The organism is Chryseobacterium angstadtii (assembly GCF_001045465.1).
Classification (GTDB): Bacteria; Bacteroidota; Bacteroidia; order Flavobacteriales; family Weeksellaceae; genus Chryseobacterium; species Chryseobacterium angstadtii.
On the sequence record NZ_LFND01000006.1, the window covers coordinates 1 to 230686 of the forward strand.

Below are 230686 nucleotides of genomic sequence, written 5' to 3' on the forward strand. Positions count from 1 at the left end.
AAAGTGACCGACTCGGTAGCTCAGCTGGTAGAGCAATACACTTTTAATGTATGGGTCCTGGGTTCGAATCCCAGCCGGGTCACAAGTTTACTGAAAAGTAAATTTTTTTCATATTAATATTTTGTGATTTGGTGTATCAAAGGTTTCCTCAAGAGACCTTTGATTTTTTTTTGATATATACTTCAACCTGTAAAAGTAAAGCCGCATCAGGCTCAGAGATTGTGGACTGAACAAAAATTAATTGCTCATTGCACTCGCGGATTATGAGGATAAAGCAGATGAATAGAAGTGAAAGTCAGTACACTCTTCATCAAAATCAATGAAGTTGATTCCCTCTTTGCTCTCCTTTATAAACACTATAATAATTTTCTTTGCTTTAAATAACCAGACTTTAACTACTCCGCAAGTTTTGTGTATGGCCAAAGAAAAAGCTCTGATCCATAAGACCAGAGCTTCTTTTATAAATTATGCGGATGCATTGTTGGAGTACATTCCGTACTAATCCAGATGCATATTGTCAATTAATCTTACACCATCTACCACAACCACAATAAATGCGCGGTATTTTCTGTCTTTGTAAAAGAAATCGGTTTCTTTCAGGGTGTCTTCATCGGCAATCAGGAAGTATTCCAGCTTCATTCCCTGTTCGTGATCGAAAATATCTGTTACTCTTTCCTTTATTTCAGGAATGGTAACCGTGCGGAACCAATCGTTTACTTTATTTAGGGTGTTGTAAATAACTTTTGCAGCTTCTTTTCTGTCTTCATGGAGTCTTTGATTTCTTGAGCTTAGTGCCAGACCGTTTTCTGCTCTGTAAATAGGAACGCCGATTACCTTTACCGGAAGCTGTTTTTTTTCAACCATTTTTTTGATGATGGCTAGCTGTTGGAAATCTTTTTCACCAAAATAAGCATTGTCAGGTTTAACCTGTCTGAAAAGTTCTTCTACCACAGTTCCTACCCCGTCAAAATGTCCCGGTCTGAATTTTCCTTCCATTTCATTTTCCAGTCCGTCAAAATCATAATGCTGGCTTTCTGTCTTTTCAGGATAGATATCTGCCACTTCAGGAATGTATACTGCATCTACCAGTCCTGAGTTTTTCAGGATAAGAATATCACGGTTGATATCTCTGGGATACTTTTTCAGGTCTTCAGGGTTGTTGAATTGGGTCGGATTTACAAAAATTGAAGAAATTACCAGGTCATTATCTTTTCTGGCTTCTTCATACAGGGCAAGATGGCCGTTGTGCAGTGCTCCCATAGTAGGGGCAAAGCCTATCTTTTTCCCCATTTCTTTCTGTCTTTCAATGAAATCCTGAAGGGTTTTCTTATTTTTTATAATTTCCATTGTTTATTTTAATACTAATTCAAAAATACTAAAAATATCATAAAATTATATGAGTTTTTAATAATTTGAAAATAGGAATTATCGTAAAATAATGTTAATTAAAATAATGTTGGATGTTTTTTTGTAATTTTGCACATTAAAGCATTTTTACAAAAATATAGATAGAAATTTATGCCGAATCAAAAAATACTGTACATTACTACAGAGATGTATCCATATCAGGAAGATACAAATATGGCTGCAGTGGTAAACAAAATGGCACTTAAGATGCACAATGAAGGCAATGATGTAAGAGTTTTTATGCCAAGATTTGGACAAATAAGTGAGAGAAAATTCCAGCTTCACGAAGTGATCCGTCTTTCAGGAATGAATATTATTATCAATGACCTGGACCAGCCTTTAATCATTAAAGTAGCTTCTCTTCCGGGAGAAAGACTTCAGGTTTACTTTATCGACAATGAAGAATACTTCAAAAGAAAACAGTACTACGTGGATGATGAAGGGAACCCTTTTGATGATAATGATGAAAGAGCTATTTTCTTTGCCAGAGGGGTTATTGAAACCATCAAAAAGCTGAACTGGGTTCCGGATGTGATCCATTTAAACGGATGGATGTCTTCTTTTGTTCCAATTTACCTTAAAACCTATTACGAATCTGATACTTACTTTAAAGACGCCAAGATTGTACTTTCTTTATACAACGAGAAAGATGCAGACCTGGATAAGAATATTGCTGAAAAACTGGCATTCGATAATATTTCAGGATTAAAAGCGTTAGATAATCCAACGATCAAAAGTTTCGTTGTTGAAAGTATGAATTACGTAGACATGGTAGTGAAAGGAGATGAGTTTTTAGATGAAGACCTTGATAAAGGATTCAAGGAAACAACAACTCCAAAATCAGAATACGTAGACGTAGATTCTATAAACCAACTTTATTAAAATCACATTTTTAATGACTCATACTGTTAAAAGGACCTTAGCCATTCTCTTTATGGCGGTTTTCGGAAGTACTCTTCTTTATAACTGCGAACCGGATGTGGATTCGCTGGGAGAGCAGCTTTTTCTTGGTGATGCTGCTGAAGGAAATATTTCCTCACATGAACTTATCGCTTATAATATTAACAATAATGATACGATCCGAAGTGATGCGGGTAGATTAGTTAGTCTGATTAATACATCGGGAGTATCAACCAGTACAGCTGTTATAGGAGCTTTCAATGAAGGACAGTTTGGAATGCAGAAAGCCTCTTTCCTTACCCAGCTGAGAATGTCTACAGATAATTTTGATTTCGGAACAGCTCCAAAGATGGACTCTGTAGTGCTGGTGATGAAACCTGTTGCAGTAACAGATTCAGTAAGTGCACCGGGAGCAAAAGACGAAAGTATTATGATAGGTACAGACAATGTTCCTGTGTCTACAGATATCAAAACGTATCCGGTTTCTTATTTTACAAAATATGGTAAACTAAAACTTGGAGCCGGTGGTAGCCATACGCTTCTAAATGTAAAAGTAGATGAAATTACAACATTCCTGGACGGAAATTCGGATGCTTTCAAAAGATCCAATGTGGTTGTAAGCACGGGAGCAGCTTTGGGTGCTTCTGTATTTAACGGAAAAGTAAGAGCGGTAACCATTACCAAGAAATCTGACAACTCATCTGTGTTTACATCAGACCCAAGTTTCAGAATCCGTTTAGATAAAGACTTTTTCCAGACGAAAATTCTTGATAAAAATAAAAAGCCCGAACTTATGGATGCGGCAAACTTTACGAGATACTTCAACGGAATCAGACTTTCTGTGGATGAAACAGATGGATATCTTCTTCAGTTCTCTCCGGATACCATGGAGATCGTTATGTATTATACCAATGAGAAGAATGATAACGGAACCATTACAAGACCTCAAAGTACCTTTAAACTTTTAATGAGTGGGGGAATAGGTAACCAGCGTATCGGCCAGTATGCTTATGACAGAACTAATTCTGCCTGGAAAACTGCTTCTTCAAATATCAATACAACGGATGGAGATGATAAACTTTATACTCAGGGGATGGGAGGACCTTCTATAGCTGTGAAAATTCCTGAGCAGACCATCATTGATCTTAAAAAGTTATACAATGAGAAGAAAGAAGCTATCATCAGCGCTAAAATCAGAATCTATACAGATCTTTCCAGCTGGAATAACAATTACAGAAAAACTGCGAGTAATCTTACCATTTCTCCTTACACGCTAAATACGGCGACCAATTTATTAGAGGTTTCAGGCTTTACAGCAGAACAGACTGCAGGATTCCCATGGATAAAGTCCGCTGAGGATTTAAGCTATTATGATTTCACTGTTACCAAAACGGTAAAAGATATTGTAGAAGGAACAGCAGCCAATAATACCATCATTATTAATCCGGGTCAGTTTGTTCCTACTACAAACAATACATTGGCAGGATATAGATTTACTACGAGAGCATTTGCAACAGAAAGAAATGTTTTTGTAGGATCATTCGATAAAACAAATCCTAACAGAATTCAGTTAAAAGTAGTTCACGGGATTAAAAAATAAAAAAAACACTAGATAAAATATGTGCGGAATTGTAGGATATACAGGATTTCAAGATGCGTATGAAATTGTAATCAACGGTCTTAGAAGATTAGAATATAGAGGGTATGACAGTGCCGGAATTGTTTTAGAAAGTTCAGATAAAAAATTTGAAGTAGAAAAAACAAAAGGTAAAGTAGATGATTTGGTTAAAATTTCAGAACAACTGAAAGGAACAGCCAAAATAGGGATGGGACACACACGTTGGGCTACTCACGGAGTTCCGAGTGATAGAAACTCACACCCGCATTTGTCAAATAACGAAAAGATTGCCCTTGTACATAATGGAATTATAGAAAACTATGATACCATCAAAACGATGCTTACGGAAAAAGGATTTACATTCAAATCCGAAACAGATACAGAAGTATTGGTGAACCTTATCCAGTACTTTATGGATCTGAATTCTGAAACAGATTTCCCTACAGCAGTAAGATATGCTTTGAATGAAGTATACGGAGCCTATGCTATTACAGTACTTCACGAAGATTATCCTGGTTTGCTGGTTGTAGCAAGACTGGGTTCTCCTCTGGCTATCGGATTGGGAGATAAAGAATATTTTATTGCTTCCGATGCATCTCCTTTCGTAGAATTTACCAAAGAAGCCATCTATCTTGAAGAAGGTCATATGGCCACTATTTCATTGGAAAATGGAGTAGATATCAGAACGATCAACGATAACTCTAAAATAGAGCCTGAAATTCAGGAACTTAAATTAAGTCTGGAGCAGATTGAAAAAGGAGGGTATGAGCATTTTATGCTTAAAGAAATCTTTGAACAGCCAAAATCTATCCACGATACCATGAGAGGAAGGCTTCTTGTAGACGAAGGAGTAATCAAAATGGCAGGAATCTGGGATCATGTAGAGAAATTTAAGAATGCCAACAGAATTATCATCATTGCTTGCGGAACATCATGGCATGCCGGTCTTATCGGAGAATATCTTATTGAAGAATATGCAAGAATTCCTGTAGAAGTAGAATATGCATCAGAATTCAGATACAGAAATCCTATTATTACAGATAAAGATGTGGTGATTGCAATTTCTCAATCCGGAGAAACGGCAGATACAATGGCTGCATTGAAATTGGCGAAAGAAAAAGGAGCATTTATTTATGGGATCTGTAATGTGGTAGATTCTTCCATTGCAAGAATTACAGATGCAGGTTCATATACCCATGCCGGTCCGGAGATTGGTGTGGCTTCTACTAAAGCATTTACAGCACAGCTTACGATTCTTACTTTAATTGCCTTTAAATTAGGAAAACACAACGGTAATTTAGGAAATGCAGAATTCATGAGCTTAATTGCTGAGCTGGATGCTATCCCTAAAAAAATTGAAGAAGTTTTAAATACAACTCACGAGCTTACTCAGAACATTGCAAAAGACTTTGTAAGTGCTACGAACTTCCTTTATTTAGGAAGAGGATACAATTATCCTGCAGCGCTTGAAGGAGCTTTAAAACTGAAAGAGATCTCTTATATTCATGCTGAAGGATATCCTGCGGCGGAAATGAAGCACGGTCCTATTGCCCTTATTGATGAGAATATGCCAATCGTTATTATTGCTCCTAAAAAAGGACATTATGATAAGATTGTGAGTAATGTTCAGGAAATTAAGGCCAGAAAAGGAAAAGTGATTGCGGTAGTTAATAAAGGAGATCAGCAGGTAAGTTCAATGGCAGATTATGTGATTGAAATTCCTGAGACTTCAGAATGTTTCTCTCCAATCGTTGCATCAGTGCCTTTACAACTGCTTGCATACTACATTGCTGTGTACCGAGGAGCCAATGTAGACCAGCCTAGAAACCTGGCAAAATCAGTAACCGTGGAATAAAAAACAGTTGTAAATAAAATAAATTTAGATTTCTTCCGTTATTTCAAAAAAAATCTTAAAAGTTTCTTAAAAAAATTATATATTTACGGCTTAATTATAAAAATTAACATGAAAAGGATATTTCTTTTATTATTGTCTGCGTCGGTAGCATCAGTATCTTGTTCAGGTGGTGGCAGTTCTTCTGTAGGGAAGCCTGGAACAAAAGGAGAATTGATACCAAGAGAAAAAACGAAATCATTTGTTGCGGAAAGACCATATGGAATGGTCGGTATTCCGGCAGGTTCATTTGTTGCTGGTTTAGCAGACCAGGATCCAACAAATACTCCTGAAAAAGCTTCGTTAAAAACTGTTACAGTCTCCTCTTTCTTCATGGATGAAGCGGAAACTACTAATGCAGAATACAGGGTATTTATCAATTATGTAAGAGATTCTATTGCTAGAACTCTATTAGCCGAAGCTGCCGGAGAAGGTGGTGAAGAAGGCGGACGTAGAGGAGCAAGCATAGGAGATTATGCATACCTTGCTAAAAAAGAAGAAAATTTAACACCTTATCAAGAATATTTAGAAGGCCAGGGAGGAAGAGAAGACGGAAGTTATGATGCCAGCAAAAGATTAGACTGGAAAATCCCATTGCATTGGACTACCGGAAAGTATCCTGATGTAGAATATGCGGAAGTTCTGGAATCTATGTATCTTCCGGCTTCTTCAAGAATCGGAAACGAAAGAATTTTAGACGTTAGTAAATTAAAATACAACTACCAGTGGGGAGATATGGATGCTGCACTTGCTGAGAACGAAAGAGGTGCCAACTACCTTAAGAGTTCAAGCATTGCCATCTATCCGGATACTACGGTTTGGGTAAACGATTTCCACTTCGCTTACAACGAACCATTGTTCGAACAGTATTTCTGGCACAAAGCCTATAAAGATTATCCTGTTGTTGGGGTAACCTGGGATCAGGCAAGAGCTTACTGTAACTTCAGATCTAAACTGAAAACAGATTACAACGAAAGCTTAAAAAGAAAAAAACAAAGACCATTGCAGTTCCGTCTTCCTACAGAAATCGAGTGGGAATATGCAGCAAGAGGCGGAATGCAGAATGCTACTTACCCTTGGGGTGGTCCATATTTAATGGACGACAGAGGTTGCTACTTAGCCAACTTCAAACCTAAAAGGGGTAACTACATGGAAGACGAGAAAAAAGGTACTTATACATATACAGCTCCAGTAAAGAAATTTAAGAAAAATGGATTTGGGTTATTTGATATGGCTGGAAACGTTTCTGAATGGACAGAATCTGCGTATAACAACTCTTCTTACGGGTTCTCTTCTACCTTAAATCCTTCTACAAAAGATAAAAAGGATACGAAGAAGTCGGTAAGAGGTGGATCTTGGAAAGATATAGGATATGCCCTGATGACAGGTGCAAGAGATTGGGAAAGAAAAGATTCTGCAAGAAGCTATATCGGATTCAGAACTGTACAGGATATTCCTGAAGCAGCTGTTAAGCCAAGAAGAGTTAACAGATAATTAACCAGACTATTATTTTTCAATAACAATTTTATTTAACATTAAAAAAACTAACTTAATATGTTTAAGACTAAAGATGCTTGGATGAATTTCTTTTATTCATTCGGTGCTGCAATTGTAATTCTTGGAGCTTGGCTTAAAATTACTCACATTACCTTGGGGCCAATTAACGGTAATATCGCTCTTACAGTGGGACTTATTACGGAGGCTATTATCTTTATCATTTTCGCATTCGACCCTCCTAAATCGGAAGAGTCTTATGCATGGGAAAATGTTTATCCTGAACTATTAGACAAACATGCAAACCCAAACCCTTTACATTCTAATGTGTCATCTAAAAACAATGCACAGCAGTTTGCAGAACTAGAAAATTCTCTTTCAAATAAATTAGACAAAATGCTTCAGGATGCAAAACTGGACGTTCAGTTATTTGACAGATTAAGAACTGGTATCGACAAGTTTTCCAACTCTGTAGACCAGATCAACCAAACCGTTGACGTATCTGCTTCTACTCATAAATATAACGATCAGCTTAACAAAGCGGCTCAGCATATGGAAAGTATGAATGCTTTATATGCTATGCAGCTTGAAAGCGGTAAAAGACAATCTGAATTTGCCAACAAATATGTGGCAGATATGCAGAAGTCTGCAGAACATTCTGAAAAATTCAATCAAGAGTTACAAGGTTTAACAACTAATCTTAACAGTTTAAATAGAGTTTATGGTGGTATGCTTACTGCTATGAAGTCTTAATTCCTAACCATTTCTAATTAACTACTTAATCAAAAACTAAAAGAAAAGAGAATGGCACAAGGAAAACAGACACCTCGTCAGAAGATGATCAACCTGATGTATTTGGTGTTCATCGCGATGATGGCCCTAAATATTGATGCAGAAATCATCAGATCATACTATGACTCTACCAGAGCTTTGAATGAAACAAGAACCTTAACGGAGAAAAAGAACGAAAAGATTTTTGAAAAAACATTGGAAGCAAAAGCTTTGCAGGTTCCGGATACTTACGCACAGCCTTGGGAAAACTATAAAGTTTTAAAAGGTAAAATTGACGGATTGGTATCTTCTGCTCAGGAGATAAAAAATGCTTTGAAAAAACAGTCAGAGTTTCATGATAAAGACCCAAAGACTGGAAAAGATATTGATGTAAGCGAAAATTTTGCAGCATTGAACAACAATGAAGCAACGACAGAGTATTTCTTCAAAGAAGGAGATGAAAATTCACCTTCAAAAGGAGCTTTGGATTTAAAAGCTAAAATTGACGATGTAAGAAATTATATCAATGCAACTTTCGGAAACAATCCTCAGTTGAAAGATTTAGTAGACAGAGCCAACAAATCTCTGATTGCTGAATATCCAAAAGGAAAATCTCCGAACGATAAGACTTGGTTTCAGAATAAATTCTATCATCAGCCTCTGATTGCTGCGATCTCTAATTTGGAGATTATTCAGAATGATGCAAGAAACGTACAGTCTGATGCATTGGCATTGTTACTTCAGGAAAAAGTAGATGCAAGTATCAAATTCTCTAGCTATGAGCCAATTGTTTCTGGTCCGGTAGATATCCAGGCAGGAAAACAGGCTGAAGTAAAAGTAATGTTGGGTACTTACTCTAACAGTAATAAAATCAGCATCACGGGTGTAGGAAGAGTAGAAAATGGAAAAGGAATTACTTCTATTTCAGGTTCTGGTATCGGAGAGCACAAATTGGGAGGAACAATTACTTTAACTGATGCTTCAGGAAAACCTCAAAGTTTCCCGTGGACGCACACGTATAACGTAATTGCAGGACCAAGAGAAGTGAAGCTTGAAAAAGGATTATTACTTTCTGCAGACAAAATGAATGTAATGTATAGAGGACTTGAGAACCCTGTTTCAGGATCAATCTTAGGTGCTGACAATTCTAAACTTTCATTATCTGCTCCGGGAGCTTCTGTAAGAAATACAGGCCCAGGAAAATGGATTGTAAAACCTACTACTGGTAATACAGTTAAGTTGACATTATCAGGTATAGACCCTTACGGAAAATCTGTATCTCAGGTATTTGAATATAGAATTAAGAATGTACCACCGCCACAAGGACAAATCAGAGGACAGAGTATTGTAGCAATGCCTCCGACTTCGATCCCGAATCAGACGGTACAGGCAGCAATTCCTGACTTTGACTTCCCAGTTTCGTTTACTGTAACTCAGTTTATGGTAAGAGTACCTGGAAGAGCAGCACTGTTAGTTCACGGAAATTCATTGAATGATGCCGCTGGATTAGTGAAAAACCTTAGATCTGGAGACGTAGTTTCTATCTTTGATATTAAAGTTACTGCTCAAGGACTGGATGGCCAAGTAATTAAAAACATTACTCCTATAATCATTAATATTCCATAGGACTAAAATTGTAATTTATTATGAAAAAATATATTAGCACCCTTTTAGTATTAGTTTCGGGATTTGCTTTTTCCCAGACTATTCTGAACGCAGCTTCTCCGGAAGAGTTCAGACAGATGAGAGAGGAAAACAAACAAAAAGTTGGTGATACTATTATTGATAAAACAGTAAAGCCTCTTGAATATGGGTTTGTAGAAGATAAAGATATCCTTAAAAGTATGTTTGTATGGGAGATCATTGATATGAATGACAAGATCAACCAGCCTTTCTACTATGACAATCCGGACGGACTTCTTGCTACACCTACAAGATCACTGTATCAGTTATTGTTAGATGCTGCATTAAGTGGAAAGATCGATCAGGTTTATGATGATGAAAACTTTACAGTAAAACTTTCTCCGGAAGGTATTCAGAAAAGACTTGAAAAAGTAATCATCAACGATGCTGCTATTGATATCCTTAACTCCGGAAGACAATTAACAGATCAGGAGAAAAAAGAATATACTGACGTTTTCAAGACTACTACTGAAAAAGTAAAAGTTCTTAAAATCATGGGTATGTGGTTTATCGATAAGAGAGACGGACAAATGAAGTACAGACCTCTTGGGATTGCTGCTATGGGACCGGATCCTGCCGTACAGGGAGTTATCGGACCAGATGGTAAGCCAATTGCAAGTAACGATGAGCTTATTGACCTGTTCTGGATCTTCTATCCAAATGCAAGAGACGTATTAGCAAACAATTTTGTTTATAACAGAAAGAACTCATCTGCCGATCTGTCTTTCGATGATGTAATCAATGCGAGAAGATTCTCTTCAGTGATTTACAAATCATCAAGCGGTTTAGGTGATGGTACCATCAAAGATTACATCCCTAAAGATGCTGACGATCAGATGGAAGAAAGTGAAAGAATCAAAAGTCAGATCCTTAGTATGGAGAATGACATGTGGAATTACTAAGATTTCACTTGATATTTATATAAAACCTGAGTATTTTTACTCAGGTTTTTTTTATTATGAAACAGATAGACTATATCATCGTTGGAGACGGCTATGCAGGCATGTTTTTCGCTCACCAGTTAATCAGAAACAACAAATCTTTTGTATTGTTTTCGGAAGGCAGAAAAAGTGCCTCACAGGTTTCTGCAGGAATTATTAACCCTGTGGTACTTAAGAAATTTACTACATTCTGGAAAGCACAGGAACAGATCGATTTCCTGAAGAAGACATTAACTGAGATAAAATCCTATACCGGAAAAAATTATCTTATTGATTCCCCTATCCATAGAATTTTTCATGATGAAAACGAACAGAAACTCTGGCTGAAAAAATCAGAGAATGATGAACTTTCCGGATTTCTTGACAAAAAATTCGATCATTTAGAGGTAGTAAAAAACAACTTTCTCACAGGAAAGGTCAATCAGTCTGCCAGGCTCCAGGTGAGTGGATTTTTCGTGGATCTATTTGATTTTTTAGAAAAAAATGCATTCCTCATTAAAGAAAAGTTCGATTATACAAAATTGGATGCTTCTTCGGGGACTTATAAAGATCTTCAGTTTAAAAATGCAGTATTCTGTGAGGGAATGGGCGTGACGGAAAATCCTTTCTTCTCAGACATTGCTGTAAATCCCAATAAAGGACATCATATTAAAGTAAAACTTTCCCATGCGATTCCGGAAGATGTCACCATTAAAAAGAAACATTTCTTGTTCCCGACAGATAACGGACTCTATTTCTATGGCGGAACCTATGACCGGGAGCAGCTTCACCATCATGTAGATGAATCTGCCGTAACCCAACTTGTCAATGGCCTATCTGAAATTTATCCCCATGATTTTGAAGTGGAAGAAGTAAATTTTGGTTTCAGACCTACCGTAAAAGACAGAAGACCTATTATAGGAAGGCATGCGTCATTTAAAAATCTCTATGTTTTCAACGGTTTGGGAGCGCGGGGAATTCTCAATGGCTGCTACTTTTCAAAAAGCCTGTACCAGTTTATAGAAGAGGATATCCCTTTGCATGAAGAAGTCTCTGCCGAAAGGTTTAAATAAGAATTGATGCTGGAAGAGGAAGTCAAAAGGTGCTGCCAGGATATCAATGGGCTGAAGTTGCAGTAAAGAACATGAGAATAATCGAAATTGTTTTAACGCCTTCCATATCCTCCCTCTTCCGGCCTCCGCCTTCCATCTTTCACAGATATTCCCTGAAAATTCTTATCTTCAGAAGAGAATTGAAACTATGAATGAAAATACCCTGGGTATAATAGCCGGAATTCTTACTTCCATCTCCATGATCCCTCAGCTGATTAAAGTTATCAGAGAAAAAAATGTTGATGAAATTTCTCTGGTAATGCTTCTGGTCCTTATTTCAGGGCTTTCGTTGTGGGTATGGTATGGCTTTATGAAAGATGAGCTGCCTATTATTGTGTCCAATGCGTTTGCTGTTCTGGTCAATATAAGCCTACTGATCTGCTATATGCTCTATAAAAAATCCTCATAATAAGCCCACAGGCGAAACGGTAAAATGGCAAAAAAAGTAAAACAGTCAATTTTTTATCTACCTATTCACCTTCTTTGCCTTCTCAGCCCTTCCGCCTCCTCAGCTTTTTTACTTTTTTCGTCTTTTCCCTCAACTACGGTTGAAGAACAAATTTCGCCAAAGGAGCCATTCGCGCCTTATTTAAAGTCAATGTATTTCCATTAACGGAATAATTATCTGCAGCAAGTAAAGCTTTTGTGAAAAGCTGTTCTGTTTCAAGATCCTCGCAGGCCATCATGGTAGACATTCCCTGGTTGAATTTGATTCTCATGACATCAGGCTTGATTTCATAAGTTCCTCCAACACCGTTGCAGCCCGCATGGCCTTCATATCTCATGCCTTCCGTATTCAGTTTGAAATAAGGATTGTTTTTAGGACTTTTAAGTTGGATGGGCTTTCCGTTCAGTTCCGTAAGTTTCCAGGTTTTACCGGTAATATCAGTCGTTTTCTGAGCGGCCGGCGTTTTACAGGCTGTCAGAAATACCAGCATCATCATAGCCGATAGATAAAGATATAAGTTTTTCATGGTGATTTTGTGTGTGGTTTTTAATATTGTTATAGTTCCTATATTAACCTGTTAGGGATAAGACATTTCAGTTTTTATCATGATGTAAGGAAGTCAGAAGCTCGAAGAGGGAAGTTCTTGAAGTTCAAAGATATAAATACAAGGTGTTTTTATTATATTTTTAAAACGACTTCAATACATGTAAAATTGTTAAATACTTACCGTCCAATAGTAACTTCCATCCTCCATCTTCCAATCTTAATTTCTTATCCTGAGCTCAGGTTATATTAGTAAGAAGCCATTTTTGCAGAACCGGAACCTTTTTCACGTTTTGCATGGAAAAGTACCATATCTACGTTTTTTTTCAGTAAAGTGATATTTCCTTTAATATCGGAATACTGATATTCTTCGTTACTTGCTGTGTATTCAGGAAGAGCATCGCTTTTCTTGAGTTCATAAGTTTTGCCTTCCAGGTGAATGGTAGCTGTACTTTTTGTGTGGTTGATGGTCACTTCAATTTTTTCCCCATAACTGTCGGTAAAAACATCTTTAGAGATCTCATCTTTGTGTTCAGGTGCAGATTCGGCAATGGTTTCTGCTTCTTTGCCGGGATGTTTACACGCTGTTGAGGAAAGGATGGCCAGCCCAATAAGAACCGATGTGAATAATTTTTTCATAGTGATAAGTGATTTGGATAGGTTTCATGAAATAAATATGTTAATGTTATATAAAATTACGAATATTTTTAATGAATATATGTTAATTTTACATAAATTAATCTTGTTTTTCTACCAGTTGAGCATTACAATTTCTTTACAAAACTTTCATTTGAATGATAAAGAAGGGAAACTCATTAAAGATCAGCAGAGCTGATAACCGCAGAATATTGCTTTAAACAATCGGTTTTAAGAATAAAAAAGTACATTTTTTTTCATGATTACATTTGTTGTTTTTAATTTGGTGCAAAATTATTAAAAATTATATAATGCTGATACACAGTAAAAAATGATTTAAATCATACTGTTGAGAGTTTAAAATTTTATCATTTTCCTGAAAAAACAACAGGAAACCCTCATGGCTTATAATAACAGACACTATCTTACGCTTTGGCCCAATCAATCCATGACAGATAATATGCAATTGAAATAGAAAAAAACTCACAGACTTATTCATTATTATAAAAAACTGAGTAGCCGTACTCACCCAAAAAGATTTAATACTTCAGATTTTAATATCATCCCACACGTAAAATTAATGAATGCAAACCCTATCTTGTATTACTTTAATAAACGAAGTGGCTTTGTTTATCTTTAAAAAAATCAGAAAAGTAAAAAAAACTTTGTCTATCCTTGCGATAAATAAAAGCATTTTAAAAATCAGTCATTTAATAGATTCATAATCCACAATTCAGGTTAAAAAAATTAACAAATAAAATTGAATTCAAACCAAAGCATTTTTTTTATTACAGAGTAGGGTCTTTTCTTTACCCGGTTTTATTTCATGTTTGAAATTTGCCATAAAACAATTTTAAATGGTATTTATACTTATTATTGTCGAATTAGGGTGATATAAAATGGTAATCCACAAGAAAATGAATGCATTATTTCTTTATTCAGTTAATTTAAAGAAGCGTTAAATTTTGTTAATCTACTATGAGCGTATGTCTTTCTAAGTGTACATTTGCGACTTCGAAATGAGAAACTATATAGTATATTTTTTGACCGCCCTTTTTCTGCTCTTTGTGGTAGAAAGCAGGCTCAATGTCAAAACACTCAACAATGATTATTCCGGTCAGGTTTCTCACCATATGCCTAAAAAAGCCAACCGCCTGAACCAGACTTTTGAAAAACTCTCGGTACAGCAGATGGCTGATAATTTTGACAATACCACCTTTGAACTCACTGAAGATAACTTTCAGTTGTCTGATACTCTACAGTTTATGGCTGTATTTGCCAGTGTATTCAGTCTTGTCTACATTTTTAGGCTTCACTCCTTTAAAAGCAGAAAACCGGGAATTCATGGTTTTCTTTCGCTGTATTCCAATGTTAAAACTTTCATTCTGATCCGTTCTATCAGAATTTAAAATTTCATTTTCGTGATCTGTTTTCTGTTCCTCTATGAGCGGAAAATACACTGCGTTGTCTATGTCCGGTAATCATTACACCGCAGGATTTCCATTACCGTTTTATTTCCATTCAAAACATTAACGATTTATATTAAACTCTAGAATTATGATCAAAAGAGTTGCCTCAGGCATTGCACTCAGCACGCTTTTATTGGCGGTTGGCTGCAGTCAGAAAAAGCAAGAAAAAGAAGAAGCTGCCATTTATCCCGTTACCAGTCCAGTGAAAATGGATACGGTAATCAACAAGGAATATGTAGCTCAGATTCAGTCTGTCAAAAACATTGAAGTCCGCGCGCAGGAAAAAGGATTTCTTGAAAAAATTTATGTAGATGAAGGCCAGTATGTGCAGGCAGGACAGACCCTGTTCAGAATTATGCCCCAGCTTTATCAGGCTGAATTATTAAAAGCCAAAGCAGAAGTGGAGCAGGCTGCCATAGAATTGAGAAATGCCAGTACGCTTGCCAGTAACAATATTGTTTCCAAAAATGAAAGAGCAATGGCAAAAGCCAAGCTGGACGCTGCCAATGCAGAAATGAAGCTGGCCCAGATTCATTTATCTTTTACAGACATTAAAGCTCCGTTTTCCGGGGTGATCAACAGGATTCCGCTGAAATTGGGAAGCCTTGTGGACGAAGGAGATTTGCTGACCTCTTTGTCGGATAATACCAATGTTTACAGTTATTTCAACGTTTCAGAACCGGAATACATTACTTACCAGACCCATGCTGCCGACAGAGGAAGTAAACTGGTATCCCTGATTATGGCCAACGGAGAAATGCTTCCCCAAAAAGGAGAGATTCAGACCATAGAAGGAGAATTTGATAATGAAACAGGAAATATTGCGTTCAGAGCAAAATTTCCAAACCCGGATAAACTGCTGAGAAACGGAGAAACCGGAAAAGTACAGATGACTTTGCCTGTTCACAATGCACTCATCATCCCTCAGAAAGCAACGTATGAAATTCAGGATCAGAAATACGTATTTATTATTGATAAAAAAGGAATGGCAAAATCCAGAAATATAAAAGTAGCTTATGAATTGCCCGACCTTTATGTAGTAGGTTCAGGCCTTGCGGAAGGAGATAAGATTCTTTTAGAAGGAGTACAGAAGGTGAAAGATGACCAGAAAATACAGACCAAATTCCAGGATCCTAAAAAAGTTCTTCAGTCATTGAAACTAAAAGCAGAGTAGTCTACTCTTAAAACGAAGCAGTATGTTTAAGAAATTCATCCGCAGACCTGTTCTGTCTATTGTGATCTCACTGATCATTGTATTTATGGGAGTCCTGTCGCTGGTAAAACTTCCGGTGACTCAGTTTCCCTCCATTTCACCTCCTAAAGTAAATATCACCGCAGAATATCCGGGAGCCAACAACGAATTGCTGATCAAATCAGTAGTTATTCCCCTCGAAAGAGGTTTGAACGGCGTTCCCGGTATGAAATATATGACCTCCGATGCGGGTAACGATGGTGAAGCTTCCATTCAGGTTGTATTTGACCTGGGAACAGATCCCAATGTTGCCGCGGTAAACGTTCAGAACCGTGTATCTTCAGTAGTAAATAAACTCCCGCCTCTGGTAGTGCGTGAAGGAGTGAAAATTACCCGTGAAGAACCTAACATGTTGATGTACATTAACCTGTACAGCGACGATCCTAAAGCAGACCAGAAATTCCTCTTCAATTATGCCGATATCAATGTGATGTCCGAATTGAGAAGGGTGAGTGGAGTAGGTTTTGCAGATATCCTCGGAACCCGTGAATATGCGATGCGTATCTGGCTGAAACCGGACAGGCTTACCGCCTACAGCATTTCCGCAGACGAAGTGATGGAATCTCTGAATAAGCAGAGTTTGGAAGCTTCCCCGGGAAAAACAGGGGAAAGTTCAGGAAAACGCTCCCAGTCCTTCGAATATATCCTGAAGTATTCAGGACGTTTCAATAATGAAAAAGACTACGGAAATATCATTCTGAAAGCAAAACCGGGGGGCGAATTTGTAAGATTGAAAGATGTTGCTGATATAGAATTCGGTTCTTCCATGTATGATATCTATTCTACCCTGAACGGAAAACCTTCTGCCGCGATTACCGTAAAGCAGTCTTACGGTTCCAATGCCAGCGACGTTATCAAGAATGTTAAAGCCTTGATGAAGGATCTGGAGAAAAATAACTTCCCGAAAGGAATGCATTACGACATCAGTTACGACGTTTCCAGATTCCTTGATGCGTCTATGGAAAAGGTTATTCATACCTTATTTGAAGCCTTTATTCTGGTAGCAATCGTGGTGTTCCTCTTTCTTGGAGACTGGCGTTCAACACTGATTCCGGCTTTGGCGGTTCCCGTTTCACTGGTAGGTACATTTGCCGTCATGTCCGCATTTGGAATTACGTTAAACATGATCTCGCTCTTTGCACTGGTAATGGCCATCGGGGTTGTCGTCGATGATGCGATTGTGGTTATTGAAGCCGTTCATGCCAAGATGGAAGAAAAAGGACTTTCTCCGTTAAAAGCTACGGAAGAAGCGATGCACGAAATCAGCGGGGCAATTATTGCAATCACGTTGGTAATGGCATCCGTATTTATTCCGATTGCATTCATGTCCGGTCCGGTTGGGGTATTTTACCGTCAGTTTTCCATTACAATGGCCTCTGCCATTATTCTTTCGGGGGTTGTGGCTTTAACACTGACTCCGGCTTTATGTGCTTTGATCTTAAAAAATCACCACGGAAAAGCTAAAAAGAAAACGCCGATTACCATTTTCTTAGATAAATTCAATAATTTATTTACGAAAGGAGCCGGAAGATATGAGAAAATGCTTAACAAAACCGTTAAGAAAAAATCCATTACACTTCCTTTATTGCTGGCATTCTGTGCCTGTACTTTTTTCCTGAGCAACTCTCTTCCTTCAGGATTTATTCCGGCGGAAGATCAGGGAATGATTTACGCGATTATTCAGACACCTCCGGGATCTACTCTGGAAAGAACCAACCAGATTGCTAAAGAATTATTGAGAGAATCTGAAGATATTGATGGAGTACAGTCGGTTTCTTCACTGGCAGGATATGAAATTCTGACGGAAGGTACGGGATCCAATTCAGGAACCTGTCTGATTAACCTTAAAAGCTGGGAAGACCGTAAAGAATCGGCCGCAGAGATTATTGAAAAACTGGAAGAAAATGCCAAAAATATTCCCGGTGCCAATATAGAATTCTTCCAGCCGCCTTCCATACCAGGTTATGGAGCTGCAGGAGGTTTTGAACTCCGTCTGCTGGATAAAGCGGGAAGTGGAGATTATCATAAAATGGAGCAGGTAAGTAATGATTTTGTAAAAGAACTGAAAAAGAGACCGGAACTGGGCTCTGCATTCACCTTCTATTCTGCTAGTTTCCCGCAGTATATGCTTAAAATAGACAACGATCTTGCCGAGCAGAAAGGAGTAACGATAGAAAATGCCATGGATAACCTGTCTACATTGATTGGTTCCAACTATGAAACCAGTTTCATCCGTTTCGACAGACCTTATAAAGTAATTGTTCAGGCCGGTCCTCAATACCGTGCACTGCCTACAGATCTTTTAAAACTGTATGTAAAAAATGATAAAGAGCAGATGGTTCCTTATTCAGATTTTATGAGAATGGAAAAAGTATATGGACTGTCTGAGATTACAAGACATAATATGTATAATTCTGCAGAGGTGAGCGGAACTCCCGCGCCGGGATACAGTAGTGGACAGGCCATTAAAGCCATTCAGGAAGTGGCAGACAAAACACTTCCGAGAGGTTTCGGAATAGACTGGGCAGGTATTTCCAAAGATGAAGTGAGCAGAGGAAATGAAGCCATATTTATTTTCCTGGTTTGTCTGGGATTTGTCTATCTGATCCTTGCTGCTCAGTATGAAAGCTTTATTTTGCCGCTGCCGGTTATTTTATCCCTTCCAACAGGTATTTTCGGTGCATTCTTATGCTTAAAATTATTAGGACTGGAAAATAACATCTATGCACAGGTGGCCATGGTTATGTTGATTGGTCTGTTGGGTAAAAATGCCGTATTGATCGTTGAATTTGCCGTACAGAAGAAAGCAGAGGAGGGAATTCCTGTAGCGCAAGCAGCTATCGAAGGGGCAGCCATCCGTTTCCGTCCGATTCTGATGACTTCCTTCGCATTTGTTGCTGGTCTTATTCCACTTGTAATGGCAACAGGTCCGGGAGCTATAGGTAACCGAACAATTGGTACTGCCGCAGCCGGAGGAATGCTGATAGGAACTATTTTCGGACTGATGATTATTCCGGGACTGTATTATATTTTCGGAACGATTGCGGAGAAGTCGAGACTGGCAAGATATGAAGAGGAGAATCCTTTAACAGAACAAACTGAACCTTATCAACACGATGACAAACATGAAGATTTATAATAAATATATAGCAGCCATTGCTCTATCGCTTTGCCTTATAGGCTGTAAAGCTCCGATGGCTACCGTTATAAAAGATGAAGTAAAAGAAAACCTGCCTCAGAATTTTAATCAGGACGAGCAGCAGGATGCCAATGCAAACAGCGGAACAACTCCGTGGAGACAGTTTTTTACAGACCCGAATCTGGTAAGCTTAATTGAGACTGCTTTAAAAAACAATCAGGAGCTGCTGATCACGCTACAGGAAATTGAAATTGCAAAAAGCGGTGTTTTAGCCAAAAAAGGAAAGCTGACTCCAACGGTTTCTGCCGGAATAGGAGCCGGGCTTAAGAAAGCAGGACGCTATACCAGCGAAGGCGCCGGTGATGCAACTACAGAAATAGAACCCGGAAAAGAAATGCCGGATCCGCTTGGGAATTTCGAAGGAGGGCTGATGGCGAACTGGGAAATTGATATCTGGAAAAAGCTGAGAACCGAAAAAGAAGCGGCAGTTGCTCACTATCTTTCTACCGTGGAAGGCAAAAACTTTGTCCTTTCCAACCTTATTGAAGAAGTTGCAGATAATTATTACGAACTGTTGGCACTGGATAATCAGCTGGATATTATTCAGCAGTATATCAAGCTGCAGGAAAGGGCTCTGGAAATTTCCAAGATTCAGAAACAGGCAGCAGCAGCTACGGAACTGGCAGTGAAAAAATTTGAAGCCGAACTGGCGAAATCCAAAGCCGCGGAATATACAATCCGTCAGGATATCACCGAAAAAGAAAACCAGATCAATGCACTTCTGGGAAGATATCCGCAGCCTATCGTAAGAACGAAGGAAAGCTTTATGTCTACGATGCCACAGACGGTTTACACGGGAATACCTTCCCAGTTATTGGCCAACCGTCCTGATATCAAACAGGCAGAATTAGAATTAAAAGCTGCAAAATTGGATGTGCAGGCTGCCAGAAAGGAGTTTTATCCGTCACTGGAAATTTCTGCAACATTAGGGCTGGAAGCCTTTAAACCCTCTTATTTGGTTAAAATGCCGGAATCGATAGCTTATAATTTAGCAGGAGAACTGGCCGGACCGCTGATCAATAAAAGTGCGATCAAAGCCAACTTTCAGACTGCCGATGCCAAGCAGATTCAATCGTTGTATGAGTATGACAAGACCATTTTACATGCTTATCTGGATGTAGCGAATCTAATGTCGAAAGTTAAAAATATAGACCAATATTATCAGATGAAATCGCAGGAAACTAAAGCACTGGATCAGTCTATTGATATTGCGAACCAGTTGTTCAGGAATTCAAGAGCAGATTATCTTGAGGTTCTTCTGAATCAGAGAGATGCTCTGGATGCCAAAATGGAGCTGATTGAGGCGAAACAGAAACAGCTGAGCACCGTTGTAGATATTTACAAAAGTTTAGGCGGTGGCTGGAAATAAGACATCATAATTCTATCAATATAAACAGTTAATGTTTTGGGCTGATCCTTTCGGGGGTCGGCTCTTTTTTATTTTATACGACAAGTTCTGTCGTTATAGAGTATTAGCTTTGCCTTATGATCATATGAATTAAGTGTAAGTACAGTCATGTGATATCATTCATATTAAATCTCGTTAAGGAGATTTTAAGAGTCGTTAAAAAATGTTAAATTTGTACAACTTTTATTAAAACTAATATTAAATACACAAAATATGAAGAAATTCTACTTGGGTGCGTTCTCTTTATGCACCGTTCTTGGGTTATCTGCCCAGGAAGTATTGTGGCAGAAAGATATCCAATCTTCTACCCAGGATTTTCTAAGCCAGGTTACAACTACTATTGATCAGCAGTATTTTATTTCCGGAAGTTCTATTCGTTCTTCGGCAGGTTCCCTTCGAGAGCCTCAGGGAACGGGGAAGCAAAACAATGGTTATGATTTTCATTTGATAAAACTCAATCAGCAAGGCGAGCAGGTATGGGAAAAATACCTCTCCGGAAATAACCACGATTATTTGTCGGCTTCTGTGGCTACTCAGGAAGGAGGATTTCTTCTGGCAGGAACTTCTTATTCCGGAAAAGGATTAGATAAAAAAGAAGATTCAAAAGGAGGATCCGATATCTGGCTGGTAAGAATCAATGAATTTGGAGATGAACTGTGGCAGAAAACCTTGGGAAGCTCTTCTGATGAGGAAGCAAGATCTGTTATTCAGACGACGGATCTGGGATTCTTTGTGGCGGGTAACAGACAAAGTTCCCTTCGAGAGCCTCAGGGAACTAATGGTTACGGTTCAAAAGATGTCTTGATTTCAAGACTGGATAAAAACGGAAAAGTACTTTCTGAAACCATTCTTGGTGGAAAGGGTCTGGATGAAGTCGAGAAAATAATTCCTACGAAAGATGGAGGAGCACTGTTAGGGATTTATTCCAGAAGTTCCACAAGCATCAATGATAAAAGATCAATGATCAATGATGTAAAGCAGTCCAATAGAAATGGGGCGTCTTCCAATATCAATGATCATTTATCAAACATCAATTATTCAAAGAATTCCGAAAACTTCGGTGAAGGAGATTACTGGATTGTCAAGCTCGACAAAACCGGAAAAGTAGAATGGGAAAAGAATTATGGAGGAAAAGGAGATGATCATATCAGAACATTAGCCTTAACATCAACAGGTTACTTAATCGGTGGTGAATCCAGATCCGAAAGATCAGGAAATAAAACAGTTGGCATTGAAGAAGGTACAGATCTTTGGCTGCTTTCTTTGAATGAAAGAGGGGAAGAGGTTTGGCAGAAATCCTTCAGTTTTGGAAACCGTGATATTCTGATGGGAATGAGTGTTATTCAGAGCCAAGATTCAAGAGCCAAGAACCAAGACTTTACAAAAGGAATTCTATTGGGAGGTTATACCCAGGCAGAGGGCCCTTCGAGAGCCTCAGGGACCTCTTCCGATGATGAAACTTTCTGGATGCTTTACTTAAATGAAGAAGGTAATGAGCAATGGAGAAAGCACGTGAAAGGAGAATCCAGAAAACGAGAGGAAAGGCTTTCAGATATCAAATTAAACAGAGACGGTTCTATTATTCTTGCCGGAACCAGCGCCGAAGAACTAGGAAAAGAAAACTGGAAAATTGTGAAACTTGGAGACAGCCAAATTAATAAGCTGATTGAAAAGCAGGATATCAAGATCTATCCGAATCCGGTATCAGATTATGCTTATGTGGAAATAGGATATGATTTCAAGGAAGCGGATATTTTATTGTATGACATGGGCGGAAGACAGCTTCAAAGCTTAAAGACTAAGAATAAAGTGACTAAGATCAATACTCAGAATTTAATTCAGGGGGCTTATCTGGTGACGATAAAGACGGATACGGGGAAAACGGCGAATGCTAAATTGATAAAGAAATAAAAACTTAGGTAATGAGAAAAATATATATGTGCCTTATAAGCTTAGTAAGCTTAAACTTTACTTTACAGGCACAACACCAGTTTCAGGGAGTTAATTTTGGAGATTCCGCCAATCCGGTTCCTTCGCTTACTTCCCTGGCAGATTTTACAGATAATCCGCCATCATTGGCATTAGGTATACCGGAAATTTCAATACCGCTAGTCAGTATTTCGGGATATGGCGGTTCGGGCTTTGGCTTACAGCTGAGTTATAATCCATTGAATGTTTCACAGGATGAACCGGCAGGAGAATCCGGAGCAGGTTGGTCTATTTTCAAAGGCGGGGTGATTTCCAGAAAGATCAACGGAAATTTGGCAGATGAGGCGTTTCAGAATACAGCCAGCCCTCATTACGAAAAAAATGCCTTCGATGATGAATATTACTACAATCTCCCGGGATTTTCAGGAAAGTTTAAAATAGAAAGAAATACCACCGAGAATACATTCAGAATAGTAGATCTTTCCCCATTGAACCATGTTAAAATAGCGTATACCAAAGAAAATAACACCGCTACATTAATTGTTGATTCTTTTACCATTACCGATGATGATGGCAGCACCTATTATTTCAACGATTATTCCACTGCGGTAGGCTATGATAGTTTTTATGAAAATAAAGGGCTTTCGGGACTGGAATACAAATCGGCCTTTTTCCTTACCCGCATCACAGGTGCTGATGGGGTAGAAACCGCCAATTTCACTTATCAGAAAACAACGAAGTACGATACTAACAATACCACGCTTCTTTATAAAAGCTGCCACCTTCAGAAAATAAATACGGCAAGTGGAAATATTGAAATCGTTTATGACTACGACCAGGCCCTGGAAAAAACCATGAATGATCCTTACAGCATTAAAAAGGTAAGTCTGAATAATTTCTACGGTAAAGCAGCGGAATATGCTTTTGAATATTCCTATCCCGTTCCCCCCTATCCGGGGAATGCTACGCATAAAAGAAGGCAGCTGGACAAAATAAAGAAAATGGATGGGCAGACCGTTATCGAAGAAACGGCAATGCTCTACAATCCTCTGAGTTTAGATGCTCAGTACGCTTCATCATGCTCTGGAAGCAACGTTATTAGTCCCCAAGGTGTTCTCAAAAAAATTATTTATCCTACGAAAGGGGTCACAGAGTATGTTTACGAAAGCTCAGATATTTATGCCGATATGAATTCTGAGGCCTATCTTGCATCTTTAGCAATGGATTACGTGAACTCCTGTATACAGCACAAACAGTCATTTTCCACTTTTGATTTTAATACCAATCAAACACTCACATATTCTTTTACGATCCCCGGCGATCCTTCAAACAAGATACCGTTTTGGATAAATTATTCAGAAGCCTACACCGATGTGGATCCTAATACCGGGCAACCCATTCTACTGCCTCCGGTGCCTGAAAATAAACGAATCAATTATACACTGAAAAGAGGAAGTGAAGTACTTACAACCAATCAAAAAGGGGGGCATGTAAGGTTTTATAATTATCCCGGACAATATACCGTCACCGCCAATGTACCTTTAAGGCATGGACAGGTGTTTTTTGATCTGCAGGAGCTTATAACCAATCCAGGGCCCTATTGGAACGGAAATTCACATGCATCATACAGAATACGCACTATCAAAAGGTTTAATGATATAAGCAACAGCACACCGGTGAAGGAGATTTCATACCAATACGATGATTTTTCAAACTCCAACACTTCAAGCGGCTATATTTCCCGTGATGGCAAAGTGATGTTTAAAAATGTAAAGGTAGCGGACGGTTCAGGAAACGGATACGCAAAATATTACTTTAAGCTGGATAAGGATTATCCATCGTATCAGACGACGGTCAATGGAAATTCTGTTAATTTCCAGCCTTACTACAACCTTTTAAGATCAGGACTTCTGGAGAAAAAGGAAATGTTTAGTGAGACCAACCACCTTCTGGGAAGAGACGAATACGAGTATACATTTGGCATAGCAGATAACCTGGATTACCAGACTGATGAGGGGTTTTATTCCAAAACAGCATTTATCAGCCAGACAAAGAGCAGTTCAATTGCTTATCCTTCAGGATCTACAGCCTCTTTCCTGCAAACTTCGAGTGAAAACAATGTAAGAGCGGATAATTACAAGGCTTCCTCTTCAAAGACTACTGCTGCAGACGGAACAGTAACTGAAAGCTTCTATAAATATGCCCAGGATAAAAATCACACCAGACTGCTGGCAGCCAATATGACGGGAGTATTACTGGAAACAGAAGTAAAAGAAAACGGCAAAACCATCGGAAAATCAGAAACTAAATTTGATAGTTCTTCCAGCGTATATCCAACCTCTGTAATAGGCTATAACAGACAGACCCAAAGTCCTTCTACCCTCTCCACTATGGATGTCTATGACGACAAAGGGAATCTGGTACAGGCAACCGGGAAAAACGGTATTCCGGTGACAACAATCTGGGGATATTACCAGACCAGACCTATTGCCGTGATTGCAGGTGCTTCCTATTCTCAGGTAGCTTCTCTTTCTACAGTTATGGCAGCTGTCGATGCTTCTAATCAGGACCGTGACAATCCCGCTAACGAAGCAGGGCTGCTTCTGGCTCTGGAAGCCTTGAGAAAAGATCCTGCTTTGAAAAACTACAGTATAACGGCCACCACTTATGATCCTTTGGTAGGAATAACGAACTCCATTTCAGCAAACGGAATCAGAACGGTAAATGTTTATGATAATGCAGGCAGGCTGATCAAGGTAAAGGACGCAGATGGAAAAACATTGCAGGAGAACCAGTATAACTACAAACACTAGTGAATGATGAATGAAGAATTAAAAATGAAGAGTAAGAATGTGTTAAAAGATAAGAGTTTTACTTTCAGTATTTATATTGTTGAGCAATACAAAAGGTTGACGGAAGCGAAAGAGTTTATTATGTCAAAACAGTTGCTTAGAAGCGGAACAGCGATTGGCGCATTAATCCGTGAAGCAGAATTCGCCCATAGCAAGACAGACTTTATCAGCAAGCCTTCCATTTTTCTGAAGGAAGCTAACGAGACCTGTTACTGGCTTGAACTTTTGCACGGCATCCATTATATCAATACGGAACGATTTGAAGAGTCATCCAAATACATCAATGAGCTCATCAGTATGCTGGTATCAAGCATTAAAACCTCAAAATTAAAACTGAACAAATGAACACATATAATGAAAAATTAATCATGAAAACAGAAAAATCAGGGATGAAAAAATATTTTTCACTCTTCACTCTTCTCTTTTCATTAGCTATCTCCGCGCAAACCAGTCTCAGTACTTCTGAAAACTACATTTATACCAAAAACTGCCTGGATGGAGACTGTACTAAAAAATCAGAATCTGTGCAGTATTTTGACGGATTGGGAAGACCAATACAGTCAGTTGCCATTAAGGCTACGCCACTTGGAAAAGATGTTGTAGTCCCGATAGAATATGATTCAAAAGGGAGGCAGGCCAAAAGCTATCTTCCTGTTCCGCAACCGGGCACAGCGAGTGGAGCGATTTATACCGACCCGCTTGCCAATGCTGCGTCCGCCGGATACGGAAGTGAAAAGATCTATTCCGAAAAACGCTACGACGATCTTTTTACCACAAGAGTGAACCAAGTGGCTCCGGTAGGAACTGCATGGTCACAGAAACCGTCCAATATGGCTTACGGAACCAATGCCGCCAATGAAGTAAAGAAATATGAAATCACCACAAGCTGGGTAGAAGGCAGAACCAATTCCAAGATTGATTTACCGGGAACCTTTGCTGCCAACCAGCTTATGAAAACTTCCGTTACCGATCCGGATGGAAATACCGGTACAGAATTTAAAAATAGTAAAGGACAGACCATCCTGGTAAGAAAAAACGACGGCACCCAGAATGTAGATACTTATTACCTCTACAATGAATACGGTCAGTTGGTGTATGTCATTCCACCGTTGGCTGTGGAAACTTCAGCTCCCAATCAGACGATGCTGGACAAGCTGTGTTACCAATACCGCTATGACGGGCTGGGAAGACTGGTAGAGAAAAAAGTTCCGGGAAAAGGCTGGGAATATATGGTATATGATAAAGCCGACAAGTTGCTTCTTACCCAGGATGCTGTAATGGCCACCCAAAACAAATGGCTGATGACCAAATATGATATGCTCGGCAGAATTGCTTATACCGGAATAGTCAACAATAACAGTAGCAGAAGTATCTTGCAGAATCAGATTGCAGATTTGGTTATCTACGATGCCCGCAATTCCAGTGGTTTCGTAAGGAATGGAATAACTGTTTATTATACCAGTGTATATTTAAATATAGATACTCTTCTGTCCGTAAACTACTACGACACCTACCCTGCCTACAGTTTCAATCCTGCTTTTCCTTCCTCCATACTGGGAGAACCTGTCATTACCGATACACAGAATGCTTCGGTCAATACGCAGGCGATGCCTACCCTAAGCCTTGTGAAAAATATAGAGGACGACAACTGGACTAAAAATTATGTGTATTACGATAAAAAAGGAAGGGCAACAGGAACCTACAGCATTAATCATCTGGGCGGATACACCCGTACAGAATCTGAGCTGGATTTTTCCGGAATGGCCAAACAGACGAAGGTATATCACAAGAGACAGAATATAGATGTCGAAAAAGTGATTACCCAAAGCTTTGATTATGATAGCCAGAACCGTGTTTTAAAGCACCGCCATCAAATAAACAGCGGTCCGGTAGAACTTTTAACGGAGAATACTTATAACGAACTTTCTCAACTTTCCAATAAAAAAGTAGGTAATGGACTTCAAAGCATCGACTATCAGTATGACATCCGCGGTGCGCTTACGAAAATTAATGATCCCAATGCACTCGGAACAAAGCTTTTCGGGTATGAGATGAAGTATTTCAATCCTCAGAATACCACTCAGAGTTCTACCGGAAAATACAACGGAAATATTACTGAGGTGACCTGGAAAACAGCTTCGGATCAGGTTTTAAAACAGTATAACTATCAATATGATGCCCTGAACAGGCTTAAAAAAGGAACGTATTCTGAACCTGGAGCTTCTGTTCCTGAGAACGGATTCTTTAATGAAACCTTAGCCTATGATCTGAACGGGAATATCACTTCCCTGCAAAGAAACGGGAAAAGCTTTTCAGCAGCGGCGCAGCTTATTGACAATCTCTCCTATAATTATACCGGGAACAAACTCAATACCATTACAGATACGTCTGGTAATTACAGTGGTTATCCGGATTCTTCAGGAAATACGATTTCCTATGATGACAATGGAAATATGAAAGATCATATAGACAAAGGCGTTTTAAAGATTGATTATAACTTCCTTAATCTTCCTGATTATGTAGAATTTGATAAGCTATATGCTTCAAGGGAATATGCCAATCTGCTTTTTAATGTAAATACAAAGTATGTATACAAGGCAGACGGAACCAAGCTTCAAAAGACCTACACGTTCGGATCCGGGAAAACGAATATGGAGACTATAACGGTAACAGATTATCTGGATGGGTTCCAATATGAAGCCAAGTATACAGGAACTAAGACAGCACCCGTATTAAAATTTGTTCCTACTGCCGAAGGATATTATAATTTTGAAAATAATAAGTATATTTACACCTATACGGATCATCTGGGAAATAACCGTTTAAGCTATACCCAAAACAGTACGGGAACAGGAACGGAGATCATTGAAGAGAACGGCTATTATCCATTTGGTTTAAGGCATAATGCAAGTACTGCAACAACAACCAATCCTGCGTACAACTACCAGTACAACGGCAAAGAATTACAGAAAGAAACAGGCTGGAACGATTACGGCGCCAGAATGTATATGGCAGATATTGGCAGATGGGGCGTTATAGATCCATTAGCAGAGCAGATGAGAAGGTTCTCCCCTTATAACTACGCTTTTAATAATCCGGTAAGCTTTGTAGATCCGGATGGCATGAAGCCGATGAATATGCTGAAAATAGCTGGCGACGGGTTTGAGAATACGGATGTAAGCTATGGAGGAAGCAATCCAAATTGGGTAGGCTTAGGAAATGCGGGTAGCTATGGTGAAAGCTATGGTTTTGGTTCTGTATCTTCAGGTGGTGGGGGAAGTATTTATCAAACTGATCAGGGAACTGTATATACAGGAAGCGCAGCTAGCGATGCTTTTTCCTCTTTATTAGCTGGTAATACGAAACCTCCGAAACCAAACTTTTGGAAACGTGCTGGTAATTGGATTAGAAACCTTTTTGGAGAGAGTAATAAAGGAGCTGGAATTGCAACAATTGTTCCGGGAGCTACTGCAACTAAAAGTAGAACTGGGAAGCTAGAAGTTGGTGACGTTCTAGAAACAGAATCCTTTATTAGCAGTTATGGAGATGGATTTATAGATGGTGCTGAATCTACTTGGAGTTATGTTAAAGGTCAAGTTTTTGGTGATAGTTATTGGGATGGAGTTGCTAATACTTTTAGTTTAGGAGCTTACAATACATTAAAAACAATAGATGGGCTTGTAAAATTTGCTAATGATGCACCCGAGTATACAACAAATGATTATGCATATGGAGCAGGTTTTATAACCGAAAAAGCTGCAGAAGCTATAATATTGAAAAAAGTTTCTCAGGTAAATCCATTTGGAATAAATGGAGGATACGGTTTTAAGATAGGCAGGACAGAATTTCTATATGCAAATCCAAGTGTAGGTGGTGGGACTATATTTTCCTACGCATCATCTAGTGGAGGAAAATTTCGCATAGATTATCATGGCCTACCTTCAATAAATAGAGGTAATACATTACATTTTCACTCAAATTACTGGGGATTTAGTAACTCACCTCATAGAAGTTTAAATCCTTTTAATTTCGGAAAACCTATAAAATAAGATAAATGGAATTTCACAACAGAATTTTAAACAAAGATATTGGTCTTCTTTTTATTGATGATTTCAATTTATATAACTGGGATGATTTGAGTAAAATAAAGAATATTTATAAATCTTTATTTTTTAAAGGAAGTACATTATTTTTTTCATTTAGGAGAGAAGAAGATTTAACTGATGAAAAAGAATTAAAAAAACTTAAAACAAAAATATTAGATATATTTAATAGTGAAGGCGAATATATTGTTTTAAGAAAGCTGGATGATAAACGTTTCGATAGTATTGCTAGAATAGTTGTAAATGAAAATACTTATAATTTTCTTTTTGATCTTTGGAATTATTTTTACAGTTGCTCTATTTTTATTCCCAACAAAGATTTTACTTTTTCTGATTATATTAATTTTTATAAAAAAAACAAATTTGAAGATAAGGGAAATGAAAAGCTATTAAGTAATTATTTTACCGATTTTACTTGTATTAAAGGACTTGGTGGTGATAATATGATTATAAGTCATCGTAGTAATTACGATTTGTCTAAATTTATTTCTATATAAAAAAATCTTCTCAATGCCACACGAATCTTTTTGTGTGGCAATTTTTTAGTAATTGCTTCCAGTAAACAACCTCATTGTATATCTTTACGAAAACATATATTGATGAGTAGAAATTATAAATTCCACAATCCGGAAGAATTATATTTTATAAGATATGAGGTAGAAATCTAGTTTTATAATACTTTTGTAAAAAGCTATTCATTCTTTGATCCTTAATTTTTTAATCCCACGCTGCCGCACGAATCCTTTCGTGTGGCATTTTATTAATAATTACTTCCAGTAAACTACCTCATTGTATATCTTTACGCAAAGCATATTTTGATGAATAGAAATTCATGCTGGCTGTATATGTTCAATCATAAACATTTAGTCTTTAGAATGTATGATTTATAGTTCTTCAAACCACACGAAAGGATTTGTGTGGTGCGCGGAGATTAGTTATTAATCATGACTATACAAAAATTATACAAATACCAACAAGTTCAGTAATAAAATGAAAATAGAATTTTTATTAGAAGAAAAGACGTTATTGTCGGCAAAATATATAAAGTTAATTGACAAAAAAGATTTTGATAAAATAGTTATTAAAAGAAGTGATATTAAATCTACCAATCTACAATTTGGAGAAATTTCTCAAAAAGATTTAATAATTAGGATTTCTTTTAAAACCTTTAAAAATGATTATATTTTTAACGTTTCAGATATTTTAATTAAAACAACCGAAATTGTTTTGTTGGGAATATTTAATGACCCTTTGGGTATATACAATCAAGGATATATTGATAACTTCAAACTTCTTTCTGATAAAAAAGAAAAAATAAATTGGTATGAATTAAACGATAAGCAAAAATATTATTATTTAAGAGGATGCTATCTGTTAAATGGAGTTAGGGAAACTATTGATAATGTTGATTCTACAATCATAATTGATTTATCAAAAGTGAGAATAGATTTAGATGTATATTATGAAATTGGGAAATCTTTTTTTAAATCATATGGCTATTTTGGTACTGAATTTCATTCTTTTAGAGATTGCCTAGTTAGTGTCATTGGTTCAATAAGAAAAAGAGAAAAGGTGCCCATTTTAAAGATTGAGGGACATAGAAGTTTTGAAAAGTATTTTGCAAATAATATTTTATTTAATGATTTTTATGAAATGTTCAAAAGAGTCGGTTTTGAAATAGACAATTTACAATAATCCCCACTGTTGCACGAAATGATTCGTGCAACAGTTTTTTAACAATCACTTCAAGTAAAGTGCTTCATTGTATATCCTTGCATAAAGTATATATTCATTCTAAACTACTTTAAAAACACAGCTGGCAGCGCAGAAGTTCTTGAAGAAAACAATTATTACCCGTTTGGTTTAAAGCAGGAAGGCTATAATACATTCACCGGGAACCCTGCCTACAACTACCAGTACAACGGAAAAGAACTGCAAAAAGAAACAGGCTGGAGTGACTACAGTGCCAGAATGTATATGTCCGATATTGGAAGATGGGGCGTTGTAGATCCTTTAGCAGAGCAAATGAGAAGGTTTTCGCCTTATAATTATGCTTTCAATAATCCGGTAAGCTTTGTAGATCCTGATGGGATGAAGCCGATGAATATGCTGAAGTAGATCCTTTAACAGAGCAGATGAGAAGGTTTTCGCCTTATAATTATGCTTTTAATAATCCGGTAAGCTTTGTAGATCCTGATGGGATGAAGCCGATGAATATGCTGAAAATAGCTGGCGACGGGTTTGAGAATGCGGATGTAAGCTATGGAGGAAGCAATCCAAACTGGGTAGGCTTAGGAAATGCGGGTAGCTATGGTGAAAGCTATGGTTTTGGTTCTTTATCTTCCGGTGGAGGGGGAAGTATTTATCAAACTGATTAGGGAACTGTATATACAGGAAGCGCAGCTAGCGATGCTTTTTCCTCTTTATTAGCTGGTAATACGAAACCTCCGAGAAAGAGTTTCTGGGAACCTGCTGGTAATTGGGTTAGAAACCTTTTTGGAGGTGGTAAAAAAAGCTCTAATAAATTAGAGGTTGGCCCTGCTGAAAGGATTGCTGATGCTGATTTTGCTATTAACGGAGCCAAATTTTCTGAATCCATTTTTGGAGACTTTGGAAAACAAGTGTTGGAACCACAAGACACTTTTTGGGAAAAACTTGGAGGGATGAGGACTTGGACAGATTCTGATGGCCGTGAATATTGGGTTGATTCTGACGGGAAAATAACAGGGATGGCTCCTCTTATGGGAGATGTTCCATTTGGTTCAGGTAGTGTTTTCAGAGGACCTGGACTTCTAAAAGAATTACCATCAATAGATGCCACTAGAAAAGTGCACGGTGTTTTACCAAGATCCATAGATTTAGTTAATTTTTCAAAAGATGAACTTAAAATATTGCTTCAAGAGCTTAAAATAAGTGTTCAACAAAGGATAAAGACTACTTCTAAACTTGGTAGAGATGTTGGTCATGGTGAAAGACAATGAGCAGAACAAAATCTAATTCATTACATAGAAAAATATCTAAATAAATAATATGAAATCAGCAAGTGAAATAGCACAAATGTTATTACAGGATTTAGCTCAAAATTTGAACAATATTCAGAAAAACAACTCCTTGATATATTATAATGAAATATTAGGAGATACTTCTTTTTTGTTGGCAGGCCTCCTTAATGTACTCGTTAAAAAAGAAAATTTTATAGATAAAATTTGGATAGATGATAGTCTTATTACAGATATTAAATTATTAAATAGTAATAAAATATTTATTAAAGGGGTTATGATTTGGGGAAAAGAAGGTACAACAGCTCAATGGGTTGATCCGTTTGAATTTATTATGAAATTCGACAATGACTTATCTACTTTTATTAACTACACTTTCTTCTATCAAGATTTTGATATAAATGAAATATCTTATGAAGAATATAGAGAAAATCGTTATAATTATGAAGTTGAGAAATGGAGGTACGAATTTAAAAGTTAAATTAATATATGAGTAATAAGTAGTTTACATGTTTATAGAAATAATATTTAAAGGATTATTTTCTGTGTCAAATTTTAATCTCTTAAAAAAACTACTGCTAAATGCAAAAGAAGTACGTTTCAATGATCCAGAAATTAATTCAGTAAATGGTTTTGATGAAGTAATTAAAATAATTAATTCGAATACTTATTTTGACTTAGTTATCAATACGGATCATCTGGAAATAAAAGAAAAAATCGTTCCAAGAGTATTCATTAATCTTGGACGAAATAATGACGAAATAGAAATGTTATTTTTCTTTGATTTAAAAGATTTAAACGAATCAAATTTTAAAATAAGTATTGATTATTTAAGGGATTGGGCAGAAGAATTTCAAAAGAAATATAGTTTCAAGTACTTTATTTGTCAACCTGATAATGCGGACCAATATGAATATTATTTTGATATTAATGGACAAGGTTCTTTGTACAATAATATTAAGTAGAACAGTATTCTTAATAGTGCTCTCAAGTTAGTGTCCTATTACTTTTGTCATCAACTTGTTGAAAATAAAATATTAAAATTTAAAAGTAAGGGCAGAATAATCTGCTCTTATTTATTTGATGGCCAATTAAACAGCACAGAAGTTCTTGAAGAAAACAATTATTACCCATTTGGTTTAAAACATGAAGGCTATAATGCACTCACCGGAAATCCTGCGTACAATTACGGATACAACGGAAAAGAACTGCAAAAAGAAACAGGCTGGAGCGATTACGGCGCCAGGATGTATATGGCAGATATAGGTTTAACCAATTTAATATATATGTCTGCTGTAGTTGCTCATGAATCTTCACATTGGGGAGATCACATTAAGAGAACTGTTAAATATAATGATACAGGTCTAAGCTCTACTTATGGTGATGTAGAAAACTTTTTTGAAAATAGAGCTTTCGGTGGTAGAATGGGATCATATTCTTCAGGAATATCAGTATATATAAAGAATTATGTACAGAGCAATTTTATTTTATTAAAATCAATATTCAAATAGTTATGAAAAGAACAATCATTTTTTCAATAGTCACACTCTTCATATTATTTTCTTTAACGTCATGTGCTTCACTTGAAAAAAATAGAAGAAAAGAACAATTCATAACACAATTTTTTGGTAATGAATCAGTCTATAATAGCTTGAAAGACTACTATTCTCCAAAAGACATCATTATTTATGATAGTAAAAAAGAATTGATAAATACACCAATTTCTTTTGAAATAAATTCAAATAGAATAAAAATTGAAACAACAAAGCCTCTTAATGATAATTATTTTAAAATTTATAGCTTTAATTTAAATAAAAGTTTGGCTTCAATAGTTTTAGCTACTTCTGATGGGGATAAGGGGGTTATCTATTATGTAGAAAAGAGAAATAATAAATGGGTTATTATGAATATTATTTCTAAAAATAGATATTAAAATTTATAGCAATGTCAATATTCAAGAGTAAATAATTTTATAATATGACAAAATACCTAAAAGCTTATGTACAAAAGAACTTTCAATTATTAAATAATATTTATAAATGATAATTATGAAAAAAATACTCTGTTATTTATTAATATCTATAAATCTAATGATGTCATGTAGTTCACAAAATACTTCTACTTCAGATACATTTAAAAATTTTACTAAAGAATTTTTCATGAATCAAAACGTTTATAGGGCTTTAAAAAAGTATGCACGAAATAACACAATACAGATTATAGATCCAGATCACAACATAATCAATGAATTTACAACTTTCAACAATAATAACCTTAATATTAATATAAACATTGAAAAGCAAGACGATTATGATTTCTATGTTAAAAAAGCAATTATTAATAAACACTTAGCTTTTGTAGTTTTGTGGTATAAAGATTCTACAACAGCATTATGTTTTTATCCAATTAAAAGTGAATACACTCCAAATAAATGGATAGTCGAAGAAATTACAACTAAAAGCATCAAATAAATTTTATTTTCGTTTGTCCAAATAAAATAAGCCACTGTTTTTGCAGTGGTTTTTATTTTAAACAAAATAGAACTATTATATTTACCAGTATAAAGACCATTTAGGAAATACAAGGGTAAGTTTCGCCAGAAACAGCGCAGGTGCTCCTGAAATTTTAGATGTCAACAATTACTACCCTTTCGGATTAAACCATACCGGAGGAAACGGGGTTAACAGTTCAGGATTTGGAAGCTGGCAGAGCTATAAATACAATGGCAAAGAGCTTCAGGAAACAGGGATGTATGATTTTGGAGCAAGATTCTATATGTCCGATCTGGGAAGATGGGGCGTTATAGATCCTTTAGCGGAGCAGATGACAAGGCATTCTCCCTATAATTATGCTTATAATAACCCGATAAGTTTTATTGATCCGGATGGAAGAAAGCCACAGGCACCAGATGATGAGGCAAAATCTTTTATGTATCCTAATTCGCTCTGGAACTTTTTTGCAGGACCAGGGCCTAAAGATCCAGGAGCTCTTAGGAGTTTTATTGCACAAAATAACGGATGGGGAGAATTTCAGTATTTCATGGCGCCAAGTGATAATGGTGGAGGTGGAAGTGCCCTAGTAGGTGATACGCAGGAATTTAGAGATATTATGGCATTTCTTTATTTCGGAAACATTAATTTTTCTAAGTTTGGAACTCTTGACCCAACACCAAAAAGGAAATATTTAAAAAATGAAAGCAGTTTTAATATCTGGGGTATTGAAACAAGAAAAATACAATATCAACTAGATAATGTAAATATGAATTTAGAATTTAAACAGATAATTAAGCAAATAGGAGAGCTTACAGATAAAGTAGACAGTGCAATGGACTGGACGCCAGGAATAAGTGGATCAAAAGGTGTTTATGATTTTATTAAGGAAGGAGCTAAATCTCTGAATCCTTCAACACTTATATTTGTGTTAGGATCAACGACAATTATGCTTGAGAGTGCTAATGCTAAAAACTTTTTAGAAATGTATCAAGATGTTCGAAGTAATTACGATGACATGCATGCTAAATTCCCAGTCAATATGAAAGGAATAGCCGTAAATGTGGATATGATTTTAGGTCCTCAAAATCATATCTGGTCAAGATATAGTTTTTATGATATAAGTACACATCGATATTTAGGAGGAAGAACTTTTGAATAAATTAAAATATGAAACTTAAAGTAACTGTATTAGTGTTAACTATTCTTATATTTTTTATTAGAATATTTTACAAAGAATCAACAAATTTGATTGAGATGAATTTTAATCATTTTTTTGGAGTAAGTTTTGACAGGGTTGTGATATATGTTTATCAGATATTTGTATTCCTCTTTATTACATCTGTAAAGAAAATTAATATAATAATAGTTTTAACTTTACTATTAATCAATCTCTTTTTAATAATTTGCTATACAATTCCTCTAAGTAATTTGGGGTAATTTATAACAGTTAGTGATGAAAGATTTTAGAAACTAATAATACCAACACTGCCACACGAATCCTCTTGTGTGGCATTTTTATTAATAATCATTTCCAATAAACTACCTCATTGTATATCTTTACGTAAAACATATATTGATCATTAAAATGATAAGATTCTTAAATTATATTATTTTTCACTTTATTGAATTTCAGAAAAAAGTTGGAAATAATGATGTCTCAATATTTACAACTTCAGTGTTTTTCACAATAATGATATGGATGAATATTTTAACGGCGATAAATTATATTCTTATGAAGAATTACTATCCTACTACAAACTATATTATTCCCGTTGCATTATTTTGTATAGGATTATTCTGGATAATCAACAATTACATTAGGAAAAGAAAATATGAGAGTTATATTTTTCATACATCCTTTTTAGGATACATTTATTTATTTCTTTACATTTCAATAAGCTTTGTATTATTTGTAAATAGTGTTGAATTAATAAAAAAATAAAGCATGATAAATTTAGATTTAAATACGGCTATAAATATTTTAGCACTAGACAAATACTCAAAAATGACAGATAAGGAAAAAGTAGAATTATCTGAAATTGAGAAGCCTAAAGAAGAAGAAATTTTTGACAATTTAAAACATACATATGCTGGAATTAGAATCTCGTATATTGAAGATCAACTTAAAACTTTATATCAACTGCCCATAAGCGTTTCTGGTAAAGCTCAAGAACTAAATCCTTGCTCTTGCTGTGATTACAAGACAATTGTAGAAAAAGGGAATTATGAAATTTGTAAAGTGTGCTTTTGGGAAGATGATGGAACTACAGATGAATCTAAATATAGCCATGTAAATCATATGACTTTAAAAGAAGCCAAAGATAATTTCAAAATAAAAGGAGCTATTTTAGAAAAGTTTTTAAATTTTGTAGATAATGAAGGTAAATTGAAGTATGATAAGAATACCTAAATAAAGATAACACTCGCTGCTGCACGAATCCTTTCGTGTGGCATTTTTATTAATAATTATTTACAATGAACTACCTCATTGTATATCTTTACAAGAAACATATTTTGATGAATAGAAATTCATGCTGGCTGTATCTGTTGTATCATAGACATTTAGTCTTTAGAATCTATGATTTATAGTTTTTTAAACCACACGAAAGGATTCGTGCGGCAGCAAGGGAATTCAGGAAGTATTTAATTAAAAAAATAACAGATTGGTCTATCAGACTTTTTATCAAATGACAAATATATCAAAAATAACTACAGGTATTGAAGAAGCTGAAGGAGGAATTCAAGAAGAATAAGAAATAATCGCAGGTTTTAATTCACTCTTTTTTACTAAAAAAACACAATATATTCTAATATCTCATTTTTCTTTTATTGGTGATATTTATAAACATTTAATTATATTTGAAAAACTAATAATACATAAATATGACTGATAGCAAAGTACTAAATCTTTATCCAATCGATTATCCGTTTGAAACATTAGTTCAAAGAGCAATTGCAAATCCTCCTAAACTTATTCTTAATCCAGATTTCCAGAGAAAATACAAATGGGATAAAGATGGCTCTGAAAGAGCATCTAAATTTATTGAGTCATGCCTTATGCGAATTCCTTTACCAGCTTGTTATTTTGCAGAAAATGAAAATGGAAATCACGAGGTAATTGACGGTGTCCAGAGAATCACTACAATTAAAAGGTTTTTTAATAATGAATTCAAATTAGAAGGTCTTACGGTATTCAAAGACCTTGAAGGTAAAAATTTTGATGAGCTTGGTGATTTTAAAAATGAATTAGAAAGTACAACAATTAGATGTATTATCCTAAGAAAAGAAAATCCTAAAGAACTAGTTCAAGAAATATTTGCAAGGTTAAATCAAGGAGCTGTGCAACTTACAGCACAAGAAATAAGACATGCAATTTTTCCTGGGTCTCTAGATAATTTATTGATTGAGCTAAGTTCAATTCCACTTATTGAATCTTTTGGTAGGGGACAATCAGGGACTAAAGAAAAAGATGGAAGAGAAGCTGAAGAAATGATATTACGTTTTTTTGCAATGCGTACTGATATGGCTGATTATGAGGATGTATTATCAAAATACTTAGATAAATTTATGATTGATAATCAAAAAATTTCTGAAGAAAAAATTGAAGAACTAAGATCTGAATTCAATTCTACTCTAAATAGATGCACTGAAGTATTTGATAATCCATTTGTAGATTTAACAAAAGATAAACCTAAGCAAAGTCTAGTTCACTATGATCTTTTAATGTGGAGTTTTAAATCATTAACAGATGAATACATAATTCAGAATAAGCATTTAATAATCAATAAATTTAAAGAATTATGTATAGATGAAAGATTCACTAGAACACTCTCAGGAGGTCTCCAAAAGAAAAGCTCTATATTAAAAAGAAGAGAAATATGGTTAGAAAAATTGGCTGAAATAAATGGATAATACACAATACAAGGGTGTATATATTGCCCAACTCGAAAAATTAAAAGAAATCATAGAAATAGCTAACTCTAGGATTGTTTCAGAAGAACCAGATGATTTCTTTCAAAACAACACTAATTTCTTTACAAAATCATTTCTTGTTATAATGTGTGCATATCTTGAATCTTACCTAAAGGATGCTTTGATGGTTATTATTGATGAAACAAATAATAAGTTAAATCTAAGTAAATTACCACACAATCTTGTAAGATGGAGTTTAAATATTGAAAAAGAATTTAAAAATTCAGACTCAAAATTTGAAGATTTCAAAATTCCAATTAAGAAAAAAGAACTTGATGATTTTATTTCTGGCAATCCTTTTAGAACTAAAGATTTATTTAAAAAATTAGGAATAAATTTAGATTGTGATCTAATATTTGAATCACAAAAAGAAAGAATAAATGCCATTGTTGTTAAAAGAAATAAAGTAATTCATCACAACGATGATGCATCAGATGTTTCAAATGACGATTTGCTTCTAAATATTAATATAATTACCGAATATATTAGCAATATTGATCGCCTTATATGTTCACATATTTAAGATAACCCCCCACGCTGCCGCACGAATCCTTTCGTGTGGCATTTTTATTAATAATCATTTCCAATAAACTACTTCATTGCATATCTTTACGTAAAACATATTTTGATGAGTAGAAATTATAAATTCCATAATCCGGAAGGATTATATTTTGTAAGCTTTGCTGTGGTAGGCTGGTTAGATGTATTTATCCGAAACGAGTATAAAAAGCTTATGTTAGAAAGTTTAAGATTTTGCCAAAAAGCAAAAGGTCTAGAGATTCACGCTTGGTGCATTATGTCCAGTCACGTGCATTTGGTTTTTAGAAGTATAAACCAACAAAAACCAGAATTATTAATTGGAGATTTAAAAAGATTTACAAGTAATGCAATTCTAAAAGCTATTCAAGAGAATCCCAAAGAAAGCAGGAAAGAATTTTTATTAGATTTCTTCTTGAAAGAAGGGGCAAAAAGCTCAAATGTTAATAAGTATCAGTTCTGGAGACACGATAATAAACCTATTGAGCTATGGAGCAACAAGGTCATAAGTCAAAAAATTAATTACATCCATCAAAACCCGGTTGAAGAGGGCTTAGTTTTTAGAGCAGAAGATTATAAGTATAGCAGCGCAGTTGACTACTCCGATGAAAAGGGACTTTTAGATGAAATTGTTGTCTTTAGAATGTATGATTTATAGTTCTTCAACCACACGAAAGGATTCGTGCGGTAGCGTAATTAAACAATGAGAATGAATAGTTTTGCAAAAAGCTATTCATTCTTTGATCTCAATTTTTTAATCACAATTATTATGAAAAAAATACTCTTATTCATCTTTATACTGACCTTCGGATTGGGATGGGCCCAAAAAGTAAAAAAAGAAGAAAAAGTAAAAGATAAATTTGAATCCCGGCAGCCGCAGGATATGTCTGTTCCGCCGCCTCCAATGGTGGCTTTTCCCGCCCAATATCCTAACGAAAACAAGGCCTTCGTTGATAGTGTAAAAAAGAATTTAAATAAAGATGCTCTTAAACCTCTCGGTAAAGAATTGAAAACCAAAATCATATTAAAAGTGAATCCGGAAGGAAATGTCGTCAATGTATCCACTTACGGCGATAATGAAATTTTTAACACTGAAGTAAAAAAAGCAGCTGAAAAAGCCACTTATAACGTAAAATGGGAAGCCGGAAAAAATAACAGAGGGGAAAAAGTAGTTGATATCGTCAACCTTCCGTTTAAATATTCAAATACGTAATAGAGGTAGCAGGTGTTAGGTAGTAGGGAATCCAATGCTGGTGCCAGTGTTCTGCTCATGTGTACAAACAATAAAAAACCACTACTTTTCGTAGTGGTTAATTATATTCTATCCAAATTTTTTCTTTCTCATCCAGAAGAACAATCCTCCCAGAAGCCCGATTACCACTAAAGGAAGCAGCAGATTCAGCCATTGCCAGTTCGCTTTCTCTTCCGTGATCCGGTTTCGGTCCAGAAGTCTTTCTTCGATATTTCTGTTTCGCAGCGCCATCAGATTGCTGTCATCCAGAAGATAATCCAAAGCATTTCTCAGAAACTGTTCATTTCCGAACTCCTGATTCGTCAGACGGTCAATTCCCATCGGAAGAGGCTCGCCTTTATGCATTTTATTTCTTCCGACATCTCCGTCAGCAATCACAATCATTTTATTCTCAGGACTCTGGCTTTTGAAACCCGGATATCCTTTTCTTTCAATTCTCGATGCATAAGCAGAATTAAATTTTCCTTCCAAAGCTACCGCAAAGATCTTTGGAGTACTTGGCTTTTCCATCTGTCCAAGACTGTCCACACTCGCAATTTCTTTAAGATCCACATAATTCGGAACCTGCTTCAGAAGCGTTCTCTCGCTGGATTCAAAAAGAACTTTGGTTTTAATATTTTTTCTTCCTCCCAACGTATCAATAGAAGTCGGGAATTCGAATTTTACAGGGTTGATATTTTTCGTAATCGGATTGTCATTTTCAGCAATTCCCAGCGGAAAATATGGCCACGGAAGGCTTGTATATTGCGGGTTCCCTCCTACTTCTCCGGTTACCAGTTTCAGCAATGCAAACTTCTTAACATCTTTCACCAGGGCCGGATTGATTCTGATCCCGTAATTGAAAAAGAAATCCGTCATATTGATATCTATAGGGAAAGGCATTACTTTTTGAGACCTTGTCAGCGTATCCATTTCAGCATTCACCCCATCAATCATCCAAAGTGTTTTTCCGCCATTCATAATAAACTGGTCAAGAATCACTTTTTCGTTATCTGTAAATGCTTTTCTCGGTTTTGCAATCACCAAAGCACTCATTTGCTTCAGTAACGGAAGATCTTCAAGGGTAAGTTCTGTCTGATTTTTTGGGACTATAGGACCTGCATCATAATTTTCCATCGCCAATTGCATAAAACCATGGAACTCTTCAGGACCAAGCTCATCCTGATTCACCAGGATTCCGACTTTCTTTCTCTTGTCCGCGGCAATGTTCTTGATATTGGAAACCAGATTATATTCAAGACCTTCTATTGATCTCGTAAGCTGCTGATCTGCGTCAATACCTGCCTGCTGCACCACCAATGGAATAGAAACACCCCTTTTGTCGTATTTTAGCACCGCATAAGGGAAAAGTGTAATCTGTGAAATTTTTCCGTCTTTGATATCCGGAAGTACGGAAGGCTGCATGCCCATGGCCATCAGGGTGTCCTGAGTCATTTTTGTTTTAATCGGATCTATGAATTTGAAATCAATCTTAGGATTGATCTTTCTGAACTCTTCCAGCATAAACCGGGTTTCATTCTGAAGCTGTTTAAAACTTGCCGGAAAGTCACCTTCAAGATAAACTTCTACGGTAAGCGGTTTTTTCACCGATTCAAGCACTTTCACTGTATTATCAGAAAGCGTATATCTTTTTTCTTTGGTTAAATCTAATCTGATCCCGGAATAGGTAAGCAGAATAAACAGAGGAACTACTGCAATTAAGAAAATTCCCAATGGAGATTTAAAATCGTACTTCTTCATAATGCTACTTCTTTTTAGAGATAAAATGGTTGGACAATAATAATGCAGCACCGATGATCAGAATAAAATAAGCCACATCTTTAAGATCGATAAGACCTCTTGTAAAGCCCAGAAAATGCTGATAAAAGCCTAAATTCTGAAGAATAAAATCAGCACTGCCCAAAAGCTTGTAGCTCGCCAGCTGCTCTATTCCGAAGTACATAATAAAACACATGAAAACCCCTAAAAGATAGGCCATAATCTGGTTCTGTGACAACGAAGAAGCCAGAATGCCCACTCCTGAAAAGGCTGCAATTAAAACAATAAGCCCGATATAGCTTCCGAACGTCATTCCCAGGTCAATATTCCCCTCAGGAACCCCCAGAACGTAGACGGTATAAAGATAAATCAGCGATGGAATAAGGCATAAAACCCCGACAATCCATACAGAAAGAAATTTCCCGGTTACCAGGTCCGAAACTTTTAAAGGCTGGGAAAATAACCAGTTCAGCGTTCCTGTCTGCTGCTCTTCCGCAAACGTTTTCATGGATAGAGCGGGAATAATAAACATCAACAGCCACGGAACCAGTACGAAATAACTCTGTAGAGAGGCCATTCCGATATCGAAAATATTAGAATCATTTTCGAAAAAAAACAGGAAAAGAGCCGTTATCAGACTGAATGCCCCGATGATCACCCACGCACTCCAGTTTCCAAAGTAACTCCAAAGTTCCTTCTTTAAAATTGCAATCATAGTTTTTTTGTAAAATGTAAAAAGTAAAGTGCATACTTTACTTTCAACAATTATTTGTTTTTTTTATTTTTATTAACGAGTTTCACCGTCATCATAATCAGAAATACAAGAACGAAAAATCCTGCAATTAATTGCCACCAGTATTCAATTACAGAAGATTTAAGGATTACGGTAAACACCACCAGGAACAAAATGAAGGTAGCGATCTCGTTGGCCTGTCTCAGTTTGATATTGGGTGTTTCGATCGTTTCTCCGTTCAATTCCTTCAGTTTCAGGACTTTTTTCCAGCACCAGTAATGATAAACCGCAAGACCGATCAGAAAAGTCAGTTTCAGATGGAACCAGGGCATTTTCATCAGCCCGGTATTCAGAAAAATCATGACAATTCCGCATACGGCCATAATAACACCTGCCGGAACCGTAATGATATTCCAGAGCCTTCTGGCCATGAAAGTGTACTGTTCTCTGAGGATTTTCTTTTTTTCTTCAGCAAATTCGTCCGTATCTTTATAGTAAACGAAAATTCTTACGAGATAAAAAATTCCCGCAAAATAGCTTACCATAAAAATGATATGCAGTGCTTTGAGTATGGTATAAAGCATCAGTAGATATAAAAATTATTGATCGGTAGCATCAACAGGTTGCATTTCCTGCAGTTTTACTCTTTTGGCCCCAAGATTCACGTAGTATTTCTCCAGTTTGTTCAGATGATCTTCACTGGTTTCCTTCCCTTTTACATGCAGGCTGTAATCGCTCCAGATATTAATGCAAAACTGACCTTTTACTAAGATTCTGCTGTTGGATTGTTCAAACCTTTTGGCAAGAAACGTATCCAGATCATTTTTTGTTTTAAACTCATAGATCACTACTCCACCATCGTCTTTTCTCGAATTATTATACGCAAAGATGTAGAAATTTTTGATGGTGGCTCCTGTTTTCGGCCCTTCCATTTTTGAAATAATATCGGGATTATCCGTCATAAAAGGGATCTTTGTAATCCCGATATTTTTCATTTCTTTATCTATAGTGGCAGGTTTCATGCCCTGTAATTCTACATTTTTAAGATCGAAATCCATAATGCTCTGTGCAGAGAAACTTTGAAAACATACAAAACCGATGATCAGAAGTATTTTTTTCATAAAACCTGTTTTAAATAATTAATATTTTAATTAAGAAATAACACCCAGCTCTTTTCCTACTTTTTCAAAAGCAGCAATCGCTTTATCAAGGTGTGCTCTCGTATGGGCAGCAGAAAGCTGTACTCTGATTCTTGCTTTTCCTTTCGGTACCACCGGATAGAAGAATCCAATTACGTAAATTCCTTCATCCATAAGCTTTTCAGCCATTTTCTGAGCAAGTGGTGCATCATACAACATCACCGGAACAATGGCGGCATCTCCTTCAGGAATATCAAATCCTTTAGCAACCATTTCTGTTCTGAAATAAGCTGCGTTTTCCATTACCTGATCACGAAGTGAAGTATCATTGGAAATCATATCCAAAACTTTCAGAGCAGCTCCTACAATACCAGGTGCCAATGAATTGGAGAATAAATAAGGACGGGAACGCTGTCTCAACATATCGATGATCTCCTTTTTACCGGAAGTAAATCCTCCTAAAGCACCTCCTAAAGCTTTTCCTAACGTAGATGTGATAATATCCACTCTACCCATCACTTCATTCGCTTCATGAGTTCCACGGCCTGTTTTACCGATGAAACCGGTTGCGTGGGAATCATCTACCATCACCAAAGCATCGTATTTATCTGCAAGGTCACATACTCCTTTCAGATCAGCAACAATACCATCCATAGAGAAAACTCCGTCTGTAACGATGATTTTGAAACGGTGATTCTTTTCGGAAGCAGCAATAAGCTGAGCTTCAAGATCCGCCATATTGTTATTCTTATAACGATATCTTGCTGACTTACAAAGACGTACACCGTCAATAATGGAAGCATGATTCAGTTCATCCGAAATAATAGCATCCTCTTCTGTAAACAAAGGTTCAAAAACACCTCCGTTAGCATCAAAACACGCTGCATATAAAATAGTATCTTCAAGACCTAAGAAATCTGCAATTTTCTTCTCCAGTTCCTTGTGAATATCCTGTGTTCCGCAGATAAAACGTACCGATGACATTCCGTAGCCATGAGAAGCAATCATATCCTGAGAGGCCTTCATCACCTCCGGATTGTTGGACAAACCAAGATAATTATTCGCACAGAAGTTCAAAAGCTTCTTGCCGTTAGCCTCTATTTCAGCACTCTGCTGAGAAGTGATGATTCTTTCTCTTTTGTAAAGACCATCATTTTCAATGTTTTGCAGTTCGTTCTGTAAATGTTGAAGATATTTTTCAGAGATCATTTTTTAGTAATTTTTTAGATGCGCTAATTTAATAAAAAGGCGGTAAAATATCAGCTTTTAATAGTTTTATTCTAAAAATAGAGGCTAAATTAAGTTTTAACACTACTAGTCTACTAATTTAGTAGGATAATAGTTATATTTGTTCCTTAAATTCAGGAATATGAGATTGACTCCCATTCAAAAAGTAAAGAAAATAAGTTCCCGAAGCTTTATCAGTACCTATATGAAACCTCGATTACCATTAATCATGGAAGACTTTGTAGACCCGGAAAGTCCTGCATTTAAAAAATGGAATTATGAATATTTTAAAGAAATAGCCGGCAATCATCAGGTCAATATCTACGGAAATGAACTGGAATCACTGGACAGAGTGGCCAGCAGCCCCATCGGACAGACTACATTTTCAGAATACCTCAACCTCATCAGCAGCCAACCTACAGAACACCGGCTTTTTCTTTTTAATCTGCTTACCATCAAGCCTGAGCTTAAAAATGATCTTCATTACAATGACGTAACCAACGGGAAAGTATTAAAGTGGCTTCCTTTTATGTTTTTCGGAGGTGAAGGCTCTATCACGAGAAATCATATCGACATTGATATGTCCCATGTATTTATAACCCAATTTCAGGGAATTAAAAGGATCTGGCTTTTCCCCTGGGAACAATCGGATCTCATGTACAAACTTCCTTATAATTTCCACAGCCTGCCTAATATCAAAGACCCGGACTACAGTGAATTTCCTGCACTACTCTACATTAATGGTTACGAAGCACTGCTGAAACCCGGTGAAACCCTTTATATTCCTTCCGGTTGGTGGCATTATATCCAGTATGAAACTGAAGGATATTCTGTTTCCGTAAGAGCACTTCCTTTCAGTCTTCTGGAAAAATGGCGGGGCTTTAAAAATATGGTAGTTACGCGGAATTTTGATAACATCATGCGCAGAGCATTCAAAGAGAAATGGTTCAGATACAAAGTAAAAACAGCCAGAAAAAGAGCTACAAAAGCCATCAAAAAACAGAGAAGCTTCATGATCTGATGATATCTTTCTGTTTCAAAAAAAATAAAACGGACCATGAGTCCGTTTTATTTTTTATTCTATATAATCCTTGTCAAGGTTTAAAACCTTGACAAGGGTTCTTTCTTTCAGTTGTAAACTTCCTGACAGTTATTTTCAGTTCTGCCATTAATGCTTAACAAACTTTATATTTTTCTCCTGAACCGTAAAGATATAAGTTCCCGGAACCAATTCTGAGATTTCAACTGCTTTTCCAGGCTGGTATACGGCTTTTCTGATCAGTTTTCCATCAATAGAATGAATGGAATAATCAACGGCTCTGTCAATTCCTTTTAAATACAATTCGTTTTTAGCCGGGTTCGGATACAGTGCAAATTCGTCTTTTTCTACGGAAGCTACGCTTAAAGTATTATCCTGAGTTACCGTAGAATTTTTATCCAGAATCTGGTGCTCATAATTAAACTGAACACTCGCTACAGGAAAATTGATACTTTCAAGAAACCCTTGATTGTTTGTAGTATGATTCAGTACAAAATAGGCCGTTTCACCTCCGGTACCGTTTACTTTAATAGGCAGCGGCATTTCAAAAAAGCTTACAGAAGCATTACTCTGAGTCTGTCCTGCTTTAAAAAAGATCTGATTTCCGGTTTGTTTCCACTTGATGGTGTAAGTAGGATATCCCTGTCCATACAGCCAATCATTGAAAAACTCGGTAAGATCTTTCCCGCTGGACTGTAGGAATGAAGCTTTAAAATCTGCAGTGCTGGCATAGCCGTACGCAATGTTTGGTCTTGAATGGTAATCTTTCACGGCCTGATAAAATGCAGTATCTCCTAAAATCCATTTGATCATCCTCACAATATAACCTCCTTTTGCATAAGAAAGTCTGCTGCTGAAAATCCGGTTTACACTGGAAAGTTCAGTATCCGAGACATAGGTACTTCCTGCCGTAGAACTTGTAATCGTATTTTTCTCATTGGCCAGATAATTCAGAAACTGGGCGTTGGTCATCAATAGTTTTTCATTGGCCAGATGTTCTCCGAAAGTGGCAAAACCTTCATTCAGCCAGATATCATTCCAGGTGGCACAGGTTACTTTATCACCAAACCACTGGTGCGCCAGTTCGTGGGCAATAATTCCTTTGCTCCAGCTGCCCATGGAAGACATGGTTTGATGTTCCATACCTCCTCCCCACTTAAATTCCATATGCCCGTATTTTTCATCACGGAAAGGATAAGGTCCGAAATAGGTTTCAAAAGTAGTCATAATCTGTTTCGTCCATTCAATATTGGCCATCGTTGTTGCATTGGCATTGGTAGACGGAAAAACATAATTCACAAAAGGGAATGGCGGGTTTCCAATGGTACTGTTTACTTTGGTAAAATTAGTAATGGACAAGGCAATCAGATAGGCTGCCGTAGGGTAAGCTGTTCTCCAGAATGTCAGTTTTTTTCCACCCGTAAGCGTGGTTTCAGACATTAATTTTCCGTTCGCTGCCACATTATATTGTGAAGGTGTGGTAATTTTAAAGTCAAATTTTTCAATTTTATCGTTCAGACTCTGTTTTGTCGGGAACCAATCCTGTGCCCCATAAGGTTCACTCAATGTAGAAAGAACAGCCGTTGTTCCCTGGGTACCATTAAAAAAAGCATCATACTGATCAGAAGGAGCTCCTGAATAATTAATGGTAAGGGAATCCAGCGTATTGGCAGGAATAGAAGCCGGAAAATCTATTTTAATTTCTTTGGTAGCGAGCTGTTGAAAGGTAATATTGTTACCGTGGTATTTTACCGTTGAAACAGTAAGTTCATCCGTAAGGTCAAAATAGATACTGTTCATGTTCTGATTAGGCTTAAAATGCGAAGTCACAGACCCAGAAATATTATATACTGCAGGATCCAGAGAAACATCCATTCTCTGATACTGTAAATCGTAATTCAAAGTATTGGGGTTCACATTATAAGCGGTCATTTTTTTAGCAAAGGATTTCATTTCCATTGCTCTCAGTCCTTTCTTTTCAATATTGTGATCATGCCCGTCCTGAGCATGTAATGTCTGGGGAAGCAAGAAGCTCAGAATCAAAAGATAAAGTATTTTCATATCTAATAAAATTATGAGCATAAATATAAATAAAAACCTTCTAATGCATCATTAAAAGGTCAATTTTACGCAAAATCGATTTCTAAACATAAAATAGAAATAATTTATACTTTTTCTTAATATTTATTTCATATTATTATCAAAAACAAATAATTTTTTAAATATAAAATAAAAATAATTCACCATTCACATTAGCAATTATATGCCATTTTTAACTTCATATTAAAGATAAAACATTTAAAGCTTATTATTTTTAATATTTTATAAACTTTAAAGTATGCTCTTTGATACTGAAAATATAGGTTCCGGGAACCAGTTCTGAAATCCCAACCGTTTTCCCTGGCTGATATACTCCTTTTTTCACCAACTTACCATCTATAGCATGTACAGAATATTCAGCAGATCTGTTCATTCCTTTGATATGCAATTCATTTTTGGCAGGGTTCGGGTATAAGGCAAATTCATCTTTCTCCACAGAAGATACACTTAATGTATTATCCTGAACTACTGTAGAGTTTTTCTCCAGAATCTGGTATTCGTAATTAAATTCAACACTGGCTACAGGGAAAGAAACCGTTTCCAGGAATCCCTGATTGTTCGCCGTATGATTCAGCACAAAATAGGCCGCCTCTCCACCTGTTCCGTTTACTTTAATAGGAAGCGGCATTTCAAAAAAGCTGACAGAAGCATTACTCTGCGTTTGTGAAACTTTAAAAAAGATCTGATTTCCGGTCTGTTTCCATTTGGTGGTATAGGTGGGATACCCTTCTCCGTACAGCCAGTCATTAAAAAAGCCTGTAAAATCTTTCCCGGTAGACTGAAGAAGTGATGCCTTAAAATCTGCGGTTTTTGCATAATTGTAGGATAATTCCGGTCTTCCGTGATAGTCTCTTACAGCTTGGTAAAAAGCATTATCACCAAGAATCCATTTGATCATTCTTAAAATATAGGCTCCTTTTGCATAGGTAAGTCTGTTACTGAATATCCTGCTTACATTGGACAGCTGTGAATCCGGAACGTAAGTAGAACCATCGGGAGCTGAAGTGATATTATTGATTTCCCCTAACAGGAAATTTTTAAACTCGGCATTGGTCAGGAGCAGTTTTTCATTGGACAGATATACTGCGAAAGAAGCAAAACCTTCATTCAGCCAGATATCATTCCAGGCGCCGCAGGTTACTTTATCTCCAAACCACTGATGTGCCAGTTCATGGGCAATAAGAGTTTTGCTCCATCCTCCCATGGACGACATGGTCTGGTGCTCCATTCCCCCACCGAACTTAAATTCCATATGTCCGTATTTTTCATTCCGGAAAGGATAAGGTCCGAAATAGGTTTCAAAAGTATTCATCACCTGCTTGGTCCATTCAATATTAGCCATGCTCGTAGCGTTTGCATTTGTCGTTGGATAAACATAATTCACAAAAGGAAAAGGCGGATTTCCAATCGTATCGTTCAGTTTGACGAAATTGGTTATGGACAATGCGATCAGATAGGCCGCAGTAGGATAAGCTGTTCTCCAGAATGTCAGTTTCTGATTTCCCGGAAGCGTTGTTTCCGACATTAACTTTCCGTTCGCCGCCACATTATATTGTGAAGGTGTCGTAATTTTAAAATCAAACCTTTCAATTTTATCATTCAGGCTCTGCTTCGTTGGAAACCAGTCCTGAGCGCCATAAGGTTCGCTTAAAGTACATAAAATAGGCGTCCCGTTTTGTGTGGTTGTTGTAAAAGCATTTCCTGTAGGAGGTGCTCCTGAATAATGAATGGTAAGTGAATCCAGCGTATTGGCAGGAATAGAGGCCGGAAAATCTATTTTAACCTCTTTTGTGGGAAGCTGCTGGAATGTCAGATTATTTCCATGATACTGTACCTGTGAAACGACCATGACATCGGCAAGATCAAAATAGATGCTGCTCATATTCTGATTGGGTTTGAAATGGGACGTAACGGAACCGGATATATTGTAAACGGCAGGATCCAGAGTCACATTCATTCTCTGATACTGAAGGTCGTAGTTTAAAGTATTGGGATTAATGTTGTAAGTGGTCATCTTTTTTGTAAAAGACTGCATTTCTTTCGCAATAAGCCCTTTCATTTCAATATTGGGCTCATATTTCTGGCTAAAGAACTGCTGAGACATTAAAAAACCAAGAATTAAAAGATAAAATTTTCTCATACTCAGGATATTAGATATAATCAAAGATAAAAAAAACCTTCTAATCAATGATTAAAAGGTTTGATTTAGCACAAAATAAATGTTGATCAGCAGTCAGACTACTTTCATCACTCGCGACATCTGATTTTTCAAGATCAGATATCCGGTATTCATCATTATTTTTAGTGCTTAATGAATTTCAGGCTTTGTTCTTTTACTGTAAAAATATAAGTTCCCGAGAGCAAATCTGCAATTACAATAGCTTTACCCGGCTGATACACTCCTTTTTTCAATAACATTCCGTCTGCAGAGTGAATGGAATAAGGAGCCGTTTCTTCAATTCCTTTAAGGTACAGTTCATTTTTAACAGGATTGGGATACAAAGTGAAGATATCTTTCTCTTTTTCCACCGAAGATACTTTTAAGGTATTGTCCTGAGCTACGGTAGAATTTCTTTCCAGAATCTGGCGCTCGTAATTAAATTCCACGCTGGCAACAGGAAAAGTAACAGCCTCCGTAAATTCCTGATTATTAAAAGTGTTATTCAATGCGAAATAAGCAGTCTGGCCTCCGGTTCCATTGACTTTAACAGGCAACGGCATCTCAAAAAAGCTTACGGAAGAATGGCTTTGCGACTGTGCAACCTTAAACTGAATCTGATTTCCGGCCTGTTTCCACTTTATGGTATAAGTAGGCTGTCCCTGTCCATACAGCCAGTCGTTAAAAAATTCTGTAAAATCTTTCCCGGTAGACTGTAAGAAGGAGGCTTTCAAATCAGAGGTTGCAGCATAATTATAGGCCAGGTTCGGTCTTGCATGATAGTCTTTTAATGCCTGATAAAAAACATCATCACCCAAAATCCATTTCATCATCCATACAAGATATCCTGCTTTTGTATAAGAAAGTCTTGAGTCAAAAATAACACTTACATTACCAAGATTAGCATCTGAGACATACACACTTCCGCCCGGGCTCGCTGTAGCTATATTTTTCTGTCCGTTCATATAAGATATAAACTGAGCGTTGTTCATCAGCAGCTTTTCATTGGCCAGATGTTCCCCGAAAGTGGCAAATCCTTCATTAAGCCAGATGTCATTCCAGGTCCCGCAGGTCACTTTATCTCCAAACCACTGATGAGCCAGTTCGTGAGCAATAAGGCTTTTATCCCATGCTCCCATAGATGAAATGGTTTGATGTTCAAGCCCGGCCCAGTTAAACCCGAATTCCATATGACCATATTTCTCGTTGCGGAAAGGATATGGACCAAAATAATTTTCAAAAGTGGTCATAATCTGCTTCGTCCATTCTATATCAGACAAACTCGAAGTATTACCCGCCGTTGCTGTATAAACATAATTGACAAAAGGGAACGGAGGATTTCCTATGGTATCGGTATATTTTGTAAAATTCGCGATGGAAAGTGCCACCAAATACGCTGCAGTAGGATACATGGTTCTCCAGAATGTAAGTTTCTGCCCATTGGCGAGATTGGTTTCGGACATTAATTTTCCATTGGCTGCCACGCTGTATTGTGATGGAGTTGTAATTTTAAAATCCATCCTGTCAATTTTATCATTCAGGCTTTGTTTGGTAGGAAACCAGTCCTGCGCTCCATAAGGCTGATTGAAGGTGTAAAGTGTTGGGCTGCCACTCTGATTACCTGTAGAAAAAGAGAAGCTGTTGGGGCTTCCGGAATAGCGGATCGTTAAAGAATCCACAATATCCTGTTGAAGCAGTGCAGGGAAATCTATCTTTATTTCTCTTGAGGGAAGCTGCTGAAATGTAAGATCGGTTCCGTGATACTGCACCTGAGAGACATTCAGACTGCTCTTAAAATCAAAATAAATGCTGCTGATACTTTGACTGGGTTTAAAATGAGAAGTTACAGATCCTGAAATCTGATTAACTTCCGGATTTAAGGTGAGTTCCATCCGCTGGTACTGCAAATCGTAATTCAGGGTATTGGGGTTGATGTTTCCCGCCCCCATCTTACCGGCAAAAGATTTCATTTCTTTAGCTTTCATTTGTTCCCTGTGCAGATTGTCCGTTTGTGATAAGGCGAGCTGACTGGTCAATGCAGTCAACAGAAAAATAATTTTTTTACACATAATATTCTTGTTTGGTTGATATTTTTTAATAAAAAAAACCTTTTAACAAATGCTAAAAGGTTTTTAAAGTACTAGACTCTATTTTTTAAAGATCCAGAGCCGGTTCAAGAATCTTTTCCATTCTTTTCTTGACCATATCTACAGATCCTGAATAATTATTAACCATTAAAGAAAACACGAGCGTCTTCCCTGAATTCGTTTTAAGGTATCCTGCTAAGGTTTTTACTTTATTTAAAGTTCCTGTTTTAGCAAAAACCTGTCCGTTTCCGGTGCCGATGAACATTCTTTTAAGTGTTCCCGACTGTCCGCCTACCGGAAGTGAAGTGAAATAGGTTTTGTAGTATTTTTCATCCATTAAGGAAGTTAAAAACTTCACCTGGGAAATCGGGGTTACGTTATTACTTCTGGAAAGTCCGCTTCCATCCATATAATTTAAACCGATCATATCAAAGCTTTCGTCCTTCAGGTGATTCGTTACTACCATTCTTCCTGATTCTGAAGTCTGGTCTCCCATTTTCTGGAAACCGACTGTTTTGAGTAAAGCCTCAGCTAAAGAATTGTCGCTGTGCTGATTGGTGTAGAATACAATATCACCTAATGTCGGAGATTTGTAGGCTGCAACCAGTTTTCTGCTTTCCGGCGCTGCATCCGTCATTTTCGGAGTTACTTTTCCGCTTACTCCAATTCCGCTTTTCACCAAAGTTGTTCTTAAGGTATTGGCCAGATAAGCAGGAGCATCAGGAAGTTTTGTTGTTAAACTGCCGTCACCATCATACTTTTCTGCGTATACCATTTGTTTTACATAAGGAGAAACGTAGAAATATTTTTTATCGGAAGCAAAACCTGATTTTTTCACGATCAGTTTTTCATTGGCCGGATTGATTTCGCGGGTAGTTCCAACAGGTAAGTAGTAATTATTGTTTTCAAGCCATACAACATTTTCCGGAAGCACTGCAATATTGCCTTTGAAAAGCGCTGTCTGAATGATAATATCACCATTTACCTTTTTGATTCCTTCACGGGAAAGTCCGCTCATAAAATCTGAAATAATATCCCTGTAAGACCATGCTCCGGCTTTATTGGTTCCCAGAGACGGATCTCCGCTGCCTACAAGATATAAATTTCCGTTTAAAATTCCATTTTCATCAATAGTCCCTGAATATTCCAGCTGCGTCATCCAACGGTAGTTTTCCCCTAAAATATTTAACGCTGTTTCCGTGGTTAAAAGTTTTGTAGTGGAAGCCGGAACTAAAGGAGTATTTTCGTTGTACGAAGAGATCACCTTCTTCGTTTTCGGATCGTACACTACGAATCCCCAGCTTGCATTTTTCAGCACAGGATCCGTCATCATTGTGTTTACATTAATATCTACGAGCTCTTTGGCCGATAAAATCGTTTTCTCCGCTACTGAAGTAATGGGAGAAGGCAGATTCAAAGTACTTCTTTGATTATCGTAAGCCTGAGAGTAAAGAACTGTAGAAACGGTAGATTGAGCAAGGAAAAACCCAGAAGCCAATACCGCTACGCTTGAAATATATTTTCTGTAATTTACCATGTATCTTTTTTTGTTTCTATAGTTTGACGCTATAAAAAATGATAAGTTAAATCATCCAATTAAAGAGCCAAACACTTAATCAACGACCAAAAGTAGAAATTATTGTCAGAAAAAGGATCACAGAGATCTTATAAAAGACTGTAAAATTTGTTAAAAATTGTTAAAAATCAACAAAAACGTCTTTTTTAATACTTTGATAAGCAGTGATTTCATCAAATTCATTCAAACTTAGCAAAACCATTTTTTTAAACTCCTCATACTTTTTCCCGCGTGGAAGTTTGAGCATAATCTGAAACTGATATAAATTATTAAGCCTCGCAATCTGTGCTCTTTCCGGTCCCAAAACACATTCTTCAGGAAGATATTTTCGTAAAATGGAGCCCAGAAACTGAGACGCCCTGTTCACTTTATCTTCTTTCCGGTGTTTCAGCTCGATCATAATGAGTTTCGTAAACGGCGGATAGTGAAATTTTTGACGTTCGGTAAGAATATATTTATAAATTTTTGCCGGATTGTTCATCTTGATCAGCTGAAAAACAGAATGCTCCGGATTATAGGTCTGGATTAAAATTTTTCCTTTTCCGGAAACTCTTCCTGCTCTTCCGGATACCTGTGTAATCAACTGGTAAGCTCTTTCTTCGGCTCTGAAATCCTGAACATACAGCAGCGAATCTGCTTTCGGAATGGTCACCAGCTCGATATGATCGAAATCAAGGCCTTTGGAAATCATCTGCGTTCCCACAATGATATCCGTTTCCCCGTCCTCTATTTTCTCGTAAAGTTTTTCGTACGCAAATTTTTTACGCATGGAATCTACGTCCATTCTGTCCACTTCACTATCCGGAAATAGTTTGGATACTTCTTCGTGAATTTGTTCTACTCCCACTCCTCTTTCGTTCAGGTTCTCTGACTGACATTTCGGGCAGGCTCTCGGCTTGGAAGCTCTCTGGCCGCAGTAGTGACATTTCATTTCATTGGCTGCCTTGTGGTAGGTCATTACCACATCGCAATTGGAGCAGTAATTCACATAGCCACAGGTTTCGCATTCTATAACGTTGGCATAACCCCGACGGTTGTGAAGCACAATAGCCTGTTTCTTTTCATCCAGTGTTTTTTTGATCTCATCAATCAGATGCAAAGAAAAATTCCCGGAAACTTTTTTGGATTCCTGAGCTTCTTTAAAATTAATAAGTTCATACTCCGGAAGGTTTACATTCCCGAATCTTTCGTTCAGAAAAATATATTTTATTTTATCTTTTCTGGCATTATAATAACTTTCTACAGATGGCGTTGCCGATCCCAAGATGACTCCGGCTTCGTAGAAATTCCCCAACACCAATGAGGCATCTTTTGCACTGAAATTAGGTGATGCTTCTCTTGGTCTGTAAGCGGAATCATGTTCTTCATCCACCACAATAAGCCCCAGATTCTGATAAGGCAGAAATAGCGCATTGCGTGTTCCGATGAGAATTCTGATATCATTTTGTCTGATTCTCCTCCACACTTCAACCCGCTCAAAATCCGTGAGTTTCTGATGGTAAAAACCAAGCTGCCTGCCATACTTTTTCTCGAGTCTTTGGGTAATCTGCTTCGTCAGTGAAATTTCAGGAAGCAGGAAAAGAACATTTCTGCCCTCCTGAATGCATTCTTCGATTTTCTCTAAATAAATGTGGGTTTTTCCTGAGGAAGTAACTCCGTGAAGCAGTACATTTTTTCCTTCTTCAAAAGCCTCATCAATTTCAATCTTAGCTTCTTTCTGCTGATCGGAAAGCTCTTCAATCTCTTCAATTTCACCTTCATAGCTTTCAATCCTGTCTTTCTGCATGTAATATTCTTCCACAAGATCCTTATCCGCAAGAGGTTTAAAATGTGAACTTCCAAAATATCCATCCTCAAACAGCTCTGATTTTTTAATGGGAATATCCGGATGCTCGGTCTGTTTTTCTAAAATCGCGAGGAAAAGATCCTTCTGTTTCGGAGCTTTATTCAGTTTTAAAAGAATATCCGTAAGGTTCCGGTTACTCAAAACCTCATCTTTGATCTTTACATAAGCAACTTCTTTCGCTTTATATTTTTCTGCAATTTTTTCATCAATTTCAATATACTGCAGATCAATCAGCGAGTTGATTGTTTTAATGATCTCTTTTTTAGGGATAAATGCTTCAATATCTGTAAGGTTGATCAGCTGGCGGACTTCCAGCGCCTGAATCAGATACATTTCACTGACATCCAGGTTTTCAAAATCAACTGTTACATTGGGTTTTAATTTTAAATAAGTTTCACTTTCCAGTTTCAAAGAGGAAGGAAATGCAAAACGGTAGATTTCTCCCAATCCGCACAGGTAATATTCTGAAAGCCAGTTCCAGAAACGGATCTGCTCCTCCGGAAGTATCGGCTGATCATCCAGCATGCTGATGACTTCTTTTGCCACAAAACTCTCGGGAGCATTGTCATGAAGCTCAAATACGATTCCCGTATAGATCTTCTTCCCCCCAAACGGTACAAGCACGCGCATTCCTATCTGAATATCAGACATCAGTTCTTCGGGTACTTTATAGGTGAAAGATCCTTTTAAATTAAGTGGTAAAACGATTTGGGCGTATTGCAAGGGAAATTTTTAAAGTGTAAAATTAGATTTTTCTTCAGAGAACTGCAATATTTTATTGAGATTGTATTTTGTGATTTTAAGGAGATGCACTGAAGTCATCTTAAAATAAAAATGAAGGATTATTTGCGTGAATACATTGGTAAAAGAGCACCATTATATTCTTTGATGAAATTTAGATTTTGGCTAAAGCCGGTTGCATTGTTGTTCAAAGTTTAAGCAGGCTAAAGCCTGCTCCTATTGAATATTTTTGTCTCATATATAAAATCTGGCCCCATATGTTTGTAAAAGCTTCGCGCAGATTGAGCAAATTATGCAGATTTAAAAATAGTGGTAACCTCAATGCGGTCTTTACAATCTGTGAAAAGTTATTCTAAATTTAGTATGATGTTTTTTAAACGCAAAGAATTTTTTGAGACTATAGAATAAGGCTAGCTAAGATGGAATCAATCTTGGATTGATTCGATGAAGCTTGATGGATAAGACATTTGCTTAGTCAAATCAATGAAATTGATTTATTCTTTGCTTTAATAAAATTAAGAAGTTTTAAAATAAATGTTTGCGTAAAAAACAAAACACACTTATTTTTTTAAGCTCTCGCAGGTAAGTTTCGGGGTATTGTTTAAAAAAGCCATTCCGTGACCTGGTACCAAAAGGCGGAAGTAATAAATCCTACAAGAATACTGAATCCGATGATGAGATTGGTGAGTTTAGTATTCAGTCTGAACTGTTCTGCAATAATACTTGAAGTAACCACTGTGGGCATGGCAGCTTCAAATATTGTAATTTTAGCTACATCCCCTTTTATATTGAGAAGTAAAGCCAATCCCAGAACAATAGCCGGCGCCAAAATAAGTTTGTACAGCATGGATGCAGACATCTGTGGAATGAGTTTTTTCCATCCGTTAAATTTCAGTTGAAGCCCTACTGAGAAAAGAGCCAGCGGGCTTACCGTTGCAGCCAGTTTATCAAAAAAAGGTTCCGCAGCCGTAAAATCAATAAACTGCGACAATACCAAAGCTGCTATACAGCCTATCAACGGCGGAAATGTAAGCAATCTTTTCAGAATAAATACGGCACTTACTTTTCCGGATCTGCTTCCGCCTTTTACTGCGGCAATAATTCCTAAGGTGGAAAGGGCAAAAAACATGGTCTGATCACAAATAATAGCGATGCTTAAAAGACTTTCTCCATAAAAAGCACTGATAAGAGGAAAGCCTATGAAAGAGGTATTGCTGTATCCGCTCGTTAGTTCCAGTGTACTTCTTGAACGCCTTGAATAGCCTTTGCTTTTACTGTAAAACATCATAAAGAAGAAACAGAAAACCGAGATGAGGAATGTCGCGGCAATGGGGAACAGCATTTCTGCGGTCCACTTTACTTTCGGAAGATATTTAAATGAAACTGCGGGCAGGGCAAGGTAAAGAATCCAGGTATTAATGCCTTTGTGGGCATCGGGATGGATAGATTTTGTTGCTTTAAATACCATTCCTGCTATAATACATACTGCAATCAGAACAAAATTCACCATACTGTTTAAGAAATATCGGCAAAGTTACGGCTGATTTTTCATTTATGGAATTAAAAAAGTCATTTTTAAGCTCAAAATACCGTTTTTATTTAAATTAAAATTAGAATGAATTTGATCCATTAAATTCAAAGAATACTGCATTTAAAGCTATTTTATTCAAAATAATCACAAAACTTAACAGAATATTTATGTTAAATTTTAATATTTTAACTAAATAAATCACAAAATATTGAATAAATTACTACATTTACAGGACACAAAAATATTTAATATGAAAAGTAAATTAATGATTGCAGCACTAAGTGTGCTCTTTCTCTCCTCATGCAATTCCAATGAGGAAATCACTGCTGAAACTCCACAACAAGACCTTCAAAAGCAATATGCGCTGGGGGCAAGGCTGGTAGATGAGCAAACCTTTAATTCTTATGAAAAAGCGGACGTGGAAGCACTGACGCTGAAATTCAAAGGGAAAAGTTCATCTGCGGCTAAAAACACACTTCCAAGCAGTTACATCATTCCAAGTTCGGCCGTCGGTAATCAGGGATCCGAAGGTTCATGTGTGGCATGGGCTACAGCTTATGCCGCCGCAAGTTCTCTTGAACTTAATTTTAAAGGGGTAACCCAGAGCAGAAGCCCTGAATATGTTTACAACCAGATCAAAGTGGGAACATGCGCTCAGGGAGCTTATGTTACGTCCGGACTTAACCTGATAAAAAATCAGGGAGTCTGCAGCTGGAGCGAAATGCCTTACACTGACGCAGGATGCTCTACACAGCCTAATACAGCTCAGAAAAATGCAGCCAGCACCCACAAATTTACCAATTGGGGAACTGTCAATAAAACAGATATCGCCGGCGTGAAAAATCTACTGAGCATGAATCTTCCTATCATCATTGCCGTAACCGTAGACGATAGTTTCTATAATATGGGAAATACAGGATGGATATGGAAAGCTCATTCCGGTACAAACTATGGGGGCCACGCCATTTGTGTTGTCGGATATGATGACAGCAAACAGGCTTTCAAAGTGCAGAATTCATGGGGACCGTCTTGGGGCAGCAGTGGGCATTTCTGGATAGATTATACTTTCTTTGCTAAAACCTCCGGTGGAGCTATTAATGAGAGTTATGTAGCCTACGTTCAGTAATTGATGATCATCACTGACTTATTTTAATATAGAAAGAAGCCTTCCGTAGTCATGGAAGGCTTCTTGTTTTTTATTTGGAATATTGTGAAGATTTTATCTCTAAAACTTCATGCTATGGATTGCTGAGTTGAAAGTCGTAAAACCTTATAAACCTCATAGGTTTTTGAAACCAATGAGATTTGTTTTTTCATCAATCTCGCAGATTGGGGTGATTTTGTAGGTTTTATTCTATGATTATTTTAATTATGTAAGATATCCCAAAGGCTCAATATTTCAATGTTTTTCATGGGTTTGGAAAGTTTGATCTTTTTTGAAGTATGGGGAAGAAGATCGAAGAAGTTATCACTGAAATGGATATCTCCTATCAGATAAACATCTTTTGCCAATACATTGGTGGAAACTTCAATTTCATCCGGAGCAATTTTTTTAATTCTGATATCAGGCTTTGTTAGCTGTAAATCTTTAGGTTTGGAAAAGAAATGTTGGTTAACAGCAATGGTTTTTCCTTCTTTATCTTTTAAACTAAGCTGTAGAAAAGTTTTATTTTTTTCAGATTCAGTTATTAAATTTTTAATTTCAACCGGATCGAATTTTAAAATGCTTTCCAATGTATTTCCTTTTGAAAAGGCTTTGATTTCTTCTACAACTTTTCCATCAAAATTGATTGCTTTGATCTCTACATTAACGTCATTAAAATTCTTAATTCCATCATTAATGGCATAAAGATTTAAGTTTCCCTCTTTTTCTTCTGCTAAAATAACCTGCTGCTCAAAACTTCGTCTCATCTGATAATGCAGCGCTTTCCAGTTTCCTAAATAATCAATGGATGACCACGAAACAACCGGCCAACAGTCATTGAGCTGCCAGTATAAGGTTCCCATATTGTAAGGTTTTGCACGTCGGTGAGCTTCAACCGCGATTCTCATTCCCCGTGCCTGAAGCAATTGAGAAGCATAATTGTACTTTACCAGATCAGCTGGAATTGTATAATCTCTTTTAAGGTATTCATTAATAATATCCCAGCCTCTGGCGTGTTTTTCATGAGCTTTTATAACCGGATTCTCCCTATGAAGTTCCGGAGTTCCTGAGAACATTGATTTGACTGTTTCCAGAGTCGGCATGCCCTGAAAACCATATTCAGACATGAAACGTCCTACTTTTTCATTATAAATTTCAAACGGCTGCTCGCCCCACCAAACGCCCCAATAGTGGGAATCTCCTTCAGAAAGACTTTCCTTATGCCCCCATCCGATAGAAGGTGAACTTGGCCAATAGATATTTTTTCCGGGAGTAAGGCTTTCTTTTAAAGTGTTTGGGATAAGTTCATGGAACAGCTTTTTATAGTCTTTCCAGACCTGTAGGGAATCATTTTTTGAATATTTGAACTGTTTCTGATAGCCCCAATTGACTATCGCCTCATCCACTTCATTATTTCCGCACCATAAAGCAATAGACGGATGATTCTGCAACCTGTTGACCTGGTCTTTTACTTCTTCCTTTACATTGTTCAGAAAATCTTCGTCAGCGGGATAAAAGCTTCCCGCAAACATAAAGTCCTGCCAAACCAGAATTCCGTTTTCGTCGCAGGCTTTGTAAAATTCATCGTCTTCATAAATTCCTCCGCCCCAGACGCGGATCATATTCATATTCGCTTCTTTGGTATCCTGTATCAGCTTCCGGTACTTTTCTTTCGTTATTCTGGGTGAAAAGCTGTCTGAAGGAATCCAGTTGGTTCCTTTTGCATACAAAGGTTTTCCATTGACTTTAAAATAGAAAGATTTCCCGGCAGCATCCTTTTCCTGAACCAGTTCTATATTCCGAAGCCCAAAAGAAACTTTAGTATTCTGGATTTCCTGAACTCCTTTGTCTGCATACAAACTGATTCCTGTATTGTACAATTCAGGTTTTCCCCAACCGTTAGGCTGCCAGATTCTCGGATTTTTAATTGTATAGGGAACAGAAAGTCTGTTAATTCCTTTTTTGAGATGAAAACTGTGATTCTCTTTGTTCTGATCCAGCTTAACCGAATAATCACCTTCCTTATCCGAAAAGACTTCCATATTAAAAGAAACCTCAGCCAAAGCATCGGTCAAAACACGCTGTTGTATCTGAACATTCCTAATTTTTGCTGTATTCCAAAATTGTAGCTTTACATCTTTCCAGATCCCGGCCGTTACCAACCTTGGTCCCCAATCCCAACCGAACTGATACTGGGCTTTTCTCACAAAGCTTCTGGGGGATTCCGGCATGGTAAACGGTACTTTCTTAGCCAGCTCTTTTCCTTCTTTAACCGCAGATTTGAATTTGATCTGCAATATATTGTCTCCCTCTTTCAAAAAGTCTTTTGCAGGAATTTCCCATTTCCTGAACATATTATCTGTTTTCACAAGCAGTTTTCCGTTCAGATAAACTTCTGCAAAGGTGTCGAGGCCATTAAAAACAAGGTCTATATGATCATTCCCCAACTCTTTTGAGGTTACCTTAAAATCGGTTTTATATTCCCATTCTTCATTTTCTATCCATTGTCCTTTTTTTTCATTTTCATCCTTGAATGGATCCGGAATGATTTTATTATTGATCAGATCGAGATGAACGGTCCCGGGAATCTGCGCAGGCAGCCATTTTTGTTCCTGCGTATTTTTGAACTGCCATTTTTCTAAAGACAAGTTTCTCTCAGATATCTGTGCTGCCATCATATTCTGAATAAAAAGGAAAGCTAAAAGGATAGATCTATTCATTAAGGAATTGATTTATAAATTTATAGTAAAAGCCTTAAACACCTATTTTGTCATTCCGAGGAACGAAGGAATCTCTATTATTATTTCTTGAGATTCTTTCACTCCGCTTTGCTTCGTTCAGAATGACAAACGTTGTTCCTATCACTTCTAAAATTTAACTTTTTTTCAAAGCTATAATTTCATCTGCGCTGGCAAAAGCTCCGCCGTTTGTGATCGCTGAGGAGTGAAAATAGCCGGCATTGGTAAATTCTCTGATCTCTTGTATATTCGTTGAGCGAAGTCCTCCTCCAATCAGGATTTCAATTCTCCCATTCGAAAGTTCAACCAGTTTTTTCAGATTTTCTTTGCCTTCTGAAACGTTGGGTTTCTGGCCTGAAGTGAGAATGGTTTTGAAACCGCAATCAATTACCTTTTCCAGAGAATCTTCCAGGTTGTTTGCTCTGTCGAAGGCCCGGTGGAAAGTACATGGAAGTGGATTGGCAAGGTCTATCAATGTTTTGTTCTGCTCAAGGTTTACTTCATCATTTTTATCAAGAAGACCAAAAACAAAACCATCAACATCTAAAGATTTTAAATGGATCAGATCTTTTTTCATTTGTTCCAGCTCTTCTTCTGAATAGGTAAAATCTCCGCCTCGAGGCCGGATCATTACAAAAATCGGGATGTTTATTTTTGCTCTGAGATCTTTTACGGTTTCAGCATCGGGAGTTGTTCCTCCTTCGCTTAATCCGTCACATAATTCTATTCTGTCTGCTCCATTTTCAAACGCAATCATGGCTGATTCCGGATTGAAACAGGCTATTTCTATTTTTGACATTTTTTTAGACTATTGTATTTTAAATTATTACTGAAGAACATCTGCAATTAAAAAAGAATCATTTTCTTTTGCTATTTTTATTTTAACGGGATATTCTGCCTTTAAGTTTTCATCGGAAAGTACGGTGTCAAAGAGCATATCCGTTTTACTTTCCGAGATTAGATGACATGTTGAGACCTTTATTTTGTCCCAATCCTGTGCTGTGATTAAAAATCCGTAACCTATTCCCGCTTTTCCGGTATCAAATTTTCCTTTCCATTTGTCTTGAAATTCTTTCTCGGTAAGACTTCTGTCGACATCCATATCCACATTCATTGCATCGGTTTTATACTCATAATAATCTTTGGTAGTTATTCTCTGCATTTCTTTGTCCAGACTGCCAAGATCTGAGTTAAAATAATTTTCAATACTTGTTTCAAGCCATTTTTTGGCCTCTTCAGATTCAGTGGATTTATTTTCAACCTTCACCACTTCCTTCGGAGGAAATTCGGGATGTATCGGAGTTTCTTTCTTTTCTTCTTTACATGCAGCCATCATTAAAACGGATGCAATGAGTATTTTTTTCATATATATTCTGAGTGATACTTGAAAACGTATAAAAGACCGTTTCTATTAATTTTTTAAACAAAATATAATTATTTCAAAGCAAATTCCGGTTTTTCCAGACGGTTGCCTTTCTGATCATACACTGCGAAATTAAAGCCATCCTGAATACAGTAAGAGCCATATTCCCCTTTTTTGTTTAAGGCTATAAACCCAACCTGGATGTCTTTCAGGTTTTTATTTCTTCTCTGGGTAATCTTTACAATTCTTTCAACGGCTTCTTTACAGGCTTGCTGAGGATTTCTGCCCTGTCTCATCAGTTCTACCACCAAATGGGTTCCTACCGTACGGATCACTTCTTCCCCATGACCTGTGGCTGTAGCTGCTCCTATTTCATTGTCTACAAATAAACCGGCACCAATAATGGGAGAATCTCCTACCCTTCCGTGCATTTTAAAAGCCATTCCGCTGGTGGTGCATGCCCCGGAAAGATTTCCCTGTGCATCAAGCGCAATCATTCCGATAGTATCGTGGTTTTCGATATTGGCAACGGGCTTATATTCACTCTTTTTCAACCATTCTTTCCACTCTTTTTCTGATTCGGGGGTAAGAAGGTTTTCTTTTTTAAATCCCTGCGACAAAGCAAACTGAAGTGCTCCGTCTCCAACCAGCATCACATGAGGTGTTTTTTCCATAACCGCTCTTGCCACGGAAATAGGATTTTTCACATGTTCCAAGCATGCTACAGAACCAATATTATAATTTTCATCCATAATACAGGCATCAAGAGTAACCCTGCCATCTCTGTCGGGACGTCCGCCGTAGCCTACGCTCCTTTCTGCAGGGTCCAACTCTACAAGACGAACTCCTTTTTCCACTGCATCTAAAGCTTTTCCTCCTTTTCCCAGGATAGTCCAGGCTTCTTCGTTAGCTTTCAGTCCGAAATTCCAGGTGGAAAGCACGATGGGTTTATTGACAGGTAGATTGTTTTCGGGTAATTCATTAGCCATTAAGTCTAATGGATTGATGGCAATTGCTGCTGTTGCAATTCCTAATTTTTTGATAAAATTTCTCCGGTTATTGTTCATTGTATCTCGAAATTATATAATACCAACAAATATCTTAAAAAAACTTCAATGAAATCCCCGAATCGGCCAGAGTAATGCTAATTTGTTATTTTTATTTATCTTTACTTTCAGAATGGACACGTTTAAAACTTTCAGGAATATGGCTTTCTTTCAGGAATTATCTGATGAGGAAATTCATGTTTTAGTAAGTATGAGCACACCGAAACTGCTTCATAAAAAAGAAAAACTTGCAGTACCGGGCCAGCCTTTCCATCATCTCATTGTACTTTCCAACGGTTTGTTACGGTTTTATTTTGATGACGAAAACGGAATCGAGAACAATCTTTTTTTACCCTCAGAAAAAGAAGGAACCATTATGGAAAGCCCGGAATCATATTCCTCTGATTATGTAAGAAAGTATACCATTGAAGCGGTTATTGAAACTCAGATTTTTCTGTTAAACAGAACAGAATTTGAAGAAATGGCATTTCAGCACCGCGGTATCCACAATGTATATCTGAAGTCTTTAAAACAGATTATCAACACATTAAGAGTACGCACGGAACAATTCTGTTCTGAGTCTCCACATTCCCGATATGAAGAATTTATAGAGACCCGCCCTTTTACATCTCAAAATGCCAACAGAAAATATATTGCCAATTTTCTGGGAATTACCCCGAACTCTCTTTCAAGGATGACCGCCCGTATCCATAAAAAAAGAAACGAAAGAAAAAAATAACCTAAGAATATTTTTTCTCATTTTGTTCAGCTTAATTTTGCTTATTCAAAACACTGTAAAACAAATAATTAAAAGCAAAATGAGAAAAATACCATTGGCAAACACTACCTATTATAGAATTATCTTTAATCTTCAATAAGATTCAAAGCTGCCCACCGGCTATTTATTTTCTGGTTTCTCCGGCAAGCTTTATTTACGTTTAATTTTCATTTTATACATTTTATGCAAAGAATATCCTTACTTCTCTGCCTGCTGTTATCTTGTAATTTTGTTCAAGCAGCATCAGGTAACATGGAAGACCAAATAGCCGATACCGCTTCATGGCTGATTTTAATGATTTTACCTATTGCCGGAATTTATCTTTTCTGGAAAGTTCATATTTACCCGGAAAAGGTAGCCGAAAAAAAGAATCACTCTCAATTGAAAGCCATCAAAAGTATGTGTCTGCTTTCTCTGATTTTTGGAGGGCTCCTGTGGCCTGTGGCCTTAATCTGGGCCAACTACGATTATGATGATCCAAAAAAAGACACCAACAACCCTGAAGAAGAATTTAAAACAACAGAAAACTAACAAATATGCTGGAAATACTCATCGCCATATATGCAGGAATCTGCTGGTTACTTATTAAAAAACTAAAACTTATTCCCTGGACCTTTACGACGCAGGTCGTAGTATATTCTCTCCCTATTTTCGGGAGCATTGCTTTAATACTGAGCCTAAATTATTTTTGCCCTATCACCTCAGATGTTAAGGTAGGAAACCGAAGTGTAGATATCACCACCCAGGTTTTGGGAAAGGTAAAAAAGGTATATGTAACCACCAATCAGGAAGTAAAGAAAGGAGATACCTTATTTGTTCTGGACCGGGAACCTTATTTACAGGAAATTAAATCTCTGGAAGCTAAAATAAGCAATATGAAGGCTACGGTAACCTCTTACGATACGGACATCTCTGCATCCAAAAAAAACATTACAGGTTTACAGTCGCAGCTGGATCTTGCCAATAAAAGAGTGAGCCAATACCAGGAATTGGTAGAAGCCGGCGCTGCCAATAAATTTGATCTGGAACAGGCTATAACGAATGTACAGGATTTACAGTCCCGTATCAGTGCGGCACAATCACAGCAACAGTCTCTGGAAACAAAATCCAATGCATCCTATGGCGGAGAAAACTCTTCTGTTTCTGAGATCCAGGCGAAATTGGAGCAAGCCAAATGGAATCTATCCCAAACGGTTGTTTTAGCGCCTACAGACGGTATTATTCCGAACGTTCAGCTCAATGAGGGTGCTATTATGGCTCCTTTTAAATCAGCGTTTGTATTAATCCAGAAACAGCAGTCTGTTATCGGTTTCTTTGCTCAAAATGAACTGGAAACAGTGAAAAGCGGAGATGAAGTTGAACTGGCTCTTAAAACAGAACCCGGAAAGGTAGTGAAAGCAAAGCTGGAATATGTAATTGATGCTACCAGCCAGGGAATTATGAATAATGCAGGAGGAATGCTTGGAGGAAACGGATCTACGGCAGGACTTCCTGATACAGCCAGACAATTGCCGGAAACGGACGGAAAGCTGATCGCTAAGTTTGTATTAACGGACAATCAAAAGCAGCTGACTGTCGGTGCCAGAGGTACGGCGGTGATCTATTCCGATCATATTAAACCGCTTCATCTTATCCGAAAAGTAATGGTTCGTGTGAACAGTAAAATAAACTTCCTGATCCTTAAACTTCACTAAAATGTATAAAAAAATAATTATAATGGGAGTACTTTCCATAGGTTTAAGCTCTTGTATAGGCTATAAAGAACCCACAAAAGAAAATATAGATCAGCTGAAAAAAGACAGTGAAATAGCGACTCACATCAATATTCCGGATGACTGGATCTTTGACAGACAGGCCAATGCACGATCCATTTCCTATGAATGGATTACAGACATCAAGACTCCTCAACTGGAAGGATTGATTCAAGAGGGAATGCTGCATAATCCGGATCTTATCATTGCAAAGGAAAAGCTGAATCAGATTGAACTGGCGATGGAAATTGCAGGAAGTGATCTTTACCCGAGTGTGAGCGCGGTGGCCAATACTTCTAATAATCTGGTGAATGAAAGCCAGATCCGACGTCTGGCACTGAAAGCCAGCTGGGAAATTGATCTTTGGGGAAAGAATAAATCTGCACAAATGGCCAGCACCAGTGATTATTTCACGGCAAAGTACCAAAATATCCTATTGCACCAGTCTATTGCAGGAATGATTGCAAAAGCTTACTATCTGAATATTGCAGGAAATATTCAGGAAAATAAAATTGAAAGCTATATTCTTCAATCTAAAGATCTGGAAAAATTATATCGAATCCAGAAAAAGGTCGGAACAGCTAATGCATTAGATATCTCCAATATATCTGCAGAAATTATTTCGCTGCAAGGCTATCTGGAAAAGGTTAAAAATGCCAATATTCAATCCAGAAGATCGTTGGAATTGCTTACAGGAAAATATCCTGAAGGGAAACTGGCCACTCAGAATTCCTTTAATCCATTAAAAAATGGGATCCCCGAGTCTTTTCCACTGGAACTTTTAGAAGGCAGATCTGATGTGCAGGCCAGCCATTTCCAGATAGAAAAGGCTTTTTACGAAGTACAGCAGGCAAAAGCAGCGAGGCTTCCTTCTCTGAGCATCAGTTCAACTTTGGGAACTGCGGGCAGTAATGTAGAAGCTATAAATTCTTTTTTTTCCAATCCATTATTAAAAGTAGGCGGCGGATTGGTTTCTCCATTATTCAACGGCGGAAAACTGAAAAAGAATGTGGAAATAAAGAATTCCCAGCAGAAACAAATTGTAGAAGAATATTCAAAAACAGTGCTGAATGCTTTGAACGAGGTAGAATCTTCTTTAGCCAATCTGCAATCTATCGAGAGACAGCTCACTTATAGTCAAAGTGCCATCAAGGAACTTGAAAACAATATCAATCTCACTCAAAAGCAGATAAAGGTAGGTGCCAATAACAGTTTTGTACTCATCCGGAAGCAAAGAGATCTTCTTAAAAATGAAATGAACCTCATCAACCTGGAGCTCCAGTACAGAATAGAACGTATTAATCTGTATATGGCTTTAGGAGCAAAAAACTTTATTTTTTCATAATTTCTATACCAAAAGACTGCTGATCAATTTCCGGCAGTCTTTTATATTATACAGCTGGTAAAGCTCAATGATCCGCATCCATTCATCAGTGCGGTAACTTATCTCTGAAATATCCGTAGACCCAGGTTCCTGCCACAGCACTCAGAAGTGTAACGGAAACAGCTAAAGCTCCTGTCCCGATCTGAGCGAAAAGCGGTCCGGGACACGCTCCCGTAATTGCCCAGCCAAAACCAAAGATCAGGCCTCCGTAAATCTGGCCCTTGCTAAATTTCTTAGAAGGAATGTGAATAGATTCCCCGTAAATTGTTTTGATATTCAGCTTTTTAATTAACCAAACTGAAATAATTCCTACAATTACTGCACTTCCGATAATCCCATACATATGAAAAGACTGCAAACGGAACATTTCCTGAATCCTGAACCAACTGATGACTTCGGATTTCACGAAAATAATTCCGAAGATAATTCCTGCCAAAAGATATTTGATATTATGATACCATTGATGCTGGAGACTGCTTTCATTGGTACATACAGCATCCTGATGACGGATATCTGATTCTTTATAATCTATCATAAATGATTTTCGTTTAAAAATTAAGTTAAAGAGAAAGAATGACCGGCAAAATGAAATTAGCCATTATAAAACCACCGATCATAAAACAGATTGTGGCAACTAATGACGGCCATTGCAGATTGGAAAGTCCCATAATTGCATGCCCGCTGGTACATCCTCCCGCACATCTCGTCCCGAATCCCACCAGAAAGCCACCGACAACCATCATTATAAAGCCTCTTAAAGTAAAAATGCTTTCGAAATTCATAAGCTGTACGGGAACCTGATTGGTATAATCTGTAATTCCATATCCCGCCAATTCCGTTTTCAGCTGAGGATTTACTGTAATTTCAGCCGGATTGAGGAGAAAATGGGCAGCTATCATTCCTCCGAAAAAAATTCCCAGCACAAAAAACAGATTCCAGACTTCTTTTTTCCAATCGTATTTGAAAAAGCTGATTCCCGACGGTATACAGGCAGCACAGATATGTCTCAATGAAGAGCTGATCCCGAAAGATTTATTTCCTAAAATTAAGAGCGCAGGAACGGTAAGTCCAATCAGGGGGCCTGCTACATACCAGGGCCACGGTTCTTTTATAAGATCCAACATGTATTTATTCATTTAATTCTCTGCAAAGATGGGGATAGCTGAAGAGAAGCACAGCTACTTTTGTTACATAAGGTGGTTTTGGTGAATTTTTTCAACCACAAAAGGTGCGAGAGTTTTTAAGCACTTTAGTTATTTTTAAGTTGAATACAATGTGGAAGGGGCTTCGAGAGCCTCAGCCCCCAGTGGTCTTTGTTGCCGTAATGATAGGCTGAATGTACTAAGTACCCTCTAAAGGGGGCTGAGGCTCTCGAAGCCCCCTACACGTCAAAAATCCTTCGAATTTTCGCCACTTCTCCAGCGGAGGGGAATGCTTACAATCCAAATGATAAATAGGGTTATTTTTATAGAATAGTGATTTTATTGCGGCCAAGCTTGAGTGTTCCGGCTTCTTCTAATTGCTTAAGCAGTCTTGAGACGACAACTCTTACAGTTCCCAGTTCGTTAGCCAGTTGCTCATGGGTAGTCACTATTGTTTTGGAATCGGCAAGTTCAGATTTCTTGTGAAGCAGATGAAGCAGTCTTTCATCCACTTTTTTAAAAGCAATAGCATTGATGATTTCCAGGAGCTCTTCAAAACGCTTATGATAGAGTTTAAAAATATAATCCAACCATTCCGGATATTCTTTGATTAATGACGAGGCTTTATCCATCGGCAGAAAAAGGATTTCTGTATCTTCTTCCACTTCGGCTTTTACGATACTTTTTTCGTTGTGCATTCCTCCGAGGAATGACATGATACAGCTTTCACCGCTTTTTATGTAATACAGCAAAATCTCTCTTCCGTCTTCATCGGTTCTGATCACTTTCATCATTCCTTTCATAACAATGGGAATGGAATGTATAGAGGCATTTTCGCTGAGGATTGCATCTCCTTCACGGTAGGTTTTGGTGACTCCGTATTGATAAAGCTTCTCAACCAGATCAGGTGAGGTGGAAAATTCTGAGGAAAGGATATCGTTCTGCATTATATTCATTCAGCTTTGAGGTTTAATTTACACCGATTTCATCAACAAAGAGCCATGCTTTTGAATCTGCGCCAGGGTTTCCCGCAGGAATTATCCCTGCATTTTCTATGGCAAGCTTAATGTATTTTGAGTTCTGGTTTCCTACATTCAGTTTTATTTTTCCTTTTAAATTCTGAATTTCGTCTTTCCCGATTTCTTTGATCATTTTAAAATTCTTTCCGTCATCAGAAACAAAAATCTTTGCCGATTTTGCAAGGTGAATCCAGCTTCCTTTGTTTTCAAGTGTATTGAAATAAACTTCTGAGAAATTGGTTTTTTCGCCTAAATCAATAGTTGCGATTACATCTTTTCCCTGAAAACCCAACCATGTCTTTCCTAACTTTCTTACATTTCCGATAATTCCGTCAACTAAAGTAAAAGCTCCGCCAAAAGAATAGTTTTCGTTAGGCTGCTGTTCTAAAGTTATTTTTTTTCCTGTTGCTTTTGAAACTGTAAATTCCTGTGTAGAAACAGCGCTTTTCAGTTTTCCGTCTTCAAAATAAGCAGATTTTACGGTTGAAGACTGAGGAATACCAATTGGTCCCTGATAGATCTTCGAATTCACAGAAGGTTCGGTTCCGTCTGTGGTATATCTTATTCCCTTAGGATCCTGCGATACGGAAAGTTCATAGGCAATCCCTTTGTTTGCAGAAATTACTTTTCCGGAAATATTATAGATACTTTTTGCGTAATTGATCTTCATTTTATCCAGAACTTTAAACTGATTGATGACTCTGCCTTCAAATTCTTTATAATTTTTGGAATCTGCTGTTCCCCATCCTACTTCTGAAAGTGCCATCAGTCTTGGGAAAATCATGTATTGTACCTGCTTAAAATCCGTGATGTATTCTGTCCATAAATTGGCCTGAACACCTAAAATATATTTGGATTGTTCTTTATTCAGTTCTGCGGGAATAGGATTATAGGAATACACTTTATCCAATGGGGTAAAGCCTCCAAATGCATTAGGCTCAGACTGCGGATCTCCCTGATAGTGATCAAAATAGCAATAAGAACCCGGTGTCATTACCGCAAAATGTCCCGATTTCGCAGCTTCTATTCCACCGTTTACGCCTGTCCAGCTCATTACTGCAGCGTTTGGAGCAAGACCTCCTTCTAAAATTTCGTCCCAACCGATGATTTTTCGGCCTTTGCTGTTTACATATTTTTCAATTCTTTGGATGAAATAGCTCTGTAATCCGTGTTCATCTTTCAGATTATTTTTCTTAATAAGCTCCTGGCAGTGGGCGCATTCTTTCCATCTTGTTTTCGGGCATTCGTCACCTCCGATGTGGATATACTGAGACGGAAATAGTTTCATGACTTCATCAAGAACATTCTCCAGAAAAGTGAATGTTTCATCTTTTGGGCAGAAAACATCATCAAAAACACCCCATTTTGTTGCCGATTCAAACGGTCCTTTTGTACAGGCCAGCTCCGGATAAGCTGATAACGCAGCCAAAGCATGTCCCGGCATTTCAATTTCAGGAACGATGGTAATATGTCTTTGCTGGGCATATTTCACAACGTCTTTAATCTGTTCCTGAGTATAAAAATAAGGGCCGTAAGGTTTTCCGTCAAAGGTATCGTCTACATAAGCTCCAATCATTGATTCTTTACGTTTTGACCCTATTTCTGTCAGTTTCGGATATTTTTTAATCTCAATTCTCCAACCCTGATCATCCGTGAGGTGCCAGTGAAAGGTATTCAGTTTATACATCGCAAGATAGTCGATGTACTGTTTCACCTCATCCACATTGAAAAAATGACGGCATACATCAAGATGCATTCCGCGCCACGCAAATTTGGGATGGTCTTCAATTTCCATCGCCGGAATCTGCCCGTCTTCCTTATGTTCTTCAAACAACTGGATCAATGTCTGAAGAGCAAGGAAATATCCCTGTTTCGTATGGGAACTGATGGAGATTCTTTTGGGAGAAATATCAATAGAATATCTTTCTTTATCGCCATCAGGGTCAATCGGCATTTTCGGTTGTGAAACCTGCAGATACATCACATGTACTTTTTCGGTACTGCTGCTGGATTGAAATTTAACCTGAGTGCCTAAGCGTTTTTTGAAATATTCGGTTTCTTCTTTCGGAAGTTTATCATTCAGTATCAATGTTTCAGGAATGACAAACTTACCTTCCTCGAAGGTTAATTTTTCCGGATATGGGATTAAATTTGGTTTCATCTGAGCATTAAAAACAGTTGAAAAAAGAATGGAACATACAAAAAGGAAACATCGCATCTGAATATGATTAAGGTTTTAGCTAAGATAATTATTTTCCAAAACTCTTTGCCCCATTTTAACCTATTAAATAATAAAACATCTAAATTTGCAAAAAAAATACAATGAAGAAAAGCATTTTACTTGCAGCAGGATTATTATTTTCGGTTTCTACACAGGCACAGATTATGGATATCATCAAATCTACCGTAAAAACCAAAACAGGAGTTGATCTTGATGCTCCTTCCAAAACTAAAAGTCCTGTAACTGCAACGACCACTACCACAACAACCAGCACTACTACTCCATCCAAAAATTCTCCTGTCAATCTTGGAAGTCTTACTTCTACTCAGATTTCATCAGGATTAAAAGAAGCTTTAAGCATCGGAGTAACAGACGGTGTAAAAAAACTGGCTCTAACGGATGGCTTTTTCAAAAATGAAGCGGTAAAAATCCTGATGCCTGAAAAATTAAGGAAGATTGACACTACATTACGCTCTTTAGGAATGGGAAGTCTTGCAGATGAAGGGGTTAAATTATTAAACAGGGCTGCGGAAGATGCGGTGACGGAAGCTGCTCCTATTTTCACCAATGCCATTACCTCAATGACGATTACGGATGCCAAAAATATCCTGTTAAGCAGTGATAATGCGGCCACCAATTATTTACAGTCCAAAACGCAAAGCCAGCTGTTTACGGCCTTCCAGCCAAAAGTGAAAGCTTCACTGGGAAAAGTAGGCGCAGATACAGTCTGGAAAAACCTGATTTCAAAATACAATACCTTTACGGGGCAATCTGTAACGACTGATCTGAATGAATATGTAACTACAGAAACCATTAACGGTGTCTTCAAAATGGTAGCGGAAAAAGAAAGCGGAATCAGAAATACTCCGGCTATGAGAACGACTTCTATTTTGCAGAAGGTTTTTGGGGCTCAGGATGCGAAATGAGTTAGAAGTTAGAGGCTAGATGTTAGAAATTAGTTGTAGAATCTAGTCATTATTCTTTTAGTTTAAGGAAATTTTAAAGCATAAAAAAGCGGTCTCACTTCTGAAACCGCTTTTTCTTTTGTCTTGAAACAAAAATTATATGATATGCTGAGCTGAGTCAAAGCATTTTCAATGATATTAGAATTGCATTTCAGGAATTTCACCTTCAATGATCAGATCTGCTTCTGTTGACTGTATAATGTGCTCTACTGAAACGCCCGGAGCTCTTTCTACCAGTTTGAATCCGGCCGGAGTAACATCCAATACCGCTAATTCGGTTACGACTCTTTTCACACAGTTGACGCCTGTAAGCGGAAGGGTACATTTTTTCAAAATTTTACTTTCTCCTGCTTTATTCACATGCATCATGGCAACGATAATATTTTCTGCCGAAGCCACAAGGTCCATAGCTCCACCCATCCCTTTTACCATTTTTCCGGGAATCTTCCAGTTGGCAATATCTCCGTTTTCAGAAACTTCCATAGCACCAAGGATAGTAAGATCCACTTTTTGACCGCGGATCATTCCAAAACTGAATGCGGAATCGAAAAATGAACCGCCCGGCAGAATGGTGATCGTCTGTTTTCCGGCATTGATGATATCGGCATCTTCTTCTCCTTCGAAAGGAAAAGGTCCCATACCGAGAACTCCGTTTTCACTCTGAAACTCTACGGAAATACCTTCTGGAACGTAGTTGGCAACCAAAGTAGGAATTCCTATTCCCAGGTTTACATAATAACGGTCTTTCAGTTCTTTTGAAATCCTTTTAGCAATTTGTTCTTTTGTGAGCATATTAAAAACTTAGACTGCAATTTAATTCTTTTCAACTGAATACAAAAGGGCTTTGTTGCTCAAAATTATTAATACCAGCCGAGCTTAGGATAAAGTGTTTATTTTTAATGATGTCAGGAAGTTGGAAGCGGGAGGTTATGAGCGGGAGAATCCTTGTCAAGGTTTTGAACCTTGACAAGGATAACAACAAAGACTGAGGCTAGAAATGTCAATGGTGAATTTTCACAACAGATATGATATTTCAGACCTCAGATACTGAATCATTCACTCTGCAATTACGAACCAGCAACTGACAACCTCTCCCAACCTCATTCACTCTCAAACCCTCAAACCCCTCAGACGCTCAAACTCCCTCACCCGAAACCCGCATCCCGCACCTTCCAACCCCACAATATTAATTTTCTTACCCCACACTGTAAGTCAAAATAATATCTCTAATTTTGCAAGATTATTGATTAGAATGAAAATACTTTTAAGATACCTCAAACCTTACCAATGGTTAATTATCCTTTCTTTGTTACTGGCTACCATTAATCAGGTTTTTTCTTTATTTGCGCCTGCCATTACGGGAAATATCCTTGATAAACTGGTAACGCATCCTAATTTCTTTGATAAGGAGAAACTTTTACCGAGAAATCTGAACCAATATCTTTATGGAGACGGGATCTATCACGGTGTATTTTACTTTTTAGGGTTACTTATCGGAACAGCAATGGTGAGCAGAATAGCCAAAGCTTTTCAGGATTATGCCGTAAGCGTTATCACTCAGAAATTTGGTGCAAAAATCTTTACGGACGGTTTAAAACATTCGATGGCGCTGCCTTACCAGGAATTTGAGGATCAGAGAAGTGGTGAGACTTTATCTATCTTAACGAAAGTAAGGGAAGATTCTGTGAAGTTCATCACCAGTTTTATTAATATCTTCTTTGGGATTTTAGTCAGTATTATTTTCGTTTCCGTGTATGCAATCCGACTGCATTGGTCCATTATGCCTGTATATATCTGCGGAATTTTCCTGATTGCTTTTATCACGAATTTATTAAGCAAGAGAATAAAAAGCATTCAGAAGAATATCGTTTCGGAAACTACGGCACTGGCAGGAAGTACGACGGAAAGTTTAAGAAATATTGAGATTGTCAAAAGTTTAGGATTAACGAATCAGGAAGTGATCCGTTTAAATAATAATACCTATAAGATTCTCGGACTTGAGCTCAGAAAGGTTAAAAGTATCCGTTCACTGAGTTTTATTCAGGGGACTATGGTGAATTTTCTTCAACAGCTGATTACGATGACGCTGCTTCTTTTAATTTTCAAAAATATTGTTACTCCGGGTCAATATCTTTCTCTGATGTTTTATGGTTTCTTCATTTTCGGGCCTATGCAGGAAATCGGGAACATTATTATTTCTTACCGTGAAGCTGAGGCATCTCTTCAAAATTTCGACCGTTTAATGAAAAAAGATGTGGAAGAAAAACCACTACATCCTAAACAGATTGGAGCTATTGAAGAACTGGAATTTAAACATATTTCTTTCAAACATCAGTCGGCTCAGTATAAAGCTTTAAATAATATCTCTTTTCAGGTTAAAAACGGGCAGACTATTGCTTTTGTGGGGCCAAGCGGTTCAGGAAAAAGTACTTTAGTGAAGCTGTTGGTGGGACTTTACAGACCTCAGGAAGGAAATATTTTTTACAATTCCATCAACGGAAAAGAATTCGATTTTGATGAGCTGAGAAATCAAATCGGATTTGTAACTCAGGATACCCAGCTTTTCGCAGGAACCATCAAAGAAAATCTTCTTTTTGTCAACCCAGATGCTACGGCGCAGGACCTGGAATCTGCATTACAGAAATCCAGCTGTACGGCATTGCTTGAAAGAGCGGAAAACGGCATAGAGACCGTTATTGGTGAAGGCGGACTGAAACTGAGCGGTGGAGAAAAGCAGAGAATTGCCATTGCCAGGGCTCTTTTAAGAAAACCCCATCTGTTAATATTTGATGAAGCGACTTCGGCGCTGGACAGTATTACGGAAGAAGAAATCACCTCTACCATAAAAAACATTTCAAAAGAAAGGGAGCAGATTACGGTGCTTATTGCCCATCGTTTGAGTACGATCATGCATGCGGACCAGATTTATGTACTTGAACGCGGGCAGGTGATCGAAACGGGGTCTCATGATAAGCTGATTGCCGAAAAAGGACTCTATTATGCGATGTGGAGACAGCAGATCGGAGAACGAAAAATGCCTGTTTCACAAGAATAAATAAATAAATAAAGCGCTGAAACAAATTCAGCGCTTTATTTTTATGATGAGTACAGTATTTCAGAAGAAATTAATCCTTTTTTCTGACTGTTCTTTGTTCAATTCTCTTTTCGAATTTTTCACCCTGGAAAATTCTCTGAACCATAATTCCCGGAATGTGAACTTCATTAGGATCTAAAACGCCCGGTTCTACCAATTCTTCCACTTCAGCAATGGTGATTTTCGCGGCGCCAGCCATAGGATGATTGAAATTTCTTGCAGAACCCTTAAAGATCAGGTTTCCTACATGGTCTCCTTTCCAGGCTTTTACAATAGAAAAATCTGCTTTGTAGGCATGTTCCAGAATGTGAGGTTTTCCGTTAAAATCTTTCACTTCTTTTCCTTCCGCAATTTCGGTTCCATAGCCGGCCGGTGTATAGAAAGCAGGAATTCCAGCCTGTGCTGCTCTGCATTTTTCCGCTAAAGTTCCCTGTGGAGTAAGCTCAACTTCCAATTCTCCGGACAACATCTGTCTTTCGAATTCTGCATTTTCTCCTACATAAGAAGAGATCATTTTTTTGATCTGTCTTTTCTGAAGCAGTAATCCTAATCCGAAATCATCAACACCCGCATTGTTTGAAATGCATGTAACATCTTTCACATCACTCTCTACCAAAGCATTTATTGAGTTTTCAGGAATACCGCACAGACCAAATCCGCCCAGCATTAAAGTCATTCCATCTTTAATTCCTTCGATGGCTTCCTTTGCATTTTTTACTCTTTTATCTATCATGAAATATTAGATTTTCTGTCCGTTAAATTTAATAAATTTTATGATATCTACGGTATCCGGGAATTTATTTGAATCTTAATCTAACTTTCTACACTTTTTTTCATCATAGTATACGTTAAATCTTTCTAAACCTAAAAAGTTTACGTTCAATACCGTTTAATATGGAAAAAAACACATTCAATAAAACCGGAGATCTATTTTACGTTATTTGCAGAATAAGTATCGGATTGTTCTTTTTCATCACAGGTTCCAGTAAACTTTTCCATCCTGTTTTTCAGGGATACATGCTGAAAACCATAAGCAGTCTGGGATTTTCTCATCCTCAGTTCATGGCCAATTTTGTTGCTTTTAATGAAGCATTCTGGGGACTGTTTCTGTTAATCGGGCTGCTCACCAGATTCAGTTCACTTTCTTTAATTGTCATTATGCTTGTGGCACTGGTGACCAAAGATTTACATTCCATCCCTACAGAAGTGGTTCCCATTGATCCGGAAACCGGAATCTACCCTATGGACCCTTTTACGTGGCTTACCTATTTCTTTTTTCTGCCACAGGTCCTGTTGATCATGCTATTGGGAATGTTTTCCCTGTATGGATACAAAACTTTCGGTATTGATCAGTTCCTGGTGAAGAAAAAGGAAGATTTCTTTTATTTATAGAAGAAACGAAGTTCTATAGAGCGGAAGAATCAAGCATACAACAAAGTCAGGATTCAATTTATGGCCATTTTACAAGATTTCTTTAGATTAATTTAGTTGTGAAACAAAATTTGTGCATGTGAATTATACATTTTAAGTTTACGAAAAATAAAAGCACAATGAGATTAATCCCAAAAAAAATTGTTCCGAGTTTTTTATGCATAGTACTTTTTACTGTATTTCCCATATCCTGTAAAGAAAGAAACAAGGTCACCACTCTTCAGGAAATAGCCTTTGTAAACCACCAAACCGCCCCCACAAAGTTTATCCGGGTAAAAGGAATAAATTTCGCTTATCGGATACTGGGGAAGGAAAAAGGAATTCCGTTAATTCTGCTGCAGGGATTAGGATGGTCGATGGATAACTGGGATCCTGCTGTTATTAATGGCCTCGCTAAAAAATACAGACTTATCATATTCGATAATAAAGGAGTTGCCTCATCGGGTGGAACCACACCGCACACTATACAGGAAATGGCGGACGATGCTATAGATTTTATACAAGCTTTAAACTTGGATAAAGTAAATATAATGGGGTATTCGATGGGTGGATTTGTTGCTCAAAGAATAGCTTTCACCCGACCTTCAATGATTCATAAATTGATTTTGGTAGGCTCCGGGCCGCAAGGGGCAGTAGGGTTATCTGATCTGCCCCATACCATATCCAAAATAAAAGGGTCAACACCTGAAGAATTTTTCATAAAGTTCGGATTTACGACCTCTGAGAAAAGTATTGCCGCTGCAAAACAATCTTACACAAGAATTCATCTTCGTACAGCCAACAGGGATCTTCCCCTTAGCTCTGCTGCTGTTGCCTCCCAATTTGCCGCTATTTCAAGCTGGGCCATGCCGGATGCCAGTGCACTTACTGAATTAAACACCATTAAATGCCCTGTTCTTATAGTTCATGGTGAAAATGATCTTGCGCTGCCAGTTCAGAATGCTAAAATACATCATTCGGAACTATTGATCTTCCCCGATTCCGGCCATGCAGCCTTCTTCCAAAATGAAATTCTATTTGTAAACAAGGTTTCGGCATTTCTAAGTCAATAATTATAAAACATTTGAAGAAATCAACTTCGTTGATTCGATGAACCGATGTTTACATATGCGTAAAAAATAAGTTTCTTTCATTTTACATTGGCAAAAAAGACCAAAAAACTAAACAAAAGTGTAAAGTCTATTCAAAATCATTTATCGTTTTTTGCACTTAAAAATCAAGTACTATGAATGAAGAATTTTGCTCAAACTGTAAACAAACCATGAAACCCAAAAGAATAGACGGAACCTACATTCTCCATGAAATAGAACACGTCTTACATTTTGACAGGGGCATTTTATATACCATAAGAGAGTTATTGGTAAGACCCGGAGAAAACATCCGGAATTTCATCAGTGAAAACAGAAGCAGATTGGTAAAACCGGTGATATTTATTATTGTTTCCTCAATAATCTATACGCTTATCAATCATTTTTTTCATATTGAGGAAAGTTATATAAAAATTGATGGTGCCGGAGATTCACAACTCAATGCAATTAACAGCTGGGTACAGAGCCATTATGGCTATTCCAATATGATCATGGGAGCCTTTATTGCTTTTTGGTTAAAAATATTTTTTAAAAAATATGATTACAACTTTTTTGAAATATTGATTCTGCTATGCTTTATTCTTGGAATGGAAATGCTGATGTTTTCCGTTTTCTCTATCGTTGAAGGGCTGACTAAATATCATCTTATGCCGGTTGCAACGGTGATTGTATTTGTCTATTTTTCATGGGCTGTAGGTCAGTTTTTTGATAAATCCAAAGCAGGTAGTTACTTTAAAGCCCTTGTCTCCTACCTATTGGGAATGATAACGTTTTGTATTTCGATCATGATTTTAGGAGCTTTAATGAACTTAATTTCCCATTAAAAAGTAAAAGAGATGATCATTGTTATTTGCATTTTATTGTTCCTCTTTGTATTAAATAGAAAAAGCGGGAAATAATTTTCCCGCTTTTTTAATATATTGTTAGAATATTACTGTATAACCAGCTTTAAAGTAAATAGTTTTCTTGTGTGAACTTTCACGAAGTAGACTCCTTTCGGAAGATTTTCATTCACCAGAGAGAAACGCTGATTGTTGATGTTTTTTGATTCATACAACAGCTGTCCTGATGCTGATAAAAGCTCAATTTTCTCAATCGGGTAATCACTTTTGATGAATGTAGGCTCACCCGGTTTCGTTGGATTCGGATATATCACTACATTTTTCTCCGTACTTTTTACCTCCTCGGTTCCTAATGTTCCGGATGTCACCTGAAACTGTTTTCTGTTTGAAACTTCTGTATAAGAGTCATTGGTAAACATCACCATATAATAATTCCCGGGTGTTGTTGGAAGCGCTGTTCCCTGAATGGTTTTTGTTCCCTGAGTAACTCCGTCAAAATACGTATAAGAAATAAAATTATCGTCCGGAGTCTGAACGCTCTGAGGATAAATTCCCAACCAGTCTTTGATAATTCCCGGAGAATCCGTCCATGAAGCGGTAATATTTTCACCTAAAGTATAAACCGGCTTGTTGATCCATAATTCGGTAACGATATCTCCTACTTTAAAGAATACTTTGTCCCCGATTCCGGTATATCCATCCTCAAGAAGATACTGAGCATAGTAATATCCTTTTGGAAGACCTGTAAAATTCAGGGTTCCTGAAGCTGTTGTTACGTAGCTCCATTTGATAGCAGTATTGGTTCCCGGTGTCTGGCCCATTTTATAAATCCCGATCCAGTCTTTCACTAAATTCGGTCCGTTGCTGTAATTCACAACCACTGTTCCGCCTACCGGATACGTATCTGCAGTAGTCTGAAGCTGTACTTTCGGGCCTACATAAAAACTTTTTCTGTCTGTAATTTCCGTGTAGCCGTTATTCGCAAAGAATCCTGCAAAATACTGGCCTTTGTTAGCCAATCCATTGGTGAAAACTGCTGTTCCGGCCGTTTGTCCGTTGGTGTAAAGATATCCCTGAGAAGTGGTTGTAGCCGGAGTTTGTCCTTTTTTGTAAATTCCTACCCAATCCTGCTGATTTCCAGGACCTCCTGTATAAGTGGCTGTGATAGGCTCATTCTGTGTATATTCGGTTTTATCTAATACGAATGTAGGGTTGGAAACTACGCTTCCCGCTACTTCAAACTGTTTTACATCGCTCCAGTCGCTCCATTCCAGGTTTCTGTCTCTGTAACGTACTTTTACATAATAGGTTCCGTTTGAGATGGAATTGGCAGCAATGGTTGCTTTTGTAATATCAAGTCCCGCATTTAAGTTTTTCGTTCTGTCCGGTGTTCCGTTTCCGTCTTTCCCGAACCAGTTTTCATAATCACGGTAAAATTCTTTTTCAATTACTGAAAAATTAGCAGCTTTACTGATCTGGAACTGTGTGGTATTAAGAAGTTCCCCGTTGGATGATGCAAAGGCACTTCCGTCCAATGTCAGCGGTAATGTTACCGGAGCTGTAAAAGTATTGCTAATAACAGGTTTTGAAGGTCTGGGCTGGTTTTTATATCTATGGAAAGTATCTACAAGTTCGTTGTACTTTCTGTTGTACACACCACCAATTGAGTAGCTTTCTATATCTACTTTTCCTGTTGGTATATCTACTTCCACAATCTGGTACGTCCAGTCTGTAAGTGTTTTCTGTACATCATCAAAATCCTGTTCAGTAGACATTCCCCAATACTGATCCCATGCCGTACCGCCGGAAATAATCTGATAATTCGGGGTATCTTTTAACTGCCCTCTGTGGTATAAGTGGTGGTGCGCTCCAACATGCATCAAATATTTGCTGGAAGTAGTCAGCAACGGTACTGCGTTGTTTCTTACCCATGTAGAAATGTCTCCTACATACTGTTCTGCCTGGTAAGGTCTGTGGCTTAAAGAAATAATCCAGTCTACCGTAGGGTCATTATTAGCTTCAGTCAGAATCTGGGAAAGCCATGTTTGCTGTGCTGTTCCCGTATGCTCTGAACTTAAACTTACGAACAGAACATTTCCGGCCTGCTGTGCATAATAATTCTCATTCCCAGATGAGATATTTCTGTATTTAATTTCATCTATATAAAAATGGGCATAATAAGAATTCATTCCCAGAGTTCCGTACGTTTCGTGGTTCCCCACTGTAGTCTGAATAGGAAGATAAGGAGATAGTTTGATGTTCTTTTTAAAATGCACATTCTCATAATGATCCAGAGTTCCTACATCAACCTGGTCACCCACCATAAAAGTGAGAGCAATATTATCTGAAGGATCAGAATCCGGTCCGAATTTTTGTTTTAATTTTTTGAATGCATTCAGCGTAAGACTGTCGTATCTTGGTTCCGCCTTGATCTGGTTGTCACCCATGATCAGGAAACGTATTTTTCCGTCTGCGGTAACTGCCTGACCCGGCGCAGGAAGCGTTCTGAAATTATAAACGGAAGACTCGCTGGTTCCTGTTTTTATTTTATAGTAGTATTTGGTGTTGGCCTGCAGACCTGCGATTTTTGCGGTGTGGTAATAATAATTGTTGTTGTAGCCTGTATCGGAAAAAATGTTAGTTGTTCCGGTAACTGTCACGTTCAGGTTGGTTGGTGATGTTCCGTAAATAACTGTTGTTTCGTTATCAGAAGCTGTTTTCCAATTCACAATCATAGAACTGGGTGTCGGGTTCTGAAGATAAGGGAAAAGTGTCTGCCCGAATGTCATCTGGACGACAAAACAAAAAAAGAAGAAATAATGTTTCATAATGATTTACTTTTGTATAGATTTATTTTAATTTGTAAATCAGAACATTAAAAGAATAATACTCTGATTTTTATTTCGGGCAAAAGTAGGTATCCAATATAAACTGTGTCTGATGGGAACTTAAAGGAACTGTTAACTTTATGAAGAATTTCCGGCTAAAAAATTATAGTTTTTAATACATAATTTATTTGGTGAAATCAAAAACTATTTTGTATCTTTGCGACCTGTTATTCAACCTCTGACGAAGAACGTGTAAGTTGCTTAGCTTTAACATTTTATTTTATTAATAATGGATTTATTAAAGTACGTACAAGACCAGTACATTACTAAAAAAGATTTCCCTGAATTCAAAGCAGGAGACACAATTACTGTGTATTACGAAATTAAAGAAGGACAAAAAACCAGAACTCAGTTCTTCAAAGGTACCGTTATCCAGTTGAGAGGTACAGGTGCTACAAAAACATTTACTATCAGAAAAATGAGTGGTGATGTAGGTGTAGAAAGAGTATTCCCTATCAACATGCCTGCACTTCAGAAAATTGAAGTTGACAGAAGAGGTAGAGTTAGAAGATCTAGAATTTATTACTTCAGAGACCTTAGAGGTAAAAAAGCTAGAATCAAAGACGCTGCTTACAAGAAGAAGTAATTCAGACAACAATACATACAAAAAGAGGCTATCTGTTCGGATAGTCTCTTTTTATTTTTTATGGTGGGTGTAACGCGGGGCTTCGAGAGCCTCAGCCGCCTTGTGGTAGGATTCATAATGAGTTAAAGTTAGTATACATTCTCTCTTAGCCTTAGCCTTATTCCTAGTCCACCCCTATCTTGATCAAATCTTACTTAATAAAATTATATAAAGCGCTGAAAAATTTAGGATAAACTTCTATATGCGGAAGGTGGCCTACATTATCCAATTCAACCAGTTCTGAACCCGGAATTTCTTGCTGGGTTTTCTTTCCCAGTTCCTGATACTGTCCCATTTTGGGCTGAAGTTCTTTTGGAGCTCTGTCTTTTCCAATGGCTGTACGGTCTCTTGTTCCGATAATAAGTAAGGTAGGAACTTTTATATTTTTAAATTCATAACAGACCGGCTGATTGTAAATCATATCTGAAGTAAGCGCAGCATCCCAAGCTACCTGCGGATAATCTTTATGAAGCGTCCATCCGGCAATAAGATCCAGCCACGGCTGATATTCGCTTTTCCACTGGTTGTCATAATAGAATTTCAACTGATAATTTTTATAGGTTTCCGCCGTATTTTTAAGCTCAGACTGATAAGCCTGGTCTATCGTCTGATAAGCGGCAAAAGTTTTATAATCCTCCAGGCCTATAGGATTTTCCAGAATTAGTTTCTGAACTTTTTCCGGATAAAGAAGGGTGAACCTTGTTGCCATCATTCCCCCCATAGAATGTCCCAGCACAATGGCCTGATCAATCTTCAGCTGATCCAGAATAGCTTTTGTATTTTGAGCCAGCTGTGAAAAGGAAAACTGGTAACTCTGAGGTTTTGAAGATTTACCAAATCCTATCTGATCCGGAATAATCACTCTAAATCCTTTTTCAGACAGATCTTTTGCTGTTTTTTCCCAATAGGCTCCATTAAAGTTTTTTCCATGAAGCAACATAATGGTCTTCCCGTTCGATTTCTGAGGCTGTACATCCATATAAGCCATTTTGAGATCGTTATTCTGAGACTTTAGATTGATATAGTGAACTTCAAACGGATATTGGTATCCGGACAATACTGCATCAAGAGGTTTTATCTGTGAAAACAGCAAGGTAGGCACAGCCGACAGTATCATCACTGCTGCTGCCATTCTGAAATATTTCATGTAGATCTTTATTAATCTATTAAAATTAAAAAAACCGCTCCAAAAGAAACGGTTTTTACTGTTATTTTTAACTTAATTATAAGTATTTAAGATAATTCCACCACCTGAGTTTCCTGTTTTGAAGGCAGATTCATGAGGACAATCGCAAAAAGAATAAGGATAATTCCTACCCACTGCACCAACAGAACTTTCTCGCCCAGCAGAACAAAGGCCATGGTTACGGAAACAGGAAGTTCGAGTGATGACACAATACTTCCCAGCCCAAGTCCTGCATTGGGAAAACCAACGTTGAACAAAATTGGTGGGACAATGGTTCCGAACAAAGCAAGAACAAACCCATAAGTCCAGAATATGGAATAATTAAAGGAATGAATATGCTCCGTATTATCTGTGAAATTAAGATATAATGATTTTAAACCATCAGAATACATAGGCCCGATCTGAGCAAAAAACAGGAAAGCAAATACTACAACAGCCCCACCCAAAAGCATAATAATACTCTTTCTGAAAACCGGAAGATGCGTAGCCAGCGTGTTGGATGTAAACATGGTCATGGTATAGGAAGCTGCCGCCATTAAGCCCCAGAAGATTCCATGCCAGTCGAGCTCAATATCCATATTGATTAAATTGGTGGCCAATATAGTTCCTGCCAATACAATAATTACTGAAACCACTTTTCTTGCATTGGGCAGTTTCTTTGAAATAATGCTTTCCACCACCACACTGAACCATACAGACTGCATGAGCAGGACAATAGCAATTGAAACATTGATATACTGAACTGCGATATAATAAAACAAGCTGGTACACCCTAAAGATGTTCCGGCAATCATCAGCATTTTTACTTCTTTACCACTTGGTGATGAAAGTTTCTGCTTTGAGGTAATGGTCTGGATAAAATTGAGGATCAGAAGCCCAACCAATCCCAATAAAAACTGAGAGGTGGTTACTTCTGAGGTGGTATAGCCATCATGATAAGCCATTTTCACAAATGTCGCCAGCATTCCGTAAATACTGGCCCCGATCCCTACGAATAAAACTCCTTTGAGTATATTTTTCTTCTTCATATTATTTTTTACAGCCTGCAAAGTTACAACATAATAATTGAAATACCCGGAGAGGTAAGAATGATAGATAAATAAAATCGCCGCAAGCTTTGCTTGCGGCGATTCTCAAAAATTGATTGATTCAGTAATTATTTTTTAACGATTACTTTAGATGAAGCTTCAAATCCAAGACCTTTTACAGTTACCATATAGGTTCCGTTGATCAGGTTATTGGTAGAAACTGCTTTCTTAGCATCCGGTGAAATTTTATCTTCTGAAGATACCAGTTTTCCTGACATATCATAGATTTCAAGGCTTACTTTTCCTATTGTACTGCTTGGGAAAGTGATATAGAATTCGTCTTTAGCAGGGTTCGGGTAGATAGAAATTTTATTTTTAGCCGCCTGCACTTCCTGTGTTGAAAGTGATGCACAGTCTTCCGGAACCGAGAAGCTTTCAGTCTGGTCGTTGATATTGGTAGGAGATCCTGCCAAAGCAGCTGATCCTAAACCTCTTTTAGCAAACACTTTCCAGATCATACATTTATCCACTCCGCCTGTTGTTGCCAATTCAGCCTGAAGGATTGCATTTCTTCCGTCCACAAATGTAGGGTTACATACCTGAAGTTTCAATGCATCTGTTACCAGCTGAAGAACTCTTGCACTACCACTGTTGGCATTAGCAGTAACGTTAGAAGCATATCCATACTTTTCAACGTATTTCCAGTGAAGGTCCCAAAGCATAGTCGCCCACACAAATCCGATAGAGTGAACATCCGGAACAATAGCAGAACCGTTGTTGTACTCCATTCCGTTTGTTCTTCCGTAAGTATAGTTATTTACAGCAAAATCAGGTGAATATTTAGCAGGTCTGATTCCTCCTCCTGTAGTGGTCTGCCCGATAGGATAAGTTCCCATTCCTCTTGCTACTGAAGCGTTGTCTCCAGGTCTGTTTGTTAACATTAATGCAAAGAAATCTGACCATCCTTCACCCATTTGCTCTTTATCAGCATTTGAATTTAAACAGTTGTATCCGGTTCCGGTCATTCTGTTGGAGATCCCGTGCCCGTATTCGTGGGTTACAATTCCGTTATCGAAACTTCCGTCGTATTTTGTATCGGCTCTCAAATCAACGTTTACGGTTGTAGGAGTAGCCAGCTTACCTTTGATAAATTCTCCTTCGGCATTGGTAATCAATATAGAAGGTATAGTAATGGTAGCATCCGTGCCTCCCATATTTCCTAAGGTAGCTCCATTAGCGGCATTGTTATAAATAATAGCACCAATAGCTCCTGCATTCTGTGCATTTTTCACTTTCACCGAGAAACCACAGGTTCCGCCTCTTTCCACTAAACCTATTTTTCCGGCTAATTCTCCGGCAGTCAACGCCGTACATCCGTCGATAACACTTGCCAGTTTTACATCTCCTGTGATTCCGATATCATTTAAAGCAGGACCAAACTGAGCCACTCCTGCATTTACTACACGGTTTACAGCATCAGACGGTGCTTTATAGAATAACTTACGGTTTGATCCCAACCAAAGATACATTTGCATTATCCCGTTGTAATTATCCGGATAAGAGGCAAAGTTGGCATTATTGAAGCCTCCCCCGTCTTGTGACTGTGCAAAAACATCATCATCATCCAAACCACCGTTTCCAAAATTATTATTCTGGAAGTTTCTGGCCGGTTCAGTAAATCCCAATTTATAGAAAATGTCGTGCACCATATTGCTTATATAGAATAAGTTGGTGGTAGCAGCAGGTAAATTAAGGTAGGTAAAAGCGTTAGGATCATAAGCGAAATCGAAGTTTCTGGCAGCGCCACCATCCGGAGATACTCCGAAAGTCTGTTCGTTACCGTCTTTATCATCGTATGCGTATACATTGTTTCCTCTTGTAGTAGTGTAGTGCGTCGTTGCATTAGAATGCCACCCTTCCGGTGAAGAAGCCGGCAGCCATGGATTGGTAACGATTGCTCTTGTACCGAACGTAGGTGATTCTACCGGTAAAGGAAATACATTATATGATGCGTTATCCGGAGCCAAAGTAAACATATTACTACTAGTTGCAGGATATGAGTCTTTATTCTGCGGTAACGAAACCATCAGATTTTCACCATGAGCATAGGCTTCGTTATGAAAATTACATGACAGATTTAGATTGAATTTGCTTAAAATCTTTCCTGTATTAGCATCCACAAGAATATTCCAGTGGTTTGAAGTTTTAGGTTCATGTACCAGATATTCGTAGGCCAATCTAAGGTTTTGATTCTCATCTGCCGTATACACCAGCCTTTGCTTTACAGCTTTGGATTTATTAGGTCCCTTTTCGAAAAAGGCCATAATCGGCAGGTTCGAAACATCTTCGGTCCCTAAATCGGCGGCTATTTTCTGTAAAGCCACTTCTTTTGTAATTCCTACAGCTGTAGAAGTGGATACTTTATAATCTTTCAGAAAGTTATCTGAATAATAAACAATTTTATTATCCTTAACCAATGCTGTTCCTGCAGAAGCATAAACCGGTATTCCGTTGTAGGTCTGCTGGAATTTCACCACATTTCCGTTCATCGATTTTGAAGGGTCTGTATTTTCAATGACGAAGTTGGTAAGATCGTTCTTTTTATATTCCCTGATTTTGTTTTGAGAAATATAATCTTTAATAAGCTTCTCGTTATCTTGTGCAAATAAAGTAGAAGGAAAAACTGCGAATGCAGCAAATAAAAGAGGTAGAGTTATCTTTTTCATTTTTACTATTAAAGGCGCTAATTTACAAATAATTCACAATTAATATATTTTTTTAATTAATTATTTTAAAAAATAAAACACTACTCTAAAAAAACCTTTATTTATAGTATTTTTATCATTTTTATAATGAGCAAAAAAATCAGTTATCTCCATTAAAAATGTTTAAAAAACAAAATAAGAATAAAGCTCCATTGAAATGAAAACGGAATGAAAAGTCAAAAATACAATGAAAATAAGTTTTAAAATAGACCATAAAAAAACCGCTCAAACGAGCGGCTTCATATCATCAATAGGTCTTTTCTTAAAAACCGGACTTATTTTTTGATTATTTTTTCTGAATAGATTTCGTTCTTATCATTAATAACATTCACTATATAAACTCCTTCTTTTCGGGAACTGATATCGATGTTGATTTCTTTTTCATTACGTATAACTTTATTGTACACTGCATTTCCATTCAAATCTCTGATTTCCAATCTTCCTGATTCAAGATTATTTTTCAGTAGAACTTTAAACAATCCGTTAGTAGGGTTTGGTGTCAGGGTAAACATTTTTTCTTTTACAGACGACTGGGCACTTCTCAGTACCGGGCATTTCATGCTGATATCATAGTCAAAATAAGGATAGTTATTCCAGCTGTAAGCAATTTTATATTCTCCGTTTTGAAGATACACCATACTCAGTCTGAACTTCTGCTGCCCTGTTGCTCCATTATTTACCGGATAATCAAAATCCGACGGTTGAAAATAATAATTGAAGAAATTCCCGGCTCCAAAGGAAGGCGTAAATGTTATTGGATATACACTTCCGTCCTGTACACTTACGAGCTCCAGTCTAAGATTCACCAAAGTGGCTCCGGCAGGAATGTTATAATATCCGCCGATACCAGCTGCACCCTCTATACATTCTCCAGGCTCATATCTGAAATTCACAGTCGCTAAGTTACCCGGATCGCAGATATTGGAAGCCACTTCCTTCCAGTAATCTACTTCCATATGTCCTATAAAAAAGCCATTGGGTCTGTTGTAATACAGTCTTGGTAAAACACCATTATCAGGATCCGAAACATTCGTTTCCAATAGTCCGTTATATAAGCCTCCTGCGCTGGAAATAGATGCTGCAGCCCTTAATGCCTGAGTATCTGTATTGGCATGAATCATTGTAAATTGTGCCTGATAACCCATTTTAAACTTCACCACATTCTCAAATGCAAGAGGGCTATTTAAAGTTGTATTATTATAATTGACTAGATAGGAGTCATGAGGAGTTCCTGAATTCCTTTGTGCATCTGTAAATACTACAATCTTCAGAGGCTGCCCAAGATTTAAACTCGTCTGGCTGCTCACAATATCCGGAGTAAAAGCTCCGTTGAAAGCAGTTGCAATCAGATCCAGGGATTCATTAAAATAATCTCCAAAATCCAGACGTCTTTCAAAATTTTGTGCTGTAAAGCCATCACTGGTAAAATCACTTTCGATATAAATTAAGGCTTTGTTGGCTCCGGAAGCATTACCATATATTCCTGCTCCGTATTGTACAACGGCTACTCTGTTTCTGGGATTACAGGCTAAAAGCTCCTCCATCAGTTTAACTGCGCCACGTTTCATGTGAACATAGCTGTCATTGGTAGTAGATCTTCCATTATCGAGCATAATAATGTAATCTGAGGATTGCTGGGCATTAAGATTACTCAATGACATTAGAAATGCCACGAGGAAAAATAAGAATGTTTTTTTCATGGGTACTATTTTAAATTTAGTTGGCTAAAAATAATATTTTTTCCCAATTTGATGAAATATTTTAATCATAATTGAAATAAATTAATAAAACAACAATTAATACATCCAAAAAAATAAAAATATTGACAAATAAATAAAATTTTAAACATCATACCATCAGACTGTTATATCACAAAAACCGAAATTCTTTTCCAGTTTGAAAACTTCTCATTTTGAAATACAAACCAGCTCACAAACGCTCATTAATACTATTACTTAGCCTTTTTGGGTGTTCAATAAAACAAAAAAAAGCCGCTCATTTGAGCGGCTTCATATTATCAATGGTTCAAAGATTATTTACCTTCTTCCATTTTTCTTTTCAATTCTGCTAATGCATCGATATCTCCAAGAGTTGATCTTTCTTCGTTGTTTGAAGAAGAAGATACATTTCTAGAAGAAGCTTCTTTCATATTTTTCTTCTCTTCGTCTCTGAAGATTCCTGTATGAGAAACTACTACTCTCTTGAATTCTTTATTGAATTCGATTACTTTGAACTGAGCATCTTCACCTTTCTTGATTTTAGATCCATCTTCTTTCTCTAATAATCTTGATGGGCAGAAAGCTTCTACTTCAACGTCTTCGAACTGTACAGAAGCTCCTTTATCGTGAACTTCTACAGCTTTACCAGCGTGGATAGTACCTTCAGCATATTTAGTTTCGAATTTATCCCACGGGTTTTCAGTTAACTGCTTGTGACCTAAAGATAGTCTTCTAGCCTGAATATCTAATTCAAGAACGATAACGTCTAGTTTATCACCTACTGCACAGAACTCAGATGGGTGCTTGATTTTCTTAGTCCAAGAAAGATCAGAGATGTAGATTAATCCGTCGATACCTTCTTCTAACTCTACGAATACACCAAAGTTAGTGAAGTTTCTTACAGTTCCTACATGCTGAGATCCTACCGGATACTTAGCTTCGATGTTTTCCCATGGATCTTTAGATAACTGCTTGATACCAAGAGAAATTTTTCTTTCTTCTCTGTCTAGTGTTAATACTTCAGCTTCTACTTCATCACCTACCTTCACGAAGTCTCCTGCAGATCTCAAGTGAGTAGACCAAGACATTTCAGAAACGTGGATTAATCCTTCTACACCTGGAGCAATTTCTACGAATGCACCATAGTCAGCAAGAACTACTACTTTTCCTTTTACTTTGTCTCCAACTTTCATGTCAGCTGAAAGAGCATCCCACGGATGAGCTTCTAACTGCTTCATACCTAACTGGATTCTTGTCTTCTCATCATCGAAATCAAGGATAACAACTTTTACAGTCTGTCCGTCTTCAAGGATTTCAGATGGGTGGTTCACTCTAGACCAAGAAAGGTCTGTAATGTGGATCAATCCATCAACACCTCCTAAGTCGATGAATACACCGTAAGAAGTAATATTCTTAACAGTACCTTCAAGAACCTGACCTTTTTCAAGCTGAGCGATGATTTCTTTTTTCTGACCTTCGATATCTGCTTCGATCAATGCTTTGTGAGATACAACTACGTTTTTGAACTCAGGGTTGATTTTCACAACTTTGAACTCCATAGTCTTCCCTACGAACTGATCGTAATCTTTAATTGGCTTAACATCAATCTGAGAACCTGGTAAGAATGCTTCGATTCCGTGTACGTCAACGATCATACCTCCTTTAGTTCTAGACTTAACAAAACCGTTAACGATTTCACCTGTTTCGTGAAGTTCGTTTACTTTATCCCAAGCTTTAAGCGTTCTTGCTTTTCTGTGAGATAACTGTAACTGACCAGTTTTGTCTTCTCTTCTGTCTACCATTACTTCAACCTCATCACCTACACTTAGGCCCTGGTTGTAACGGAATTCGTTAAGAGAAATAACACCTTCAGACTTGAAGTTGATGTCTACGATAGCTTCTTTGTCTGTTAATCTTACTACTCTACCTACTAGAACGTCGTTATCGTTCAGGCTGTTAAGAGATCCGTTGTAGATTTCTTCTAAGTCGCTTTTTTCTTTTCTCGCATCTGCATCAAGACCTGATTCGAATGAATCCCAATCAAATTGTTCTGGTGCTACGTTTTGGTTTAATAAAACCTCTGCTGAATTTGTCTCTTTTGACATTTTCTAATAAAATTTGTATTCCTTCTCTTTTAACGGTCTGATAAATGTGATTAAAAAATACGGAAGTAATTAATTATTAATATTTTACTCTTTCAAACCTTTCACACAAAAAGTGGGTGCAAAGATAAGGATTTTATTTGATATAAACAATGGATTTTCTTTGATGCGGGGTGTGAGTTTGAGAGTGCGAGGGTTTGAGGGTAAATGAGGTTGGTAAGGTTGTTAGTTGCTGGTTGTCAGTTGCATTGTTAATAATTAAGTTTCTGGCGTCTGAAATATCATACCTGTTATAAAAACTCATCATTCATTTGAAGCAAAATTCACGATTGGCATTTCCAGCCTCAGCCTTTATCTTTACCTAAGCTTCAGCCTTAGCCTAAAATATATTTTTCAAAAAAACTTTAACTAAACCATCTTTTTGCAATCAAAACACCAGGATTCCTAAAAACTAAACAATGTATAAACATTTCCTTTTCATTTTTATCAGCCTGATTTCGTCCGGTATGAGCGCTGTAAAAGCCTGCACCATCTTTTCCTGTTCAAGAGCGGGCCAAACATTTGTGGCAGCCAATGAAGACGATATGACCCCGTTTACCAGAATCTGGTACAATCCGGCAACCAAAGACCGCTATGGCTCAGTCAGTTTTGGGGCTCCGGATATGCAGTCTGCCGCTGCCATGAATGAATATGGACTGTTCTATGATTTTGCTGCTGCCAACTATGACCTGAGTAAATTGAATCTTAAAAAACCTTATCCGGGAGATCTGATGTGGGAAATATTAGGAAAATGCAAAAATGTAAAAGAAGCTATGGTCTTCTTAAAAAAATATGACTTTGCCATTTCTGCTAAAGCCCTGCTGGCGGACAAAGAAGGAAATTCTATAGTCGTTACTCCGGAAGGAATTACAGAAAAGACCGGTGATTTCCAGGTGAATTCAAACTGTAATATGATCAATGGAAAACTATCCTGCAGAAGACCGGATATTGCCAATGAAATGCTTTCGGGCTCCACGGAAAACAATATTGATTTTCTAAAAAGCATCTTAGACAAAACCCATCAGGAAGGAACATTGAATACGTTGTACTCCACGATCTGCGATCTTAAAAAAGGAATCATCTATGTGTATCTTTTCCACGATTATAATACGGTATATAAAATTGACTTAAAATCTGAATTGAAAAAAGGGTATCATATTGAAAATCTTGCCGATCATTTTCCGTCTTCATTTGCCTATGAAAATTTTTCCAAAAATCATTCTTTATACCTTAAAGAATCTATTTTTCAGGAAATGCAGAACAAAGGTGTAGAAGCAACAGTCAATCACTATATTGCAGAAAGCGAAAAACAGGATCCGAAAAATAAAAACCTCGATCCTGCTTTGCTGGAAGTCGCCTTGCAGCTGATCAAATACTCATGGAATGAACACAACAATGGCGCCATGTGGGATTATTGGTTCAGCAAACCTGACGGATACAATATTACACCATACAAAGATCCCCGACTTACCTCTGCCGAAAAACTTTTACAATATCTCTCTGCTAAAGAAGAGAAAGATCTCAAGCTCCGGAATTTCATGTACGAAATATCAGGATTCATCAATTTCACACAGGGAAACAAAAGTATCGCCAGGGAATTTTATGAAAAGGCTATTTCCAATCCGGCTGAAACTTATCCTGTTACTTTATCGAGAGGGAAAGAGATGTTGAGTAGACTGAAGTAGATGGCAGATCTAGATTTTAGGTTTTAGATTTTAGATTTTAGATTTCAGACACCAGATATCAGACGTGAAATTAGGAGATACTACTACTGGTGGCTTCGGGAGCCTCAGCCACCAGACATTTGTCCTTCACTTACTATTCTGGATTTACAACCCTCAGACTCGCGTCCCACAACTCTAAAACCCTCTTACACGCACACCTCGCATCCCGAAACCCTAAAACCCTAAAACTCTAAAACCCTCCCACTCTTAAACTCGCAACCCGAATCCCGCACCTCGCTCCCAAAATTCCCCGACTCAAACTTCCCCCTTAAATTTCATTACCTTTGCAAAATGGAATTAGAATCAATTTATCAGAAACTGCAGATTCAGGATATGAATCAGATGCAGAAATCAACATACAAAACAACAGAGAACAATACGGACGTTGTTCTGTTGTCTCCCACAGGCTCGGGAAAAACACTGGCCTTTTTATTCCCGGTTCTGCGTAACCTTAAAAAGGATTTTTCAGGAATTCAGGCTCTGATTCTGGTTCCGGCCAGAGAGCTGGCGCTTCAGATCGAGCAGGTTTTCAAATCCATGGGAACTGATTTTAAAGTTTCGGTGTGCTATGGCGGCCATGATAAAAAGATAGAGGTTAATAATTTAATTGAAGCGCCCGCAGTTTTAATCGGAACTCCGGGAAGAGTGGCTTACCATTTAAGAAATAATAATTTCGATCCTAAGACTATTCAAACATTGGTTCTGGACGAATTTGACAAAGCATTGGAACTAGGCTTCCATGATGATATGGAATATATTTCAGGTTCACTGAAAGGTCTTTCGCAGAGAATTCTGACTTCTGCAACGGCAATGGATGAAATTCCGAAGTTCACAGGTTTAAAAAATGAAAAAACCATTGATTTTCTGAAATTAAATGAAGTAAAGCCGGATATCCAGCTTCGTAAAGTGATGACGATCTCTGAAGAAAAACTGGACACTCTTTTTAATCTGATATGTAAAATCGGTAATAAAAGAACCCTGATTTTCTGCAATCACCGTGAAGCGGTAGACCGTATTTCGGAGCTTTTAAGGGAAAAAGGAATAGACAGAGAAACGTTCCACGGCGGTATGGAACAGGATGAAAGGGAACGTGCTCTTTTAAAATTCAGAAATGATTCTGCCAGAATTTTAATTACTACAGATCTGGCATCCCGGGGCCTTGATGTTCCTGAAGTGGAATCTATCGTTCACTACCAGCTTCCTCCCAAAGAAGATGCTTTTATTCACAGAAACGGGCGTACCGCAAGAATGAACGCCAAAGGTTTTGCTTATCTGATTATGACTGCGGAAGAAAATTTTCCGTTCATTAAAAGCAACACACCGGAAGAAAGTGTATCCGGATTCAATAACGTTCCGGGGAAAACACCTTTCCAGACCATTTATATCAGTGCCGGAAAAAAAGACAAGGTCAACAAAGTGGATATTGTGGGTTATCTTATCAAAAAAGGAGAACTGCAGAAAGAAGATATCGGTATCATAGAAGTGAAAGATACGACTTCTTATGTGGCTGTTTCGAGAAATAAAGTAAGCTTTGTCTTGAAGAAATTAAGTAATGAAAAGCTTAAAGGCAAGAAAGTGAAGATGGAGGTGGCTTATTAAGAACATCCGGATGATTCAAAATAAGAAAAGAGGTCAGTGTCCACTGGCCTCTTTTCTATTACAATTCTATTAAAAAAATTATTTAATGATAAGCTTTTGGTTATATGCTCCTTTCGGTGAGTTGATATTAATAATATAAACTCCCTTCGGTCCATTTAAATTAAATTCTTTGGTATAATCTCCGTTAGCCTGGTAAGAATCAGAAGAGATCACTCTTCCTGATGAATCGAAGGCAGTCACTTTCATTTCTCCTTTTAAGTTTCTGGATTTAATGAAGAATCTGCCGTCACTTGGATTAGGATAGATCTTAATATCATCTGCCAATGGCGAAGAAGTTTCTGCTGTTCCAAGAGTCTGTATCTGGCGGGTACATACCAGAAGAGACCATCCATTAATATTTCCGATATCTTCAGGGTAGTTATCAGAGGCGAACAATTTCCATTGTCCCTGAACAGAAGACCCCACGAAAATCTTCAGTGATTCATCAGACTTTGCTTCTCCCTGGATAGGTGTAGCACATACAATATCAGCACCCTCGTCACTGAATGTAGCTGTAATATTATCCTCATCGTTACACTGTCTATTCCAAATAAGAGCAGACATTTTAGTAGGCCCTTCTATCCCAACCGCCAAATCACTAACGAACGGATGGGTAATGGAAGGAATAACTTTAATCTTAGTAATAATTCCATTATTATTAACCATTAAAGGAGCTGAAACTTTTGGGGATGAAACAGCATTTCCACCCGGGCTATCTTTAATAGCTACTACAGGACCTTCATATGCATAGGTATTACATGTCTCTCCTGCTACGGTATAATCAATAACAAAGCTAGGGCTTACTGCATAATAAATATTCCCTACGGCCTCAATCAAAATAAAAGCATTGGCTGAAGTAGATCCTGCAGGGATTGTAATCTGTTCATTTCCGTCATTAGGTGTATTGGCTGCAATGGTAGTAAATGTCTGACCTCCGTCTGTAGATAATTTAATATTAACATTAGCTGTATTTACCGGTGCTGCGTTGGTAGCTGCCACATCCCACTTTACATTCATCGCTGATCCGGAAACTCCCGACTGTCCAAATGCCGGTTCTGTCACTTTAAAAGGTCCGGATTCAGCATTTATGGTAATCATCATATCATCTTTACTGGTCTGAGGTGCCGTAATTTGATTATTTCTTACTGTAAGTCTGAAATTGAGACCTCTGCCCACTCCTGAAACAGTCTCCCATCTTGTGGTAAGTACACCCGCCAGAACTTTATTAAATTCCGGAAAATATCTCACCGGAACGCTCACCGGTTTCATAGACCTGAATATAGGTCCGGCAGGTTTATCCAGATAAGGAATTGAATTGACTCCTGTTTGGGTAGAACCCGAATCCATCTCTTCCCATGCATAGGTATAAGAAGCTGTATTGGCATCTGTTGAAGTTCCTTTTAACACAAATGCTGTAGATTTTGGAATGGTATAGTCTGCACCTGCGTTCACTACAGGCGCAGGATCTGCAAAAGGAGTATTGGCACCGCATGCCACACTGTTTATTCTGGCTTTAATCTCATTTACACTGAAACCGTGAAAATAATCATCAGAATTAAATTGAACATCATAGTCTCCTGTTATTCCAGTGTAAGCCATGATTGTTGATCCACTGCCAGGCTCTACCAACGATGCCAAGTCATCGGATGCTACATTGTGGCTAAACGTGTGATTCGCCCCTAATTGATGCCCCATTTCATGAGTTACGTAATCAATATCGAAAGTATCTCCTTCAGGGAAATTACTTGCAGTCCAGCCCTGAGCTTTGGTATTGTCATCACAAATATTACCGGGTGCATATCCACTACCATTTTCTTTATCGTAAATATGCCCCATATCATAGTTGTTGGCACCAATAATATTCGTTATGGTCGTTTGGGCCTGTGGATTTTGTTCATCATCAGCGGCATATGGATCGGTTGCAGGATCTACATATATGATGGCATCATTATTAGCAACTAAATTGAAATGTAAAGAAAGATCTTTTTCAAAAATACTATTCAGGCGGGTTACAGATGCATTCATCGCAGCGAGAACCACTGCCTTTTTCTCCGCTTCCGTAGCTGTTGCAGGAGTTCCGGCAGCAGTAAGATGATACTGACCATATTCTCCTGTACACGTAAGAGCAAGCCTGAAAACATTAAAACCTGCCGTTTTTTTGTTTTCAGCATCGTTTTTTGCTTCAGTATTTTTAGAATCTCTCTTTCCAGGGGTAACACACTCAAAAGGCTCTTTATCCTGGTCCTCTCTTCCATTGGAATCAAAAACAGCATACACTTGTCTGTCTTCTGTGTAAGGTTCTATAAATTCTGTAATCCCTGATCTGGTGATCATGGAAGAGAAACTTACTGGAGAAAGACTGAATCTCAAAACAGCAGTAGGATCTTCGATACCTGTTCCTACATAGGATTTGATATCCGGATATTTCGCCTGAAGCTCCGGAGCCATATTTGAAAATTCCCAAACCTGAAATTTCTCCAGCTTTCCATTAACTGCAGGAATTGAAATCACAACTCCTTTGGTATTGGCAAAACGGGCAGGGGCTTTTTGTAAGGTTTGTTTAAGTTCGTCTGTATTCAACGAATACAATGCTGAAAATTTCAATTTTTTCTGAGATTTTTTAACTTTCTCAGATTTTATTTCTGTTCTTGTCCATTGTGAAAATCCCATAAAGGGAATCATGGACATCGTAATAAGTAAGTAAATTTTCATATTTATGGTTTTAAATGTGATTTTGTAAAGGCCTTATCTAAAATTTATTTGCACAGGGAGTTTCAAAATATTGAAGCTATTTACAAAAATCAAATAAAAAAAACAATATAAAATATGAATAATCAATAATCATAACATTATATAAATAAAATAAACGCAATAAATTCAATAATTTTATACAAAAACAAAAATAGATTAATATTTTTCAATTAATTAAGACATTCAAATCATAAAGAATTAAAAACCAATATATTATAAATTTAACAAAAAAAAAAGAGAGATTGCTGTCTGCAATCTCTCTTTATACTATTTTATTAAAAATTTATTTAATGATAAGCTTTTGGTTATATGCTCCTTTCGGTGAGTTTATATTAATAATATAAACTCCCTTCGGTGCATTTAAATTAAATTCTTTGGTATAATCTCCGTTAGCCTGGTAAGAATCAGAAGAGATCACTCTTCCTGATGAATCGAAGGCAGTCACTTTCATTTCTCCTTTTAAGTTTCTGGATTTAATGAAGAATCTGCCGTCACTTGGATTAGGATAGATCTTAATATCATCTGCCAATGGCGAAGAAGTTTCTGCTGTTCCAAGACTTTGTGTCTGTTGTGTACATACTTCAAGAGACCATCCTGTAATACTTCCTGTAGTTCCAGGGGTATTATCTGTTGCAAAAAGCTTCCATTGTCCCTGAGCTTTATGCCCTTTAAAGATAGCCAAAGACTCAAATGATCTGGTTTCCCCCTGAATAGGCGAAGCACAAGCTACAGCATTTCCGGCATCGCTGAAAGAAGCAGTAATACCTGAACTGTTCGTACAGGTTCTGCTCCATATTAATGCCGAAGAACCTACCGGGCTCTGAATGCCCACGGCAAGGTGTCTTACGTTAGCATGAGTAATAGCAGGAGTTACTTTAATTCTGGTGATCGTTCCCGTATTGTTAACCATTAAAGGAGCTGAAACAATTGGTGCAGAAATAGCAGATCCTCCAGGCCCATCTGTGATGGCTACAGCATTTCCTGCATAATTATAAGTTGTACAGGTTTCGTCGGTCACGGTATAATCAATAACAAAACTTGGGCTTACCGCATAATAAATGTTGCCTACAGCTTCTACCATGAGAAAAGCATTCGCAGAAGACGATCCCGCAGGAATCGTTACCTGCTCACTTCCGTCATTAGGTGTATTGGCTGCAATGGTCGTAAATGTCTGGCCTCCGTCTGTAGATAATTTAATATTAACATTAGCTGTATTTATTGGTGCTGCGTTGGTAGCTGCCACATCCCACGTTACATTAAATGCACCTCCTGAAGACAATGACTGTCCAAATGTAGGAGCAGTTACTACAAAAGGTCCCGCAGCTGCATTTACAGTCACTACCATAGCATCTTTGCTGGTTTGCGGATCTATCGGGTGATTCGTTCTAAGCGTAACATTGAAATTAAGATTTCTGGCTACGCTGGAAACAGATTCCCATCTTGTCGTTAAAACTCCGGCAAGTACTTTATTAAAATCAGGTAGATATCTTACCGGGCTGCTTACAGGAACTACAGATCTGAAATTAGGACCCGCAGGTTTTGTAGGGTAAGCAATAGTATTGGCGTCTGTTTCAGGATCTCCAGCGGCATCCATTTGTTCCCATGTATAGGTGTAAGATGCAGTATTTGCATCTGTTGTCGTTGCTTTTAAAACATATGGGGTAGATTTTGGAATCGTATAGTCCAAGCCGGCATTGACAACAGGAGCAGGATTTACGAAAGGAGTATTAGCTCCACAAGCGACCCCGTTTATTGTATTCTTGATTTCCGTAACATTGAACGCATGGAAATAATCATTAGAATTAAACTGAACATCATCATTATCCCCCATAATTCCGGTATAGGCCATAATAGTAGTACCGCTTCCGGGTTCTACTTCAGAAGTACCCGAACCGTCAAGATATAAAGAGAAGGTATGATTGGCTCCCAGCTGATGTCCCATTTCGTGAGCTACATAGTCTATATCAAAGCTGTCTCCTTCCGGAAAATTACAGGAAGTATACCCTCTGGCTTTTTGATTGTTGATGCATATTACTCCTAAACCGGCTACTCCGTTGGCATTTCTTTTATCAATCAAATGTCCCATATCATAATCTCCGGCAGGAACACGTGTAGATATAGCAGTTTGGGCAGAGCCAGTTCCAAAAGTAGTATATGGATCTGTTGCAGGATCTAAAAATATAACGACTTCATTATTGGCAATTAAATTAAAATGCAGTGACAGATCTTTTTCAAAAACGCTGTTCAGTCTGGTAAGAGAGGTATTCATGGCAGCAAGAATGACCGCTTTTTTTTCAGCATCAGTAGCCGTTGCCGGTGTGCCCGCAGCCGTTAAATGATACTGTGCATATTCTCCTGTGCAGGATAGGGCCAGTCTGAAAACATTAAATCCTGCAACCTTTTTTTGAGTCCCTTCATTGTGCATTCCAAGAGCACTTTTCTCAACAGCATCCATAGTAGAGCATTCGAAAGGTTCTTTTTCCTGGTTTCTTTTCGCGTTAGAATCAAAAACAGCATATACTTTTCTGTCTTCAGTATAAGGTTCTATAAATTCTGTAATCCCTGATCTGGTGATCATAGAAGAGAAACTTACCGGAGAAAGGCTGAATCTCAAAACAGCAGAAGGATCTTCTATTCCTGTTCCTACATAGGATTTGATATCCGGATATTTTGCCTGAAGCTCCGGAGCCATATTTGAAAATTCCCAAACCTGAAATTTCTCCAGCTTCCCGTTAGCTGCGGGAATTGAAACCACCACTCCTTTAGCATTAGCAAAACGGGCAGGGGCTTTTTGTAAGGTTTGTTTAAGCTCATCTGTATTCAGTGAGTACAATGCTGAATATTCCAGCTTTTCCTGAGATTTTTTAACTTTCTCAGATTTCATTTCTGTTCTTGTCCATTGTGAAAATCCCATAAAGGGGACCATAGACAACGCCATAAGTAAGTAAAATTTCATATCTATAGTTTTGAATGTAATTTTGTGAAAATTTTATCTAAAATTTATTTTTTTGGAATTTAAATGTGTTATTAGTTCCAATTAAAAAAAACGTTTAAACTCTTTACAAAAAAAGCAAAAAAATCAACACAAATCATTAACAATCAACAATAAAAAGGCTACTTTATCAATATTCAAATAATTAACGTAAATAATATTATAAAAAATTCAAATAAATTAATATTTTTCAGCAGATCAGAGAGCAAATGAGGATCAGATCCCAAATCATTCAAAATCAATACACTTATCAAGTTTCAGTAAACAAATAACGGTTTCAAAAAACAGTTAAAAATAAAAAGAGACTGCTGCTTGCAATCTCTTTGTTTTATTGTCCTATTCTATCTTAAAATATTCTCCGAAAAAATGGATAAATTTATTCTACTCCCCTCACTTTTGTAGGTAAAATATAAACCGACTTTGAAGCCGTAATAAACAGAACATCATTATTTTCCCCTCCGAAAGTGACATTAGAGGTCCATTCTTCTTCGATGGGAATATGATAGATTTTCCTGCCTTTAAGATTGAAAACATGTACGCCTTTACCTGTTAAATAAAGATTACCATGTTTATCCAGCGTCATCCCATCCGAGCCCATTTCACAGAAGAGCCTTCTTTCGGACAGCTTTCCTTCACCCAGGATATCATAAACATAGGTTTTTCCGGCATCAATATCTGAAATATATAATTTTTTAAAGACTTCACTTCCTACAATTCCGTTAGGCTGTGTAAAAGTTTCCAGCCGAATGGTTTTACCTTCTTTGGTTCTGTAATAAAGGCCTTTATGAGAAATTTCCTGTTTAAAATCTACCCAGTAATCTCTTTTATACAAAGGATCTGTAAAATACATCCCGCCGGAAGCATCATTCCATACATCATTGGGACCGTTCAGTCTTTTCCCTTCAAAACCTTTCAGAATCACTTCTACTGTTTTATCTTTTGAGATTTTCCAGATTTCCCCCTGATCATCGGAACAGGTGATAAGGTTGCCGTCTTTATCAAAATGCGTCCCGTTCGCCCTGCCGCTTTTTCCTAAAAATTCTATCACCTTATTGGTTTTCCAGTCCCAATAGTAAATTTTATCATTAGGCTGATCCGTAAAATAAACATTTCCTTTTTGGTCCGAAGAAGGTCCTTCCGTAAAACTGAACTGATCCGAAACCTTCTCAGGCTGTACATCTGCATAAAACATTTTGCTATAATTTACTGATTGACAGTTTATCAATGCGAAAACCAAACCAACCGAACTTATTTTCCAGATATTTTTCATTCCTCCTCTTTTAAAATGGCAAGTTACAATATCGTAAACAAGATCCAAATATATTTTCTCAATTTGATCCATTAAAGCAACAGAATTAAAATGTCCCAATTATCCTATTTTTGAAGCAGATGGTATTAGTTCAGAAATGGTTTTATACAGACCTTTGCAAAGGGTATGATCAACAGTAATTTTTCCTTTTGAAACTGACTGAAAAAGCAGTTTGGTCCGGCCTCCAATATTACATTAATACTTTTTTAACTAAACAAAAGTACCGCAATGAGTACAGAACCAGGCAGCAGCCCATTTGTAGAAATAGAAAACGATACGTTCAGGAATTCGGTGGGCACCATGGATGAAACCGGAAAAAGAAAATGGGTGTTTCCACGAAAGCCCAAAGGAAAATACACCAACTACAGAAATTATGCGAGTTATGCTATGCTTGCTCTATTTTTCGGGCTTCCGTTTGTAAAGATCAACGGCAATCCTTTTCTTCTGATCAATGTCATCGACAGGAGATTCTTCATTCTGGGACAACCATTTTATCTTCAGGACTTTTTTATTCTTGCTTTGGGTGCGGTAACATCCGTGATCTTCGTCATGTTGTTTACCGTAGTTTTCGGAAGAATTTTCTGTGGATGGCTGTGTCCGCAGACTCTTTTTATGGAAATGGTTTTCCGGAAAATTGAATACTGGATAGAGGGAGACCGGAATAAACAGATGAAACTAGACAGACAGGAATGGGATGCGGAAAAGATTAGAAAAAGACTGCTAAAATGGTCTGCTTTTGCATTTATTTCGCTGGTTATTGCTCATTTTATGTTCATGTATATTGTGGGATACGAGGAAGTATTCAGAATTATGGCTGAAGGACCTGAAAATCATTCTCTGAAATTCCTTGTGATGATATTTTTCACGCTGACTTTCTATTTTGTATTCGCATGGCTTCGTGAGCAGGTTTGTACACTGGTATGCCCGTACGGAAGACTTCAAGGGGTATTGATAGACAAACAGACCATCAATGTATACTATGATTTCAAAAGAGGAGAAGGCCGTTCGAAATGGAGAAACAATGAGGACCGTAAAGCTGCAGGAAAAGGAGACTGTATAGACTGCCATCAGTGCGTCGTGGTATGCCCTACCGGAATTGATATCAGAAACGGGCAGCAACTGGAATGCGTCAACTGTACAGCCTGCATCGATGCCTGCGATGAGGTGATGGATAAAGTAGGACTTCCAAGAGGACTGGTCCGTTATGCCACAGAAGCAGAAATTGAAAACCAGGATAGTTTTAAATTCACTTCAAGAATGAAAGCTACGACGGTATTTTTAGCTCTGCTAATAGGATTTTTAGGCTTCTTAATGTATGACCGGGGATCTATGGAAGCTAAATTTATCAAGCCCGCAGGTTCTACTTTCTTTATTAAAGATGATAAAATTACGAATACATTTATTTATACTCTACTCAATAAATCGAACGAGAAAAAAATCCTGACGATTAAAGTACTGACACCTGTCAATGCGGAGATCAACTATTTTGGGTCAGAAAAAATTATTCTGAAGGGAGATGAAATTCTGAAAGGAAACATCAATATTACCTTCCCTGAAAAAGATATTAAATTCTCCAAACAGAATATGGTGATTGGTGTCTTCGATGAAAAAGGGGAAATGTTGGATTCATTTGAGACTACTTTTGAGGGACCGTTTAAGCTGTTGTTGTAGATTGTGGGATTTCTAGATACCAGATGCGGGATGCCGCGTATTTTAATGTACTTCTGGTTTCCTTATTAAAAATTTAAGCCTTGTATTTTCTCATAAACTGCGTAGGAGTCATTCCGGAATTTTTCCGGAATACTCTTACAAAGTAGGAATATTCTTCATATCCGAGTCTGAAAGCGATTTCCACAAGACTTTCATCAAGGTACATCAACATTCTTTTGGCTTCCAGTACTACTCTTTCCGTGATCATGTCAGTGGCTGTTTTCTGAACAGTGGTTTGTGCAATTCTGTTGAGATGTTTAGGCGTGATTCCCATTAAAGAGGCATAATAGGAAATGGATTTCTGTTCCGTAAAATGCTGTTCTATCAGATTTTCAAAATCCTGGTAATGCTTAAAATAAGAAAGACTTACGGAAGAAGAACGTATATCAATATCTTTTGAGAAAAGTCTTGTTGCATTGATGAAAATTTGAGACATAAGGGAAAGAATCAGTCCTTCTTTCATCACATGCTGCTGCAGATGTTCTTTTCCCAATTCCTGAAACAAAAAGCTGTTTTTTTCCAGTTCATCTGCTTCCAGCTGCAATTTTCTCGGAAAAGAAACGGAACCGAAGAAAGGAAAATTCCGGAGCTTCTGGCTTACATAATGCATTTCGTAAAATTCCTGTGAGCAGAAGAAAATATACCCGTCAATATCCTCTGAGAGCTCCCAGCTGTGAATCTGCCCCGGAGAGAGAAAAAAAAGACTGCCTTCGGAGACCTCATATCTTTGAAAATCTATTTCATGAATTCCTTTTCCCTTCGTAAAAAGAACAGCTACGTAAAAATCATGCCGATGGGGTTCCTCAATATGCCTATGCCCCAGAATCAGATGTTCTTTCATGGTATTGAAATAAAAATCTGATGCATTCCTTCCGGATTGGAATAACTGGATATGAAGGACGGAGATAGAATTCATTACGGATAATAAACAGATCGTTGTATTGTATAAAAGTACTGCAAAAAAGAGATATAACGCAAATCAGCATAAAAAAAGGACCGGTTTTCACCAGTCCTTTATTCAGATATTGATTTTTTCTATTTAATAATAAGTTTGGTGCTGTAAGCTCCTTTTGAAGAATTGATGCTGATCACATACACTCCTTTTGGAACGTTTACATTAAACTCTTTTGTTCCGTTTCCTTCGCTTTGGTATGCAGAGGAGAAAACCAATCTTCCGCTGGCGTCATGCATTCCCACTTTTACCTCCCCTTTTAAGTTTCTGGATTTAATAAAGAAGTTTCCGTCACTCGGATTAGGATATACTTTGATATCATCTGCCAACGGAGAAGAAACATCATGAGTTCCCAAAGCCTGCGTTTCTCTTGTACATACTTCAAGAGACCATGCAGTAACGGTTCCTGCACTTCCTGCATTGTTGTCTGTTGCAAAAAGTTTCCATTCTCCCTGTGCTTTATGTCCTTTAAATATAGCTAAAGATTCATTCGATTTTGTTTCTCCTGCAAGAGGGGAAGCACATGCCACAGCATTTCCGGTATCACTGAATGCCGCGGTAATTCCCGACTGGTTTGCACACTGTCTGTTCCAGAAAAGAGCTGAAGATCCAACCGGACTTTCAATTCCTATAGCCAGCTGGCTGATATTCGGGTGGGTAACGGATGGAGTTACTTTAATTTTAGTAATGGTTCCGGTATTATTGACCATCAACGGAATATTTATTCTTGGAGCAGATATCCCAGAACCACCAGGGCCGTCTGTAATAGGTACCGCAGCTCCGCTGTAAGTATAGGTATTACAGGTCTCTCCGCTCACGGTATAATCAATCACAAAACTTGGGCTTACTGCATAATAGATGTTCCCAACGGATTCTACTAAAATATAGGCGTTGGCAGATAAGGAACCTGCAGGTATTGTGATCTGTTCGCTGCCGTCATTAGGCGTATTGGCGGCTATGGTTGTAAATGTCTGTCCGCCGTCTTTGGATAATTTAATATTAACATTGGCTGTGCTAACTGGTGCCTGATTGGTATTGGCTACATCCCATGTTACGGTAATTGCACCTCCTGAAGTTAATGATTGTCCGAATGTAGGTGCTGTCACCTGGAACGGGCCGGATGCAGCATCTACCGTTATCGCCATAGCATCTTTGGATACCTGAGGCTCTGCCGGATTATTGTTTCTTACGGTAGCCGCAAAATTAAGACTTCTCGCAACACTGGAAACCGATTCCCAGCGGGTTGTCAAAACTCCTGCCAGTACTTTATTGAAATCAGGGAAATATCTCACCGGAGAACTTATCGGGGTAAAAGATCTGAAAGTAGGTCCTGTAGGTTTTGTAGGATAGGCAATTGAAATATCTCCGGCCCCTATCTGAGCTGTTGCAGCCTGATCTGCCTGCTCCCAAACATAGGTATAAGAAGCTGCATTGGCATCAGCAGTGGTTGCCTTCAGTACGAATGGTGTGGATTTAGGAATGGTATAATCTGCTCCTGCACTGATATCCGGAGCGGGATTGGCAAAAGGTGTATTCACCCCGCATGCAATGCTGTTTAATTTGTTTCTGATCTGTGTCACACTATTGGTATGAAAATAATCATTGGAGTTAAACTGAACATCTGAAGCGGTTGTTATTCCTGTATAAGCCATGATGGTGCTTCCGCTTCCCGGTTCCACTTTCTGGTCTGCCTGGGAAGATCTGTAGGTGTAAGAATGCCCTGCTCCCAGCTGATGTCCCATTTCGTGGGCAACATAGTCTATGTCAAATTTATCTCCTTCAGGAAAATTGTGGGCAGTCCATCCTGCTCCTTTTGAATTGTTATTACAGATCACTCCTACTCCGGCTGATCCGTTACCTCCCTTTTTATCTATAAGATGCCCCATGTCATAATTTTCGGGAGCAATTCTTGCCGATATCTGAGCATGGGCTTCATTGGGACCTCCATTGGTGTAAGGATCTGTAAGCGCATCCAGGAATATAAGGGTATCGTTATTAGCGATAAGGTTAAAATGAAAGGACAGATCTTTCTCAAAAACACCGTTCAGTCTGGTAAGTGATGCATTCATCGCAGCCAGAACCACTGCTTTTTTTTCTGCATCTGTGGCGGTTGCTGGAGTACCCGCTGCCGTTAAATGATACGCTGCATATTCTCCTGTACAGGACAATGCCAATCTGAAAACATTAAATCCCGCCAGTTTTTTATTTACACTTTCTTTTTTTTTTTCAGCTGCGCTTTTCTCTGCAGTATCTATTACCGAGCACTCAAAAGGTTCTTTTTCCTGACCTCTTTTTGCATTGGAATCAAATACGGCATAGACTTTCCGGTCTTCTGTGTAAGGCTCTATGAATTCGGAAAGTCCTGATCTGGTGATCATGGATGAAAATCCTACGGGAGACATGCTGCATCTTAAATATACAGAAGGATCGTCTATCCCGGTTCCTACGTAAGATTTAATATCCGGGTATTTTTTCTGAAGCGCAGGATCCATATTGGAGGATTCCCACACCTGAAATCTTTCAATTTTTCCTCCGGCTGTAGGAAGCGAAATAACCACTCCTTTTGATCTTGAAAAACGCTCGGGAGCATCTTTCAGCATATTTCTGAGCTGATCGGCATCTAAGGAATATAAAGCAGCATATTCCAGCTTTTCCTGAGATGCTTTGACCTTTTGGGTCTTTACTGATGTTTTTGTCCACTGTGAATATCCTAAAAAAGGAAGCAACACGATGGAAAGAAAGAGAAAATTTTTCATAGGATAATAGTATTTTGGGTGTGCCCTAATTTAATAAAAAACAATAACATAAAAAGCTCATTCAATGATAATTATAAACCAAATTCATAAAAAAAGCCACTCATCAACAATAATATTAAATTATATTAAAAAAATACATGTAAAGTTCATAATTAAAGAAATTCATACTTTAGCCATTCAAAGCCAGCTATTTCATTAAAAAAACAGGCCTCTTATAGCTATTTAGGCATGCATATTTGCATCAGAGTTTAAAAAATATTTATCTTTGGCTTTTAGGATTCATACAATGAAGATAAATTTACCTGACAAACTGTATTATTCAATAGGAGAAGTGGCAAAAGCTTTTGATGTAAACACTTCATTAATACGGTATTGGGAGCAGGAATTCCCCATTATTAAACCTAAAAAGAATAAGAAAGGAAACCGGTATTTTACTCCTGAAGACATTAAGAACCTTCAAATGATCTATCATCTGGTTAAGGAAAAAGGCTACACCCTGGACGGTGCAAGAGTGGCATTGACCACAAACAGCAAAATTTCTGAAACAGTGACCATCATTGACCGCCTTGAATTTATAAAAGCTGAACTTCAGAAACTGAAAGCGTCTCTTTCAGACAGAGATTCTGAATAATCTGTACAACAATATACGAAAAGCATCTCTTGAAGATGCTTTTTTTCTGCTCTTTCTCCTGATCAATATCTTCAAATCATTCTAAACAAAAAGTAATCAGATGTAATTTAAAAATCATTTGAAAGAATCTGTTGTACAAAACAGCTCATTCCCTTTCTTACCCTTGCTTCAACTTATTTTTATTGATAAGTTTATGGGATGATGAGAAAAAATGATTACCGTAAACTGGCATTCATGGGAATACTGCTGATTATCCTGCTTGCCTTTCAACATTATACCGGCAGGGAAAAAGAAAATTTTCCGGAAGTTCAGTTTATTATGGAAAATTCCGTTTTAACAACTCTTACCGACTTTAACCCGAATGACCTGGATTCAAAACAATGGGAACAACTTGGGTTTTCTGAAAAACAGGCTTCCACTATTCTCAAATACAAAGAAATGGTAGGAGGAAATTTTATATCAAAGGAACAGTTAAAAAAATGCTATGCCGTTTCACCTGAAAAGTTTGCAGCGCTGGAATCTTATCTGCTGCTTCCTGAAACTGCTGAAAATACTTATTTAAAAAAATCGGGCAGTTATGAAAAATCCGGAATTATTGTGCGTGAAAAATTCAATCCTGACAGGCTCACTGCTGCCGGATGGATGAAGATGGGTTTCAGTGAAAAACAGGCCGCAGCGATTATAAAATACAAAAACTATCTCGGCGGAAGTTTTATCAGCAAGGAAAAACTGAAAGAATGTTTTATTATTTCTTCTGAAAATTACAACAGGCTGGAACCTTATGTTCTGCTTCCCTTAACAACTCCTGCCGGCTTTAAAAACAGAGCAGAAAATAAACCCGAAAAATCTAAAATTCATTACCGTGTATTTGACCCCAATATTTTGGATTCTGAAGGCTGGAAAGCTTTGGGATTTTCGGAACGACAGGCGAATACCATTATTAATTATCGTGACAGAAATCTCAGAGGGAGCTTTAAATCTCCTGAAGATCTGGAAAAATGCTTTGTGATCTCTCCTGAAAAATTTCAGGAACTTAAACCTTATATTAAACTGAGCTTTGATCCCCATAAAAATCAGGAGACCGATTTTTCAAAAACGGATCTCAATGCCATTACCTTTAAGCAACTGATAGAATTCGGACTGGATGAAAGGAGTGCAGCTTCCCTGCTTGGATTTCGTAAAAAACTGGGCGGTTTTGTCAATAAGCAGCAGATTCTGGATACTTATAATATTGATAAGGATTTAGTTCAGAAACTGATTTCTATTGCGCAACTCAATACCTCCAATGTTTCTAAATATAATCTCACGGATGCTCCTGAAGAATGGCTTCGAAACCATCCCTATTTTAAATATTCTGCCGATAAAATTATTTTTTACCGCACCAGCTATTCCGATGATGCCAAGATCTGGAAACTTCTGAAGTTGAAACCGGAATATGAAACGAGAATGAAGCTTTACATGAAAGCTCCTTAATCTGCAGTTTTGCTGGAGTCTGAAAGCAAACCGTTAAGTGAACTGAACTCTTCTTCTGTAAGATCACGCCATTTTCCAACCGGAAGATCCAGTTTAATGTTCATGATACGGATACGTTTCAGTTTTTTTACTTCATAGCCAAGATATTCGCACATTCTTCGGATCTGTCTGTTCAACCCTTGTGTAAGGATGATACGGAAAGTCATATCATCAATTCTTTCTACTTCACATTTTTTGGTGACCGTATCCAGAATCGGAACTCCGTTTCTCATTTTGTCGAGAAATTTGGGCGACATAGGCTTGTCTAGACGTACAATGTATTCTTTTTCGTGATTGTTTCTTGCTCTAAGGATTTTGTTGACGATATCGCCGTCGCTGGTCAGAAGAATAAGACCTTCACTAGGTTTATCCAGTCTTCCGATGGGGAAAATTCTTTTCGGATGGTTAATATAATCAACGATATTGTTTTTTTCACGCTTGGTATCTGTAGTGCACACAATTCCGATAGGCTTATTAAATGCGATATATACGTGTTTATCCTGCGGTTCACGGATAGGTTTTCCATCTACTTCCACAACATCTTCATCAGAAACTTTTGTTCCCATCTCAGGAACCTTTCCATTAATTGTAATCCTTCCTTCTTCCAAAAGCTTATCTGCTGCTCTTCTCGAACAGTAGCCTACTTCTGATAAATATTTATTGATACGCGTTTTTTCCATTCGTCTTCTCCGTAACCTGTATAATTTTTATTGTTGAAAATAATGATTCCATCACTTAAATCTGTAATTAAGTCCAGGAATAACCGAAATTTTTTAATTACAAATTCTCAAATCTGTATTCATTATTCAAAAACTCCGTTGTTGCATTTTCAATGGTATAATCTCCGATCTTAGTTCTTCTGAGCTGTGTAAGATAAGCACCTACGCCCAGCTCCTGCCCGATATCATGAGCAAGACTTCTGATATACGTTCCTTTTGAACATCCCACCGTAAAACTTACCAGCGGAAAATCAATCTTTACATCCTGAATATAGAAAATCGTTGTTTTTCTGGACTTCATTTCCACTTCCTCTCCTGCTCTTGCCAGATTGTAAGCTCTCTGCCCGTCTACTTTTATCGCGGAATATACAGGAGGTTTCTGTTCGATTTCCCCTACAAATTTATTCAAAACTTCAAGAACTTGCGCTTCTGTAACAGGAGCAATATCCTGGTGAAGAATCTCCGGTTTTTCCGTGTCATATGATTCTGTCTGAACGCCTATTTTAATTTCTGTCCAGTATTCTTTGGGAGCATCCTGAATTTCAGGAATTTTCTTGGTGAATTTTCCGCAGCAGACAATAAGAAGACCTGTTGCCCGCGGATCTAAAGTTCCGGCATGGCCTATTTTAAATTTTTTAGGAAGGTTAAACTCTCTTTTGAGTTTGTATTTCATTTTATTGACTGCCTGAAAAGAGGTCCAGTCCAAAGGTTTGTCTAATAAAAAAACGTATCCTGATTGCAGTTCTTCAGCTGTCATTATTCTAAAATTTCGGTGATACTTACCAGACTTGGCAGTTTATTGACTTTCTGCCTGCATTCGGTACCGTTTTCTACATTGATAAAGCATTTTTTATCTCCTATGTAGTAATATATATTTCCAAAAGGATATACGGAGCTGTTCGGAACGATATTCACCGTATAATTCTCAGGTAAATTGAATTTATAACTCGTTTTGTTTATCGCTGTAATTTTTTGTTGATAGCACTTTCCTTCTTTGCTGTATTCCATAAAAGGTTTATGATCCAGTTTTTCGTCCGGTACAAGCTCTTTACAGATCAGTAAATCTCCAATGGGAGCTTTCTCTTTAAGCTCAACAAAAAATTCTATTCTTTCTTTGGTATTGTTTTTCACAAACAGAGTATGAGCCGGTGAGCAGGAAACAATTACCCCTGAAAAAGCCAATATCTTTAAAACAGTACTCTTCATAACCTTATTTAAAGAAATAGAAATAAATAAGGAGCGCAATTCCTACAAAAATACGGTACCATCCCCACGGTTTGAATCCGTATTTGTTCAATACTCCGATAAATGCTTTAATAGCAATCAAAGCCACAATAAATGCAACGATATTTCCAACGACAAAAATCATGATGTGATCCTGAGAAGCCATAATCATTTCATATCCTTTCTGAGGATTAGCCGTTTCTTTCCCCCATGTTTTCAGGAAAACGGAATATACCGTTACCGCCAGCATGGTAGGAACCGCCAGGAAAAATGAAAACTCCGCTGCAGCTTTTCTTGTAAGTCCCTGTGACATTCCTCCGATAATAGAGGCCGCACTACGGCTGGTACCCGGCATCATCGCAAGACACTGCCAAAAACCTATGGTGATAGCACTTCTTACACTAACACCTTTTTCATCATCAATTTTAGGGTTTTTGAACCATTTGTCTGCAAAAAGCAAAACGACTCCACCCAATACAAGTACGGACGAAATAGCAATCTGATTTCCTAGAACGGATTCAATTTTATCATCAAATAAATACCCCAAAACCAATGCAGGAACTACTGCGAAAGCAAGTTTATAGTAAAGCTGGATATTTTTCAGATCAAAAAACTTTTTCCAGTAAGCCACCACAACGGATAAAATAGCACCAAACTGAATGGATACCTGGAACATTTTCAAAAATTCATCATCCGGCAAGCCTAAAAGGTTGGCTGTAAAGCCCATGTGTGCGGTAGATGAAATAGGAAGATACTCTGTAAGTCCTTCAATAATAGCAATGATGATTGCTTTAATTAGATCCATAATATTGTAAAATTAAAAGATTAAGAGACTTTGGAATTTAGAATAATTTACTAAACTCCTGAATCTCTTAATCTTTAAATAAAGTTTAAATTTATTTTCTTTTTAGAATCGCATAGACTTCTATGACAAAGCCTATCACTACAAACAGTGGTGCAATTCTTATCCTGCGAATAGAAAAAATACCGTCATTCCATGAGTTGGGATCAAATTTTCCATCTACTGTATTGGCATCAGGACCCATCATCAGAAGAAATCCTACAACGATAAATGCCAGGCCTATCAGCATCCACTTGAAGTTCTGCTGCCCAAAATAAAAAGTATTTTCCTGCTGTACTTCAGTTTCTTTTCCAAATTCTGAAGCGGCGAATTTATTTGTTTTTTTGCTCATTATTAAGAGTAATATAGATCGTCAACGTTTGATTTTAAGAATCTCCATGTAGCGAAGATGGTACTTAAAACGGAAATAAAAATTCCAACCCCAAGTACTAAAATAACCAGCCAGAAATACTGATTGTTGTCCTGTACGAAAGCAGAACCAATCTGACTTGTAAAATAATACCAAACCCCGAACAAAGCTAAAAGACCGATTACAGACCCGATAGCTCCTAAAACGATAGCTTCAACGATAAAAGGTTTAAGAATAAATCTTCTTTTTGCTCCTACCAGCTGCATGGTTTTAATGATAAATCTTTTAGAGAATATCTTCAGTCGGATAGAGTTATTGATAAGGACTACAGCCAGGATCAGGAAAAGAATAGAGAATCCTAGTATCCATTTTAAAATTCTGCTCAGGTTATTATATACATCCACCATCAGCGTACTGTCATTTTTAACATCCACAATACCCGGAACAGATTGGATAATCTTAATGGCTCCGTCAATTTTTGCAGGGTCTACATACTCCGGTTTCAATGCCACTTCTATAGATGATGGGAAAATATTTTCTTCAAAAAGGGCATCGCTGTCTATCCCCATTGTTTTTTTGGCTTCTTTAGCCGCCATATCTCTTGAGATGTAGGTTGCTTTTTTTACAGGAGCTAAAGTCTGCACCTTTTTAAAAGTTTCTTCCTCCAGTTTTGCAATTTTCACCGAGTCTTTAGCATCATAGTTTTGATCGAAATAAGCATTCACTACCAGCTGTTCCTTAATGTAGTCAGAATACTTCTGGGCATTAATTAAAATAAGCCCCATTAATCCTAACAAAAATAACACTAAGGCGATACTTATTACTACGGTAATATTGCTGGACCGAAGCCTTTTCTTATTAAACTCATCTACAGATTTAGCCATTAATATTAAAATTTTTGGCTAAATTAGAAAAAAACTTCCGAAATTTGGGACCAAATAAAGAAAATCATTGTTAATAAAATCATAAAAAACTTTGAGTGTAAAAGCAAAAAAACATCTTGGACAGCACTTTCTGACAGATGAAAACATCGCACGGAAAATCGTGGAAGGTCTTAATTTTGAAGGCTATAAAAATGTCATGGAAGTAGGTCCCGGAATGGGCGTCCTTACCAAATATCTGCTGGAGAAGGACCAGTCTGTGTATCTTGCAGAGATCGACACAGAGTCTATTGAATATTTGAAAAACAATTATTCAAAAATCACGGAAAATACCTTTGTAGGAGATTTTCTGAAGCAGGACTTTCATTTTATCAATGGAGAACAGATTGCCATTATCGGGAATTTCCCCTATAATATTTCTTCACAGATTCTTTTTAAGATCGTAGATTATTATGAGCAGATTCCGGAAATGGTAGGAATGTTCCAGAAGGAAGTGGCCGAAAGAACGGCAGCTGTTCCCAGAACTAAAGATTACGGTATCTTATCTGTACTGATTCAGGCTTATTATGATGTATCCTATCTGTTTACGGTGCATGAAAACGTATTCAACCCACCTCCGAAAGTAAAGTCGGGCGTGATCAGACTGACAAGAAATCCCAAAAAAGGTCTTGCCGGAAATGAGGTTCTTTTTAAACAGATCGTAAAAGCAGGATTCAATCAAAGGAGAAAAAAACTGTCGAATTCACTGAAAATACTGAATATTCCTGAAGCTTTGAAGACGCATGAATTTTTGGATAAAAGAGCAGAAGAGCTCAGCGTCCTGGATTTTATCGGCTTTGCCAATCTCTGGAAACAGAATCAGTAAAATTCAGTTGTAAAAATAAAAAAAGCCTTTCAAGTAATCTTGAAAGGCTTTTTTTATGAGCTTTATATTTTTATTCCCTGTTCTTCAGCATAATCCATCCGGACCAGTTCATCTGAACTTTTGATTTAGGGTATTCGAAATTAAACTTATACCAATAGGTGGAAGTAGACAGTTTCTTACCTCCTACCGTTCCATCCCAAACCGGTTTTTCTTTGGAGAATCTGAACATTTCAACGCCGTATCTGTCATAAACAGATCCCGTAAAGTTCTTGAATTCACCCAGTGCTTTAAGATCCAGCACATCATTTACTCCGTCATTATTAGGTGTAATGATATTATTAATCTGTAAAGTATAGAAATCAAATGTTCCCACACAATGGGTTCCTACCCTTCTCACCAATACGGTATAATTGGTATTGTTCAGCAGATTGGTAAATATATTAGAATCCTGCCATGTGAGCCCGTTGTCTATGGAATATTCCAAAGTACTTGGGGTATTATTCATGGATGGGTTTTCTGCCGTGATGATTACTGTTTTTTTAGAGCTTTCATAGTTTATGGCCGTTACAAAAGGTGTTGCTGCCCCTCCTACTTTTGCCGTAAAGGTTTTTTTACAGAATCCGTTATCTACTTCTACGGTATAAATACCCCAGCTGTCTACGGTAATCGTCTGTGTAGTGGCTCCGGTACTCCATAGATATTTATAATTCGGACCTGCACCTGCATCCAAAACAACGCGGTCACCCAAACACATTTCTACATCTTTTAAAGGAGAAGTGATCTCCGGCGTCACTTCAACTCTGATGGTTGCAGGGTTTAAAGAACGGCATCCTTTCGCTCCTACCGCATACACGGTAAATGTAGTGGTCTGATACAATGTTACGGTTTGTGTATTGCCTGTACCCGGGAAGTTCACCCATTGGTAGGTAGCTCCGCCATCAGCAGTAAGGGTTACTGTTTCTCCCGGACATATTTTTATTCTGGAAGATTTTATACCCGCTGTAGGGGTTGTTTCTTTGAGCAGTTTTAATTCTACCATCTTGCTGCAAAAGCCTCCGTTTGAAACTACGGTGTACAGAATCTGTCCGTCTGTACCGTTATAATTCAAGATATTCTGGATATTATTCGTATTCTGAGCGATAGCATCAGCCTGATTTACATAAAATTTAAATATAGCACCCGGAGTAGGGCTTAAAGATGGCATGGCATTCGTGAGGTCGAAGGTGGTAATATCCGGCGTGGCGCAAAGCAGCAGTGAAGCATCCTGTGCCTGCGGAGTGGTTCCTCCATGGATTTCTATCGTTGCTTTTCCCGGACAAGGATTTCCCGGAACTCTTACTTCAATGGTATATGTTCCGGGCTGCGTGGCCGTAATGGTATTTGTTGTAGCCCCTGCTACCGGATTTCCGTTCAGGAACCATTGATATAATAAATTAGGATCACTTACGGATGCTGTGATCACCTGTGGTACGTTGTCACAAACATTAATATCTGAAGGCAGTGTAGCACCGCTAGGATCCAGAAGCTCTACTCCAATGTTAAATGATCCTCCTTCCAGAAATACAGCCGAGTCATAAATGTGATCCGCAAAGGTATAAGGGGTATAATCGGCAATAACCATCTTAAAATGGTATTCCTGCCCCGCCACTACAGTAGCTACAGCAGTAAGAGGAACTGTTCTTCCTTCAAAATTGGTTTCTATATTGGTGGTATTATATCCTCCGAAATATTGTTCATTCACGGCTCCGCAATCTCCCGGTATCGCAGGGTGGATATTCGTAACACTTACAGGTCCGGCACCCCCGGGAAGTATTGCCATATTCTGGTAAGCCCCGCCTGATGTAGGTCTTAGAAGAATTGCAAAAGCATCTGCATAATCACAGGGAAATCCGCCGTAATATTCTTCAGAAGCTAATATATAATTAAATTTAATTTGGGAAGTTGTAGGCACAAAGTCAAATTCCAGAAGAACAGCATCGGCTAATGTTCCGGTAGATCCGATAGCCTGTGCAAGATCGGGATCACTTCCACCACCGTTATTATCTCCCAGGGTACCTTCCGCTGCGTTTCCGGCTCTTCTTGCTTTTCCTGTAGAAAGTACAATCCCGTCTTTAAACGGAAAATTAGTAGTTCCTTTGTTGAAATATCCCCAAGATCTGTCTGCATCAGTTACTGCATGGTTGGGTGTTATCTTTACATTGGTTACGCTGGGTGTTACACAGGTATTAGTTCCTGAGGAGATCAGAACATCCTTTACCAGCTGAGTAATAGAATACGTTGAAGCCGGGTAAGGAGGAACGTTTACATCAATAAAAGCTCCTGCTTTATTTGCAGGGGGAATATTTGTTTTGTGGAGAACTCTGGGCTTACCAGTCTGAGAATATGAATAAGTCGAGACGACCAAAAAAAATAAAAAAAAGAGGAGATTTTTTCGCATAATACTTTTGTTTCAACAAATTTAATTTATTTCCAAATATATCCTATATTTTTTGTCATTATTTTAATATAAAAAAAACAAACCTTCCAAATATGGAAGGTTTGACTGTTAGTTTCTATTTTTTAGCAATATCCAACCTGACCTTAATTCAAGTTTTTTACTGGCCGGATTTTCCCACTGTACTTTGTACCAATACGTACCCGTGGCCAGATTCAGTCCTTTTAAAGAACCTCTCCAGACCGGATCTTTTTTAGAGGCCCTGAACAGTTCGGCTCCATACCGGTCAAAGACTGATGCTGCAAAATTGTTATATCCGCTGATTCCGGAAAAATCTATTCCATCATTTACCCCATCCATATTAGGCGTAATCACATTGCTGATCACAAAGGTGAAATAGCTTAATGTTGTTCCGCATTTTGCTCCTTTTACCCTTACCATCAGAGGATAGTTGGTATTATTTAAAACATTATAGAATATATTGGAATCCTGCCACACCAGACCACCGTCTATGGAATATTCCAGAACTCCTCCTGTAGGATTGTTTGCCGTAAGCGTCAGTACATGGTTATCGTATACTATATTCGTAAATTTCGGAAGCTCAGGATTTAATAATTGAGCGGAGAATACTTTAGAACAAACTCCATTACTAATGGTAACGGTATAGGTTCCCACAACGTTGGTGGAAATGGTTTGCGTAGTGGCTCCCGTATTCCATAAGTAAGTATAGTTAGGTCCTGCTCCTGCGTCCAGAACTCCCGTATCTCCTGCACAAACGTATACATCCTTCAATGTAGAAACGATAGCCGGAACTACTTTAATAATTATTTCTGCCGCTACTAACGAGCTACATCCGTTACCTCCCAGTGCAAATACCGAATAAGTAGTGGTAACCGTTGGTGAAACCACCTGTGTATTTCCGTTTCCTGGAAGCCCTACCCAATTATAGGTAACTCCTCCGGTTGCAGTAAGCGTCACGGATTCTCCTGCACATATTTCTGTTTTAGATGCTGCGATTCCCGCAATTGGTGGCCCTACTATAACAGTTACTGTAGCAGGATTGGCAGAGATACAGCCGTTAGCTCCTACTGCATGCACCGTATAGGTTGTAGTTACCGTAGGAGAAACTACCTGAGTATCGCCATTTCCAGGAAGGCCACCTCCCCAGTTGTAAGTAACACCTCCTGTTGCCGTTAATGTTACCGATTCTCCTTCGCATATTCTAGGTTGCGAAGAAACAAGCGCAGCTACCGGAAGTGCCGTATTCTGAACTACATTCACTGTAGCCGTATAAGTACATGTCAGATTTCCCGGCTGTGATACATTGCTCACCGTAAGTGTATATGCCCCTCCTGCATTCACGACAGGGGAAAGGGTATTTCCGCCTGATACAATGTTTCCGCCACCGGCCGCTGTCCAGGTAATGGTGGATCCCGCAGGTACTACAGATGCTGTTGCATTAAGTGTAATCTGAGGATTTGTACAGGTAACTTCCTGTGGTGCTGCTATAGTAAGGGTTGTTTCAGCTGTTCTCAGTAGCTGAAGGGAAACCACATAATGACAGCCCCCATTTTTTACTAAGACAAATATTGTTTGATTACCCGGTGGCGCATATGTGGTAGGTGCCGCAATAAAATTGGCATTCCCGGCAAGTGCATCAGCCTGGTTGATATAATAAGTAAAAGTAACTCCTCCTCCGGCAGTGGTAATCTGCCCCTGAGCAGTGGTAAGATCATAAGTAAGGTTTGGCGCATAACATTTATGCAATACTGCATCCTGTACTGTGATAGGCTGTGAAACTTCAATAGTAATGGTTGCCGGATTTTGAGAAACACATCCGTTTGCCCCTACAGCCGTTACTGTGTAGGTAGTATTGGTGGTAGGTGATACCGTCTGCGTATTTCCATTTCCGGGAAGCCCGCCGCCCCAGTTATAGGTAGCTCCTCCTGTTGCCGTTAATGTAACCGATTCTCCGTTACAGATCTGTATTTTAGTTGCTGTAAGCCCCGTAACAGGCGGAGCACTGTCTCCTGTAACCGTTACATTGGCAGTAGCGGTACACAATACATTCCCCGGCTGGTAAGTATTTGATATAGTTAAAGTATAAGTTCCCGGAGCATTGATTACCGGAGTTAATGTATTTCCTCCCGAAACAATATTTCCTCCCGTAGTAGTCCAGTTAAAAACAGATCCTGCAGGATAAACAGAAGCTGAGGCATCCAACGTTGCCTGTGAACTGGTACAGGTTAATACAGGCGGAGGCAAAGCGGAAGCTGTCATCTGAGGTGCTTTTACCAGCTGAAGCTCGGCTACTTTGGAACAGAAACCATTCTTAACCAAAACATAAACCGTTTGTCCTCCAGGACTTGAATAGGTAGCCGGGTTCGGGATGGTATTTCCATTTCCCGCATTGGCGTCTGCCTGATTGATATAATAGGCAAATGTTGCCCCAGGTGTTGTACTTATAGAAGGCTGAGCGGAGGGTAAATTGAATGTTACATTTCCTGCCGCAAAGCAGCTCGTCAGTGTTGCATTCTGAACCGTTGGTGAAGTCCCTCCCACCACAGTAATACTTGCTGTTCCCGGACAGTTGTTTCCCTGGATAAAAACCTGAACACTGTAAACCCCTGGCTGAGTAGCCGTATAACTTGGCCCTGTTTGGCCCGGAATAGGGTTATTATTTAAAAACCACTGATAAGTAACATTAGGTGCCTGCACAGAAGCCGTGAAAGTCTGCGGCGTATTGTCGCACATGTTAATGGTATCAGGAAGCTGTACTCCGGCCGGATCAAGAATCTTTACTCCGATATCAAATGATCCTGCCTCAAGAAACACCGCTGAATCAAAATTAGAATCTGAATAATCGGCCAAAACCATTTTAAAATGGTAAGTCTGGCCCGGAACAACTGTGGCTTTCGCCGTTAATGGAATCGTACGTCCGTCAAAGTTGGTCTCTACCATCGGATTGTTAATTCCTGCAAAATACTGCTGGTTGACAGGTCCACAACCTGAATTCCCGGGAATTGTCGGGTGGATATTCGTCACACTCACAGGTCCGGCTCCACCGGGAAGTACTGCGAGATTGGTATAGGTAGGATCCGTTGCTTTTTTTAAAAGTAAAGCAAACCCATCTGATATGGTACATGCAAACTGATGGGAGGTATCATATTCTTTGGAGGCAAATAAGTATCTGAACGTAATTTCTGTAGAGGAAGGAACAAAGTCGAATTCTATGTAAGTGGCATCTCTCAACTGAGTATTGTTCACATTTAATGCCGTAGCAAGATCAACGTCTCCTGCAGAAGGAAGAGGATCGCTCAGAGTTCCCTGAAAATTGTTTCCGGTTTTTCTTGCATATCCGGTTGTAAGAACAATTCCTTTATCAAAAGGAAAAGCAGTGGTTCCTTTATTAAAAAAACCCCAGCTTCTGTTGGCATCGCTCACGGCTAAATTCGGAGAGACATTTACGTTGCTTACGTTGGCCGTAGAACAGGTTCCTCCGGATATCAGTACCTCTTTTACCAGCTGTGTGATGCTGTAGTTGGATTCTGCATAATTAGGGGTATTTACATCTATAAAAACACCTGCTTTCATAGAGGCTGCTCCCGCTCTCTTTGCAGGTATTGTGGATCTGTCTTTGTTCTGAGCAAGAACAAGATTTCCCAATAATGCAAAAAATAGCGCCAAAAATAAACTTTCAATCCTCCTATTTAACATTTTATAGTATTTGAAACAAAAATACTATTTTTTTTGATTGAAATTCAATTTAGTACAATTTACATTATCACTAATACAAATTTATTTATCTTAAAATATAAATTCATTTTAAGGGTATATAATAAATAAGACCGGCAAAAATACCGGTCTTTATACATATTAGATAAAATTTATTCAAGATTTTTCAACAGGATCCATCCTGTTTTTACGGCCAGTTCTTTGCTGGCAGGATCCTCATAGGTCACCTGATACCAATAGGAAGAGGTAGGAAGACGTTTTCCCTGGAAATATCCATCCCAATAAGGTCTGGTTTTTCCTGCTTTAAACACTTCCCTTCCGTAGCGGTCGAAAACAAGACCTTTAAAATCTTTATAACCGCTTACTCCACTGAAATCAATGATATCATTAACTTTATCTCCGTTTGGCGTGATTACATTTTTAATAACAAATGTAAAATATTCTAGGAATCCTTCACAACTTGTATTTTTCACTTTGACACGGATGGATATTACGGTATTCTTAGGAACATTCGAAAATACATTGGAAGCCTGCCATGTAAAACCATTGTCTACAGAGTATTCCAAAGTTCCGTTGCTTGGGTTGCTTGCCGTAAGCACCATAGTTCCGTTTACATTATAATCTACTTTTATAATTTGCGGTACAACTGCACGTATCACCTGGGTTTTAAATTCTTTGGAGCAAACGCCATTACTTATTTTTACAGTATATTCTCCGGGAGTATCTACCGTAATAGCCTGTGAAGTTTCTCCGGTATTCCATTCGTAGGTATAGCCCGGGCCGGATCCGGCATCCAGAAGAATCCTATCTCCCTGACAGATCTGACCTCCTTTCAGCGAAGAAACGATGGCAGGTACCACATCAATAGTAATGGTAGCAGGCTGTAAAGATTTACATCCCTGTGCTCCTATGGCGTAGACGGTGTAAGTTGTATTCTGAGTAGGGCTCACGGTTCTCACTCCACCCGTATTTGAAGTATCTCCCCATTGATAAGTTACTCCTCCCGAAGCGGTCAATACCAGAGATTCTCCTGAACAGATTCTTAATTTCGGTGCTGTGAGCTGGGCAACAGGTGTTTCTTCTCTTCTTAATGTTAAAGTCACGATCTTGCTACAAAAAGCTCCGTTGGAAACCACGACAAAAATGACCTGCCCGTCTGTTCCGTTGTAAGTGGTTGTATTGGTAATAAAATTATTATTCTGAGCCTGTGCATCTGCCTGAGTAGTATAAAACTTGAATACCGCTCCCGTTGTTGTACTGATCTGAGGTTTTGCATCCTCTAAATTAAAGGTACTGCGGGTAGGCGTAGCACACAGTTTTAAAGTGGCACTCTGAGCAAGAGGAGAAGTTCCCCCTATGATCGTAATGCTTGCTTTCTGACATTCTGTTCCGCCCACAAATGTTTTTACCTCATATACTCCCGGCGAAGTGGCCGTATAGATTGCGTTGGTTGCAAAAGGAATAAATACTCCGTCTTTATACCATTTATAAGTCATTCCCGGCACAGCAGATACCTGCGCTTTTAAAATCTGAGGGGTATTGTCACACATATTCACGGTCTGCCCCAGAGGGTTTCCGTTATTATCAACAATGGTCATTCCAATATCGAAAGAACCACCCTGTAAGAAGACAGCAGAGTCATAACGCCTGTCCACGGCATCCGCAAGAACCAGTTTAAAATGATAAGCCTGCCCCGGAATAACGGTAGCAACCGCTGTAAGAGGGACTGTACGTCCTATAAAATTAGTTTCAATATTCTGGGTATTCAGACCGGCAAAGTATTGCTCGTTTATTAAGGTGGTACATCCTACTCCGGCCGGAACAATATTAGTCACGCTCACAGGCCCTGCACCATTGGGCAGAACAGCCAGGTTGGTATAGGTAGGATCGCCTACTTTCTTTAAGAGGAGTGCAAAACTGTCTGCAAAATCACCGCACGGAAATCCGCTGGTATATTCTTCCGAAGCAAACAGATAATTGAATTTCACCTGATTGCTGTTGGGAACAAAGTCGAATTCTACGGCTACCACGTCCTGAAGATCATCCGGAGGGTTTACCGCCGCTACAAGATCCGGATCGTTTATTCCAGAGCCCGGAACCTGATCAGACAGTTCACCAGGCCCTTCATAGCCATTTCCTGCTCTTCTTGCTTTACCTGCCACGAGAACAATACCGTCATTAAAAGGGAAATTGGTAGTTCCTTTATTAAAATATCCCCACGCCCTTTCTGTGTCTGTTGCCAGCTGATTCGGAGAAACGGTTACATTGGATACGTTTGGTGCCGCACATACGGAGCCTCCTGAGATCAGTACATTCTTCACAAGCTGCTCAATATTATATGCGGAAGCCGGGTAAGTGGGTACATTTACATCTATAAACACGCCAGCTTTCATCGTTAGCTGAGATGCTTTTTTCGGAGGTGATTTTTTCCTGACATTCTGGGAAAATACTGCTACAGAGGAAAACAGTACTAACACAAATAAAAAGTATTTGTTCAATCTATACGTTAACATTTTTATTATTATTTATCCAAATGTAACAAAAATACCATTAAAAAACACGTCATCATCTAAATAAAAAAATAATTCACCATACGCATTCGTAAAAAATATGTTTTATAAGTGAAAAATCCGCAAAACAACAGGTATTAAATTTCAAGCTTATAAAAACGCTTAAAAAAAATCAGACCTGTACAATTTGTAAGGTCTGATTTCTATAATTATTATGGATCATCCGGCTGCTATTTTTTCAGCTGATCAATTTCATTCTGAAGCTGGCTGATGATATCTTTCAGTGCTTTAATTTCATTTTTATTGGAGCTTACGTTGCTTTTCAGAATTACATTTTTAGCTCTTTCGTTGTGGTCTTCATCATCTTCTTCTTCATTGATCTCTTCAATATCTTCCTGAATGTCTTCAATATCTTCGTTGATCTCCTCAATATCTTCGCTGATCTCTTCAATATCCTCGCTGATTTCTTCTATATCTTCCTGAATATCTTCAATATCCTCGCTGATCTCTTCAATATCTTCCTGAATATCTTCAATTTTCTCGTGGCTCTTATTCACAGACATCTGAATGAAAATGGCCAGATATATTGCTTCCAGAGAAACAACAGTGGTAAGAATCAGAAGCATTTTGTCGAACGCAACAAGATTGAGCATCGGCAAAAGAAATGAGGTGATGAAGAATAAGGTATGAACAATTAGTGAAGGGATAGAGCCCACCCACCATGTGATACCGTTTGCAATTTTCTCTAAAATTTCTGTATTTTCTTTTTCTTTTTTCATCCTTTCCTATGTTTTTTATAAGAGTTCTTTGGTCACTCCCAGCCCAAACAGAGCGAAATCATATCTGGCGGGATCTTTTTCATCAAATTTTCTCACGGCAATATCCAGTTCTTCCACTGTTTTCCAGTCATTCTGAGTTCGTGAAAGCAAACCGAGCTGCCTGGAAATATTTCCCGTATGTACATCTAACGGAATTGAAAGGTATTTCTGATCTATATTTTCCCAAATTCCAAAATCTACTCCATGTTTGTCTTTCCGGACCATCCAACGAAGGAACATAATAATTCTTTTGGAAGAGGAGTTTTTATAAGGTGAGCTTACATGTTTATGACTCCTGTGTTTTTCCGTTTCCAGAAAACCGCTTCTGAATCTTTCAATAGCATGAAAAAAATTAGTTTCCTGATCTTTTATCATGAATAAATTTTCAAGACTTTCATTCTCTTTATAAATTTTATTGAACTGCCTGATAAAGTAAGCAAAATCCTGGCCGTTAAAAGTCCGGTGTATACTTTTATCCTGAAGAACATCCAGATCTTTGTCAGAATGGTTCAGGACAAAATCATAGGGAGAGTTGCCCATGATATTGAGCATTTTTTCTGCAGATTTAACGATTGATTTTCTGTTTCCCCAGGAAATGGTGGCTGCCAGAAAACCGGCAATTTCAACATCCTGTTTTAAGGAAAAACGATGCGGAATCTGAATCGGATCATCTGCAATAAAATCGGGATTGTTGTACTGATCTGCTTTTTCGTTCAGAAAGCTTTTCAGTTCTTCAAAATTAAGCATACAGGTTTTAAATTTTTACACTTTCCAAAGCTTTGGGAAGGAAGGTATTGGGAAAAACTTCTCTGGCTTCATCTGTAAACACGGTGAGATCGGCATATCTGTTGGAAAAATGCCCCAGAATCAGTTTTCCGACTTCCGCTTTCCGGGCGATCATGGCAGCTTCCATAGCAGTAGAATGTCCCGTATAATCTGCCATTTCTTTCAGATCATGGAGAAAAGTAGATTCATGGTAGAGAACCGTTACGTTTTTAATGATAGGAAGAACACTTTCAAGATACCGGGTATCACTGCAGAAGGCATAAGATACGGGAGGTACAGGATCCAGTGTAAGAATTTCATTTTTCAGGACGTAGCCATCGCTGAGCACAACATCTTTTCCTGCTTTTATATTGTGATAATCACAGCTTTCTATTTCTTTGTACTTGGCAATTTCCTTCATATTCAGGTGCCTGTCTTTTGGTTTTTCTTTAAAAAGATAACCGTTGCAATATATTCTGTGATCCAAAGGAATGGTATACACTTCTACCCTGCTGTCTTCATAAATTTTTTCCGAATAGTCTTTATCCAGCTCATGATAAACGACTTCAAAACCGCGGTGTGTTTCCGTAATCTGAAAAATGGTTTCCAGCATTTTCTTGATTCCTTTAGGACCATAAACATGCAGCGGAATATCTCTTCCAAGCAGACGGAAAGAGGCAATAAGACCTGGCAAACCAAAACAATGATCGCCATGAAGATGCGAAATAAAGATATGATTGATCTTTGAAAATCTTGCTTTTGCTTTTCTCAGCTGTACCTGCGTTCCTTCTCCACAATCAATTAAGAAATGTCTCTCTTCCATTTCCAGCAACTGGGCTGTGGGTGAGGAATTGATCGTCGGAATAGCTGAATTAAAACCTAATATCGTTAAATAAGTACTCAAATCAATAGTTTATTATAACAAATGTACGACAGAAAATCTAAACATATATTTCAGATCTAAGTTTAAATGCTGAAACGCATAGAATATCTGCCATCACAAAAGGTTTTCACCGATATACTTTCTGAAAACATTCCCTATTTGTATTAAGGTTAAAACCTTTTGCGATTGGAATTAATCTTTTACTTTCAGGAAATCCAGGAACAGGTCCAATGCCTGCTTACGATGACTGATTCTGTTTTTATCCTCAGGATTCATTTCTGCAAAAGTCATCTCATATCCTTCCGGAACGAAGATAGGGTCATATCCAAACCCTTTATGTCCTTTATTTTCTGTAAGTATATTTCCGTGAACCCTTCCTTCGAAATAGCGGGCTCCGTTTTCGTCATAATAGCACAAAACTGTAATGAAATAGGCTTTTCTGTTTTCTTCACCGTCCAGTTCACCTAAAACTTTCTCCATGTTTTTAGCAAAATCGTGATCGCCTGCATAGCGTGCAGAAAAAATCCCGGGTCTGCCGTCCAACGCTTCAATCGCAATACCGCTGTCGTCTCCTAAGCTCGGAATTCCGGTTTTTTCAAAACAGTATTTTGCTTTAATTAAGGCATTGGCATTAAAAGAGTCTCCGTCTTCTACGATTTCTTCATGAATATGATAGTCTGTAAGGCTTTTTACAGTAAAATCATTGCCCAAAATCTGCTGAATTTCTTCTTTTTTGTGGTGGTTGTGTGTTGCTACTAATAATTCCATTACCATTATTTTTTTATAAAAAAACTGACTGCAAAAGTAAGAATTGAAATTCCAATACAAGCAACTGACAGGTAATAAAACAAAATCAGCTGCGTGGAATTATCTCTATCTTCCTTTATTGCCATTTCTATGATGTTTCCATTTTTCGGATAGGTCTGCAGAATATAATCTCCTGTTTCATCAACAGCAAAATTCGCATATGAGGTATATATTTTATTTCCAACTGTTTCCACTTCAAAAATGAATTTAGGGACAGCCGTATCCGGAAATTTTCTGATGATATTGTTTTTAAGATCTTTTAATTCAAAATAATAGTTTCTTTTTTGAATTTCATTGGCATTATCATTCACCAGATAAAGTATGTAATCTCCTTTGCTTAATTTTAATGCAGACTTCTCCGAAGTTTTAAGTTCAATATAATCAGACTGCTGTAAAAAGAAGAATAAAACGGTACAAACTATGGAAATCAGGGCGAAAATTCCTGAAACAATTCTTATTCTCTTTTTTATTTTAAATTTCCGCATAATGTACTTTATACTTTTTCATAAAAAGATAGTAAAACAGGGAAAAAAGAACAATTCCTATGGCAAGAATAATCCATTCTGAAATTTTGAAAACTTCCGCAAAACTTTCATTTTTGGTATAGGTCACCAACATCGAAGAACACAAATTGTTAAATCCATGCAGTAACATCGGTAACAGAAGGGATTTTGTTTTATAATACACCAGTCCAAGCACACATCCCAGCAAAACCGCTCCTACAAACTGCCATGGATTTCCATGAACCAGCCCGAAGATGAGAGATGCATAAAAAATAGCTCTTTTAGGATCTACTCCTTTATTGATGAGCCCTTTCTGAATAATTCCTCTAAAAATAATTTCTTCAAAAATGGGTGCCATAATCACCGTCATGATGATCATTGTAACAGGTTCAAAGGTCAATTTCTCCATAAGTTCTGAGAAGTAATCGTAATATTTTCCCCAGAACGGTCCCGTAATAGGAATAAGTGATGTGACAAATTCTGAGATCAGCATCATCCCGATCATCATAGGAAATATCAGGAGATAGGTAGATAAATTGGTAGGAGAAAAATTGAAATTTAGTTTTTCCCCGGTTGATGGCCTCACAATAAAAAAATCAAAAAAAGCAATAGCTGTAAGAAATCCGGCCGCATTCGTAAGCATTAAAAACCAGTCTCTAAGTTCAAGATTTTCTCTGAAAACAATTTTCCAGAAACTACCGAAAAAGGAAACAGCGATTGTCCCTATGAATAATCCTGCGATCAGGACAAGACCTCCCATCCATGTAAACGTAAACTTAGGATACTTACTATTTTCCATACTTTTCTCTGTACATTTTAATAAAAACAAAGATAATTTTTTTGAATACGGCGGGCAACTAAAAAAGGAAATTGTTGGGCGGGGGCGGGTTTCGAGTTGTGGGGTACGGGTTGGAGAGTTTCGAGTTGGAGAGAGTGATTTGTTTTTTTGTGAAAAAAGTTGAGGATGTTGAGTGGAGAATACAGACTGGTCGAAGCCACCGGAGTTCTGTATTTCTTCTGTCTGATGGCTTTATAATCTTGTACTGGTAGCTTCGAGTGCCTCAGCCGCCAATCTTGATTACTATTAGCCATAATAATTAGTTTTATCATTCACCTTTAACATGCAAAGCAAAATTCACCATTCATTATATCATTCCAGCCTAAAACCAAAACTCAAAACAAAGATTAAAACAATCCTCAGAATCTCGTATACCGCACCCCGCAACTCAAACCCTCAAACTCGCACCTCGAAACACTCAAACTCTACTACTCTCCAACCCGCAACTCGCACCCCAACTATTTATTCACCTAAATTATTTGAAACCTCGTAAAAAATCCCGATTTTTGCAACTTCAAAATACACTATGTCAGACTTAATCAAAGAAATACAAAAAAGAAAGACTTTCGGGATTATTTCCCACCCGGATGCCGGAAAAACTACGCTTACTGAAAAGTTACTGCTTTTCGGAGGGGCTATTCAGGAAGCCGGTGCAGTAAAGTCGAACAAAATAAAAAAAGGAGCTACCTCCGACTTTATGGAAATTGAAAGACAGAGAGGGATCTCTGTAGCTACTTCCGTATTGGCTTTTGAATATAAAGATCACAAAATCAACATCCTGGATACGCCAGGTCACAAGGATTTTGCTGAAGACACCTACAGAACCTTAACGGCTGTAGACTCCGTAATTGTTGTGATAGACGTGGCAAAAGGGGTTGAGGAGCAGACCGAAAAACTGGTAAAAGTCTGCAGAATGAGAAACATTCCTATGCTTGTTTTCATTAATAAGCTTGACCGTGAAGGTAAGGATGCTTTTGATCTTTTGGATGAGGTAGAGCAGAAATTAGGATTAAGAGTCGTTCCGCTATCCATTCCTATTGGTATGGGAAGTGATTTCCAGGGAATTTATAATATCTGGGAGAATAATATCCAGCTGTTTCTTGAGGAAAAGAAGCAAAAGGTAGGTGAAACTATTAAGTTTGATGACATCAACGATCCTTCGATTGATGAAGTAATCGGAGGGAAAGCAGCTCAGAATCTTAGAGATGAACTGGAGCTGGTACAGTCCGTATATCCTGAATTCAGCCGTGAAGATTATATGTCCGGTGATTTGCAGCCTGTATTCTTTGGTTCGGCTTTGAATAATTTCGGAGTACGTGAATTACTGGATGCTTTTATTGAAATTGCCCCGATGCCTCAGCCTAAAGAAAGTGATACACGTCTTGTAAAGCCTGAGGAAAGTACTTTCACAGGGTTCGTTTTCAAAATCCATGCGAATATGGATCCGAAGCACAGAGACCGTCTTGCTTTCGTGAAAATTGTTTCAGGAACATTTAAAAGAAATGAAAATTATCTATTGGTAAGAGAAGGCAAGAAAATGAAATTCTCTTCCCCGAATGCGTTCTTTGCAGATAAAAAGGAAGTTGTAGACGAAAGTTTCCCGGGAGACATTGTGGGTCTTCATGACACCGGAAGTTTCAGAATCGGAGATACATTAACAGGAGGTGAAAAGCTTAGTTTTAAAGGAATTCCAAGTTTCTCTCCGGAGCACTTCCGTTATATCAACAACAACGATCCGCTTAAAGCGAAGCAGCTTGCTAAAGGTATCGATCAGCTGATGGATGAAGGAGTAGCCCAGTTATTTACTCTGGAAATGAACAACAGAAAGATCATCGGAACCGTTGGAGCGCTTCAGTATGAAGTAATTCAGTACCGTCTGGAACATGAATATGGTGCCAAATGTACCTATGAACCTCTTTCTATGCACAAAGCATGCTGGGTGGAAGCCGATGAAAGATCTGAAGAATTCAAAGAGTTTGCAAGACTTAAGCAAAGATTCCTGGCAAGAGACAAATACAATCAGTTGGTATTTTTAGCCGATTCTTCATTTACGATTCATATGACCCAGGAAAAATTCCCTAATGTGAAGCTGCATTTCATCAGTGAATTCAAAAATGATTAATAATAATCTCTATTAAAATAAAAAAAACCGTTCCTATGAACGGTTTTTTTTATTAAATCTGTTTGATGATCTATTTAGGTATCATCATTAATTTCTTGACAATTTTTTCTCCATCTACAGTAACATGAATCATATAGGATTCAGTAGGTAAATGTGTTAAGTTAATCCGCTCCAGAATTTCGTCAAATATATATTTGGTCTTTTTAGGAACAATCAGTTTTCCATCCATTGAAAATATTTCGTAAGAAATAACATAAGGACGCAATGGAACCTGTCTAGGGAAATCTGCTTTAATATAAACATAACCATCATTGGAAGGTACAGGATATATCATCAGCCCCTGGTAAATTCTTGTAGGGACTGTCGGATTCCCTGGATTTGTTCCAGGATTGACTACCACTGATGAATTGATTGTAAAATTCTGTGAATTGACATTTAAAAATACATTATCCACAGCTTTTACCATAATTCTGGCATTGTTCGTAACCGTTCCAAGACCACCTGGAACAGTATAATTATAAGTACCGTTGTTAGGAGTGCTTGCCACCAAAACTGTTGGAAAAGTAAGACCTCCGTCTTTGGACAACAGAATAGTTACATTAGGTGTGCTTATAGGAGCAGCCGTTGTATTGGCAACATCCCATTTAATTGCATATGACTGACCTTCAGTCCAAACAGTTCCTGCTGTATTTTGTGAAGTAACCACAAAAGGTCCCGCAGTATCTATAACGGTAAGCTTCACGTCATCACGCCCTGTCTGGCCTCCCTGAGCATTATTATCTCTTACAAGAACTGAAAAATTAAGATCTCTTCCTCTGGAGGAAAGCTTTTCCCATGCTCTCACATCTGTAGGAGCTGCAATGGCAGGGTCATAGCCGGAAACAATGGTAGAAAGTCTAGGAAAGTATCTTGAAGGTGACGCTGTAGGCATTACAGACCTGAAAAGAGGTCCCACTGCATTGGTCGGTTGAGGCGGCATAGTCGCTGCTCCAAAATCAGTTTGTTCCCAGGTATAGGTAAGAGCATCATTATCCGGGTCCGATGCAGTTGCTGTTAGCATAAACGGTGTACTCTTCGGTATGCTTCTATCCACCCCTGCATTGGCAACAGGCTCTCCATTTGTAGTGGGCGTTTTAACACCGCAGTTTGAGGTGGCACCCGTAGTCAATCTAAAATACATTTCTGCAATACTTACTGCATGAAAATAAGCGTCACTATGAGGTTGCACATTGGGAGCACAGATACCTGCGTATCCCATAATAGAGCTGGCACTTCCCGGCTCTACCGATGTAGGGTTGTTTCTGTTACAGCCATTATTCTGTGTATGGTTTGCTCCAAACTGATGTCCCATTTCATGGGCTACATAGTCTATGACAAAAGGATCCCCTACCGGAATTGCAGAACCTGTAACTCCGCCTGCTTTGCTATTTCCACAAATGGAAGGAGTAGCTGCTAAACCGTTATCATTTCCTGCATTGGCCTGAAAGAATAAGTGTCCGATATCGTAGTTGGCAGCACCAATAACATTATTGGTAACCGTGATATTTTCATTGAGCATCTGCCCGGCATCCAGGGTATTAAAAGTATCTGTAGCGATAAAGAATAAAGAATCTGTATTCGCAATAAGCTGCAGTCTTACTGAAATATCTTTTTCAAAAACTTCATTTAATCTTGTGACAGCTAAGTTAACAGCCGCAAGAACAGCCGCTTTTTTCTGAGCATCCGTTCCTGTACCTACACCGGCCTGGCCTGCAATATAAGCTGTGTATTCTACTGTTGTTGTAATAGCCAGCCTGTACTTTCTAAGCAATCCGTCTATAACTGTTTTCTGAGCATTTAAAGCAGATGCATCCAGTTTATTATCTTCATTAAAAAGACATTCAAACTGATTAGGAGATGATGCATTTTTTCTGTCGTAAAGTTTATAAACGTTATTATCTTTTGTATAGGAATCGATATAATAAATTCCCTGATTATTTCTGATCATCCCATTAAATCCAAAATAAGGATCTATGGTAAACTTTAAAACTGCCGATTGGTCCCCTTTTTTGAAACCAGTATAAGAGCGGACCTCGGAATATCTTTTCTGAAGGTCGGGATGCATCGTTGATGATTCAAAAACCTCGTAGGTATCAAAGCCTCCTTCAAGGTTTGGAAAATTCAACAATACTCCTTTTTGAGACAAATGCATGTCACTGTCCGGCAAATTTTTAAGTTGATTTTGAATCTCACTGACATTGAGTTTAAACAAAGTGAAATCTGTAATCTTTACATTATTCTCACGAATTTCACTGTTGATCTTTGAGTCAGACTTTTTCCAATAATTTTTTTGAGCAAACCCTACTGCTGAAAACATGAATAAGGTTCCCAAAACCAGTAATTTTTTCTTCATCTATTTATTTTTTTTAATTAAGAGGTTATTAGCTTAACACTTGAAGGAATTTTTCCTTCTATCTTAAGAATCACTATAGGATCCTTTTCTTTGTTCGATATATATTCTTCGTTATTAATTTCTTTATAATAAACATATAATACAGATTTGTCTTCTTCTATCTTCTCTATTTCAATATCTCCGTAAGGCTGTATTTTCAATTTGGGCTTCAATACAATCAGAAACTCACCTTCAGCCAATGTAGGGATTGGTGCTGACCGGGAAAATCTCTTATCTTCCATTAAACGGTATAATTTTAAGGTTTCCTCAAAAGACCGTAAAATGGTATATTCTTTTAATGGTATATTTCTATTCAGTCTTCGTACTTCTGAAAACTTGACATCATTATGGTTTTCACTCGTTAATGATTCTGCTTTAACACCGGTTTTTGAAGCAGAAACATTTGTACAGCTTAAACCACCCCAAAATCCAATCAAAAGCAACAGAAAGATCAATACTCTTTTCATCACTAAAATATTAATACACAAATGTAAATATTCAAAATGAAAATTATAAATGTTTTTAAAGAAATTATCAAATAACTGTTAAATTAACCCAAAAATACAATAATTAATTGTTAAAATTATACAATCGTTTAAAAATAACTAATAAATTAAAAACAAAAGCAGCTGCCTATCCGTATCTCTTTATAAATACACTTACAATTTCAATTAAAATAAACCATTCAACATGACATTGAACGGTTTATTTTTGCAATCCAATGATCTGTTATTTTTTAATAATCAGTTTTTTGGAAATTTTCTGACCATCTTTATCTACCTGGACGATATATCCTCCCGAAGGAACGTGAGATAAATTAACTTCTTCCCGGGTTTTACCTCCTTTAAGATCTTTTCTGGCATTTACTAATTTTCCGTCCATTGCAAAGACTGTGTAAGAAATACCATTTCCTGATTCTGTTTCGATGGTAAAAATTCCTTTTGAAGGGTTCGGATAAATTTTTATTCCTGCCTCCGCCTTTTCCGCTTCACTTACACCCAGTGTAGAATTGACCGTAAAGTTGGTGGTATTTACATTTAAAAATACATTATCCACTGCTTTTACCATAATCCTTGAAGTTGAGCTGGTTCCCAAACCTCCCGGAACATTGAATGTATAAGAACCGTTGTTTGGTGTGCTTGCAACAAGCGTATGCGGGAATGTCACTCCTCCATCCGTAGAAAGGAGAATCATCACATTAGCCGTATTTACAGGAGCTACATTGGTATTGGCTACATTCCATGTAATGGTCTGAGAGCTTCCTACATTCCAAACTACTCCCGCGGCATTCTGAGAACTTACCGTGAATGGTCCGGCAGCTGTAGATACCGTAAGCTGGATATCATCACGGCCTGTCTGCCCGCCTACAGGTTTATTATCTCTTACCAGTAAAGAGAAATTTAAATTTCTTGCCACAGTAGAAAGCTTCTCCCATGCTCTGTAGTTTGTAGCTGTATTAATTGTAGAATTGTACCCTTCTATAATGGTTGAAAGTCTTGGAAAATATCTCGTAGGAGAAGTTGTAGCCCACATCGACCTGAACATCGGACCAACAGCATTGGTAGGTCTCGGAGGCATCTGTGCTGCTCCGGTGTCTATCTGCTCCCAGTTATAGGTGATAGCATCCCCATCCGGATCTGACCCTACGCCGGTTAAGGCAAATGGAGTTCCCATCGGGATGGTTCTGTCCGGACCTGCATTGGCTGTCGGTTCATTATTCTCTGTTGCGGTATTTACCGAGCAGTTTCCTCCTCCTGTAATGGTAGTATACATTTCGCGGATACTTACAGCATGGAAGTAGGCGTCACTGTTGTTTTGTACATTCGGGGCACAGATCCCTGCGTAGCCCATAATGGAGCTGGCACTTCCCGGCTCTACTGAGGTTCCGTCATTTCTGTTACAGCCATTATTTTGAGTATGATTAGCTCCAAACTGGTGCCCCATTTCATGAGCAACATAATCAATCACAAAAGGATCTCCTACAGGTACTGCCGATCCTGTAACACCTCCTGCTTTATAATCATTTTCGCACACTGAAGGGGTGTAAGCCAAACCATTATCATTTCCCTGAGTAGCCTGGAAAAACAGGTGTCCTATATCATAATTATTAGCACCAATTGCGTTATTGGTTACAACAATATTCTCATCAATCATCTGATCCGCATCCAATGCATCAAAAGTGTCTGTGGATGTGAAAAATAACTGATCCGTATTCGCAATAAGTTGTAAAGACACGGAAATCTCATTTTCAAAAACCTGATTAAGGCGTGTTACGGCTAAATTAACAGCAGCCAGTACAGCAGCTTTTTTCTGGGCATCTGTTCCTGTGCCTACCCCAGCCTGTTGGGCAGTATAAGCGGTATATTCTGTGCTGGTACTTATAGCCAGTCTGTATCTCCTCATTAAACCGTCTATAACAGTTTTAGTATGTGTATTTCCAACATCAATTAAAGGTGAGTTTCCTTTAAACAGACAATCGAAACGGCTTTGTGAAACGGCATTTTTCCTGTCATATACCATATAAATTCTGTTATCCTTAGAATATGAATCTATATAATAGGTCCCTTTTATCCCTCTTACTGATGCATTAAGTCCGAAATACGGATCATAGGTAAATCTGATACTGGTTGCAGGATCTCCTACCTTCTGGCCTGCATAAGATTTGATATCAGAATATCTTGCCTGCAGATCCGGATGCATAGTAGAAGCTTCAAAGACTTCGTAGGTATCAAATGTTCCCTGAGCATTGGGAAATTTTACAAGAATGCCTTTTTTAAAAGAAAGACTGTTTCTGTCAGGAGCCAAAGAAAGCTGGTGCTTCAATTCATCTGTATTCAAGCTGACCAATTGATAATCTGAGGTTCTTACGTTTCTCTCCCTTGTGTCTTTTACATTTTTCTCAGTGGTCCTGCTCCAGGTATTCTGCTGGGCAACAGCACTTCCCGAAAGGAGTACCAGACCTGTAAGAAATAATAATTTTTGTTTCATTTTAATATATTTAGATTGTGGTTAATTTTACTTCTTTAGGTTCGCCAATAACCTTCAGTATCAATATAGGATGGGACTGTTCTTTTTCTGCATATTCCCAATTTTCGATTTCTTTGTATAAAATATTCAGTACCGATCCGTTTGTTTCCATCTTTTCAATTTGAATATCTCCGTATTTTATTTTTTTCAAACCCGGTTTCAGGATCAGAAAATATTCTCCTTTCTGCAAAACAGGAATAGGTGCAGATCTGGAATATTTTGAATCATTGAACTTCATATACAGCTCTTTCATTTCTTTTGTAGAAGTAATGACTGTATATTCCTTCAGATCATTATTAAGATTAAGTCTTCTGATTTCCTTGTATTCCACTTTTTCAGGATGATCTTTTTGTAGATTTATTTGTGAAACACTTTTATATTCAGCACAGTTCAATACCAAAAAATTCATAAAACTTAACACCATGAAATTTTTAATAAATAGCCCCATAATCACAAAGATAAATCTTATTTTAAGAATAAAAGATGTGTTTTTTTCATCTGTACAATGATCAATTTGGGATAATGAATACGTTTTACATAGCAACACAAATATTTAAATAAAAAAATTAATCTTAATAAATAAAAAACAGAATAATAATAAGGTAAAAATCAAAAAAAAATTTTGTAAAATAATTGTAAAAAAAATACAAACCCTTCATTTTTATCACTTTACAATTTACCAGAACTATACTTTTCATTTACAAAAATATCTTTTCCCTCCCTGCTAATTTTACTTCATCAAAAAATAATGTTATGAAAAAGTTCATATTAGTGTTAGCAGTATCAGGTACTTTTATCATGTGTAAAAAGGGGGAAGCTGCCCATTCCAAGATTGAAAATACATTACATGCTGCAGACAGTACAGCGGCTGCCGTGAATGAAACGGTAAACTCTATCAGCCATGCCGCAGACAGGGTTCTGGATTCAGCCAGTATCAGAGTAAAAGATTTCGAAGATACAAAAGGAGAAATTCAGCAAAAAATAGAAAACACATCCAAAATCGTAGATTCTTTATCAGATAAAATTGCTTCTACAAAACTGGAATCGAAGATTGAAAAAAAGGATTCTGCTGAAAAGAAGACTGAAAAAGTGGTGGTGAATGTACAGGCTCCAAAAGTGGTTAAAGAAACCAAAATCGTTTACAAAGAAAAACCTAAAAACGATGGTTATGAGCTTAAAAACAGATTGGTAAAAACGGGCAATCTCTCTATAAAAGCCGACAATACAGATACCGTAAAAGAACTGGTAAGAGAAGAAACCCTGAGAAATAACGGGTATGTAAAAAGTGAAGAACTTTCCTATGTTACGGCTGAGCCTGTCAGAAAAGAATCTTCGTATACCGAAAATACCCAGAAAATGTATGCTCTTGAGATTAAAGTTCCTATCAGAAATTTCGACAGTTTAATGAATGATCTTAGCGGAATTGGCCAGACAGAGAGTAAAAACATACAGGTTTCCGGAAACAGTTATGAAGATAATACGTTATGCAATATCACCGTGACTCTTACCGACACATCGGATTATGAAAAAGAACCTAAAACTTTCGGCGAGAAATCATTGGCTGCGGTTTCATCAGGCTGGAGCGTGATTACAGCCACTTTATTGTTTCTTCTTCCCTTATGGCCGTTGTTTCTGATTGCAGGAATCGGATACTATTTCTACAAGAAGAAAAGTAAAAAAACAACCGATGATCACCCTCAATAACACAGGATTCATCAAAAGCATATTTTTTAATATTTTTTTAATGAATATGAAAAATTTAAATCATTACTTCTTCTTATATTTATAGAAATAAGAAATGAAATAATATCGCTTGAATGAGCGCTCGTATATTATTAAAGTAAGTGGTTTGTAAATGGAAAGGCTCCCAATCGGGAGCCTTCCGTTATTTCATGTTCACTACTTTGTCTACAATAAACTTTGTATTTCCTCTCCAGGGAAGTGCTCCGTTGTATTCTTTGTAATGAAGATCAAAAGTTTTACCGCTGTTGGTTTCCAGTTGTTTAAAAATTTCAGGATCTTCTACAGAAAATTCAAATTCGTAGCTCGTTACGGTCCCCGTTTTTCCTCTTCCAAAACCTTCCTGGATTAGTTTTCCTTCATAGGTTTTGAAAACATAGCCTTTTTTCATGGCATAATTCAGATACCCTGATTTTACTCCTTCTCCAAAGACGAAATAGTATTTGTACCATACAAAAACGCCCACCAGAAGAAGAACCACTCCTAAGGTGATCCACAAAGATTTTTTCATAAGCAGTGTGTTTTAGATTTATATTATTTTGCGATGCTTCGGGAAATCACAATTTTCTGGATCTCGGAAGTTCCTTCGTAAATCTGTGTGATTTTTGCATCTCTCATTAATCTTTCTACATGGTATTCTTTCACATATCCATATCCACCGTGAATCTGTACGGCTTCAATAGTAGTGTCCATTGCTACCTGAGAAGCATATAATTTTGCCATAGCACCGCTTTCAGAGATATCTTTACCTGCATCTTTCTCGCATGCTGCTTTGAAACACAACATTCTTGCCGCCGTGATTTGCGTAGCCATATCTGCTAATTTGAATGCAATAGCCTGGTGGTTGATGATTTCAGTTTTGAAAGCTTTTCTTGTTTTAGCATATTTTAAAGCCAATTCATAAGCACCTGAAGCAATTCCTAAAGCCTGAGAAGCAATTCCGATTCTTCCTCCGTTCAATACTGCCATTGCAAAATTAAATCCGAAACCGTCTTCCCCGATTCTGTTTTCTTTCGGTACTTTTACGTTATTGAAGATCAAAGAGTGCGTATCACTTCCTCTGATTCCCAATTTATCTTCTTTTACTCCAACTTCAAAACCTTCCCAACCTCTTTCTACGATGAAAGCATTGATTCCTTTATGCTTTTTCTCAGGATCCGTCTGTGCAATTACAATATAATAAGAAGCTGTTCCTCCATTGGTAATCCAGTTCTTGATCCCGTTTAAAAGGTAGTAGTCTCCTTTGTCTTCTGCTGTTGTTTTCTGGGATGTAGCATCAGAACCTGCTTCAGGCTCGGATAATGCAAATGCCCCGATCACTTTTCCGCTGGCAAGAGGAGTAAGGTATTTCACTTTCTGTTCTTCGGAAGCGAATTTTTCCAGACCTGCACATACCAATGAGTTGTTTACAGACATTACAACCGCTGCAGAAGCATCAATTTTTGCGATCTCCTCCATTGCCAAAACGTAAGAAACACTGTCCATACCGGCACCACCGTACTTAGGATCTACCATCATCCCCAAAAGGCCCATTTCTCCCATTTTCTTTACTTGCTCTGTTGGGAATTTCTGATCACGGTCTCTCTCGATAACTTCAGGTAATAGTTCATTTTGTGCAAAATCTCTTGCAGCCTGCTGAATCATCAGCTGTTCTTCCGATAAATTAAAGTCCATAAAAAATAATAATTAGATAGCCGTAAATTTACACTTTTTAACGAAATCTGAAAATAGAATTAGAAGTTAGAAATTAGAAGCTAGAAGTTAGCAGTGAATCGTTTCATATTTTTGGGGTATTATTACTGAAAATGGCCGGATATTATGGCAGGCATTCAATTAATTTTCAATTAGTAAATTCTGATTACTACAATTAAAAAAAATGCTTATATTTAAAATTCTTTAAAAATTGCTTAAAAAATCATGACAATCAAAAGATTATTCGATATACCCCATTACGCTTTAGAAAAGTTTCCTAAAACGGATATGTTTGTGACAAAATACCAGGGCGAATGGAAAAAAACTTCAACGTTAGAGTTTATCAATCAGGGAAATAAAATATCCAGAGGACTACTGAAACTGGGTATCAAACCCGGAGACAAAATTGCTCTGATTACCACCAATTCCCGTACGGAATGGGCTGTTATGGATTTTGGACTGTCTCAGATCGGGGTAGTTTCCGTTCCTGTTTATCCAAGTATTTCTGCGGAAGATTATGAATTCATCTTTAATAATGCGGAAATTCAGTATTGTTTTGTATCTGATAAGGAACTGCTCACTAAAGTAATGAAGGTAAAGCATAATATTCCTTCTTTACAAGGTGTATTTACTTTCGATACCATAAGCGGAGCAGCCAACTGGAGAGAAATTCTTGATCTAGGGGAAGATGATTCTACCCAAATTGAAGTGGAGGATTTGTCCAATGCGATCAATTCTGAGGATCTTGCTACTATCATTTATACATCAGGAACTACGGGAAGACCGAAAGGGGTAATGCTTACCCACCACAATATTGTTTCCAATGTTCTGGGTTCAATTCCGAGGATTCCGAAAAGGAAAAGTCTTGATTACAAAGATTCCAGAGCTTTGAGTTTCCTTCCGATCTGTCATATTTTCGAAAGAATGCTTTTCTATCTGTATCAGTACAATGGATTTTCTATCTATTTCGCCGAAAGTATTGATAAAATGGGCGAAAACATTAAAGAAGTGAAGCCTCATTATATGACTGTGGTACCACGACTGGTGGAAAAAGTATATGATAAAATCTACAATACAGGTTCGTCTGCAGGCGGCCTGAAATCTAAAATATTTTTCTGGGCTCTCAATTTAATCAGTAAAAAGAAAGTGATCGGAAAACCTTCCGGATTACAGGAAATCATTGCAGACAAGCTGGTTTTCTCTAAATGGAGAGAAGGTCTGGGCGGCGAAATCGTCACACTGGTTTCCGGTTCTGCAGCATTGTCTACAAGATTAAATATGATGTTCCAGAATGCCGGAATCCCTATTCTTGAAGGTTATGGATTAACGGAAACCTCTCCGGTAATTTCTGTAAACAGTTTTGAAAAAATGAAAGTAGGAACCGTAGGAATTCCATTGGATAACTTACAGGTGAAGATTCAGGAAGATGGAGAAATTACCGTAAAAGGACCTTCTATTTTCAAAGGCTATTTCAAAGCTGAAGATATGACCAAAGAAGCTTTTACAGAGGACGGCTATTTTAAAACGGGAGATATCGGACATATAGACAGTGAGGGATTCCTTCAGATTACCGATCGTAAAAAAGAAATGTTCAAAACCTCCGGAGGAAAATACATTGCCCCTCAAACCATTGAAAACCAAGCAAAAGCTTCAAAATTCATCGAACAGATTATGGTGGTGGGCGATGGTGAAAAAATGCCGTGCGCATTGGTTCAGCCTGACTTTGAATTCGCTAAAAACTGGGCCATGAGAAACAACCTGAATATTGGTTCCAATCCTGCAGAAATTGCAAAAAGCCCTGAACTAAAGGAGAGAATTGAAAAAGAAATCGACGGCATCAATGAGCATCTGGGGAATTGGGAAAAGATCAAAAAGATTGAACTTACTCCGGAAATCTGGTCTATCGACTCAGGATTGCTGACTCCTACTTTAAAGCTGAAAAGAAAAGCGATTAAAGAGAAATTTATGGATCTCTACAATAAAATGTACGAGCATCACGATTAAAAATACAATGAGCTGTTTCAAAATGGAACAGCTTTTTTTATGTTTTGGCTACTAAACCGCGGGGGAACTTATGGTATGATAAATGATGAATGACAACGGATGAATGATAAATGGACTAAAGTTCGTTCCTATTGAATATTTACATGATTAAGCATAAAAAAAGTGCTTCATTGCTGAAGCACTTTTTTATTATTTTTCAATCGATAATTAGAATTTAATTACGGATTTCATTTTGTCATTTTCTTCCATTACCAATTCGTCATCTACAAGAATTTTTCCGGAATGCTCATCAATAATGATTTTCTTTCTCTGAGCAATTTCCATCTGCTTTTGAGGCGGAATAGTGAAGAATGAACCTTTTGGAGCTCCTCTTTCTAATCCTACAACAGCTAGTCCGTTGATAGAGCTTTTTCTGATTCTGTTATAAGAAGAAAGCAATCTCTCGTCAATCTTACCGGCAAATTCCTTAGACTGCTCTATTAGGTATTCTTCTTCTTTCTGAGTTTCAGCAATAAGGCCTTCCAGCTCTTCTTTCTTGAATTTCAGGTGGTTTTTCAGATCGCCGATTTTATCGTTAAGTTCGCTTAAAGTTTCATTTTTATGAGCAATTTTAGCTCCGAATTCTTTAATTCTCTTTTCAGCAAGCTGTATTTCCAGATCCTGGAATTCTATTTCCTTACCTAGTGCTTCAAACTCTTTATTGTTTCTTACATTATCCTGCTGAGATTTGTATTTTTCAATTAAAGTTTTCGCATGGTTAATCACTTCATGTTTGGTTTTGATCTGATCGTCCTGATCTTTAATATCTGCATGAAATTTTTCAGCTCTTTTTTCAAGACCTTCAATCTCAATTTCAAGATCTTCAACTTCAATTGGCAATTCTCCTCTGGTATTACGGATTTCATCCAATCTTGAATCAATGATCTGCAAATCGTATAAAGCTCTTAATTTTTCTTCAACTGAAATATCGTTGGTTTTTGCCATATTTAAATGAAATAATTTACTGGGTTTGTTTTTTCAATAGATTTTGAAATTGCAAATGTACTAAATTTTTGTGATAAAATTTCAAATAATTGTTGAGTTACAAATTGTTCTGATTCATAATGGCCTATGTCGCAGATCAGCATTTTAGATTCTGCCAGAAAAAAATCGTGGTATTTAATATCTCCAGTAAGATAAGCATCACATTTCCGGGATAAAGCAGCCTTGATTCCGCTGGCTCCGGATCCGCCAATAACCCCTACTCTTTTAATTTTTCTTTGAATAAAACCGGAATGTCTGATTACTTCCAGTCCGAATTTTTCTTTCACCAGTTTTAAAAAATCCTGCTCATCCATTTCCTCATCCAATTCACCGTACATTCCCAATCCGGAGTGCTGGTTTTCATTGTCTAATTGATAAATCTGATAGGCTACTTCTTCATAAGGATGTGCGCTTTTCATTGCAGAAATAATACGCGCCTGTTTGTAACCTTCAAAAATAACAGAGATCATATCTTCATCTGCGTTTTCACGTACATTGTGCTGCCCGGAAAATGGATTTGAGCCTTCCATCGGTCTGAAAGTACCGTTTCCGTTGAGTGTAAAACTGCATTCATCATAGAATCCAATATTCCCGGCTCCTGCGGAAAAAAGAGCTTCTTTCACCTGTTCCGACTGTTCTTTAGGGACAAAAACAGTCAGTTGTTTTAAATTATTTTTCTTAGGCTGAAGGATTTTCATGTCTTTTAGTCCCAATTGGCTACATATTCCGTGATTAACGCCAAAGAAGTCATTATCGAAGGCTGTATGGATGGCATAAATAGCGATTTTATTTTCAATGGCTTTTAACACAGCTTTCTCTACATAATTCTTTCCGGTTAAAGATTTTAATCCTGAAAAAATAATAGGATGAAAACATACAATCAGATTACAGTTTTTCTGAACAGCCTCATCTACAACATTCTCCAGAGCATCATGGCAGACCAATATTCCGCTTACATTCCGATCCGGAACTCCGCAGAGCAATCCTACATTATCGAAATCTTCTGCCTGCTGCAATGGAATACGGTTCTCTATTTTTGAAATTACTTCGCTTATTGTCATTTTATTCTGTATGTTTGCTACGAAAATAACGATAATTTGTTAATTTTAAAAAACATTCAAAATGGAAAAAGAGCATAATCTTGTTCCCGAAGACAAGCTTTGGAAAAGGTTTCTTTACAGGGTTATCTACCGCGCCGATACCAAACTCGGAAAATTATTTGACATTGCATTATTATCCCTGATTCTGATAAGTACAGCCATCATCATGATGGAAAGTGTTCCTCAGCTCGATAAAAGATTTCATACTACTTTTTTGATCCTGGAATGGGTAATTTCCATCTTTTTCACCATTGAATACTGGCTGCGGATCAGTGTTGTGAAAAATAAAAAACATTACATTTTCAGCTTTTTCGGCATCATTGATTTTCTGGCTCTTGTCCCTTTCTATCTGAGTTTCTTTTTTCCGGTGACCAAGTATTTCCTTATCTTCAGAATGTTGAGAATGCTTAGGATTTTCAGAATTTTCAATCTCCTGGATTTCATGAATGACGGGTACCTCATCGTAAGAGCATTAAAGAACAGTTCCAGAAAAATCTATATTTTCCTTTTGTTTCTGATTATTTTTTCAGTGATTGTAGGGTCTCTGATGTTTATGGTGGAAGGCGGAAGACCCGGCTTTGAAACCATTCCACAGTCTATTTACTGGGCGGTAGTTACTGTAACGACTGTAGGATATGGAGATGTCTCTCCTATCACCCCGATGGGTAAGTTTTTTGCTGTTATTTTAATGTTGGCCGGTTATTCCATCATTGCGGTTCCTACAGGGATTGTAACGGCAGAAATGCGGAACAAAAGACAGAATCTGGAAAAGATCTGCGACCAGTGTGGAAATGAAGATATAGATGATGATGCCAGGTACTGCAAACAATGTGGCAAGAAATTAGCTTAGTATTGGGTATAACTATTCATCTATTAACCAAATACCACAAAAATCATGGAACCACAAAAGAAAAATAGACCGAACAGTCTGGTCGTCATCCTATTCTCTCTCATTGTACTTATGATTATTATTTACTTTGTATTGGTCCTGTTTTTCCCAACTATTTTTGAGCATATGACTACAGGGGAAATTCAGCCGGTGCCCAATAAGTGATGAGTAATGAGTGATGAATGATGAATGATGAGTGATATAAAAAAAGACGGCTGGCGCCGTCTTTTTTCTTTGTAATATGTGTTATTTGGGTTTTTATTTTTTGATGGCTTTTATCATCTGTTTGGAGCCGTCTTTCATATGTAAAGTAACGAAATATAACCCTTGTTTCAAGTCTCCCAAATGTAACGCTGATGAAGGGTTTTCAATAGTTTTCACTAGTCTTCCGGAAACATCAGAAACCGAAACTGATTTCACAAGATCAGCTTTTGAAATATTCAACACTTCTGTGAAAGGATTCGGGTATGCTTTAATTTCCGCTTTTGCTTTGGAAACTTCTGATGTGGAAAGAGAGGCTGACTCCACTTTAAAATTATCGACAAAGAACTCATAATCCTCAGGATCGTTAACAGTTCCGTCTGACGCATAAAATGCAAATACAGTGTTGGCTCCGGTATAGGACGTTAAATTATAAGAATAGGTTGTAGAGGCATTGGTTGGCGCATTGGCTGCATCCCATGTCTGAAGAACAGTCCATGTGCTTCCTCCGTCACCGGAAACCAGGAACTGAACTACATCATCAGATCCCATAGCGGATGCGCTGGTTCCGAAAAATTCTGTAACTGCATAATCAAATTTCACTCTATATCCTCCTGCAGACAGGTTGAAAGGTACTGTTTTCAGCCATGCTGCGGTACCTGTAAAATATAGATTTACTTTGGCGGAATTATCATCATTTCCTGCGTTCAGGAAATCTCCCTCATACCATAGTTCTAATGTATCATCCGGCCCTGTGGAAGGATCACCTCCTGAGGCCTGCTCCCAGCAGCTACCCGGGAATGTTGAAAAATCATTAGTATATGTGGTGGTTGGCACAATGGTGGCACATTCTGTTGTAAAAGACGTTTCTAAAGACCATCCGCTTTTATCGGAAATGCTGCATACAGATCTTACCCATACATAATAGGTAGTAGCAGGAGTAAGAGAAGATAATGACGCGGATAAAGTGGATGCATTTACGCTTCCTGAAGCTGCAGTTGTACTTGTAGGTGATGTATTGGCAGGTGAATAATAGTATTCATATCCTACGCCAACGGTGCTTGTGGGAGCCACCCAAGAAATGGACGCTGAGTTTGAAGTAATTGTATTTGAAGACAAATTATTGGGTGCAAGACAACTTGGAACGGCCCCAATAACTACAGTATAATCGTGGGCTTCTCCATAACCCATCGTATTACAAGGCTCCGGCTGACTTGAGAAGCGGTCTCCTACTCTTATTCTATACGTTCCGGGGGTAATGGTTGAAGGAATACTTATGCTTCCATTGGTCACAGAATTAGTATCCGATCCTGTACTGCTTGCTTCAGCAACAAGCTCCGGTGCTGTGTCATCAAAGGTTCCGTTATTATCAAAGTCAATCCAGATTCTCACATTCTGATCGGAATACTCATGGGTTACGGAAAAGGAATAATTAACTCCGGCGTTTAAATTGATGGTCTGGGAAAGATAATCTCCGTATGCCGCCTGAGAACATCCCGTATCAAGATGGCTGAAACCTGCTCCCGGAATCTGAAAGCTATTGATCATATCTCCTCCATCACATCCGCTGGAAAACTCAGGTATACAATAGGTCTGGGCAAATACACATGTACTGATTGTTAATAAATTCGCAAGTAAAATCTTTTTCATATAATAATTTTTTATGGTATAATCGAATTTAATAAAAAAAAACTAATAAAAAAACTATTTCACTTAAAAAAGACCAGTCAATCAATTGTTTATAAAATAGTACAACCTGCAATGATCATTCAATTATCCTACTAAATAATTACACTCATTTTAATCAAAAAAACAGCAGCCTTTCGACTGCTGTTGATGAAATGATAGGTTATTGAGATCTATCTTTTAATTGTCTTAATCGTTTGTACTGATCCGTCTTTCATATGCAATGTGATCAGATACATTCCCTGTTTTAAATCTCCCAGATAAAGAGATGACGAAGGTGTATCAATTGTTTTCATCCACCTTCCTGCAGAATCGGTAACCGACACAGATTTGACTTTGGATGCATCAGAAATATTCAGAATATCCGTGAAAGGATTCGGATGCACTTTAATAGTGTTTTCTTTTTTATTGATATCAGCTGTGGCCATCGTGGTACAATCCTGGGTTATTGAAATTGAATATTTCCCAAATCTTTCTGCCGAATATCCTGTTAATAATACATAGTAGGTTGTTCCCGCTGTTGCATTGAATGTTAACGTAGATGCATCATAAAGATTATTTGTACATCCACTGTCTGCATATCCAACTCCCGAAGTGTTACCTACACAGGTAAGTGAAGAACAGTCTCCCGAATATACCCTCAGATAACTGTCAAATTCAGTTCCACATGCATTGACTGTTATTGCGCCTGTAGTTTGTGCCGTAACGGTATACCATACTCCTTTGTAGCTTGCAGTAGTGTCAGCACCACCACAGGTACTGCTCGGTAAAGTTTCATCTGCAGCCAGTGCATTATTCCCTTCTACTATTCCACCACAAGGGATAGCTATTGCTGTATCACAGGTATCGTTAGCAGGAACCACAGGTGTTGTCACACAAATACTGAAATTTGATTCTATAGCGACTGCAGTTGATGAAGAATATACTCTTACATAGTACATCTGACCGGCTGTTAAGTTTGTCAGCAGTACATTAGAGTTACCATAGGCACCTGAAGAGCAGGAAACTGTAGCCAAAGCTCCACAAGATCCGGAATAAACCTGTGTTGCTGTAGCATTATCCGTATAGTTTACAGTCACAAGCTGAGTAGCTGCAGTAGCCGTAAATGAATACCAGACATCATCATTGATACCGGTTATGCTACAGGTTGGTGCTGTTTCTGTACTTTGAGTGGCTCCGGCGGTAGTACCACTTAAAGAATTAGTACAGGTTTCGGTACTGCTTACTGATAAGGAAACCGCATTAGCACAATTATCATTAGCCGGTACTGCCGCTGTGGTAAAGGAAATTTCTGAACATCCTGCCGCATCTCCAAATGCATTGTATGGAATTACCGTTGCATAGTAAGTGGTATTTGAATTTAAGATCCCAGGTGTATTATAGGTTGTTACATCTCCTGCATCAACATTATTGGCTACATCAGTTCCGCCGCTCGTTGTCCCAACTCTAACCTTATATCCAGTGGCTGAAGTAATGTGTTGCCAGTTTAGGATACCATCTGCCTGTACTCCGGTTGCCCCGTTCACCGGTGTGTTAATAGTTGTGCATGGAGGTACAGCTGTAGGCACCGAATCTACTATAAAAGTATCGGCAAAAAGATAAAACTGGTCTGTATCTGTTGCATGGATCGCTACATAAACAGTTTGCCCTGCATAGGCGGATAAACTGATTGTTTTCTTTGTCCAGACACCCGGCGCTTTTTCAGTTGGCTGAAGTACAACAGTAAATGCACCAGATGTTTGGTCTGTTGTTGAAAGCAGTACTTCATAATTTTCCAGGAAACTTGAATATCCTGATTTAACATAGAAAGAAAATCTATCACTAATCCCTGCCTGTACATTAATTGCCTTTGTAATTAAATAATCATTGTGAGCTGTATCATCATAGGTAATCCCTGCTACATTTGTCCCTGATTGTGCCGCATCTGGCGGTACACGAATATCCCATCCATTTGGTCCTCCGTTGTTAATAACGGCCCATCCTGTCGGAAGTGTAGTTCCGCCATCGAAATTCTCCGTCCATTGCCCGAACATTAAAACAGGCAGAATGGTTAAAAAAAATAGTAGTTTTTTCATTTCGTTAGATTTTAAATTAATGATTGAAAAATATCAATATTTATCAATTTAAAATACAAAAAGAAAAATATAGCCTTAATTTACATAACAAACAACATTTATTAATACATGAACATCAATAATAATAAAAACCAATAAAAAGAAAATAATTCCCCATAAATAGAAATAAATTTCAATGCTTTATTTCAGAAAAATTCAACCAAAAAGAACACCTGCGAATCAGTAATAATAAAACAGCAGCCTTTCGGCTGCTGTCTCTTTATAGTGAAGGTTAATAAAAGTTTTTATTTTTTAATGGCTTTGATGATCTGCTTAGATCCATCTTTCATATGAAGTGTAACCAGATACATTCCTTGTTTCAAGTCTCCTAATTGAAGAGTTGCAGAAGGGCTGTCAAAGGTTTTCACTAATTTTCCTGAAAGATCAATAATCGCTACTGATTTTACTTTAGAGATGTCTGAAATAGTCAGGGTCTCTGCAAAAGGATTAGGATATGCTTTAAGTTTATCCTCTTTATTCACTTCAGAAGTACCCATTGTAGAACAGTCCTGCGTTACAGAAATGGTATATTTTCCAAATCTTGCCGCAGTATATCCTGTCAGTAATACATAATAGGTTGTTCCTGCCGTAGCGTTGAATGTTAATGTAGATGAATCATTAAGATTGGTACCAGGACATCCGCCGTCAGCAAATCCAACTCCTGAATTATTACTTACACATGTAAGTGCTGCACAACTTCCGGAATACACTCTTAAATAGCTGTCAAACTCAGCTCCACACGCGCTTACAGTTATTGGTCCTGTAGCTTTAGCATTTACAGTATACCATACTCCTTTGTAGCTTGCTGTAGTAGTAGTTCCTCCACAAGTGCTGCTTGGTAAAGTTTCATTGGTAGCCAGTGCATTGTTGCCTTCCACTGTTCCGCCACAAGGGATAGCTATTGCCGTATCGCAAGTGTCGTTAGCCGGAGCTACAGGTGTTGTCACACAAATACTGAAAGAGGAAGCCGTAGCTGCAGTGCTTGAAGAAGAATATACTCTTACGTAATAAACCTGCCCTGCAGTTAAAGTAGTCAACAGTACATTTGAATTACCAAATCCTCCATCTGTACAGGCAATGGCAGTAAAGCTTCCGCAAGATCCTGAATAAACCTGAGTTGCCGTAGCATTGTCAGTATAGTTCACAGTTACAAGTTGAGTAGCCGCTGCAGCTGTAAATGAATACCAAACATCATCATTGATTCCGCTGGCAGCACAAGTTGGTGTAGTTCCAGTACTTTGAGTAGCACTGAAAGTAGACCCGATTACAGGAGAAGAACAGGTTCCGGTGTTACTTACAGTTAATGAAGTAGCATTAGCACAGTCATCATTAGCCGGCGGCGGCGGAAGTGTTCCAATACAAATGTTAAATGTGTTGGCATAAACCGTTGTAGCGGTATTGGCATTGGAGTTATAAACTCTTACATAATACGTTTCTCCAGCTGTAAGACCTGTAAGTGAAGTATAATTTGTATTTGAAGTGATGCATGTCTTGTTTACCAAAGCTCCGCATCCTCCTGTGAATACCTGAGCATACAGACTTGTAGACGAGCTGCTTCCCACAGAAACTACATTCTTCAACCAGATCGTATGTGCAGTACCGGTTGCAGTAAACGAATACCAAACATCATCATCAGGATTACCTGTACATGTACCTACCGGAACTGAAGAGTTGGTAGCACTTAAAGTGGTTCCTGCAGCCACAGATCCACAGTTCATATCAGGATTTACAGTCAGAGGAACAGCATTTGCACATTCGTCATTAGCTGGTGCTGCTGGCAGTGTTCCGATACAAAGATCAAATGAGTTCGCATATAATGAAGCTCCTGAATTAGCATTGGAGTTATAAACTCTTACATAATAAGTGTCTCCTGCATTCAGGTTAGATAAAACAGTGTAAGTTGTATTGGATGTAATACATGTAGTGCTGGTTAAAGTACCGCAAGCACCACTAAATACCTGTGCATATAGTGAAGTAGATGCAGAAGTTCCAACAGAAACTACATTTTTCAACCAGATGGTATGTTTAGTTCCCGTAGCTACAAATTTATACCATACATCATCATCCGGAGTACCACTACAAGTACCTACCGGCACTGAAGAATTAGTAGCTCCTGAAGTATTTCCTGAAGTCACAGATCCACAGTTCATATCCGCATTTACAGCTACTGTTACAGCATTGCTGCACTCGTCATTAGCTGGCGGCGGCGGCGGAGTAGAAATACAGATATTAAAGCTGGCATTGGTATTAGCATTGGATGAATATGTGTATACTCTTACATAATACGTCTGTCCTGGAGTAAGTCCGGTTACCATATTGATATCTGCATCAGAACACAGAATGCTGGTTAAATTGCCACAGCTTCCTCCAAGAACCTGGAAATACATATCCGTATCTGAGCTAACCCCTGTTGATACTATATTAGATAAGGTAACAAGGTGGCTGCTTGCTGTAGCGGTAAAGCTATACCATACATCGTCTCCTGGGTTACCACTACAAGGGGTAGCGGCCATAGAATAACTTGCCCCCAGTGTATTGCCCGGTGTTGTGGCAGTACATGTCAAGCTAGGGTTTACAGTTAATGATGTTGCATTGGCACAGTCATCATTAGCAGGAGGTACCGCTGCACTGGTTGTAAAGTTTCTTTCTGTACATCCTGTAGAAGCAACATTTCCGTTGTAAGCCGTTATGGTATAGAAATATTGTGTGGAAGGGTTAAGCTGCTGTGCAGTGGTTAAAGTATAAAGTAAGATATTTCCTAAATCAAAATTAGCCAGTACATTGTTAGCCCCGGCAGAAGTTCCGATACTCAGGCGATATCCCGTAGCTCCTGTTACAGAAGCCCATGAAAATGTAGGTTTCGTTGAAGTCCCTACAACAGCAGATGTAGGAGCACTCACAGTAGGGCATGCTAACGTAGAAGTAGTTGTAAAACTTCTTTCTGCACATCCTGTACTTGTTCCTAAAACATTCACTGCATAAACTGTATAGTAATATTGTGTATTAAAGTTCAGGAAGCCGGCAGGTGTATAACTTGTTACATTTCCTACATCCACCATATTCATGACGTCTGTGCCACCCGGAGTTGTTCCGATGCTCAACTTGTAAGAAGATGCATAGTTGGACGCTGTCCAGGTAATAGCAGGCGCAACAGCTACATTGGTAGCACTTGCAGCAGGAGCTGTAACAGCCGGACAAGCCGGAATAGCAGCCGAGCTAAGTCCCAATAATCCTGTAATAGACTTTATTGTTCCTCTGGTTCCCGAAGGAGGAGATGCAGGATCCGGATTCGTCGTATCACTTCTGTAAGCAATCCCAGAATTTGAAGGCCCTGTATAAGTATAGAACCTGTTACTACTGGCTGTAAAGTCTGCTGTATTTTCGTCTACAGCTATCACCAGGTTATCTGTATTGTTATAAGCAAAAGGTGAACTGAAATTAACAGTAACTTCGCTACCCACTACATTTACAGCCCCTGAAAACACCTGCGTCATATTGGCCAAAGGGATCCAGTCTGTATTAGAGCTAAAGGTTGTTTTTGTTGTGTGACCAATGTAAACCACCCAATCTACAGTTTTAGAAATATCTGCATTATTCGGGAGATAGAATTTCACTCCTGTAATATTTCCCGCTGCAGATGCATTAATCTCTGTTTTGGCAAAAATTTGCTGGCTGTAATTATAGCCATAATTTACGTCCACGGGCATGTATCCGCCCTGGGTAGTTCCTCCGCCCAAGACCACCTGGGCATTAACGAGTGTCGCTATTAAAAAAAACAAACACGACAATAGAGTTTTTTTCATACTTAGTAAAATAAAATTAGGGAGGTAAATGTAAACAAATATTTCACTAAATATCAAAAATTATCATAAAATATTAAATATCAAATCAATAATAATTAATTTTATTAAACAAAATCAAATACTTGTTTAATATTGCATATAAATTCACAATTAAAAACAACAACATTAACCACTGAATATCAACAAGTTAAATTATTTATAAAAATCACGCCGAGTGGATAAATTTCTATTTAACATAAAAAATTATTTAAAATTTTCACCAAATAACGATTTATTTAAAATAAAAAAAGCGACAAAATGCCGCTTCAATGTTTCTTATAATCTTAATTTTAATTCAGATAAAACTCATATTTGTTGAGGAGCTGAATCTCTTTAATGAGATCCCCGTTCAGATCCACAGAATGTTTCATAGACTGTACTTCTATATGGGAATCATCTTCAATATTCTTAATAAAGAATTTGAGCTTCTGGCTTCCTTTATTTCTGTCGAGAACAGTTCTGAAAAACTCCAGATCTTCCGTACGAACATCCATGACATCCATCACCAGGGAAATACTTTTCGCAAAACGCTCAAAAGCCTCCTGAAGCTCAATGACATCATTCACATTCACAAATACCCTCCCGTCTTTTACCTGAGCAAATTTTATTTTAAAAATCACAAATCTCTGAACTTCAAGCTTTTCTTTCAATTTCATGTAATCCCGGTCTCCAAGCCTGAATGAATAGGATCCGGAATAATCTTCCAGTGTAACAAAAGCTACTTTTTCACCACTTCTGAAACCATCCTGAACCCTGTATTCAGTAATCAGTCCTGCTACCGTATATTCTTTTCCGCCACCGCCATTTTCTCTTTCTTTCTGAAGTGTTTTCCAGTCTTTCTTCTTTTCTTCAAACAATTCTTCCTGTTTATTGGCAAAAGCCTGTTCTTTATAAGCATCTACCTCATCCAGATTTAAAAAGAGGAAATTTCCTTTCGGTTCCGCTTTCTTCACTACTTCTTCTACAATCTCTTCTTCACCAATAGACATTTCATCCGAAACAATTTCGGTAAGATCGACTGTTTCATCCTGAGTATCCGTCTCCAGAACCGGAACATTGTCCGTCACCACTTTTTCTTCCTCTTCTTTTTCCAGTACATTTTTTTTGGAAAGCTGTCCCTGCATAAACTGGAACTGGTATTTGAATTCGTCCAGCGGATGTGCGGAAAGATAGAATCCGATGATTTCCTTCTCTTTATTCAGCTTGTGCATATTCGGCCATTCCGGGCAAGGAAGAAGCTTAGGCTGCTCTATCTGTACCTCATCGGCAAAATCTGCGAAGAGGGAATGCTCCATTTCGTTTTTACTTTCCTGGAAGCTCTGTCCGTATCTGATGAGTCTTTCCAGATTCGTTTTACCAGCCATATCAATATCAAAATACTGACCTCTGTGGTAAGAACCAAGTTCGTCAAAAGCTCCTGCCAACACTAAACTTTCCGCCACTCTCTTGTTCATCTGAGAAGGCAGTATACGCTCAAAGAAATCGTAAATATTTTTAAACCTTCCATTGGCTCTTTCTCTGGTTATCGCTTCACTCGGCCCTTCTCCGATTCCTTTAATAGCCCCCAGACCAAAACGAATCTGACCTTTTTCGTTTACTGAAAATTTATACTGGGATTCATTAACATCCGGCCCCAAAACATCTACCCCGATACTTTTACAATCTTCCATGAACATGGTGATAGAATCTGTATTGTTGATGTTATTACTCATCACACTCGCCATATATTCAGCCGGAAAATTGGCTTTTAAATAGGCCGTATGATAGGCAATCAGCGCATAACATGTGGAGTGAGACTTGTTGAAGGCATATTCCGCAAAGGCTTTCCAGTCATTCCAGATTTTATTTAAACGGTCTTCATCGAGGTTGTTTTTCTTTCCACCTTCAATGAATTTCGGATACATTTTATTAAGAACATCGATCTGCTTTTTACCCATCGCTTTTCTCAATGTATCGGCCTCACCTTTGGTAAAGTCTGCAAGTTTCTGGGACAAAAGCATTACCTGCTCCTGGTATACGGTAATTCCGTAAGTTTCTTTTAAATATTCTTCGGTTTCAGGTAAATCGTAAACAATTTCTTCAATTCCGTGCTTTCTGTTGATAAAGTTCGGGATATATTTAATAGGTCCCGGGCGGTAAAGCGCGTTCATGGCAATAAGATCGGCAAAAACCGTAGGCTTCAGCTCTCTCATGTATTTCTGCATCCCCGGACTTTCATACTGGAAAATCCCAACGGTTCTCCCCTCTTTAAATAACTGGTAAGTTTTCACATCATCCAGAGGAATTTCATCCGGATCAAGATCTATATTGTGTCTCTGCTTAACCAGTTTCATGGCATCTTTAATGATGGTAAGGGTTCTAAGCCCCAGGAAATCCATCTTCAGAAGCCCCGCACTTTCCGCTACGGAGTTGTCAAACTGGGAAACCAGAATATCAGCATCCTTTGCAGCAATGGTGATCGGTACAAGGTTACTCACATCCTCAGGCGTAATAATTACCCCGCAGGCATGAATTCCTGTATTTCTGATACAGCCTTCCATTTTTTTAGCACTCGCCAATACATCGAAACGGGGATCCTCAGGGTTATCGAGAACCATCCTCATCTCATCTACCAGCATTTGCTCTTCGGGCTTCAGTTTATCGTATTTTGCCAAAGCTTTGGCGATGTTCATTCCCGGACTTGGGGGAATCAGTTTAGCGATATTGTTGGTATCGGGAATCGGGACATCCAGAACCCTTCCGGCATCTTTAATGGCAGATTTCCCCCCCAAAACGGAGTACGTAATGATCTGCGCTACCTGGCTCTGTCCGTATTTTTCAATCACCCACTTGATAATCCTGTCTCTACCTTCATCATCAAAGTCAATATCAATATCGGGCATCGAAATCCTTTCCGGATTCAGGAATCTCTCAAAAAGGAGGTCGTATTTAATTGGGTCTACATTGGTAATTCCAATACAATAGGCTACAGCAGAACCTGCTGCGGAACCCCTTCCCGGACCTACCCAAACTCCCATATTACGGGCTTCGTTGCAGAAATCCTGTACAATAAGGAAATATCCCGGATAACCGGTATTCGCAATTACATCAAGTTCAAAATCAAGACGTTCTTTTATTTCATCCGTAATTCCGGTATCCACATATCTTTTTCTGGCTCCTTCATAGGTTAAGTGGGTAAGATAAGCCATCTCCCCTCTTTTTCCTCCGTCTGCTTCGTCTTCTGCATGAATAAATTCTTCCGGAATATCAAATTTGGGAAGAAGTACATCTCTTTTTAAGGTATAAGGACTGAATTTCGCGAGAAATTCATCATAAGCCTCAAAAGCATCCGGATAAGCCAGAAATGCTTCCTTTATTTCGTCACTGTTTTTTATGTAGTATTCTCCGGTAGTAAGTCCTCTACGTTTCCCAAAGCCTTTTCCAACAGGAGTCGTTAATTTTTCCCCATCTTTGATACAGCTTACAATATCCTGGATATTGGCATCATCTTTATGGGTATAAAAGGTCTCGTTCTGAGCCAGGATCTTGGTATTATATTTATCAGCCAGATAGAGTAAAACTTCATTCAGGTGCTCTTCTTCAGGCAGTTTATGATTCTGAAGCTGAACATAAAAATCGTCTCCGAAGGTATCTTTCCACCATTTAAATAGTTCCTCCCCTTTCTGTTCCCCCGTATTCAGGATGGCGTCCGGAATATCTCCCAAAATTCCGGAAGTCACGGCAATAAGTCCTTCTTTGTATTCAGCGATCAATTCTCTGCTGATCCTCGGTACTCCAAAGTAGAATCCTTTTAAGAATCCTATACTCGACAGTTTGGCCAGGTTTTTATAACCATTGAAATCTTTAGCCAGCAGCACCATTTGGGTTCTTCTGTCCGGATCATCTTTTGTAAACTGTTTTTGCTCGTAACGGTCTGAGATATAAAACTCACAACCTACAACCGGAATAAGCGGTGTGGAAACCGGCTCCTGCTCTGTAAACTCTGTTCCGTTTTCTTCTGCTTCCTGTTTGTTGGCAAGGAATTCCTTATGTTTTTTAGAACGGTCTGAATTAGCAGATTCCACGGCGGAAACGAACTTAAAGGCCCCCATCATATTCCCGATATCTACTATTCCCACAGCAGGAAAATTATCATCAGAGGCTTTTTTGATAAGGTCATTAATCCCGGAAGTAGCCATCAGAGTTGAAAAAACACTATGACTATTGAAATTAAAATAGCTTCCTATATCAATTTCATCAATATTTCCGAAATCGGTCTGTTTTTTCTTATTATTAAAATCCGCTACCTGTCTCCGGATGACAATATTAAACGGTTTTATCGGATCCGGGTGGAGGGTTTTAAAATAAGCCAGCTGATCTTCAGACACCTTTAAAACTTCAGCAGGAATTACTCCTATCCTCATCATTTCAAAGAATACCCTGGCGGTTGCATTTACGTCGGCAGCAGCATTGTGGGCCTCATCAAATTTGTGCCCGTACAATTTTTCGTACAGTTCTTCAAGTTTCGGAGATTTGTATCTTCCTCCTCTTCCACCGCCAAGCTTACAGTAGTCTGTCCCTAGAATCATGGTATCGGCTCTGGGCTTTTCCTGAAGATTGTCTTTTATGGTTTTTCTATAAAATTCTGCTCCTACGATATTATAATCGAACTCTACGTTGTGTCCGGAAACAATTCTTACCCTGTCCAGTGCCTTTGAAAACTCTTCCAGGATCTCCTGAAGATCCCGTCCTTCTTCATTGGCGATTTTAGTTGTAATTCCGTGAATCCTCGCTGCATTAAAGGGAATATCGTACCCTTCAGGTTTTATAATATAATCCTGGTTTTCTATTAAATTACCATCATCATCATGTATCTGCCATGCAATCTGAACCATTCTTGGCCAGTTGTCTGAGTCTGAAAGCGGAGCATTGAAATTCTTAGGTAATCCGGTGGTTTCTGTGTCAAAAATTAAATACATATACGTTTCTAACTTTTTAAAAAAAGAGAATGTAAAGTTACTTCATTTTTTCAAAAAAACCATCACCCAATCCCTAAACAATAAATCATAATTTTTCATAAAACAAGGATTTTACGTAAAAAATCAAATTTATCTTTATTTCAAACCATTATCGCAAACAATATTACAATAAAAGAAATTAAACTAAATTATTATCAATAAAATATACCGTTTTATGAAAATAATATAAAAAATATAATTTAAAATTGATCCTGTTGTATATATTTGTCCTGTAACTCTAAAATACAAATATGAAAAAACATTTATTTCTGGCCGCAATGCTGGCCACACTGTTCGTGAATGCTCAGAAAAACGACAACCTGCAACGGGATTTCGAAAACCAAAGAATCATAAACAGTGAAAAGTTTGACGCTTATGTTTCTAGAAATTATGCATCTAATAAAAAAGATGCTAAAATCCAACAAGAAATTGAAGAGAAAAAAAGTGTTCTTGCAGGATTTTTAGGAGACACTCCTTATTTCTACGAGCTTCATGATATTGATCAAACCAAAAACTCCAATTCCGATTTTCTTCAGAACGGAACCGTTTCAGGACTAAACGGATCTTTTAACGGTGAGAATATTAAGATCACCGTGTTTGACGGAGGAAGAGTATTTGCAACACACAACGTTTTTAACAATGCAGCCAATCGTGTAACCAACAAAGAAGCCAATACAATGAATTACAGTGCACATGCTACTGCAGTATCAAGTTTTATTGGTGGAAAATCATACATTTCCAACTCCAAGGATATTCAGGGTATTGCTAAAAACTGTACTTTTGATTCTTATGCGTTTATGACCTCAACACTTCCGGGAAATACTTCCCAAAGCAGTGTTTTTCAAAAAATAGTAACCGCACAGCCTAAATTATCAAACCATTCATACGGAACCAATTTAGGTTGGGATTACCGTCCTTTACAGGGCATATGGGTGTGGAATGGCTATTACAGTAATGGCACTTCATATAATGCACAGGGAACCTATCTTTCCAATGATGAAAACTACGATAAAATTGTGTACAGCAATCCATCTTACGTCATTGTAAAATCTGCTGGAAATTCCTATGGGATGATACCGCCTGCCGGAGCTACTAATAAATACTACAAAGATTCATTGGGAAATCTTGTTGCTTTCAGTTCTTCAGACACCAATCTCCCTTTAAAAAACTGTAATTCAGGATATGATTGTATAGGTACAGGTTCATTAGCCAAGAATATCATTGTTGTAGGTGCCACAAATATTCTTACCGCAGCTGATAAAAGATACACCAACGCCTCAAATGTTATAAAATCGAGCTACAGCAGTGCAGGGCCAAGAGATGACGGAGGTATTAAACCGGATATTACCACAGTAGGAACCAACGTAGGGCATGCCTCTACGGCAGAAGATACTACCGGAAGCTCTATTTATAGCTCAGGCAGTGGAACATCTTACTCCGGTCCTATTGTAGCAGGAATTATCGGACTTTGGACTCAAATCAACAAACAACTTCTCAGCGGTGCTGAATTCAATGCTGCTTCCGCAAAAGTACTTACTATTCATTCTGCGTCTGAAGCCGGAAATATAGGACCGGACCCTCACCATGGATGGGGTTTCATTAATGCTAAAAAAGGAGCTGAGCTTTTGGTAGGAAAATCTAATGGTACCGTTATATTTTCGGATGAAGCCTTAACCAGCGGTATTGCCAACAAAAAAACAGTTACTGCCTCCGGAAGCGAGCCACTTAAAGTAACCATATCATGGATTGACCCGGCTTATAAAACACCTAATTATCAAACTTTTGCTGAGCTTCATAATGTAAGAACATCAACATTAGTTAATGATCTTGATCTTAGAATTATTGACACCTCCAATAATACGGTTTATTATCCGTGGAAGCTTGATCCAGCCAATCCTCTAACAGCTACAAAAGCAGACAATAAGGTAGATAATGTGGAGCAAGTAGTCATTAATGCTCCGGTTGCAGGAAGATCTTACAGAATTGAGATCACCAATAAAGGTAACCTAGTTAACGATGCGGGCGCTAACACCAGTCAGAATTATGCCATCATGGTAACGGGTCACAGTACTGTGGCCAGAACCTCTGCAAAACCAAGCGAAGTAGCAAATTCATCAAACAGCATTGTGATTGCTCCTACCAAAACCACAAGCACTGTACAGGTAATGAATGCCCCTAAAAAATCAGTATTCAACATTTATGATCTTTCCGGCAAAAAGCTATCAAGCGGGTTAATCAATAATGAAAAAGAATCTTTAGATATTTCCACTTATCCTGCGGCGATATACATTATCGAAGTCAATACAGGAAAAGAAACTGTATCCAAAAGAGTCATCAAAGAATAATTCCCCAATCTATTTTCATTCTTCAGCCGTTTTCACTTGATGTGGAAACGGCTTTTACATAATATCTTAAAACGACTATTCCTTTCCAGCTTCTTAAAAGGTATCAAAAAGTAAAAAGAGACCCATGATTTAACATAATATAAAGCCTTTTTCAAGTATGAAAACTATTAGTATCAGGATCTTAAATTAAAATTATAAACAAGGGAATGGAAATGTTTTTATATTTTAAATCAAACCATTGATTTACAAATAATTACACCAAGCTATTTCATTTAATTGATATATTTAAGCATTACTTTTAATATAAATACTATGAAAAAAATCTTTATCCCGATTGGCATTTTAACCCTCATCGTTACAAATGCACAAAACAATGAAATTCTATTACAACAACTCGAAAAAGAAAAAATAGAAAACAAAACTAAATTTGAAACTTATGTCTCCAAAAAGTATGGCTCAGACCGCAGTCCGGAAATTTTAAAAGAAATTGAAGAAAAGAAAATAACACTTGCCGGATTTTTGCCAGGTAACAAACCTTACTTCCTTCAAGCTGAAGATCTGGATCAGGTCTTAAATTCTAATACAGACTTTCTTCAAGATGGAACGGTAACAGGACTTACCGGATCATTCAACGGAGAGAACATCAAATTTACCATTTTCGACGGAAGCACCGTGGGCGGCGCCGCAAGGGTATATGCGAATCATGTTCTTTTTAATAATATTCCCAACAGAATTACGAACAAGGAAAACAGCACCCTTATATACGGAGATCATGCTACTTCTGTTTCAGGGTTTATAGGATCAAAAAATTATCCTTTTACTTTCACATTGAATGATGGGACCACCAGACAGGTTAATTTTAAGGGAATTGCACCCAATTCATTTATTGATGCTTACTCTTTTGGTACCACTACATTACCCGGAGATACTTCATCAAGCAATGTGTTTCAAAAAATACTGATTGCACAGCCTAACATCTCCAATCATTCGTACGGAACGAATCAGGGATGGGGTATAGCCGCTGTTTCAGGAGCTACCGCCTGGGTATGGAACGGAAGCTTTACAAGTCCCAACACCTATTATGACGCGCAGGGAACCTATCATACGGGAGATAAAAATTATGATCAAATCGTATACAATAATCCTTCTTATATTATCGTAAAATCTTCCGGTAATTTTTTTGGCAACGGGCCAGGAGCTGACAATCTCAAAAGGTATTATACAAATGCCGCAGGAGCATACGTAGAATTTTCAGCTACAGATACACTTCCGCCTGTAAACTGTGTACAGGGTTATGACTGTATCGGCATAGGTTCACTGGGTAAAAACATTATAGTTGTAGGCGCCAATGACCGCATTACCGCCAACGGAGGAAGATATACGGCTGCTTCAGATGTTATTCATTCAAGCTACAGCAGTGCGGGACCAAGAGATGACGGAGGCATAAAACCGGATATCAGTACAGTAGGAACTGATGTTGCAAGTCCTACAACTGCTAACAACACTACGGGAAGCAACAGTGTTACCATTGGCAGCGGAACCTCTTATTCCGCCCCTATCGTAACAGGAATTATAGGGCTTTGGACCCAAATCAATAAGCAGTTATTTGCCGGCAGTCTTCTCAATGCGGCTTCTGCCAAAACTTTAATGATACATTCTGCTCTGGAAGCAGGAAACATTGGTCCTGATCCTCAATTTGGCTGGGGATTTATCAATGCTAAAAAAGGGGCAGAATTATTGGTGGGAAAATCTAACAATACCGTATTATTTAATGATGAAACCCTGAATAATAACACGCCGAATATCAAAAAGGTTATCGCTTCCGGTTCGGAGCCGTTAAAAATAACCCTGTCATGGGTAGATCCTGAATTTACCAACTTTGATAATGAATGGGCTTCCAATAACAACAACAGAAACTCTAAGCTGATTAATGATATAGATGTAAGAATTACCGATATGGTAACCAATGCTGTTTATACTCCCTGGAAACTTGATGCGCTAAGCCCGATGACACCCGCTACAAAAGGAGACAATACGGTAGATAATGTAGAACAGGTTATCGTAGATGCTCCCGTTGCAGGAAGGATTTATAAAATTGAAATTTCCCATAAGGGTACATTGAAAAACAATTCAGGTGCAGCAGCACCTCAGAACTATTCCATTCTGACTACAGGATATACTCAGGTATTAGGAACCCAGGAGAATGCTTATTTAACGAATATTGCCATTGCCCCTACTGTCACCAAAGACATTGTAAACATTCTTAAAGCACCTAAAAAATCAACTTACACTGTTTATGACTTATCCGGTAAAAAACTCCGGAATGGTATGATCAAAAGTGATAAGGAATATGTTGATCTTTCGGCTTACAATAAAGGAATTTACATCATTGAAATAAATACCGGTAAAGAAGTTATTTCTAAAAAAGTAATTAAGGAATAGGCCTTTACATCATTCAATCTTCACAAAATACTAACAGTTGTTAGTATTTTGTTTTTTTGTGTATATTTGCTATCTATGGAAAATACACTTCACGAAAAAGTTTCTCAGGATATTTTGTTAAAAGCATACAATCACATGATGCTGGCAAAGGCTATGGCGGATATCTACGAAGAAAACAGAAACATCTGTAAATATGTTCATAGTACTTCCAGAGGCCATGAAGCTATTCAGCTGGCCACTGCTTATCAGCTTAAAAAAGAAGACTGGGTGTCTCCTTATTACAGAGATGAAAGTATTCTTTTGGGAATCGGTTTTGAACCGTATGAACTCATGCTGCAGCTTCTCGCAAAAGCAGAAGATCCTTTTTCGGGTGGAAGATCCTACTACTCTCATCCTTCAAGCAGGGACGAAAACAAACCCAAAATCATTCACCAGAGCTCTGCTACAGGAATGCAGACCATTCCTACTACAGGTGTTGCTCAGGGGATAAAATACATTCAGGATTTTAATTTACAGAATTTTGAAAACAATCCGGTTGTGGTATGCAGTCTTGGAGACAATTCGGTAACGGAAGGTGAAGTAAGTGAAGCTTTACAGTTTGCCGCTCTTCATCAACTTCCTATTATATTTCTGGTACAGGATAACGAATGGGGAATTTCTGTAACCAAAGAGGAAGCAAGAACATGTGACGCCTATGATTTTGTATCAGGTTTTACAGGATTGAGCAGAATGCGTGTGGACGGAACCGATTTCGTGGAAAGTTTTGAAGCGATGAAAAAGGCGGTTGATTTTGTAAGAAACGAAAGAAAACCTCTGGTAGTCTGTGCAAAAACAGTACTTATTGGTCATCATACGTCTGGAGTAAGAAGAGAGTTTTACAGAGATGAAGAAGATTTAACAAAACATAGAGCTAAAGATCCGGGCGAGATCCTTAGAAAACAGCTTCTTGAAGCCGGAGTGGATGAAGATCTTTTAAAACAGATCACTAAAAAAGCCCGTCTGGAAGCAGAAGAAGCATTTGAAAAAGCCAAAAATGCCGAAGACCCTAAACCTGAAACTGTTATGCAGCACGTTTTCGCCCCTACCCCTATCACAGAGGAAACGGGAACCCGTGAACCTGCCGGCGGTGAAAAAATCGTTATGGTAGATGCGGCTATTCATGCTGTTCAGGAACTGATGTGGAAACACCCTGAAGCTCTTCTTTACGGACAGGATGTAGGGGAAAGAATTGGTGGTGTGTTCAGAGAAACGGTCACTTTAGGAAAAAAATTCGGAAGTAAAAGAGTATTTAATACGGCTATTCAGGAGGCCTATATCATTGGATCAACGGCCGGAATGAGTGCCGTAGGACTGAAGCCTATCGTGGAAGTTCAGTTTGCCGATTATATTTATCCGGGAATCAATCAACTGATCACGGAAATTTCAAAATCAAGTTATTTAAGCCAGGGAAAATTCCCGGTTAGCAATATCATCCGTGTACCTATTGGTGCTTACGGAGGAGGCGGACCTTATCATAGCGGAAGTGTTGAAAGTATCTTAGCCAACATTAAAGGAATCAAGATTGCCTATCCGAGTAATGCAGCTGACTTTAAAGGATTATTAAAAGCAGCTTATTATGATCCCAACCCGGTGATCATGCTGGAGCATAAAGGTCTTTACTGGAGCAAGGTTCCGGGAACTGAAGATGCTAAAACCATTGAACCGGCAGAAGATTACATCCTTCCTTTCGGAAAAGGAAAAGTAATTATTGAAGCGGATCAGAATGAAACTGAAAAAGGAAGAACATTATTAGTCGTTACCTATGGAATGGGTGTTTACTGGGCTAAAGAAGCCGTGAAGAACTTTAACGGCAGAGTTGAAGTCATTGACCTTCGAACTATAATTCCTTTGGATGAAGCACTTGTTTTCGAAAGAGTAAAAGCACACGGAAAGTGTATCGTTCTTACGGAAGAGCAGTTAAATAATTCGTTTGCGGAAGCATTTGCGCACCGTATCTCGAAAAACTGTTTCAAATATCTGGATGCTCCTGTAGAAACCATGGGATCTCTGGATGTTCCGGCCGTACCTATCAATCTGGTACTGGAGAAAGAGATGCTTCCTAATGCTGAAAAACTCAGCAAAAAAATTGAAGAAATGCTGCACTATTAATCAGCAATATTAAATATATGAAACCTCTAATTTTTTAGAGGTTTTTTTTATTACTTTTAATATAGGATTACGATACCCGAACTTTGGTATTTAATTTGCTCATGTCCACACCAAACTTGATGAAACAGTATGATCACCACAAAGTATTTCAATTACAAACAGGTTCTTAATCTTGCAGGCGGCCATTTGATCTGGCTTACCGCCTGGTGTACATTGGTAGCAGCCCTTTTTTATTTCTTTAAATGGCAGTGGATGATTATTCCGTGGGTTCCGGTAGCTCTGATTGGTACCGCAGAAGCTTTTTATGTAGGTTTTAAAAATAACCAGGCCTACGACAGATTGTGGGAAGCCCGTAAAATATGGGGCGGTATTGTAAACTCCAGCCGTTCTTTTGTTTCCATGCTATATGCTTTCAATACAACCGGGGAAGGGAACAGCGAAACCGAAACGATAAAAAAGAGAATAGCTTACCGCCATATTGCGTGGCTGTACACTTTCCGCGAACAATTATTAATTCCTACAGAATGGGAGCATATGTCCCAAAAGAGACATTTCGGAGATATCAATATCAGAAGGCACAGACTCATTAAAGCCGGATTTCCGGACTATGGAAGAACCCCTATTTTCCTTCATAAATATCTTTCCGAAAAGGAACTTGATCTTCAGCCGGAATATAAAAATTTTGCCACTTACCTGATTTCAAAACAGGCCAAAGAAGTAAACGAATTAAAAAATTTAGGCGACATTTCGGATTTCAACCAAATGCAGCTTCAGGAAGCCCTTAATCTTTTCTATGATTATCAAGGCCAGGCGGAAAGGATAAAAAAATTCCCTTCACCCAGACAGTTTGCCAGTACCGCTTTTATTTTTAACGTCATCTTCATTATGCTACTTCCTCTTGGATTGGTGAATGAATTTGCAAAACTGGGGAACTGGGGAATATTGGTCAGTGTTCCTTTCTGCGTCATCATCGGATGGATTTACATTGTTATGGAACTGGTTGGAGATTATTCCGAAAACCCTTTTGAAGGGATGATGTTCGATATTCCCATGCTTTCCATATGCCGAACCATTGAAATTGATGTTCTTCAGATGATCGGTGAGCATGATGATCTTCCTGACCCTATTGCTTCCAAAAACGGAGTTCTCGTATAATTACAGAACAATTGCCGTTGTATTTTTCACCTCAGAGATCATAAAAGAACTGTGGGTACTCGCTATATGCTGGAGTGCCGTTAATTTGGTAAGCATAAAATTACGGTAATCCTCCATGTCCTTAACGCCTAATTTCAGGATATAGTCGTAATCACCGCTCACATGGAAACATTCTGTAACTTCCTGCAGGTTCATGACTTCTTTTTCAAACTGCAGTACAAATTCTTTTTTGTGCTGTGCGAGTTTTATATGACATAAGACAATGAAATCCCGGTTAATTTTGTGTCTGTTCAGCAATGCTACATACTTGGAAATCACGCCTGTATTTTCAAGCTTTTTGATACGTTCATAAACAGCTGTTACAGACAAACCCAGCTTGTAAGACAGTTCTTTGGTGGTCTGCTTGCAGTCTTCCTGAAGTAACAGGAGCAGTTTTTTATCGGTTTCATCAAAATTCATAGATATATTTTTGGATAAAGTTTAACAAATTCAAATATAATAAACATATTTTCTAATAAAAATAGAAATAGCAGATTTATATTCTACAAATTTAAATATATCTTGTAATAATTAGGAAAACAAAGCATATTTAAGCCGACAAATAAAACCTAAAGTTTATGGAAAATTTTAATGCGGCCAATGAGATCCAGGATCTTCAATATTTTGGAGAATTCGGAGGAGTAAATCCATCGATTTCTGATAGTTCCACCTATACCTTTCTTTCTGCGAAAACCATGTTTGATACGTTTGAAGGAAATGCTGAAGGATGTTATTTATATTCCAGACATTCGTCCCCGATGAATCTTTATCTTGCCCAGGCACTGGCAAAAATGGAGAATACTGAAGCAGCCAATGTTACAGCATCCGGAATGGGCGCTATCACTTCTGTTTTGATGCAGGTATGTAAAAGCGGCGATCATATTATTTCCAGCAGAACGATCTATGGAGGAACTTATGCTTTTCTTAAAAATTTCCTGCCTCCTTTTAATATTCAAACTTCTTTTGTAGATATCGGTAATTTTGAGTCTATCGAAAATTCTATAACACCACAAACCAAAGTGATCTACTGTGAAAGCGTGAGTAACCCGCTTCTTGAAGTAGCAGACCTGAGAAAACTTTCCGAGATCTGTAAAAAACACAACCTGAAACTGATTGTAGACAATACCTTCTCCCCTCTTTCTGTTTCACCCACCTTATTGGGAGCGGATATCGTTATCCACAGTTTAACAAAATTCATCAACGGAAGCAGTGATACGGTAGGCGGTGTATATTGCGGAACCCAGGAATTCATTAATGATACCAAAAATGTAAACAACGGAGCATGTATGCTTCTGGGGCCCACCATGGACAGCTTCCGTTCGGCAAGTATCCTTAAAAACCTGAGAACGCTTCACATCAGAATGAAGCAACATAGCCACAACGCCATGTATCTGGCGGAAAGGTTTGAAAAAGACGGACTAAAAGTATCTTATCCGGGGTTGAAATCCCACAAAGATCATGAACTGATGAAAAGTATGATGCATGAAGAGTACGGATTTGGAGGTCTGTTGACCCTGGATGCCGGTACCACCGAAAAAGCAAATGAACTGATGGAAATGATGCAGCAGGAAAATCTGGGTTATCTGGCGGTAAGTCTTGGATTCTATAAAACTTTATTTTCATGCTCGGGAAGTTCTACATCATCAGAGATTCCGGAGGAAGAGCGTGAAGCTATGGGTATATCGGACGGATTGATCAGATTTTCTATCGGGCTGGATCACGATATTGCCAGAACCTATGAAAAAATGCGGGAATGCATGCTGAAAACAGGCGTTCTCAACCATGAAACTCTATTCATATCCTAATTTATTGTTATAAAAGCTGCCGGAGTTCCGGCAGCTTTTATTTTTTTATTGCTTATGAAAATGCTTCGGAAAAGCATCCTCGGGTTTCATCCTGAAAATATTCAGAAGTACCCATGATTTTAGGAAGCCGTATCCGTAGGAAAACATCTGGATATAGGTGGAAATTACCGCCATTCCGGCAATGCTTATATTTTTCGTCACCCACATGGCGTGGAAAAACACAAGGAAAGTATACAATCCGTAAAATGCCAGGATAATTCCTCTTCCCATTACAAAATATTCTATAAAACCTAAAATATATCCCAGCATAAACAGAGTTGGAAATGCAAAGGAAATCTTTACATAATTGGGATGTCTCTGATTAAGAATAGGTCTCGCACAACCGAACTGATACACCTGTTTGGAAAATTTCCCCAGATCTACCCTTCTTTTATGAAAAACGGCGATATCATCAAAAAACGCCGTTGTAAAGCCTTTCTCCCAAAGCGTCATGGACAGATCCGGATCTTCCCCGATTCTCATTTCGGAAAAACCGCCTACCTTTTCAAAAACAGCTTTATTGACACCCATATTGAAACTTCTCGGCTGAAATCTGGATACCGCTTTCTTGCTTCCTCTGATTCCTCCGGTTGTAAAAACTGAGGTCATGGAATAAGAAATCGCTTTCTGCATCAGATTAAAACCTTTATGGGCTTTATCCGCCCCTCCGAACGCATCACATGGAATGGTTTCTATATCTTTCTTGATATTTTCTATATAATCCTTTTCGACAATAACGTCACTGTCTACAAAAAGCAGCCATTCATTCTGAGCTCTTTTCGCTCCGTAATTTCTGCTGAGCCCCGGTCCGGAATTATCTTTTTTGAAGTATTTAATGTCTAATATTCCTTCAAAATTCTGAATAGTCGGTTTTAGATCAATAAGAGAACCATCGTCTACAATAATAATTTCAAAGTCTTTGTCTGTCTGAAAAGTCAAAGAATTCAGCAGTTCAAAAAGCTCGTCTTTTCGGTTGAAAATAGCAACAACAATGGAAATAGTAGGTCTCAAATTGAAAATTTTTCAAAATTACTTATTCGCTGATGAACCCGCAAACAGTTTAACAGCTTATTCAAATAAATTAACTTTTAAATAGTTTCAATATCATAAAGATTCCTGAAATCATACAGAAAGCTTCATCCATCATAAAAAAGGACAATCCAAAAAGAATTGTCCTTAACAAAAATCATAAAATGGTCATTACTGACTTCTATATTAGAGAAGAAAAACAGGCTATCTCCAAATAGCTATTAATTTCCATAGACAGTGCTTTGTCCGTATAATACATTCGTAGCATTTGAAAAATAAGAGGCTATGTTGGTAGATCCCAAATCATAATATAAGAAAACGCCATACCCGTCATTTTTAGTTCTCTGTGCATAATTGGTAACCGTAGAAGCACTTGTGTAAGTAGATGTTCCAGGTTTTACATTTACTGCCGCAGCTCCTTTATGGGCACTATCCAGACCCGGAATATTTGGAGCCGAATAAGTGCTATAATAAGGGTTCCAGGCATAGTCTACTTTAGATCCTACAGTCACTCCATTATAAGAAAGATTACTCGCTGAAGGACCGATGTTATAAAATGAAATGATTTTATTCGGAAGGAGCTCTCGAAGTGCCGTCACAAGATACACAAATGAAGACTGATTAGGCTGAGAAGTTCCGTTGGCTCCATAGTTTGCATATTCATCATCAAAGTCGATACCGTCTAAACCATAGGTATTGACTGCATTGGCTAATTCCTGTGCAAAATCTTTAGCAGCCGCCTGGCTTGGAAAGTTTGCAAATCCAGCTCCCTGATGATTTCCAAGAATAGACAGCATCACCTTGATTCCTTTGTCCTGTAAAGGTTTGATGTATGTGGTTTTATTACTCAGCACATTGGTCACCTGATCATTAAAATGCAGATAGGCTTTCCGGGTAGAAGTATTGTAATTGATATTGGCGGCAAAAATAATGGCAACATCAAAAAGCTGTTTTCCGTCTGCCAGCTTATATTTGCCCACTTCTCTGATATCATTATTATTGACTTCAACATACATAATGGAAAGCGGTTTCTTTCCAAAGTCGGCCACTTTTGAAGCCATTCCTCCTTTAACGGATACTGAGGCATCATTTGAATTGACAGAATCATCTGAACGTTCAGAATTACACGAAATCATCATAGAAATACTGATTAATAAAATCAGTAAAGACATTAGGCTTATCTTTTTCATATCGTTAATATTTAGTTGTTTTAACGAATTTAGACAAGCCCAATTGAAACATTTAATATTAAATTATCAAAATATGCTATTATTTTATCAACTAATCCCTAACCATGCATATTTGGGATTAAGGCAAGAATAAAAATCTTTTGAAAGAAGGAAGCGAGAAGCAGGAAGATGGAAGTTCATATTAGATATCATTAGTTATTTTACTCTTCAATAACTTCCATCTTCCATCTTTAGACTCCCTTTCCTAACTAACAATTAGGCACAAAAAAAACCTCCCGGTTACGGAAGGCTTCTATACAAAACTTATTATTCTTTTTCAATTTTATGAACCTTCTTGGTCCCTTCGTACATTTCGTACTGCAGGAATCTCGTTTCCAGTTTTCCGTTGAAAAGTTTGATTTTTCTGGAAGGGCGAAGACCTATTTTCTTCACTGCCTCCAGATCAGAAGAGATCAGCCAGGCTAGTGTATTCGGATAGTTTGTTTTGAAAGTATCCCCGATTTTCTTGTAAAAATCATCATCATTAATAGAAATTCTCTCATCATAAGGCGGATTGAAAACCATTAACAGCGGGAAAAGCTCTTTTTTAGATTCGAAAAAGTTCTGTTTTTTCACTTCAATCACATCTTCCATTTCCGCAGCTTCAACATTGATTCTGGCCGCGTTCAGCATTCTGGCATCAATATCGTACCCTACGATTTTTCCTGTAAATTCTTTAACGCGGTTTACTCTTACTTCTTTGATCTTCGCAAAAAGATCGGCGTCATAATTAGACCAGTTCTGGAAAGCAAATCCTCTTCTGAAAATCTGGGCCGGAAGGTCCATCGCAATCATAGCTGCTTCCACAAGAAGGGTTCCGGAACCGCACATAGGATCCAGGAAATTACCTTTTCCATCCCAGCCTGCCAATTGCAACATTCCGCTTGCCAATACTTCATTAATAGGCGCTTCTCCCTGTTCTTTTCTGTACCCTCTTTTGAACAGCGGATCTCCGGAAGAATCCAAAGAAACAGTTACCAATTCCCTATCGATATGAAGGTGGAATTTAATATCCGGATTTCTTGTTTCTACATTTGGGCGTCTTTTGAATTTATCCTGAAAATAATCAACGATAGCATCTTTCATCTTCAGTGTTACAAACTGAGAATGTTTGAATGTTTCGGAATTCACCGTAGAATCAATAGCGAAAGACTGATCTACATTCAAATAATCTTCCCACGCAATAGTGGAAAGTTTACTGTAAAACTGATGTTGGTTAAATGCTTTAAATTCAAAAACAGGAATTAAAATTTTTAATGCTGTTCTCGCTGAATAGTTAATTTTATAAAGAAAACCGAGGTCGCCTTCGCAATTAACTGCACGATTTTTCATTTCAACGTTTTTTCCGCCCAATTTTTTGATTTCTTCAGCAAGAATCTGCTCCAGTCCGAAGAATGTCTTTATCTGAATCTTTAGATTTTCTGTGTCCATATATATTTGTCAAAAGATTTAATGATTTAAAAATTAAAAGATTATGAGTTTTGTTTTGATCCCTATTGAATCTTTCGATCCTTCAATATTTAAATACTTTGCTTTTAACCGCACAAATTTAGTTATTTTTGCATTATGGAATGGTTTGAATCTTGGTTTGATACACCTTATTATCATCTTCTTTATAGTAACAGAGACTATACGGAAGCCGAAAATTTCATTACAAAGCTTACTGAAGACCTTCAGTTGCCACCTTTATCCAAGATTATTGATCTGGCATGCGGAAAAGGAAGACATTCGGTATTTCTTAACAAGCTGGGCTATGATGTATTGGGACTGGATCTTTCCAGACAAAGCATTGAATTTGATAAGCAGTTTGAAAACCAAACCCTTCTTTTCAATGTTCATGACATGCGAAATCCTATTGATGCCGATCCTATGGACGCTGTATTCAATTTGTTCACAAGCTTCGGATATTTTGATAATGAAAGTGATGACAAGAAAGTTTTCCAATCGGTTTATCAGGTTTTAAAACCGGGCGGATATTTTGTTCTGGATTATCTGAATGAGGAATATGTAAGAAAAAATTTAGTCGCTGAAACTACAATAACCCGTGGTGACATTGATTTCAAGATTCTGAAAAAAATAGAAGGCAGACATATCATCAAGGATATCCGTTTTGAAACAGAAGGAAAATCTTTTCATTTCTTTGAAAAAGTAAAGCTTCACACTTTGGAGGCTATCCATTCTTATGCAGCCGACTGCGGTTTTGAAAGAATAAACATCTGGGGCGATTATCAGCTGAATGAATTCAACCGTGAGGTTTCCCCGCGCTGTATCAATTTATTTAAGAAAAAAGCATGATAACGGTTGTTTTACTGATATTAAGCGTTATTACGGGAGTATTTCTCGGCAAGCATTTCGGAAAAAAAGAAAAGCTGGCTAAAAATCTGTTGGTACTAAGTGCCGGATTCCTGATCACAATCTGTCTGAATGAAGTTTTCCCACAGGTATATACTTCCAAAGCAGCCGGCAATCTGGGGATTTTCGTCATTGCGGGAGTTCTTCTTCAGATGGTCTTGGAAGCTTTAACCAAAGGTTTCGAACACGGCCATTTCCACCATCACAGTGAGAATAATATTCTTCCTATGGCGCTGATGGTCGGCCTATTTATTCATGCATTTATCGAAGGAATTCCTTTGGCCAACGACAATCAGCAACTGTCTCCTTATCTTTGGGGAATTGTATTTCATAATCTTCCTATTTCATTTATTCTCGGGGCTTTTCTATTCAATAGGAAAAATGAATCGAAGGCTTCACCTTATCCTTCCCTTCTGATCGTTGCGTTATTTGCCCTTGCTTCTCCGATGGGAATGTTACTTGGAAATTATTTCAATCCTGATCTTCAGCCTTATTTTCTGGCTATTGTAGGCGGGATTTTCCTGCATATATCTTCTGTTATTATTTTTGAGAGCAATAAAAACCATAATATCGACTGGGTAAAGATTGGGCTTGTCATTTTAGGTGTTTCTTTGGCTTTGGTGATGCATCTTTTCCACAGCCATCCGTGATCATATTATAAAGCTGCTTAAACTTTTTTATTAAACCACAAAAGTCATAAAAGTTTTATTTTAAACACTTTAGTGATTTTTAAAGGTTTATGTGAACTTCCATCATAGCTAACATCTGTGCAAATAACTTTTGTCTCTTTTGTGATTAAGCTTAAAATGAGTGTAGCAGGCTTATTTTATACTTTTAATATCCTGCTAAAAAGTTTCACAAGTTTTATTATAAAAAACATCGGTCATCAATAAATCGAAGCTTTCCGGATATCTATCCGGAAATTTTTCGTTCTTGTTGATAGATGACAGGAGCTTTATATCTATTTTCATCATTTTAAAAATATCAATCATATACATTAATTAGAAGAAAATCAAATAGATAATTTTAAAAATTATTTAAAATCATCATTTTATCTCTGCCTTTTATTTAATATCTTACATTAAAAAATACGTTTAAATTAAAATTTTAACATCTTTTAATAAAATAAAACTACTCCGTTTTTAGTTTTTTGTATATTCGTTACTCAACCAATCGTGATATATGAAAAAAAATCAAGACCTCTCAAAAGCAGTCCTGTTCTTACTCCTATCCGGATTTTTATCCGCCCAGAACACCAAAGAAAAAGATTCTTTACAGACCAAAGAAATTGAAGATGTGGTGATAGTAGGATACAAAACCCAAAAGCGATCCAGTCTCACCGCTGCGGTTTCCGTGATATCAGAAAAAAAATTAAAAGATTCCAATACGCCCACTGTAGCCAACTTACTGCAAGGTAAAGCTGCCGGTGTACAGGTGACACTTGGCGGAGGTGCTCCTGGCTCAGTTCCTACGGTAAAAATCAGAGGAAATTCCACCATCAATGGTCCAAGTGAAGCGCTTTGGGTTGTAGACGGTGTGGTGATGAACGGAACTCCCAACCTGGATCCCAGTCAGATTGAAAGCATCAACATTCTGAAAGACGCCACTTCTACAGCCTTATACGGATCAAGAGGTGCCAACGGTATTGTACAGGTCTTCACAAAGGCGGGAAGCTCAGGAAAAAGCGCTCTTAATGTTTCCACGAATACGTCTTTCAACACCTTTACCAATGGACGTTTTAAGCTGATGAACGGGACGCAGATGTATGATTATTTCACGTCTCTGAAAGGAGCTCCATCTATTCCCGAAAACCTTAGAAACGATGGCTACAACTGGCTTAAAAATGGTACACAAACCGGAGTAGCTCAAAACTACACCATTGATTTCAGCGGAGGTTCACAGAATTCGAAAACTTTTATTTCCGGAAATTATTATAATGAAAGCGGAAGTGTGAAGGGATATGATTTTAACAGGTTATCTTTTAGGATCAACCATGAACAAACGGTAAAACCGTGGCTTATTATAAAACCTAAGGTAAGTTTATCCTATACCACAGGAAAAGACAGGCAGGAATCACTTTACCAAATGTACCTCAATATGCCGTGGGACAATCCGAGAGATGCCAGTGGAAATCTGGTCCGTCTGGATGAATTCTACACAGGAACATGGTATGGAAGAGACCGCAGCAATTACCTGTATGATCTTCAATGGAATTACGGAAAAAGCAATCAGCTGGACCTGATCGGAAACCTTGATGCAGAAATAAAATTTACAGATTATCTTAAATTTATCACCACCAACAGCGTCACTTACAAAAACTATGATGACATGTATTATACTGATCCCAGATCTATTTCCGGGTTCAGTAATAAGGGGGAATTAACAGAGTCTTACCTGAAAGACATCAGCAAGTTTTTTAATCAGATGTTGAGATTCGACAAGGATTTTGGGAATCACAATGTGAATGCACTTGCAGCCTATGAATATAGTGACCGGTATTATAAATCTTCCGATGCCGGCGTATATGGTATAGTACCGGGAACTGCGATCTTTAATACGGGAGCTGCCACAGGAAGGAAGCCGAGAGGAGTAAAATCCGACAGGGCCTACAATGCATTTCTTTTTAACGCTGAATACATATTTGATAAAAAATATTTTGTTCAGGGATCTATCAGAACTGAATCTTCATCGGCATTTGGTGCCAACCAGCGAAACGGATTATTTTATTCTTACAGTGCAGGATGGAACATTCATAAAGAAAAATTCTTCAATGTAAAACCTGTAAACGAATGGAAACTGAGAGCCAGCCGCGGTCTGGTAGGAAATACACCGAGCCCCAATTACGGATGGCAGGATTTGTATGAGCTGACTCAGGTGTACGACGGGCAGATTGGAGCTACATGGAGCCAGCTGGGAAATTCCAACCTTACCTGGGAGTCTATTTACCAGAACAATATAGGAACGGATCTTAAATTATTCAACAACAGATTAGGTTTAAACATCGATTATTTCAGTAATAAAACTAAAAATCTACTCATCAGGATTCCTCTTCCTTCATTAACCGGTGTGGACAGGCAGTATGTAAACATTGGAGACGTACAGAATAAAGGCTGGGAGTTCGCTGCGAATTATATGGTGATTAAATCCCAAAATGTAAGCTGGGATGTAGGTTTCAATATCAGTACCTATAAAAACAAAATTCTTTCGACCAGAAATAATGCAACACAGGTATTGGCTAATAACCATGTGGCGATACCCGGATATGACGTAAACTCTTTCTATATGAGAAAATGGCTGGGAGTTGATCCCAATAATGGTCTGGGACAATGGGAAGTGATCAAAGCAGATGGAACTACCGGTACCACCTCCAACTATAATCAGGCAACGGTGCAGGTTGTAGGCTCTTCCACTCCGGATTATTATGGAGCCATAAATACTAATCTGAGTATTAAAAACTTCTATCTCAATGCCAATCTTTACTTCTCACAGGGCGGGCAAATCTACAACAGTTACAGAGAATTATTTGATTCGGACGGTGCTTACCCTTATTATAACCAGATGGCACTACAGGACGGCTGGACCCGATGGGAAAAACCGGGAGATATAGCCACGCATCCTGTAGCGGTATTCAACAACAGTAATTTAACCAACAAACCATCATCCCGATATTTGGAAGATGCAAGCTACGTTAAGCTGAGATCTTTAAGACTGGGATATAATTTCCCGGCATCTTTAACCGAAAAGCTAAAAGTCAGGTCTGCGGGAATCTTTATTATGGGTGAAAATCTATTTACCATCACCAAATTCTCAGGAGTTGATCCTGAAGTGGGAGCAGCCGATCCTTCTGTTACCACATCCTATTCCGGTACAGCAGGAGCTATTTACCCAAATCCAAGACGATTCTCTGTAGGATTCAACTTTTCTTTTTAAAAATTAAATTAGTATGAAAAAAATAACAATACCATTTCTATTATTATTGCTGACAGCATGCAATATAGACCGTTCACCCTATGATTCCAAAGAATCAGAAACCGTATTGGAAGATCCTGCCGGGTTACAAACCATCACTTATGGAAACTATGCTTTGCTAAAAGGAGATGCTGAAGGAGGCGGTTTTTTCAACAATCTTTACAGAATCGGCGAATATGGTGGTGATAATATTGATATCAGCGGTACAACAACCGATGCCTTTTTTTACTACTACAATTATAGAAGTATTAAAAACAACGGCCGATCAAATACCATATGGAATTCCGGCTATAAAGCAATTATAGGCTGTAACCGGATTATTTCCAGAGTTACGGAAGGGAAAGATGCTGAAACAGACCAACTGATCGGGGAAAATTATTTTCTTCGGGCCTATGTTTACTTTTCTATGGTGAATGTATTTGGAAGACCCTATAATCAAGGTGCAGGAAATCCCGGTGTTCCTTTGAAAACTTCAGATGATGTTAATGATTTACCTGCCAGAGCAACTGTAGGACAAATCTATGATCAGGTAGTAAGCGATCTTTTAAAAGCAGAACAGTTAATGACTGTGGACAAAAGCAATATCTATGCTTCAAAACAGGCTGCTCAGGCTTTACTTTCCAGGGTATATCTTTATATGGAAAACAATGACAAGACGATTGAATATGCAGATAAAGTAATCAATTCCGGAAAATATGCTTTGCTATCGAGAGCAGAGCTTCCTTCTTATGCCACCAAAAAGCCTGAAAACAACACGGAAACTATTTTTGCTTTTAAATACAATAAAGATGGTGATTACAGCGATGGGTGGTATACAATAGGTTCTATGTATGCCAATATCCAGAATGTAGGCTGGGGTGAAATGTATGCTTCTTCCTCCTACCTCGATTTGATCAATCAGAATCCTCAGGATGCAAGAGTAAAATTTATTTCTCCTAAATATACTGATCCGGCCACTCCGGTTGCCTATTGGGTTCAGCAGGGAACCAATTCTTCAGGAGGGGCCTCTTACAATTATGTTTTCCAGAAAACTTTTCAGCAGGGCGGAAATACCTATTTTACGATGAATAACGTGAATTATCAGGTACAGTCTGAGGTGACACCCAATAAGACCAGTTATTATTTTATCAATTCAAATAATGCTAAAGTCTATGTTGAACTTGACAAAGACATGGATAAAAGAAACGGCTATCCCAAGTTTTATATTTTAAAATGTTCGCTTCAGGAAGGAGTTCCGCATTTATGGTCTCCTGTAGTCACCAGACTGGCCGAAATATACCTCAACAGAGCTGAAGCTTATGCGAAAAAGGGAAATGCCACCTCTGCACTGGCTGATATCAACACCATCCGTACAAGGGCAGGAATTCCAACGTATACTGCTGTGCCGGCGGGACAGACTGCTTTAGAAATAACTCTTCAGGAAAGAAGGCTTGAACTGGCTTTCGAAGCGCACAGAAAATATGATGTTTACAGAAACAAATTAGAAATGAACCGGCAGTATCCGGGCTCTCATCTCAATGGCAGCAATGTTTTCTATACTATCCCATATACTCATAACCGGATTGTAGAATACATTCCTGAACAACAGATTCAGATCCAGCCTAATCTCACACAAAACCCGGATTAGACATTTATAAATAAGAAGCTCCGGATCTTACCGATCCGGAGCCTCAATTTAATCACTCATTACACAATCTGGAATTAGAATTTCCAGCCGAATGTAATAAAGAAGTTATTTCTGTTATTTTTCACCTCTGAAACAGCAAAGTAATCTGATGACATAATTCTGTTATCAGAATAATAAGCAGTGTCAGTAGCAGGGTTTCCAGTTTCAATTCCTCTTAGGAAAGGATTGCTGTATTTAGATGTTACATACTGATAAGATGCATCTATATAAAAGGATTTGAAATCATATCCTAAACCGAAAGAAGCCAGATTTCTGCTGTTAAGCATCATATTGCTGTATGAATTGTCGGAAGTAGAAGCATCCGGATTTACCTGGCTCACAGTCAAAGCATCGAACGGATTGGATGTGAAAGAGTATCCTCCTCTCAGTCTGAACTGCTTTACTCTGTACTCAGCTCCCACTCTTACTTCTGACAAATTCTTATAATTGTCTTTGAAGAAGCTGTTCAGGTCACTTTCGGTACCTGTTACCACCTGATATTTAGGTCTTGTTAATCCTAAAGTATAGTCAACATTCAAAGAGAAGTTTTTGCTGGCAACAAAAGCAGCACTTACAGTTGCTTTAAGCGGCGTTGTAAGATCTCTGGACTCTGAAGCTGTCCCGTCACCGAATTCAGGGTCGTTATAAAATCTGTAATCTCTGTCTATACGCCAGAACGTAGGAGTTTCAATAGCTCCCCCGATTCTGAAATTAGGACTTAGCTTTCCGATTACCCCCACTGTGGCTGAAAAACCTGAAGATCTTTCAAACATAGGCGTATTCTGTCTGTCGAAGTATTCCATAGAACCGTCCGCCAGTGATTTGAAAGCTGCTGTATCATACTGATCAATAGATGCGTTGAAAAAGTTCAAACCGGCACCGATATATAAGTTATGGTTATAATTAGCTCCTACCCCGAAACTTGTTTTTGAAAGATTTCCATATCTGTTATAGGCATGTCCTGCAAATGAAGCACTTTTACCATCAGAAAAATCCTTGATGACATCATTGCTTCCGGGAGACTCTACATAATTATCCAATGATTGATTGGAATAGTTGATTCCGATATTAATAAACTTCCATCCTGTTTCAGTCATCAGAGGAAAAGACATTACAGCCCCTATATTCCCAAGATCTGTAGTCGTTTTACTGTAATCTATGGTAGACCCTGCCCAGGTACTTTTATTTTTATTTCCTGCGATAGACAGAGTCCCGGAAACCTCTCCGGAAATAGCAACTCCTAAACCTGCGGGGTTCGTAAGCAGAGAATTGGCATCACCTCCTAATGCTCCGTTAGCTCCTGCCATTGCATTAAACTTTGACGAACCCACCATAGGAGTACTGGAATAAACATCTGCAGTATTTCTCAATATAGAAACATCCTGAGCCTGCGCATAGAATGCTGCAGAAACACTCATTAATACTAAAGATTTTTTTAACATTATTTTTTTAAATAGTTATTAAGTTTGAAATTATCTGCCACCTCTGAAGCCGCCGCCTCCGCCGCCGCCAGATCTGAAGCCGCCACCGCCACCGGAAGAACCGCCGCCTCTAAAACCACCACCGGAAGAACCTCCGCTTGATCTGAAACCACCGCCATCATTGGATCTGAATCCTCCGTTGTTGTTATTATTATAGCTTGGCTGTGTATTATAATTAGGTCTTGGCTGAGAATTTGAATTACGGAAACCTCCTGACTGTGGATTTCTGTATCCGCCATTCGTATTTCCCTGTCTGAATCCTCCGTTGTTATTTGAACTTCCGTTTCTGAAACCGCCATTTGTGCTGTTTCTGAAACCTCCGTTTGTACTGCCGCTTCTGAAGCCACCGTTATTAGATGAGTTGTTGAAACCGTTAGTATTGCTGTTTCTGAAACCGCCATTATAGGTATTGGTTCTGTACACTGCATTGGTTAACCCAGGATTACTGAATGCACCGCCACCACTTCTTCTGTACATAGGTCTGTAGCCGTTACCCCAGTAGCCACCGTTCCAGCCCCAATATGGGTTACCGTAACCGCCACCCCAGAACGGGTCATAATATCCGCCCCAATAAGGAGAATATCCGTATCCCCAGTAAGGGTTACCCCAGCCCATAGAGCCTCCCCAGCCCCAGCCGAAAGAACCACCCCAACCGAATGAGCCGCCCCAGCCCCAGGATAATCCCATACCCCAGCCCCAGCCACGGTTCATACCCCAACCCCAATAAGGGCTATAACCACCATACCATCCCCACGGAGATCCCCAGGAATTATCGTAATAGTTGGTTTGAGATCCGGCAAAAGCGCCCCAATCTGAATCTGTAGCATTGCTATTCCAGTTGTTATCGCTCCATGTGTTATATCTGTTGTCCTGTTCTCTGGAATTGGCCTGAGCGTTTTCGATGACGTTAGAATCTTGGTAATAATCATAATTTTCACCCACTCTGTTTCCGCCATTGTTGATGATCACTCCTTCTGGCAGCGTATCTTTATTGGGGTCATAGTACACCCCGTCGGTCTCCGTGTACCCTCCCATTTGAGCACCACAGGACACAAGCAGCAATCCGCCTGATATTGCTAAAATCCCTTTGGACTTTAACAGACCGAGCAAATTTTTATGTATATTTCTTTTCATGATAACGTAAAAATTTTTAATTTAAATTATATTTGCAATCTGTACCAAAAATGTACCAAAACACTGGTAAATAAATCTATCAAAAATAGATTTTTATTTTTAGATTACAATAATGTACAAAAGTTAAAAAAATTTTAAAAAATAATGGCAAAATTAACCTCAAGAAGCGAAGATTACAGCAAATGGTATAATGAGTTGGTTGTAAAAGCTGATTTAGCTGAAAACTCTGGAGTGCGAGGATGCATGGTGATCAAACCATACGGCTATGCAATCTGGGAAAAAATGCGTGATGAAATGGATAAAAGATTCAAAGAAACAGGTCACGTGAATGCTTATTTCCCGCTTTTTGTGCCCAAAAGTCTGTTTGAGGCAGAAGAAAAAAATGCAGAAGGTTTTGCCAAAGAATGTGCAGTAGTTACCCATTATAGATTAAAAACCGATCCGGACAATCCACACAAACTGATTGTAGATCCGGATGCAAAACTGGAAGAAGAGCTTATTGTACGCCCTACTTCTGAAGCCATTATCTGGAATACTTACAAAAACTGGATTCAGTCTTACAGAGATCTTCCTATCCTGATCAACCAATGGGCGAACGTTGTTCGTTGGGAAATGAGAACCCGTCTGTTCCTGAGAACTGCAGAATTCTTATGGCAGGAAGGACATACCGCACATGCTACAAAAGATGAAGCAATAGAGGAAGCTGAGAAAATGAATGACGTATATGCAGATTTTGCAGAAAAATTCATGGCGATCCCTGTTATTAAAGGATTAAAGACTCCATCTGAAAGATTTGCGGGAGCAGATGAAACCTACTGTATTGAAGCATTGATGCAGGATGGAAAAGCTCTTCAGGCAGGAACTTCTCACTTCTTAGGTCAGAATTTCGCGAAAGCTTTTGATGTGAAATTCACCAACAAAGAAGGTAAAATCGAACATGCATGGGCAACATCATGGGGAACTTCTACCCGTCTGATGGGTGCTTTGATTATGACCCATTCCGATGATTTAGGGCTGGTACTTCCTCCTACCCTTGCGCCAATTCAGGTAGTGATTGTTCCTATCTTTAAAGGGGAAGAGCAATTGGCTCAGATCAGCGAAGCAGCATTGGATATTGTGGCTAAATTAAAAGCAAAAGGCATCTCTGTAAAGTTTGATGACGATACGCATAACAAACCGGGTTGGAAGTTTGCAGAATACGAATTAAAAGGTGTACCTGTAAGAATTGCAATGGGACCAAGAGATATTGAGAACAAGTCTGTGGAAATTGCAAGGAGAGATAATTTAACAAAAGAAGTTCGTTCTATCGAAGGAGTGGATGTTTATATTGAAGAATTATTGCAGACTATTCAGAAAGAGATCTACGAAAAAGCATTCAATTTCAGAAAAGACAATATCACCAGAGTGGATACTTATGAAGAGTTCAAGAAAGTTCTGGAAGAAAAAGGAGGCTTCATTTATGCACACTGGGACGGAACAGCTGAAGAAGAAGAACAGATCAAGGACGAAACAAAAGCAACAATCCGATGTATTCCTTTAGATGACGATATTGAAGAAGGAATTTCTATGGTAAGTGGAAAACCGTCTAAAAGACGTGTATTATTCGCAAAAGCCTATTAATTTTTTTTATTGAAATTCAAAAACCTGGCAGGAAATTAAATAAATATTCAAAAAAAAGTGACTTTTGGACAGATTTTTGTTTAAATTTATTCAACATTAATCTAAAAAAATAATTTATTATGTCTTTAAATGTCATTGATTTAATTAAAGGACAGCTAGGTCCCGCTTTGGTTTCACAAGCAGCTTCACAATTTGGAGAAAGTGAATCCGGTATTTCAAAAGCAATCGGAGGTATCCTTCCTGCTGTGGTAGGGGGACTGGCAAATAATTCTGATAATCCTGGAGTTTTGGATGCAATTACCAATGCTTCATCTAGCGGAATTTTAGGAAATTTATTAGGGGGATCATCCAGCAACCCTGTAATATCCACTTTGCTTACCTCTATTTTTGGAGACAAAATCAGCGGAATTGTAAATGCTATTGCTACTTATGCAGGTATCAGTAATAATTCTTCAAGTTCGCTGCTTAATTTGGTAACAGGAGCTACGGTAGGTTCTATCGGAAAATATGCTACTGATAACAATTTAGACAAATCAGGTATTTCAAGCCTGTTGGGTGAGCAAAAAGGAATTGTTTCTTCACTACTGCCTGCAGGTCTTTCTTTGGCATCCCTTAACCTGGGAAGCTGGTTTGGAGGAAGCTCTTCTCATGCAGAAGCAGCACCAAAGCCTGAAGAGCCGAAAATTGAAGTAACGAGAAGTACTACAGCTGCAGGAACAAATCCTGACAGAAATAACAATAATGAAGGCGGAGGTTCAATCTGGAAATGGTTGCTTCCGCTTTTACTTTTAATTGCCGCTGCTTATTTCTTATGGAAGCAGTGCGAGAAAAAGCAAACCACTACCACTACAACCACCACTGATTCTACAGCTTCAAAAGTAGATTCGGCTGCTGTGGCAACTCCAACAGACACTTCTGCGTCTACTACAGCACCAGCTGCTAAGACAGATGAAAACATTGATCTTAACGGTGTAATGCTGAAAGGCTATAAAGGAGGTATGGAAGATCAGATGATTACCTTCCTGAAATCAGGAAATTATAAAAATGCTGCTGATGATGCTGCATTAAAAGATAAGTGGTATGATTTTGACCATGTAAACTTCAAAATGGGAAGTTCTACTGATCTGGAAGCAGGTTCTCAGGGACAGCTTGATAATTTGGTAGCCATCTTAAAAGCATTCCCGGATGCAAAAATTAAAATTGGAGGGTATACTGACAAAACAGGTAACGAAGCTTCTAACGTAAAATTATCCAAAGCAAGAGCTGAATTTATTAAAGCAGCTTTAGCTAAGGCCGGAGTTGGAGCCCAGGTTCTTGAAGCAGAAGGTTACGGAAGTAAATATGCTAAAGTAGATGCCAAAGCTTCTGATGCGGAAAGAGCTGCAGACAGAAAAATGGCAGTGAGATTTGCAAAATAATCGTTTAGAATCACTAAAAATAAGATCCCGAAAATTGATTTTCGGGATTTTTTTTGGACTGGACTTTCGTATTTATATTTATTTAAGTAAATTTGTTAGTCATTTCTAACATTTATGAATTTCAATACCAATAACGCCTGGCGTAAAGATAAAACTTCCCACTCATTATCAGAGGTTTATTCCTCTATAAAAGTCCCACGAAAAGCTAATTTCTGGAGAAAATATCTTGCTTTTGCCGGCCCGGGACTGATGATTGCCGTAGGATATATGGATCCCGGAAACTGGGCAACTGATATTGCAGGGGGTGCTCAATTCGGGTATACCCTTCTTTCGGTTATTTTAATTTCAAACATTTTCGCAATGGTTTTGCAGCATCTTTCCGTAAAACTGGGAGTTGTTGCGGAAAGAGATCTTGCACAGGCCTGTCGTGATCACTTCAGTCCTACCACCAATTTTATTCTGTGGGTATTTTGTGAAATAGCCATCGCCGCCTGTGATCTCGCAGAGGTGATAGGTTCTGCCATTGCTTTAAATCTTCTCTTTCATATTCCGCTTACCTGGGGAATTGTAATCACAACTGTAGATGTTTTGATTATTCTTTTACTTCAGGCCAAAGGTTTCCGATGGATAGAAAGTATTGTGGGCGGACTTATATTTATCATTCTGGCCTGTTTTATCTATGAAATTGTCATTTCGCAGCCTGCTTTCAATGAGATTTTAGGGGGATTGGTTCCTCAAAAAGAAATCATTCAAAATCCGGCCATGCTGTATATCGCTATCGGGATTTTAGGAGCTACTGTAATGCCTCATAATCTATATCTGCACAGCAGTATCGTTCAGACAAGAGATTATCCCCGTGACCGTGAAGGAAAAAAAGAAGCTATCAAATTTGCTACTCTGGACAGCACTGTTTCATTGATGCTGGCTTTCTTTATCAATGCAGCTATTCTTATCCTAGCGGCTGCCACCTTCCATACTACCGGAAATAAGCATGTAGCAGATATTCACGATGCTTATAAAATGTTGACCCCAATCCTGGGAGCTTCTATGGCAAGTATTGCTTTTGCGATTGCTTTGCTGGCATCAGGACAGAATTCAACACTCACCGGCACACTTGCTGGGCAAATCGTAATGGAGGGCTTTTTGAATATCCGTTTAAAACCCTGGCTGAGAAGGCTTATTACAAGACTGATTGCCGTAATTCCTGCGCTGATAGTAGCCATTATTTATGGTGAACAGGGAACTACTGATTTGTTGGTTTTAAGTCAGGTTATCTTATCCATGCAGCTTAGCTTTGCAGTGGTTCCATTGGTTATGTTTACTAATGACAAGGCCAAAATGGGAGAATTCGTGAATAAACCTTTCTTAAAAGTCTGCGTCTGGATTATTTCTGTAGTGATTATTGTTTTAAATGTGTATCTGCTTTATCAGACATTTACGGGATAGGGAATAATGAATAATGAATAATGAAAAGTGAATAGTGAATAGTGAATAGTGAATTTCTCAGCTCTGATAATTCACCATTCATTTGCGAGGCAAAAATTGACCATTCACAATCTGTTATTGAATGCTGAATCATCAGCTGTAAATTTTTCGTATCCAATAATTCACCATTCACTTGCGAAGCAAAAATTGACCTTTCACAATCCGCTTTTGAATGCTGAATCATCAGCTGTAAATTTTTCGTATCCAATAATTCATCATTCACTTGTGAGGCAAAATTGACCATTCCCAACGCATTCTCTGCTTCTTTTTTCTGCCTTAATGTCCATATTTTGTATTTGGCAGGCTCTTTGTCAAACAACTATTTAAATAAATATTGAATTATGGAAAATCAGGATATTAAGGAAGAAAGCGTCAATAATCAGCAAGAAAACAATATTCAGAACGAAGCAGTATCTGAAGACAATGTGACAGCTACCCCTTCTGCAGAGGAACTTTTGGCAGAAGAGAAAGACCGTTACGTCAGATTATATGCAGAATTCGAAAACTATAAAAAAAGAACGTCAAAAGAGAAGATGGAATTCTTCCAGTATGCCAATCAGGATATGATGGTATCTATGCTGGGAGTTTTAGATGATTTTGAAAGAGCTCTTAAAGAGATTGCTAAAAACGGAAATCCATCTGATCTTCAGGGGGTAGAACTGATCTATCAGAAGTTTAAAAACAAACTTACCGAAAAAGGCTTAAAAGCAATGGAAGTAAATGCCGGAGATACTTTTAATGTAGATTTCCATGAGGCAATTACTCAGATTCCTGCACCATCGGAAGATCTAAAAGGCAAAATCGTGGATGTTATTGAAACAGGATATACTTTGAGTGATAAGGTGATCCGTTTTGCAAAAGTAGTAACAGGAAACTAAAAGTAAATAAATGATAAATGGTGATAGATAATTGACTGACAGCGGGTTTTAAACCATAAGCAATAGGCATCAATTATCATTTATCAATAATCAATTATAAGAATATGTCAAAAAGAGATTATTACGAGGTTCTTGAGATCAGTAAATCTGCATCGGCCGACGAGATAAAGAAATCATACCGAAAAATGGCCATCAAATATCACCCGGATAAAAATCCAGGAGACAAGGAGGCTGAAGAAAAATTTAAAGAAGCTGCAGAAGCTTACGAAGTACTGAGCGACGACCAGAAGCGTGCACGATACGATCAGTTCGGTCATGCCGGAATGGGCGGTAATGGTGGCTTCGGAGGAGGAGGCTTCGGAGGAGGAGGTATGAATATGGAAGATATTTTCAGCCAGTTTGGAGATATTTTCGGCGGAGGTTTCGGTGGCTTTGGCGGAGGAGGCGGAGGACGCCAGCAGGTGAAAGGTTCCAATTTAAGGATCAGAATCAAACTGAACCTTGAAGAAATGGTGAACGGGACACAGAAAACCATCAAAGTAAAAAAAATGAAGACGGCTGAAGGAGCCACTTCAAAAACCTGTCCTACCTGTAACGGTTCAGGAGTTCAGCTTAAAGTAATGAACACGATGTTTGGCCAGATGCAGACGCAGACTACCTGCGGAACCTGCCAGGGAATCGGGAAAGTAGCTGATAAAATTCCTGCAGGAGCCAATGCACAGGGACTGATAAAAGACGAGGAAGAAATCTCAATTAATATTCCGGCAGGTGCAAGAGACGGTATCCAGCTTAATGTAAGAGGAAAAGGTAACGATGCTCCATTCGGAGGTGTTCCGGGAGACTTATTGGTGATCATTGAAGAGGAAGTAGATAAAACGATCAAGAGAGAAGGTGATAATCTTCATCAGGAATTATATGTTTCTTTTGCTGAAGCAGCTTTAGGAACGAAGAAAGAAGTTCCTACGGTAGGTGGTAAAGTAAAAATCACGGTTGATCCGGGTACACAATCCGGAAAGATTCTCAGATTAGCCGGAAAAGGGCTTCCAAGTATCGACAGCTATGGTAAAGGCGATATGTTTATTCACATCAATGTATGGACTCCACAAAAGCTGACGAAGGATCAGAAAGATTTCTTCGAGAAGCAGATGTCCAGCGGAGAAATGGTTGCAGAACCTTCCGGAAAGGAAAAAACTTTTTTTGATAAAGTGAAAGATTTATTCAACTAAAATATTAAAAAAAGAGGCTTTTGTTAGCCTCTTTTTTGTGTTAAATACATCGGGGCGGCTTCTACGAAGCCGCCCCGAGACGTTTATTATAATCAGATTTCTATTTCTTCTTTACTAGAGAAACAGCCCCTTTTCCAATCGTAAAAAGTGCCACAGCAAACAAGCCTCCTACAAGTCCCAGAATAATTTCTTTTAAGATAGTAAGCAACTCATTTGAAGACCAGGAAGGTAAAACATGGTGTAGAAATTCTACTCTATGGGCAAAAATACCGCCAGCTACCATGATCAAAGCAATAGTCCCTATCACTCCCAACGCTTTAATAACAACAGGTAAAGCTTTTACCAAAAAGTGTCCAAGCTTGCTGAAGAAGCCTTTGTCATTACTTTTTTTGATTAATTTGAATCCTGCATCGTCCATTCTCACGATCAAAGCAACAATTCCGTACACTCCTACAGTCGCTATAAAAGCAACCAGACTGGTAACCAAAATCTGAGTAATGAAAGGATGACTTTCTTCCAAAACCGTTCCCAAAGCAATAATGACGATCTCTACAGATAAAATAAAATCTGTGGTAATAGCGGATTTTATCTTTGCTTTTTCTATTTCTTCATCACTTTTTTCGTCTTCTACAATTTCTTCTACCACTTCGTGGCCTTTTTTGTCCCGGTGAAAAAGAAATTCTATGATTTTTTCAACACCTTCAAACGCCAGATAGAGTCCTCCCAGAATCAACACGTAGTTAATGGCCGGAGCATAGAGCCAGTTGAGAAGGAATACAACCGGAAGAATAATGAGTTTATTGATAAAGGAACCTTTTGTAATGGCCCACAAAACCGGGATTTCCCGTGAAGAAAGAAAACCTGTAGCTTTCTCCGCATTCACCGCCAGGTCATCGCCCAGAATACCTGCTGTTCTCTGTGTAGCTATTTTACTTGTAACCGCTACATCATCCATCAGCGCTGCAATATCATCCAAAATCGCAAAAAAACCAGATGCCATATTATTTTAATATTTTTTTAATATATGTTAAGTCCCGCAAAAATAATTATTAAAATCTATTTTTATTTGTTTCTGAATATTAAATTTAAATATTTCTGATGATAAACTGCTTACCTGAGCAAAAGTCTGCTTATTTTTAACCTGTTTTTTAAACAAGATATCATGCGCCATAAAAATAACCTTCTTTTCCTGAGTTACATAACTTTTATACTCAGTATATTCTGTTCTCCTTTAAAGGCTCAACTTAAAACAGAAATCAATGGAAAAAAGCTGGAAACAAAGAGGAAGGCTATTGAGAATATTATACAGGCTTACCAGGCTATCAACAAATTCAACGGAACAGCCCTGATACACGACCATACAACCATCTTCGAAAAGTCTTACGGATGGCAGAATGCTGAAAAACATATTCCAAACCGGAACAGCGGTGTTTATCAGATTGCTTCTTTAACCAAGTCTTTTACTGCATTAACTATTGTAAAACTCGATGAAGAAGGGAAACTTTCTGTAAAAGATCCTGTTTCTAAATTTATTCCAGACTATCCGAGGGGAAATGATATCACCATTGAACATCTTCTTACCCACACTTCCGGAATTTATGAAGCCCTCCGGAATAAGGAATATTTCCGCCTTCTTCATACCGGGCAAAGTATTTCCAAGGATATGAATATTTCCTTTTTTAAAAATGAACCTTTAGATTTCGAACCCGGAACCCAGTTCTCCTATACTAATTCCGGCTACATTCTTTTAGGAATAATCATCGAAAAAGTTACAGGCTTGTCATATGAGGATGCTGTAAGAAAAATAATTTTAAATTCTTTAAAAATGAATCACACCGGATTTGATTATCCGAAACTGAAAAGTCCGGACAAAACGGTCCCTTATGACTATCTTTCCAAAACAAAGCAGGAAAAAACCGAAATATGGAATCCGGAACTTACAGGCCCTGCAGGACAGATTTACAGTACAGCTGAAGATCTGTACAAATATTATCAGGGACTCAGAGATTACAAAATAGTTTCTAAGGAAAGTTTTAAAAAGGCGACCACTCCATTTCTAAGCGGCTATGGATACGGCTGGTTTATTGATGATCTTTTTGGTAAAAAGCTGATTAATCACGGAGGAAATATTGAAGGAGCTACCAGCTATTTTGCCATGCTTCCTGATGATGACATCTGCATTATTCTGCTTAACAATATCACAAGCAAAAAGCTTGAAAAAGCGGGCAACACTATTTTAGCAGCCCTTTTAGATCAGCCTTATGATCTTCCAAAGCCAAAAAAGGAAATCACACTGGAGCCTTCCCTACTTCAGAAATATGTTGGAAATTACAAACTATCTGATGATAGTATTATCCATGTGCTTTATGAAAACGGACAGCTTTTTCTTCAGAACGGCAACGAGCCTAAAGTCAAAATGCTGGCTGAAAAAGAGAACTCATTTTTCCTTCAGGATGATGATTCGGAAATTACATTTATCTTTACAAAAGGTGAAAAGGATGCTATCTCGATAAAAAAAGGACTTTCATCAAAAACAGCGGAAAAACTTTAAGGCGGCAGAATGGTGGATTTTGATTCGCAAGTGAATGGTCAATAAGTGAATTCTGGATTTTGAATTGTGAATTTTGAATTTAAAGAACCAATCAAAACTAGTCGAATCACAAACCTCGCATCCCGCAACTCGCACCCCGAAACCCACATCACGAAATCCGAAAAATTCCGTAAATTTAAGTAATGAAAAAGCTTATCCTCAGATACCATTTTTTTGTTGTAGGATGTCTCAGCTTCCTGCTGCAGTCCTGCAATACAAGATTCAGGGTTTGGGTAGGTCAGGACGGCCAGCAGAAAATATACAATCTGAAGTATGGCGAACATAAAAGACAGAAAATGGACGTTTTTCTTCCTAAGGATTATCCGGAAGACACTCCCGTTGTCCTGATCGTGCACGGCGGCGCATGGACTCTCGGGAAAAAAGAACACATGATCCAGATTCAGAAAATGCTTTTTACTCATCAGATTCCGAGTGTCAACATGAACTACCGGCTGGTTTCAAAGCGGAAAAAAATCACTTATAAACAGCAGCTGGAAGATATTGGCCTTGCTATTGAAAAATTTAATTCTCTGGCCGGAAAAGCAGAACTTCAGCCCGACAATTATATTATTCTGGGAGAAAGTGCCGGCGGCCACCTTGCTCTTCTTTACGGATACCGGCATCCGGAACAGATCAGGAAGATTATTTCCCTGAGCGGGCCTACCGATTTTTACAGTCCGGAATATCTGAATTCATTTTATTCAAAATATACTTCTCCTACTTTCCAGAAGGTGGTAGGAACAAAGTTTGACCGTAAAAATGTTGCTGCTGCGTTTAAAGAAGCCAGCCCGATTGCCAACATATCCAATGTGCCTACTTTACTGTTTCAGGGAAATAACGATTTTCTGGTGAATCAGCATCAGGGATTGTCTATGGATTCTGCTCTTACAAAGCTTAATATTCCTCACAGACTTGTCTTTATGGACAGAACCGGGCATGTTCCAAGACTTTTCAGCAAAATAAAAAGAGACAGCATCATTTATCCGAATATTCTGGAATGGATAAAAAAATAACCTGCCGGAAAGCAGGTTATTTCTAATATTTTTATTGATTTTATTACTCAGAATCTTTGTCTTCATATTTAGAAAAATCATCTTTCTTCCCGAAAACAAATTTGATAATCACCGGAAGAGTAGTTACCAGAACGATGATGATGATGATAAGCTCCAATTTTTCTTTAAGGTTGATCCCGAACTGCTCCTGGAATAATTTATCCAGATAATGTCCTGCAAAAATCAGGATGAAGGACCAAAGCACAGCTCCGATTATATTATCTCTTAAAAACTCTTTCTTATCCATTTTCACAATCCCTGCAACAATCGGAGTAAAGGTTCTCACTACCGGTAAAAATCTGGCCATAATAATTGCGAGTGCCCCGTGTTTTTCAAAAAAGTCGTGAGCCTGATAAAGGTATTTCTTTTTAAACAGCATGGTATCTTGCTTTTTGTATAAAGCAGGACCAGTTTTCACTCCGAAATAATAACCGATTTCATTTCCGATGATCGCTGCAATAGCTACACATGAAGCCAGAATAGTTGTATCTAACAAATCGCTCCCCGTGGAGCCAAAAGTCTCTTTGATGATTTCAACGGCATAAATTCCTGATACAAACAGAAGTGAATCTCCAGGTAGAAAAAATCCTACAAAAAGCCCTGTTTCAGCAAAAACAATAAATAAAATAAGCCAGAATCCACCCATTTTAATGTAAAACTCGGGATTCAGTAAATCTCTCCAGCTATTGAAATCTTCCATATATAACGATTAGCAACAAAAGTAAGTGTAAAAAGTCTTAAACAAAAATTAATTATAAGATTTTAACTAAAATCCGGACATGATATTTTACAAGTCCAGATCATCATCTGAAACAGCGGTACCATCGGCCATCAGGAACGCTTTCAGGAATGGGGTAATATTTCCGTTCATCACAGAATCCACATCTGAAGTTTCATGAGCAGAACGAACATCTTTTACCAATTTGTAAGGGTGCATCACATAGTTTCTGATCTGGCTTCCCCACTCTATTTTCATTTTATTGGCTTCTATCTCATTTCTGGCCTTCATACGTGCTTCAAGCTCCATTTCATAAAGTCTTGAACGAAGAAGTTGCATAGCTTTTTCCTTGTTCTGAAGCTGGGAACGGGATTCGGAGTTCTCAATAATAATTCCGGTAGGTGCGTGACGAAGACGTACAGCCGTTTCTACCTTGTTTACGTTCTGTCCTCCAGCTCCGGAAGATCTCATGGTTTCAAATGAAATATCGGCAGGATTGATGTTGATTTCAATAGTATCATCCACCAAAGGATACACGTATACCGAAACGAAACTCGTATGACGTTTCGCATTACTGTCAAAAGGTGAAATTCTTACCAGTCTGTGTACTCCGTTCTCCCCTTTCAGATATCCGAATGCATATTCTCCGTCTATTTCTAAGGTTACGGTTTTCACTCCGGCTACATCTCCTTCCTGGAAGTTGAGTTCACGGATTTTATACCCTTGCTTTTCAGCCCACATGGTATACATTCTCATCAACATGGAAGCCCAGTCGCAACTTTCCGTACCTCCTGCCCCGGCAGTGATCTGAAGAACAGCAGAAAGCTCGTCTCCTTCATTGGAAAGCATGTTTTTAAACTCAAGGTCTTCTATTTTTTCTACAAGTTTCGGGAATGTTTCATCAAGCTCTTTTTCAGAGTCCGGATCTTCTTTGGCAAATTCCGCCAGCACCTGCAGGTCTTCAAACTGGGTACTGATCTCTTCATAGTCTTCTACCCATCTCTTTTTGGAACGAAGCTGCTTCAGGAAAACCTCTGCTTCTTTCGGGTTGTTCCAAAACTCAGGAGCAGCTGTTTTTTCATCGTCATTCGATATTTCTATCTTCTTTTTATCTATCTGAAGGTATTTATGTAAGTCTCCGATTCTGGAGTGAACTTCTTTTATCTGGTCGTTGTTGATCACGAATTTGTAATTTTATACAAAAATACGGAATTTTTCGGATTTCGAGGTTCGTGATTCGGGTTGCGAGGTTCGCGTTTGGGGTAGTTTAGTTACTCTTTTAAATCCACTATTCGCTTATTGACCATTCACAATATTTCTGGTCCGGGGTGCGAGTTTTGGGTTGCGAGATGCTAGTTCCGGGTTTCGAATAGTCTTTTTAATTCAAAATTCACGATTCAAAATCCAAAATTCACTTATTCACAATCACCTTCCCTCTCAAATCATCCCGGCTACTATCTCCCCAATTTTCGGGGCCAGAGCTACTCCCATTCCTGAGAGTCTTACTGCACAGAATTGTCGGTTGGAAAGCTGTTTTACGATGGGTGTTTTTTCTGAACCCATAGCCATAATTCCTGACCACCGGAGCGCAATTTTTATATCCTGACCCGGCAGAATAACTTCTTTTAAAAAGTTTTCCAAATGGTTTTGAAGAAATTCCGTGGTTTCAAAATTGGTGGTTTCTTCTGTTTTAAAATCCTGATTGCGGCCGCCGCCCAGCAATATTCTGTTTCCGAGGTTTCTGAAATAATAAAATCCTTCATCATAATGGAAAGTTCCCTGCAGTTTCAAATCTTCAATGGGTTCCGTTAAAAGAATCTGTCCGCGCGCAGGAATGAGTTCTTCTTTTTCCATGAATTTTGAGCTGAATGCATTCGTACAGTAAATAACCTGATCCGCCTTTACAGAAAGTGCTTCCAGAAGGTGAACTTCACCTTCTTCTTCACACTCATTTATTTTTTCCACTTCAGTCCCAAAAAGGAATTCTACTTTCAACTCATAGCATTTCTCCAAAAGTTTTTGCAAGAGTTTACCGGAATGCAGACTTCCTTCACAGGGATTTTCAATCAGAAATTCAGATTTTCCGAGACCAAATTCCTTAATTTTTTCCTGGTTCAGGAAATAGGTTTTGTCGAGACCTGTTATTATTTTTAATTTTTCATTTACTTCATCCAGCTGCTGTAAAGGTTCATCATTATTTAAAATTTCATAGCCTCCGTTCAGATCAAAATCTATTTCACTGTTCTTAAAATATCTTCTGATCTTCTGAAGCCCTTCATACCTCATCTTCACCAGTTTTAGTGTTTTGTCCCAACCCATTTTCCTGGAATCGGAAATCACTTCCGTAAGGCTTCCAAAGCAGGCAAAACCGGCATTCCGGGTAGAAGCTCCCAAAGGAGTTGTATTTCTTTCAATAATTAAAATCGATTTTCCGGGATATTTTTCTTTAATGCTCACAGCTGTCCAAAGCCCGGAAAATCCGGACCCGATGATGATGATATCCCGCTTTCTGTAAAAGGTTTCGAGTTCCCAGATGCTGTTCATGAGTAATGAGTGATTGGTGATGAGTAATTTTTTTAGATTTTAGATTTCAGACTGAGGCAAAGGTTTAGGCTTAGATTAAGAAGGTTGTTTGAACTCAAAATCGGAATTTAGAAACAGAAAGACGGTGAATGGTCAATTGTCAATGAGTGAATTCTGAATCTTGAATTTTGGATTGTGAATCTTGAATTACAAAGAAGACAATTAAGACTACTCCAAACCCCGAATCCCCAAACTCTCTAACTCTCTAACTCTCTAACTCCATCATCCCTGTGCATCTCCATCACCCTCTTCACCATTATGATGAAAGCCGATTGCTCTTCTAGGTTCTTCAACCACTTTATAGGTTTCCAGTTCTTTTTTCAAAGCCTGAATTCTGAATCTGAATTCATCAAAATTGTTGATAATGGCATCGCCCAGAAATCTTGCCACCTGATCGAGATATTCCTCGGTAAGTTTTCCTGCGGCATCTCTTAATGCAGCATTCAAAAGTGCCTGATCTATTTTAAGGTTTTCATTTTTAAGCCTTTGGTATTGATTTTTAAGGCGTTTTTTAAGGCTTTGTGTAAAATCAATCAGCATGGTGTTGCTGAATGCTTTCATTCTGGACGAGATCTCATGCCAGAACGGAACTTTATCTGCCTTGTTCTTTTTAAGGATTTTGTAGAGTAGAGAATCTTCTTCAAGCCCTTTTGTCATTGCATACAAAATGATTTCCGATCGTTCAGCGGCATTGGGTGGAAATATCGGGATCATCACGTCAAATCTTCCGGGAGCCAGAATTTCTTCATCAATCCCTGAAACCGTATTGGCAGAACCTACCATCAGTAACTCTTCTTTTTCAAATCTGCTGATGTAATGCAGAATCAATTCCTGGGTTTCCAGATTACAGGAAGCCAGATCTGTTTCTGCTCTTCTTTCCATCATAATTTCATCAAAATCATCAAGGAAGAGAAGTACTTTTTCTTCCTTCATCATCGTCAGCAGAAAATCATTGAAATTGGTTGGATTTCCATCAATGAAAGATGTTCCGAGATAGTGTTTTTTCACTTCTTTAAACTGATATCCGATTATCTCAGCAATTTTCGTTGCCCAAAATATTTTTCCGCTTCCCGGAGGTCCGTAAAGAATAATTCCGGCAGGCTTATGAATTCCCCAGTCTTTGATCTGCTGAGGATTCAGGAAAGGTTCCAAAACGGCCGATATATAAAAGAACAGATCTCTGTAGCCTATAAAATCTCTATGTTTCAGGCTCGTTTTATGTCCGAAATAATCATAGACAAACTGATAATTGCCGCCCAATTTATTATCTATACCATAGCTGGAAATGGATGAACGAAAAAATCCGTTATCAAAAATATTGGGATTATTTTCTTTGATGGCCTCTTCTACTTTTTCCTTCGGCTGGTTGATCACTTCTGCTATTTGCTCCAGCGTTTTATTTTTATCGAGATCTTCTTCGTAAAGCTTTAAGAAATCCAGATTTTCACGGGCAAACTTCTCAAAATCTTCTTTTACTTCAAAATTTGTACTGATACATACTCCCAATTCAAGATCGAAATCCTGAATAAACTGTTTGATGGCTTCTGCCGAAACTTTCAGCTCTTTCGCTAATTCAATTAACTTCATAACAAACGATTAATTCTATCAAATTTAATATTTTAATCTCAAAAATCTATTGAAAATGTAGTAAAATTGATGGTGGGTTTCGAGATGCGGGTTGCGCGGGTTGCGAGTTTCTGGTTGTGAGAGTTGTTACGAGTTATGGGGTGCGGATTTCGAGGTGCAGGTTGTGAGATACGGGATTAGGAGTAGTCTTAATTGTCTTTTCTAAATTCTAAATTCAAAATTCAAAATTCAAAATCCAAAATTCAAGATTCAGAATTCACTCATTGACAATTGACAATCCTCCTGTTTCATGGTGCAAGATGCGGGTTCCGTTATTGAGCCGTTACTTTTTTCACCATTTCATTCACCGCTTCTTCTACAATTTTGGGTTGATCCTGATTGATATAATGCCCGCTTGTAGGTAGGACAATCTGTTTGCTGTCAGTAGATAAATTCAACAGGTCTTTCTGCATTTTATCCCATGCTTCAAGCATTTCGGTTTTAAATTTAGGGTCTTTGATGAAGCTGTCGTATCTTGTTTTATCTCCAGCTGTCAATACATAAAGCGGGATTGAGCCAAAAGAAGTAATGCCCGCAGCTTCTGTCTTAATAGATTTCATGTGATCCTGCTCTTCCAGTGTAGCATCGGCGCTTTTGTAAAGGAGTGCCGGCATAATAGAATTCTGGTATTTATATTGCGGACTGAGTGGAAACATATTTCTAAACATAAGCCTCGCCGCTCCAAAGGTATTGGCAAATTTTAAAAAGCCACCGGGAAGCCCCTGGTTCACCATGCCGTGTAATTCGGGGGACAGGTATTTTTCGTCTGCCGGATACTGACTGTCTATCAATATGACTCCTGCAACATCCTGAGGGTATTTTTGAACGAAAAACCTCGTCAGCATCCCTCCAAAGGAATGGCCTACCAGAATATAAGGCTTCGGCGCTTTGGATTTTTCCAGTAAAGCGTGAAGTTCTTCTGCTATTTTCTCACCTGTTTTAGGATTGGTTCCTCTTTCGCTCCACAAGATTCCGGATCTGTCATATGAAAATGTAGTATAGGTTTTGGGTAGGTCTTTCTGAATATGGTACCATTGCAGATGGCCTGCCGGATCGAAAGCAGTTTCGAAAACCACTGTAGGACCGCCTGTTCCTTCTTTCAGATAGTGCATTTTATGATTCCCGACTTCTGTTATCTGTCCGTCAGGTTTAATTTTCTCCGCTATTGCCCGGGATATTTTTTCGAAAATAAATCCGGTGATCAATAATACAATAAGGAGTAAAAAAAGCGCCATCGCAATACGCTTAATCCATTTAATAATTTTCATAGTTATATTTTTTGGTGTGGAGTTTCTTCAATGAGTCTTTGTTCTTTAAAAATAGTTACACTTATAAAACAATGATACTGTGAATCTTGTTACATTGAATCTGGAAAAATATCAACATGATATGATCTGAAAAAAAATAGCAGAGGTTTGTAACAATCGTTAATTTACATAGACTACTACTATGTAAAACAAATTACATGGAAAAAATCTTATCAGTAAAGAATTTAACGAAGAAATTCAAGAGAACTGTTGTTAATAATATCTCTTTTGATGTAGAGAAAGGAAACGTCTATGGCTTGCTGGGACCTAACGGAAGCGGAAAATCAACCACATTTGGGATGCTGCTGTCTACCATTAATCCTACCAGCGGCGACTGGTATTGGTTCGGGAAGAAAGGAACGGAGCCGGATACTTTGAAAAAAATAGGAGCCATCATTGAGCAGCCTAACTTCTACCCTTATCTGGATGCGGAAACCAACCTTAAGATTGTGGCTGAGATTAAAGGAGTTCCTTATACAAGAATTGCAGAAGTTTTGAAAACGGTAGGTCTTTTTGAAAGAAAAAACGATACTTTCAAAACCTATTCTCTGGGAATGAAACAGCGTCTGGCCATTGCTTCTGCGATGCTGAACAACCCGGAAGTCATGATCCTGGACGAACCTACCAACGGACTTGATCCTGAAGGAATTATCCAGATCAGAGAAATCATCAATAATATCTCCAGACAGGGCATTACCATTATTATTGCCAGCCATCTTCTGGATGAGATTGAAAAAATATGCAGCCATGTGATTGTATTGAAAGAAGGAAATTCCATCTATTGCGGAAGAGTAGATGAAATGACGGCTAATAACGGATATTTTGAATTAAAAGCGGATAACAACAGTCTTCTTTTCAGTGCATTGGAAGAGCTTCAATGGTTCAGTTCCATGAAAACCGACGGGGAAATCATTAAAGCCCAGGTACGCGAAGATGCTTCTGTATCTGCTTCGGCATTAAACCAAAAGCTTGCTGAAAAGGGAATTTTTCTTTCTCATTTAACCAAGAAAAAGCTGTCTCTTGAATCTCAATTCCTTGAACTTGTAAAAAACACCAATACCCATGCTTAAATTATTAAAACTAGAATACTATAAAAACCTGAATTACAAACCATTCAAGGTTTTCACCATCCTTTATTTTGTTATTCTGATTGCTCTCCTGTTCATAGGATTGGTAGATTTTGACCTATTCGGAGGAACCATCAATTTAAAAGAGCAGGGAATTTACAATTTCCCTGAAATCTGGAATTTTACGACATGGATTGTCGCTTTGCTGAAAATTTTCCTGGGACTGATTATTGTCTTCTCAATTTCGCAGGAATTTACCAACAGGATGTTTAAACAAAATACGATAGACGGACTGAGCAGAAAGGAGTTTATAGAATCAAAATTACTTACGATTACCGTATTTACAAGCATTTCTACCCTTATCGTTTTCATCATTGCTATGTTTTTAGGACATCAGTATTCGAAAGTAACCGATCCTTCAAAAGTGTATGAAGAAGTATATTTTATAGGAAATTATTTTGTGAAGCTTTTTACATTCTTCTCTTTTCTGATGTTTCTTTCCATATTGCTTAGGAAATCCATGTTTGTATTTCTAGGATTCTTTGCTTACTGGATAGTCGAAAAGGTTTTAACAGGTTTAGAAGTTTATCAAAAATTAAGAGGAGTACAGGGAGAACAGAGAAAAGCCGTTCTGGAAAATGATTTTTTCATGACCAGCCTTTTACCGCTGGAAAGCATGTCTAATCTAATTCCAAACCCACTAATGCGACTGAATATGCTCAAAATAATGGGTGTAAAATATGAAGCTCATTATCCTTCGGAAAGTATGATTGTGTGCATTATATGGTCTGTCATCTTTATTTTGGGATCGTACTGGATATTGAGAAAAAGAGATTGGTAGTTTTTGGGATTGAAAGATTTTAAAAATTAAAAGATTAAAAAATTCAATGATTGAAAGATTGTGTGATTGGGTGATTCAAGATTGAATTGATTAAAGTGGTCCTTTGGATCACTTTTTTTGTTTCGGGAATAGATAGAATGTTAAAAATACTATTAAACTGTTTGGGTATGTGTTTTTTCTTTAATTTTAAACAAATGACGGGAATGAAAAAAATTTACTATCTGCCGGGACTCATCAGCGCTATACTTATTCCGCTGCTTTTCTGGTATTATGGAAACCAAAGGGTGCAGCCGCAATATACCGTTGTAGATCTGGGGCTTCCTGCCAAGCACAACTATCATCGTGACGAGGATAACACCTTTGAACCCTATAGGAACTGGAATTATAAAAAAATCACTGTAAAGCCCAATACCGCACTTCAAAATCAGAAATACTATGTTTCGGAACTGAAAAAACTTCAGGAAAAAAATGAAAAAGAAACGGGTATTGAGTTTGTGATTGATGACCGCAATAATTATCAGGATTTTATCGCTTTAATAGATGCGATGACCCTTGCAGGACAGGATTCCTATGGTATTGACGTGAAAAAAACCAATCATTTTTTTGCCCTTCATTTTTATAAAGATCCGAATGGGACTGAAAAAATCCATAGAATGGACTGTGGAACCAGAGATGCCACGGTCTATTTCACAATTGATCATAGTTATAAAGGAGTGGAAAAATTCAAATATCTGCTCGAACTCCCGAAACAATCTTATTATATTGTCTTCGGCTTTCTGTTTTTCCTGAATATCTCAATGTTCAGCATTAAAGAAAATCTTCAGATTTAAAGAAAAAGACTGGTATGAAAAAGATCTATTACTTTCCGGGACTCATCAGCGCTGTACTTATTCCGCTACTTTTCCTGTATTATGGAAACCGGAAATTTGAAGAAGTAAATTTTAATGTTATTGATATCTGGCTTCCTGCAAAAGCAAAAGTGGAAGGCGAAAAGTCCTATTTAAGCTTTGAACCTTACAGAAACTGGAATTATAAAAAAATAAAAGTAGTCCCCAATACAGCAAAGGAGAATACCCAACTATATGTTGCTGAAATCAGGAATTTGCAGAAAAGAAATGAGAAGAATTCAGGGATTGAATTTATTCTGGATGATCATAATAACTACGGTGACCTCGTTGCATTACTCAGTGGTGTAGAACTTGCAGGACAATCTACCTACACTCTTGATGCGGAAAAGACATGGCATTTTTTTGTCAGTCAAGAATATAAGGATCCAAATGCCGCAGAATCACTTGCTGCTCTGAGTGACAAATGCGGGAATATGGGTCGTGATTTTCCCGAAGAGCATTATTTTAAACGATTCCAAAAATTTCAATATCAAATAACCCAACTTCCCAAAGAAGCATTGTACCTCATCTTCGGATTTTTATTACTGGTGAATATCTCAATGCTTAGTATTAAAGAAAGGCTTCAGTTGAATTATTAAAAGCCGACCATCACTAACTCTTTTGACTGCTAAGCATAAAAAAAGACCACCTTTCGGTGGCCTTCCCTTCATATTACTTTTTATCTAACAAAGAGATATACTCTCCATATCCTTTTTTCTCCATTTCCGCTTTTGGAATAAACTTCAGTGAAGCACTGTTGATACAGTATCTGAGTCCTCCTTTATCTGCGGGACCATCTGTAAAAACGTGTCCCAAATGGGCATCTCCGGTTTTGCTTCTTACCTCCACTCTCACCATTCCTACGGATTTGTCTAATTTCTCATCAATCAGTTTTTTGGTGATTGGTTTTGAAAAGCTTGGCCATCCGCAGCCTGATTCAAATTTATCGGTTGAAATAAAAAGAGGCTCTCCGGTTGTAACGTCTACATAAATTCCTTCACGGGTTTCGTCCCAGTATTCATTTTGGAAAGGTCTTTCCGTTCCGTTTTCCTGAGTTACTCTGTATTGTTCTGCCGTAAGCTTTTCTTTTAAGACCTTTTTATCTTCCTTCTGGTATTTGGCTTTAGGAAGCGGGTTGGCATTTTTAGCCATTTCAAAAAGTCCCGGTTCAATGTGGCAGTATCCTCCCGGATTTTTATCCAGATAATCCTGATGATAATCTTCCGCTTTGTAGAAATTCTTCAAAGCAACAGTTTCTACCACGACTGGCTTGGAGTAATTTTTAGCCAGCTTTAAAACTTCATTTTTCACCACACTGCCATCTTCTTCATTCGAAAAGTAAATTCCCGTTCTGTACTGATCTCCTCTGTCATTTCCCTGCTTGTTAAGGCTTGTAGGGTCAATTGTTTTAAAATAAAGATCAATCAGCAGTTTAAGATCAACCTGCTCAGGATCATATTTCACTTTTACCGTTTCGGCAAAGCCAGTCGTGTGGCTTACCACCTCTTCATAGGTAGGATTTTTGGTATTGCCGTTCGCATACCCTACTTCAGTTCCTACTACTCCGCGGATTTGTTGGAAAAAATGCTCTGTTCCCCAAAAACATCCGCCTGCAAAATAAATTTCTCTGACATTTCTATTGTCCATAATTTCCTCATTTTCTTTTTCTTTGGTTAATACTTTAGACTTATTATTTTTAAAAAGCCCGGATCCGGCAGCGAATACTGCTATACCCAGAATAATTCCGAGTACAATAAATATATTTTTCATTTTTTTCTTTTTATCCATTACTTTTTATTGAATTTGTTTAAACATTCATTTTTAAACCATTAAGACATACGCTGTGTTTTATTTCTGAAATCTGCCTTAATGGTTTAAAATGTTAAACAGATTTGTTTGACACAATCATTAATCCAAATCCTAATAACATCAGATCTTTCAGAATGAAAAAGTCTGTAACAGGAACTCCATCCACTATATTCCAAATTCCGGGAGTCGTAAAGAGGTAGCTCAGGGTAACCACAAATGTGATGACCATTCCGATACCTGCATACTTCCTTAGAGATGCAAATTTCACACTAAATATCAGTAATAATGCAATGATAATTTCTATCACTCCGATAGCATTTGACACCACTTGGGTACTTACTATTTTATATACGAAAAAAGTGAGAAAATGGTTTTCCACCAAAGGTTTGATAGCCGCCGCTTCAGTAGGGGTAAATTTAAATATTCCGATCCACAGCAAAATTAATGCAGCTCCGAAAAGCGAAATATAATACCCTGATTGGTAAATTTTGGATTCTGTGTTAAGATTTGAAATTCCGTTCATGTCTTTAAGATTTTGAATGATACTTTTTTGTTTTCAAAAGTATAGTCGGAAGCATTTCAAAATCCTGACAAAATTTTTTCTAAAGATCTAATTTTTTTAAAACCTTATTTTTAAATTCCTGAATTTCAGTCGTATTAATTTCAGTATTTTCTTTATGGGAAAGCTTTCTTTTTAAAATATCATCTAAAATTTTCAGTTTCTTTTCATAAGCCCTGCACCATTTACAGATCTTTATATGCATGGAAAGCTGCCAGTCTTCCTTCGGGGAGATGGCTCCTGCATTTCTCTTTTCCATCAGCATGGTTGCTGTACTGCATGGCAGAAACAAAATATGAATCAATTTTCTCAGCATTTTTATGATATGGTTATAAGTTCGCAAACCAGTTGATATCCAAACATTCCCTCAGCTGCATTCTGCTTCTCTGAAGGATCTTCCATAGATTGGTCGCAGAAAGTTGTAATTCCTGACTTACTTCCGGTGCTTTTTTCTCCTCAAGATAGTACATTTTCAGCGGAATCTTCCATCTGGAGGGTAAATTCTCAATGCAATCTTCCAAAGTTTTATTAAAATCATTATTATCTAAAAGTTCCGGTTCTCTTTCCGGAGTGTTCCACTCATTCAAAACATCATCCTTCTTCCAGGAACCTTCTTCATTAAAAAAGTGATCCAGGTTAATCTGCGGCTCCGATTTATATTTTTTCCTGTAAAAATCAGCGGCTTTTCTGTTTAAAATAGCATTCAGCCAGGTCAGAGGCTGGCTTTTCCCTTCAAATGAATCGTATGCCGAAAATGCGGCTAAAAAAACATCCTGCACAACATCTTCTGCCTCCGTTTTATCTGAAAGCAGATAGGCCGCCCTTTTCAAAAGAGCCCCCGAATATTGCTCTACCCAGCTTTTCAGTACATCATTTTTCGTCATTTTTTATTCTTTAATATTACAAAGACAATGCTTTTTCAACTTACACAGCTCGTTTCATTCATCTGTTGAAATAGAAAATCAATCAAGTCCCTATTTAATATTAAAACGAATATAAAAAGTTAAAACAGAACATGCAAAATTTTTATAGCATAGATCTTTGAGAAAGCTCCCACAAACCTCATCGGTTTCGAAAACCTATGAGGTTTATATAAAACAATTAAGTTTACATTTTTGAAATCACTCTATAATAAGCATTTCACAGTCACAAAAAATATAAAGATTTAATCACAAAGCAGACATGAATAAATGCTCTGTATTCTTATGATTTTATAATAATAAGCACCACAAACCTTATAGGTTTCGAAAACCTATAAGGTTTATATACTATTCACATTTACTAAAATCTTGGATTCCCCCATATCTTAAAAACAACATCCTATTTCAAACCCTTCGCAGCCTTACACTCATCCGGCAACATATAAACCCTTCCCATCCTTCCCCATTCAAAACATAGCATAAAATTATTTACAAATCGCTTAAAAACATTAAATTTGCATCTTATCAAAAATTTGATAGTTTTAAAAGCAAAGCAATACTATGACATCACAAGAGATTCGTCAAAAATTTTTAGATTATTTTAAAAGTAAAGACCACCTTATCGTTCCTTCAGCGCCTATCGTGTTGAAAGACGATCCTACCCTTATGTTTTCCAACTCGGGAATGACGCAGTTCAAAGATTTTTTCTTAGGCTACAAAACACCTACGGCCCCAAGAATTGCCGATACACAGAAATGTCTTAGAGTTTCCGGAAAGCACAATGACTTGGATGATGTAGGTAGAGACACCTACCACCATACCATGTTTGAAATGTTGGGGAACTGGTCTTTTGGTGATTATTTCAAAAAAGATGCTATTGCTTTTGCCTGGGAATTACTGACTGAAGTATTCGGAATTCCAAAAGAAAATTTATATGTTACCATTTTCGAGGGAGATGCTTCTGAAAACCTTGATAGAGATCAGGATGCTTATGATTTCTGGAAATCCCATATTTCTGAAGACAGAATTATCAACGGAAATAAAAAGGACAACTTTTGGGAAATGGGTGAAAGCGGGCCATGCGGACCATGCTCAGAGATCCATGTAGACCTTAGAACACCTGAAGAGAAAGCTAAAGTTTCCGGACTTGAGCTTGTGAATAATGATCATCCTCAGGTAGTGGAAGTATGGAACCTGGTTTTCATGGAATTCAACAGAAAAGCAGACAAATCTCTGGAAAAACTTCCTGCACAGCACGTGGATACAGGAATGGGCTTCGAGCGTCTTTGTATGGCGCTTCAGGGTAAATCTTCCAACTATGATACAGATGTTTTTACACCGCTTATCGCTAAAGTGGAAGAACTTTCAGGTAAAAAATACACCGGAATTTTAGAAGACGAAAAAGATATTGCCATCCGTGTTGTGGTAGACCATATCAGAGCAGTTGCATTTGCGATTGCTGACGGACAGCTTCCTTCCAACGGAGGGGCAGGTTATGTAATCCGAAGAATCTTGAGAAGAGCGATCTCTTATTCTTACCGATTCCTGGGAATGAAAGAACCTTTCCTGTACAAACTTGTGGCTGTACTTCAGGATCAGATGGGTCCTTTCTTCCCTGAAATTCAAAAGCAGGGGAAACTGGTTTCCGAAGTGATCAAAAGTGAAGAAGATTCATTCTTAAAAACCATTGAAAACGGACTGATCAGAGTTGAAAAATTAATTCAGCAGACTATTTCAGATCAATCAAAAGTATTGCCAAGCGAGGAAGTTTTTGAATTGTATGATACTTATGGTTTCCCGGATGATTTAACGAGAATCATTGCAGAAGAAAAAGGTCTTACGATTGATGAACAAGGTTTTAAAGCTGAAATGGAGAAACAGAAACTGCGTTCAAAAGCGGATTCTGCCCAAAAAGTGTATGACTGGGTAACTCTGGAAGAAAGAGAAGAAAACTTCGTAGGATATGACCAGATTGAATCTGAAACTTATATTACAAGATACAGAAAAGTAGAAAATAAAGACGGAGAATTTTATCAGGTTGTATTGAGCAGCTCTCCTTTCTACCCTGAAGGCGGAGGCCAGGTAGGTGACAAAGGTGTTCTTGAAAATGCTACAGAAAGCTTCGAGGTTTTGGAAACTAAAAAAGAAAACGGACTGATCATTTCCCTGATCAACGGTCTTCCGAAAGATGCAGGAGCTGTTTTCTTCGCTAAAGTTCAGGCTACTGACAGAAGAAATTCTCAGGCTAACCACTCTGTAACCCACCTTTTACATGAAGCTTTAAGAGATGTTTTAGGAACTCACGTAGAGCAAAAAGGTTCTTATGTAGGTCCGGATTATCTGCGTTTCGACTTCTCTCATTTCAATAAAATGACTGAAGAGGAACTGGCTTTGGTAGAAGAAAAAGTAAACCATAAAATCAAAGAAAGCATTGCTCTGCAGGAGTTCAGAAATATCCCTATTCAGGAAGCATTGGATAGAGGAGCAATGGCATTGTTCGGTGAAAAATACGGTGATAATGTAAGAATGATCCAGTTCGGAAGTTCAAAAGAGCTTTGTGGAGGAACTCACGTGAAAAATACCATTGAAATCGGTCATTTCAAAATTGTTTCCGAAGGTTCTGCTGCGGCAGGGATCAGAAGAATTGAAGCTATTTCAGGAGATAAATCCGAAGAATATTTCACCAATCTTGAAAATCAGATCGCTGAACTTTCCCAATTGCTGAAGTCTAAAGATGTGGTAAGATCTATTGAAAAACTGATCGAGGAAAATACTTCATTAAAATCTGAAGTAGAAGCTCTTAAAAAAGAAAAAGCAAAAGGCGAGATTGGCGAATGGAAAAATGCTTACGAGCAGAAAGGAAACAAACAGCTTTTAGTGAAGAAAACATCTCTGGATGCAGGTTCTGTTAAAGACATTGTGTTCCAGCTGAAGAGAGAGATTCCTACTTCAGTAACAATCATTCTTTCTGATGCAGACGGCAAACCAATGATCACCGTTGGCGTTTCTGATGATCTGGCAGCAGAGTATCAGGCAGGAGCCATTGTGAAAGATCTGGCAAAAGAAATCCAGGGCGGCGGCGGCGGAAATCCGGGCTTTGCAACGGCAGGAGGTAAAAATCTTGACGGTTTGGAAAATGCTTACCAAAAAGCTTTAAATATTTAGAATTAATGACCCTTACACTATAAAACATTAAAAACTTCTGAAAATTTCAGAAGTTTTTTTATTTATAACCATTCTAATTATTGATCTTACCTTAACAAACCATTACCCAAACTTAAACTATTTGTTTCGTCCTCTTAAAATATAGTTCATAATAGACTTTTAGTTTTGCTACAATCGAAATTAAAAAAGTAATTATGAAAATTAGTAAAACTATCGGAGTCTTATTGTTCTCTGCTATAGCGCTTCAAAGCTGTAAAGACGACAATAACGAAGAGCAGGGAAACACGCCTGTCAATCAGAATATCAAGATTGAAAACTTTTCACAGGAGCCGGCTTTCGTTTATGCAATGTCCGGTTTTGAAAACCTGTCGATCACGACCCTGATCTCAAGTTCCGATATTCTTTCAGGAACTCCCAATTTTGTTTATGCAGGTCAGCCGGACGGTATGGGAATTATGAAAGACCCTAGTTCCGATGGTTATCTAATGATCAGCAACCATGAAATTACCCAGTCTGTATCAAGAGTTTATTTAGATAAGACATTCAGACCTGTCAAAGGAGAATACATCCTGAACGGTATTGGTGGTATGACCAGATTATGCTCTGCTACGCTTGCCACTCCGGAAACTCACGGTTTCAGCGCTTTTCTTACCGCTGGTGAATCCGGTGAAGAAAGTATGGTTCATGCCATTAATCCACTGGCTCCGGCTTCACAGGCATCTGATCAGTCCAGAGTAAAACCTGCTTTAGGAAAAGCTTCTATGGAAAATGCCGTTCCGCTTCCTAAAGATGTATCAGGAGGAAAAACTTACATTATGGTTGGGGAAGATCAGTCTTATTCTTCTTCTCACCAGTCTGCAGGACAGCTGATTATGTATGTTTCGAATACACAGGGAGATCTTGATAACGGAAAACTATATTCTTTGAAGAGAACCAACAACAACTATACGGAAACGGATATGGTGAAAGGAAGTTCTTACGATGTGGAATTTGTAGAAATTTCCAATGCTAAAAACTCAACGGGAGCACAGATCAATCAGAAAAATATTGACAATAACGCCATCCGTTTTTCAAGAGTTGAAGATGTAGATTACAGAAAAGGAGCCGGAAAAGGAAGAGAAATTTATTTTACGGCAACCGGAGAATCTTCAGACGGAGCAACCCCAAAACCGGGATTAACAATGTGGGGAAGAGTTTACAAACTTGTCCTTAATGAAAACAATATGCTTACCGGAAAACTGGAAGTAGTTGCGGAAGGAGATTCGAATCCGGGAAACAACCTGATCAATCCTGATAACTTATGTGTAACGGAAAACTTTGTGTACATCCAGGAAGACGGAGATTCTTATTATACCGCTGCTGCCCACGATTCTTACATCTGGCAGCTGAATATCGCTACAAAACAGTATAAGCCATGGCTAAACATGAAACACAACAGATTGGATACGGCCTGGCAGACCGCGTACAACCAATCTGGAAACCTTCAGAAGTTCGGTTCCTGGGAATATGGAGCGATGGTAGACATATCTGATATCATCGGAATTCCAAATACCTTCACGGTAAACATCCACTCTCACACGTGGCAGAAAGATAAATTCAAGAATGCAGACGGTGCCGGAGTGAATACCAACAAAGAAGGCGGACAGGTGGTCATCATCAGAAACGTAGAAAAATAATTTTTAAATATCCAATAAAAATCCAGAGTATCAGCGGAAATATTTCCGTTGGTACTTTTTCATGCCTATGAACTTTTTTTCAAAATATCCGGTTCTCATTGTTTTATCTGCAGCCATGGCTATTGCGGTATTTTTTCAATGTAAAAGTGACAAATACAAGCCTGTAAATGAAGATCTCAGTGTTGTAAAAAGTGAACTCCTCAAAACCAATATTTCATTCGAAAAACAAGTCAATGAACTGATTACCCTTGTCTCAAAAAACACCGATGAAAAAACACTTCAGGAGAAATTTGAGAACCTACGGATAACCTATAAAAAAATGGAATGGGCGGTGGAATATTTTCTTCCGAATTCAGCACGTTTCATCAATGGTCCTGCCCTGCCTGAGATTGAAATGGATGAACATACCGAGCTGGAACCCGAAGGTCTTCAGGTACTGGAAGAAATGTTTTACCCTTACACCCCTGAAAATAAAGATGAAACAATTCGTTTTCTAAAAAAGCTGATCAATAAAAGCAATACCATTAAAACCAATTTCCAGGCGATCTCCATGAGCAAGGATCAGGTTTTTGATGCGGCCAGACAGGAAATTTTCAGAATCTCCAGCTTAGGAATTTCCAGCTTTGATACCCCGATATCAGGAACATTTTTAAAAGAAATGCCTTATTCTCTGAAAGCCGTTCAGCTGACTTTACAACAGATATCGACCCAACAATCAAAAACAGCACTTCAAAAGATAGATGCAGCCATTGATTCCGCAATTGCCGTTCTGAAAAAAAATCCGGACAGAAATTCTTTTGATTATGTACATTTTATTCCGGATCATTTGAATGTCATTTCCACATTGCTATTGGAGTTTAAAAAACAGGAAGGTATTCCCAACATTGAAGTCACTTCTGCCTTAAATAAAAACGCAGCTTCTTTTTTCTCAAAAAATGCTTTCAATCCCAATGCTTTTACTCCCGGAAAAGAATTCGCTTTCTCAGATGAAAAGGCGGCTTTGGGTAAAAAACTGTTTAACGACAATATCCTTTCCAACAACAATAACAGGAGCTGTGCAACCTGCCATATTCCTGAAAAAGCATTTACAGACGGGCTTGCCAGATCCATGTCTCTTGAAAATTCGGAATTGCAGAGAAATGCACCATCACTGAATTATGCAGGTTTCCAGCATGGACAGTTCTGGGATATGCGCAAAGACGATCTGGAAGGCCAGAGTTCCGATGTCATCTCCAATAAAGAAGAAATGCATGGCGATTTGAATATTATTCTGGATAAGATCAATAAAAATCCTTCTTATCTTCCTGAATTTAAAAAGATTTACCATACCCAAAAAGCAGAAACCTGGCAACTTCAGAATGTATTGGCCAGCTACATCCGCTCTCTGGCAAAATTCAATTCCGATTTTGATGAATACATGAGAGGAACCCCTTCTGCCATGACAGAAAAGCAGAAACAGGGATTCAATCTGTTCGTGGGGAAAGCGCAATGTGCCTTATGTCATTTCATTCCTCTTTTTAACGGAACCGTTCCTCCCAATTTCAAAAAAACGGAACAGGAAGTTTTAGGAACCGCTGTGAACGGAGACAATAAAATGTTTGATCAGGATCTTGGAAGAGGAAAGTTTCATGAAACGGTAGCGGCTCTGCAACATTCTTTTAAAACACCAACCCTCAGAAATATCAGCAAAACAGCACCCTACATGCATAACGGAGGTTATAGAACCCTGAAAGAAGTCATGAATTTTTATAATAAAGGTGGCGGAAAGGGTTTTGGTTTTAAAGTAGAAAATCAGACTCTTTCAGATGCTCCCCTCGGACTTACGGATCAGGAAATTAATGATATCATTGATTTTATGGGAGCATTGAGTGACCGGTAAATGTTTTTATTCAAAATTCTGTTTTATAAAGCTGTCATAGAAGATCTGTGCACATCTGTGAAATCCGTGGTTAAAAAAATCCGCGTCATCAGCAAAATCTGCGCGAGATGATATCAATTCAGCTGGATGTTTTTTATCTGAATCTTCTTTTGTCTTGAAACAAAAGAAGCAAAAGTTCAAGACCGGGAAACTTCCGCTAAAAATAAATCCTGTTCTCTAAAAATTCTAAAACTTGCGCGGATCTATTGTTTCCGCTTCGTTTCAATACTTGTCCCGCGCTTCGGACAGTAGAATTTTTTTAACGTTCACAGGATTTATTTTCTTAACGCTCCATTTTCCTAAGTCGGTTTCGTCGTCATTATAAAAATCAACTTTTCAAAAAAATCTGTGTAAATCTGTGAAATCCGTGGTTAAAAAAAATCTGCGTCATCAGCAAAATCTGCGTGAAATTATATCAATTTGGATGTTTTTTATCTTAATCTTCTTTTGTCTTGAAACAAAAGAAGCAAAAGTTCAAGACTGGGAAACTTCCGCTAAAAATAAATCCTGTTCTCTAAAAATTCTAAAACTTGCGCGGATCTACTGTTTCTGCTTCGTTTCAATACTTGTCCCGCGCTTCGGACAGTAGAATTTTTTTAACGTTCACAGGATTTATTTTCTTAACGCTCCATTTTCCTAAGTCATCCTTATAAAAATCAACTTTTCAAAAAAATCTTTGTAAATCTGTAAAATCTGTGGTTAAAAAAATCTGCGTTATCAGCAAAATCCGCGTGAGATAAATCAACCTTACTTTAAGCCAATATTTCTGAATTTCTTGAATTATTTACATCTGATTATTCTATGCAAAAATTAGATTAAATCAATGTATTAACAAATCATAAAAACTTTCTCAAAAGAAGAAATATTATTACTTTTGATCTAGTTTTTACATGAAAAGGTTTTTAGTTTTATTGTTTTTAATGATGTATTTCTTTGGTTACTCTCAATCAAAGATCAGGGTCATTGACGAAACTGATCATCAGCCTGTATCCAACGCAAAAATTTCCTGTGACGGAAAGATTCTGGGCTTCACAGATACCACGGGTTTTCTGGAATTTAAGGCTTCATGCAGCACTATTGAAATTGAGGCAGACCGCTACGAAAAAGAAACAGCCGATGTAGAAGCTGATATGGAAGTTTCCCTGCTGAAAAAAGCATTAAAAACTACCAAAATTGAAGAAGTCGTTATTGAAGACCGAAGTGATCCCAGGGCTCTTGAGATTCTCAAAAAAGTAAATAAGCTCTTTAAGGAAAACTCTCCTAAAAGTTTAGATTCCTATGCCTTTAAATCTTACGAAAAGGTATCTATGGATATTGATCAGGATAGTATTAAGCAGTTTAACAACTTTTTTAATGACTCCAATCTTTTTAAGAAAAAAAGAGAAAAAGATTCGTTGAATAACCTCTCTGCCAAGCAGATTTTTTCAAAAAGCAAACTCTTCTTATGGGAAAGGGCTCAGGGGTTTTTATATTCCAAAAAATACGGTGAAAAAATCAATATTCTTGATAACAGAATTTCCGGTCTCAAACAGCCAATCTATGAGATGATTGCCATCCAGCAGAGCAACCGTGACAAAATTCCAAACCAGATCAAGCAGGAAAACAGAGGGCTTTACCGCTTTTTCCTTTCGGATACTATTGAAGTCAACGGAAGAAAAACATTTCTGATCCGCTTCCGTGAAGTGAATTACAAAAAACCGGATAAAAGAAGAAAGTACAATGGTGCTATCTACGTAGATACCGAAACCTACGGCATTCAAAAGATTGAAAATTTCAGTAAAAATAAAAACGACGGGATCATCACCAGTACCTGGGTTTTCTATAATAACAAATGGTTTCTTGCTCAGGAAAAGGTAAAACTCAGGATGAGCAGAGTGGCCATGGAAGAGGAAAAAAAAGAAAAAACGGAAGAACATCCCGAAAAGAAAGATAAAACCAGCTTTGGGACCTACGCTTTTCTAACCTCTACCTATTTTGATTTTAAATCTCCTATTGAAGAGGATAAACGCGATTTCAAAGGCTATACGTTTTCGGTAAAAAATGCAGACGGACATCTTCTTGACCAATACCGCACCGATCCTCTGACAGAAAGGGAACGTAATACCTATACCACGATAGACAGCCTCGGCAGAAAGTATAATATAGACAGCAAAGCGAAAATACTGACGGGACTTATTAACGGACAGATCAGAGCCGGTATTGTAGATTTTGCCGTAGATGAAATTGTAAACTATAACTTATATGAAGGATTCAGACTTGGTTTAAAGGCCAAACTCAATGAAACTTTCAATCCTTATTTCTCGCCGGATTATTATTTTGCATACGGTTTTAAAGACGATAAATGGAAGTATGGAATCGGTCTGGATATGAAAACCAGTCTGGATAAAAATTCATTCTTCAGGATTGAATATTATAACGATGTAACGGCATCCGGAGAGTTTTACAGGAGACTTTGGAACTTCAAGATGAGAATGATGAACTATGGTAATAATATCAACAACGATAAATATTATCATTTCAGAGGAGGTTCACTTTCTTACCTGAATGATGTGACCAACGGGCTCACTTTAGTTTTTGCCGTCAAAAGGAATATTGAAGAAGCCAAATTTGATTACGCGTTCCGTGGAAGAAGCGGTGAATTTGATAACTTTAATACCCTGTTTACTTTAAAATATTCTCCGAATTCTACCAACATCATGACGCCTCAGGGAAAATCAATCATTGATCAGAAATATCCTGAACTGTATTTCAACTATGAACAGAGTTACAAAGCATTGGGTGGAGATTTCAATTATACCCGTTTTGATGCCCTGTTTGTTCATAATTTTAAAACCATGTTAGGAACTACCGGATTCAGGCTTTATGGCGGAATGGTATTGGGGGAAGCTCCTATCTGGAAACACTTTACCATGAATGGTCTGGCTTCTCCGAGAAAAGATTTCAATTTCAACCTGACGTCTTATCTTGGCTTTGCAACACTGGAAGGAGGAAAATATTACAATGATAAATTCGTTGCGTACTATTTTACCCATAAACTTCCTCTCTATTTCAAAAGTTTCGGGCAGAATATTTCCAGCTTTGATTTTGTACTGAGAGGAACCATCGGAGATATGCAGCACCCTGAATATCATCAGTTTAAATTCAGAAAACTGGATCATCTTTATCAGGAAGTAGGACTTGAATGGAATAACTTCCTGTCCAGCTACTTCAATTTAGGTCTGTTTTATAGGGTTGGATATTATACTACGCCCAACTTCAAGCAGAATTTTGCCATCCAGTTCAAGTTGAAAGTTTTGGAATTTTAAAAACCTTTCCATACTTTTTATCTTTTTAAACTAGAATTTAAACAAAATCATAAATACATAAATACATAAATACATAAATACATAAAATCAAAAACATGCAGACAATAGAAATTAAAGCGGAACAGTTTTTTGAATTATTAAAATTAAAAGACACTTCAATGTGGGAGATTTTCTCTCAAATGATTGATGGTAATGAAAAAGAGATCATATTTTTAGATAACGAAGAAAAAATTCTGTTCAATTATGTCCTTCCTTCAGCACAGGAAAAATTGGAAGAAGACAGAAAGGAGTTTTCAAAACAATTTTCAGATAAATTGGCTAACTTCAATTAAAAATTTCAGATGAATAAAAATTACCTGTTCTCTGTGTTGGGTATTTTCCTTTTCAGCTTCGGGAATGCTCAAAATTATAAAAAGCCGCTGGTTTCTGCCATCAAAGAATCAGACCTGAGGAAAGACATGTATGAGCTCGCCGCAGATCAGTTCTGGGGCCGTGAAGCCGGAACCCTGGACGAATTAAAAGTGTCGATGTGGCTGGCCGATAAAGCTAAAGAAGCCGGAATGAAACCTGCCGGTGACCACGGAACTTTCTTCCAGTTTTTTGATATGTACAGACATCAGGTGATTCCTCAAAGTACCTTGACAATTGGAAACAGCAGTCTGAAATTATGGAAAGATTTTCTGGTTGCAGAACCCGTCAATGCTTCTATTGATACTGAAGTTGTCTATGCCGGAAATGCCGAACCTGAAGAGCTTTCCAAGCTGAATATCAAAGGTAAAGTACTTGCAGTAAATGCTTCTGAGAAAAATATAGACCAGGAAATGACTCTTTTTGTGAGAAGATATCCCGGATTTGTAAGGACTAAATATTACAACAAAGCCTACGAGCTGGGAGCAAAAGCCATTATTTTTATCACAGACGATATTTCTGAAAAAAGCTGGGTTGAAGTTGTACCTCAAATGACAAGAGGAACTTATGGCGTGGAAGGACTCCGGGAAAAAATAACGGATAATATTCCTGTTTTATGGATTAAAAGAGAAAATGCAGGCTGGGTAAAAAACAATCCGAAAATTGCTCTGAATCTGATCACGGAAACCTACAAATATCCATCCGTAAATATCATCGGAAAAATAGAAGGAACAGATCCCAAACTTAAAGAAGAATACGTTTTACTCAGCGGACATCAGGACCATGACGGGATCAGACATCCTGTAAAAAACGACACTATCTATAATGGAGCAGACGACAACGCCAGTACTTGTGTCGCCATGCTGGCTATGGCAAGAGCTTACAAAAAGCAGCCTGGAAAAAGAAGTATTTTATTTGTTTTCCATGGAGCCGAGGAAAGAGGATTATTGGGTTCCAGATGGCATGCCGCGCATCCTGTAGTTCCTAAAGAAAAGATTGTTGCCGTTCTGAACGGAGATATGATTGGAAGAAATGACAATAATGAAGCTGCTCTTCTGGGAGGAAATGCCCCTCATAAAAACTCTGAGGAACTGGTAAAAATGGCCGAAGAAGCCAATAATGAAAGTACAAAATTCAAATATTTAAAAGATTGGGATGCTCCTAACCATGCGGAATATTTCTACTTCAGAAGTGATCATCTACCCTATGCAAAAGTGGGAATTCCTGCTGTATTTTTCACCAGCGTTCTGCACGACCAATACCATACTCCGCAGGATGAATCTGAAAATATCAATTACAAAAAGCTCTATAAAATGACAGAATGGATGTACCGCACATCCTGGAAAGTGGCTAATAAAGCCGAACGTCCTAAAGTCATTTCAAATTTTACGATTGAGAGATAACAAAAAAAGCTTCACGATTTGTGAAGCTTTCTTTTCATCATTGGGTTTATAGAATCTAATTATAAAAATTTCTTTTGGAAATATTTGTGTTCATTTGTAAAATTTGTGTTTTAAAAAATCTGCGTCATCAGTAAAATCTGCACGAGATAATACCAATTCGGTTGGAGGCTTTTTTTCTGAATCTTCTTTTGTCTTGAAACAAAAGAAGCAAAAGTTCAAGACCAGGAAACTTCCACTAAAAATAAATCCTGTTCTCTAAAAATTCTAAAACTTGCGCGGATCTACTGTTTCTGCTTCGGTTCAATTCCTGTCCCGCGCTTCGGACAGTAGAATTTTCTTAACGTTCACAGCATTTATTTTCTTAACGCTCCATTTTCCTAAGTCGATTTCGTCGTCCTTACAAAAAATCAACCTCTGAAAAAATCTGTATTCATCTGTAAAATCCGTGGTTAAAAAATCCGCGTCATCAGCAAAATCTGCGCGAGATAAAACTAATATTCTAAATCAGCAGATTCATCAGAGACGGATCATTATTCAGATAATTCACAAAAAAATCGTGCTCTTTCATTTTGTTCATTAAAGGGGAAAAATCTTTACTCTGCTTCAGCCCTATTCCTACCACAGCAATCCCCTTCTCCTTAGAATTTTTCTGAGTGTATTCAAAAAAAGTGATATCATCATTCGGTCCCAAGACGTTCATCACAAAATTTTTCAGAGCTCCGGGACGCTGCGCGAATCTTACGAGGAAATAATGTTTCAAACCTGCATGCAGAAGAGCTTTCTCTTTAATCTCTTCCATACGGGTAATATCATTATTGCTTCCACTGATGATACAAACTACATTCTTTCCTTTAATCTGTTCTCTGTATTTTTCAAGAACAGCTACTGAAAGGGCTCCCGCAGGCTCTACCACGACTGCATCTTTGTTGTAGAGAGAAAGAATCGTTTCACATACCATTCCTTCATCCACTACGGCCATATCATGCAGAACATCTTTGCAGATCTCAAAATTGAGACTTCCTACCTCCTGAACGGCGGCTCCATCTACAAAACGGCTGATCTTTTCAAGAAGAACCGGTTTTCCCCTTTCCAGCGCTTTTTTCATACTCGCAGCAGCAGATGGCTCGACTCCTATAATCTTCGTTTCCGGAGACAATTCCCTGAATACGGAACACACGCCCGCAGCCAGACCTCCTCCGCCTACCGGAACAAAAAGATAATCAACAGGTTCTCCTGACTGTTCAAGGATCTCCAATGCCGCAGTAGCCTGCCCATCTATGATATCCTGATCATCAAACGGATGAATAAATATCCCCTGATGATCTTTGCAGAACTTGACCGCTGCATCTTTCGCTTCATCAAAAGTATCCCCGTAAAGCACTACATCTATATAATCTCCTCCAAACATTTTGACCTGCTCCAGCTTCTGTCCCGGAGTGGGTAAAGGCATGAAAATAGTCCCTTTCACCTTCATTGCACTACATGCAAAAGCCACTCCCTGAGCATGATTTCCCGCACTGGCACACACTACACCTTTGGCCAGACTCTCGGGTGACATTACTGCCATTTTATTATAAGCTCCACGGATCTTGTAAGATCTTACCCGCTGCAAATCCTCCCTTTTAAAACTTATTTTCGCTTCATAGTCAGCCGAAAGATGTGCATTGACTGCCAAAGGTGTCCTTACGATCACCTTTTTCAATCTCTCGGCTGCTTTGTAGACGTTTCCTAAAACGGAAGGATACGTTTCTTCTTTCATCATGATGTTTCCGTTAATTGTTCTCCGGTCTCAGGCTGCGGACGGTTTTACCCGCTCTCCACATTTCACTCTCTCTGAGTTCTGTAAGCTCTACTTCCAGTTTTTCTCTGTAATCAGGTTTGCTGTTGCTGTCTATGGATCGCTGAGCTTCATCTCCTTTGGCAACGCTGTCATAAAGTTCTTCAAACAATGGAGAAGTGGCATCTCTGAAACGTTTCCACCAGTCCAGGGCTCCTCTTTGTGCCGTGGTACTGCAATTGGCATACATCCAGTCCATTCCGTTTTCAGCAACCAGCGGCATCAATGATTGGGTTAATTCTTCCACGGTTTCGTTAAATGCTTCCGAAGGACTGTGCCCGTTCTTTCTCAGTACATCATATTGTGCGGCAAATATTCCCTGTACGGCTCCCATCAATGTTCCTCTTTCTCCGGCAAGGTCACTGTATACTTCTTTTTTAAAGTTGGTTTCAAATAAATAACCGCTTCCTATCGCTATTCCCAGGGCAGTTACCCTTTCTCTGGCTCTTCCGGTAGCATCCTGATAAACGGCAAAACTGCTGTTCAGTCCGCGATCCTGTAAAAACATTCTTCTCAGAGATGTTCCTGATCCTTTAGGAGCTACAAGGAATACATCCACATCCGCCGGAGGAACAATTCCTGTACGTTCGTTAAAGGTAATTCCGAAACCATGTGAAAAATACAGCGCTTTTCCTGGAGTAAGATGTTCTTTAACCTTTGGCCAATATTCAATCTGAGCTGCATCACTTAAAAGATAGCAGATCACCGTTCCTTTTTGAAGCGCCTCTTCTATTTCAAATAATGTTTCTCCGGGTACAAATCCGTCAGCTATTGCTTTATCCCATGATTTTGAGTTTCTTCTTTGCCCGACAATGACATTGATTCCGTTATCTTTCTGGTTAAGTGCCTGTCCCGGTCCCTGTACTCCATATCCGATCACTGCTACTACCTCATCTTTTAATACTTCCTGAGCTTTTTCCAGTGGGAACTCTTCTCTTGTCACTACGTTTTCTTCAACTCCGCCAAAATTCAATTTTGCCATTTTTTAAAATTTTTATTTATTATTGTTATTTAATTATATTCTTGATCAGCTGGCACGTTCTACCGCTGTCAGATAAGGGTTTTTATGATAGTGAACTTCCAGAACGTCCACCTGTTTCTCCATTTGCCGGGTAATCTTCTGTACAGACTCTTCCGTTTCCCGGATAACGATTACAAACTTTTTTACTTTCTCCATTTCGGAAGGACCTGCACTGAAGTTCACAATAGAGATTCTTCTTCTCGAAAAAATAGCATTGATCCTGCCGATAAGACCTAAAAAGTCTTCTGTATAAGCAGTAATGGTGTATTCTTTATTTTCTGATTTCATCTTGTTTTATTTATATTTTAAGCTTTATTATGGGTAAGTACGATCTCTGAAACGCTTTTCCCCTGTGGAATCATTGGAAAAACATTATGCTCTTTTCCGGTCATTACTTCCAGCAGAAAGGCTCCTTTATGGTGAAGCATTTCACGAAGACCACCTTCTAATTCCTCTCTTTGGTTAATTCTTTTTCCCGGAACAGCATAACCTTTGGCAACCTGTACAAAATCCGGACTCTGAATATCTACCGATGAATATCTCTCTTCATGAAACAGCTCCTGCCACTGTCTTACCATTCCCAGATAGCAGTTATTGAGGATCAGGATTTTTATATCGGGCTGATACTGCATCAGGGTTCCCAATTCCTGGATATTCATCTGGGCTCCTCCATCTCCCATCACTGCAATCACCGGAAGACCGGTTCCTCCATAAGCCGCTCCTATCGCTGCGGGAAGGCAGAATCCCATGGTTCCCAAACCTCCGCTGGTGATATTCGTTCTTGGAAACTTGAAGTCGGAATATCTGCAGGTAGCCATCTGATGCTGTCCCACATCGGTTACAATTACCGCTTCACCCTTAGTCATTTCGTTCAGATGGCGGATCACTTCACCCATAGTAATCTCTCCTTCTGAAGGATACAGCTCCTTGCTGATCAGATTAATATGTTCAATTTCATGACAGTCCTGAAACCGCTGGTACCATCCCGGATATTGTTTTGGCTTAATCATGGCAGTAAGAATGGGCAGGGTTTGTTTACAGTTTCCAAGAACCGGAACATCTACTTTTACATTTTTATTGATTTCAGCTTTGTCTATATCCAGGTGAATAATTTTGGCTTGCTTGGCGTATTGATCAAGTTTTCCGGTTACACGGTCATCAAAGCGCATTCCTATGGCGACCAAAACATCACATTCATTAGTTAGAATATTCGGACCGTAATTTCCGTGCATTCCTACCATTCCTACTGCCTGCGGATGATCTGTGGGAACAGCCCCCATTCCCAATACGGTCCAGGCTATGGGAATTCCGGATTTTTCAGCGAACTGCAGAAATTCCTGCTCTGCCTTTCCCAGCAATATTCCCTGACCGGCAATGATGAACGGCCGTTCTGCATTATTGATCAGAGCAGATGCTTTTTCAATGTTTTCAAGATTAGGAAAAGGATCTGGTCTGTAGCTTCGTAAAGAATCACAGGGAGTATATCCCGGGTCAAAAACCTTTTGCAGCTGGGCATTTTTGGTTACATCAATCAATACAGGGCCTGGGCGGCCGGATTTCGCAATATAAAATGCTTTTGCCAGTACTTCGGAAAGCTCGTTTGCATCGGTCACCTGATAATTCCATTTGGTAACAGGACTTGTCACGTTCATCACATCTATTTCCTGAAAAGCATCAGTTCCCAGAAGATGTTCAAACACCTGTCCTGTGATGCATACAATGGGTGTATTATCCAGCAGTGCATCGGCTAATCCTGTCACCAGATTGGTTGCTCCGGGTCCGCTGGTTGCCAATACGACTCCCACTTCTCCTGATACTCTGGCCAGTCCCTGTGCAGCATGAACAGCTCCCTGCTCGTGGCGCACCAGAATATGTTCCAATTGATCTTTATAATCGTAAAGAGCATCATAGATCGGAATAATAGCTCCTCCCGGATATCCGAAAATGGTTTTTATCCCTTCCTGAATAAATGCTTCCAGGATGATCCGGCTTCCGCTGGTTTCTGTTTGTGTGGATATATTTAAGTTCTTCATTGTATTTTGTATTAAGCAAGTTCGTCAGTTACACAGCCTTCTGCCGCTGATGATACGGTGCATGCATATTTGTACAGCAATCCTTTTTTCACTTTAAGTTCAGGTTTTTGCCATCCTCTTTTTCTCTGTTCAATTTCCTGTTCGGAAACTTTCAGCTGTATGGTGTTGTTGACTGCATCTATTTCAATCAGGTCATTATCTTCCACGAAAGCAATTAAGCCTCCTTCATGCGCTTCGGGGGTAATGTGTCCCACCACAAAACCATGGGTTCCTCCGCTGAATCTTCCGTCGGTAATTAAAGCAACACTTCCTCCCAGACCGGCTCCGATCAGGGCGCTGGTAGGTTTTAACATTTCAGGCATGCCCGGAGCTCCTTTTGGTCCTTCATTCCGGATCACAATCACGTCTCCATACTGAACCCTTCCGTTTTCAATTCCTTTGATCAGGTCTTTTTCACCATCGAAAACTCTCGCCTTTCCTGAAAATTTTTCTCCTTCTTTTCCTGTGATTTTGGCGACACTTCCTTTTTCAGCAAGGTTTCCGTAAAGGATTCTCAAATGCCCCGTTTCTTTGATTGGATTTGATAAGGGTCTGATGATCTTTTGCTTCGTAAAATCAAGGCTTGGAACATTCTCCAGATTTTCAGCAATGGTTTTTCCGGTAACGGTTAAACAGTCGCCATGAAGCAACCCTTCTTCCAACAAGTATTTCATAACAGAAGGGGTTCCTCCATGATCATGAAGATCCTGCATCAGGTATTTTCCACTGGGCTTAAGATCTGCCAGTACCGGAGTACAGTCGCTCATTTTCTGGAAATCATCCTGAGTAACGGAAATTCCTACACTTTTTGCCATTGCGATAAAATGCAGAACGGCATTTGTACTTCCTCCAAGAATGACAATCAGACGAAGTGCATTTTCAAAAGCCTTACGGGTCATAATATCTGAAGGCTTGATATCTTTCTCGAGCAATATTTTTATGTATTTTCCAGCTTCAAGGCATTCATTCTGTTTTTCCTTGCTCAATGCAGGGTTGGATGATGAATAAGGAAGGCTCATTCCCAGTGCTTCTATCGCGGAAGACATGGTGTTTGCCGTGTACATTCCACCACAGGCCCCGGCTCCCGGACAGGAATTTTTAATAACGCCTTCAAAATCTTTTTCTGAGATCTCTCCTGCAATTTTTTTCCCTAAAGCTTCAAAAGCAGAAACAATATTAAGCGGCTCTCCTTTGTAACATCCCGGAGCGATGGTTCCTCCGTAGACCATAATAGACGGCCTGTTCAACCTTCCCATAGCGATGATGGTTCCCGGCATATTTTTGTCACAACCCGGCAAGGCAATGATTCCGTCATAATACTGTGCACCACAAATAGCTTCAATACTGTCTGCAATCACATCACGGCTCACCAGTGAATAGCGCATTCCATCCGTACCATTACTCATCCCGTCGCTTACTCCTATCGTATTGAAAATCAACCCTGCAAGGCCGTGGTTCCAGGTTCCTTCTTTGACCACTTTTGCAAGATCATTGAGGTGCATGTTGCACGTATTCCCATCGTAGCCCATACTGGCGATCCCGATCTGGGCTTTGTGCATATCTTCTTCTGTAAAGCCTATCCCGTAAAGCATTGCTTTTGCAGCGGGCTGTTCACTGTTTTGTGTGAATGTTTTTGAATATTTATTTAGCATATTATCCTGCATTTTCTGTTCTTATCATGTTCCAGCGTGGTATCATATATTTCAATTTTTCCGGAATTCATTAGTGAAGCTTTTTACTTAATTTCGGGTCAAAACTACAGCTTGTAATATTTTTTTTATTTTGTGTTTTGTGAAAACTACAATACTCAATCGTTTGAAAATAAGATTTATTTATTTGAAAATCAATTACTTATATTTAAAAAATTTACAATGACAAAACTCTTACCAGTTTCTGATAGGCCTGCTGTACTTTTCCACTTGCTGTATCTTCCCAGTCTTTGGTGAAAGGAACATCGTCCAAAGAATCCAGCGCTACAATTTCAGCGGCAGTACCACAAAAAAATGCGGCATCGGCTCCTCTCATTTCTTCAGGTTTAAAGAAGGTTTCTTTAACGGGAATATGAAGTTCACTGCATATTTCAAAAACGGTCTGTCTTGTAATTCCAGGGAGTATGCTTCCTTTTGCAGGTGTAAATAATGTTCCTTCTTTTTCATAGAATATATTGGCTCCTGAACTTTCGGCTACATTTCCATATTCATCAAGTAAAAGGGCTTCATCATAGCCTTTGTCTTTGGCTTCCTGACATGCCAGAATAGAATTGACGTAATGTCCGCCTACTTTAGCTTCTATCTTAAAAGCTTTGGGATTGGGGCGCTGAAAACCTGAAGTCATGATTTTCATTTTGTCTGCGAGATAGCCGTTGCTCCATTCCCAGGCCAGCAGAGACAGATAGGATTCTTTCCCTTTTGAAAGTGACATATTGGGAGAACAGGTCACCAGAGGGCGTATATAAGCATCACTGAAGCCGTTTCGTTCTAAAAGTTCATAGGTAAGATCCGTAAGCTGGCTGACTGAATAATCAAACGGGATATGCATTAATTCTGCTGATTTTTTCAGTCTTTCATAATGTTCTTCTGCCTTAAAGATTTTGGTTCCGTAATCGGTACTGTAAGATTTAATACCTTCAAAAACGGAATAACCATAATGAAGAGACTGCCCATAGAGGTCTGCTCCTGCTTCTTCTGCCTTGAGAAAGTTTCCGTCGAAATACACGATAGTTTTGCTGTTGTAATACATGATATTGTGGTTTAAAAATTAACAAATGGGAATAAAAAAAGCCCTCTCACGCTGTGAGAGGGCTCAAATATGTACAGTCATATTCTTTCCTTCTCACACACGCAAGGGAATAATAATGACGATAATAATAACTGCTAATAACTGATACATAATTTCTGCAATAAAAAAAGCCGTTTCAATAGATGAAACGGCTTATATAATTTAAATTAAAATATTTTACAATGCCGCTTCCTTACTGCTGTTAATGACAACAATAATATTAGAAATGACAATAATATTTTTCTGATTCGTAAAATTCATACTGCAAATGTATTAATTTTTTAATACTGCGCAAGTTTTTTTAACACTTTTTATTTTTTTCGTAAAAATTCTCTGAGGGTTACAGCTGTTTCAGCTACATCGTGTACTCTTAAAATTATGGCTCCCTGTTCCAGAACCTGCCTGTGAAGTTTTTGTGTTTCTTCATTGATTTCCAAAGGAGATTTCCCCAGTGGTTTATAGATAAATGATTTTCTGGAAATCCCTATGAGCATTGGAAATTTTCCAAACCCGAGATACTCTGTTTCACTTATCATTTTCATCTGATCCTCTACCGTTTTTCCGAAACCAAAACCCGGATCGAGGATAATATCTTTTACTCCTTTTTCGAGAAGTTCACCGGTTTTTTTCGAAAAATATCGGTTGACTTCAAGGGTAATATCTTCAAATTTTATTTTGTCGTGCATGGTTTCATAGGTCGGATTTACGTGCATCAGGATATAAGGAAGCCCTGTTTTAGCGGCTGTATCAAACATTTTATCATCAAATTGGCCACCGGATATATCGTTAATCATATCAATCCCTTCATTAAACCCAAATTGTACTGTCTCTGCATAGAAAGTATCCAGTGAAATCAATGCTTCCGGAAATTCTTTTTTGATTCGAGAAATCATACTTCCGATTCTCTCTATTTCTTCTTTACTGCTTAAAAAATCAGCATTCGGACGAGTGGATTGCGGACCGATATCAATAATCTCGGCTCCTTCTTTCAACAATTTTTCTGCATGTTTCAGAGCTGACTGCCCGTTATTAAATTTCCCACCATCGGAAAAGGAATCTGGTGTAAGATTGAGGATGCCCATGATTTTTGGGTGATTGAGCTGTACGAGTCTTCCGTTGCAATTGATGGAATGAGGTACGAGGTGCGGGGTGCGAGATGCGAGGTGCGGGTTTGGGGTTTCGGGGTCTGAGGACATGTTTTGTTGATAATTGATGATTGATGATTGATGATTGATGATACTCTGCAAAATTAAGACTTATTGGGGAATGTGGGAATTGATGTTTTTTGTTTGTTGCGGGGTGCGAGGTACGGGTTTAGGAAATATGTGAAATGTATTTGTTTATTTTGATTTAAAGAAATTAGAATCAATGCTTTGATTTCTTTGCGTTTAATTATCGCAAAGCTAGACAAAGTTTTTTTATCTTTTGGAATGTTTTTAATGGTAAACAAAGCCACTTCGTTTATTAAAGTAACACAAAAAACTATCAATTATAAACTAGCCAAGACAGATATTATGATTGAAAAAGCAGCATTTTTACAAACCTCCCATAAGAAACCCGCAACCTGCTCTAACACCTTCGAACTCTAAAACCCTCCCACTCTCAAACCCTCTCACCCCGAAACCCGCACCCCGCACCCCAAAACTCTGACAAAAATCAATTTCCGATTCCTGCTACCTAAAACCTTATTCGTATATTTGGGAGATTAAGAGAATTTATGTCAAAAACATCAGTACAGTTCGGGAAAGTTATCAGTCAGTGTCGTGATCTATTCAGCAAAAAATTACAGGATTACGGGGCAGCATGGAGGGTTTTAAGACCCAGTTCCATTACGGATCAGATTTATATCAAAGTCAATAGAATCCGTACGCTACAGATGACCGATAAAAAAATGGTGGATGAAAGCGAAGAGGATGAATTCATCGCTATTGTGAACTACTCTATCATCGGGCTTATTCAGCTTGAAAAAGGACTTTCCAATGATTTTAATGAAGATAAGGATGAAGTTTTACGTCTTTACGATCAATATGCTCATGAAGCTCAGGCTTTAATGGAAAGAAAGAATCATGATTACGGTGAGGCATGGAGAGATATGAGAATTTCTTCTATCACCGACCTTATTTATCAGAAAGTACTGAGAACAAAACAGATTGAAGACAATCAGGGTAAAACCATCGTTTCTGAAGGGCTGGATGCCAATTATTTCGATATGCTGAACTATGCCGTGTTCTGCCTGATCAAGTTCTCTGAAAAAGAAAATATTTCCGAACCCCAAAAATAATTTAATATGATCAAAGGTTTATTACGCTTTATTATTGCTGTTATATTTATTCTTTCCGGCTTTGTAAAGGCTGTGGATCTGGTAGGATTTTCTTTCAAAATGGAAGAATATTTTGCCCCTTCGGTATTCAACATGCCATTCCTGGAAAAATTTGCGCTTCTTTTCTCAATTATTGTGGTTGTCCTGGAGCTTTTCTTAGGATTTATGCTGCTTTTGAAACTGAAGCTTAAATTCACACTCTCAGCGTTAATTGCCCTTTGTATCTTCTTTGGGTTTCTTACTTTTTATTCTGCCTACTACAATGTGGTAACGGATTGCGGATGTTTCGGAGACGCCATCAAGTTCACTCCGTGGCAGAGTTTCATTAAAGACATTGTACTTCTTATTGGTCTTATCATTGTGTTTATCCTTTACAGAAAGGAATTCCGTAAAAAAGATGCTTACAGCAGCGACAATACGAAAGAGTCTTCCGGCAAGTTCAGATATGCTCTATTAGGCCTTTTTTCTGTGGTTATGATTTACATTATGGCACAGGGAATTATGCACGAACCACTGATTGATTTCCGTGATTATAAAATTGGGGCCAATATTAAAGCAGAAAAGGAAAAAATCAATAAAAATCCTTCTGAATACAAGACTTTTTATTCTCTTAAAAATCAGAAGACAGGTGAAGTTTTAAAGGTCAATCAGGACGATTATATTAAAGAAACAAAATACTGGGAAGAAGGTTCTCCATGGAAAATTGAGGAAGGAAAAAATGAATCTGTTCTTACCAAAGAAGGCTATAAATCGGAGATGGTAAAATTCAAGATTGAAGATCCAACAGGAATAGATCTTACGGATGAAATCATCAACGCACCTAAGGCTGTACTTGTTTTCTCTTATCATCCGAAAGAGGTTTCTGCAGAGCTTATTCAGAAAATTGAAGCTAAAGTGAATGCACAGAAAGGCGCTGTTATCTATGGCGTTTCTACAGATGCCAATACTTTTAAAACCATTAAAAATGCCATGATGGACGGAACCGCTATCAAAACGATTGCAAGAAGTAATCCATTTGTACTGATTATGGAAAAGGGAAAAATTGTAGACAAACAGCCTGCAAAGGACTATTTGAAGTAGGAGAAGTGGTGGATGAGTGAATACTGAATCGTGAATTTTGGATTTTGGATTTTGGATTAAAAAGCAATCAAAAGTAATCGAAATCCGAAACAGAAAGATTGTGAATGCTGAATTTTGAATTGAAAAACCAAATAAAACTATACGAATCACGAACCCGAAACTCTCATCACCAAACCCGAAACCTCGCAACCCGTACCAACCAACAAAATTAAACACTAAACTAAAACATACATCTACACATGCAAAAATCAAATAAATCTATCGCCGGTTATCACCTTTTAATGATTCTTTCCTCTGTAGACGGAGAATTTGCTCCGGAAGAAGGAATGCTGGTTCAGCAATATATGGCAGACGAATTTCCGTTCAGAATGAATCTTGACAATGAACTGGAAACTCTGGCTCTTTTACAGCCTGAGGAATGGAAAGACCATTTTGAATTTCATGCAAGATGTTTCTATGACGATTCTACGGAAGATGAGCGCATAAAATTTGTTCAGTTTGCCAAAACCCTGATTAAAGCAGATAATAAGGTGACGGACGAAGAGCATACATTCTACAAACTTTTGAAGAACCTTTGGAACATCGCATAACTCCACCATCAAAAAACCAAACATATAATGAAAAAGTTCTATCTGGGAATATTAATTATGAGTGCCTCTACAATACAGTCTCAAAAATTTCCTGCTCTTAAAGCTCCTATTGCTGAAAAACAGGAACACATCCGTGAAATTCATGGTGATAAAGTGAATGATCCTTATTACTGGATGATTGATTATTTTAAAAAAGGAAAAGATTCTACCAAAGTCGTAGATTATCTGAAAGCCGAAAACACTTACTGGGAAGGCATGATGAAGGATACGGAGCCTTTCAGAGAGCAACTTTTTCAGGAAATGAAGGCCAGAATCAAGGAGAAAGATGAATCTGTCCCTGTTTTTGAAAACGGATACTATTATTATACCCGTACGGAAGCTGGAAAACAATATTTCAAATACTGCAGAAAGAAAGGAAGCCTTACCGCTCCGGAAGAAATTCTTCTGGATATAGATCAGCTTGCGGAAGGACATGCTTATTATTCTGCAACAGGCTTCAGCATCAGCCCGGATAACAGCAAACTGGTTTACGGAGTGGATGATGTTTCAAGAAGGCAATACACATTATTTCTAAAGGATCTGAAAACCGGGAAGATTACAGATCTGGGCATTAAAAACACAGGAGGTTCTGCGGAATGGGCCAATGATAATGCCACCATTTTTTACACAGAAAACAATCCGGTAACTCTTTTATCCGAAAAAATCAAAAAACATAAGCTGGGAACAGATCCGGGTAAAGATGTTACGGTTTATGAAGAGAAAGACAAAACCAATTATATTTCCGTATACAAATCTAAAAATCATAAATTCATTCTGATTTATTCCGGAGCTACCACTTCTTCGGAAACCAGATATCTGGATGCAGATCAGCCGAACGGAACCTTTAAGGTGTTCCAGCCGAGAATGAAGAACGTTTTGTATACCATCACGCCTTTAGAAGATAAGTTTTTGATCAGAACCAATAAGGATGCTCTTAACTTTAAGATCACAGAAACTCCTCTGGACAAAACAGGCGTTGAAAACTGGAAAGATTTTATTCCGCACAGAAATGATGTCTTAATGCAGGGTGTAAGTGCTTTTAAAAATTATCTGGTTTTCAGTGAAAGGCAGAACGGACTTACCCAGTTGGTTATTTATGACCGAAAAACGGGTAAAAAGGAAGCGCTTACCTTTGACGAACCTGCTTACACTATCTCTTCGATGGAAAATCCGGAATACAATACCGATAATTTCCGTTTCGGGTATACTTCAATGATTACTCCTTCTTCTCAGTTCGAGCAGGATTTGAAGACCGGAAAAAGAATTTTACTGAAACAGCAGGAGGTTTTAGGCGGCTACAATAAGGAAAACTATACGACCGAAAGACTTTTCGCAACCGCAAAAGACGGCACAAAAATTCCAATCTCCATTGTTTACAAAAAAGGATACAAGAAGGATGGAAACAGCCCGTTACTGCTGTATGCTTACGGTTCTTACGGAAATTCTATGGATGCGACTTTCAGTAGCACAAGACTGAGTCTTCTGAACAGAGGATTTGCTTTTGCTATTGCTCACATCCGCGGTGGTCAGGAAATGGGAAGACAGTGGTATGAAGACGGAAAAATGATGAAAAAGAAGAATACATTTACCGATTTCATCGATGCCGGGGAATATCTGGTTAAAGAAAAGTATACTTCCCCTAAACACCTTTATGCTCAGGGCGGAAGCGCCGGAGGTCTTCTGATGGGCGCTGTCATCAATATGAGCCCGAATTTGTGGAATGGGGTTATTTCACAGGTGCCGTTTGTTGACGTTATCAATACAATGCTTGATGAAAGTATTCCATTAACGACCAATGAATATGATGAATGGGGAAATCCTAACAATAAGGAGGCTTATTTCTACATGAAGTCTTATTCACCTTATGAAAACATTGAAAAGAAAAACTACCCGAATCTTTTGGTAACCACAGGATTACACGACTCTCAGGTACAGTATTTTGAGCCAGCTAAATGGGTATCCAAACTTAGGGATATGAAAACAGACAAAAATGTACTGCTTTTAAAAACAGATATGGCCTACGGACATGGTGGTGCTTCGGGAAGATTTGATTATCTGAAGGATATCTCTCTGGTGTATGCTTTTATGTTTAAACTGGAAGGAATTAATAAATAATTAAATATCACGCAGATTTTGCCAATTTTGCAGATTAACAATGACAGAAAATGATATTTCATACATTGTTTGAAAATGTATTTTTAATGTTTACAATCAATTAGGTCCTGGTTTGCTATCAAAATAAACTTATATCTTAACCGGAGTAAAATGGGTTAAATCATTACAATCTGCGAGAAATAAAAGAATAAATAATAAAATTACATAATTAGACTATGAGAAGAAAAATAGTTGCAGGAAACTGGAAAATGAATAAAAATGTCATTGACGCACAGCAGTTAATGATTCAATTACTGAGCTATAAAAATAACAATACCACCAACTGCGAAGTATGGATTGCGCCACCTTCTTTATATTTAATGATGGCCAAAGATATCTTCGAAAAAGACGAAATTGGGGTATTCTCTCAGGATATGAGCGAACATGAAAGCGGAGCCTACACAGGTGAGATTTCTGCTGACATGCTGGAATCCATTGACGCAACGGGATCTTTAATCGGGCATTCTGAAAGAAGACAATACCACGGTGAAACGGATTCTCACTGCAACAGAAAAATCAAATTGGCGCTTGACAAAGGTCTTATCCCGGTATACTGTAACGGTGAAACCCTTGAACAGAGAAAAGCAGGGCAGCATTTCGAAGTAGTGAAAAACCAAACTGAAGTTGCTCTTTTCACGCTTTCTGCTGAGGAGATTAAAAAAGTAGTGATTGCTTACGAACCGGTTTGGGCTATCGGAACAGGGGAAACTGCCACTCCGGAACAGGCTCAGGAGATTCATGCCCACATCAGAAGCATCATCGCTGCGAAATACGGACAGGAAGTAGCAGACGAAGTGTCTATCCTTTACGGAGGTTCTGTAAAGCCTGATAATGCTAAAGAGATTTTCTCTCAACCGGATATCGACGGTGGACTGATTGGAGGAGCTGCTTTAAAACTGGAAGATTTTTCTAAAATTATTGAGGGATTTAATTCATAAGTTTTGGCTAAAGCCAATTGAATTTATAATTTTCATTAAATGGGCTAAAGCCCATTTCTACTGAATTCAAATCATATACAGTCAAAAACGGCGGCATCTTCGATGCCGCCGTTTTCTTAAAAAAATCTAATTATTGAATATCGACTATATACATAGTTCCTTTATCTACTTTTCCTGTTTTGGGAAGTATTTTTGCTTTTGGATTTCCGTTTCCGTCATCCAGGATTCCAAAATCATCATCATTGAAAACCGCCAGTTTATTGTTTCCTAAATAAACAATTCCTTCAAATTTATCATGTTCATATCCTAATTTTGCCACCAGATCTACGGCTAGCACTTTAGATACGG

173 protein-coding genes, 1 tRNA gene and 1 pseudogene (1 of these 175 cut by a window edge) are annotated in these 230686 nt (G+C 38.1%); 87 read left to right on the top strand and 88 right to left on the bottom strand.

The genetic code is table 11. From position 1 onward, the window contains the following. Window positions 1-9: 9 nt before the first annotated feature. A tRNA-Lys gene (locus tag ACM46_RS16775) sits at window positions 10-82 on the top strand. A 416-nt stretch (window positions 83-498) separates the two neighbouring features. On the opposite strand, the gene panC is transcribed toward ACM46_RS16775, so the two are convergent. Further along, a complete protein-coding gene (gene panC / locus ACM46_RS16780; RefSeq protein ID WP_048507855.1) occupies window positions 499-1347 on the bottom strand; it encodes a pantoate--beta-alanine ligase in 849 nt (282 codons plus the stop codon). Between the two features lie 171 nt (window positions 1348-1518). On the opposite strand from panC, the gene ACM46_RS16785 reads away from it, so the two are divergent. The 9 genes from ACM46_RS16785 (at window position 1519) to ACM46_RS16825 (ending at window position 12205) form a co-directional block, all read left to right on the top strand. Then, window positions 1519-2289 carry a glycogen/starch synthase gene (locus ACM46_RS16785; RefSeq protein ID WP_048507856.1) on the top strand — a complete coding sequence of 257 codons (771 nt, stop codon included), beginning with the start codon at window positions 1519-1521 and terminating at the stop codon, window positions 2287-2289. Window positions 2290-2302: 13 nt separating this feature from the next. Next, window positions 2303-3907 (top strand): DUF4270 family protein, encoded by a 1605-nt coding sequence (locus tag ACM46_RS16790; protein ID WP_048507857.1) that lies wholly within the window; start codon window positions 2303-2305, stop codon window positions 3905-3907. A 19-nt stretch (window positions 3908-3926) separates the two neighbouring features. Beyond that, on the top strand, window positions 3927-5780 hold the full coding sequence (glmS, locus tag ACM46_RS16795; protein ID WP_048507858.1) for a glutamine--fructose-6-phosphate transaminase (isomerizing): 1854 nt from the start codon (window positions 3927-3929) through the stop codon (window positions 5778-5780). 108 nt (window positions 5781-5888) lie between these two features. Then, window positions 5889-7310: a T9SS ring complex lipoprotein PorK/GldK gene (gene porK, locus ACM46_RS16800; protein WP_048507859.1), complete on the top strand. Its 1422-nt coding sequence runs from the start codon at window positions 5889-5891 to the stop codon at window positions 7308-7310. Window positions 7311-7370: 60 nt separating this feature from the next. Beyond that, window positions 7371-8063, top strand: coding sequence for a type IX secretion system motor protein PorL/GldL (gene porL / locus ACM46_RS16805; protein WP_048507860.1), 693 nt, complete (start codon window positions 7371-7373; stop codon window positions 8061-8063). Window positions 8064-8114: 51 nt separating this feature from the next. Further along, window positions 8115-9707 carry a type IX secretion system motor protein PorM/GldM gene (gene porM / locus ACM46_RS16810; protein WP_048507861.1) on the top strand — a complete coding sequence of 531 codons (1593 nt, stop codon included), beginning with the start codon at window positions 8115-8117 and terminating at the stop codon, window positions 9705-9707. A gap of 20 nt (window positions 9708-9727) precedes the next feature. Continuing rightward, window positions 9728-10666 carry a type IX secretion system ring subunit PorN/GldN gene (gene porN / locus ACM46_RS16815; RefSeq protein ID WP_048507862.1) on the top strand — a complete coding sequence of 313 codons (939 nt, stop codon included), beginning with the start codon at window positions 9728-9730 and terminating at the stop codon, window positions 10664-10666. A 56-nt stretch (window positions 10667-10722) separates the two neighbouring features. Beyond that, complete coding sequence (locus ACM46_RS16820) at window positions 10723-11757, top strand: NAD(P)/FAD-dependent oxidoreductase (RefSeq protein WP_048507863.1); 1035 nt, start codon at window positions 10723-10725, stop codon at window positions 11755-11757. A 187-nt stretch (window positions 11758-11944) separates the two neighbouring features. Further along, on the top strand, window positions 11945-12205 hold the full coding sequence (locus ACM46_RS16825) for a SemiSWEET transporter (RefSeq protein ID WP_048507864.1): 261 nt from the start codon (window positions 11945-11947) through the stop codon (window positions 12203-12205). Window positions 12206-12338: 133 nt separating this feature from the next. On the opposite strand, the gene ACM46_RS16830 is transcribed toward ACM46_RS16825, so the two are convergent. Both ACM46_RS16830 and ACM46_RS16835 read right to left on the bottom strand, forming a co-directional pair. Then, the gene (locus ACM46_RS16830; protein WP_053082719.1) at window positions 12339-12770 is read right to left on the bottom strand and encodes an META domain-containing protein; all 432 of its coding nucleotides are present in this window, start codon (window positions 12768-12770) and stop codon (window positions 12339-12341) included. A 266-nt stretch (window positions 12771-13036) separates the two neighbouring features. Beyond that, window positions 13037-13426, bottom strand: a complete 390-nt coding sequence (locus ACM46_RS16835; RefSeq protein WP_048507866.1) for a hypothetical protein — start codon at window positions 13424-13426, stop codon at window positions 13037-13039. Between the two features lie 1016 nt (window positions 13427-14442). Between ACM46_RS16835 and ACM46_RS16840 the strand changes: the two genes are divergently transcribed. The 12 genes and pseudogenes from ACM46_RS16840 (at window position 14443) to ACM46_RS16890 (ending at window position 32013) form a co-directional block, all read left to right on the top strand. Beyond that, window positions 14443-14832, top strand: coding sequence for a hypothetical protein (locus tag ACM46_RS16840; RefSeq protein ID WP_048507867.1), 390 nt, complete (start codon window positions 14443-14445; stop codon window positions 14830-14832). A gap of 148 nt (window positions 14833-14980) precedes the next feature. Then, window positions 14981-16066, top strand: a complete 1086-nt coding sequence (locus tag ACM46_RS16845) for an efflux RND transporter periplasmic adaptor subunit (protein WP_173426495.1) — start codon at window positions 14981-14983, stop codon at window positions 16064-16066. A 22-nt stretch (window positions 16067-16088) separates the two neighbouring features. Continuing rightward, window positions 16089-19283 carry an efflux RND transporter permease subunit gene (locus tag ACM46_RS16850; RefSeq protein ID WP_048507868.1) on the top strand — a complete coding sequence of 1065 codons (3195 nt, stop codon included), beginning with the start codon at window positions 16089-16091 and terminating at the stop codon, window positions 19281-19283. Next, window positions 19270-20712, top strand: a complete 1443-nt coding sequence (locus tag ACM46_RS16855) for a TolC family protein (protein WP_048508253.1) — start codon at window positions 19270-19272, stop codon at window positions 20710-20712. The genes ACM46_RS16850 and ACM46_RS16855 overlap by 14 nt, the downstream gene beginning before the upstream one ends. A 252-nt stretch (window positions 20713-20964) precedes the next feature. Continuing rightward, window positions 20965-22662, top strand: a complete 1698-nt coding sequence (locus tag ACM46_RS16860; RefSeq protein WP_048507869.1) for a T9SS type A sorting domain-containing protein — start codon at window positions 20965-20967, stop codon at window positions 22660-22662. 11 nt (window positions 22663-22673) lie between these two features. Continuing rightward, window positions 22674-25493: a hypothetical protein gene (locus ACM46_RS16865; protein WP_048507870.1), complete on the top strand. Its 2820-nt coding sequence runs from the start codon at window positions 22674-22676 to the stop codon at window positions 25491-25493. A gap of 3 nt (window positions 25494-25496) precedes the next feature. Beyond that, on the top strand, window positions 25497-25877 hold the full coding sequence (locus tag ACM46_RS16870) for a four helix bundle protein (protein ID WP_048507871.1): 381 nt from the start codon (window positions 25497-25499) through the stop codon (window positions 25875-25877). Between the two features lie 23 nt (window positions 25878-25900). Further along, the gene (locus ACM46_RS16875) at window positions 25901-29581 is read left to right on the top strand and encodes a DUF6443 domain-containing protein (RefSeq protein ID WP_157859461.1); all 3681 of its coding nucleotides are present in this window, start codon (window positions 25901-25903) and stop codon (window positions 29579-29581) included. Window positions 29582-29586: 5 nt separating this feature from the next. Further along, a complete protein-coding gene (locus tag ACM46_RS16880) occupies window positions 29587-30132 on the top strand; it encodes a hypothetical protein (protein ID WP_048507872.1) in 546 nt (181 codons plus the stop codon). 493 nt (window positions 30133-30625) lie between these two features. After that, window positions 30626-31330 (top strand): hypothetical protein, encoded by a 705-nt coding sequence (locus ACM46_RS16885; protein ID WP_048507873.1) that lies wholly within the window; start codon window positions 30626-30628, stop codon window positions 31328-31330. Window positions 31331-31429: 99 nt separating this feature from the next. Then, a pseudogene (locus ACM46_RS23015) lies at window positions 31430-31729 on the top strand (RHS repeat domain-containing protein); the annotation flags it as partial. 41 nt (window positions 31730-31770) lie between these two features. After that, window positions 31771-32013, top strand: coding sequence for a hypothetical protein (locus tag ACM46_RS16890; protein WP_048507874.1), 243 nt, complete (start codon window positions 31771-31773; stop codon window positions 32011-32013). On the opposite strand, the gene ACM46_RS16895 is transcribed toward ACM46_RS16890, so the two are convergent. After that, entirely contained in the window at window positions 32010-32234 is a 225-nt protein-coding gene (locus ACM46_RS16895; protein WP_048507875.1) for a hypothetical protein, read from the bottom strand. The genes ACM46_RS16890 and ACM46_RS16895 overlap by 4 nt on opposite strands. 25 nt (window positions 32235-32259) lie before the next feature. Between ACM46_RS16895 and ACM46_RS16900 the strand changes: the two genes are divergently transcribed. From ACM46_RS16900 to ACM46_RS16965, 12 genes are all read left to right on the top strand, one after another. Next, the gene (locus ACM46_RS16900; RefSeq protein WP_048507876.1) at window positions 32260-32616 is read left to right on the top strand and encodes a hypothetical protein; all 357 of its coding nucleotides are present in this window, start codon (window positions 32260-32262) and stop codon (window positions 32614-32616) included. 49 nt (window positions 32617-32665) lie between these two features. Next, window positions 32666-33115 carry a hypothetical protein gene (locus tag ACM46_RS16905; RefSeq protein ID WP_048507877.1) on the top strand — a complete coding sequence of 150 codons (450 nt, stop codon included), beginning with the start codon at window positions 32666-32668 and terminating at the stop codon, window positions 33113-33115. Window positions 33116-33143: 28 nt separating this feature from the next. Continuing rightward, entirely contained in the window at window positions 33144-33599 is a 456-nt protein-coding gene (locus tag ACM46_RS16910; protein ID WP_048507878.1) for a hypothetical protein, read from the top strand. Between the two features lie 30 nt (window positions 33600-33629). After that, window positions 33630-34145 (top strand): hypothetical protein, encoded by a 516-nt coding sequence (locus ACM46_RS16915; protein WP_048507879.1) that lies wholly within the window; start codon window positions 33630-33632, stop codon window positions 34143-34145. 2 nt (window positions 34146-34147) lie between these two features. After that, window positions 34148-34567, top strand: a complete 420-nt coding sequence (locus ACM46_RS16920) for a hypothetical protein (RefSeq protein ID WP_048507880.1) — start codon at window positions 34148-34150, stop codon at window positions 34565-34567. Window positions 34568-34682: 115 nt separating this feature from the next. Continuing rightward, the gene (locus tag ACM46_RS16925) at window positions 34683-35105 is read left to right on the top strand and encodes a hypothetical protein (protein ID WP_131707618.1); all 423 of its coding nucleotides are present in this window, start codon (window positions 34683-34685) and stop codon (window positions 35103-35105) included. 151 nt (window positions 35106-35256) lie between these two features. Further along, a complete protein-coding gene (locus ACM46_RS23830; protein ID WP_338152002.1) occupies window positions 35257-36285 on the top strand; it encodes an RHS repeat domain-containing protein in 1029 nt (342 codons plus the stop codon). Window positions 36286-37071: 786 nt separating this feature from the next. Further along, window positions 37072-37536 (top strand): CPCC family cysteine-rich protein, encoded by a 465-nt coding sequence (locus ACM46_RS22850; protein ID WP_053082721.1) that lies wholly within the window; start codon window positions 37072-37074, stop codon window positions 37534-37536. Between the two features lie 473 nt (window positions 37537-38009). Continuing rightward, window positions 38010-39038: a DUF262 domain-containing protein gene (locus ACM46_RS16950; RefSeq protein WP_048507885.1), complete on the top strand. Its 1029-nt coding sequence runs from the start codon at window positions 38010-38012 to the stop codon at window positions 39036-39038. Then, a complete protein-coding gene (locus ACM46_RS16955) occupies window positions 39031-39621 on the top strand; it encodes a HEPN domain-containing protein (protein ID WP_048507886.1) in 591 nt (196 codons plus the stop codon). The genes ACM46_RS16950 and ACM46_RS16955 overlap by 8 nt, the downstream gene beginning before the upstream one ends. Window positions 39622-39726: 105 nt before the next feature. After that, window positions 39727-40293: an REP-associated tyrosine transposase gene (locus tag ACM46_RS16960; protein WP_048507887.1), complete on the top strand. Its 567-nt coding sequence runs from the start codon at window positions 39727-39729 to the stop codon at window positions 40291-40293. A 111-nt stretch (window positions 40294-40404) separates the two neighbouring features. Beyond that, window positions 40405-40848 carry a hypothetical protein gene (locus tag ACM46_RS16965; protein ID WP_048508256.1) on the top strand — a complete coding sequence of 148 codons (444 nt, stop codon included), beginning with the start codon at window positions 40405-40407 and terminating at the stop codon, window positions 40846-40848. Between the two features lie 108 nt (window positions 40849-40956). Here the strand turns inward: ACM46_RS16965 and gldG are convergent, their stop codons facing one another. The 5 genes from gldG to kbl are packed head-to-tail and all read right to left on the bottom strand — an operon-like array spanning window position 40957 to window position 45726. Beyond that, the gene (gene gldG / locus ACM46_RS16970) at window positions 40957-42627 is read right to left on the bottom strand and encodes a gliding motility-associated ABC transporter substrate-binding protein GldG (protein WP_048507888.1); all 1671 of its coding nucleotides are present in this window, start codon (window positions 42625-42627) and stop codon (window positions 40957-40959) included. A gap of 4 nt (window positions 42628-42631) precedes the next feature. Beyond that, entirely contained in the window at window positions 42632-43360 is a 729-nt protein-coding gene (locus tag ACM46_RS16975) for an ABC transporter permease (RefSeq protein WP_048507889.1), read from the bottom strand. A gap of 50 nt (window positions 43361-43410) precedes the next feature. After that, complete coding sequence (locus tag ACM46_RS16980) at window positions 43411-43962, bottom strand: CopD family protein (protein ID WP_048507890.1); 552 nt, start codon at window positions 43960-43962, stop codon at window positions 43411-43413. 15 nt (window positions 43963-43977) lie between these two features. Further along, on the bottom strand, window positions 43978-44499 hold the full coding sequence (locus tag ACM46_RS16985) for a hypothetical protein (RefSeq protein WP_048507891.1): 522 nt from the start codon (window positions 44497-44499) through the stop codon (window positions 43978-43980). Window positions 44500-44529: 30 nt separating this feature from the next. Continuing rightward, the gene (kbl, locus tag ACM46_RS16990; RefSeq protein WP_048507892.1) at window positions 44530-45726 is read right to left on the bottom strand and encodes a glycine C-acetyltransferase; all 1197 of its coding nucleotides are present in this window, start codon (window positions 45724-45726) and stop codon (window positions 44530-44532) included. Window positions 45727-45886: 160 nt separating this feature from the next. Here kbl and ACM46_RS16995 point away from each other — a divergent pair, with 160 nt between their 5' ends. Beyond that, entirely contained in the window at window positions 45887-46765 is an 879-nt protein-coding gene (locus ACM46_RS16995) for a cupin-like domain-containing protein (RefSeq protein WP_048507893.1), read from the top strand. A gap of 147 nt (window positions 46766-46912) precedes the next feature. Here ACM46_RS16995 and ACM46_RS17000 read toward each other — a convergent pair whose 3' ends face one another. The 6 genes from ACM46_RS17000 to ACM46_RS17025 form a co-directional block, all read right to left on the bottom strand. Continuing rightward, entirely contained in the window at window positions 46913-48844 is a 1932-nt protein-coding gene (locus ACM46_RS17000) for a M1 family metallopeptidase (protein WP_048507894.1), read from the bottom strand. A gap of 253 nt (window positions 48845-49097) precedes the next feature. Next, on the bottom strand, window positions 49098-51023 hold the full coding sequence (locus ACM46_RS17005; protein ID WP_048507895.1) for a M1 family metallopeptidase: 1926 nt from the start codon (window positions 51021-51023) through the stop codon (window positions 49098-49100). A 161-nt stretch (window positions 51024-51184) separates the two neighbouring features. After that, a complete protein-coding gene (locus ACM46_RS17010; protein ID WP_048507896.1) occupies window positions 51185-53110 on the bottom strand; it encodes a M1 family metallopeptidase in 1926 nt (641 codons plus the stop codon). 85 nt (window positions 53111-53195) lie between these two features. Further along, window positions 53196-54665, bottom strand: coding sequence for a D-alanyl-D-alanine carboxypeptidase/D-alanyl-D-alanine endopeptidase (gene dacB / locus ACM46_RS17015; protein ID WP_048507897.1), 1470 nt, complete (start codon window positions 54663-54665; stop codon window positions 53196-53198). A gap of 160 nt (window positions 54666-54825) precedes the next feature. Beyond that, a complete protein-coding gene (gene priA / locus ACM46_RS17020) occupies window positions 54826-57273 on the bottom strand; it encodes a replication restart helicase PriA (RefSeq protein WP_048507898.1) in 2448 nt (815 codons plus the stop codon). 619 nt (window positions 57274-57892) lie between these two features. Next, complete coding sequence (locus ACM46_RS17025; RefSeq protein WP_048507899.1) at window positions 57893-58801, bottom strand: AEC family transporter; 909 nt, start codon at window positions 58799-58801, stop codon at window positions 57893-57895. A 271-nt stretch (window positions 58802-59072) separates the two neighbouring features. Between ACM46_RS17025 and ACM46_RS17030 the strand changes: the two genes are divergently transcribed. Further along, window positions 59073-59948 (top strand): C1 family peptidase, encoded by an 876-nt coding sequence (locus ACM46_RS17030; protein ID WP_048507900.1) that lies wholly within the window; start codon window positions 59073-59075, stop codon window positions 59946-59948. Between the two features lie 239 nt (window positions 59949-60187). On the opposite strand, the gene ACM46_RS17035 is transcribed toward ACM46_RS17030, so the two are convergent. The 4 genes from ACM46_RS17035 to ACM46_RS17050 form a co-directional block, all read right to left on the bottom strand. Continuing rightward, window positions 60188-62686 (bottom strand): beta-mannosidase, encoded by a 2499-nt coding sequence (locus ACM46_RS17035; protein WP_048507901.1) that lies wholly within the window; start codon window positions 62684-62686, stop codon window positions 60188-60190. Between the two features lie 154 nt (window positions 62687-62840). Then, a complete protein-coding gene (locus ACM46_RS17040) occupies window positions 62841-63503 on the bottom strand; it encodes a copper homeostasis protein CutC (RefSeq protein ID WP_048507902.1) in 663 nt (220 codons plus the stop codon). A gap of 27 nt (window positions 63504-63530) precedes the next feature. Then, window positions 63531-64070 (bottom strand): hypothetical protein, encoded by a 540-nt coding sequence (locus ACM46_RS17045; RefSeq protein WP_048507903.1) that lies wholly within the window; start codon window positions 64068-64070, stop codon window positions 63531-63533. 68 nt (window positions 64071-64138) lie between these two features. Continuing rightward, complete coding sequence (locus ACM46_RS17050; protein WP_048507904.1) at window positions 64139-65134, bottom strand: isoaspartyl peptidase/L-asparaginase family protein; 996 nt, start codon at window positions 65132-65134, stop codon at window positions 64139-64141. A gap of 139 nt (window positions 65135-65273) precedes the next feature. Between ACM46_RS17050 and ACM46_RS17055 the strand changes: the two genes are divergently transcribed. From ACM46_RS17055 to ACM46_RS17070, 4 genes are all read left to right on the top strand, one after another. After that, the gene (locus ACM46_RS17055; RefSeq protein WP_241486043.1) at window positions 65274-65852 is read left to right on the top strand and encodes a Crp/Fnr family transcriptional regulator; all 579 of its coding nucleotides are present in this window, start codon (window positions 65274-65276) and stop codon (window positions 65850-65852) included. A gap of 291 nt (window positions 65853-66143) precedes the next feature. Next, entirely contained in the window at window positions 66144-66422 is a 279-nt protein-coding gene (locus ACM46_RS17060) for a DUF3302 domain-containing protein (RefSeq protein ID WP_241486044.1), read from the top strand. 5 nt (window positions 66423-66427) lie between these two features. After that, a complete protein-coding gene (locus ACM46_RS17065) occupies window positions 66428-67585 on the top strand; it encodes an HlyD family secretion protein (protein ID WP_048507906.1) in 1158 nt (385 codons plus the stop codon). A 1-nt stretch (window position 67586) separates the two neighbouring features. Beyond that, window positions 67587-68987 carry a TolC family protein gene (locus tag ACM46_RS17070; RefSeq protein WP_048507907.1) on the top strand — a complete coding sequence of 467 codons (1401 nt, stop codon included), beginning with the start codon at window positions 67587-67589 and terminating at the stop codon, window positions 68985-68987. An 85-nt stretch (window positions 68988-69072) separates the two neighbouring features. Here ACM46_RS17070 and ACM46_RS17075 read toward each other — a convergent pair whose 3' ends face one another. From ACM46_RS17075 to ACM46_RS17090, 4 genes are all read right to left on the bottom strand, one after another. Beyond that, the gene (locus tag ACM46_RS17075) at window positions 69073-69561 is read right to left on the bottom strand and encodes a YeeE/YedE family protein (protein WP_048507908.1); all 489 of its coding nucleotides are present in this window, start codon (window positions 69559-69561) and stop codon (window positions 69073-69075) included. Between the two features lie 25 nt (window positions 69562-69586). After that, a complete protein-coding gene (locus ACM46_RS17080) occupies window positions 69587-70150 on the bottom strand; it encodes a YeeE/YedE family protein (protein ID WP_048507909.1) in 564 nt (187 codons plus the stop codon). Between the two features lie 341 nt (window positions 70151-70491). Then, a complete protein-coding gene (locus ACM46_RS17085) occupies window positions 70492-71115 on the bottom strand; it encodes a Crp/Fnr family transcriptional regulator (protein ID WP_048507910.1) in 624 nt (207 codons plus the stop codon). A gap of 22 nt (window positions 71116-71137) precedes the next feature. Next, window positions 71138-73348 (bottom strand): glycoside hydrolase family 20 protein, encoded by a 2211-nt coding sequence (locus ACM46_RS17090; RefSeq protein ID WP_048507911.1) that lies wholly within the window; start codon window positions 73346-73348, stop codon window positions 71138-71140. Window positions 73349-73509: 161 nt separating this feature from the next. Here ACM46_RS17090 and ACM46_RS17095 point away from each other — a divergent pair, with 161 nt between their 5' ends. Continuing rightward, on the top strand, window positions 73510-74334 hold the full coding sequence (locus ACM46_RS17095; RefSeq protein WP_048507912.1) for a DUF4197 domain-containing protein: 825 nt from the start codon (window positions 73510-73512) through the stop codon (window positions 74332-74334). A gap of 177 nt (window positions 74335-74511) precedes the next feature. On the opposite strand, the gene ACM46_RS17100 is transcribed toward ACM46_RS17095, so the two are convergent. Continuing rightward, the gene (locus ACM46_RS17100) at window positions 74512-75165 is read right to left on the bottom strand and encodes a CoA transferase subunit B (RefSeq protein WP_040995912.1); all 654 of its coding nucleotides are present in this window, start codon (window positions 75163-75165) and stop codon (window positions 74512-74514) included. A 460-nt stretch (window positions 75166-75625) separates the two neighbouring features. Between ACM46_RS17100 and ACM46_RS17105 the strand changes: the two genes are divergently transcribed. Then, the gene (locus ACM46_RS17105) at window positions 75626-77428 is read left to right on the top strand and encodes an ABC transporter ATP-binding protein (RefSeq protein WP_048507913.1); all 1803 of its coding nucleotides are present in this window, start codon (window positions 75626-75628) and stop codon (window positions 77426-77428) included. A 70-nt stretch (window positions 77429-77498) separates the two neighbouring features. On the opposite strand, the gene ACM46_RS17110 is transcribed toward ACM46_RS17105, so the two are convergent. Then, window positions 77499-78200, bottom strand: a complete 702-nt coding sequence (locus ACM46_RS17110; RefSeq protein ID WP_048507914.1) for a CoA transferase subunit A — start codon at window positions 78198-78200, stop codon at window positions 77499-77501. Between the two features lie 161 nt (window positions 78201-78361). Here ACM46_RS17110 and ACM46_RS17115 point away from each other — a divergent pair, with 161 nt between their 5' ends. The 3 genes from ACM46_RS17115 to ACM46_RS17125 all read left to right on the top strand — a co-directional run bounded on the left by ACM46_RS17115 (window position 78362) and on the right by ACM46_RS17125 (window position 80810). Beyond that, window positions 78362-78859 (top strand): DoxX family protein, encoded by a 498-nt coding sequence (locus ACM46_RS17115; RefSeq protein ID WP_048507915.1) that lies wholly within the window; start codon window positions 78362-78364, stop codon window positions 78857-78859. A gap of 158 nt (window positions 78860-79017) precedes the next feature. Beyond that, complete coding sequence (locus ACM46_RS17120) at window positions 79018-79950, top strand: alpha/beta fold hydrolase (RefSeq protein WP_048507916.1); 933 nt, start codon at window positions 79018-79020, stop codon at window positions 79948-79950. A 173-nt stretch (window positions 79951-80123) separates the two neighbouring features. After that, window positions 80124-80810, top strand: coding sequence for a DUF3667 domain-containing protein (locus ACM46_RS17125; protein ID WP_048507917.1), 687 nt, complete (start codon window positions 80124-80126; stop codon window positions 80808-80810). A 107-nt stretch (window positions 80811-80917) separates the two neighbouring features. Here the strand turns inward: ACM46_RS17125 and ACM46_RS17130 are convergent, their stop codons facing one another. Next, window positions 80918-83656 carry a fibronectin type III domain-containing protein gene (locus tag ACM46_RS17130; protein WP_048507918.1) on the bottom strand — a complete coding sequence of 913 codons (2739 nt, stop codon included), beginning with the start codon at window positions 83654-83656 and terminating at the stop codon, window positions 80918-80920. Window positions 83657-83945: 289 nt separating this feature from the next. On the opposite strand from ACM46_RS17130, the gene rplS reads away from it, so the two are divergent. After that, window positions 83946-84302, top strand: a complete 357-nt coding sequence (gene rplS, locus ACM46_RS17135; RefSeq protein WP_034704964.1) for a 50S ribosomal protein L19 — start codon at window positions 83946-83948, stop codon at window positions 84300-84302. A gap of 190 nt (window positions 84303-84492) precedes the next feature. On the opposite strand, the gene ACM46_RS17140 is transcribed toward rplS, so the two are convergent. The 5 genes from ACM46_RS17140 to rpsA all read right to left on the bottom strand — a co-directional run bounded on the left by ACM46_RS17140 (window position 84493) and on the right by rpsA (window position 93143). Continuing rightward, on the bottom strand, window positions 84493-85488 hold the full coding sequence (locus ACM46_RS17140; RefSeq protein WP_048507919.1) for an alpha/beta fold hydrolase: 996 nt from the start codon (window positions 85486-85488) through the stop codon (window positions 84493-84495). A gap of 86 nt (window positions 85489-85574) precedes the next feature. Then, complete coding sequence (locus tag ACM46_RS17145; protein ID WP_048507920.1) at window positions 85575-86555, bottom strand: EamA family transporter; 981 nt, start codon at window positions 86553-86555, stop codon at window positions 85575-85577. Between the two features lie 128 nt (window positions 86556-86683). Then, window positions 86684-89281 carry a T9SS-dependent M36 family metallopeptidase gene (locus ACM46_RS17150; RefSeq protein ID WP_048507921.1) on the bottom strand — a complete coding sequence of 866 codons (2598 nt, stop codon included), beginning with the start codon at window positions 89279-89281 and terminating at the stop codon, window positions 86684-86686. A gap of 314 nt (window positions 89282-89595) precedes the next feature. After that, a complete protein-coding gene (locus ACM46_RS17155; RefSeq protein WP_083997442.1) occupies window positions 89596-91020 on the bottom strand; it encodes a T9SS type A sorting domain-containing protein in 1425 nt (474 codons plus the stop codon). Window positions 91021-91352: 332 nt separating this feature from the next. Continuing rightward, window positions 91353-93143, bottom strand: coding sequence for a 30S ribosomal protein S1 (rpsA, locus tag ACM46_RS17160; RefSeq protein ID WP_048507923.1), 1791 nt, complete (start codon window positions 93141-93143; stop codon window positions 91353-91355). A 455-nt stretch (window positions 93144-93598) separates the two neighbouring features. Between rpsA and ACM46_RS17165 the strand changes: the two genes are divergently transcribed. Continuing rightward, window positions 93599-94864 carry a C45 family peptidase gene (locus ACM46_RS17165; RefSeq protein WP_048507924.1) on the top strand — a complete coding sequence of 422 codons (1266 nt, stop codon included), beginning with the start codon at window positions 93599-93601 and terminating at the stop codon, window positions 94862-94864. 330 nt (window positions 94865-95194) lie between these two features. Continuing rightward, a complete protein-coding gene (locus ACM46_RS17170) occupies window positions 95195-96502 on the top strand; it encodes a DEAD/DEAH box helicase (RefSeq protein ID WP_048507925.1) in 1308 nt (435 codons plus the stop codon). A 78-nt stretch (window positions 96503-96580) separates the two neighbouring features. Here ACM46_RS17170 and ACM46_RS17175 read toward each other — a convergent pair whose 3' ends face one another. The 3 genes from ACM46_RS17175 to ACM46_RS17185 form a co-directional block, all read right to left on the bottom strand. Continuing rightward, window positions 96581-99253, bottom strand: coding sequence for a reprolysin-like metallopeptidase (locus ACM46_RS17175; protein ID WP_083997443.1), 2673 nt, complete (start codon window positions 99251-99253; stop codon window positions 96581-96583). A 322-nt stretch (window positions 99254-99575) separates the two neighbouring features. Further along, window positions 99576-102248 carry a reprolysin-like metallopeptidase gene (locus ACM46_RS17180; protein ID WP_083997444.1) on the bottom strand — a complete coding sequence of 891 codons (2673 nt, stop codon included), beginning with the start codon at window positions 102246-102248 and terminating at the stop codon, window positions 99576-99578. Window positions 102249-102660: 412 nt separating this feature from the next. After that, window positions 102661-103476, bottom strand: a complete 816-nt coding sequence (locus ACM46_RS17185) for an SMP-30/gluconolactonase/LRE family protein (protein WP_241486045.1) — start codon at window positions 103474-103476, stop codon at window positions 102661-102663. Window positions 103477-103821: 345 nt separating this feature from the next. On the opposite strand from ACM46_RS17185, the gene ccoG reads away from it, so the two are divergent. Then, entirely contained in the window at window positions 103822-105264 is a 1443-nt protein-coding gene (gene ccoG, locus ACM46_RS17190; RefSeq protein WP_048507928.1) for a cytochrome c oxidase accessory protein CcoG, read from the top strand. Between the two features lie 73 nt (window positions 105265-105337). On the opposite strand, the gene ACM46_RS17195 is transcribed toward ccoG, so the two are convergent. Together ACM46_RS17195 and ACM46_RS17200 are read right to left on the bottom strand one after the other, a co-directional pair. Beyond that, the gene (locus tag ACM46_RS17195; protein ID WP_048507929.1) at window positions 105338-106219 is read right to left on the bottom strand and encodes an AraC family transcriptional regulator; all 882 of its coding nucleotides are present in this window, start codon (window positions 106217-106219) and stop codon (window positions 105338-105340) included. Between the two features lie 119 nt (window positions 106220-106338). Next, window positions 106339-109011: a reprolysin-like metallopeptidase gene (locus ACM46_RS17200; protein ID WP_048507930.1), complete on the bottom strand. Its 2673-nt coding sequence runs from the start codon at window positions 109009-109011 to the stop codon at window positions 106339-106341. A gap of 286 nt (window positions 109012-109297) precedes the next feature. Here ACM46_RS17200 and ACM46_RS17205 point away from each other — a divergent pair, with 286 nt between their 5' ends. Next, window positions 109298-109642: a MerR family transcriptional regulator gene (locus ACM46_RS17205; protein WP_048507931.1), complete on the top strand. Its 345-nt coding sequence runs from the start codon at window positions 109298-109300 to the stop codon at window positions 109640-109642. A gap of 198 nt (window positions 109643-109840) precedes the next feature. After that, entirely contained in the window at window positions 109841-111115 is a 1275-nt protein-coding gene (locus tag ACM46_RS17210; protein ID WP_083997445.1) for a ComEA family DNA-binding protein, read from the top strand. Here ACM46_RS17210 and rluF read toward each other — a convergent pair. The 6 genes from rluF to ACM46_RS17240 form a co-directional block, all read right to left on the bottom strand. Continuing rightward, window positions 111112-111834, bottom strand: a complete 723-nt coding sequence (gene rluF, locus ACM46_RS17215; RefSeq protein WP_048507933.1) for a 23S rRNA pseudouridine(2604) synthase RluF — start codon at window positions 111832-111834, stop codon at window positions 111112-111114. The genes ACM46_RS17210 and rluF overlap by 4 nt on opposite strands. A gap of 97 nt (window positions 111835-111931) precedes the next feature. Then, window positions 111932-112630 (bottom strand): tRNA pseudouridine(55) synthase TruB, encoded by a 699-nt coding sequence (gene truB, locus ACM46_RS17220; RefSeq protein WP_048507934.1) that lies wholly within the window; start codon window positions 112628-112630, stop codon window positions 111932-111934. Continuing rightward, window positions 112630-113079 carry a hypothetical protein gene (locus ACM46_RS17225; protein ID WP_048507935.1) on the bottom strand — a complete coding sequence of 150 codons (450 nt, stop codon included), beginning with the start codon at window positions 113077-113079 and terminating at the stop codon, window positions 112630-112632. The genes truB and ACM46_RS17225 overlap by 1 nt, the downstream gene beginning before the upstream one ends. A gap of 4 nt (window positions 113080-113083) precedes the next feature. Beyond that, window positions 113084-113902 carry an undecaprenyl-diphosphate phosphatase gene (locus tag ACM46_RS17230; RefSeq protein ID WP_048507936.1) on the bottom strand — a complete coding sequence of 273 codons (819 nt, stop codon included), beginning with the start codon at window positions 113900-113902 and terminating at the stop codon, window positions 113084-113086. 91 nt (window positions 113903-113993) lie between these two features. Continuing rightward, window positions 113994-114290, bottom strand: coding sequence for a DUF3098 domain-containing protein (locus tag ACM46_RS17235; RefSeq protein WP_048507937.1), 297 nt, complete (start codon window positions 114288-114290; stop codon window positions 113994-113996). A gap of 2 nt (window positions 114291-114292) precedes the next feature. Then, complete coding sequence (locus tag ACM46_RS17240) at window positions 114293-115192, bottom strand: cell division protein FtsX (protein WP_048507938.1); 900 nt, start codon at window positions 115190-115192, stop codon at window positions 114293-114295. 91 nt (window positions 115193-115283) lie between these two features. Between ACM46_RS17240 and rsmA the strand changes: the two genes are divergently transcribed. Continuing rightward, window positions 115284-116054, top strand: a complete 771-nt coding sequence (gene rsmA / locus ACM46_RS17245) for a 16S rRNA (adenine(1518)-N(6)/adenine(1519)-N(6))-dimethyltransferase RsmA (RefSeq protein ID WP_048507939.1) — start codon at window positions 115284-115286, stop codon at window positions 116052-116054. Between the two features lie 70 nt (window positions 116055-116124). Here the strand turns inward: rsmA and ACM46_RS17250 are convergent, their stop codons facing one another. The 9 genes from ACM46_RS17250 to ACM46_RS17290 form a co-directional block, all read right to left on the bottom strand. Next, a complete protein-coding gene (locus ACM46_RS17250; RefSeq protein ID WP_048507940.1) occupies window positions 116125-118491 on the bottom strand; it encodes a T9SS C-terminal target domain-containing protein in 2367 nt (788 codons plus the stop codon). Between the two features lie 108 nt (window positions 118492-118599). Next, window positions 118600-122205: a choice-of-anchor L domain-containing protein gene (locus ACM46_RS17255; RefSeq protein WP_048507941.1), complete on the bottom strand. Its 3606-nt coding sequence runs from the start codon at window positions 122203-122205 to the stop codon at window positions 118600-118602. Window positions 122206-122375: 170 nt separating this feature from the next. Further along, entirely contained in the window at window positions 122376-124700 is a 2325-nt protein-coding gene (locus tag ACM46_RS17260; protein ID WP_241486046.1) for a choice-of-anchor L domain-containing protein, read from the bottom strand. Window positions 124701-124963: 263 nt separating this feature from the next. Next, the gene (locus tag ACM46_RS17265) at window positions 124964-125512 is read right to left on the bottom strand and encodes a DUF1003 domain-containing protein (protein ID WP_048507943.1); all 549 of its coding nucleotides are present in this window, start codon (window positions 125510-125512) and stop codon (window positions 124964-124966) included. A 15-nt stretch (window positions 125513-125527) separates the two neighbouring features. Further along, a complete protein-coding gene (locus tag ACM46_RS17270; RefSeq protein WP_048507944.1) occupies window positions 125528-126298 on the bottom strand; it encodes a TIGR02757 family protein in 771 nt (256 codons plus the stop codon). Between the two features lie 7 nt (window positions 126299-126305). Further along, window positions 126306-127220, bottom strand: a complete 915-nt coding sequence (locus ACM46_RS17275; RefSeq protein ID WP_048507945.1) for a ribonuclease Z — start codon at window positions 127218-127220, stop codon at window positions 126306-126308. Between the two features lie 171 nt (window positions 127221-127391). Continuing rightward, window positions 127392-127973: an RdgB/HAM1 family non-canonical purine NTP pyrophosphatase gene (gene rdgB, locus ACM46_RS17280; RefSeq protein ID WP_048507946.1), complete on the bottom strand. Its 582-nt coding sequence runs from the start codon at window positions 127971-127973 to the stop codon at window positions 127392-127394. Next, complete coding sequence (locus ACM46_RS17285) at window positions 127973-128491, bottom strand: hypothetical protein (protein ID WP_048507947.1); 519 nt, start codon at window positions 128489-128491, stop codon at window positions 127973-127975. Before ACM46_RS17285 ends, rdgB begins: the two co-directional genes overlap by 1 nt. Then, window positions 128478-129308, bottom strand: coding sequence for a CPBP family intramembrane glutamic endopeptidase (locus ACM46_RS17290; RefSeq protein ID WP_053082723.1), 831 nt, complete (start codon window positions 129306-129308; stop codon window positions 128478-128480). Before ACM46_RS17290 ends, ACM46_RS17285 begins: the two co-directional genes overlap by 14 nt. A 565-nt stretch (window positions 129309-129873) precedes the next feature. On the opposite strand from ACM46_RS17290, the gene ACM46_RS17300 reads away from it, so the two are divergent. After that, complete coding sequence (locus tag ACM46_RS17300; protein ID WP_048507949.1) at window positions 129874-131469, top strand: peptide chain release factor 3; 1596 nt, start codon at window positions 129874-129876, stop codon at window positions 131467-131469. A gap of 70 nt (window positions 131470-131539) precedes the next feature. Here ACM46_RS17300 and ACM46_RS17305 read toward each other — a convergent pair whose 3' ends face one another. The 4 genes from ACM46_RS17305 to ACM46_RS17320 form a co-directional block, all read right to left on the bottom strand. Next, the gene (locus ACM46_RS17305) at window positions 131540-133861 is read right to left on the bottom strand and encodes a reprolysin-like metallopeptidase (protein ID WP_048507950.1); all 2322 of its coding nucleotides are present in this window, start codon (window positions 133859-133861) and stop codon (window positions 131540-131542) included. Between the two features lie 17 nt (window positions 133862-133878). Beyond that, window positions 133879-134367: a hypothetical protein gene (locus tag ACM46_RS17310; protein WP_048507951.1), complete on the bottom strand. Its 489-nt coding sequence runs from the start codon at window positions 134365-134367 to the stop codon at window positions 133879-133881. Between the two features lie 262 nt (window positions 134368-134629). Next, window positions 134630-136888, bottom strand: a complete 2259-nt coding sequence (locus ACM46_RS17315; protein WP_048507952.1) for a reprolysin-like metallopeptidase — start codon at window positions 136886-136888, stop codon at window positions 134630-134632. A 10-nt stretch (window positions 136889-136898) separates the two neighbouring features. Beyond that, a complete protein-coding gene (locus tag ACM46_RS17320; RefSeq protein WP_131707619.1) occupies window positions 136899-137336 on the bottom strand; it encodes a hypothetical protein in 438 nt (145 codons plus the stop codon). A 344-nt stretch (window positions 137337-137680) separates the two neighbouring features. On the opposite strand from ACM46_RS17320, the gene ACM46_RS17325 reads away from it, so the two are divergent. Then, the gene (locus ACM46_RS17325; RefSeq protein WP_048507954.1) at window positions 137681-138631 is read left to right on the top strand and encodes a DUF4349 domain-containing protein; all 951 of its coding nucleotides are present in this window, start codon (window positions 137681-137683) and stop codon (window positions 138629-138631) included. 181 nt (window positions 138632-138812) lie between these two features. On the opposite strand, the gene ACM46_RS17330 is transcribed toward ACM46_RS17325, so the two are convergent. Beyond that, on the bottom strand, window positions 138813-139178 hold the full coding sequence (locus tag ACM46_RS17330) for a hypothetical protein (RefSeq protein WP_048507955.1): 366 nt from the start codon (window positions 139176-139178) through the stop codon (window positions 138813-138815). 23 nt (window positions 139179-139201) lie between these two features. Continuing rightward, window positions 139202-140341: an acyl-CoA dehydrogenase gene (locus ACM46_RS17335; RefSeq protein ID WP_048507956.1), complete on the bottom strand. Its 1140-nt coding sequence runs from the start codon at window positions 140339-140341 to the stop codon at window positions 139202-139204. A gap of 243 nt (window positions 140342-140584) precedes the next feature. Here ACM46_RS17335 and ACM46_RS17340 point away from each other — a divergent pair, with 243 nt between their 5' ends. After that, entirely contained in the window at window positions 140585-142363 is a 1779-nt protein-coding gene (locus ACM46_RS17340; protein ID WP_048507957.1) for an AMP-dependent synthetase/ligase, read from the top strand. A 207-nt stretch (window positions 142364-142570) separates the two neighbouring features. Here the strand turns inward: ACM46_RS17340 and ACM46_RS17345 are convergent, their stop codons facing one another. Further along, window positions 142571-143347: a zinc ribbon domain-containing protein gene (locus tag ACM46_RS17345; RefSeq protein ID WP_048507958.1), complete on the bottom strand. Its 777-nt coding sequence runs from the start codon at window positions 143345-143347 to the stop codon at window positions 142571-142573. 2 nt (window positions 143348-143349) lie between these two features. Continuing rightward, a complete protein-coding gene (locus tag ACM46_RS17350) occupies window positions 143350-144447 on the bottom strand; it encodes a Nif3-like dinuclear metal center hexameric protein (RefSeq protein ID WP_048507959.1) in 1098 nt (365 codons plus the stop codon). A gap of 61 nt (window positions 144448-144508) precedes the next feature. Between ACM46_RS17350 and ACM46_RS17355 the strand changes: the two genes are divergently transcribed. After that, complete coding sequence (locus ACM46_RS17355) at window positions 144509-145336, top strand: ion transporter (protein WP_048507960.1); 828 nt, start codon at window positions 144509-144511, stop codon at window positions 145334-145336. Window positions 145337-145633: 297 nt separating this feature from the next. On the opposite strand, the gene ACM46_RS17360 is transcribed toward ACM46_RS17355, so the two are convergent. The 4 genes from ACM46_RS17360 to dnaE all read right to left on the bottom strand — a co-directional run bounded on the left by ACM46_RS17360 (window position 145634) and on the right by dnaE (window position 158176). Continuing rightward, complete coding sequence (locus ACM46_RS17360; protein ID WP_048507961.1) at window positions 145634-147226, bottom strand: GEVED domain-containing protein; 1593 nt, start codon at window positions 147224-147226, stop codon at window positions 145634-145636. A 209-nt stretch (window positions 147227-147435) separates the two neighbouring features. After that, window positions 147436-149337 (bottom strand): T9SS-dependent choice-of-anchor J family protein, encoded by a 1902-nt coding sequence (locus ACM46_RS17365; protein WP_048507962.1) that lies wholly within the window; start codon window positions 149335-149337, stop codon window positions 147436-147438. 284 nt (window positions 149338-149621) lie between these two features. After that, window positions 149622-153179 carry a T9SS type A sorting domain-containing protein gene (locus ACM46_RS17370; RefSeq protein WP_083997446.1) on the bottom strand — a complete coding sequence of 1186 codons (3558 nt, stop codon included), beginning with the start codon at window positions 153177-153179 and terminating at the stop codon, window positions 149622-149624. A gap of 329 nt (window positions 153180-153508) precedes the next feature. Next, complete coding sequence (gene dnaE, locus ACM46_RS17375) at window positions 153509-158176, bottom strand: DNA polymerase III subunit alpha (RefSeq protein ID WP_048507964.1); 4668 nt, start codon at window positions 158174-158176, stop codon at window positions 153509-153511. A 290-nt stretch (window positions 158177-158466) separates the two neighbouring features. On the opposite strand from dnaE, the gene ACM46_RS17380 reads away from it, so the two are divergent. From ACM46_RS17380 to ACM46_RS17395, 4 genes are all read left to right on the top strand, one after another. Then, window positions 158467-160560 (top strand): S8 family peptidase, encoded by a 2094-nt coding sequence (locus ACM46_RS17380; protein ID WP_048507965.1) that lies wholly within the window; start codon window positions 158467-158469, stop codon window positions 160558-160560. A 312-nt stretch (window positions 160561-160872) separates the two neighbouring features. After that, on the top strand, window positions 160873-163002 hold the full coding sequence (locus ACM46_RS17385; protein WP_048507966.1) for a S8 family peptidase: 2130 nt from the start codon (window positions 160873-160875) through the stop codon (window positions 163000-163002). A gap of 75 nt (window positions 163003-163077) precedes the next feature. Further along, a complete protein-coding gene (locus tag ACM46_RS17390) occupies window positions 163078-165150 on the top strand; it encodes an alpha-ketoacid dehydrogenase subunit alpha/beta (protein WP_048507967.1) in 2073 nt (690 codons plus the stop codon). A 129-nt stretch (window positions 165151-165279) separates the two neighbouring features. Then, window positions 165280-166305: a bestrophin family protein gene (locus tag ACM46_RS17395; protein WP_048507968.1), complete on the top strand. Its 1026-nt coding sequence runs from the start codon at window positions 165280-165282 to the stop codon at window positions 166303-166305. Here ACM46_RS17395 and ACM46_RS17400 read toward each other — a convergent pair whose 3' ends face one another. Further along, window positions 166306-166764, bottom strand: coding sequence for an Lrp/AsnC family transcriptional regulator (locus ACM46_RS17400; RefSeq protein WP_048507969.1), 459 nt, complete (start codon window positions 166762-166764; stop codon window positions 166306-166308). Window positions 166765-166922: 158 nt separating this feature from the next. Between ACM46_RS17400 and ACM46_RS17405 the strand changes: the two genes are divergently transcribed. Continuing rightward, window positions 166923-168149: an aminotransferase class I/II-fold pyridoxal phosphate-dependent enzyme gene (locus ACM46_RS17405; RefSeq protein WP_048507970.1), complete on the top strand. Its 1227-nt coding sequence runs from the start codon at window positions 166923-166925 to the stop codon at window positions 168147-168149. Between the two features lie 45 nt (window positions 168150-168194). Here ACM46_RS17405 and ACM46_RS17410 read toward each other — a convergent pair whose 3' ends face one another. The 3 genes from ACM46_RS17410 to ACM46_RS17420 all read right to left on the bottom strand — a co-directional run bounded on the left by ACM46_RS17410 (window position 168195) and on the right by ACM46_RS17420 (window position 171877). After that, window positions 168195-169199, bottom strand: a complete 1005-nt coding sequence (locus ACM46_RS17410; RefSeq protein ID WP_048507971.1) for a glycosyltransferase family 2 protein — start codon at window positions 169197-169199, stop codon at window positions 168195-168197. A 239-nt stretch (window positions 169200-169438) separates the two neighbouring features. Further along, window positions 169439-170407, bottom strand: a complete 969-nt coding sequence (locus ACM46_RS17415; protein ID WP_083997447.1) for an endo-beta-N-acetylglucosaminidase H — start codon at window positions 170405-170407, stop codon at window positions 169439-169441. Between the two features lie 306 nt (window positions 170408-170713). Further along, window positions 170714-171877: a THUMP domain-containing class I SAM-dependent RNA methyltransferase gene (locus ACM46_RS17420; protein WP_048507972.1), complete on the bottom strand. Its 1164-nt coding sequence runs from the start codon at window positions 171875-171877 to the stop codon at window positions 170714-170716. Between the two features lie 135 nt (window positions 171878-172012). On the opposite strand from ACM46_RS17420, the gene ACM46_RS17425 reads away from it, so the two are divergent. The 4 genes from ACM46_RS17425 (at window position 172013) to ACM46_RS17440 (ending at window position 178394) form a co-directional block, all read left to right on the top strand. After that, window positions 172013-172741 carry a class I SAM-dependent DNA methyltransferase gene (locus ACM46_RS17425; protein WP_048507973.1) on the top strand — a complete coding sequence of 243 codons (729 nt, stop codon included), beginning with the start codon at window positions 172013-172015 and terminating at the stop codon, window positions 172739-172741. Beyond that, window positions 172738-173448 (top strand): ZIP family metal transporter, encoded by a 711-nt coding sequence (locus ACM46_RS17430; protein ID WP_420911840.1) that lies wholly within the window; start codon window positions 172738-172740, stop codon window positions 173446-173448. The genes ACM46_RS17425 and ACM46_RS17430 overlap by 4 nt, the downstream gene beginning before the upstream one ends. Before the next feature lie 532 nt (window positions 173449-173980). After that, window positions 173981-176728: a SusC/RagA family TonB-linked outer membrane protein gene (locus ACM46_RS17435; protein ID WP_048507974.1), complete on the top strand. Its 2748-nt coding sequence runs from the start codon at window positions 173981-173983 to the stop codon at window positions 176726-176728. A 13-nt stretch (window positions 176729-176741) separates the two neighbouring features. Continuing rightward, window positions 176742-178394: a RagB/SusD family nutrient uptake outer membrane protein gene (locus ACM46_RS17440; protein ID WP_048507975.1), complete on the top strand. Its 1653-nt coding sequence runs from the start codon at window positions 176742-176744 to the stop codon at window positions 178392-178394. A gap of 74 nt (window positions 178395-178468) precedes the next feature. On the opposite strand, the gene ACM46_RS17445 is transcribed toward ACM46_RS17440, so the two are convergent. Continuing rightward, window positions 178469-179851, bottom strand: coding sequence for an OmpP1/FadL family transporter (locus ACM46_RS17445; RefSeq protein ID WP_241486047.1), 1383 nt, complete (start codon window positions 179849-179851; stop codon window positions 178469-178471). Between the two features lie 54 nt (window positions 179852-179905). Next, window positions 179906-181048 (bottom strand): prolyl-tRNA synthetase, encoded by a 1143-nt coding sequence (locus ACM46_RS17450; RefSeq protein WP_083997448.1) that lies wholly within the window; start codon window positions 181046-181048, stop codon window positions 179906-179908. Window positions 181049-181192: 144 nt separating this feature from the next. Between ACM46_RS17450 and proS the strand changes: the two genes are divergently transcribed. The 3 genes from proS (at window position 181193) to ACM46_RS17465 (ending at window position 185532) form a co-directional block, all read left to right on the top strand. Next, window positions 181193-182668, top strand: coding sequence for a proline--tRNA ligase (gene proS, locus ACM46_RS17455; protein WP_048507977.1), 1476 nt, complete (start codon window positions 181193-181195; stop codon window positions 182666-182668). A 119-nt stretch (window positions 182669-182787) separates the two neighbouring features. Continuing rightward, window positions 182788-184086, top strand: coding sequence for an OmpA family protein (locus tag ACM46_RS17460; protein WP_048507978.1), 1299 nt, complete (start codon window positions 182788-182790; stop codon window positions 184084-184086). Window positions 184087-184200: 114 nt separating this feature from the next. Beyond that, window positions 184201-185532, top strand: coding sequence for an Nramp family divalent metal transporter (locus ACM46_RS17465; protein ID WP_048507979.1), 1332 nt, complete (start codon window positions 184201-184203; stop codon window positions 185530-185532). Here the strand turns inward: ACM46_RS17465 and ACM46_RS17470 are convergent. Next, entirely contained in the window at window positions 185522-185890 is a 369-nt protein-coding gene (locus tag ACM46_RS17470; protein ID WP_048507980.1) for a hypothetical protein, read from the bottom strand. The two genes, ACM46_RS17465 and ACM46_RS17470, sit on opposite strands and share 11 nt — an antisense overlap. A 22-nt stretch (window positions 185891-185912) precedes the next feature. On the opposite strand from ACM46_RS17470, the gene ACM46_RS17475 reads away from it, so the two are divergent. Both ACM46_RS17475 and dnaJ read left to right on the top strand, forming a co-directional pair. Next, a complete protein-coding gene (locus ACM46_RS17475; protein WP_048507981.1) occupies window positions 185913-186449 on the top strand; it encodes a nucleotide exchange factor GrpE in 537 nt (178 codons plus the stop codon). Window positions 186450-186553: 104 nt separating this feature from the next. Further along, a complete protein-coding gene (dnaJ, locus tag ACM46_RS17480) occupies window positions 186554-187675 on the top strand; it encodes a molecular chaperone DnaJ (protein WP_048507982.1) in 1122 nt (373 codons plus the stop codon). A gap of 100 nt (window positions 187676-187775) precedes the next feature. On the opposite strand, the gene ACM46_RS17485 is transcribed toward dnaJ, so the two are convergent. Beyond that, on the bottom strand, window positions 187776-188675 hold the full coding sequence (locus ACM46_RS17485) for a DUF808 domain-containing protein (protein ID WP_048507983.1): 900 nt from the start codon (window positions 188673-188675) through the stop codon (window positions 187776-187778). A gap of 162 nt (window positions 188676-188837) precedes the next feature. Here ACM46_RS17485 and ACM46_RS17490 point away from each other — a divergent pair, with 162 nt between their 5' ends. Together ACM46_RS17490 and ACM46_RS17495 are read left to right on the top strand one after the other, a co-directional pair. Continuing rightward, window positions 188838-190226, top strand: coding sequence for a serine hydrolase (locus ACM46_RS17490; protein WP_048507984.1), 1389 nt, complete (start codon window positions 188838-188840; stop codon window positions 190224-190226). Window positions 190227-190408: 182 nt separating this feature from the next. Beyond that, on the top strand, window positions 190409-191278 hold the full coding sequence (locus ACM46_RS17495; protein WP_048507985.1) for an alpha/beta hydrolase: 870 nt from the start codon (window positions 190409-190411) through the stop codon (window positions 191276-191278). Between the two features lie 43 nt (window positions 191279-191321). Here the strand turns inward: ACM46_RS17495 and ACM46_RS17500 are convergent, their stop codons facing one another. The 5 genes from ACM46_RS17500 to ACM46_RS17520 form a co-directional block, all read right to left on the bottom strand. Beyond that, window positions 191322-192017: a DedA family protein gene (locus ACM46_RS17500; RefSeq protein WP_048507986.1), complete on the bottom strand. Its 696-nt coding sequence runs from the start codon at window positions 192015-192017 to the stop codon at window positions 191322-191324. Between the two features lie 87 nt (window positions 192018-192104). Next, on the bottom strand, window positions 192105-193217 hold the full coding sequence (gene prfB / locus ACM46_RS17505; protein ID WP_048507987.1) for a peptide chain release factor 2: 1113 nt from the start codon (window positions 193215-193217) through the stop codon (window positions 192105-192107). A gap of 255 nt (window positions 193218-193472) precedes the next feature. Continuing rightward, window positions 193473-194579 carry an NAD(P)/FAD-dependent oxidoreductase gene (locus ACM46_RS17510; protein WP_048507988.1) on the bottom strand — a complete coding sequence of 369 codons (1107 nt, stop codon included), beginning with the start codon at window positions 194577-194579 and terminating at the stop codon, window positions 193473-193475. 261 nt (window positions 194580-194840) lie between these two features. After that, window positions 194841-196205 (bottom strand): AAA family ATPase, encoded by a 1365-nt coding sequence (locus tag ACM46_RS17515; RefSeq protein WP_048507989.1) that lies wholly within the window; start codon window positions 196203-196205, stop codon window positions 194841-194843. Between the two features lie 311 nt (window positions 196206-196516). Beyond that, window positions 196517-197512 carry an alpha/beta hydrolase gene (locus ACM46_RS17520; protein ID WP_048507990.1) on the bottom strand — a complete coding sequence of 332 codons (996 nt, stop codon included), beginning with the start codon at window positions 197510-197512 and terminating at the stop codon, window positions 196517-196519. A gap of 197 nt (window positions 197513-197709) precedes the next feature. Between ACM46_RS17520 and ACM46_RS17525 the strand changes: the two genes are divergently transcribed. The 4 genes from ACM46_RS17525 to ACM46_RS17540 all read left to right on the top strand — a co-directional run bounded on the left by ACM46_RS17525 (window position 197710) and on the right by ACM46_RS17540 (window position 200945). Continuing rightward, on the top strand, window positions 197710-198621 hold the full coding sequence (locus tag ACM46_RS17525; RefSeq protein WP_048507991.1) for an ABC transporter ATP-binding protein: 912 nt from the start codon (window positions 197710-197712) through the stop codon (window positions 198619-198621). Beyond that, entirely contained in the window at window positions 198614-199459 is an 846-nt protein-coding gene (locus ACM46_RS17530; protein ID WP_048507992.1) for an ABC transporter permease, read from the top strand. The genes ACM46_RS17525 and ACM46_RS17530 overlap by 8 nt, the downstream gene beginning before the upstream one ends. A gap of 203 nt (window positions 199460-199662) precedes the next feature. Further along, complete coding sequence (locus ACM46_RS17535; protein ID WP_083997461.1) at window positions 199663-200289, top strand: hypothetical protein; 627 nt, start codon at window positions 199663-199665, stop codon at window positions 200287-200289. A gap of 14 nt (window positions 200290-200303) precedes the next feature. Continuing rightward, window positions 200304-200945: a hypothetical protein gene (locus tag ACM46_RS17540; protein ID WP_048507994.1), complete on the top strand. Its 642-nt coding sequence runs from the start codon at window positions 200304-200306 to the stop codon at window positions 200943-200945. 73 nt (window positions 200946-201018) lie between these two features. On the opposite strand, the gene msrB is transcribed toward ACM46_RS17540, so the two are convergent. The 4 genes from msrB to ACM46_RS17560 all read right to left on the bottom strand — a co-directional run bounded on the left by msrB (window position 201019) and on the right by ACM46_RS17560 (window position 203598). Then, entirely contained in the window at window positions 201019-202116 is a 1098-nt protein-coding gene (msrB, locus tag ACM46_RS17545) for a peptide-methionine (R)-S-oxide reductase MsrB (RefSeq protein ID WP_053082728.1), read from the bottom strand. Between the two features lie 112 nt (window positions 202117-202228). Beyond that, window positions 202229-202678, bottom strand: a complete 450-nt coding sequence (locus ACM46_RS17550; protein ID WP_048507995.1) for a DUF417 family protein — start codon at window positions 202676-202678, stop codon at window positions 202229-202231. Window positions 202679-202757: 79 nt separating this feature from the next. Further along, a complete protein-coding gene (locus ACM46_RS17555; protein ID WP_048507996.1) occupies window positions 202758-203030 on the bottom strand; it encodes a hypothetical protein in 273 nt (90 codons plus the stop codon). A 13-nt stretch (window positions 203031-203043) separates the two neighbouring features. Continuing rightward, window positions 203044-203598, bottom strand: coding sequence for a sigma-70 family RNA polymerase sigma factor (locus ACM46_RS17560; RefSeq protein ID WP_048507997.1), 555 nt, complete (start codon window positions 203596-203598; stop codon window positions 203044-203046). Between the two features lie 597 nt (window positions 203599-204195). On the opposite strand from ACM46_RS17560, the gene alaS reads away from it, so the two are divergent. From alaS to ACM46_RS17590, 6 genes are all read left to right on the top strand, one after another. Next, window positions 204196-206799 carry an alanine--tRNA ligase gene (alaS, locus tag ACM46_RS17565; protein WP_048507998.1) on the top strand — a complete coding sequence of 868 codons (2604 nt, stop codon included), beginning with the start codon at window positions 204196-204198 and terminating at the stop codon, window positions 206797-206799. A gap of 194 nt (window positions 206800-206993) precedes the next feature. Continuing rightward, entirely contained in the window at window positions 206994-208475 is a 1482-nt protein-coding gene (locus ACM46_RS17570) for a PhoX family protein (RefSeq protein WP_048507999.1), read from the top strand. 67 nt (window positions 208476-208542) lie between these two features. After that, window positions 208543-210354, top strand: coding sequence for a cytochrome-c peroxidase (locus ACM46_RS17575; RefSeq protein WP_048508263.1), 1812 nt, complete (start codon window positions 208543-208545; stop codon window positions 210352-210354). Between the two features lie 959 nt (window positions 210355-211313). Next, window positions 211314-213698, top strand: coding sequence for a hypothetical protein (locus tag ACM46_RS17580; protein WP_241486048.1), 2385 nt, complete (start codon window positions 211314-211316; stop codon window positions 213696-213698). Between the two features lie 95 nt (window positions 213699-213793). Next, window positions 213794-214030, top strand: coding sequence for a hypothetical protein (locus tag ACM46_RS17585; protein WP_048508001.1), 237 nt, complete (start codon window positions 213794-213796; stop codon window positions 214028-214030). A 9-nt stretch (window positions 214031-214039) separates the two neighbouring features. Then, a complete protein-coding gene (locus ACM46_RS17590) occupies window positions 214040-215509 on the top strand; it encodes a M20/M25/M40 family metallo-hydrolase (RefSeq protein ID WP_048508002.1) in 1470 nt (489 codons plus the stop codon). 499 nt (window positions 215510-216008) lie between these two features. On the opposite strand, the gene ilvA is transcribed toward ACM46_RS17590, so the two are convergent. The 7 genes from ilvA to folP form a co-directional block, all read right to left on the bottom strand. Next, window positions 216009-217271, bottom strand: a complete 1263-nt coding sequence (gene ilvA / locus ACM46_RS17595) for a threonine ammonia-lyase IlvA (protein ID WP_048508003.1) — start codon at window positions 217269-217271, stop codon at window positions 216009-216011. A 10-nt stretch (window positions 217272-217281) separates the two neighbouring features. Then, on the bottom strand, window positions 217282-218328 hold the full coding sequence (gene ilvC / locus ACM46_RS17600; protein WP_048508004.1) for a ketol-acid reductoisomerase: 1047 nt from the start codon (window positions 218326-218328) through the stop codon (window positions 217282-217284). 45 nt (window positions 218329-218373) lie between these two features. Further along, window positions 218374-218655 carry an ACT domain-containing protein gene (locus tag ACM46_RS17605; protein WP_053082724.1) on the bottom strand — a complete coding sequence of 94 codons (282 nt, stop codon included), beginning with the start codon at window positions 218653-218655 and terminating at the stop codon, window positions 218374-218376. A 17-nt stretch (window positions 218656-218672) separates the two neighbouring features. Next, window positions 218673-220400: a biosynthetic-type acetolactate synthase large subunit gene (gene ilvB / locus ACM46_RS17610; protein WP_048508005.1), complete on the bottom strand. Its 1728-nt coding sequence runs from the start codon at window positions 220398-220400 to the stop codon at window positions 218673-218675. Between the two features lie 11 nt (window positions 220401-220411). After that, window positions 220412-222091, bottom strand: a complete 1680-nt coding sequence (ilvD, locus tag ACM46_RS17615; RefSeq protein ID WP_173426496.1) for a dihydroxy-acid dehydratase — start codon at window positions 222089-222091, stop codon at window positions 220412-220414. A gap of 214 nt (window positions 222092-222305) precedes the next feature. Next, window positions 222306-223178, bottom strand: a complete 873-nt coding sequence (gene ilvE / locus ACM46_RS17620; RefSeq protein ID WP_048508007.1) for a branched-chain-amino-acid transaminase — start codon at window positions 223176-223178, stop codon at window positions 222306-222308. A 350-nt stretch (window positions 223179-223528) separates the two neighbouring features. After that, window positions 223529-224299 carry a dihydropteroate synthase gene (gene folP, locus ACM46_RS17625; protein WP_048508008.1) on the bottom strand — a complete coding sequence of 257 codons (771 nt, stop codon included), beginning with the start codon at window positions 224297-224299 and terminating at the stop codon, window positions 223529-223531. 635 nt (window positions 224300-224934) lie between these two features. On the opposite strand from folP, the gene ACM46_RS17635 reads away from it, so the two are divergent. From ACM46_RS17635 to tpiA, 5 genes are all read left to right on the top strand, one after another. Continuing rightward, window positions 224935-225498: a DUF1599 domain-containing protein gene (locus ACM46_RS17635; RefSeq protein WP_048508010.1), complete on the top strand. Its 564-nt coding sequence runs from the start codon at window positions 224935-224937 to the stop codon at window positions 225496-225498. A 6-nt stretch (window positions 225499-225504) separates the two neighbouring features. Then, window positions 225505-226617 (top strand): BT_3928 family protein, encoded by a 1113-nt coding sequence (locus ACM46_RS17640; RefSeq protein ID WP_048508011.1) that lies wholly within the window; start codon window positions 225505-225507, stop codon window positions 226615-226617. 239 nt (window positions 226618-226856) lie between these two features. Next, the gene (locus ACM46_RS17645) at window positions 226857-227207 is read left to right on the top strand and encodes a tellurite resistance TerB family protein (protein ID WP_048508012.1); all 351 of its coding nucleotides are present in this window, start codon (window positions 226857-226859) and stop codon (window positions 227205-227207) included. 27 nt (window positions 227208-227234) lie between these two features. Next, window positions 227235-229361, top strand: coding sequence for a S9 family peptidase (locus ACM46_RS17650; RefSeq protein WP_048508013.1), 2127 nt, complete (start codon window positions 227235-227237; stop codon window positions 229359-229361). A gap of 215 nt (window positions 229362-229576) precedes the next feature. Further along, window positions 229577-230338, top strand: coding sequence for a triose-phosphate isomerase (gene tpiA / locus ACM46_RS17655; RefSeq protein ID WP_048508014.1), 762 nt, complete (start codon window positions 229577-229579; stop codon window positions 230336-230338). A gap of 130 nt (window positions 230339-230468) precedes the next feature. Here tpiA and ACM46_RS17660 read toward each other — a convergent pair whose 3' ends face one another. Then, a protein-coding gene (locus ACM46_RS17660) for an esterase-like activity of phytase family protein (protein ID WP_048508015.1) crosses the window boundary here: on the bottom strand, window positions 230469-230686 show its 3' portion. 1045 nt of this gene lie beyond the right edge of the window; only the last 218 of its 1263 coding nucleotides appear in the window; the start codon falls outside the window, past its right edge — the gene reads right to left on this strand; its stop codon occupies window positions 230469-230471.

What these genes read in the sequence shown, in the direction of transcription:
- ACM46_RS16925 (WP_131707618.1), top strand. Translation starts at nt 34,683, where the DNA reads ATGAAAAAAATACTCTGTTATTTATTAATATCTATAAATCTAATGATG.
- ACM46_RS17420 (WP_048507972.1), bottom strand. Translation starts at nt 171,877, where the DNA reads ATGGACACAGAAAATCTAAAGATTCAGATAAAGACATTCTTCGGACTG.
- ACM46_RS17360 (WP_048507961.1), bottom strand. Translation starts at nt 147,226, where the DNA reads ATGAAAAAGATTTTACTTGCGAATTTATTAACAATCAGTACATGTGTA.
- ACM46_RS17300 (WP_048507949.1), top strand. Translation starts at nt 129,874, where the DNA reads ATGTCAGACTTAATCAAAGAAATACAAAAAAGAAAGACTTTCGGGATT.
- ACM46_RS17430 (WP_420911840.1), top strand. Translation starts at nt 172,738, where the DNA reads ATGATAACGGTTGTTTTACTGATATTAAGCGTTATTACGGGAGTATTT.
- ccoG (WP_048507928.1), top strand. Translation starts at nt 103,822, where the DNA reads ATGAGTACAGAACCAGGCAGCAGCCCATTTGTAGAAATAGAAAACGAT.
- ACM46_RS17445 (WP_241486047.1), bottom strand. Translation starts at nt 179,851, where the DNA reads ATGAGTGTTTCTGCAGCATTCTATGCGCAGGCTCAGGATGTTTCTATA.
- ACM46_RS16960 (WP_048507887.1), top strand. Translation starts at nt 39,727, where the DNA reads ATGAGTAGAAATTATAAATTCCATAATCCGGAAGGATTATATTTTGTA.
- kbl (WP_048507892.1), bottom strand. Translation starts at nt 45,726, where the DNA reads ATGATCTCTGAAAAATATCTTCAACATTTACAGAACGAACTGCAAAAC.
- ACM46_RS17465 (WP_048507979.1), top strand. Translation starts at nt 184,201, where the DNA reads ATGAATTTCAATACCAATAACGCCTGGCGTAAAGATAAAACTTCCCAC.
- ACM46_RS17485 (WP_048507983.1), bottom strand. Translation starts at nt 188,675, where the DNA reads ATGGCATCTGGTTTTTTTGCGATTTTGGATGATATTGCAGCGCTGATG.
- ilvE (WP_048508007.1), bottom strand. Translation starts at nt 223,178, where the DNA reads ATGTATTACAACAGCAAAACTATCGTGTATTTCGACGGAAACTTTCTC.
- ilvB (WP_048508005.1), bottom strand. Translation starts at nt 220,400, where the DNA reads ATGAAGAACTTAAATATATCCACACAAACAGAAACCAGCGGAAGCCGG.
- ACM46_RS17120 (WP_048507916.1), top strand. Translation starts at nt 79,018, where the DNA reads ATGAGATTAATCCCAAAAAAAATTGTTCCGAGTTTTTTATGCATAGTA.
- ACM46_RS16880 (WP_048507872.1), top strand. Translation starts at nt 29,587, where the DNA reads ATGGAATTTCACAACAGAATTTTAAACAAAGATATTGGTCTTCTTTTT.
- porN (WP_048507862.1), top strand. Translation starts at nt 9,728, where the DNA reads ATGAAAAAATATATTAGCACCCTTTTAGTATTAGTTTCGGGATTTGCT.
- ACM46_RS17060 (WP_241486044.1), top strand. Translation starts at nt 66,144, where the DNA reads ATGGAAGACCAAATAGCCGATACCGCTTCATGGCTGATTTTAATGATT.
- ACM46_RS16875 (WP_157859461.1), top strand. Translation starts at nt 25,901, where the DNA reads ATGAAAACAGAAAAATCAGGGATGAAAAAATATTTTTCACTCTTCACT.
- ACM46_RS17285 (WP_048507947.1), bottom strand. Translation starts at nt 128,491, where the DNA reads ATGCGGAAATTTAAAATAAAAAAGAGAATAAGAATTGTTTCAGGAATT.
- ACM46_RS17365 (WP_048507962.1), bottom strand. Translation starts at nt 149,337, where the DNA reads ATGAAAAAACTACTATTTTTTTTAACCATTCTGCCTGTTTTAATGTTC.
- ACM46_RS17350 (WP_048507959.1), bottom strand. Translation starts at nt 144,447, where the DNA reads ATGACAATAAGCGAAGTAATTTCAAAAATAGAGAACCGTATTCCATTG.
- ACM46_RS17065 (WP_048507906.1), top strand. Translation starts at nt 66,428, where the DNA reads ATGCTGGAAATACTCATCGCCATATATGCAGGAATCTGCTGGTTACTT.
- ACM46_RS17035 (WP_048507901.1), bottom strand. Translation starts at nt 62,686, where the DNA reads ATGAATAGATCTATCCTTTTAGCTTTCCTTTTTATTCAGAATATGATG.
- ACM46_RS16860 (WP_048507869.1), top strand. Translation starts at nt 20,965, where the DNA reads ATGAAGAAATTCTACTTGGGTGCGTTCTCTTTATGCACCGTTCTTGGG.
- rdgB (WP_048507946.1), bottom strand. Translation starts at nt 127,973, where the DNA reads ATGGTAATGGAATTATTAGTAGCAACACACAACCACCACAAAAAAGAA.
- ACM46_RS16995 (WP_048507893.1), top strand. Translation starts at nt 45,887, where the DNA reads ATGAGATTGACTCCCATTCAAAAAGTAAAGAAAATAAGTTCCCGAAGC.
- ACM46_RS16955 (WP_048507886.1), top strand. Translation starts at nt 39,031, where the DNA reads ATGGATAATACACAATACAAGGGTGTATATATTGCCCAACTCGAAAAA.
- ACM46_RS16895 (WP_048507875.1), bottom strand. Translation starts at nt 32,234, where the DNA reads ATGGATTCAGAAAATTTGGCTCCGTTAATAGCAAAATCAGCATCAGCA.
- ACM46_RS17605 (WP_053082724.1), bottom strand. Translation starts at nt 218,655, where the DNA reads ATGAAATCAGAAAATAAAGAATACACCATTACTGCTTATACAGAAGAC.
- ACM46_RS17005 (WP_048507895.1), bottom strand. Translation starts at nt 51,023, where the DNA reads ATGAGAAAATTTTATCTTTTAATTCTTGGTTTTTTAATGTCTCAGCAG.
- ACM46_RS17200 (WP_048507930.1), bottom strand. Translation starts at nt 109,011, where the DNA reads ATGAAAAATTTTCTCTTTCTTTCCATCGTGTTGCTTCCTTTTTTAGGA.
- ACM46_RS17320 (WP_131707619.1), bottom strand. Translation starts at nt 137,336, where the DNA reads ATGAATTTTTTGGTATTGAACTGTGCTGAATATAAAAGTGTTTCACAA.
- porL (WP_048507860.1), top strand. Translation starts at nt 7,371, where the DNA reads ATGTTTAAGACTAAAGATGCTTGGATGAATTTCTTTTATTCATTCGGT.
- ACM46_RS17155 (WP_083997442.1), bottom strand. Translation starts at nt 91,020, where the DNA reads ATGAAAAAAACATTCTTATTTTTCCTCGTGGCATTTCTAATGTCATTG.
- ACM46_RS17325 (WP_048507954.1), top strand. Translation starts at nt 137,681, where the DNA reads ATGAAAAAGTTCATATTAGTGTTAGCAGTATCAGGTACTTTTATCATG.
- ACM46_RS17355 (WP_048507960.1), top strand. Translation starts at nt 144,509, where the DNA reads ATGGAAAAAGAGCATAATCTTGTTCCCGAAGACAAGCTTTGGAAAAGG.
- ACM46_RS17265 (WP_048507943.1), bottom strand. Translation starts at nt 125,512, where the DNA reads ATGAAAAAAGAAAAAGAAAATACAGAAATTTTAGAGAAAATTGCAAAC.
- ACM46_RS16855 (WP_048508253.1), top strand. Translation starts at nt 19,270, where the DNA reads ATGAAGATTTATAATAAATATATAGCAGCCATTGCTCTATCGCTTTGC.
- ACM46_RS17115 (WP_048507915.1), top strand. Translation starts at nt 78,362, where the DNA reads ATGGAAAAAAACACATTCAATAAAACCGGAGATCTATTTTACGTTATT.
- ACM46_RS16910 (WP_048507878.1), top strand. Translation starts at nt 33,144, where the DNA reads ATGTTTATAGAAATAATATTTAAAGGATTATTTTCTGTGTCAAATTTT.
- ACM46_RS17310 (WP_048507951.1), bottom strand. Translation starts at nt 134,367, where the DNA reads ATGAAAAGAGTATTGATCTTTCTGTTGCTTTTGATTGGATTTTGGGGT.
- ACM46_RS17150 (WP_048507921.1), bottom strand. Translation starts at nt 89,281, where the DNA reads ATGAAAAAGATAACTCTACCTCTTTTATTTGCTGCATTCGCAGTTTTT.
- ACM46_RS17235 (WP_048507937.1), bottom strand. Translation starts at nt 114,290, where the DNA reads ATGAGCAAAAAAACAAATAAATTCGCCGCTTCAGAATTTGGAAAAGAA.
- ACM46_RS17645 (WP_048508012.1), top strand. Translation starts at nt 226,857, where the DNA reads ATGCAAAAATCAAATAAATCTATCGCCGGTTATCACCTTTTAATGATT.
- ACM46_RS17070 (WP_048507907.1), top strand. Translation starts at nt 67,587, where the DNA reads ATGTATAAAAAAATAATTATAATGGGAGTACTTTCCATAGGTTTAAGC.
- porK (WP_048507859.1), top strand. Translation starts at nt 5,889, where the DNA reads ATGAAAAGGATATTTCTTTTATTATTGTCTGCGTCGGTAGCATCAGTA.
- ACM46_RS17560 (WP_048507997.1), bottom strand. Translation starts at nt 203,598, where the DNA reads ATGACGAAAAATGATGTACTGAAAAGCTGGGTAGAGCAATATTCGGGG.
- ACM46_RS22850 (WP_053082721.1), top strand. Translation starts at nt 37,072, where the DNA reads ATGATAAATTTAGATTTAAATACGGCTATAAATATTTTAGCACTAGAC.
- ACM46_RS17380 (WP_048507965.1), top strand. Translation starts at nt 158,467, where the DNA reads ATGAAAAAACATTTATTTCTGGCCGCAATGCTGGCCACACTGTTCGTG.
- ACM46_RS16850 (WP_048507868.1), top strand. Translation starts at nt 16,089, where the DNA reads ATGTTTAAGAAATTCATCCGCAGACCTGTTCTGTCTATTGTGATCTCA.
- rluF (WP_048507933.1), bottom strand. Translation starts at nt 111,834, where the DNA reads ATGGAAAAAACGCGTATCAATAAATATTTATCAGAAGTAGGCTACTGT.
- ACM46_RS17650 (WP_048508013.1), top strand. Translation starts at nt 227,235, where the DNA reads ATGAAAAAGTTCTATCTGGGAATATTAATTATGAGTGCCTCTACAATA.
- ACM46_RS17195 (WP_048507929.1), bottom strand. Translation starts at nt 106,219, where the DNA reads ATGAATTCTATCTCCGTCCTTCATATCCAGTTATTCCAATCCGGAAGG.
- gldG (WP_048507888.1), bottom strand. Translation starts at nt 42,627, where the DNA reads ATGAAGAAGTACGATTTTAAATCTCCATTGGGAATTTTCTTAATTGCA.
- dnaE (WP_048507964.1), bottom strand. Translation starts at nt 158,176, where the DNA reads ATGTATTTAATTTTTGACACAGAAACCACCGGATTACCTAAGAATTTC.
- ACM46_RS17040 (WP_048507902.1), bottom strand. Translation starts at nt 63,503, where the DNA reads ATGTCAAAAATAGAAATAGCCTGTTTCAATCCGGAATCAGCCATGATT.
- ACM46_RS16965 (WP_048508256.1), top strand. Translation starts at nt 40,405, where the DNA reads ATGAAAAAAATACTCTTATTCATCTTTATACTGACCTTCGGATTGGGA.
- ACM46_RS17255 (WP_048507941.1), bottom strand. Translation starts at nt 122,205, where the DNA reads ATGTTAAATAGGAGGATTGAAAGTTTATTTTTGGCGCTATTTTTTGCA.
- ACM46_RS17080 (WP_048507909.1), bottom strand. Translation starts at nt 70,150, where the DNA reads ATGTTGGATCTTATAAAAGAACCGTGGCCCTGGTATGTAGCAGGCCCC.
- ACM46_RS17535 (WP_083997461.1), top strand. Translation starts at nt 199,663, where the DNA reads ATGAAAAAAATTTACTATCTGCCGGGACTCATCAGCGCTATACTTATT.
- ACM46_RS17250 (WP_048507940.1), bottom strand. Translation starts at nt 118,491, where the DNA reads ATGCGAAAAAATCTCCTCTTTTTTTTATTTTTTTTGGTCGTCTCGACT.
- ACM46_RS17405 (WP_048507970.1), top strand. Translation starts at nt 166,923, where the DNA reads ATGGAAAATTTTAATGCGGCCAATGAGATCCAGGATCTTCAATATTTT.
- ACM46_RS17025 (WP_048507899.1), bottom strand. Translation starts at nt 58,801, where the DNA reads ATGGTGAATTTTGTTCTGATTGCAGTATGTATTATAGCAGGAATGGTA.
- ACM46_RS17130 (WP_048507918.1), bottom strand. Translation starts at nt 83,656, where the DNA reads ATGAAACATTATTTCTTCTTTTTTTGTTTTGTCGTCCAGATGACATTC.
- ACM46_RS16835 (WP_048507866.1), bottom strand. Translation starts at nt 13,426, where the DNA reads ATGAAAAAATTATTCACATCGGTTCTTATTGGGCTGGCCATCCTTTCC.
- proS (WP_048507977.1), top strand. Translation starts at nt 181,193, where the DNA reads ATGGCAAAATTAACCTCAAGAAGCGAAGATTACAGCAAATGGTATAAT.
- ACM46_RS17315 (WP_048507952.1), bottom strand. Translation starts at nt 136,888, where the DNA reads ATGAAACAAAAATTATTATTTCTTACAGGTCTGGTACTCCTTTCGGGA.
- ACM46_RS17540 (WP_048507994.1), top strand. Translation starts at nt 200,304, where the DNA reads ATGAAAAAGATCTATTACTTTCCGGGACTCATCAGCGCTGTACTTATT.
- ACM46_RS17345 (WP_048507958.1), bottom strand. Translation starts at nt 143,347, where the DNA reads ATGGCAAAAACCAACGATATTTCAGTTGAAGAAAAATTAAGAGCTTTA.
- ACM46_RS17390 (WP_048507967.1), top strand. Translation starts at nt 163,078, where the DNA reads ATGGAAAATACACTTCACGAAAAAGTTTCTCAGGATATTTTGTTAAAA.
- ACM46_RS17640 (WP_048508011.1), top strand. Translation starts at nt 225,505, where the DNA reads ATGATCAAAGGTTTATTACGCTTTATTATTGCTGTTATATTTATTCTT.
- ACM46_RS16820 (WP_048507863.1), top strand. Translation starts at nt 10,723, where the DNA reads ATGAAACAGATAGACTATATCATCGTTGGAGACGGCTATGCAGGCATG.
- ACM46_RS17510 (WP_048507988.1), bottom strand. Translation starts at nt 194,579, where the DNA reads ATGAACAGCATCTGGGAACTCGAAACCTTTTACAGAAAGCGGGATATC.
- ACM46_RS16870 (WP_048507871.1), top strand. Translation starts at nt 25,497, where the DNA reads ATGATGAATGAAGAATTAAAAATGAAGAGTAAGAATGTGTTAAAAGAT.
- ACM46_RS16825 (WP_048507864.1), top strand. Translation starts at nt 11,945, where the DNA reads ATGAATGAAAATACCCTGGGTATAATAGCCGGAATTCTTACTTCCATC.
- ACM46_RS17475 (WP_048507981.1), top strand. Translation starts at nt 185,913, where the DNA reads ATGGAAAATCAGGATATTAAGGAAGAAAGCGTCAATAATCAGCAAGAA.
- ACM46_RS17415 (WP_083997447.1), bottom strand. Translation starts at nt 170,407, where the DNA reads ATGAAAAAGATAAGCCTAATGTCTTTACTGATTTTATTAATCAGTATT.
- ACM46_RS17340 (WP_048507957.1), top strand. Translation starts at nt 140,585, where the DNA reads ATGACAATCAAAAGATTATTCGATATACCCCATTACGCTTTAGAAAAG.
- ACM46_RS17165 (WP_048507924.1), top strand. Translation starts at nt 93,599, where the DNA reads ATGTATAAACATTTCCTTTTCATTTTTATCAGCCTGATTTCGTCCGGT.
- ACM46_RS17370 (WP_083997446.1), bottom strand. Translation starts at nt 153,179, where the DNA reads ATGAAAAAAACTCTATTGTCGTGTTTGTTTTTTTTAATAGCGACACTC.
- ACM46_RS17105 (WP_048507913.1), top strand. Translation starts at nt 75,626, where the DNA reads ATGAAAATACTTTTAAGATACCTCAAACCTTACCAATGGTTAATTATC.
- rpsA (WP_048507923.1), bottom strand. Translation starts at nt 93,143, where the DNA reads ATGTCAAAAGAGACAAATTCAGCAGAGGTTTTATTAAACCAAAACGTA.
- ACM46_RS17110 (WP_048507914.1), bottom strand. Translation starts at nt 78,200, where the DNA reads ATGATAGATAAAAGAGTAAAAAATGCAAAGGAAGCCATCGAAGGAATT.
- rplS (WP_034704964.1), top strand. Translation starts at nt 83,946, where the DNA reads ATGGATTTATTAAAGTACGTACAAGACCAGTACATTACTAAAAAAGAT.
- ACM46_RS16950 (WP_048507885.1), top strand. Translation starts at nt 38,010, where the DNA reads ATGACTGATAGCAAAGTACTAAATCTTTATCCAATCGATTATCCGTTT.
- ACM46_RS17585 (WP_048508001.1), top strand. Translation starts at nt 213,794, where the DNA reads ATGCAGACAATAGAAATTAAAGCGGAACAGTTTTTTGAATTATTAAAA.
- ilvD (WP_173426496.1), bottom strand. Translation starts at nt 222,091, where the DNA reads ATGCTAAATAAATATTCAAAAACATTCACACAAAACAGTGAACAGCCC.
- porM (WP_048507861.1), top strand. Translation starts at nt 8,115, where the DNA reads ATGGCACAAGGAAAACAGACACCTCGTCAGAAGATGATCAACCTGATG.
- ACM46_RS16785 (WP_048507856.1), top strand. Translation starts at nt 1,519, where the DNA reads ATGCCGAATCAAAAAATACTGTACATTACTACAGAGATGTATCCATAT.
- ACM46_RS16845 (WP_173426495.1), top strand. Translation starts at nt 14,981, where the DNA reads ATGATCAAAAGAGTTGCCTCAGGCATTGCACTCAGCACGCTTTTATTG.
- ACM46_RS17180 (WP_083997444.1), bottom strand. Translation starts at nt 102,248, where the DNA reads ATGAAATTTTACTTACTTATGGCGTTGTCTATGGTCCCCTTTATGGGA.
- truB (WP_048507934.1), bottom strand. Translation starts at nt 112,630, where the DNA reads ATGACAGCTGAAGAACTGCAATCAGGATACGTTTTTTTATTAGACAAA.
- ACM46_RS17570 (WP_048507999.1), top strand. Translation starts at nt 206,994, where the DNA reads ATGAAAATTAGTAAAACTATCGGAGTCTTATTGTTCTCTGCTATAGCG.
- ACM46_RS17515 (WP_048507989.1), bottom strand. Translation starts at nt 196,205, where the DNA reads ATGAAGTTAATTGAATTAGCGAAAGAGCTGAAAGTTTCGGCAGAAGCC.
- ACM46_RS17230 (WP_048507936.1), bottom strand. Translation starts at nt 113,902, where the DNA reads ATGGATCTAATTAAAGCAATCATCATTGCTATTATTGAAGGACTTACA.
- ACM46_RS17520 (WP_048507990.1), bottom strand. Translation starts at nt 197,512, where the DNA reads ATGAAAATTATTAAATGGATTAAGCGTATTGCGATGGCGCTTTTTTTA.
- ACM46_RS17335 (WP_048507956.1), bottom strand. Translation starts at nt 140,341, where the DNA reads ATGGACTTTAATTTATCGGAAGAACAGCTGATGATTCAGCAGGCTGCA.
- ACM46_RS16830 (WP_053082719.1), bottom strand. Translation starts at nt 12,770, where the DNA reads ATGAAAAACTTATATCTTTATCTATCGGCTATGATGATGCTGGTATTT.
- ACM46_RS17050 (WP_048507904.1), bottom strand. Translation starts at nt 65,134, where the DNA reads ATGAACAATAACCGGAGAAATTTTATCAAAAAATTAGGAATTGCAACA.
- ACM46_RS17145 (WP_048507920.1), bottom strand. Translation starts at nt 86,555, where the DNA reads ATGAAGAAGAAAAATATACTCAAAGGAGTTTTATTCGTAGGGATCGGG.
- ACM46_RS17240 (WP_048507938.1), bottom strand. Translation starts at nt 115,192, where the DNA reads ATGGCTAAATCTGTAGATGAGTTTAATAAGAAAAGGCTTCGGTCCAGC.
- ACM46_RS17225 (WP_048507935.1), bottom strand. Translation starts at nt 113,079, where the DNA reads ATGAAGAGTACTGTTTTAAAGATATTGGCTTTTTCAGGGGTAATTGTT.
- ACM46_RS17440 (WP_048507975.1), top strand. Translation starts at nt 176,742, where the DNA reads ATGAAAAAAATAACAATACCATTTCTATTATTATTGCTGACAGCATGC.
- tpiA (WP_048508014.1), top strand. Translation starts at nt 229,577, where the DNA reads ATGAGAAGAAAAATAGTTGCAGGAAACTGGAAAATGAATAAAAATGTC.
- ACM46_RS17305 (WP_048507950.1), bottom strand. Translation starts at nt 133,861, where the DNA reads ATGAAGAAAAAATTACTGGTTTTGGGAACCTTATTCATGTTTTCAGCA.
- ilvA (WP_048508003.1), bottom strand. Translation starts at nt 217,271, where the DNA reads ATGATGAAAGAAGAAACGTATCCTTCCGTTTTAGGAAACGTCTACAAA.
- ACM46_RS17290 (WP_053082723.1), bottom strand. Translation starts at nt 129,308, where the DNA reads ATGGAAAATAGTAAGTATCCTAAGTTTACGTTTACATGGATGGGAGGT.
- ACM46_RS17550 (WP_048507995.1), bottom strand. Translation starts at nt 202,678, where the DNA reads ATGAACGGAATTTCAAATCTTAACACAGAATCCAAAATTTACCAATCA.
- ACM46_RS16985 (WP_048507891.1), bottom strand. Translation starts at nt 44,499, where the DNA reads ATGAAAAAAATACTTCTGATCATCGGTTTTGTATGTTTTCAAAGTTTC.
- ACM46_RS17580 (WP_241486048.1), top strand. Translation starts at nt 211,314, where the DNA reads ATGATGTATTTCTTTGGTTACTCTCAATCAAAGATCAGGGTCATTGAC.
- ACM46_RS16890 (WP_048507874.1), top strand. Translation starts at nt 31,771, where the DNA reads ATGAGAAGGTTTTCGCCTTATAATTATGCTTTTAATAATCCGGTAAGC.
- dnaJ (WP_048507982.1), top strand. Translation starts at nt 186,554, where the DNA reads ATGTCAAAAAGAGATTATTACGAGGTTCTTGAGATCAGTAAATCTGCA.
- dacB (WP_048507897.1), bottom strand. Translation starts at nt 54,665, where the DNA reads ATGGTAAATTACAGAAAATATATTTCAAGCGTAGCGGTATTGGCTTCT.
- ACM46_RS17395 (WP_048507968.1), top strand. Translation starts at nt 165,280, where the DNA reads ATGATCACCACAAAGTATTTCAATTACAAACAGGTTCTTAATCTTGCA.
- glmS (WP_048507858.1), top strand. Translation starts at nt 3,927, where the DNA reads ATGTGCGGAATTGTAGGATATACAGGATTTCAAGATGCGTATGAAATT.
- ACM46_RS17575 (WP_048508263.1), top strand. Translation starts at nt 208,543, where the DNA reads ATGAACTTTTTTTCAAAATATCCGGTTCTCATTGTTTTATCTGCAGCC.
- ACM46_RS17170 (WP_048507925.1), top strand. Translation starts at nt 95,195, where the DNA reads ATGGAATTAGAATCAATTTATCAGAAACTGCAGATTCAGGATATGAAT.
- ACM46_RS16920 (WP_048507880.1), top strand. Translation starts at nt 34,148, where the DNA reads ATGAAAAGAACAATCATTTTTTCAATAGTCACACTCTTCATATTATTT.
- ACM46_RS17010 (WP_048507896.1), bottom strand. Translation starts at nt 53,110, where the DNA reads ATGTGTAAAAAAATTATTTTTCTGTTGACTGCATTGACCAGTCAGCTC.
- ACM46_RS16840 (WP_048507867.1), top strand. Translation starts at nt 14,443, where the DNA reads ATGAGAAACTATATAGTATATTTTTTGACCGCCCTTTTTCTGCTCTTT.
- ACM46_RS17590 (WP_048508002.1), top strand. Translation starts at nt 214,040, where the DNA reads ATGAATAAAAATTACCTGTTCTCTGTGTTGGGTATTTTCCTTTTCAGC.
- ACM46_RS17525 (WP_048507991.1), top strand. Translation starts at nt 197,710, where the DNA reads ATGGAAAAAATCTTATCAGTAAAGAATTTAACGAAGAAATTCAAGAGA.
- ACM46_RS17210 (WP_083997445.1), top strand. Translation starts at nt 109,841, where the DNA reads ATGATGAGAAAAAATGATTACCGTAAACTGGCATTCATGGGAATACTG.
- ACM46_RS17085 (WP_048507910.1), bottom strand. Translation starts at nt 71,115, where the DNA reads ATGCAGAACGATATCCTTTCCTCAGAATTTTCCACCTCACCTGATCTG.
- ACM46_RS17425 (WP_048507973.1), top strand. Translation starts at nt 172,013, where the DNA reads ATGGAATGGTTTGAATCTTGGTTTGATACACCTTATTATCATCTTCTT.
- ACM46_RS17000 (WP_048507894.1), bottom strand. Translation starts at nt 48,844, where the DNA reads ATGAAAATACTTTATCTTTTGATTCTGAGCTTCTTGCTTCCCCAGACA.
- ACM46_RS16980 (WP_048507890.1), bottom strand. Translation starts at nt 43,962, where the DNA reads ATGCTTTATACCATACTCAAAGCACTGCATATCATTTTTATGGTAAGC.
- ACM46_RS17490 (WP_048507984.1), top strand. Translation starts at nt 188,838, where the DNA reads ATGCGCCATAAAAATAACCTTCTTTTCCTGAGTTACATAACTTTTATA.
- ACM46_RS17100 (WP_040995912.1), bottom strand. Translation starts at nt 75,165, where the DNA reads ATGCTCACAAAAGAACAAATTGCTAAAAGGATTTCAAAAGAACTGAAA.
- ACM46_RS17175 (WP_083997443.1), bottom strand. Translation starts at nt 99,253, where the DNA reads ATGAAAATTTACTTACTTATTACGATGTCCATGATTCCCTTTATGGGA.
- ACM46_RS16790 (WP_048507857.1), top strand. Translation starts at nt 2,303, where the DNA reads ATGACTCATACTGTTAAAAGGACCTTAGCCATTCTCTTTATGGCGGTT.
- ACM46_RS17500 (WP_048507986.1), bottom strand. Translation starts at nt 192,017, where the DNA reads ATGGAAGATTTCAATAGCTGGAGAGATTTACTGAATCCCGAGTTTTAC.
- ACM46_RS17140 (WP_048507919.1), bottom strand. Translation starts at nt 85,488, where the DNA reads ATGAAATATTTCAGAATGGCAGCAGCAGTGATGATACTGTCGGCTGTG.
- ACM46_RS17635 (WP_048508010.1), top strand. Translation starts at nt 224,935, where the DNA reads ATGTCAAAAACATCAGTACAGTTCGGGAAAGTTATCAGTCAGTGTCGT.
- ACM46_RS16865 (WP_048507870.1), top strand. Translation starts at nt 22,674, where the DNA reads ATGAGAAAAATATATATGTGCCTTATAAGCTTAGTAAGCTTAAACTTT.
- ACM46_RS17460 (WP_048507978.1), top strand. Translation starts at nt 182,788, where the DNA reads ATGTCTTTAAATGTCATTGATTTAATTAAAGGACAGCTAGGTCCCGCT.
- ACM46_RS17055 (WP_241486043.1), top strand. Translation starts at nt 65,274, where the DNA reads ATGGCTTTCTTTCAGGAATTATCTGATGAGGAAATTCATGTTTTAGTA.
- ACM46_RS17075 (WP_048507908.1), bottom strand. Translation starts at nt 69,561, where the DNA reads ATGATAGATTATAAAGAATCAGATATCCGTCATCAGGATGCTGTATGT.
- ACM46_RS17435 (WP_048507974.1), top strand. Translation starts at nt 173,981, where the DNA reads ATGAAAAAAAATCAAGACCTCTCAAAAGCAGTCCTGTTCTTACTCCTA.
- ACM46_RS17270 (WP_048507944.1), bottom strand. Translation starts at nt 126,298, where the DNA reads ATGCTTAATTTTGAAGAACTGAAAAGCTTTCTGAACGAAAAAGCAGAT.
- ACM46_RS17495 (WP_048507985.1), top strand. Translation starts at nt 190,409, where the DNA reads ATGAAAAAGCTTATCCTCAGATACCATTTTTTTGTTGTAGGATGTCTC.
- ACM46_RS17330 (WP_048507955.1), bottom strand. Translation starts at nt 139,178, where the DNA reads ATGAAAAAATCTTTGTGGATCACCTTAGGAGTGGTTCTTCTTCTGGTG.
- ACM46_RS16975 (WP_048507889.1), bottom strand. Translation starts at nt 43,360, where the DNA reads ATGATTGCAATTTTAAAGAAGGAACTTTGGAGTTACTTTGGAAACTGG.
- ACM46_RS17185 (WP_241486045.1), bottom strand. Translation starts at nt 103,476, where the DNA reads ATGTTTTATGCAGATGTACAGCCTGAGAAGGTTTCGGATCAGTTCAGT.
- folP (WP_048508008.1), bottom strand. Translation starts at nt 224,299, where the DNA reads ATGGGCATCCTCAATCTTACACCAGATTCCTTTTCCGATGGTGGGAAA.
- ACM46_RS16905 (WP_048507877.1), top strand. Translation starts at nt 32,666, where the DNA reads ATGAAATCAGCAAGTGAAATAGCACAAATGTTATTACAGGATTTAGCT.
- ACM46_RS17030 (WP_048507900.1), top strand. Translation starts at nt 59,073, where the DNA reads ATGAAAAGTAAATTAATGATTGCAGCACTAAGTGTGCTCTTTCTCTCC.
- ACM46_RS17045 (WP_048507903.1), bottom strand. Translation starts at nt 64,070, where the DNA reads ATGAAAAAAATACTCATTGCATCCGTTTTAATGATGGCTGCATGTAAA.
- ACM46_RS17555 (WP_048507996.1), bottom strand. Translation starts at nt 203,030, where the DNA reads ATGCTGAGAAAATTGATTCATATTTTGTTTCTGCCATGCAGTACAGCA.
- ACM46_RS17530 (WP_048507992.1), top strand. Translation starts at nt 198,614, where the DNA reads ATGCTTAAATTATTAAAACTAGAATACTATAAAAACCTGAATTACAAA.
- ACM46_RS17125 (WP_048507917.1), top strand. Translation starts at nt 80,124, where the DNA reads ATGAATGAAGAATTTTGCTCAAACTGTAAACAAACCATGAAACCCAAA.
- ACM46_RS16885 (WP_048507873.1), top strand. Translation starts at nt 30,626, where the DNA reads ATGAAAATAGAATTTTTATTAGAAGAAAAGACGTTATTGTCGGCAAAA.
- ACM46_RS17400 (WP_048507969.1), bottom strand. Translation starts at nt 166,764, where the DNA reads ATGAATTTTGATGAAACCGATAAAAAACTGCTCCTGTTACTTCAGGAA.
- ACM46_RS17385 (WP_048507966.1), top strand. Translation starts at nt 160,873, where the DNA reads ATGAAAAAAATCTTTATCCCGATTGGCATTTTAACCCTCATCGTTACA.
- ilvC (WP_048508004.1), bottom strand. Translation starts at nt 218,328, where the DNA reads ATGGCAAAATTGAATTTTGGCGGAGTTGAAGAAAACGTAGTGACAAGA.
- ACM46_RS17205 (WP_048507931.1), top strand. Translation starts at nt 109,298, where the DNA reads ATGAAGATAAATTTACCTGACAAACTGTATTATTCAATAGGAGAAGTG.
- alaS (WP_048507998.1), top strand. Translation starts at nt 204,196, where the DNA reads ATGACATCACAAGAGATTCGTCAAAAATTTTTAGATTATTTTAAAAGT.
- msrB (WP_053082728.1), bottom strand. Translation starts at nt 202,116, where the DNA reads ATGAAAAATATATTTATTGTACTCGGAATTATTCTGGGTATAGCAGTA.
- ACM46_RS17450 (WP_083997448.1), bottom strand. Translation starts at nt 181,048, where the DNA reads ATGAAAAGAAATATACATAAAAATTTGCTCGGTCTGTTAAAGTCCAAA.
- ACM46_RS17090 (WP_048507911.1), bottom strand. Translation starts at nt 73,348, where the DNA reads ATGAAACCAAATTTAATCCCATATCCGGAAAAATTAACCTTCGAGGAA.
- panC (WP_048507855.1), bottom strand. Translation starts at nt 1,347, where the DNA reads ATGGAAATTATAAAAAATAAGAAAACCCTTCAGGATTTCATTGAAAGA.
- ACM46_RS17095 (WP_048507912.1), top strand. Translation starts at nt 73,510, where the DNA reads ATGAAGAAAAGCATTTTACTTGCAGCAGGATTATTATTTTCGGTTTCT.